Below are 216,145 nucleotides of genomic sequence, written 5' to 3' on the forward strand. Positions count from 1 at the left end.
GGCAAACGGCCGCGCCTTCTACGCACAAGTTTCGGCTTCCGCCGCATCGGGCTACTTTTGTGGGTATGAACCCAGCATCTGAACCCGCGCAACTAAAAGACATCGTGGCCCACGCCAAGGAATACGGCTTCGTATTTCAGTCCTCGGAAATTTATGACGGCCTGGCCGCCGTGTACGACTACGGCCCCAACGGCGTGGAGCTGAAAAACAACCTCAAGCGCCTGTGGTGGGAAGCCATGACCCAGCTGAACGGCAACGTGGTGGGCATCGACGCGGCCATTTTTATGGACCCGCGCACCTGGGAAGCCAGCGGCCACATCGCCGGCTTCAACGACCCGCTGATTGATAACCTCGACAGCAAGAAGCGCTACCGCGCCGACGTGCTGCTCGAAGAAAAAGCCGCCGAGTACGAAAACGCCGGCGACCCGGCCCGTGGGGCCGCCCTCACCGCCGAGATGGGCCGCCTGCTCACGGCCAATGACCTGGCCGGCGTGCGCCAGCTCATCCTCGACGAGAAAATTCTCTGCCCCGTTTCCAAAACCGGCAACTGGACCGAGGTGCGCCAGTTCAACCTGATGTTCTCGACCCAGGGCTCGGCCGTGGACTCGGATGCGCCGCCCGTGTACCTGCGCCCCGAAACGGCTCAGGGCATTTTCGTGAACTTCCTGAACGTGCAGAAATCGGCCCGCATGAAGGTTCCCTTCGGTATTGCTCAAATCGGCAAGGCCTTCCGGAATGAGATTGTGGCCCGGCAGTTCATCTTCCGGATGCGGGAGTTTGAGCAGATGGAGATGCAGTTCTTCGTGCGCCCCGGCACCGAAGGCGAGTGGTACGACACCTGGAAGGCGGCGCGCCGTCGTTTCCACGAGGCGCTGGGCCTGCCCGCCGCCAAGCTGCGCTTCCACGACCACGACAAGCTGGCCCACTACGCCAAGGCGGCCGTCGACATCGAGTACGAATTCCCCTTCGGCTTCAAGGAAATGGAAGGCATCCACTCGCGCGGCGACTTCGACCTGACCCAGCACCAGAACCTGAGCCGCAAAAAACAGCAGTATTTCGACGCCGACATCGACCCCGCCACCGGCAAAGCCTACGGCAACTACGTGCCCTTCGTGGTGGAAACCTCGGTGGGCGCCGACCGCCTGTTCCTGGCCACGATGTGCAATGCCTTTACCGAAGAGACCATCACGGAAGGGGAGGGCGAAACGCTGCAAACGAAGACCCGCACGTTCCTGAAGCTGCCCCCCGCCCTGGCCCCGGTGAAAGCCGCCATTTTTCCGCTCGTGCGCAAAGACGGGATGCCCGAGAAAGCCCAGGAAATTTTCGACGCCCTGAAGTTCGATTTCCGCCTCGTGCTGGAGGAGCGCGACGCCATCGGCAAGCGCTACACCCGCCAGGACCTCATTGGCACGCCTTTCTGCATTGTGGTCGACGGCCAGACCCTGGAAGATGAAACCGTGACCGTGCGCCACCGCGACTCGCGCGAGCAAACCCGCATGCCCATTTCGGAGCTGCGCGCCTACATCGGCGAGGCCGTGAGCTTCCGCCGCATCTTCGAGCAGCTGTAGGACCAGGTATCTGTCATTGCGAGCGGAACGCAGTGGAGCGCGGCAATCCGTCCTCTCAATGCGACCAACCCTGAGATGTGAAAAGCCTCGGTACTGCTCAGTATCGGGGCTTTTTCGTGATGAAAATTCCATCGTTAGACTCCCCTCTCCGCGGGAGAGGGGCCCGCCCCGCAGGGGGCTCGTGAGGTTTCACGGGAAAGGGCTTTATAGCATCTCAGGGCTGGTCGCATCGGGAGGACGGATTGCCGCGCTCCACTGCGTTCCGCTCGCAATGACAAACGCGGCGCGCCCCTTCGCGTAACTTTACCTCTTTACAAGGATTTTATGTGGGAAAAGCTTGCCTTATTCATCATCCGATTTCGCCTGTCGCTGATTGCGGTGCTGGCTGTCATCACCGTCTTCATGGCCTGGAAAGCCAAGGACGTGGAAATGACCTACGACTTTGCCCAGGTGGTAAGCGAAAAGGACCCGGACATGGTGTACTTCAAGCAGTTCAAGCAACGGTTTGGGGAAGATGGTAACGTGCTGGTTATCGGGCTGCAGGACAGCTCGGTGTACAAGCTGGGCAATTTCAACGAATTCCGCTTGCTCACCGATACGTTGGCCAAAATAGAAGGCGTGAACGGCGTGCTCAGCGTGAGCAAGCTGCTCAATATCAGCAAAGACACCGCGAATAACAGCTTCAAAACCGCTCCTATTTTCCGGAATCCGCCGCGCAGCCAGAAGGAACTGGACAGCCTGATGCGCGTCGTGAACAACGTCGAGTTCTACAAAGGCCAGCTCATCAGCCCCACCACCGGGGCCACGCTGCTGGCCCTGACGATGGACCCGAAGTACCTGAACTCCTCGAAGCGCCAGGCGGTGATGAATAACATTCTGGGCTTCGCCGGGCAGTTTGAGAAGAAAACGGGCATCAAGCTGCACTACGCCGGCCTGCCCTACGTGCGCTCCACGATGACGACCAAGGTGGCGGGCGAGATGAAGTTCTTCACCATTCTGGCCATGATTGTGACCGGGATTACGCTGCTGGTATTCTTCCGAACGTGGTCGGCGGTGGTGTTTCCGCTCATCGTGGTGGGCGTCACGGTTATCTGGTGCATCGGCTCGATTGTGCTGCTGGGCTTCAAAATCAACCTGCTCACGGGCCTGATTCCCAGTATTATCATCGTTATCGGCATCCCGAACTGCACCTACCTGCTCTCTCGCTACCACTACGACTACCGCAAATCGGGCAACCAGATGCTGGCCATGACGCGGGTAATCCGCAAAATCGGCCTCGTCACGCTCATGAATAACACGACCACGGCCGTGGGCTTCATCGTGTTTGCCTTCACCGACATTGCCATTCTCTACCAGTTTGGCCTGGTCGCCACGGTCAACATTTTCGCGGCCTTCATCATCAGTTTTATTCTGATTCCGGCCGTGTTTACCTACCTGCCGCCGCCCACGCCCAAGCAGCTGGAGCACCTCGATGCCGCGCCCCTCACCAAGCTGCTGGAGTTTTTCGACCACCTCGTGCTAGACCGCCGGCCCACCGTCTACATCACCGCGCTGGTGCTGGTGGCCGGGGCCGCCATCGGCATCTCGCGCATCGAATCAGTCTCCTACATGGTGGATGACCTGCCCAAGAAAAGCTCCGTGAACTCTGATTTGGCCTTCTTCGAAAGCCACTTCAACGGCGTGATGCCGCTGGAATTCGAAGTCGATACCCACAAAAAGCGCGGCCTGCTGAAGCTCAAGAACCTGGAGAAAATCGACCAGTTTGAGAAGTACCTGCGCACCCAGCCGGAGCTGTCGCCACCCGTGAGCCTGGTCACTTTCCTCAAGGCCAGCACCCAGGCCTTCTACAACGGCGACCCGAAGTTTTTCCGCCTGCCCGATAACTCGGAGAAGAACTTCATCCTCAGTGCGCTGGCTAATTCTAAAGGCAACGCCACCGGTGCCGGCATGAACAGCAAGCTCCTGCGCTCCTTCGCCGACAGCACCGGCCAGAAAGCCCGCATCAGCCTGAAAATCGCCGACATCGGCTCCCAGAACCTGGACACGCTGATGAACACGAAAATCATTCCGGAGATGAATCGCATCTTCAAAGGCACGGGCATGGATATCCGGCCCACGGGCACGACCATCATCTTCACGAAGGGCAACGAATACGTCATTCACACCCTGCGCGACAGCCTGTTTATGGCCTTCGGGCTGGTGGGTTTGGTGGTGCTCATCCTCTTCCGCTCGTTCAAGACGGTGCTGTTTGCCCTCATCCCCAATGCCGTGACGCTGATTCTCACGGCCGGCATCATGGGCTATTTCAACATCGCCCTCAAGCCCAGCACGGCCCTTATTTTCGTGATTGCGCTGGGAATTGATGGGGATAACTCCATCCATTTGCTGGCCAAATTCCGCCAGGAAATGGCTCTGAACGGCGGCCGGGTGCGCGAAGCCGTATCCGTAACGCTGAGCGAGGCCGGCACCAGCATGATATACACGAGCATCGTGTTGTTCGTGGGGTTCAGCATCTTCGCCTTCAGCGAATTCGGCGGCACGAAGGCCCTGGGATTGTTAATGTCGGCGTCGCTGTTGATAACGAACTTCTCGAACCTGATTCTGCTGCCCTCGCTGCTCGTGACGTTTGAGCACGGCAAGGGCGGCGACATGGATACCAACGCCCTCATCCGGCACTACGACGAGTCGTACCACGAAGCGGACGACGATGCCGATTTGAACCTCAAGCAAATGCACAAAGCCGCCGATTACTCGGGTGACTACACGATTTAACCCCACCCCCGGCCCCTCCCCGGTGGGGAGGGGTGCGTTCCACTACTCTTTATCACTCCAACAATTCTGCGTCTGGCACCCCTCCCCACCGGGGAGGGGCTGGGGGTGGGGTTGAATAATAACCAATGAAATACCCCGAATACAAGCAGCCGCTCAACTACGGCCAGCTGGGCGAGGACATCCTCGCCTGGTGGAAAGCGCATGGCATCTTTGAAAAGAGCGTGAGCAGCCGCGAAGGCCAGCCCACATTCGTGTTTTACGAAGGCCCGCCTTCCGCCAACGGCGCGCCCGGCATCCACCACGTGATGGCGCGCACGGTGAAGGACATCTTCTGCCGCTACCAGACGCTGCTGGGCAAGAAGGTGCCCCGCAAAGGCGGCTGGGACACCCACGGCCTGCCCATCGAGCTGCAGGTGGAGAAGGAGCTGGGCATTACGAAGGAGGACATCGGTAAGAAAATCAGCATCGCGGAGTACAACCAGCGCTGCAAGGAAACCGTCATGCGCTTCAAGGCGCAGTGGGACGACCTGACCGAGAAAATGGGCTACTGGGTCGACCTCGACGACCCCTACGTGACCTTCGAGCCCGAGTACATCGAGAGCTGCTGGGCGCTGCTCAAGAAGCTCTACGACAAGGGCCTGCTTTACAAGGGCTACACCATCCAGCCCTACTCGCCGGCCGCCGGTACCGGCCTTTCATCGCACGAGCTGAACCAGCCCGGCACCTACAAGGACGTGAAGGACACGACGGTGGTGGCGCAGTTTAAAGTGAAGCGTAATGAGGTTTCGGAGAAGCTTTTTGCTGCTTCTGGTTCTGATGCCGATGTTTTCATCTTAGCTTGGACGACTACCCCTTGGACCTTGCCTGCCAACACTGGTTTGGCGGTCGGTAAGAATATTCCTTATGTTCTCGTTAGCACAACTAACCAGTACACACATCAGCCAATTAAAGTGGTATTGGCTAAAGCATTGGTTGGGCGTTATTTCCCTGAAAAAAGCGAAGGAGGTAAGATTGTTCAAGCCAAGGATTTAGCTGCATATGAGTCGGGTAAGCTGATTTCGTGGAAGATTGAAGGCGAATTCACCGGTGCCGACCTCATTGACATCAAGTACGAACGCCTGTTCGATTTCACGCCTTTCGAAGGGGAGGAGCGGGCTTTCCGCGTCATCAATGGCGACTTCGTGACCACGGAGGACGGCACCGGCATCGTGCACATCTCGCCCACGTTTGGCGCCGATGACTTCCGTGCCGCGCAGCTGGCGGATATCCCGGCGCTGATGGTGCCGGATGCCGAAGGCACGCTCGGCCCCATCGTGGACCGGACGGGCCGCTACGTGCCCCAAATGGGCGAGTTCGCGGGCCGCTGGGTGAAAAACTACGACGGCCACGACGAGTCGGGGGCCGACTACAAAACGCTGGACGAGAGCATCGTTATCAAGATGAAGGGCGACGGCACGGCCTTCAAAGTGGAGAAGTACGAGCACACCTACCCGCACTGCTGGCGCACCGACAAACCCGTGCTCTACTACCCGCTCGATTCCTGGTTCATCAAGACCACGGCGGTGAAGGACCGGCTCATCGAGCTCAACAAAACCATCAACTGGAAGCCCGAAAGCACCGGCACCGGCCGCTTCGGCAACTGGCTGGAGAACCTGGTAGACTGGAACTTAAGCCGCTCGCGCTACTGGGGCACGCCGCTACCCATCTGGCGCACGCAGGACCGCACCGAGGAAATCTGCATCGGCAGCATCGCTGAGCTGAAAGCGGAGATTGACAAGGCCGTAACGGCCGAAATCATGACCCACAACCCCTACGCCAACGGCGAGAAAATCGACCTGCACCGGCCCTACGTCGATGACATTTTCCTTGTCTCGCCCACCGGCCAAGCCATGTACCGCGAGGCCGATTTGATTGACGTCTGGTTCGATTCCGGGGCCGTGCCCTACGCCCAGTGGCACTATCCGATTGAAAACAGCGAGAAATTCCAGAAGAATTTCCCCGCCGATTTCATCGCCGAAGGCGTGGACCAGACGCGTGGCTGGTTCTTCACGCTGCACGCCCTGGCCGTAATGCTGGAAGATTCCGTGGCCTTCAAAAACGTGATTGCCAACGGCCTCGTGCTGGCCAAAGACGGCCAGAAGATGAGCAAGCGCCTCGGCAACGCCGTCGACCCGTTTGCCACCATCAAGCAGTTCGGCCCCGATGCCACCCGCTGGTACCTCATCGCCAATGCGCCACCGTGGGACAACCTCAAGTTCGACCCGGCCGGCGTGACCGAAGTGCAGCGCCGCTTCTTCGGCACGCTCTTCAATACGTACTCATTCTATGCGCTTTACGCGAATCTGGATGCGTTCGAAATGGACGCCCAAACCCGCGTGCCGCACGCCGACCTAAGCGAGTTGGACCGCTGGATTCTGAGCAAATTGCAGTCGCTGATTACCGAAGTGCGCGGCCACCTCGACAATTACGACCCCACGAAGGCCGCCCGCGCCATCCAGGATTTCGTGACCGACCAGCTTTCGAACTGGTACGTGCGCCTCTCGCGCCGCCGCTTCTGGAAAGGCGAGCTGACCACCGACAAACGCGCCGCCTTCGAGACCCTGAATGAGTGCCTGCAGACCGTGGCGCAGCTCATGTCGCCCATCGCACCCTTCTTCGCCGAGTGGCTGTACCGCAACCTGACCTTCGGGGAGTTAAGAGTTAATAGTGAAGGGTTAAAAGTTGAAAATTCCGCAACTCTTAACTCCCCTGAATCTGTGCATCTAACGCTGCTCGTGGAAGCCGATGCAACCCGCATCGACCCCAGGCTGGAAGAGCGCATGGAGCTGGCCCAGCGCATCAGCTCGCTGGCGCATTCGCTGCGCAAAAAGTCGGTGCTGAAGGTGCGCCAGCCCCTGCAGCGCATTCTGGTGCCGGTGCTGAATGATACGACCAAGGAGCAAGTCGGCCTCGTGGAGGATTTGATTTGCGCCGAAATCAACGTGAAGCACGTCGAATTCCTGGATGATTCTAGCGAAAGCGGCGTGCTGGTAAAGTCGGTGAAGCCCAATTTCAAACGCCTCGGTCAGCAGTACGGCCCGCGCCTGAAGGCCGTGGGTGCCCGCATTCAGGCCATGACGGCGGCCGAAATCTCCACGCTGGAGAAGGAGGGAAGCCTCGCCGTGGAAGTCGATGGCCAGCCCATTACCCTGGCCCCGGACGATGTGGAAATCCGCACCGACGACCTGCCCGGCTGGCTCGTGGCCACCGATGGCCCCCTCACCGTGGCCCTCGACGTGACCCTGACCGACGAGCTGCGCCAGGAAGGTCTCGCCCGCGAGTTGGTGAACCGCCTCCAGAACCTGCGCAAAGACTCGGGCCTGGAAGTGCAGGACAAAATCCGCGTCACGCTGGCCGACCAGCAGCCCGAGCTCACGGCCGCCGTGGCCGCGTTCGGCGACTACATCCGCACCGAAACGCAGGCCCTCGCCCTCACCTTCGCCGCCGATGTGAACGGCGGCTCCGTACTCGAATTTGATGAATACTCCGTGCCTGTGTATTTGGAGGTTGCAACTAGCTGATAATGAATGACTCGCCGAGACCGAAAAACCCCGGCGAGTCTTCAATCGCACAAACACGGAATAAGCTCGTCTTTATTCGTCAAAAACATCAGATAGTCAGTTATAAAAGGTACAAAATCCGATAAAAAGAATGCCTTCTGATTGCACGTCATGCTGAGCGCAGTCGAGGCATCTCTACCGCGCCATTTGAATCGCTCAACGAAGCGGTAGAGATGCTTCGACAAGCTCAGCATGACGTGCATTGGAATCCTAACCGTACCGTTTTCTGACTTCAATTTCCTCGATTTTCGGCTCGCCTGAATGCACCCAACTATCACCAATCGCCAGCAATCTGCGGCCAAATTCTTCCTGCTGGCGCTGTTCATCATCGTCATCGACCAGCTTTCGAAGTGGGCTGTGCACGCTTACATGCAGCCCGGCATGGCGGGAGAAATCCGCCTGATGGGCGACTGGGCTAAACTACACTACACGCTGAACCCCGGAATGGCTTTCGGTGCCGAACTGCCGGCCCCTTATGGGAAGCTGGTGCTCAGCGCTTTCCGCTTGGTGGCGGTGTTCGGCATCAGCTACTACATCATCCGGCTGGTGCGCCAGCGGGCCGCGTCAGGATTCATCGCCTGCATGGCGCTGATTTTGGGTGGCGCTTTGGGCAACCTGATTGACTCGGTTTTCTACGGCATCATCTATGACAACGCGCCGTTTGGCTCGCCCACGCGCTGGTTCTACGGCCAGGTGATTGACATGCTCTACGTGGACATCTACGAAGGTTTCCTGCCCCAAAGCTGGCCGCTGCTAGGAGGGAAGTACGTGTCGCTCTGGCCCATCTTCAACATCGCCGACTCTTCCATCTTCATCGGCGTGGCTGTTATTCTGCTCAATCAGAGCCGTTTTTTCAAGCAGGAAGAGCCGGTGGCCGCCCCCGCTACCCACAGCGAGCCGCTGGTAGCGCCCGACTCGGAGAATCTGGCGTAGCGGGCTGTTGAGTGAATGAAAAGAACGTCATGCTGAGCTTGTCGAAGCATCTCTACCGCTTCGCCTGACGTCAACCTCACGGGACCCCTTTGGGGCATGCCCCCTCTCCAAAAAAGAGGGGGCACCGGTTCGGAGCAGAAGCGTGAAATGAAGGAGCCCGGCGCATTGCGCCGGGCTCTTTTTATGGGCCAGAACTCGTCGGAAGCAAGGCCGGTGCCCTCTCTTTTTTGGAGAGGGGGCATGCCCCAAAGGGGTCCCGTGAGGTTGATGCGGAGGGCGACTCCATCCAAACGCACCGTTCTTTGCACCTCCAACCCGCTCTGCAATGCACCCAACGCTCACCTCCCGCCCGCACTCTGCGGCCAAATTCTTCTTGCTGGCCCTGCTCATCATCGCGCTCGACCAGCTCTCGAAGTGGGCCGTGCATACTTACATGCAGCTCGGCTCGGCCGGTGAAATCCCGATTTTCGGCCAGTGGGCCAAGCTCACCTACACGCTGAACCCCGGCATGGCCTTCGGGGCCGAATTGCCCGCCCCCTACGGCAAGCTGGTGCTTACTGCCTTCCGCACGGTGGCCGTTTCGGGCCTGATTTACTACATTATCCGCCTCTGCCGTCAGCGCGTGGCTACCGGCTACATCGCCTGCATGGCCCTGATTTTGGGCGGCGCGGTAGGCAACCTGATTGACTCGATTTTCTACGGAATACTTTACAATAACGCCCCGCTGGGCTCACCCACGCGCTGGTTCTACGGCCAGGTCATTGACATGATTTTCGTGCCGCTGTACGTGGGGTATTTCCCCAAATCCTGGCCCCTCATCGGCGGCTCGTACAGCCACGGCTTTCCCATCTTCAACATCGCCGATTCGTCCATCTTCATCGGCGTAGCCTTGATTCTGCTCAACCAGAGCCGCTTTTTCAACGAGTCGCAGCCCGTGGCCGCTCCCAATGAGAGCCAGCCGCTAGTCGCTGCTGACGCTGAGAAGCTGGTGTGATAGGGGAGAGGTAGCATGTCATGCTGAGCGCAGTCGAAGCATCATATTGAAGATAAGTGAGCAGTTCTTTTAAATGGCATTTTACATTCTATAAGTCACCGTTCACAAGATGTAAAAAGGCTTATTAGCTTATTTGAACCACCGTTTTCTTGAACGAATCGTTGCGTTGGTCAACTAACCAGAAGGAAGCCTAGGCTACGTTGGCTCAATCGAGAGACGACGCCATGAACCGTTTGTGACGGGTGTACCGTCCAGCAGTGGCTGCTAGCAAGTGCGGGAACATCTTTTCCAAGGGACTTTTGACCAACAATGAGGTCAGGTAATAAGTCTGTCCGTGACACTGTATTTTCAGGTAGTGGTAGGGCTGAAAGGCATAATTCTCCCAATCTATTTGCAGGTACACGCCCCCAGCAGCATGTAACTCGACTGCCTCTATTTCCACGTACGGCAGCACGACTGTTGCTCCCACATGCGTCAGTTCCAGCCGGTCGTCAAAGGCGGCGACGCTCGTGTGGCGATTGCGCAGGTAATACTCCCCATGCACGTAAAGCCCAGGAGCGAAGTACGGAGCCATTGCTAACAAGATAAAGCCCACCGGCAACGCATAAGACCCCGTCACAGCCAAGAGAAATCCCAGCGCCACGAGCGAATAGAACAGGTGCTGCAGGGCGTACAGGTGCGTGAGTGGCGTGATAGTAAAGGGGCGCATCCAGTAGAAGCAGACAGGGAGAAATGTACCGGACAAAGGTGTGCTAAATGCGCCGGCAGGCAAAACCCTCCTTTCGTCAAACGTTTAAAGGTAAGCCTAGTCCCCGCTAAAGTACCATAATCTTAGTATAGGGGTAGTAAGGGCAAAAGCTGCCCTTATTCCAAGACCCCGCTTATAACAAAGATTATGTAAAGGGACTTTTGCCAGAAGCAGATAAAGAGCAAGACACGTTTTAACTGCCTCAAAATTATATTCCATTTGGTTACTTAACACCTCAAATTCTCCGAATATCTAGAACGTCATGCAGAGCGTAGCGAAGCATGACGTTCTTGCACCTCCAAAACTACCTATAAACTCCGCCCATAATCCCCTCCGTGCCCAACCCCCTCCTCACCGTTTCAAACCTCACCATTGACTTCTCCAGCCACCGCGGTGACGTGCGGGCCGTGGATAACGTGTCGTTTGAACTGAACCGGGGCGAAACGCTGGCCATTGTGGGCGAGTCCGGCTCGGGCAAATCCGTGACCTCGCTGGCGCTGCTGGGGCTGATTCCAATGCCGCCTGGCCGCATTGCCAGCGGCCAGGCCATCTTCCAGTCCGAAAAACTGGGCCAGACCGACCTGCTGAAACTCTCCGAAACCGAGCTGCGCCAGGTGCGCGGCAACGACATCGGCATGATTTTCCAGGAGCCGATGACCTCGCTGAACCCCGTGTATACCTGCGGCGGCCAGGTGACGGAAGCCCTGCGCCTCCACACCGACCTTACCGAAGCCGGGGCCAAGGCCCGCACCATCGAGCTATTCACCGAAGCGCAGCTGCCGCGCCCCGAAAGCATTTTCAGCAGCTACCCGCACGAAATCTCGGGCGGCCAGAAGCAGCGCGTGATGATTGCCATGGCCATGGCCTGCCGCCCGGCCCTGCTCATCGCCGACGAGCCCACCACCGCCCTCGACGTGACGGTGCAGGCCCGCATGCTGCGCCTCATCGATGACCTGCGCCGCCAGCACAACACCGCCGTTCTCTTCATCACCCACGACCTCGGCGTGGTAGCCGAAATCGCCGACCGCATTCTGGTGATGTACCGGGGCAAGGTCGTAGAACAGGGCAGAGTGCTGGATATTTTTTCAAATCCGCAACATCCGTACACAAAAGGCCTTTTGGCGTGCCGTCCGCGCCTCTCGGTGGGCAAAAAACGCCTGCCCGTGGTGGCCGATTTTATGGGTGAGGATGCCAGCGGGCAGCTTTTCGCCCAGCCCGCGCCCGTGGTTGCGCTGGAAGATGAGGCGCTTACGGATTCCTCACCCGAAATCGAAGCCCAGCAGTTACGGGATAATTCCGGTACCGCCAAAATGTTCCCCGTGGAACATGGGGTTTTGGGGGATGTTCCACGCCGCACCCCACCCCCTAGCCCCCTCCCCAATGGGGAGGGGGAACTAGCCTCTAGTGTTGGTCTAAATCTAGAAACTAGTCCCCCTTCCCCATCGGGGAAGGGGCTAGGGGATGGAGTACCCCTCCTCGAAGTCCAAAACCTCCAGGTCTACTTCCCCCTCCGCAAAGGCTTCTTCCGCCGCGCCACCGACTACGTTCGCGCCGTGGACGATGTCAGCTTCACGCTTTACCCCGGCGAAACCATCGGCCTCGTGGGCGAATCCGGCTGCGGCAAGACTACGCTCGGCCGGGCCCTGCTCCGCCTCACGGAACCAACGGCCGGCAGCATCCTGTTTGAAGGAGCTGATTTGGCGAAGCTGTCGAGCGGGGAGTTGCGCCGCCGTCGGCGCGATTTGCAGCTGGTGTTTCAGGACCCTTACGCTGCCCTCAACCCGATGCTGACCGTGGGCGAGGCCATCTGGGAGCCGATGCGGGTGCACAATGTGGGCGGCACCCGCCAGCAGCAAAAGGCGAAAGTGCTGGAGCTGCTGCGCACCGTGGGCCTGCGCGAGGAGCATTTCCAGCGCTACCCGCACGAGTTCAGCGGGGGGCAGCGGCAGCGCATCTGCATTGCCCGGGCCCTGGCCTTGCAGCCCAAATTGATTGTCTGCGACGAGTCGGTCTCGGCCCTCGACGTTTCGGTGCAGGCGCAGGTGCTGAACCTGCTCAACGACCTCAAGCGCGAATTCGGTATCACCTATCTGTTCATCACGCACGACCTGTCGGTGGCCCGGTTTATGAGCGACCGGCTGCTGGTCATGCACCAGGGCCGCATTGTGGAGAGCGGCCCGGCGGCGGCCATCTACGCGGCCCCGCAGCACGAATACACCCAGGGCCTGCTGGCTGCTATTCCGAAGGATAGTCTGGCCGACATCGAAGCCGCAGTTGTAGCGCGGACTTTGTAGTCCGCGACTGTGGCTGATATTTGAACGTTATCCAAACGGTGCGGGGACGCGGACTACAAAGTCCGCGCTACTGCCCACCAATCGCGGACTACACAGTCCGCGCTATAACCTACCGGCTCCGGCCGCGTTTTACTTACTGCGCCGCTCACGCGGCTCCATTTTTCCGCTCTCGCCGCCTGCGACCAATCAACTTTTCGGCGGCCACTTTTTTACATGAATACCCCCGAAAACACTGGGGCTCCCCGCGCCAAGCGCGAAAAGCCCGAACCTGCGCCCATCAGCCAAGACCTGGTGCTGCGCGCCTTCACCGACAACCCCACCAAAGTTCTCGCCTACCGCCAGCTCTCGCGCCGTCTTGGTGTCACGACCAAGGGGCAGCGCGAGGAAATCTTCGCTCATCTCAAGGTGCTGCGCAAGAACGGCCTCATTACGCTGCTCCAAAACGACGAATACCGCTTAGCTGACACGGATGCCGTGGCGACGGCGTTGATGCCGTCCAGCGTCCGCAAATCGACTAAAAAAGCCGACTTGCCGGTTGCCCCGCCCCGCAACCGCTCGGTGCAGGCCGAGTTCGGCCAGGACCCCATCGTGCACCGCCGCCGCTCGGCCGGCTTCGACTACGTGGATGGCGACGACCGCCCCGAGCGCGCGCCGTCGAACACCGTCATCGGCACCGTCGATTTGGCCACGCCCAACTTCGCCTTCGTGGTGCCCGAGGGCACGGGCGATTCCGACGACATCCGCGTGTTCACCGACCAGCTCAAGTTTGCCCTGCAGGGCGACGTGGTGCGGGTGCGGATGCGCAGCTCCCGCGATGGCCGCCCGGTGGGCGACGTGGTGGAAGTGCTCAAGCGCGTGCGCCCCGAAATCGTGGGCCGCATCCAGATTCAGGGCACGCTCGGCTTCGTGAAGCCCGACAACCGTAAGGTGTATTTCGATGTGTTCGTGCCACCGCATTTGCTGCACGAGTCGCGCAACGGCGACAAGGTGCTGGTGCGCATCAACGAGTTTCCGGAGGACAGCGGCCGCCAGCCGGTGGGGGAGGTTATCCGCAACTTCGGGGCCGCCGGCGGCAACGAGGCCGAGATAAACGCCATCATGGCCGAGTTCGGTTTGCCGTTTGAATTCCCCGAGGAAGTGGAGACAGAATCGGAAGGCATCAGCGAGGTTATCCAGCCCGATGAAATTGCCCGCCGCCGCGACTTCCGCGCCATCACCACCTTCACTATCGACCCGGCCGACGCCAAGGATTTTGACGATGCCCTGAGCATCCGGAAGCTGGACAATGGGAACTGGGAAATCGGCGTCCACATCGCCGACGTCACCCACTACGTGCGCCCCGGCACCGAGCTGGAGCGTGAGGGCAAGCACCGCGCCACCTCCGTTTACCTGGTCGACCGCGTGATTCCGATGCTGCCCGAACGCCTCAGCAACGGCCTCTGCTCGCTGCGGCCCAACGAGGACAAGCTGACTTTTTCGGCCGTGTTCGAGCTCGATGAAGCCGGCAAGCTGTACGAGTCGTGGTTCGGCAAAACCATCATTCACTCCGACCGCCGCTTCAGCTACGAGGAGGCCCAGGAGCGCATCGAAAGCAAGGAGGGGGAGTACGCCGAAGAGATAAACGTGATGAACGACATGGCGCACAAAATCTGCGCCCAGCGGTTCAAGCAGGGGGCCATCACCTTCGAAACCCAGGAGGTGAAGTTCCGTCTCGATGAAGCCGGCAAGCCGCTCGGCGTGTACGTGAAGGAGCGCAAGGATGCCCACAAGATGATTGAGGAGTTCATGCTGCTGGCCAACCGCAAGGTGGCCGAGTTCGTGTTCAACCTCAAAAAGACCAAGCCGCGCTTCACTATGGTGTACCGCACCCACGACGCGCCCGAGCCCGAACGTCTCCAGACCTTCGCCCTGTTCGCCCAGAAATTCGGCTACAAGCTCAAGCTCGAAAACCCGAAAAAAATCAGCACCGAGCTCAACAACCTCAGCTCCGAGGTGATGGGCAAGCCCGAGCAGAACGTGCTCCAGGGCCTGGCCATTCGCACCATGTCGAAGGCCATTTACACCACCGAGCCGCTCGGCCACTTCGGCCTGGCCTTCGACCACTATTCGCACTTCACCTCGCCCATCCGCCGCTACCCGGATATGATGGCCCATCGTCTGCTGGAGCACTACCTCCTCGGCGGTAAGAATGTGCCCGCCGAGCCCGTCGAAGACGAGTGCAAGCACTCCTCGGCCCGCGAAAAGCTGGCCGCCAACGCCGAGCGCGCCAGCATCAAGTTCAAGCAGGTTGAGTTCATGGCTAATGAAATCGGCAACACCTTCAAGGGCGTGGTGTCGGGCCTCACCGAGCGCGGCATGTACATCGAAATCGAGGAGAACAAGTGCGAGGGCATGGTTCGCATCAGCGACATTCCCGGCGACTTCTACGAGCTCGACAAGGACAACTATCGCATCGTCGGCAAGAATAACAAGCGCATCATCCAGTTCGGCGACGAGATGATGGTGGTCGTAAAATCCGCCAACCTGCTCGACCGCACCATCGATTTCGAGCTGGTAGACGACCGCCCCGACTTCGTGAAAAAGCGCGAAGCCGAGGAGCGTAAGCAGCGCAGCAGCGAGCCCCGCGGCTACCGCGACCACAGCGGCGGGAGCGGTAAGGGGGGAAGTAAAGGCGGCAAAAGCAGCCAGGGCAACCGCCGCCGCTAACCATCTTGCTTCAACAGAAACGCCCCGTCGCCCCTTCCGGCAACGGGGCGTTTCTGTTGAATCGAAAACAATGCTCAGCCATCTTCCTTGTGCCAGCAACCCTCGGTGAAACTCCTTTTCCTCCCCTAACTCCGTGCGAAAGGACGTTCACCAAAAGCCTCCGCTTTTTAGAACGAACTTTGCGAAACCTCTTTTAACCTTGCGAAACCTCGCGCGAAACGCCCCCTTGGATTTCCCCGCTAACATCACCGCCGCCCTCGCGCAGCTCAGCTACGGCGAGCAGCCCGACACCCTCTACGCCCCCATCCGCTACATCATGGGCCTGGGCGGCAAGCGCATCCGCCCGCTGCTCACGCTGCTCGGGGCCCACCTCTTCACCGATGAGCTCAGCGGCATTATCAAGCCCGCCCTGGCCACCGAAGTCTTCCACAACTTCACCCTCCTCCACGATGACCTGATGGACCAGGCTCCCCTGCGCCGGGGCCAGGCCACGGTGCATGAAAAGTGGAATCCCAATGTAGCCATCCTCTCCGGCGACGTGATGCTGGTGCGCGCCTACGAGCTGTTTCTGGAAGTCAACCCCACGCTACTCCCGCGCATCCTCGCCCGCTTCAGCCAGACGGCCGCCGAGGTCTGCGAAGGCCAGCAGTGGGACATGAATTTCGAGACTGAGCCCCAGGTCAGCATCGCCCAATACCTGGACATGATTCGCCTGAAAACGGCCGTCCTCCTCGGCTTCTGCCTGGAGCTGGGGGCCCGGCTCGCCGGCGCTTCCGAAGAAGATGCCGAGCACCTCCGTCAGTTCGGCACCGACATTGGCCTGGCCTTCCAGCTGCGCGACGACCTGCTCGACGTGTACGGCGACGCCGCCACCTTCGGCAAGCGCGTGGGTGGCGACATCATCTCCGATAAAAAGACCTTCCTCCTGCTCTCCGCCCAGGCCCAGGCCAGCGCCGGCCAGCAAGCCATCCTGGCCCAACACATCGGCCAGCCCGTGCGCGATGCCGAGGCCAAGGTACAGGCCGTGCGCGCCATCTACGACGAGCTCGAAATTCGCCCCCAGACGGAAGCGCTAATCAACTCCTACTTCCAGGATGCCCTCCAGCACCTGGAGCGCGTAGCGGCCCCTGCTTCCCGCAAAGAACCCCTCCACCGCCTCGCGCTCCAGCTCATGGACCGCGAAAGCTAGGCGCTTCGTTCTCTTGTAGCACATGCTTCAGCTTGTGCCCGTCCTCACGATGCACAAGCTAAAGCATGTGCTACACTCCCATATCCCGTGTTCAACCCCATTCTGATTCTCGTCGGCCTCACGGTCCTCGTTTCCGCCTACGCCTGGTCCAACCAAGCCCTCATGGAGTCCTGGATACTGCGGCCCTACCGCATGGCCCGCGACAATAGCCAGTGGTACCGCTTCCTCACCTCCGGTTTCCTGCACGCCGACTGGGGCCACCTCCTCTTCAACATGATTGCCTTCTACTCCTTTGGCGGCCTCGTGCTGAGCGTGCTGGCCAACGGCACCGGCGCGCCGGGCCTCGACGGCTTCGGGGCCTTGGGAGGCATCTGGCGCTTCCTGCTGCTCTACCTGGGCGGCATCGTGGTATCCGATATTCCCACCTATTTCCGGCACCGCGACGACCGCGAATATGGCAGCCTGGGGGCCTCTGGCGGCGTGGCCTCGGTGCTGTTTGCCGGGGTTATATTCTCCCCGCTCAATAAGATTTACCTGCTGTTTATCCCGGTCGGGATTCCGGGGTTCATCTTCGGTTTCCTCTACCTGGCCTATTCCTACTACCAGGGCCGCCGCCGGGGCGATAACATCAACCACGATGCCCACTTCTACGGTGCTTTGTATGGCGTAATCCTGGTTCTGGTGCTGATGCCGGCTTCCGGGCTGGAGTTTGTTCGTCAGATACAGTATTTTATGAAATCAATAATTTGATTATCAATAGGTTAAATCAATAAAATTCATCTTTTTATATCTATTTGAACAGCGTTGCGTAAGGGTTTTCAAGTTCATCTTTCATTTTCTTCCCCCTCATGAACACCCTTCGTTACTTTACTTCCCGCCTGCCCCTGACGGCACTCTTGCTCCCCTTAGCGCTGATTTTTTCAGGCTGTAGCGCATACAAAAACAACGGTAGCCTTTCCATCTTCGGCGTCCTGTATGTAATCCTGGCCATTGCGGCTATCATCAGTTTGCTCAAGCAGGACTGGTCCCTCACCAAAAAGCTGATTTGGGGAGTAGTTATTTGGTTCTTCCCCTTTGGCGGCTCCATCATCTACTTCCTTTTCTCTGGTCGGAGATAGTTGTTCGCCTCCTTCTAAAAGCAAAGAGCCCCGGCCATATAGCCGGGGCTCTTTGCTTTTAGAAGGAGGCGAGTCTTCAGTAACTGCGGTAGCCTAATTGAGCAGCCGTTGTTTTTCCAGCCGCGCCACATCGCGCAGCAGGTCGCCGCTGTTCATAATTTGCGTGAGCTGCCAATGGTCGCCCTGTCGGCGCATTTTCACTTCTATCACCATCGTCGTGTCGTACTTGGGCTGCGATACCTCCAGGCCCATGAAGGCATTGTCGCCCTCCTCGCGGGTATACTTCACGCCTTTAAAGGCGCTTTCCGGGCTCATGATTTTGCTGGCCAATCCGGTCAGCGAAATATTCACGAGGCGCTTTGGGGCTGCGGCGGCCGCTGCTTCCAGCGAGCCGGTTTCGACATAGCGCTGCACTTCCTGGTGGGCAGCTTTGGCCAGGGCGGGCTTTATCAGGCGCATGGCTCCGCCCATCATCAGGCTGCCGCCGGGTACCAACGATGTGAGGAGGGCACCCTGCTGCGTCACGTCATCTACCAGGTGCGTAGTCACGCTGTTCACGTCTACGTACTTCTCAAACGTGGCCATGTCGTGCGTTTGCACGGCGGCCGCTGCGGCCATTAGTGCGCCGCCAGGGCTGCGTTTCTGGTTTTGATAGTAGTAGTAGCCACCAGCGCCAACAGCCACCAGGAGTAAGAGGAAGAATAGTTTTTTCATGAAAGCACACGCAAAAATGATGAGCTACAAAAATACCCCTATCCGCGGTATCGGCAGGGTCGGGGGCTCAAGCCCGGTCATTTTAAGTCCGAGTCTTGGCCATAGCCAACGGACCCCAACAATTTCACTAAGCCCATTTAATCTGGCTCAGAATCATGTCTAAAGCCATTTCCCCCGCTTTCCGCCCCGAGGTGCATGGGCACCGTGGCTGCCGCGGTCTACTGCCCGAAAACACGCTGCCAGCCTTCCTGCATGCCCTTGAGCAGGGTGTTGATGTCTTGGAGCTGGACGTTGTCATATCTGCTGACAACCAGGTTGTGGTTTCGCACGAGCCCTGGCTTAATCCCACCATCTGCCTGGGCCCTGCCGGGGAGCGGATTCCTGCTGAAAAGCCGCCCCGTTTCAACTTATACCACATGCCTTACCACTCCATTCGCGAATGCGACTGCGGCGTGCTTCAGCATCCTGATTTCCCGGAACAGGTTTCCCAGCCAGCCTTCAAGCCGCTCCTGAGCGAAGTTCTGGCCACCGTTGAAGCTGCCACGCGGCAGCTGGGCCGCATGCCGGTGAAATACTCAATTGAGATAAAAAGCAGCCCTGCCGACGACGGCCTGTTCCACCCCGTGCCCGCTGAATTTCTCCGTCTGGTTCTGACGGAAATATCGTCTGTCGGCGTGCTGGCCCGTGCCCAGCTCCTGTGTTTTGATGCGCGCATTCTGCGCCTGGCCCACGCGCAAATCCCGGATTTGGCTACTTGTTTTCTGATTGAGGACGAGCTGCCCTGGAGTCAGCATCTCGACCAGCTTGGTTTCGTTCCCACCACGCTCGGCCCCGCCTTTCAAAGTGTAACGCTGGCTGCCGTGCAACAGCTGCGCGCTGCGTATCCCACCCTCAAGCTCGTTCCCTGGACTGTTAACCTTCCGCAGGATATGCGCCGGCTTATCGCGCTCCGTGTCGACGGCATCACAACCGATTATCCTAATCGATTGATAGCTGTCCTGGGTGAATAACGCAGGGGTTTTGTACTTGGGTAGTTTGATATAAGCAGGGGAGGCGGCTAACTACGTGATAATGTGTAACGCGTTCAGTGTTACAATCACTATCTGTAACATGTGTAATTTGTAAAATAGGCAACCAGCGTTACGTTCAGCGGTGTTGCGTTGAGTGTAATTATTGAAAAGGTACAGCTGTATTATTCGTACAAATTTGTTTTGACAGAACGTATGTGACATATTTGCATCAGCGTTACGCAATACACTCTCTATGCCACATCAAGGCGAAATCCTGCAGGAAGCCATCAAACACAGCGGTATTTCCATTACGCGTATCGTGGAGGAAATGGGTATTACACGTCCAACCATTTACCGTAAATTTAAAGAAGAGACAATTGATTACGGTTTTGTAACTCGCGTCGGTGAGATTATAAATCACGACTTTTCAAATGACTTTACAGTTGTCCAACAATCTTCCTTATTATTTGTAACACCCCAGTCAAAAGCAATTGTTACAAACAATGTTACACCCCGCGTTACAGCGGTACAAAACATCGATTCTGACCCAGCTAAGCAGCTTTTGACTCTTCAGGCTAAGTACATTGCCCTGCTTGAGGCCTACAATGAGCTCCTGTTGAAAGTGTATGGTCCCAAGTGACAAAAATGTTCCACGTGAAACATTTTTGTTCGACAAGGCCGATGCAGGTTCAGCACTACGAATGGCGGGAGCTGTATCAATAAGGGCAAACTACTGGCTAGCCGGAATAAACCGGAAGACCGTGCCTTGGTCGAGATAATCCCGCCCACACAGGGCTTCAGTGCTGTGCAGCGTTCGGGTCGGTTTTGCAGTCGATGCTGCGCGTGCCACAGACGATGTTTTGCAACCCAATAACTCTGCTAGCGTGGCTTGCGAAGAGCTGTTCTTCCGTTGGGTGTGCTTACAGTAACTCGAGTCGGAGTGGGGTGGGTGAAGGGCCTTCGCAAGCTCAGGATGACGACCGATTAAAAACCGGGTTGCTGGACAGCACCAGGAAGGCATCACAAAAAAGCCTCTGAAAAAGAGGCTGAGGAAAACCTGCCAGACCACTGATAACAGGGTGAGGTGTTCGGGCTAAAGGAAGATGACTTCCTTTACCACCGTCTCGCCAACCTCGGCATTGATGAGTTCCGCTACCCGGGTTTTAGCCATTAGCAGCTCGTGCTTGAGCGGGGCCGAGCTGAGCCGGACAAAGAGGCGGCCTTTGTTCACATACACCTCCTGGGTTTTCAGGGCTACGGCCTTGCCCATCACCCGCTCCCAGCTCGACACCACCGTCACCTCATTGAGCTTGCCTTGCAACCGGTAAATCCGGACCAATGATTCCAGTCCCTCTTTGAGCGCGATGATTTCGCCGGAGCGGGAGGGAGCAGATGGTTTTTTCACGGCAGCGGGTGCGCCCGGATTGTGGAAAGCCGGGCCTATATCGGGGCTGCAAAGGTAGCGCCCGCAGCACCCTAAACGGCTGCTACTACTCCATTCTGTACCCGGAAACGCAGGATGGGAATGGTGACCCGCGCCAGGGCCTGGTCGGTCCTTTCCAGGTTGGTATCGGTTAGAAAAACCTGGCCGAAGGTTTCATCGGCTACCAGCTCCAACAAGCGGGCAATGCGCTTGTCGTCGAGGCGGTCGAAAATATCATCGAGTAGGAGCAAGGGCTTTTGCTGTTGCCTGGCGGCCAGCATTTCGAACTGGGCCAGCTTAAGCGCAATGGCAAATGACTTCTGCTGCCCTTGGGAAGCGTGGCTTTTCACAGGTATATCCTCCATCAAAAAAACAAAATCATCGCGGTGTGAGCCGGTGGTGCTGCGCTGCAGCGCAAAGTCGCGGCGCTCATTGGCCCGTAATAGCTGGGCAAAATCTGCACCGAGCAGCTCACTCTTATAGGTAAGCGTGACGGCCTCGCGGCCATCGGCAAGCTGCTGGTAGTGCCGCTGGAAGATGGGGACGTATTCGCTAAGAAATGCCTCCCGCAGCACGGTGAGCTGCTGGCCCAGCGGAGCCAGCTGTTCATCAAGCGCCAGCAGGTATTCGCGGTCGAACCCATGACTGGACCGGTCGCCTCCTTGCTTGAGCACGGCGTTGCGCTGGCGCAATAAGGCATTGTAAGAAATAAGCAGCTCCAGAAACTGATGGTCGAGCTGGGCCATCAGGCTGTCAAAATACTTCCGCCGCTCCTCGCTGCCCTGCCGGATGAGGTCGGTGTCGTAAGGCGAAATCAGGACGGCGGGATAGCGGCCAATGTGGTCGGCCATGCGCTCATAAGGTTGCTTATCGTGAGTGAGGGTCTTTTTCTGGCCCTGGCGCAGGCTGACCTGAATAGTTTCGTGCTCAGGTTCTGAATTGGTAGAAAAAACACCCTTAACTACAAAGAAGTCAGCGCCTTGTTTAATCGAAAGACTGTCTGAAGCGCTAATGGCGCTCTTGGTCAGGGATAAGTAGTGAATGGCATCGAGCAGATTGGTTTTGCCGCTGCCATTGTCGCCAATAAAGCAATTGAGGCCGGGCGATAAACGCAGGGCAGCTTCGTCGTAATTCTTAAAAAAAAGAAGCTGAAGAGAGTCAAGGGACATAAGGTTCGGTATTGCCAGCAGTTTTACGTAATTTCGCCCTCCCAACGCGAAATATTCCTTAACGTGCTATGGCGGATACGAAAGTAAAAGCTGCTCCTAAAAAATCGACGGCATCCAATGGTGCAGCCGCCAAAGGCCAAGGCCAAACCGTAACCACGGTTCGCCAGCCCGACCCTCTTATGCCCGGCACCGACGAGCCTACCGCGGCTGCGTCTGGCAAAGCTGCGCCCGAGCCCAAGCGAGCCAAATCAGCCACTCCCGCGTTTCCCAAGGAAACGTACATGCAGTGGTATGAGCAAATGCAGCTCATGCGCAAGTTTGAGGACAAGGCCGGGCAGCTCTACGGGCAGCAAAAAATAAAAGGCTTCTGCCACCTCTACATTGGCCAGGAGGCCTGTGTGGCCGGGGCAGTGTCGGCTCTGGAAATCGGCGATAAGTACATCACCGCTTACCGCGACCACGCCCACCCGCTGGCCCTGGGCACCTCGCCCAACGCCGTGATGGCCGAGCTGTTTGCCAAAGCCACCGGTTGCTCGAAGGGCAAAGGCGGCTCGATGCACATGTTCGATAAGTCGGTCGGGTTTGTGGGCGGCCACGGCATCGTGGGCGGGCAGATACCCATGGGTGCCGGCCTGGCATTCGCCGAGAAATACAACAAGACCGGCAAGCTCTGCATTTGCTACATGGGCGACGGAGCCGTGCGCCAGGGCGCGCTGCACGAAGCCTTCAATATGGCGATGCTCTGGAAGCTGCCCGTCATCTTCGTGATTGAGAACAACGGCTACGCCATGGGCACATCGGTATCCCGCACCTCAAACGTGACCGAGCTCTACAAGCTGGGCCTGAGCTACGACATGCCCTCGGAGCCGGTGAACGGCATGCGGGTAGAGGATGTGCACGAGGCTGTGGCCCGCGCCGCCGAGCGCGCCCGCAAAGGCGACGGCCCCACGCTGCTCGAGTTCAAAACCTACCGCTACAAGGGCCACTCGATGAGCGACCCGGCCAAGTACCGCACCAAAGAGGAGCTGGAAGACTACCGCCACCGCGACGCCATCGAAGGTGTGCGCCACACCATCCTCAGCAATAACATGGCGACGGAGGCCGACCTCGAAGCCATCGACGAAAAAATAAAAGCCCGGGTAGCCGAGTCGGTAGAGTTTGCCGAAAACTCGCCTTACCCCACGCCCGACGAACTGTACAAGGACGTCTACGTGCAGGCCGACTACCCTTACATTCACGACTAATTAACCCGGCCACTGGCCCTGCGGCCCGCTTGCGGGTCCTGTTGTTGAAATAACCTCCGTAATGTCGAAGATTCCCTACTCTGGCAAGAGCCAGCAGGCCCGCCAGGGGCAAGTACCCCAGAACGTGCCCGCCGACCCGTTGGCCCCCGCCGAAAACCTGCCGGCCGAAAATCCGCTGATGGAAGACCCGGACGCTCTGGCCGCTCGCCTGGCCGATTCGGAGGACTTCGTGCGCAACAACCGCAACGTGTTGCTGGGGATTTTGGCGGCAGTCGTTCTGGCCGTGGTGGGCGGCTTCGGCTATTATACCTGGAGCACCCAGCAGAACCAGAAGGCGCAAGCCACCATGTTCCGCGCCGTGAACAACTGGGAAGCCGACTCGCTGAACAAAGCCATTAAGGGCGATGGCAAGGCTCCCGGCCTGACCACCGTTGCCAACGAGTACGGCAGCACCAAGGCCGGCAACCTGGCCAACTTCTACGCCGGCGTAGCTTCGCTGAAACAAGGCAAATACAAAGAGGCTCTCGATTTCCTCGAAGACTTCAGCTCCAACGATTACCTGGTGCAAAGCCGTGCTTATTCGCTGATGGGCGACGCGCAGCTGGAGCTGAACAAGCCCAAGGAAGCCGCCGACCTCTACGCCAAAGCCGCCGACCACAACGCCAACGAGTACTTCTCGCCCGGCTACCTGCTGAAGGAAGCCACCGCCCGCGAGCTGGCCAGCGACAGCGAAGGCGCACTGAAAGCCTACGACCGCATCATTAGTGAGTACCCCACGGCTCAGGAGGTTGGCGAAGCCCGCCAGTACAAAGCCAAGCTGGAGAAATAAATCACTGATTGTCGCGGGTGAACCGTGATTTCGCTGATTCCCATTGCGCTTCTCCAACTTTGGGGAAGCGCAATTTTTTTAGCTTGAAGGGGATTTTTGATAAAAATGGAGGCTCATAAAAATACAGCCAGCCAGGAGCCCTGGCCAATCAAATCTGTGTAATCACGGTTAATCAGCGACAATCAGCGATATATGGCAACTTCCCTCCAAAACCTGAGCGACTACGACGCTTCTACTTTCACCGATATCAGCGAAAAGCGCTTTGGGTTGGTGGTATCCGAGTGGAACCGCGAGATAACCGACATCCTCAGCGCCGGCGCTTTCGACACCTTGGTAAAGCACGGGGCCAAGGCCGAGAACATCTACCGCAACACCGTGCCCGGCAGCTTCGAGCTCACCCTTGGGGCGCAGTTTCTGGCGCAGCACGACGAGATGGACGCCGTGATTTGCCTGGGCGTGGTGATTCAGGGCGAAACCAAGCACGACGACTACATCTGCCACGCCGTGGCGCAGGGCATCACGCAAGTGGGTCTGAAATTCAATAAGCCGGTCATCTTTGGGCTGGTAACCACCAATACCCTGGAGCAGGCCTGGGACCGGGCCGGCGGTAAGCATGGCAATAAGGGGGTGGAAGCCGCTGTGGCTGCTATCCAAATGTTAGGCTTTTAACCGGCCAAGGAAAAGCGCTTTCGAGTCCGTAACTTTGCGTCTGCAAAACCATGCAGGCAACGGCCTTAGCTTTGTGGCGAGGGCAGGCACTTCTACAGGCTGCCAACTTATGTAGTAGCTGGGGCGTTGCTATAATGCAAAGCCTCGCCATTTTCCGCAGTCCTTTTTACTCATTGTAATGAACGAAGAAAACATTCGCTATTCCCGGGAGGACCTGAACGAGTTCGACCAGATTATTCAGGATAAACTAACGGCGGCCCGCAAGGAGTTTTCCTTCATCAAAGAGACCCTGAACCGGAGCAACGACTCGGGCACCGACACCACGGCCTCCTCGGCTAAGGTGCTGGAAGACGGGGCCGAAACGGCGGAGAAGGAAAGCATGAACCAACTGGCCTCGCGCCAGATGAAGTTCATCCAGCAGCTCGAAAACGCCCAGGTTCGCATCAAAAACGGTACTTATGGCGTGTGCATCGGCACCGGCAAGCTCATCCCGAAGGAGCGCCTGCGGGCCGTGCCCCACACCCAGCATTCGATTGAAGCCAAAATGGCGCGGCGCGACTAAGCACGGCGGCTTTTTGGTAATCGGTATTGGGTAGTCGGTAGTCAGAATTTTATTTGGGTTGACGGCGTTCAACCTTTCTGACCACCGACTACCCAATACCGATTCTTTTTTTAACCTGTACCGTAGCGATACGGCACGCAACTTTTCTCCCCATGGGCAAGAAACATTTTTCAGAAGATAAAGCGGACCGTCGCGGCGGCCGCAGTGCCGGCGGCCCCGGCGGCTTTGGCGGCAGTGCTGCCGCTGGCCGTGGCGGCGAGCGCAGCAACGACCGGAACGAGCGCGGCGGCAACGAGCGCGGCGGCAGTGACCGTGGCGGTAACGACCGGGGTGGTTTCGGCAAAAGCCGGCCTGCTACCAATGGCGCATTTGGCCGTCCGGCTACGAATGGGGCATTTGGTCGCCCGGCTACCAACGGCGCGTTTGGCGGCGGCGGCAAGAAGTTTGGCGATGGCGAGAAGCGCCCCTATGGCAGCAGCTACGGTGGCGGCCAGCGCGAAGGCGGCAGCAGCTTTGGCAACAAAAGCTTTGGCGGCGGCAACAAGTTTGGTAACGACCGGCCGTTCGAGCGCCGCGACGACCGGGCTCCCCGCCCGGGCGGTTTTGGCAAAGAGCAGCGCACGGGCACCAGCTATGGCCGCAGCGCAGAGCCCCGCCCCGAGCGCGGCAGCTTTGGTGGCGACCGCGACCGGAGCGACCGGAGCGACCGGGGCGAGCAGCGTGGCCCGGCTACCGAGGCCCGGCCCATCCGTCCGTATCAGCCCAAGGAGAACTGGGGTGGCCAGCCCTACCGCCGCGAAGGCGAAAAGGCTGTGCCCCGGGGCCAGCCCGGCGAGCGCAACCGCAAATTTTTGAAGAGCAACCCCAACGAGGACAGCGACAGCAGCCCGCGCAGTGGCGGCAGCTTCGGCCGCAGCACGCCCCGCGAGCCCGAGAACTTCGAGCGCGGCGAAAGCCGCAGCGAAGAGCGCGGCCCCAACCGGCCCATCCGGTCGGCCCGCCCGTTTGATGCCAACCCGCCGCAGCAGCGCGAGGAGCGTAGCGAGCGCCGTGACTCTAACATTGAGCGCGACAACGCGAACAACGCCGATTTCCGCGCCGACCAGGCCGCGTTTGGCCGCAAGTTCACGCCCGGCGCATTTGGCCGCCGCGGCGATAGTGCCTCGGCCCCCAGCCGCAGCACCGGCGAGCGCCCCGGCAGCTACGAGAAGCCCCGCAGTACCGAGCGCTGGAGCCCCACGCCCGGCAGCTTTGCCGAGCGCCGCGAGGCTCTGAAAGCGCAGGAGCGCAGTGTGCGCCGCTCGGGCACCGGTTACGGCAGCGCCGTAGACAAGCCCCGGCCCGCCCGTCCGGCCGTGCAGGAAAACCGTGCCGATAAGCCCCGCTTCGGCGAGCGCCCCGGTGAGGCTCCCGACTACAAAAACCTCAAGCACTACGAGCAGGACAAAACCCGGGGCAACAAGCGTCGCCGCGAGGAAGAGGACGATTTCGGCACCGACGAGCTGCGCCTGAACCGCTACATCGCCAACGCGGGCATCTGCTCGCGCCGCGAGGCTGATACGCTGATTGCGGCCGGCGAAATCAAGGTGAACGGCGAGGTAGTGACGGAAATGGGCTACAAAGTGCAGCCCGAAGACACCGTGCAGTACGGCAAGACCAACCTGAGCCGGGAGAAGTCGGTGTACGTGCTGCTGAACAAGCCCAAGGACTTCATCACGACGACGGAGGACCCCGAAGGCCGCCGCACGGTGATGGATTTGGTGGCCAGCGCTTCGAAGGAACGGATTTTCCCGGTGGGTCGGCTCGACCGCAACACCACGGGCCTGTTGCTCTTCACCAACGATGGCGAAGTAGCGCAGAAACTCTCGCACCCTTCGCACAAAAACAAGAAAATCTACCAGGTTGAGCTGAGCACGCCGCTGTCCGAGGAAGACCTGCGCAAGATTTCGGATGGCCTGGAGCTGGAAGACGGCAAAGCCACTGTGGACGACGTGGCCGTAGTGGCCGGCAACGCGCACTTCGTGGGCATTGAAATTCACATTGGCCGCAACCGCATCGTGCGCCGCATTTTCGAGCACCTTGGCTATGAGGTAGTAGCTCTGGACCGCGTGCAGTACGCCGGCCTCACCAAGAAAGACCTGCCCCGTGGCAAATGGCGCTTTTTGAGTGAGCAGGAGGTTATTCGGATGAAATACTTCCTGTAAGGATTTCTGGTGACCCCCAACAGAACGTCATGCTGAGCGAAGCCGAAGCATCTCTACCGCAATAGTAACTAATTACTTGCGCGGTAGAGATGCTTCGGCTTCGCTCAGCATGACGTTCTTTTTTATTCAATCGCAACCTACTCAATGCACACCCTGGCCCTCGATATCGGTAACACGGCCGTGAAAGCCGGCTGCTTCGATGGCCCATTGCTGCGCGAGATGTCGGCGGGCCTCACGGCGGCCGAGGTGCGGGAATTGGTGCAGCGCTGGCAGCCGCGCCACGTTATCGTGGCCTCGGTGGCGGAGGCGGCGGTGCTGGCCGTGGAAGATTTGCGGGACCTGGTGCCGGGCGAAATTCTGGCGTTTAGTCCGGGCACGACCCCCGTGCCGCTGCGCAATTCCTACACCACGCTGCACACGCTGGGGGCCGACCGGCTGGCGGCGGCCGTGGGCGCGGCCAAGTTGCGGCCCGGCCGCGACACCCTCATCATCGATGCCGGCACGGCGCTCAAGTCTGACCTCGTGACGGCCGACGAAACCTACCACGGGGGCAGCATTGGGCCGGGGCTGGCCATGCGGCTGCGGGCGCTGCACACGTTTACGGGGCGGCTGCCGCTGCTGGAGCTGCCGCCTGCCGATGCAACGATTCCGCTCGTGGGCGACTCCACTACGGGGAGCCTGCTGAGCGGCGTAGTGAACGGGGCGGTGGCCGAAATTACGGGGCTTATTACTCAGTATCAGCAGGCTTACCCGGGGTTGGGCGTGCTGCTCACCGGGGGCGATGCCGCGTTTCTGGCGGCCCGGCTCCCGGCTCGTATCTTTGTTGTGCCCGAGCTGGTGCTGCTCGGCCTTAATCGGATTTTAGTTTATCATGTTGACAAATAAAGAGATGGAGCGCCTGCGTACGGGTTTGGTGCTGGCGGGCGTGGCCGTGTTGATGGCCGGTGGCGCGCAGGCCCAGGGCCTGGGCAACTCGCCGTACTCCCGCATTGGGCTGGGCGAATACAACGCCAACACCGGCGGCGTGCGCCAGATGGGCATGGGCGGCGTGGGCGTAGCGGCTCCTAATGCTGTCAATGTGAATGAGTTGAATCCGGCGCTGCTCTTCTACACCTCGCGCACCACGTTTGAGGCCGGCTACAATGGCCAGTACAAAACGGTGAAGAATGCCAACGGGGCCAACCGCAGCGGCAGCGGTACGCTGGGCTACTTCGCCTTTTCGGTGCCGCTGAACACGAAGTGGGGCGCGGCCGTGGGCCTGAAGCAGGTGAGTGCCGTGGACTACGAGTCGAATATCATCGACGACGTTGCGGGCGCCCCGGGCCAGGCCCGGTCGCTGAAGCAAAACAAGGGCTCCGGTGGGGTTTCGGAAGCGTATCTGGGGCAAGGGTACCGCATCACCAAAAATTTCACGCTGGGCTTCACGGCTTCCTACGTGTTTGGGGTAATTGATGAGACGACTGGCACAGCCGTGCAGGAGGGCATCAGCACCACCCGCCTGATTAACTCCGTGGACCGGGTGCATACCCGCTACTCGGATTTTGCCTTCCGCACGGGCGCACACTACCGCCAGAAGATAGGCAAAGACCTGAACGTGAACCTGGGCGGCGTCTACGGCTTCGCTCACAACCTCAACGGCCAGCGCGAGCGCACCCAGGAGCAGCAATACGCCGACGACGGCACCCTGGCCAGCGCGGTTTCGACGCTGAGCGACGGCCGGGGCAGCAGCTACGTGCCGGCCCTGGCGCAGGTCGGGGTTAGCTTCGACAATGATAAAAACTGGAGCGCCACCCTGGATGTGGCGCAGCAGCAGTGGTCGAAGTTTCGGGACTTCGGCGAGCAGCGCCTGGCGCTCAGCAATACCATGCGTCTCGGCCTCGGGGGCGAACTGACGCCCGACCCGGGCTCCGTGGAGCACTACTTTCAGCGGGTGAGCTACCGCGCCGGCCTGGCCGTGGCGCAGCTACCCTACCAGCCGGGCGGTAAAACCCTGTACGACCGGTCGGTTAGCTGGGGCTTCGGCTTCCCGCTGCCCACGGCTACGCCGCTCGAAGCCACCACGCTCAGCCTCGGCTTCACGTACGGCGTGCGCGGCAATACCGACATTCTCAATGCCGCTACGAACACCAGCAACGTGCAGGAAACCTACATTCGGGGCCAGCTCGGGGTGACGCTGAACAACCGCTGGTTTATCAAGCGGCGCTTGCAGTAAGCGGGTGCCAAATCCCAATAACGCAGTGAACGGACTCAGGCAGTGGAGCAGGAGCAGGGCATTCCTGATGGGATTGGCCCTGCTGGGCTGCGATAAAAAAGCGGCCACCGGCCCTAAGCTCGTCTACACCGGCCCGCTGATGGAGACGACCAACGTGCGGACGCTGTTCAGCGACTCGGCCAAGCTCAAGCTGCAGCTCACCGCGCCGCTGGAGCAGCAGTTCGAGAACGGCGACGTCATCTACCCCAAGGGCATGGTGGTGACGTTCTACTCGACGGATGGCAAAAAAACGGTCGTCAACACGTTGGAGGCCAAGTACGGGAAGTCGGACAAGGCCAAGAGCCTCTATATCATGCGTGGCGACGTGCGGGTGATGAACGTGCCGCAGCAGCAGCGCATGAACACCGAAGAGCTGTTCTTCGACAAGACCAAGCAGCTGATTTACACCGACTCGGCGATGTTCGTGAAAGTGACCACGCCCACCGAATACCTGACCGGCTACGGCCTGACGGCCAATCAGGACTTCTCGCGCTACCGCATCACCCGGCCCGAGGGCATTTTTGCGGCTCCGCAGGCCGCGCCGGTGCAGTAGGGCTTTTATTTGGCATGACCGTCCTCGGGTCCTCAATTTTATTCCTTATGACTTTCGACAAATCCCTGCTGCGCACCGTGCTATTTGCCGTGGGCGTGGTCGCGCTGGTTATTGGCATTTACCAGACGATTTTTTACAATGACCTGACCCGGAACTACTGGATTTTCATGGTATCGATGGGGTGCTGGATACCGCTGCTCTACTGGCGCCAACAGGAGCGGCTGGAAGCCAAAATAGCCGAGCAAAAGGCCAAGCTGGCTCAGCAGGCCCGCGCCAAAACTCCGGCTAAATCGACCAAGAAGCGCCGTTAGGACGGAATTGCGCCGGTTTTCTGGCGTCGGCGTTGGCGGAATTAATCGTGCCGGGAGCCGCCCGGACCGTGGTCGTGGCGTACCGGTCGGCGAGTTAAAATCCGGTAAAACTTTGATTGCCGGCCAAATTCTGGTTATTTTGCGCCTCTTTTGACCGTGCTCAACGCGTTGTCAGTTGTTCGTGGTTAGTTGTCAGGTCGTTCTGCACTGCTGCCCGGAGACTGACCGCTAACAACTAATAACTGACAACTAAGGAATGGCTTTAATTAACACGATTCGGGAAAAATCTGGCTGGGCGGTAGGTACCGTGGCCATTGGTATGCTGCTCTTTATTGTGGGCGGCGACCTGGTGGGCGGTAAAAGCAAGCTGTTTGGCGGCAACGACCAAACGGTGGGCGAGGTAGCCGGCCAGAAAGTAGAGCTGGCCGACTACAACAACGCCCTGGAGCAAGCCAAGCAGGCCTTTGTGGCCCAGCAGCAGCGCCAGCCCGATGAGCAGGCCCTCGGCTACCTGCGCGACCAGGCCTGGAACCAGACCATCTACCGCATGGCTTTCCAGCCGGAGTGGGAGAAGCTGGGCCTGACCGTATCGGACGATGAATTGGTGGACATGGTGCAGGGCGACAACATCAGCCCCGGCATCAAGCAGGCTTTTACGGACCCAAAAACCGGTCAGTTCGACAAAACCCGTCTGGTAGAGTACCTGAAAAACCTCGACAAGCTGCCTGCCGAAAACCAGGCTGCCTGGCGCAATTTCGAAGCCAACCTGCCCGCCGAGCGCCTCGCCAACAAGTACAACGCCCTGCTGAAAAACTCGGTGTACGTGACCTCGGCCGAAGCCAAGCGCTTCGACTCGTCCCAGAACACCAGGGAGACGGTGAAGTACCTGTTCGTGCCCTACGGCAGCATTTCCGACTCGGCCGTGAAAGTGACCGATGCCCAGCTGCAGGCCTACCTCGACAAAAACAAGGGTAAGTACAAGGTGGAAGACGGCCGCTCGGTGGAGTACATCAGCGTCCCGGTGGTAGCCTCGAAGGAGGACAGCACCGCCGTGAAAACGTCGATGGCGGAGCTAGCTACCCAGTTCGCCTCGGCTCCGGTCGATTCGCTGTTCGTGTCGGCCAACTCGGAGCAGCCCTACAACAAGGCCCTGCGCAGCCCCGCCGACCTGCCCGAGCAGCTCCGCAAGCAGCTGCCCCTGGCCGCTGGCAAAATCTACGGTCCTTACGCCGAGAACGGTACCTATTCGCTGTACAAGGTGACGGGTAGCGGCGTTGGCAAGCAGGCGGCGGCCCGCGCCAGCCACATTCTCATCAAGGCCGAAGGCACTACGCCCGAAGCAAAAGCTGTTGCGAAAGCGAAGGCGCAGGACATCCTGAACAAAATCAAGGCCGGGGCCGATTTCGGCGCGATGGCGCGCCAGTTTGGCACCGACGGCACCAAGGACCAGGGCGGCGACCTCGGCTGGTTTGGCCAGGGCCGCATGGTGCCCGAGTTCGAGAAAGCCATTTTCGGCACTTCGGCCACGGGCTTGCTGCCTAATCTGGTCGAAACCTCGTTCGGCTACCACGTTATCAAGGTAACGGCCGTGCCCACCAAGCAGACCTATCAGGTGGCCGAAGTGAAAAAGACCATTACCCCCAGCGACGCCACCCGCGAAGTGGCCTACGCCAAGGCGCAGGAGCTGAAAGGCGAAGCCACCGACTTGGAAAGCTTCCGCAAGCTGACGACCAAAGACAAAACCCTGGTGAAGCAGGAGGCCAAAAACCTGGACCGCAGCGCCCGCACCGTGAACAATCTGCAGAATGCCCGCGAGCTGGTGCGCTGGGCCTTCGGCTTTAGCCAAACCGGTGCCGATACCAAAGTGGGTGACGTTTCGGAAGTGTACGAAATGGGCGACCAGTACGTGATTGCCGCCCTCACCGACCAGCGCGCCAAAGGCACGGCCACCGTCGAAAACCTCCGCCCCGAGCTGTCGGCGCTGGTGCGCAATGAGGAGAAGGCCAAGCAGATTATGGCCAAGCTGCCCAAAGCCGGCACCTTGGAAGAAATGGCCGTCAAATACGGCCCCACCGCCCAGGTAGCCACCGCCGAAGGCGTGGTCCTCGGCCAGGGCAGCATCCCGAACGTGGGCTTCGAGCCCGTAGCCGTGGGCCGGGCCTTCGCGCTGAAGCCGGGCCAGAAGTCGGCCGCCATCCAGGGCGAGCAGGGCGTGCTGGTAGTGGAGCCCGTGAGCACCACCCCCGCCGCCGCCGCGGCCGACCTGAAGGCCGTGCGCCAGCAGCTGGCGCAGCAGCGCGCCCAGGCTCAGGATGGCAAGATATACGAGGCCATCAAGGCCCACGCCAACGTGAAAGACAACCGCACGAAGTTCTTCTAAGCCGCCCGCCGGCAGTTTGAAAAGGGCCGTACCTTCGGGGGCGGCCCTTTTTCGTTTTTGGGCCCGTTTACCAGGAAGGATGCTATGACCCCGCTTGAAATCATGGAATTACAAGCAAAAGCGGCTTCTAACTCCTTGCAATATGCCGACCACGCCATTACGCGCATGGCGCAACGCGGCATTGCGACGACCGAAGTACGCGAGGTATTGGCAGCCGGCTTGGTACTGGAAGATTACCCCAATGACAGATATGGGCCGAGCTGTCTTATTTTTGGCAACACATTGGGCAATCGGCCGTTGCACATTGTATGCAGCTATCCGCAACGCCCGCTGCTCAAAATCATTACGGTGTACGAGCCTGACCTAACGGAATGGCTTCCTGGTTTTACTCAAAGAAAAAAGCTATGACAGATGCCGCAGATTTCTTCGCGCAAGAGCAGTCTCTCCTGGAACCCGCGCAGGTAACGTACATTGTGCAAGTAGGGGAGCGGGTGGTAGTGGTAGAAAACGTGCCAGCTCAGGTGAACAAGTTGACGGGTGAACAGCTGTTCTCGGCGGAAACGACGGAGCAGTTACTAAAAATCGCGCAAGGCCTGGTAAATAAGCCGGTTCGTTACGCTGAAACGCCCGTTTACTCCTTCGCGGCCTGAGGCGAACGAACAAAGCTGCGTCGTTCCGGCGTTACCGTCATTCAACTTGCCCGCTATTTTATGCGCTATCTCTTATTCAGCGTCGTCCTGCTGCTGGCTACTCCGGCGCTCGCCCAGCAGCCGGGCAAAGGCTGGGCTCCCGCGAACTCGACCACGCTGGCGCAGGACTACGCCCGGCGCGGCGAGCACGAAAAGGCAGTGTTTCTGTTCGAGAAGCTGCCCGCGGCCGAGCAGGCCAGTCTGGCGGTGTTTCCGGTCTACATCTCCTCGCTGCTGGCTTTGAAACGCTACAAGGAGGCCGAGAAAGTAGCCAGGCGCGCCGCCAAGCTGCGCCCGGAGGAAGCCACCATCGGGGTGGCTCTGGGGGGCGTGTACGCGGAATCGGGCGATATGCCCGCCGCTGATAAGCAGTGGCAGAAAGTGCTGGGCCAGCTCACGCCCGCGCAGGTGCTGCCGGTCGCTACCGAATTCAGCCGGCGTGAGCTGCTGCCCTGGGCCGAGCGCACTTACCTGCGCGGTCGGGCCCTGGCCAAAAACGACACCGAATACGCCCCGCAGCTCATTCAGCTCTACACCCAAACCCAGAACCAACCCCAGGTACTGGCCGAAACCCTGCGCCTGGTGGCCCAGGATGAGCAGCAGCTGCCCTACGTGCGCAACATGCTGCAAAATGCGCTGCGTGACGAAAAAGACTTCGATGCGCTGGAAAAGCAGGTGCTCAGCGCCACCCAGCAGCACCCCGAGCAAGCGGCCTTTAGTGAGCTGCTGCTGTGGCTGCAGGTGCAGCGGCGCGATTTTGCCGGGGCGCTGGTGCAGGCCCGGGCGCTGGACCGCCGCAGCCGGGGCGAAGGCCGCCGGGTGATGGAGCTGGCTGCCATCGCGCAGTACAACAAAGACTACGAAAGTGCCATCGATGGCTTTGCCTACGTGGCCCGGGAGTACCGCAACGGCCCTTACGGCAATGCCGCCCGCCAGCGCCTGCTGCAGGCCCGCGAAGCCCAGGTGCGCGAAACCTACCCGGTGGACCTGACCAAAGTGCGCGCCCTGGTGACCGAATACAACCAGCTGCTGGCCGAGCTGGGCCGCACGCCCGATACCGCCCCGGTGCTGCGTAACCTGGCCAATCTGCACGCCTTCCAGCTGAATGACCGCGCCAGGGCCATGACCTTGTTGCAGGAAGTTATCGACATGCCCCGCGTCAACGAAGAAGTGGTGGACGAAGCCAAGGTGACCCTCGGCGACCTGTACCTGCTGAAAGCCGAGCCCTGGGAGGCCACGCTGCTGTACTCGCAGGTGGAAAAATCGCACAAGGATTCGCCCTTAGGTTACGAGGCCAAGCTCCGCAACGCCCGCCTGAGCTACTACGCCGGCGACTTTAAGCTGGCCCAAAGCCACCTCGACATCCTGAAAGAAGCCACCACCCGCGAAATTGCCAACGATGCCATGCAGCTCTCGCTGCTCATTCAGGACAATACGGTGGAGGACACTCTGGGCCTGGGCCTGAAGGCCTACGCCGCCGTGGAACAGCTGGTGTTCCAGAACAAGCTTCAAGAGGCTATCACCGGCTTGGATGGGTTGTTGGAGAAATTCCCCGGCCACCCGCTGGCCGATGATACCTACTACCTCAAGGCGCAGCTGCAGCGCCGCACCGGCAATTTTGCCGGGGCCGCTACCACGCTCGAGCGCATCACCAACGACCCTAAAGTTGATGTATTGAGCGATGATGCCCTGTTTTTGCTGGCCCGCATTCAGGAAGAAAATGTGAAAGACAAGCTGAAAGCGCAGGAGCTCTACAACCAGGTGATAGTGAAATTCCCCGGCAGCATCTATGTGGCCGAGGCCCGCAAGCGCTTCCGCAAGCTGCGCGGCGATGGGGTGCAGTAGGGCTGTTGAACGAAAAAGAACGTCATGCTGAGCGCAGCCGAAGCATCTCTACTGGATAAGTAACATAATTACTGCAGCGGCAGAGATGCTTCGGCTGCGCTCAGCATGACGTTCTTCTGTTCGCGAGGTGAAGGCCCCTCCCACATATCTACCCAAAGAACACGAACATCAGGGCCAGTACCACGATGAATACGCCGTACATGAGTGCGTCAGTGCCAATGTACTGGCGGTATTTGCGGTAAAATTCCTGGAGTTTATTCATGGCGGGGGCGGGCAGGGGAGCTGGCTTCAAAGGTAGGCCGGCCGGTGCGGGGCGGGGTTTGGTCGTACTTTTGAAGTCATTTCTACGACGTATCAGATGCCCATATCCGCTAGTAAGCGCTGGAATTATATCCCCGAACCCGACCCTGCTCAGGTCAGTAATCTGGCCCAGGCCCTCTTCATTGCCCCCGAAATAGCGGCCCTGCTGGTGCAGCGCGGCACTGCCACGCCCGAAGCCGCCGCCGCCTTTTTCCACCCCGACCTGCGCCAGCTGCCCGCCCCGCTGCTCATGCGCGACATGGGCCGCGCCGTGGCCCGCCTCGCCCACGCCCTGGAAGCTGGCGAAAAGGTGATGGTACTGGGCGACTACGACGTGGACGGCATCACGTCGGTAGCCACGGTGATGAGCTACCTGACCCCGCTGTTTGGCGTCGAGCGGCTGCGCGACTACATCCCCGACCGCTACACCGAAGGCTACGGCATCTCGCAGAAAGCCATTGACTTCGCGGCTGATAACAGCTTCGCGCTCATTATCGCGCTCGACTGCGGCATCAAGGCCGTGGAGCAGATAGCCTACGCCAGCAGCCGGGGCGTCGACTTTATTATCTGCGACCACCACCTGCCCGGCGACGAGCTGCCCGCCGCTGTGGCCGTGCTCGACCCCAAGCGGGCCGACTGCGAATACCCCTACAAAGAGCTGTCGGGCTGCGGCGTGGGCTTCAAGCTGATGCAGGCGCTGGGCGAACATCTCGGCCTGGATGCGGCCCCGCTCCACGATTTGCTCGACTTGGTCACCGTCAGCATTGCCGCCGACATCGTGCCCATCACCGGCGAAAACCGGATTCTGGCCTCCTACGGCCTGCGCCGCTTCAATGAAGATGCCGAATTGCTGCGCCCCGGCCTGGCCGCTCTGCGCGAGCTGGCTACGCTGCGCGAAGGCGCGTTGGGCATCAGCAGCCTGATATTTGGCTTCGCGCCGCGCATCAATGCCGCCGGGCGCATGGGCGATGCCCGCCGCGCCGTGGCCATGCTCCTGGCCCCCGACCAGCAGGAAGCGCGCTACACCGCCGAAGTGGTGGACCAGATGAACCAGCAGCGCCGCGGCTCGGACCAGCACACCACCCAGGAGGCGCTGGACATGATTGCCGGCAGCCCCACGCTGCAAAATGCCCGCGCCACCGTGCTCTACAAGGCCGACTGGCACCAGGGCGTGCTCGGTATCGTGGCTTCGCGCTGCCTCGACCAGTATTATCGCCCTACGGTCATTCTCACGCAACGCGATGGCAAGGCCACCGGCTCGGCCCGCTCCGTGGCGGGGTTTGATGTGCACGCGGCCCTGGAATCCTGTTCCGCGCTACTCGACCAGTTTGGGGGCCACCGCGCCGCTGCCGGCCTCACATTGAAAGTCGAAAACGTGCCCGCCTTCCAGCGTCGCTTCGAGGAAGTGGTGGCTGATACGCTGACCACCGAGCACCTGGTGCGGCCCGTGGAAGTAGCCGCCGTGCTGCCGCTTTCGCGCATTAATGAAGACTTTTTTGGTGAGCTGCGCCGCATGGAACCTTTTGGCCCTGGCAATCCCAACCCGGTGTTTGCTTCGCGCCGGCTGGTGGCGGTGCCCCACAGCGCCCGCGTGGTGGGCACGGGCCACCTCAAGCTACGCCTCGCCGCCGCCGATGCCCAGGGCCCGGCCGTGGACGCCATCGGTTTCGGCCTGGCCGACTACCTGCCCGAGATTGAGCAGGGCCAGCCCTTCAGCGCCTGCTACACCGTGGAGCTGAACGAGTACCGGGGCCAGCGTAGCGTGCAGCTTCGCCTGCTGGACGTGCGCTGGGAGTAGCCGCACTTCTCCAATACAAAAAGCAACGCCCGTGACTGATTCAGTTACGGGCGTTGCCTTTTGTATCAACTGTCCGGCGCTATTCCATTGTCGTGGGGCGTGTGCGGAAATAGTAGGCGCTGGTTTTGGCCTTGCCCTCTGGCTTGCGGGTGCGCTGGATGTAGTCGCCGGGCAGCAGCAGCCACGAGCCGCTTTGTCTCATGCCCGAAAGTAAATTTTTGATGGGCGTGTACTCAAACACTTCCAACCGGACCAACTGCCCTTGTATGTAGCGCTCCGACAGCAGCAGCTTGCCGTCTTGGGCCCGATAATCGATTTTTTCGACTTTGGCGCCGGTTGTTTTGTGCTTGATTATGTGCGTTTTCAGTACAGTGCGTCCATTCCTATCAAAAGGGATGGAATTGAAGCTGACGATTTTGCGGCGAAGCCCCCGGATTCCTATGAACGAAGCGCTGAAATCCCGCAGCAGCTTTTCGTTTTCGCTGCGGCAGGCGGCGGCCCTGGCCAGCACCGAATCGTGCGCGGCCGTGTAGCGGGCGGCTTGTGGAGTTGTGGCCGTGGTTTCTTCGGTGGTCGATTGGGCCTGGGCCGATGCACCGGCTCCTAGCGTGAGCAGACCCGCTGCCCCGATGATTAAACGTTGTGAGAACATGAAACAGAATGTGGTAGAAAATATCCGTAAGATATGCGCGATTAGCGCTGCCGCATCACGCGCCACACCCACCACATGAGTGGCAGTTGCAGCGGCAGGCGGCCCCAGGCCGCCCAGCCCGGAATGCCCAACTGCTCGTGAATGAGGGCCATATGCAAGTTGGCTGGAAACACGGCCACCAGCAGCGCCAGCAAGCCCCAGCCGGCCAGCCGCCGGGTGCGAACCGGCAGTAGCCCCAGCCCCCCCAGTATTTCAAAAACACCACTCACGTACACCAGCGCTAATGGCTGCGGCAGCCACGGCGGCATGATAGTCAGGTAGGTAGCCGGATGCACAAAATGCCAGATACCGGCCAGCACAAATAGCAGGGCCAGCGCGTAGCGGCTGAAATGGGTCATATATACGGGGGGAATAAACGGGGTGGGGGAGTGTCGGCCGCAAAGCCGGTGATGCCGCCGGCCTTACGGTGCAGCGCAAAGAAAAGCCCCAGCCAATCCATGGCCGGGGCATTTCATCAGTGGAAAGGGGAGCGCGACTTATTTCAGCACCTTCAGCTGCTGGGTGCCGCTGGCGCCGCGCAGGCGCAGCACGTACACGCCGGCGGGTAGGTTCTCGGTGTCAAACTCGACTTGCTGAGTACTGGCACGTAGCGTGAGAGGCAGCGTGCGTACCTCGCGGCCCAGGGCATCAAGTAGCTGTAAGGTGGCAGCTCCGGCCGGCGCGGCCGCCACGTTCACCCGCAGCTGCCCCGCAAACGGCACCGGGGCCGCCGTGAAGGCATCGACCTGACGGCCATTCGCGGCGGCCGATATCACCCGCTCGGCCACGCCCACGTTGGTCAGGTAGAGGTTGTTGCCGTAGTCGTTCAGATTCACGAAGCGCAGCATGACCGACTGCACCTGGCCCGCAGGTGCGCCCGCCGTGCGGAAGGGGCGCAGGTCCACGGTTTCCTGCCGCCACTGGGTGGCGCTGGTGGGCGCGAAGGCGCTGGTGTTGGGCGTAGCCACCGTGGCCAGGGCAGCCCCGCGCTTCAGGTAGCCGGTGGGCACGAACGTGGTGCCGCAGTCGACGGAAATGTCTACCCGCAGGCCGTCGTTGTTGGCCGCGCCGTAGGGCTGGTAGGCCACGGCGAAAGTCAGCTCGGGGCTGGTGGTGCCGGCCAGGTTCAGGGGCGGGGTGAGGAGGAAATCCTCGGCTCCGCGCAGGCGGTCGTCGTAGTTATTGACCATCGGCAGGCGGCGGTTCGCGTTATCGGGACCCACGGCCGGGGCCGTGCTCAGGGCCCAGGTGTAGTTCGAGCTGGGGTTGATGACGCGCCAGCCGGCCGGCGGAAAGGTCGTTGGCGCGGCCCGGAAGTCTTCGCTAAAGGCCACCGGCAGGCCGTTGGTCACGGTAATGAGGTTGGTGCGGGTAGCCGTTGCGCCGGGGCCATAGCTGTTGGTGGCCGTGAGGGCCACGGTGTAGGTGCCAGCGTTGGCAAACTGCACGCGGGGATTTTGCGACGTGGCCGAGGTGCCATTCACAAACGTTACCCCCGCGCTCGGGCTGATAACCCAGGCCCAGCTGGTGGGGGCCGACTGGCTGCTGTCGCTCAGCAGCACGGTGCTGCTCGGGCACACCAGCGCCGCGCTGGGCTCGAAGGACGTCAGCGGCGGGCCGGGGCAGTCGCGCGGGCCGCTGGGCTGGTAGATGGCGCGGGTGCGGCGCGAAAGCAGGCCGTTGGCCCCGCGGGCCCGCACCGCAAACCAATAATCGGAGCCCGAACCCAGCGGCAGCACCACAAACGGCCTGGTTACCGTCGTGACCGAGTCCATGTACAGGGCGCCCAGCTTGTATACCGTGTAGGCCGTGGCCCCGGTCGAGGCCGTCCAGCTCAGCCGGCTTTCGGTGGTGCAGCGGTATTCCGAGCGCAGGCCGGCGGGCTGGGGGGCAATGGTGAAGAATTCGGGCGACTGGCTCGTAACCGGGCCGCGCGTCACGCGCACTTTCACGCGGCCCGCGGCCAGGCCGGCGGGTACTATCCAGTCGGTGGAGCGCACCGTGCCGGCCAGGTTGGCGGCAATGGGCAGATAAGTCGCGCCGTTGTCGGTCGTGTACTCCACGGTGTAGGGCAGCGAGCTGTCGGCGGCATCCCAGCGCAGTACTTCAGTTTCGCCGGGCACGAAGCCTTCGCCGCCCAGCGGGTAGGTCAGCTCCACGCCCTCGTCGATATAGCTGTATGTGAGCCAGAAGCCCTGGCGGCCCTGGGGCACGGCCTGGCCGGTCACGGTGAAGCTGTAGCCGCCCGTCGCGGAGGGGTTGTCGATGGTGATTTGCTCGGTGTTATTGATGGAGTCGCGTCCGCGCCCGGCGGCCGTGTTGAGCTGGGCCACGGTGGGGCGATGGTCGAGTATCCAGGGCAGCAGCGGGGTAGTAGTACCTACTGCAAGGCCCGTCAGGTCGAGGTTGTTGACCAGGGCGGGGCGGGCGTTGGCCGCACCTTCGTAATCAGTCCAGTGCAGCAGCACGCGCAGCTGTTTTTTGCCTGCGGCGGCCGGCACCGTAAAGGTGCGAACCTGGCCCTGCGTAAGGCTGTCGCGGAAGTACGTGCGGCCCTCCAGCACGCGCACGGCCCGTAGCCCATTGATGCGGCCGTAGCCGAAGCGGAAGTCGGGGCCGGGGTTGCCCAGGTCCTCGGCCGTGTTCATGAGCAGGGCCTTGAGCAGAGCGGCGGGCATTTCGGCCCCGGTGTTGAGGCTGCGGTAAGCCCCCACCAGCTGCGCCGATACGCCCGATACGCCGGGGCAGGCCATGCTGGTGCCCGAAATAGTAGCGTAGATGTTGCCGCCGTAGGTTGAAGTCACGTTGGTGCCCACGGCGCACACCTCGGGCTTGATGCGGCCGTCGTTGGCCGGGCCGCGGCTGCTGCTGCCGGCCAGGGCATCGCGGTAGTCCAGATTGCCCACGGTGAGCACGTTTTTGGCCATTTTCTGGCCGCCGGTGATATTGCCCCAGCCCGCGCCCGCGCCGTAGCCAAAGTCGGAAGTGCCGGAGTTACCCGCCGAAAATACGTGCATCAGGAACGGCAGCTGGCGCATCTGCTGGTCGAGCGAGCGGGCCAGGCTGGTGTAGCCGGCGTTGTTACCGTCGCCGTAGCTCGAGCTGGTGATGCGCACCCGGCGGGTGGCGCTGTTATAGTTGGCCGGGGCCTGGGTGATGTTGTTGGGGTAATTCTGATAAAAGTTGAACGCGCCCACGGCCTGGCCGCGGTGGCGCGGGTCGAGGTTGCCGGCCCCCATAATGGTGCCGGCCACGTGGTCGCCGTGGTCGCCGCCGCTGGGGCCAGCCGTGCTCACGTCCACCCGGCCCTGAAAGTCGATGTGCGGACCAATGGCGCCGTCGTCGCCGTGGCCCACGGTCACGCCGCGGCCGTCGTAGTGGCGGCCCGCGCCGTAGTCGGCGGCCAAGGCATTGGCGCGGTGGTCGGTGCGGCCCCGGAAGTTTTCGGGTACGCCGGGAGCCGGCGCGGCTTCCACGGTGCTCACCCAGGGCAGCTCGGCGAGGCGCACCACGCTGGCCTCGGGCAGCACTACGTTCAGCTGGTGCGCGAAATCATTCTGCCCCACTACCTGAAACTCGGCACTCGGCAGCGCGGCTATGGCCTGGGCGGGTGTCAAAGTGAGGTGATAGGTCAGCACTACCTCCAGCCGACCTCCGGCCCGTTGGGCGTGGCCCGGCACCGTGCCCTGGGCCAAAGCGCCGGCTAGTTTCCAGCGGCCTGGCATGGGGGCGATGCTGCGCAGGCCCAGGCCCGCCAGCTGGCTATGCACCAGGGTGGCGGGCAGGCTGGCCGTGTAGGCGTTCAGCGGCAGGTAGTCGAACAAAACCACCCCCGCGCGGCGCAACGCGGCTTTCTGGGCCTCGGTGGGCAGGTGGCTGAATTGCAGCAGGCGGTAGACGCGGCCTTGCCAGGCGTCGGCGGGCGTGGTGGCGGAGGCGGCCAGCCACGCGGTGGCGTTGGCGGGCGGCACCACGTCGCCCACCGCGAGGCGCAGGGCAAATGCTTCGGTGGCCGGGGCCACGGGCTGGGCCAGCGCCCCTAGCGCGGGCAGGCTCAACGCAACAGCCAGAGCCGTACGGTAGAATTTTTTCATGCAAATTGGGGTAAAAGAATTAGAAATCAGGTCGAAAAGGTACGAACTGAATTGAATATTCCTGCGTTTGCGGGCCGGCGACCTCCAAGGCGCAGCTTGGCCCAATGCCGTTCCGGGCGTACTTTTGTTGTACTGAAAAATAACGCTGCTAAGTCTCACTCCAATCCCACCCCAGTCCATGCAAACCGCCACTTCCACTAATATTTACGACCTCACCGAAGAGCAGCTGGCCGTGCGCGACGCTGCCCGCGATTTTGCCCAGAGCGAGCTGTGGGCCGGGGTAATTGAGCGCGATGAGCACCAGAAATTCCCGACCGAGCAAATCAAGAAGATGGGTGAGCTGGGTTTCATGGGCATGATGGTGAGCCCCGAGTACGGCGGCAGCGGCCTCGACACCGTGAGCTACGTGCTGGCCATGGAGGAAATCAGCAAAGTTGATGCCTCGTGCTCGGTTATCATGAGCGTGAACAACTCGCTGGTATGCTGGGGCCTGGAGCAGTACGGCACCGAAGAGCAGAAGCGGAAGTATCTGCCCCGTCTGTGCTCCGGCGAAATCATTGGCGCCTTCGCCCTGAGCGAGCCCGAAGCCGGCTCCGACGCCACCAGCCAGCGCACCACCGCCGAGGACATGGGCGACCATTACCTGCTGAACGGCACCAAAAACTGGATTACCAACGGCACCACCGCTTCGGTCTACCTCGTCATTGCCCAAACCAACCCCGAGCTGAAGTCGCGCGGCATCAACGTGCTGATTGTGGACAAGGACATGCCCGGCTTCATTCAGGGCCCCAAGGAGAACAAGCTCGGTATCCGCGGCTCCGACACCTGCTCGCTGATGTTCACCGACGTGAAGGTGCCCAAGGAAAACCGCATCGGGGCCGACGGCTTCGGCTTCAAGTTCGCCATGCAGGTGCTGGCCGGCGGCCGCATCGGCATCGCCGCGCAGGCCCTGGGCATTGCCTCGGGCTCACTCGAGCTCAGCCTGAAATACTCGAAAGAGCGCAAGGCCTTCGGCGTGGAAATCGCCAAGCACCAGGCCATCCAGTTCAAGCTGGCCGACATGGCCACCACCGTGGATGCCGCCCGCCTGCTCTGCCTGCAAGCCGCCGCCGACAAGGACAACCACGACGACTACGCAAAGTCGGGGGCCATGGCCAAGCTGTTTGCCTCGAAGGTGGCCATGGATTCGGCCGTAGAGGCCGTGCAGATTCATGGTGGCTACGGCTTTGTGAAAGAATACCACGTCGAGCGCTTCATGCGCGATGCCAAGATTACCCAGATTTACGAAGGCACTTCGGAAATTCAGAAAATTGTGATTTCACGGGAAATCCTCAAGTAGGCCGCGAATTGCCTAAAATTCAGATTCATTGCACAAAACCCAGCCATTTTTTGGCTGGGTTTTTAGTTTTTGTGAATTTCAAGGTGTTATATTGCACTGCGGTAGCCACCCAGTTACCTTACCCGCACCCCTCAACGGCCCTTTAGGCCACCTGAATTATGGAAGATTACAATAAAGTCATCGAGTCGCTCGGTGTGCGCTACATCAAGGCGAAGAACCTGGTGCTGCACCAGCCCTTTACCGTCCGCAATTCCTACGACGTTGGTAATAATCTTATTCTGCTGCACAAGGGCCACCTCACTTTCGGCGAGGAGGAAATGGTGGTGGAAGAAGGCGAAATGCTCTTCATTCCGGGTGGCCGGCCCACCCGCGTCAGCTACGGCCAGGACCAGAAAAACCGGGTTATCACCAACGATGACCTGATTACGAACAAGGACAAGTTCTTTCACTCCAACGACGACCTAGACCTCATCGGCGACGCCGACGAAAGCCACAGTTTCGTGAGCTTCGAAGCCAAGGTATTCGATTCGGTGAACTTCTTCGCCTCGCTCGACGTGCCGGCTTTCCTCATCAGCGGGCAGCCCAAGCTGGCCAATCTGGTGATTAAGGTGGTGGAAGAAAGCATTCAGGACCTGCCGGGTCGGGAGCGCCTCATCAACATCTACACCGAGAACATCGTGGTGGAAGTGGTGCGCTACGTGCTGCGCAACAACATGTTTGTGGAGCAGCTGGCCACCAACAGCACCTACTTCAAAGACCCGCGCCTGATTGACCTGTTCAACTACATCAAGGAGAACCTGGGCGGCGACTTGTCGAACAAAGTCCTCTCAGGCGTAGCCAACGTAAGCGAGGACTACGTGGGCCAGTATTTCAAGATGCTGACCAACATCAACCCGCAGGATTACATCGAATACCAGCGCATGGAGCGCGCCGTGTTCCTGCTGCGCACGACGAAGAAAAGCATCCGCGACATCGGCAAAGAAGTGGGCTACAAAGACACCGCTTATTTCTGCCGCCGCTTCAAAATGATGTTCGGCATTCCGGCCGGCAAGATGCGCCGCCGCGAGTCGGCCATGAACATCTAAGCACCCATGCACAAGTAATCGTATGCCCCGGTCCGACCGCCCTAGGCGGTCTGACCGGTTGCCGTTGGGCCGAAATCGTTGGTGCTTCAACCGGTCAGACCGCCTAGGGCGGTCAGACCGGCAGGCCCGACTCGAATACGGTTGCTTTTGAACGACTACTTGAGCAAGAGCTGATTATCAATTAACTGATACCAGCAAAAAGCCCCCGCCTCAATTTGAAGCGGGGGCTTTTTGCTGGTACTGCGCGGCTACTCTATGCTGCGCAGGTCGTCGTGCCTGGAGGGCTGCTGGCCGTGGTCGGTCTGGGCCGATGCGCCAAAGCCCGAGCCGCTGTCGGGTTTATCGGTGCTGCCGTAACGGCTGCCGCTGCCATAGGGCGAGCCGCTGTCGGAGCTGCGCGTGGTGGCTGAGCGGGTGGTGGAGGCATCAGGGGCTTGGTAGCCGGCGGGGCGGCGGCCGTAGTCGCCATTGTTGCCGCGGGGGTTGCCATAGTTATAAGAGCTGTCGCTGCCCGATGACTTGCCTTTGCGCGTAGCCAGCCAGCCGAGTCCTACGGCCAGCAATGCGCCGCCCACTACTTTCTGGGTGGTGGTGAGGTCGTTGACTTTGGCTACGGCCCGGTTGCCCAGGTCTTTCAGGCCCTGGGGCAGCTGGTTCACGTTGTTGAGCAAGCCGGAATCTTCAATCCATTTCTTGCCGCTTTGCATGGCGGTATCGAGGATGGTGCCTTCCGAGGCGTTGGCTTGCTGGCCTTCGCCCTGGCGCTCAGTGCCGGCGTTGGCCGTGTCGTGGTGTTGCGAAGTGGGGTTGGCCGCAGGCGAAGGAGCCTGAGCGTTGGGCGTTGCCGATTTGCGGGGGTTGCCGGTCGCGCTGGGCGTGGTAGCCGGATTCTGGGTGGGGCGGCCGGGGTTGGTCGAATTAGGAGTTCCGGACTGGTTTTGCTGGTTATCCATAGTAGGTACGACGAAATGAAAGTGAAAGGGAAAAGCGGCACCCGCGCGGCGGGCAGCCTGCGTTTTATTCGTAATTAGCCAACAGGAAGTTGCCAACTGCCAACTTTATTTTCTTCAACGGCCCGTTTAGAACCAACGAGCAGGGCCTGCAGGCTTTGACGGGATAATCTCTCAAGCGCTGGGCGGCTGCGCGTGGCGGGGCAGCGGGCGCAGCACATGGCTGGGGTCGGCGAGGACCACGCGGCGGGCTTCTTCCCGGGCCTCCACCTCATACTTGTTCTGGTAGTAGCCCACGCGGGCTGACTCCACCAGGTATTTCCACAAGAAGGGTAGGAGACCGTGCTCCTTGTACTGGCGCAGGTGCACCAGCTCGTGGGCCACCCACTCGGCATCAGCCAGAAACTGCTCGCGGGTGGCTCCGTTCAGGTGCACGGTTTGGCCCACCACCATGGCTACGCGCTGGCTGCCCAGCACCAGCCGGGCAATGCGGGCCAGGGGAGAACGGGTCCAGGTTCGGGGATTTTGCATAAGGGAAAGATACGACGGTTTTCTAATCGCGCGAATACGAATGAAGTACCAACACGGTTTGGGTTTTTAAGTTGATAATTAGTGCATTAAATTGTCTTATAGCAAGAATATTTGCCTTTTTTTTAGCGAAAGTGCCGGACTTACCAAATGTTTACCCTAGATTTACCCAGCGACCCGTTCTAAAAGCAATAGAATTTACCGGGTACATACTGCTTTTATCACCTCTTCACTCGGCTAAAATTAGCCTTGCCTATCGCCTAAGAAATCTACTGCCCGGCGCTTCCTGCTCACGCTCAGGAATCCGGTTTTTGCCCCAACCCTTACGACGGACAATGAAACATAGTCTCCTGTATTGCCTTGCCGCTGCTTCGCTAGCTCTCTCCTTCTTCTTTGAACGCCCCGCCGATGCTTCGGCTACGGTTCGTGCTGCTGCAGCACCGGCCGTGGCCGAAGCATCGCTGTTTCCGGCGATGACGATGAGCGAGCCCCGCGCTACGCCGCCCACCAAAACCACCACCGGCGAGCCCACCGCCGCTGAGCTCATCGCCTCGCGCGACTCGCTCACCTACCACTACTACGCGCAAACCCTGGGCCTGCACCTGGCTTTTAACGAAAATAAGGACTTGCTGCGTACCGTGACCGACTGGATTGGGGCTCCTTACTCCTACGGCAACAACTCGCGCAAGGGCACCGACTGCTCGGGCTTTGTGACCCGCGTGTTCCGCGAAGTGTACGGCATCACGCTGCAGCGCTCGTCGCGCTCCATGTTCACCACCACCAAGCACATTGCCAAGGCCGAAATGCAAACCGGCGACCTGGTGTTTTTCCGTCGCGGCCGGGGCCCGATTTACCACGTCGGCATTTATCTGAAAGATGGCAAGTTTGCCCACTCGGCCTGCAACGGCGGCGTGATGGTAAGCTCGCTGAACCAGCCGTACTACCACCGCAATTTCTACGCCGCCGGCCGCGTGCGCGCCGCTGCCGCGGCCGACGCCGACGACGAGACCGTAGCCATAGCCGAATAAGCGAACCGGCTACCGGCACAAACCCAAGGCCAAGCGCCCGACCTACCCGGTCGGGCGCTTTCTTTTTACCTGGGCAGCGCCTGCTTTATTAGGTATTCACCGAATAAAAGAGATACTTGCGTTAAACTTGAGGAAGGCCCGGCAGTCTAGGCTAAACAGTTGGCTGCTAGCAAACCAGCCGGGTTGAGTTTTGAGGCGCTTGCCGTCGTTTGGGTCCTGTTTTCGTGCTACTTGTGCTTGCTTATGAACCGTAGACTTTTCCTCCAGCGAAACGCCGCTGTGCTGAGCGGCCCCGCCACCGCCGTGGCCGACCCAGTGGCCGCCACTGCCCAGCAGGACCCGCCCGAAACCGTGAGCCGCTATGCCAACAAGGCGCTGCCCACGGGCCTCTCGCGGGCTACGAGCACCCTCGCGCCCTACACCGGCCCCTGGGGCAATGCCCAGGCGGCCCACCTGCTGCGCCGCTCCCTGTTTGGCCCCACCCGCCCCGAAATTCTGGCAGCGGCTGGTTCCAACCTCACAGCGGTGCTTAATGGGCTGCTGGCGGCTCCGGCCGTGCCCGCGCCCCCCGTGAATGTATCGGCCACCGACACCAGCGTGCCCATTGGGCAGACCTGGGTGGGGCAGGTGTTCGACCAGAACTTCGAGGGCGTGCGCCGCACGTCGCTGCGCAGCTGGTGGCTGGGGCAGCTCCTGGGCCAGGGCACGTCGCTGGCCGAGAAGATGACCCTGTTCTGGCACAACCATTTCGTGGTGGAGCTGGCTGACATCGGCGATGCCCGCATGGGCTACGAGTACTGCCGCCTGCTGCGCCAGCACGCCCTCGGCAACGTGAAGCAGCTGGCCAAGGACGTGACCGTGACGCCCGCCATGCTGCGCTACCTCAACGGCAACCAGAGCACCACCGGCGCACCCAACGAGAACTACGGCCGCGAGCTGCTGGAGCTGTTCACGGTGGGCAAGGGCCCGCTCATCGGCCCGGGCAACTACGCCAACTACACCGAGGCCGACGTGCAGGCCGCCGCCCGCGTGCTCACCGGCTGGCGCGACCTGGGCACGCCGCCGGTGAGCAGCTACTTCACCGCCAGCCGGCACGATAATACGGCCAAGGTGTTTTCCTCGGCCTTCGGCGGTGCCAGTATTGCGGGCAACGGAGCCAGCGAGTACCAGGACCTGGTGAACCTGATTTTTCAGCAGGTGGAGACGGCGCGCTTTCTGGTGCGCAAGCTCTACCGCTGGTTTGTATACTATGTGATTGATGCGCAAGTAGAAACCGACATCATTCGGCCCCTGGCTACCCTGCTGGTGCAGAATGGCTTCGAGGTGGCTCCGGTGCTGCGGGCGCTGCTCAGCTCCGAGCATTTCTTCGATGTGCTGAACATGGGCTGCCTCATCAAAAGCCCGCTCGATTTCACGGTGGGCCTGTGCCGGCAGATGCAGGTGGTGTTTCCGCCGGCCAGCACCGTAACGGTGCAGTATCAGATGTGGGAATACCTAAATAGCCTGGCCTTCGTGCAGCAGCAAACGCTGGGTGACCCGCCTAACGTGGCCGGCTGGGCCGCCTACTACCAGACCCCGCAGTTCCACGAGCTCTGGATAAACGCCGTGACGCTGCCGCGCCGCAACCAGGCTACCGACCTGTTTATCAGCACAGGCTACACGCGGAGCGGGGTGAAAATCGTGATTGACGTGCTGGCCCTGGCGCAGTCGTTGCCGGCCATTACGGCATCAGACTGCAACCTGCTCATTGATGAGTTTGTGCGGCTGATGGTGCCCATTCCCCTCACCACCAATCAGCTGGCATTTCTGAAAACGGCTCTGCTGCCCGGCCTGCCCGATTTTGAATGGACCGTGGAGTGGCAGCAGTACCTGGCCGCGCCCACCAACACCGCCAAAAAAGCGGCCGTGACCACCAAGCTGCAAGCCATGCTGCGCGCCCTGATGGGGCTGGCCGAGTATCATCTTTCTTAAGCTGTTAGCTGGCAGCTATTAGCTGTTAGCTCTCGCAAATATCCATTCGTCAATTGAAGCTGCTAGCTAACGGCTAACGGCTAATAGCTAACGGCTTAATTATGAAACGTCGCGAATTTCTACAAACTACGGCTGCGGCTACGGCTGGCACCGCACTGCTGAGCGGCCTGCCCATTGGGGCCTACGGGTACTCGCCCGCGCTGGCGGCCCTCACCAATGCCACTGTGCAGACGGATAAGGTGCTGGTCATCATTCAGCTGCAGGGCGGTAATGATGGGCTGAACATGATTATCCCGCTGGACCAGTACCCGGCCCTCATGGCGGCGCGGCCCAATTTGGCGCTGGCCCAGAACGCCGTGCTGCCACTCACCACGGCCACGGGCATTCACCCGGCCATGGCCTCGCTGCGCAATATGTATCAGAACGGCAAGCTGGGCGTGGTGCAAAGCGTGGGCTACCCCAGCCCCAACTTCTCGCACTTCCGGGCCACCGATATCTGGACTTCCGGCTCCGAATCGAACGTGACCCTGACCACGGGCTGGGCCGGCCGCTACCTCGACAGCGAGTTTCCGGGCTTCCCCACCGGCTTCCCCAACACCCAGAGTCCCGACCCGCTGGCCATCAGCATCGGTTCGGTGGTGAGCAACTGCGTGCAGGGGCCCAGCGTGAACATGGGCATGGCCATTGCCAGTACGTCGTCGTTCTACCAGCTGCTCAGCGGCGGCGTAGACGCGGCCCCCAACACCCCGGCCGGCCACGAGCTCACGTTTATCCGGCGGGTGGTGAGCCAGACCCAGGTGTACACCACTACCATTCAGGCGGCGGCCCGGCGGGCTCAGAACCTGTCGCCGCTTTACCCCGCCGCCGGCCAGAACTCGCTGGCCGACCAGCTCAAAATAGTAGCCCAGCTGGTGGCCGGCGGCCTGAGCACCCGCATGTACGTGTGTACGCTGGGCGGCTTCGATACCCACACGCTGCAGGTGCCCACCACGGGCAGCACCGCTACCGGCACCCACGCCACGCTGCTCGGCAAGATTGCCGAGGCTGTGAACGCCTTCCAGGACGACTTGCAGCGGCACGCCATCCAGGACCGGGTGGTGGGCATGACGTTCTCGGAGTTTGGGCGGCGCATCAAGGCCAATTCGGGCTTCGGCACCGACCACGGCGCGGCGGCCCCGCTGCTGGTGTTCGGCTCGAAGGTGAACCCCATTGTGCACGGTCCCAACCCCACGTTGCCCGCCAATGCCGGCGTGAACGACAACGTGGCCATGCAGTTCGATTTCCGGAGCGTTTACACCAGCATATTAAAGGACTGGTTCCAGGTGACGCCCGCCACGCTCACGCAGCTCTTCGGGCGCAGCTTTCCCTACGTGCCGGTGCTGCGGCCCGGTGCGTTGCTGGCCGCCGCCAATGCCGCGGAAGTGGCCGATTTTACGGTGTACCCCAACCCGGCCCCGCGCGAAAGCCGCACCACCGTGGCCTACGACTGCGCCGGTGGTCACGTCCAAATCGTGCTGCTCGACACCCTGGGCCGCGAGGTGCGCCGCGCCGTCGACCGCGTGCTGCCCCGGGGCCCCCAGCAGCTGCCCGTGGACCTGAGCGGCTTGGCCGCCGGAGCCTACTACTGCCAAGTGCGGGAAGCCCAACGCAGCGGCTCGCGCATTGTAGTGATTGAATAAACAGATTGAGCATCAATTAATAACCGGTAGGATGCCCTGCTAGCTACGGTTGGGCTAATAGGGTAGCTCACCGGTTATTTTGTTGGAGAAACAGGAAAAAGGCAGCCCGGCAGTAAGCTTTTGCGTACAGGTCTTCCAAGGCCCTGCCTTGTTTTCTTTCACCTTCCCCCTTCAATTTCGCCTTTTTTATGGAAGCGCAACTCGAAAAAATCGAAAAAATCCTTCCCGAAGACCTTGCCCGTACTTTTGAAAGTGCCTACCATGTGTTTCAGGGTAAAACCGAGCACGTGGATGACTTGCTGAAACACGGCAGCGTATTGCTGCGCAAAGCCGCCCAAAAGTTCACGCCCACCCAAATGATTATCGGAATTGCGGCCGTGGCCGCCGTGGCCGTAGTGCTCATCAACCGCGCTACCGACGACAATTAAGCAGTATGCTGAAACCCCTGCGGTACCAGCACCCTCCTTGTTAATTCTGCGATAAAAAGCGCGGCCTTTCGTAAAGAAAGGCCGCACTTTTTTTACTGCTTTAGTCGCCAGCGAAGCGCCCGCAATTTTCAGCGAATAGCCACTACTATCGGCAACTACTAAGTTGTTAGTCATTAGTTGTCAGTTGTTAGTTGTTAGTAGGATGGTAATCGGCTGACTGACAACTAACAGCGAGCAACTAATAACCCGTTTGCTTTTGAACGACTGCTTAAGCGCAAGGCCACCGGCTGGCCGTAGTGGCGGCCCGGCTCGAAGCGTCGGCATTTGTTCCACATAGCTGAATACCTGAGCGGTATCGAGGGCGTATTGGTTGTAGTACTAATGCGTTGGCGGAATAGGCCGTGAGCAGCAGTAGCAACAAGGGCAACAGCCGCTGGCGGTACTGGCAGCGGCGGCTGGGGTGCCGGGGCGGAATGGGGCGGGTGTCTATGCCGCAAATTTATAGCCGGGCGCAAGCGCGCCAAACAGCTGTCTGCCCGGCAGCATCAACCGGCTTGCAGCTCAAGCCAATAATTGGGCTACCTCTTACGGAAAGGGTGGATTGATGGTCCCGCCTTCACGTAATTGTTCGGCGTTCTCTTCGGTTGAAGACTGTTTTCGCACTGCGGGCGCGTTCCTTCTTTGGGGCTCAGCTTGAGCTTCTTCTTCGTCTTCAGGCTCTTCCTGGTCTTCATCGTCGGGGGCGGGCGCTTGCGCGAAAAACCAGCGGCTCGCGTAGCTCCCCGAAATACTGGTTACCCAACCCAGTGCTTCACTTCCATGCATAGCTGTCGTGCTGCCAGCGCCGATGAGCGTCACCCTACCCAAACCGTTTAATCGAGCTGTTATCCATTGGGCCGGATGGTTGCTGGTGCTGCTCGGAAGAAGCCCGCGATAGCCGGGCATCGTTCCATTCCTGGCCAGAATGGCTGCCCTGGCCGCGGTAGCTGAAGTGGCCCTCAGACCAACAGTGAAAAAGGAGTTAGACCGTGGTTCCATAGTTTTCCAATGCTGTAAGTGGTGGATGGGTCCGCTAGAGGTCGCTCAATGGCCAGCCGTTGCCTCGCATTGAGAATCTGCTTCCTTGTAGCGCCAGTAAGGCGTAGATGCCGGCGGTGTATAGGGTGAATATACAAAATTAAATAATATAAATATTATTTAATTACTTTTTTATGGGTGGTAAGCTCAAGTGAAGTAGCTATTTCCCTTGCAGCGTCCAGGCCGTGGCCACCCGCGCATTATTCTCATCAGCCGAGCGCAGGAATACCAGCTCATCGAGCTGGCCCACGCGCCAGGTTTCCAGCAGGTTGTTGTAGTAGGGCGAGCCGGGGTTGCCGCTCTGGCCGCCGGGGTACACGCCGTAGGCCCGCACCCGGGGGCCCAGCGCCACTACCATGCGCCAAGAGGGGCCGTTGCGCTCAGAGGTGGCATTCACGATTCCCGCGCCGCCGCCGCAGTCCACGTCCATCTGGCCGAAGCCGGGCAGCTGGAGCAGGTGCAGAATATCGGTGCTTTTCTGGTTGGCCCAGCGCCACTTGGCCGAGAGCGGGCCAAACTTGCGGGTGAGCGAGTCGGTAGCGAAGCGCAGGCTTTGCAGGGCCAGCTGCGGCAGGGTTTCGGTGGCTGGCGTGCGCCGGTTATCTATCCACGGGGAGGTTGTCTCACTTAGAATCAGGTTGTTGGTGCGGTCGCGGCCGGGGTAGCGCAGGGCCGGGCCTTTCGGGTTGGTCGGGAAGTCGTCGTCCCAGAGACGCTTCACCAGGTCAGCATACCAGAGGTTGAACACACTGGGCCCGATGGCGTCGGCGGTGTATTGGTAGGGCCAGCGGCGCAGCTCGGCCAGCACTTTGCCTTCGGGCGAGGTGGCGGCGGGCGGAGTGGCGCCGGTGGCCGGGTCCGTTACCAGGGCTAGCAGGCGCGGCAGCATCAGCTGGGCGTTGAGGTCGAGCACGTCGTTTTGCAGCTGGCGCAGGCTGTCGGGCGTGGCCTGGCGCATGGCCGCGAGGCGCTGGTTGATGCGGTGGCCGCGCTCGTAGTTGGCGTAGTTCCAGTTCAGGTAATAAGGATAGTCGGGGCCGGTCGAAAACTGGTTGGCTGAGCTCACGAAGCCCCGCGCCGGATTCTTAACGTGGGGGTTCTGGGCGGCCGGAATCCAGCCCTGCCAGTCGTAAGCCGGGTCGGTGCCGTCGAGGATGAACTTGCCCTGGTCGCGCCACTTCAGCGGGAAGCGGCCGTTGGGCCAGATGGCCACGTCCTTTTCATTATCGGCAAAAATAAAGTTCTGCGCCGGCGAGCCGTAGGTGGCCAGCGCGGCCGTGTAGTCAGGGTACGAGCGGGCCCGGTTGAGCTGGTAAAACGTCTGGATTTCGTTCGCGCCGTCGTGGGCCGTCCAGCGCATGGCGTGGGCAATGGGCGTCTGCGGCAGGAAGGGCTTCTCTTTCTTGTCGTACACTACCGGGCCGTGGTGGGAGTAGAGCACGGTGTCGAGCCGGTCAGGGAAGCCCCGCACCTTGATGTGCTCCACCACGCGGCGCACGGGTTTCCAGTGGCCATCGTGCCAGTATTCGCGGCGGGTGTTGTCCTTGAATTTCAGCTGGTAGAAGTCCAGCACGTCGGCCGCCACATTGGTTACGCCCCAGGCCACGTTTTCATTAAAGCCGATGATAACCGTGGGCGCACCCGGAATGGTGACGCCGTACACGTTCACGCCCGGCGCGCTCAGCTGAATCTGGTACCAGATGCTGGGTAGGTTCAGAGCCAGGTGCGGGTCGTTGGCCAGCAGCGGGTAGCCCGAGGCCGATTTCGTCCCGCTCACCGCGAAGTTGTTGGAGCCCAGCTCGGCATCGGGCTCGGTGCGCAGCTGCTGGGTAGCGTAGGCCGCCTCAAACGACTGCGGCGCGGCCGGAATTGCCAGGGGCTTAAAATCCAGCGGCGTGCCCACGGGCACAATGGGGTCTTCGCGCGTGGGGTAGTCGGGAAACAGGTCCTTGGTCACGGCTGCGCCGTACTTGCGCAGGATGTTGCTCATGCGCAGGTCGTCGGTGCGGCCGCTCAGGTCCCAGGCCATGAACTTGAGGAGCAGGGCGCATTTCAGCGGCTGCCAGGGCTCGGGGCGGTAGTCCAGCAGCTTGTATTCAAAGGGCAGTGTGGCGGGCGTGAGCTGGCCAATGTACGCATTCACGCCGGCCGAGTATGACTCCAGCACGGTGCGCGTAATGGGGTTGGCCATCATCACCTTCAGCGAGTTGGCCGCGCCGAACGGCAGGCCCATGCGCCGGAAAAAACGGTCGGTTTCGAGCCGCGCCGGGCCTACTATCTCGGCCAGCCGCCCGGCCGCTACGTGGGTCTGGAACTCCATCTGCCAGAGCCGGTCGCGGGCCGTGAGGTAGCCCTGGGCGAAGTAGAGGTCGTGGTCGTTTTGGGCAAAGACGTGCGGCACGCGGTGGTCGTCGTAGCGCACCGTCACGGGGGCTTGCAGGCCGGCCAGCGCCAGCGTCTGCCGGGCCGGGAAGTCGCCCGGAGTCTCCCCGTTTTGCCAAAAGCCCCGGTACGGGCTCAGCAGCTTGCCAAAGGGCGGCAGGTCGCCGTGCTTGGTGTTCAGCATCCAAACCAAGGTGAAGCAGGCGGCCAGGGCCAATATGGCTTTGAGCATGGGGAATAATCAGTAGAAAGTAGTGGGCAGAAAGTGCCAAAAAGCAGAGAACCCGCTCCGGGAGGCAAATAACGACAATGCCGTCAATTGCTTCCCGGAGCGGGTTCTCTCTTCTGTATTATAAGGAGTAGGCGCTACTCGTTGCTGCGCGATGCTTTATCACCGAAGGGCCACTTCGCGCACCAGGCCACCGATGCCCCAGACCAGCAACTGCTGGCGCACGGCTTCGGCCTCGGGGCGCTCGCCGAAGTTGCCGACCAGCACGCGGCTGCGCTGGCGGCCATCGAGGAGGTCCTGGGTAACCTGCACGTCAACGTCGGGCAGCAGCGACTTGATGCGGGCCTGCACGCTGCGGGCGTTGGCATTGTCCACGAATGAGCCGGCCTGGATGAGGAAGCCGGCAGGGCAGTTGGCCGTTTCGGTGGCCGTCATCACCTGGGTTTTGCTGGTGGGCGACGCAGCTATGAGGGTTGCCTTTTCGGTGGTTGTCTCCGGCGTAGCAGCGGGCTCGATGGCAGCGGGTACTTTATAGGTAGCGAAAGCCGCGTTGGGGTTGGGGTCGGCGGCGAAGAGGGCGGCCAGGTTTTCGGGGGTAGTGGCGGGGCCCAGGGGCGTGGTGGCGGCTACGACTTCGGCTACCACCGTGGCGGCCCCGCATTCGGTGATGCCCAGCGGACGGGCCGCTATTTCGGAGAGGTCGATAATGCGCTCGTGGCGGAACGGGCCACGGTCGGTAATCCGCACCACGACGGACTTGCCGTTCTTCACGTTGGTTACCCGCAGGCGGGTGCCGAAAGGCAGCGTTTTGTGGGCGCAGGTGTAAGCAAAGCGGTTGTAGCGCTCACCGCTGGTGGTGCGTCGGCCTTGGAAGTAACTGCCGTACCAGGAGGCCCGGCCCCGCAACACAGTGGTAGCGGTGCCAGAGGCGGGAGCTGTTTTGGTGGTGCCAGGAGTGGTGGCGTGCGCGGGAGCGCCCAGAAAAGTCAGCAGAAAAAACAAGCAACTGGAGAGGACGGGTACTGTAAGGCGACGAAATAAAATCATGCGATTCGCAGATGGTGAGCGGAACAAACATAGCCCGACCTTTTTGGGTGATGCTAAAAACCAGCGGACCTCTGCTAATTGGATAGGGTCAAAAATTGTCCTTTTTCCTGAAAACTTGCATTTAATTAATCTTTCTGTTCGCCGGAAAAGTAGCCGTGAGACGACGTCAAACTATATTTTGCGGAATATGGCCCGAAGTATTGCGCAGACACAGAAATTAGATTATGCGACGGGTATAAAATTCCGGCATCGGCCCGCCAATCATCTTCGGAACCCGGTTGCAGAAGTCCCGCTTTTTTCGTAAGAGTAGTACCCGGCCGCCGGCCCCAAAGCCTACCTTTGCCCCATGGATTTTGGCCGCCTGCCCGACCTGCGCTACGTTGATTTTGGGCTGCCGCCCGACCACCCCGAAACCGCCCGCGTGCTGGCCCGGGCCCGGCCCACGCAGCCCGCCCCGGCGCGCCTGCACGTGGGCTGCCCCATCTGGACTAATAAGGAGTGGCTGGGTACGTACTTCCCGGCCGGCATCAAGGAGCCTGATTATCTGCACTACTACGCGCAGCAGTTCAACAGCATCGAGCTGAATACCACCCACTACCGCATTCCGGATGCCACCACCGTGCGGCGCTGGCGCGAAGCCGTGGGGCCCGATTCGGGCTTTAAATTCTGCCCCAAGCTGCCGCGCAGCATTAGCCACGAGCGCGAATTATTCCAGGCCGACGACCTGGTGGTGCCCACCGCCCGGGCCTTCGAGGCGCTGGGCAGCAACCTGGGCTGGGCGTTTTTGCAGCTGCCGCCGCACTTCGGCCCCGAGCACCTGCCGCGCCTCGAGCGCTTCCTGCTCGACTTCCCCGAGGCGGTGCCGCTGGCCGTGGAGCTGCGCCACCCGCGCTGGTTCGCTGACCCCGTGCTGGCCGATGCGGTGTACGCCACCTTCGAGGCCCTCAACAAAACGCTGGTGATAACCGACGTGGCCGGCCGGCGCGACGTGCTGCCCATGCGCCTGACCACGCCCGTGGCCTTCATCCGCTTCAACGGACACGGCCTGCACAGTTCCGACTACCAGCGCGCCGATGCCTGGGCCGAGCGCCTGGCCGCCTGGGTGGCCCAGGGCGTGCATGAGGTGTACTTCTTTATTCACCAGAAAGACGTGCGCCACGCCCCGGTGTTCGCGGCGTATTTGCTGGAGAAGGTACGGGCGCTGACGGGGATTTTGGTGGCACCGCCGCGCATTATTCCGCAGCCGGTGCAGGGGAGCCTGTTTGGGTAGAACGTGTACCGCGAAATTTCATTTCGCCCCCGCCCGAAACCCGAACGAAACCCGCACGTCAGGCGAATGGCGCGGGGGCGAAATGAAATTTCGCGGTACACGTTTTAGTGGCGCTATAGCAGCGGCTTTAGCACCTGCCACACGTTCTCGGCCAGGATTTTCTGGCCCGCCGCATTCGGATGCACGCCGTCGGGCAGGTTCAGCTCGCGGCGGCCCATCACTCCTTGTAATAGGAAGGGGATGAAGGGTAGGCTGTTTTTGTCGGCCAGGGTGCGGAAGAGGGCCTTGAACTCGGTGGCGTAGTGGGCCAGCCGGTGGCCGCCCAGCGGGCCGAGGTCGAAGGGAAACTCCAGGCCGGCCAGCACGATTTGCGCTTCGGGGTACTGCCGCCGCACGGCGTCGATGATGAACTGCAGGTTATGGGTGGTTTCGCGGACGGCGATGCCCCGGATGCCGTCGTTGGCCCCGAGGGCCAGCACAAATACCTCGACCGGGTGGCGGGTGAGCACGGTGGGCAGGCGCTGGCGGCCGCCGGCGCTGGTTTCGCCGCTCACGCCGTAGTTGTAGGCTTTGTAATCGAGCTGCTGCTCATCGAGGCGCAGCTGGAGCAGGGCGGGAAAGCTGGCGACAGCGGGCAGGCCGTGGCCCGCTGTGAGGCTGTCACCGAAGAAGATAATATTTTTCATGGAGTGCTGTTTCAACAGCGTAACGGGTGTTTTTGTGCCCGAATATTGTGGGTTGTTGGCTAATCAAAAAAGTCATGCCGAGCGCAGCCGAGGCATCCCGCGTGGGGTAGTAACTCAATCGAATGAATTGCTACCCCACGCGGGATGCCTCGGCTGCGCTCGGCATGACTTTTTTGTCCTGCTGTCTAATCCCGTTTACTCCACCACTTCGAGAATGGTGCGGAAGGACACGTACTTGCCCGCAAAATGGGTTTCCATATCGGCGCGCAGGGCGGGGGCACACAGAGCCTGGTACTCTTCCAGCTGCTCCAGGCTCAGGCAGTAGTACTGGGCGGCGTAGGTGATGCCGTCGTCTTCCTCATTGAGCAGGCGGCAGAGCTGGCTTTTGATGAAGAAACCCGTTTCCATCACCTCGGGGATGTGGGTGGTGCGCATATAATCCAGCCACTCATCGGCGGCGGTGGGCTCAATGCTGGTGGTAACGTTGTAGAGAATCATGGGCAATGGGTGAATGAGCGAATGAATGAATAGGTGAATGAAGCAGCCGAATTAGCAGGGGTCGAAAATCATTCCCCCATTCACTCATTCGCTCAATCACCCATTGGTATCACACACGCATGGAGTCGAACTGAAAGTCAGTGATACGGGCCTGAATGTCTTTGGGTGACAGGTTTTCTCGGGCGGCGGCTTGGGCCAGGGCGGGCAGCTCGGCATCGCCGGCCAGGCGCAGGCTCAGGATTTGGGCCAGGCTGAGCTGCTGTTCGAGCGCGGCGAAGCGCTGGCCGCTCACCTCAAAGTAGCGCTGGCGCACTTCGAGGCGGCAAATACGGTCCTGCAGCTGCAGGGCGTAGTGCTGGCGCAACATTACGAGCACGCCCAGGCCGATGAGGGCCAGGGCCGCCACGCTGAACCAGAGTCGGGCTTCCTGGGTGTCGTCGCCGGATACTTTGATGTAGCGCAGCACGGTGTAGCCGGCCATGAGCAGGGCCAGCGGCAGCAGCACGAAGTGGTGCCAGGGGTAAAGTTGCGTGGTGTTTTTGGTGGGCGTAGCCATGCGATATGGAGATTAGCGAAGCAGAAAGATAGGGCCAGACGAGGCAGATGGGCCACAAAAAAACTCCGGCCGAAGCCGGAGTTTTAACGGGGAAAACGGGCCGGAGGCCTACTTCATTTCCTTGGCGCGCTGCTTTTCAGCTTTGGCCATGGCGCGGGCGGCGCGCTCCTGCTTCTTGGCTTCTTTGGCGGCATTGCGCTGCTCGCGGAGCTGGGCTTTCTGGGCTTTTTCCTGATTGCGCTGCTCACGGAGCTGCTTTTTCAGGTCGCTTTGCTGGTTAGCGGTTTCCTTCAGCTGGGATTTGCTGTTGCGTACGGCCTGGTCGCTGCTGTTGGTTTGCTGCTTCTGGGCTTCGTAGGTGGCTTTGGCATCGTTGGCGCGCTGCTGCTGCTGCTCCGGGGTGAGCATGGTGCCGGCCGGGTCCGTCATGGTCGGGGTAGCCGGGGTAGTGGTCTGGGCGTGGGCCGAGAAAGTTGATACTGCGATAATGGCCAGGAGGCCAAGGAGTTTTTTCATGGGGGAGGGCGATGAAACCCGCTAAGTGCGGTCCGTGTACGCCGCGCCGGGAGCAAGGTTCTTACGCGCCCGCTTTCCGGGGCAGTTCAGGGGCCGGGGTGGTCGTTACTCCTCCACGTAGTTCAGGTCCTTGCCGTAGCTCTCGGGCAGGGTGCGCACGGCCCAGAAAGCCACCACCAGCGTGAGCGCCCCCAGCACCGCCGCGCCCGGGATGATGCCGCCCAGTGCCCCGCTCAGGTACTTGAAGGCCGGCACCAGCCCCACCACCGCGCCCCGCGCAAAGTTCGGAGCCGTGGTAGCCACCGTGGCCCGCAGGTTGGTGCCAAACTGCTCGGCCGCCACCGTCACAAACAGCGCCCAGAAACCCACCGACATGCCCAGCACGAAACACACGCCGTAGAACGTGGCCGGCGAAGCGCCCTGCACCCCAAACAGGTACACGCCCACCAGCACGGCGCAAAATACCAGAAACACTTGCAGCGCCTTGTTGCGCGAGTGCCAGAACTGACTGAGCGCCCCACTGAAAAAATCGCCAAACACCAGCCCGAAGTAGCACCAGAACACCGCCAGCCCGGCCGTGACTTCACCCGTGAGCCCGAGGGCCCGCCCAAACTCCGGGGCCAGCGTGACGAGAATGCCCACCACGAACCACAGCGGCACCCCAATCAGCAGCACGCGCAGGTACTTGCCCAGGCGCACCGGGTTGGTGAACAGGCTGAGAAAATTGCCGCGCACCACCCCGGCCTGGGCCTGCACCTGCTGGAACATGCCCGACTCGAACACGCTCACGCGCAACACCAGCAGCGCCAGCCCCAGCCCGCCGCCCACGAAGTAGGCGTTGCGCCAGCCGAAGCGGTTGCCCACCCAGTAGCCCAGCATGGCCCCGCTCACGCCCACGGTGGCCACTATCATGGTGCCGTAGCCGCGCTTTTCTTTGGGCAGGCTCTCGCTCACGAGCGTGATGCCCGCGCCCAGCTCGCCGGCCAGTCCGATGCCGGCAATGAGCCGCAGCCAGGCGTATTGCTCCACGCTGGTCACGAAACCATTGGCCAGGTTGGCCAGCGAATACAGCAGAATGGAGCCGAATAGCACCGAGAGCCGCCCCTTCTTGTCGCCGAGAATGCCCCACAGTATGCCGCCCACCAGCATGCCGCCCATCTGCATATTAATCAGGAATAAGCCCTGGTTGGTGATTTCAGCCGCCGCCGTCACGCCCAGTTCCTTCAGGCTTTCAACCCGCACGATGCTGAACAGAATCAGGTCATAGATATCGACGAAGTAGCCCAGGGCAGCCACAATGACGGCGGCCGTGAAAACGGTGGATTTGGCGGGTGGGGAAACGGCTTGCACAGGAATGGGGCATGGAGTGAGGCCGAAAGATGGGCACTTCGGCCCGGATTGCCACGGTGGCCGCAGCGCGGCTACTTAAAATCCAGCGGCACCACCAGCCGCACGCTCACGTTCCGGCCCTGGTTGAACACGCCGCGCCGCCCATTCGCAACATTAAAGTCCGCGTATTTCAGGCGACTCAGGTGGCTTTGGTAGCCCACGTCGAACAGGTTATTCGCGGTCAGGAACAGCGAGAACAGGGTTTTGCCCTGGGCGTTGGCTACGTCGGTGCCCAGGCCGGCGTTTATCAGGGTGTAGCCGGGCGTGCCGGTTTCGGTATCGAAGGCCGAGAAGAAGCGGTTTTGGGCGAAGGTGTGCTCCAGCTGCACGCGGGCGTAGGGGTTGGTGATGCGCTTGCCCTGGCGGCGAAAGTTGGCGCGCAGCTCCGATTGCAGCCGGTCGGCGGGGATGAAGGGCAGGTAGCGCTGGGCGCTTTCCACGCTCCGCTGCTGGGCACGCACCATCGAGAAGGAGTTTTCGAAGTGCAGCCAGTCCAGCGGATGGGGGTGGAAATCGAGGCTGACCTCGCCGCCGTAGAGGCGCGCCCGGCCCTGCTCGTAACGAAACACGCCATCGCCTTCCGCGCTCAACGAGTCGGCCCCACTAGGAGTGAGCAGCCGGCGCGTGAAAATGTAGTTATCGATGCTATTGGTGAAGGCATCGACGCTGAAACGCACATGGTCCGACACGTAGCTCACGCCGGCATCGGCTTGCAGGCTGGTTTCGGCCGCCAGGCCCGACTGGCCAATTTCGTAGCGAATCGTGCCTTCGTGAATGCCATTTGAGCCCAGCTCGGCAATGTTGGGGGCCCGGAAGCCGCGCGCGAGGTTGCCCTTCACGGTCAGCTTTTCGTTGAGATTATAGGCCGCGCCCAGGCTGCCGCTGTAGTTGCGAAAGGTGCTGCGAAACCCCGGGAACTTGGTGTCGGCCGTGGGGTCGGTGCTGGGGCGCTCATTGCCGTCGAGCAGCAGCCGGTCGGCCGTAATCCGGCGCACATCATAGCGCAGGCCCCCGCTGATGTCGAGCGCGCCGATGGTCTTTTTGGCCACGCCAAACACGCCGCCCTCGTCCAGCTTATAGGCCGGAATCAGGAATTCGACGCCCAGGTTGCGGTTTTGCTGGTGCAGGCCGCTGGTGCCCAGGGTCAGGTTCCAGCCGTTGCGCTCGGGCAGGAAGTAGCGCAGCGCATAATCGATGGTGCGCAGCTGGAAGTAGAGCGACGTTTCGGCGGGGTCGAGCACGTTGCCGTACTCGCGCCGCAGGTTTTGCTGGTAGCTGGCCTGGAACGTGAGGCGGGCCCCGTTCTCGCCCAGCACGAAGTTGTTGTCGACGCCCAGACGCAGGTGGTTGACTTGCTGCTGGGGCACGGCCAAGCCGTAGCCGCGCAGGTCGGCATCGGCTACGGGCACGCTCCGGGTTAAGTCGCCGCTGGGTACCTCCTTCAAAAAGCGCCCACTGCCCGGGTCGCGGGTGCCCTTCGTCAGCCCCAGGCGCTGGTTGAAGGTGCTGAAGGTGAGGTGCGAATAGCCCCAGCCCTTGTTCACGCCCACGTAGCCGTTGGCGTCCCACTCGTTGAAGCCCGAGTTGTACACCCGGCCGTCGTAGCGGTTCTGGTAGTTGCCGGCCACCTTGCGGGTGCCGCGCGCCAGCCAGTTCACGCCGTTCAGGTTGCCGGCGTTTTGCACCGAGTAGCCCTGCTGGTTATTGTTGGTCTGGTAGCTGGCCGTGCCCAGGCCCGTGATGTGGCCTTCGGCCACCGGGTCGGGAGCCACGAAGTTGATGACGCCCGCCATGGCATCGGAGCCATAGAGCAGCGAGCCCGGTCCTTTGATAATCTCGGCTCGGTCCACGCTGAACTCGTCAATCTCAATGCCGTGCTCGTCGCCCCACTGCTGGCCTTCCTGCCGGGCCCCGTTGTTCAGGGTGATGACGCGGTTGTAGCCCAGCCCGCGCACCACCGGCTTGCTGATGGCCGCGCCGGTCGTAATCTGGCTCACGCCCGGTGTGTGGGCAATGGCATCTATCAGGTTAGAAGCGGAAGTCTGGTTGAGCCGGGTCCGGTCGACCACGGCGGTGGGCACCGGCGAGCGCCGCAGCTGCGTGGCCTGCGATACGCCCGTCACCACCACCTGCCCAATCTCAGTAGCCGCCACGGTCAGCTTGATATCCAGCGGCTGGCCGGTGCCGGTGTCCACGGTCTGCGTCACCGTGTTGTAGCCCAGCGAGCGCACCTGCACCGTGAAGCGCCCCCGCGGCAGGTTGCCGAAGCGGAAGCTGCCATCGGCCCCCGTAGAGGAGCCTTGCTTCAGGTCGTCGAACAGCACCGTGGAGCCCGGTAGGCCCTCGCCGGTGGCGGCATCGGTCACGCGCCCGGTAAGGGGCGGGGCGGCGGCGCGCACCCGCGGCATGGGCGGAGGCTGCTGGGCAAAAGCGCCGGAATAAAATAGCGTTAACCCCGCTGCCAGTGGCAGCCGAAAGAAGGACGTGTACATAAATAAAATACCAAAATGGCCCGGCCCGCCGGCCGGCACAGGGGCACGGCCGCGGGCAAGGCGGGTTATTATCGGGAAAAAAGGAATGCGCCGGAAATCAGGCGCGGCGCGGCGGCCCGCGCAGGGAACGCGCAAAAAGCAGCTCGCCGGCCACCGCCCGCACCGGCGGCAGCGCCAGCGCGGCCCGGTAGCGCGGGGCTATGCGGGGCGCGGGCAATAGTGCCGGCGCAATAGTCTGATATTCTACGTTATAGAAATGCTCTATGTCGCAGTGTTGGTGCCGGGCGCTGATGAGGGCCTTGTCTTTGTGGCGAAATGCCGGGGCTCGGGCTGGCTCCTCCGCGGTGTGCGTGTGGGGGTGCAGGGCCAGTACCCACGCCTCGGGCAGCAGCGTCCGCGTGAGGCAGACCAGCAGCAACAGGGCGAGGTGGGAGCGGAGAGCTTGCACAATGCAAAGATGGCAGTAACCACGCAAAGCTGCGCGAATAATAAAGTTTCAGTTTAGCGTCGGTCGGTAAATCCATACTGTCCGGGTTTCTCGTACCCGGGCAGTATCTTTATAACTCTGCGCCTATTAAGCGCTTTTTTTGTGATTATTTCAAGTATCTCCGACCTTTCCTTACAGTACGACGAACAGTTAAGCTTGTTGCGGGTCGAATGGGCGTCCGGCAATGACACGCGGAACCTGCGCGCCAGCGCCGAGCAGCTGCTGCTGCTGGACCAGCAACTGGGGATGCGGAACCTGCTGCTGAATATGAACACGTTTCCCGACATCTCGGTCTACGACCAGGTGTGGCTGGGCACGAACTGGATGCCCGGCATTACCAGGCTGCCGCTCGAGCGGGTGGTACTGGTAAACCACCGCCGCCGCGTACATAATCAGCTGGCCATTGAATCGCTGCTGGCCATGTTTCGGCCGTTTATCAAGTTCGATATTCAATATTTCTCCCAGCCGGGTCCCGGCCTGGCCTGGCTGACGGACTACGCCGCCCGCCTGCCCGAGTTGCAGGCCGAGTGGGAAGCCGTGCACGGCCCCGACCCGGTGCGGCCGGGAGTGGCCGAGCCCCGGGCCCAGTATCGTCCGCACGACTCGTAGCGCCCCGGGTGCGCCGCCGTTGGCTGCCCAGACGGAGCCTGCGCAGTAGCCCGGCCCCGCGCCCGCCGCTGTCAATCTGACAGCGCCCCGCCCCTTGGAACGTCGTTTGAAAGCCACGCAAACCGTGGCCGGCTCCGCTATGCCCGGCCATTCCGTCTGACTTTCATTTTCCCCGATACCCCATACCATGCAAGAAACCGGCTCCATCTCCATCCACACCGAGAACATCTTCCCGATTATCAAGAAGTTCTTGTATTCCGACCACGAGATTTTCCTGCGGGAACTGGTCAGTAATGCCGTTGATGCCACCCAAAAGCTGAAGAGCCTGGCCCAGCTGGGCGAGTTCAAAGGTGAGCTGGGCGAGCTGAAAGTGCGCGTGACCGTGGACAAAGAAGCCCGCAAAATCACGATTTCGGACCACGGCCTGGGCATGACCGGCGAGGAAATCAAGAAGTACATCAATCAGATTGCCTTCAGCGGTGCCACCGAGTTTGTGGAGCAGTACAAGGAGAAGGACGCCGCCACCAAAGACCAGATTATCGGGCAGTTCGGCCTGGGTTTCTATTCGGCCTTCATGGTGGCTGAGAACGTGGAAATCTTCTCGCAGAGCTACAAAGAGGGCACCGAAGCCGCCCACTGGATTTGCGATGGCAGCACGTCCTTCACCCTCGAAAGCACCGAGAAGGCTGAGCGCGGCACCGACGTGGTGCTGCACGTAGCCGCCGATTCGGACGAGTTTCTGGAGGAAGCCCGGCTGCGCACCATCCTCACCAAGTACTGCAAGTTTCTGCCCATTCCGATTGAGTTCGAGGGCCAGCTCATCAACGACACCAGCCCCATCTGGACCAAGCAGCCCAGCGAGCTGACCGACGAGGACTACAAGAAATTCTACCAGGAGCTGTATCCGATGAGCATGGATGAGCCCCTGTTCTGGATTCACCTGAACGTGGACTATCCGTTCAATCTCACGGGCATTCTGTACTTCCCGAAGGTGAAGGACGAGCTGCAGTTCTCGCGCAACAAGATTCAGCTCTACTCGCGCCAGGTGTTCATCACTGATGAAGTCAAGGACGTGGTGCCCGAGTTCCTGATGCTGCTGCACGGCGTGATTGACTCGCCCGATATTCCGCTCAACGTGAGCCGCAGCTTCCTGCAGGCCGACGCGGCGGTGCGCAAAATCAACACCTACATCACCAAAAAAGTAGCCGATAAGCTCAACGACCTGTTCAAGAAGGACCGGCCCGGCTACGAGGAGAAATGGGGCGATATCGGCATGTTCGTGAAGTACGGCATGCTGAGCGACGAGAAGTTCTACGACAAGGGCAAGGACTTCGTACTGCTAAAGAACGTGGATGGTAAGCTGTTCACCATCACCGAGTACACCGAGCACATTCAAGCCAACCAGCAGGACAAGGACGGCAACACGGTGGTGCTTTACACCAACGATGCCGAGCAGCAGCACGGCTACGTGGCCGCCGCCCAGGAGCGCGGCTACGACGTGCTGAATTTTGACCACATCCTCGACCCGCACTTCGTGGGCCAGCTGGAGCAGAAGCTGGAAAAAACCAGCTTCAAGCGCGTGGACGCCGATACGGTGAGCAAGCTCATCGAAAAAGAAGGCACTACCGAAAGCGTGCTGACCGAGGACGACCAGAAAAAGCTGGAGGAAACCTTTACCACAGCCATTGCCAACCCGGCCATGCACGTGAAGGTGGCGGCCCTCAGCCCGCAGGACGCGCCGGTGGTCATCACCCAAAACGAGTTTATGCGCCGCATGAAAGACATGCAGCGCACCGGCGGTGGCGGCGGCATGCAGATGTTCGGCGCCTTCCCCGAGTCCTACGACGTGACCGTGAACGCCAACCACCCCCTCACCCAAAAGGTGCTGGCCGACGGCGGCGACAAGCTGGCCAAGCAAGCCTTCGACCTGGCCCTGCTGGCCCAGGGCATGCTCAAAGGCGAGGCCCTGACGGCCTTCGTAAAGCGCAGCACCGAGCTGTTGTAAGAACGTGTACCGCGAAATTTCATTTCGCCTCGCGCCTGCTCCAGCCGCGAAAAAAAAATCAATAAAAATGCCTGGAGCCGCCGCGGTTCCAGGCATTTTTATTGAGCTATTATCAGTGGCGAGCCAGGTAACGTGGGCGCGGGGCGAAATGAAATTTCGCGGTACACGTTCTACTTCACGTTCCGCGCCACCACGAACATGCGGTCGCCAAACCGGCCCGTCAGCTTATTCAAATAGTACGTGGGATACTGCCCGGCCAGCTTGCTCACCTTTTCCACCACGCTGCCGCCCAGGCGAATGTTCTTCGGCGGCTTCACCGGGTTCAGCAGCTCCACCACCTCAAAACCCTGCTTGATGAGCATTTTGGTGATGGTGGCCGGGGTGAATTCGAACAGGTGATAGGGCGGAATATCCATCTTGCGCTCTTTGCCCAGCACACTGTAGGCCGCGAAGCCCAGGCGCACCGTGGGCAGGTTCAGCGTGGCCGGCAGGGCCAGCACCAGCAGCCCGCCCGGCTCCAGAATGCGGTGGAACTTGGCCAGCGTGGCGGCGGGCGAGAGCAAATGCTCCAGCACGTCGCCCATGTAGGCGAGGTCGAACTGATTCTCGCGGAAATCCTCGGTGGTTTCGATGTTGCCCGTCACCACGGGCAGGTGCAGCTCGCGGCGGGCAAAGTCGGCGGCGTGCTCGGATATTTCCAGGCCGTGCGCCTGCCAGCCCAGGTTTTCCAGGCTTTTGAGGGTGTAGCCGGGGCCGCAGCCCACGTCGAGGTAGCGGAACTGGCGGCCGGGGTACCTGGCCAGGATGTAGTTGGTGAACTTGTCGGGCCGCACCTGGTTTAAAGCACGCTGCTTCTGGCCTTCTTCGATGAAAACGATGTCCTGCTGGGTGCGGTCGTAGTTGGGCCGCTCGGTGAAATAGTCCTTGCCGTAGAGCCGTTCCAGCTGCGCGGGCGTGGGCTGAGGGTCGAGAAACATCAGGTCGCAGCTGCGGCACTGGGTGCCTTGCAGCCTTTGGCCTTCGAATTCGTAATAAAAGGGCAGCTTTTTGAAGTCAGTGCTGCCGCACAGGTCGCAGGTACGCATGGTGCAAAGGTAGGAAAGCGCCACGGCGCGTTCACTCGTTGCACGGCCGGGGCCGTAAGCAAGTGCCAGCCGCAGTGCTGTTTTTAGCCACGGCTGTTCAATGACGGAACGCCCCGTGGCGCGTTCCTACAGTCAATCAATTACTCTTATGCTCGACGTTCTTATTATCGGAGCCGGCCCCGTGGGCCTGGCCTGCGCCCTCGAAGCCCAGCGCCGGGGCCTCAAAGTAACCATCATCGAAAAGGGCGCGCTGGTCAATTCCCTGGTCGGCTACCCCACCAACATGGAGTTTTTCTCCACGCCCGAGCTGCTCGAAATCGGCGGCTACCCCTTTCCCACCAGCCACTACAAGCCCCTGCGCGAAGATGCCCTGGACTACTACCAGCGCGTGGCCACCTCCGAAAAGCTGGCTATTCGGCTGCACGAGAAAGTGCTGAGCCTGACCGGCGAGCAGGGTGATTTCACCGCCACCACCGACAAAGGCGAAATTCTGACCCGCAACGTCGTCGTGGCCACTGGCTTCTACGACGTGCCCAACCCGCTCAACGTGCCCGGCGAGGATTTGCCCAGTGTCAGCCACTATTACAAGGAGCCTTACCAGCACGCCACGCAAAATATTATCGTCGTGGGGGCCAAAAACTCCTCGGCCAAAGCCGCCCTGCAGCTCACCCGCGCCGGGGCCAAAGTCACGCTCTTGGTGCGCGGCCCCGCCATCAGCGACTCGGTGAAGTATTGGATTCGCCCCGACCTCGTCAACCGCATTGCCGAGGGCCGCATCACGGCGCACTTCAACACCACCATCTCCGCCATCCGGCCCGGCGCAGTCGACGTACTCACGCCCGATGGTCCGCTCACCATCCCCACCGATTTCGTGTACGCCCTCACCGGCTATCACCCCGACGAGGCCCTGCTCGGCCGCCTCGGCGTGGAGCCCGACCCGGCCGACGAAGCCCGCGCCCCGCTCTTCGACCCGGCCACCCACGAAACCACCCGCCCCGGCTTGTTCGTGGCCGGCACCGTGTGCGGCGGCCGCGCCACCAGCCGCTGGTTCATCGAAAACGGCCGGCACCACGCCCAGCTCATTGCCGCGCACATCGCCAGTCAGGTACCGCAGTCGGCCTAGGTGCAGGCTGAAAAAAAACGTACAAAAAATGCCTCTCCCAGTCGGGAGAGGCATTTTTTGTGAAACGACCAAGGCGTGGCGGTCTTTAGTTAGGGAATCGAACGCCGCGGTAAGTGGTGGGGTCTACACCAGGTACCGCCGAGCCGTACTTGGCGTTGATGGCCCGAATCATCTCGTTGGCGATTACGGCGTAGCCGCGCGGCGTAGGATGCACCCCATCGAGCGAGAACAGGTTGCCCGATATGAAAGAGGCCGTGTTGTTCACACCGTTCACCACGAGGCCGTTGCGAGCCACGCCGTTGAAGAACGTGTTGGAGTCGAAAAGTGCCAGGCCTTTGCTGTTGGCCAAGTTGCTGATAATCGTGTTCAGGGCCGTGGTGCGGTTTTGCACCAGGGCCACTTCGGCCACGTCGAGCACCAGGGAGTTAGGCAAGGGGTTAGCCGGAGCAGCCCCGGCCAAGCCAGCAGCCTGGGCTGGTGACAGGCCCGTGATAACGAGGCCAAAGCCACGCGGGAACGGGTTAGCCGGGGTCGAAGGCGTGCCAATCACCGAACTGGCCGGGAGTAGCAGCAGGTCGGTGGCCGTGGCCTCACGCGTTACCACCGTGCCGGTGGCGCTGAGAGCTTGGATAAACAAGCCAAAGCGAATGCTGCTGGCTTGGGCCGGCGTCAGGCTCAAGGCAGCTGTCAGGGCGGCTACGGTGCTGGCCGGCACGGGCGCGGCCGATACCGAGGCAATGGTGCTGGCCGTGGGCACCGTCGTGAAGTACGGCACGTTCACCACGTTGGGAATGGTGGCCAGCAAACCCTTCGCCCCGCCGGCCGTCAGGGCATCGGTGATAGCCGTGTACTTGGTAGTAAATTCCGCATCGCCGGTGAGTGGCGCGGCGGTGCCGCCGGAGGTAGCGTAGCCCAGCACGTCGTTGTTGCCCAGCCAGTTGGTGAAGAACGTGGGCCTGATAGTTGCCACGCGCTCCTGCACGTACTGCTGGTACGTAGCCACCGGGTTGGTGGCACCCAGCAGGCGCTCAAAATACGGGTTGAACCCCAACGGGTTATTGAAGCCGTAGCCGGGGGTTTGCACATCGGCCACCCGGATGCCGGGGATGCCCAGGTTCTGGTTGTCGGTGGCGGTGTACTTCACCAGTAGGGGGGTGCGGCCATCGGCTCCCAGGCCCACCGCAGCGTTGGCGGCCACCGGCGTGAGCACGGGCGAGCCAGCGGCGGTGAAACCGGTGACGCTCAAATAGCCGGTGCCATTGGCGTTGGCTGCCGCAAATAGTGGCTGCACAAAGGCTCCGCCGCCCACTTGCGCGAACTGCTGCCCCATAATGGCCGGGTACGAGGTTTGCTGGCCTTCCAGGTACAGTCCGTTATCGCCAAAGCCGGCCGTGAGCGAGTTGCCCACGGCGATGAAGCGCGAAAAATCGGCTTGCCCGGCATTCGACTTGGGGCTGTCTTCCAGGTCGGGCTTGCAGCTACCCAGGCTCAGGCCCAGCAGGGCGAGGGCGGGCGCGGTGTACTTAAAAAATGGTTTCATGTCGGCGAGAAGCTAAAGTCAGGTGGGAATGAGGCGCTTAGAAGGTGTAGTGCACGCCCACGCCGGGCAGGTGAATGAAGGAGTTGTAGGTGCCGGCCACGCGGTCGGTGGTGCCGTTGTCGAGCAGGTCCTGCTGGGTCTGGGTGCGCTTCAGAATCTGAATGAACTGATACGAGGCGTCAATGCCGAACTTTCCTGTTACTTCGTAGCTCAGGCCGGTCGTGAGAATCACGCGGTCGTTGTCGGGCGTTTCGGGCGTCACGTAGCCGTCGCGCACGGGGCTTTGGTCATACACCGCGCCACCGCGCACGGTCAGCTTGTCGGTCAGCTTGTACTGCGCGCCGAGGCGGAAAGCCAGCACATCCTCGTAGCTGCGCTTCGAGATGGAGACATTATTGCCGCCCACCAGGCCGGGAGTGCCGGTGTTGGCGGGGAAGCTGCCGGGCTGGCCGGGGGTGCCCACGGCGGCGTAGTCGCCGTTGCCGTTGTTGCCGCTGAAGTCGAAGCGCAGCTCCCGGTAGGCGCTCCACTGCGTCCATATCACGTCGAGGCCGATGGTGAGCTTGTCGGTCGGCATGAGGCCGATGCCAATGGCCGCGTGGGCCGGAATGGGCAGCGTGGCCGCGAAGTTGGCGGCCGTGAAACCCGGATTGATGCGGCGCGAGGCCGAATAGCTGGCGCTGCCGGGCGCGGCGTTGGGCAGGCCCTTCACGGTCACGGTGCCTTCTTCCACGGTCGCGTTCACCTTCGAGCGGTAGCTGATGCCCACGCTCAGCTTGTCGCTGGGCTTGAACATGATGCCGGCGTTGATGCCGAACTGGGTCTTGGTTTTGCCGTCCAGCTCGATGGTGGCACCGGCGTAGGGCAGGGCCACGATGTCGCGCTGCAGGTTTACCGAGCCCAGGGCCAGGATGGTGAGGCCCGCGCCCACGCTCAGCTGCGGCGTGATGGCGTAGCTAACCGTAGGCTGGATGAATACTGACTTGAGGTCGATTTGGGTGAGGGCCGCGCGGCCTTCCCAGCCGTCGGCGTACACCAGCTTCGAGCCGGCGGGCGTGTACACGGCCAGGCCGGCCTTGAACTTGCCGTCTTTCGGCCCAAAGGAGGCGTAGAAGTTGAAAGGAGTGGTGACGGTGGACTGCAGGTCGCGCTGGGGCCCGCCGTTATCGGAGCGGAAAGCTACCCGCGCAAACGTGGCGTTGGCCCCGAGCACTACCCCATTGGCCCGCACCATGGCCAGGGCCCCGGGATTAAGGAACATGGCCGACTGGTCGAGCGACAAGCCCACGCCAACGCCGCCCATGCCGTTGCTTTTGTGGCCCGGCAAATACACCTGGAAGCCGCTGGCCGAAGCAGCCGACGCACTGGCAAGCAGCGCGCCCCCCGCAAGGAGTAGTCGTTTTACTGTCATAAAAAATAAGTTTTGGGGGTGGGTTGGATTGTGGAGGCTAAAAGTAGCGGAAAAAATTCAAGTGAATTGTTAGGCAAGCCGAATAATATCAGCAAACTAGTCGTTGATTTCCGCGCTCCGCTCCGTTGCCGTGCGCCCGTACCTTTGCCCGCATGATTCTTCGCGCCGACCACCTCATCAAAAAATACAAAGCCCGCACCGTCGTCAACGACATGAGCGTGACCGTGGAGCAGGGCGAAATCGTGGGCCTGCTCGGGCCCAACGGGGCCGGCAAAACCACCTGCTTCTACATGATGGTGGGCATGGTGAAGCCCAACTCGGGGCGCATCTTTCTCGATACCACCGAGATAACTACCATGCCCATCTACCAGCGGGCGCGGTTGGGCGTGGGCTACCTGGCCCAGGAAGCCAGCGTGTTCCGCGACCTGAGCGTGGAAGAAAACATCATGGCCGTGCTCGAAATGACGAGTATGAAAAAGCAGGCCCGCCACGATAAAGTGGAGGAAATGCTCGAAGAATTCAGCCTGACCCACGTGCGCAAGAACCTGGGCAAGGTGCTGAGCGGCGGCGAGCGCCGCCGCACCGAAATTGCCCGCGCCCTGGCTGTCGACCCCAAATTCGTGCTGCTTGATGAGCCTTTTGCCGGCGTCGACCCCATCGCCACCGAAGAAATTCAGGGCATCGTGTCCAAGCTCAAGCACCGCAACATCGGCGTGCTCATCACCGACCACGACGTGAACTCCACCCTCAGCATCGTCGACCGCGCCTACCTGCTCTTCGAGGGCAAGCTCCTCAAGGCCGGCACCGCCGAAGAGCTGGCCAGCGACGAAACCGTGCGCCGCGTGTACCTGGGCAAGAATTTCGAGCTGAAGCGGAATGTGTGAGGCAGCGAAAGGTAGTAGAACGTCATGCTGAGCGGAGCCGAAGCATCTCTACCGCACTACTAAAATTGATTAGTTGCGCGGTAGAGATGCTTCGGCAAGCTCAGCATGACGTTCTTTTGTTGTTCATTTTGCTCCGTCCAAATCAATAAGTGCTCGACCAGCTACTCGCCCGCGCCGTCCAACTCGGCAGCCTGTCCCGGCTGGCGCGCCTCCGGCAGCAGCCGCACGAAGTGCAGGCCCGGCTGCTGCGCGAGCTGCTGAGCCGGGCCCGGGCCACGGAGTGGGGCCGGCGCTACGGGTTCGGCGAGCGGCCCCCGGCGGCCGACTTCGCCCGACGCGTGCCCGTGAGCACCTACGAGCAGCTGTATCCGGCGCTGGAAAAGGTGCTGCGCGGCCAGCCCGACGTGCTGTGGCCCGGCCGCCCGCGGTGGTTCGCCAAAAGCAGCGGCACCACCAACGCCCGCAGCAAGTTCATTCCCATCACGACTGAGGCGCTGCACGATTGCCACTACCGCGCCGGGCGCGACATGCTGGCCCTGGCTACCCATTTCTATCCGCGGGAGCGGCTGCTGGCCGGCAAAACCCTGTCGCTGGGCGGGGCCCACACCGCCAACCCGTTTCGGCCGCAGGAACCCGCCTCGCGGGTGGGGGATGTGTCGGCCGTTATCATGGCGCAGCTGCCGGGCTGGGCCGAGCAGCTGCGCACCCCGCCGCTCAAGCTAGCCTTGCTGGAGGAGTGGGAGGAAAAAATTGAGCGCATCGCGGCGCATGTGCTGCGGCAGGATGTGCGCACCCTGGCCGGCGTGCCCACCTGGATGGTGGTGCTGCTGCGCCGCGTGGTGGCCCTGGCCGGGGCCGACGATATTACCCAGGTGTGGCCTCATTTGCGGCTGTTTCTGCACGGCGCGGTGGCGTTTGGGCCCTACCGCGAGCTTTTTCGCCAGCTGATTCCTGATGCGCGCATGCGCTACCTCGAAATCTACAACGCCTCGGAAGGCTACTTCGCGCTACAGGACCAGCCCGACAGCAAAGACCTGCTGCTGCTGCTCGACCACGGCATTTACTACGAATTCCTGCCCGCCGACCAGTGGGCCGCCCCCGACCCGCGCCCCGTGCCCCTGGCCGAAGTAGAGCTGCACCGGCCCTATGCGCTGGTTATCAGCACCAATGCCGGGCTGTGGCGCTACCTCGTGGGCGACACCGTGCGCTTTACCTCGCTGCTGCCGTACCGCGTGCGCATCACGGGCCGCACCAAGCATTTTCTCAACGCCTTCGGCGAAGAAGTGGTGATTGAGAACGCCGAGGCTGCCGTGGCCGCCGCCAGCCGGGCCACCGGCGCGGCCGTGCGCGACTTCACGGCCGCGCCCGTCTGGTTTGCCGTGGATAGTGCGGCCTCGCGCGGGGGGCACGAGTGGGCGGTGGAATTTGCCCCCACCGCCGCGCCGCCCGATTTGGCCCGCTTCGGGGCCGTACTCGATGCCACGCTGTGCGAGCTGAATTCCGACTATGCGGCCAAGCGCCACCGGAGCCTGGCCCTGGCTCCGCCCCGCCTGCGGGCCGTGCCGGTGGGTACGTTCGACGCCTGGCTGGCCAGCCAGGGCAAGCTGGGCGGCCAGCACAAAGTGCCGCGCCTGCTCAACTCCCGGGAGGTGCTGGAGGCCGTGCTGGCAACCGCCGCCGTACGCGGCTAACCGCTTTTAGCTGAGGCTTTCACGCGTGGTTAGCCGGTTCAGGAAAGTAATCCGTCGATTATATGCCGCTCTAGGCTAATAGTAGCTGCGCTATTGGTGAATATTGCGTAATATTACCGTAATATTCATCCTTATGTCCAAAACAGCTACTTCTCCCGTGACCCACCGAGCGGCTTATCAACGTCCGTATAAATCGCGCCAGCAACGCCGCGAATCGGACCGCCGGAAAACCGACGAATCCAGCGACTACAAGTTTCTGCTGCGCGTAGGCGCCGGCATTGCTATCGTGCTGGCCATGGTGCTGGGCTTCGTGCTGAAGGGCATGATGGACCGCAACGCTGACCCGGCCGCGTCAGCTACCGAAGCGCTACAGTAGTTAAGCGTTGAGGGTTAATGCTTAAAGGGGCCGTCGAACCCTCAACCCTCAACTATTAACTACTCGCCCAGGATGCCCGCGAGCATGCCGCCGCTTTCCTTTTGCGCGTTGCCGCCGCCCGAGGCCAGGGCCCGGATGAGCTTTTTGACGGGCATCGATTGCAGCCACACGCGGCCGGTGCCGCGCAGGGTGGCCAGCAGCAGCCCTTCGCCCCCGAATATCATCGACTTGAGCCCCCCGGCGCGGGCCACGCTGAAGTCGATGCCGGGCTCGAACGCCACCACGCAGCCGGTGTCAACGCGCAGCAGCTCGTTGTTCAGGCGCTTCTCGATGATGGTGCCGCCGGCGTGCACGAAGGCCTTGCCGTCGCCGGTCAGCTTTTGCAGGATGAAGCCCTCGCCGCCAAACAGGCCGGCCCCGAATTTCTGGTTGAAGTGCAGGCTGATTTTGGTGCCCCGCGCGGCGGCCAGGAAGCCGTCTTTCTGCACGATGAGGCCGGCGGGCATCTCGCCTAGATTGACCGGAATAATGGTACCGGGATAAGGAGCCGAAAAGGCCACTTTGCTTTTGCCGTAGCTGCCCCGGTGCGTGAAGTGCGTGAGAAACAGCGACTCGCCGGTGATGAGCCGGGTGCCGGCCGAGAACAGCTTGCCCATCAGGCCCTGGTCGGGCTCGGAGCCGTCGCCCATCTTGGTTTCGAAGGCAATGGCCTCTTCCATGTACACCATGGCGCCGGCTTCGGCAATCACGGTTTCGTTGGGGTCGAGCTCTACTTCCAGAACCTGGATATCGGAGCCAAGAATGCGGTAATCAACATCGTGCGAGTTCATAGGGCGGGGCGGGGCGTGGTTGGTGCGCCCAAAGATAGCGGCCGCAGGATATGCGCCACCACCCTGCTCATGGCCCGCAATATTTTGGCACCCCGGCGTTCGTTAATCAGTTTGCTCTTAACTTCATAGGCAGACCTAACCGACTCGCGTATGCGCCTTTTTCACCTGCTTCTGATTGCGGGCAGCACGCTGCTGCTTGGTGCCTGCGCCGGCTCGCGGGCTACTACCCGGCGCCAGCCGCGCGGCTTCCGGCCCCCCAACCGCTCCGACCGCCAGGGCCGGGAGCAGGGCCGCTGGCGCACCTACTACGACTCGGCCGATACTGAGCCGTTCACGGCGGGGCGCTACCGGCACGGGCGGCCGGTGCGCACCTTCCGCTACTACGCGCCCACGGGCCAGCTCGACCACTCGGAGCGCTACCGCCGCGAGGGCTTTTGCGAAGTCACGTACTGGCACCCCGGCGGGAAGGTGGCGCGGCGCGGCCCGGCCCAGTGGGTGACCAGCGGCGACAAGCCGGCCCGTTTCTTCTGGTACGGTGAGTGGAAAACCTACGACCCCGACGGCCAGACCACCGGCATCCACACCTACACCGACGGCACCCTGACCCGCACCGCAACCTACGAGCAGAGCCAGCTGACGCAGATAGAAACCTACCAGGGCAACAGCGTTATCCGCACCGAAACCTATTCGGCGGGCCAGCTCATCAGGGTCGAAACCTTCGAGAAAGGCCTGCGCACCAGCACCACTAAATCGTTGTGAAGCAGTCGGCTACTCGTCCAGCGGTAGTTCGCCGCGGGTTTCGGCCGCTTCTTTATCGGGGTCGCCCACGGTTTTTTTGCGCTTGGCCTCGCGGCTGCTGCGCTTGATAAAGTCTTCTTCCGACTCTTCGGGCTCAGCTTCGTGGTGGCCGTCCTCAATGGGGAAAGCCTCTTCCTCGCGCTCGTCGGGCGCGGGCTTTTCGCCAAACTGCCCGGCGCGGTCCACCAGCTTTTTGTCGCGCACGTGGCGGCCCAGAAACTGGTTAATTTGCTCGATGGAGTAGTTGGAGGTGATTTCGCCCAGTGGGTTCACCCCAATCTCAAAGCCTTCCAGCTCCTTGTGGACGCGGGCTTTCTTATCGGGGTCGGAAGCGGTTTTCTTGGGTTTGACGGGTTTCTTGGCCATGATGCGAAAACAAAGGCGGACAGGGTGGAAACAAGCTATACGCAAATTTGCCGTCGGCGATGGCGCTACCCGTCGGCATCGGCCCACAAAAAAGAGGCTGAACTGCTGGCCCGTGACGCGGCTGACAGTTGTTGTTGTTGGTAGGCTCTGCCCCGCATCAGCATTGGCCTACGCGTGGCGGCCGCGGCCCAGCAGCTCGGCCTTGGAGTTGATTTGCAGCTTGTCGTACACCGTGCGGATGTAGGCCCGCACCGTGTTCAGGCTGATGCCCAGGCGGTCGGCCACCAGCTTGTAGCTCAGGCCCTGCTCCAGGGCTTCCACAATTTGCTGCTCGCGCGGGGTGAGGGCGGCCTGCGGGGCGGCGGGCCGGAAGTAGCGCATCACGTGCCGGGCAATGGCCGGCGACATGGGCGCGCCGCCGTCCAGCACATCCAGCAGGGCCTGCTTGATGGCGGGCAGCGGGGTGCTCTTCACCAAGTAGCCCACCGCCCCGGCGCACAGGGCCTTGAAGGTGCGCTCGGCATCCTGATACACGGTGATGAGCACGACTTCGGCCTGGGGGGCCAGCTCCCGAATCAGCCCGATGCCCTCGATGCCCGTGGCGCCGGGCAGGCCAATGTCGGAGAGGACCAGCCGCGGGGTGGGGGCTCCGGCGGCCAGCGCCTCCAGCAGCTCCTCCACGGACCCGGCCACCGCTACGCACTCGAATTCCGGCTGCGCGCACAGGTAGGTGTGCAGTGCCGCGCGAATAGCGGGCTGGTCTTCAACAATGGCCAGGCGGATTTTCATAAAGCAAAGGTCCGGGTTATTCACACGCCGCGGTATCGCATGTTGATGCGATGCCGCCAGCCAGCCGGCTCAAGCGGCCGGACTGCTATTACTGCTATGCCCAAAGGCTTTCCAGGTCGAAGGCAGGGGTACCACCACGCACACCCGGAACCCGGCGGTGCCGCCGCTGATAGCCGCCCCGCCCAGGGCCTGGGCGCGGGCCTGAATGTTGCGCAGGCCGTGGCCCGAGCGGCGCGTGTGGCCGTCGGGGCCACTGGTAGGCCCGGCTCCATCGTCCACAATCTCCAGCACCAGCTGGTCCGGGCTGCCCGTTTCCAGGCGCACGCGCACTGTTACGGTCGTCGCACCGCGGGCGTGCTTGATAATGTTATGCAGGCTTTCCTTGTAAATCAGGTAGAGGTTGCGGCGCAGCAGCACGGGCAGGCGCTGGGCGGGCAGCTCGGTCGGAAACACAAACTCCACGTCCAGGCCGGCGGTGCCCAGCACATCGTAGGCATAGTCGCGCATGCGGTCGAGCAGGTCGGGCAGGTGGTCGTTGTGGGCATCCAGGCTCCACACCACGTCGTTGAGCTGGCGCACGGCCGAGCGGCTGGCCTCCGAAATCTGCCCCAGCTGCTGGCGCTGCCCCGCGCTGTCGGCCAGGCCTTCCTGAAGCAGGCTGCTTTGCAGCGAAATCTGGCTCAGCAGCGTGCCCACATCGTCGTGCAGGTCGGCGGCCAGGCGGTTGCGCAGTGCGGTTTCCTGGCGGCGCTGCCGCTGGCGATAGCGCCACAGCAAGGCCGCCCCGCCCAGCCCGGCCAGCAAGGCCAGCACCAGCAGGCCGGCCGCCAGCCGCTGCCGTCGCAGGCGGTCCAGCTCCAGCCGCTGGGCCAGCAGCTGCAGCTGGGCGCGGTGCTGGTTTACTTCATGGTTGAAGCGCAGGGCGGCGGTGCGGCGGCTCACGTCGGTGCCGGTCAGGCTGTCGTCGTAGGTAGTGAAGCGCAGCTGGGCCTGGTAGGCCGCGGGCCAGTCGCGGCGCTGGGCGTGGGCGCGGGCCAGCACGTCGTAGGCCGCCCGCAGCCCCTCCACCGAATGGGCCTGCTCGCTGGCCTGGAGGGCGCGGGTGGCGTAGCGCAGGGCGCTATCGGGGCGGCCCAGGTGCAGCCAGGTGCGGCCCAGCAGGGCTTCGAGCTGAGGCAGCAGCAGCACGTCGTGGGCCGCGGCGGCATCGCGCAGGGCGGCAGTGGCCTGGGCCAGCGCCTCGGGGCCCTGGCCCAGGCGTTCGGTCACGTCGGCCAGGTGGAAGCGCACGGCGCGCACGGTCGCCTGGTCGGTCACCACAATCTGGTGGCTCACGGCAATGCTCAGGCGGTAGTAGCGGCGCGCCTCGGCCCACTGGCCCTGGCGGCGGGCCAGCTCGCCCAGCTCGCCCATTATCAGATTGATGCGGTCGGGGTACTCGTAGCGGCGGGCCACGGCCAGGGCCTCGCGCAGGTAAGTGCGGGCGGTGGCGTACTCCCCCAGGCGGGTGTAGAGGCCGGCCGCGTGAATCTTGAGGCTGGTATGAAAGCGGCGCTGGTCGCCGGTCGAGCTCATGGCCATGGCCCGCAGGCAGTAGTCGAGGGCCTGGGCCAGATGGCCCTGCTGGTCGGCAATACGGGCGCGGCGGCCCAGGCAGCGCATCTGCCCCCCCAGGTCGTACTGGCTGGTGAAGATGCGCTGGGCATCGCGCAGCAAGAGGCGGGCCGAGTCGTATTGTGCCAGGGCAATGTGGTAGTCGGCCAGGTCCAGCAGGGTTTCGTCCACGAAGTTGGGGTAGCCCACCTGGCGCGCCAGGCCGCAGGCCGCGCGGCGGGCAGGGCCGGCGGCCCGCACGTCGACCACCATGATTTCATTGGCCAGGTCGGTGAGCAGCATCACCCGCAGGGTATCGGGGCGGGGGTGGGCGGCCAGCAGGCCCCGCACGCTGTCGATGCGCTGCGCCTGACTGAGCCGGGATGTACGCACCAGCGGCGAGGCACCCCGGTGCCAGGGCCGGTCACGCTTCACAAGGGAGTCTTCGACCAGCTCCGGCAGTGCCTGGCCCGCTGCCGGGCGGCTCAGCAGCAGCACCGCCGCCAGCGCTGCCCCGGCCACGAGCCAGCCGCGAAATACGTCGAGGGAAAAAAAGTGCCGCGCCAATGCCGTTAACTGAATACAAACCCAGGCAATAAGCCGGGCATTAGCAATAGATAGGAGTAATGAGACTCAGGGGCTCAGTCATCCAGGCCGGTCCAAATGTACAGCCAAACCCGCCATCCGGCGAAGCCGAAGTAAGGCGGCCGGGCTATATAGCTGCTGGCCGTCGCTCGCCCCAATGAGTATGTGCCACGTCGCCTATTTTTCGCGGCATAATGAGCCGGCGCAAAGCGAGCGGGCGCAGCATAACCCGACAACGACCGGGCCCGGACTTCCATCGATTCAATCGGCAGAAATCCGGGCCCGGCTTGGTAAGGTGCTGGTGCCAGCGCTGTGGCCATGCCTTAGGCTGCCGGCAGGGCCGCCACGGCCGCCCGCAGGCGCTGGGCCACTTCGGGCACGCCCAGAATTACGAGGGTCTCGAACAAATCCGGGCCGGCGGCGGCACCGGTTACGGCCACGCGCAGGGCCTGCAGCACCTGGCCGGGCTTGAGGCCCTGGGCCGCCATGGTGTCATTAAATAAGGTCTTCAGCTCTTCGGCTGAGGCCTGGGCGGCACCGGGCAGCGCCTCGGCGTAGGCGGTGAGGGCACCGGCCACGGGCATGTTCCACTTCTTGCTCACCACGGCTTCATCGTACTCCGTCGGGGCCTGGAAGAAGTATTTGGCCTCCTGCCAGAAGTCGTTGGGGAAGCTCACCCGCTCCTTCATCACGCCCACAATCTGCTCGGCTTTCTCCTGGCTGCACACAATACCATGCTCGTGCAGGGCCGTGAGCAGGTAGGGCGCCAGCTCGGCATCGGTTTTGGCGCGCAGGTAGTGCTCGTTGAACCACTTCACCTTGTTCTGGTCGAACTTGGCCGGCGACTTGCTCACGCGCTCAATCGAGAAGGCCTCAACCAACTCTTCCATCGAGAAAATCTCCTGCTGGGTGCCGGGGTTCCAGCCCAGAAAAGCCAGGAAGTTCACCAGCGCCTCTGGCAGGTAGCCCTCTTCGCGGTAGCCCTTGCTGATGGTGGGCTCGCCGGTTTCGGCGTCGGTGCCGTGCCATTCCAGCGGGAAAACGGGGAAGCCGAGGCGGTCGCCGTCGCGCTTGCTCAGCTTGCCGGTGCCGTCGGGTTTCAGCAGCAGCGGCAGGTGGGCAAACTGCGGCATGGTGCTTTCCCAGCCCAGGTAGCGGTACAGCAGTACGTGCAGCGGGGCCGATGGCAGCCACTCCTCACCCCGAATCACGTGCGAGATTTCCATCAGGTGGTCGTCCACGATGTTGGCCAAATGGTAGGTCGGCATGCCGTCCGACTTCATCAGCACCTTGTCGTCCACGGCCGAGGAATGCACCACCACCCAGCCGCGAATCATGTCCTGGAAGCGAATTTCCTCCTTGCGGGGCACTTTCAGGCGAATTACGTACTGCGCGCCGCCGTCGAGCAGGGCCTTCACCTCGTCCTCGGGCAGGGTCAGCGAGTTGCGCATCTGGGCGCGGGTAATGGAGTTGTACTGCGGGTTGGGCACCTTGGCGGCCTGCAGGCGGGCGCGCATGGTATCCAGCTCCTCAAGCGTATCGAAGGCGTAGTAGGCGTGGCCGGCGGCGATGAGCTGGTCGGCGTACTGCTTGTACATGGGCTTGCGCTCGCTCTGCTTGTAGGGGCCGTGGGGGCCACCCACGCCCTGGCCTTCGTCAATCACGATGCCGCACCAGGCCAGCGCCTCCAGAATGTACTGCTCGGCACCCGGCACGAAGCGGTTCTGGTCGGTGTCCTCAATGCGCAGCAGCATCTTGCCGCCCAGCTTGCGGGCCAATAAATAGTTATACAGCGCGGTGCGCACGCCACCAATGTGCAGCGGGCCGGTAGGCGAGGGGGCGAAACGCACCCGAACTTCTCTCTCAGTCATAAGGCAAAAAAGCGCGCCCCGGAGTTCGGAACGCGCCGCAAAGGTCGGGGTCATTTAACAATTATCAATTAACATTTAACAGTCGTTCCACTGCCGCTGTTGGCCGCCAAAACGGCTGTTAAATGTTAATTGATAATTGTTAAATGAAAATCAGTCCCGGTTCTTAAACCCCAGCCAGAGCGCCAACCCCAGCAGCGTGATGCCGCCGCGAATGCCCCAGGCCACGGCCGGCCCCCACTGGTCAATCCAGGTCAGGAAGACGTAGTGGAGGTTGGGATTGATGAGCGGCAGCGCCAGCGAGATGAGCCCAATAATGAGCAGGCCGAGTCCAAGTTCTTTCATGCGAGGGAGTTGCTGAGGGTGGAAATGAGTTTCCGGGCAACGTCCCCACTATCGGAATATTATGCGCCTACGGCGATGCAGGAAATCTCCACTTCCACGTCGCGCGGCAGGCGGCTTACTTCCACCGTTTCGCGGGCCGGGGCCGTGGCATTATCGAAATAGGAACCGTACACTTCGTTGATAACCGAGAAATTGCCGAGGTCTTTCACGAAGATGCTGCACTTCACCACATCGGACATTTTGAAGCCGGCGGCCGCCAGCACGGCCTGCATGTTGCGAAGCACCTGGTGCGTCTGCACAGCCACGCTGCCATTGCCAACGAGCTGACCGGCGGCATCCAGCGGTATCTGGCCCGAAACGTACACGGTGTTGCCGGCCTTCACGGCTTGCGAGTAGGGGCCGATGGGGGCCGGAGCCTGGTCGGTAAGGATAATCTGGTGGGCCATCTGAACGGAAACAGTTAAGGTATCTTTGGCCCCAAAGTAACTACCGAAACCATGCACATTCTGGTTATTGACGGCCACCACGTAGAAGCGGAGTTCCGCGCGAAGTTCGGGCCGGGGCACGAATACCGATTCTTCAGTTCGGATAACAATGGAATAAGAGGATGGGACCGTTTTGCAAATGGCGTTAGCGAAGAAGCATCAGCAACCGACGTAGCATTCTGCTTCGGCAAGGTTTCGCATAGCCCCGATACTTATAACCTATTGGGCTCATTGACTTGTCCTGTATTCTTTGAAGTCCTATGGCAGTCCTTGGTATCTAGTAAGAAAGAATACGAAAACGGTGAGTTCAAAGGTCCTCTCTTTGGCTTCTGTGGCCTGCCCACGCTCCTCAACCGCCCTCTGCTCGAAGTCAGCCTCTACGACGAAGCCGACCGCGAGAAACTAGCCGCCACCTGTGCTGCTCTCGGCACCGACTACCGTGTGGTGGCCGACCGCGTGGGCCTGGTCACGCCCCGCGTCATCTGCCAGATTATCAACGAAGCCTGCTTCACCGTGCAGGAAGGCACCGCCACCATGCAGGACGTAGACCTGGGCATGAAGCTGGGCACCAACTACCCCCACGGCCCCTTCGCATGGGCCAATGCCATCGGCGTCGAGCGCGTGTACGCCGTGCTGGAAGCCATGTGGCACGACACCCACGACGAGCGTTACAAAGTCTGCCCGCTGCTCAAGCGACAGGCGCTGCGCGGTGAGCCATTTAATCACGGATTACGCGGATTTTAGCGGATTTCACGGATTTTGTGGACGATTCAATGAGCCTGATAAGTCAAAAGGCCACCCTGGCAGGTGGCCTTTTGACTTATCAGGCGATTGTCCATCATGCGAGTGCGCCGTCCACAAAATCCGTGAAATCCGCTAAAATCCGCGTAATCCGTGATTTATTCAACCGTCACCGATTTGGCGAGGTTGCGGGGCTGGTCCACGTTGCAGCCGCGCAGCACGGCAATATGGTAGCTCAGCAGCTGCAGCGGCACCACCGATACCAGCGGCATCAGGATTTCGCTGGTGTGAGGTACCTCAATCACGAATTCGGCCATGGGTGGAATCACGGTGTCGCCCTCGCTCACGATGGCGATGATGCGGCCTTTACGGGCCTTCACTTCCTGAATATTGCTCACCACCTTCTCGTACGAGCTGTCGCGGGTGGCAATTACCACCATCGGCATGTTCTCGTCAATCAGGGCGATGGGGCCGTGCTTCATCTCGGCAGCCGGGTAGCCCTCGGCGTGGATGTAGCTGATTTCCTTTAGTTTGAGCGCGCCTTCCAAAGCAACAGGGAAGTTGTAACCCCGGCCCAGATACAGGAAGTTGGTGGCATCCTTGAACTCCTCCGCGATTACCCGGATTTGGTCGTCCAGCAACAGCGCTTTCTCTACCTTAGCCGGAATAGTATCCAGCTCCACCATCAGCTCGCGCAGCTTGGTGTCGGTGATGGTGCCGCGCTTCTGCCCCATAATCATGGCCAGCAGCGTCAGTACCGTTACCTGGGCGGTGAAGGCTTTGGTCGAAGCCACCCCGATTTCGGGTCCGGCGTGGGTATAGGCTCCAGCGTCGGTAGCGCGGGCAATGCTGCTGCCCACCACGTTGCACACCCCGAAGATGGTAGCACCCTTGCTCTTGGCCAGCTCGATGGCGGCCAGCGTATCGGCCGTTTCGCCGCTTTGCGAAATAGCGATTACGATGTCGCGCTCCGTGATAATCGGGTTGCGGTAGCGGAATTCCGAGGCGTATTCCACTTCCACCGGAATGCGGGCCAGGTCCTCAATCAAGTACTCGGCTACCAGGCCGGCATGCCAGGAGGTACCGCAGGCCACAATGATGATGCGCTGGGCATTCACAAACTTCTGCTCGTAGGCCCGGATGCCGCCCATGTTCAGGTGGCCGGCTTCCAGCTCCAAACGGCCGCGCATCGAATCCATGATGGAGCGGGGCTGCTCGAAAATCTCCTTCAGCATGAAGTGCTCGTAGCCACCTTTCTCGATGCTTTCGAGCTCCATTTCCAGCTTCTGGATGTAGGGCGTCTGGCTCACGTCCTCACGGCTGCGAATGTTCAGCTGACCGTCGCGAATAACCACGATTTCGTAGTCGTTCACATACACCACCTCGTTGGTGTACTCGATGATGGGCGTGGCATCCGAGGCAATAAAGAACTCGCCTTCGCCAATGCCAATCACCATCGGCGAGCCTTTGCGGGCGGCGATGAGCTGGTTGGGAGCATCCTTGCTGAGCACCACAATGGCGTAGGCTCCCACTACTTCGTGCAGGGCCAGGCGCACGGCCTCTTCCAGCGAGCAGTCGTTTTGCTTCTTGATTTCCTCAATCAGGTTCACGAAAACTTCCGTGTCCGTGTCGGAATGAAAGACGTGGCCCTGCTGCTGCAGGTGCGTTTTCAGCGCCGCGTAGTTCTCAATGATGCCGTTGTGGATAATGGCAATCCGCTCCGAGGTGGAGAAGTGGGGGTGGGCGTTTTCGTCGTTGGGCTCGCCGTGGGTGGCCCAGCGGGTGTGGCCCATGCCAATGTGAGCATGCGTGTCTTTGGCGGCAATAAAGCCTTCCAGCTCGCTGACCTTGCCCTTCTTTTTATAAACCGTTAGCTCATCGGTGAGCAATGCCACGCCGGCCGAGTCATAGCCACGGTATTCGAGGCGATGCAAACCTTTGATAATGATGGGGCAGGCCTCACGATGGCCGATATAAGCAACTATGCCGCACATGGCAGGAAAGATTAAGTAAGTAAATTGAAATTGTTGGCCAACAGCTCTTTGGCCAGTTTTGGGTCAGCTACGGGTAGCTACTTCTTGGAGTAGTACACGCGCAGGGTGATGTTGTTAGCATCAAGCACGGCGCGGTTCAGCGACAGCGTGTTGGAAGCCTGGATGCTTGGGGTCAGGACCAGCGAAGCGGGGTTGCCCTCCAGCTTGTCTTTCAGGTAAGCGTCGAGGTAATTAGTGATGGGTAAGCTGTAATGAGCTTGGGTGGAAGTGGCATTGTTGAGCGCGCCCGTGGCGGGAAAGCCGCTGCCGAGCTGGTTGGCCCCGTCGGCCTGCACGACCCGGTCGGCGGCGATGAAATTAATCGTGCGCTGCAACGCGACATTATTGGCATCGACTTCTACTGCATATAGCTGAGGAGGGTTGTCAAAGAGGGCATTGCTGAACGGTTTCACCGGCACGCGAATTTCAGCCCGGTTTACGGTCAGGTTCGGGGTTGCCTTCAGGGTTTCCAATCCCTGGAAGGTGACGCGGGTCGCCAGGCCGGTGCCTTCCTGCACGTAGCTCGTGCCGCTGAGGGCACTCGCCGATACCGCCCCGGCCCGGCTGGCCAATACGCTCAGGTTCGCGGGCAGCGTGTTGATAATGCGGGTGTAGTAGCGCGGGTCGCGCACGGGGTTGGCCCCCACGCCGCTAAAGGCCGGCCCAAACAGGACGGAGTACGTCCGGTTGGGTGCGCCCGTGGCGTGGAAATAGAGAATGATGCGCGCATCAAGGATACGGCTGAAGCTCACGATGTTGGTGGTGTGCCCCACGCTGGGCACGATGGCCAGGCCTTTGAGAATGCTATTGAGCTGCGTTTGGCCAAAATTGGTGCTGGTCGACGACAGCCGGGCAAACAGGCTATCGATAAACGGCGACGGCACCGCCGAAATAGCCGGCCGGGTAGGCGTGGCCGGCACCGCCCGGCGGTGCAGCAGCAGGCGCAGGGTCGGGTCGGGCACGGTGGTGGTCACGGCCGGAATAGCTACGGTGGTTGGCGAAGCCGGCACGGCGGCTACCAGCACCTGCAGCCGGGTACGGTCGAGGCGGCTGCTGAGGTTGCGGGCAATCGGGGCCCCGGTGGCAGTAGGGGTTTCCGAGTTATACACCTGGCGCTCATCAAGCGAAGCAGCCAGCCGCAGCACATCGAACCGCACGGGCGTGGTGCTGCTGCCATACACTTTATCAAACCCCGTGATTACCAATGCCGAGTCGAGCACGGGCAGGGGCAGCTTGGAGGGCAGCGAATCGACGCGGCCGGTGGTCACCACGTTGAAATACGCACGGGCCTCGGTAGTACCGGCTACGTTATCGACCAGGCTGCCCACCAGGAAATGGTCGGTTTTGAGGGTTTGTACCGGCGAGAGGCGCACGGTAGCCACCGTGAGCGGGAAATCCTGATATTCGGTGCTGATGGCCGTGGTTTCGGGCAGGTCCACGTTTAGGTCGGTGCCTTTGTCGCAGCTGGCCAGGGCCAGGGCAGACAGGGCCACCAGGGGAGCACAGCGGCTAGTTAGCCAATTCATTGTAGAGCGCTAGGTAGGATGAGTGCAGGTTTTCGTCGGTAGCTACCTGGCTGAGCTTGTTGTGCAGCGCATATTCCTGGAACATGCCGTTCATATTGTCGCTGAAATCCTCGTCGGAGCGAACCACCGTGTCGGCATATTCCATGCCCATTTTGATGAAGCCGCTGAAGTCAGCCGTCCTGAGCGAAGCCATCATCTCGTCGTCGATGTCGAGCATTTTGGCTTTCTCGAGGATGTTGCCCTCGAACTTGTCTTCAAACTCGTTGCTGTAAATCGAGAACACCGATTTGGCATCCTTGAACACCGGGTCTTTCTTGTAGGTCGTCTTCAGGTAGAGCGGAATCAGGCCGGTCATCCAGTCGGAGCAATGCACGATGTTGGGCGACCAGCCCAGTTTCTTTACCGTTTCGAGCACACCTTTGCAGAAGAAAATGGCGCGTTCGTCATTGTCGGCGTAAAACTTGTCGTTTTTGTCGACCAGGGCCGACTTCCGATGGAAATAATCTTCGTTATCGATAAAGTAAACCTGGAGCTTGGCGGTCGGAATAGATGCTACCTTGATAACCAAGGGCTTTTCGTCATCGCCCACGGCGATGTTGATGCCCGAGAGGCGCACTACTTCGTGCAACCGGTTCTTGCGCTCGTTGATAATGCCAAAACGCGGCACGAAAATGCGAATTTCGCAGCCCATCTCCTGCATGCTGGCGGGGAGCCGACGCAGCATTTCAGCCACCTTGGTGGTCTGCAGAAACGGGTCAATTTCGGTGGCCGCGTAGAGGATTCGTAGCTTCGACATAAAGGGATTATTGAAGAGAATGGAACAAGGCCATACTATGGGTGCACAAAATTAAACAATTTTGAGCGGAAATTCAATAAAAGCTACTTTGGGGGCAGTTCCAATTGCCTTCCTCTCCTATGCAGATACTTACTACCGCCGCCGGGTTGCAAGCCTACACCGAGCAGGCGCGCCAGGCCGGCCACCGCGTGGGCCTGGTGCCCACCATGGGGGCGCTGCACGCCGGCCACCTGCAGCTGGTGCAAGCCGCCCGCGCCGACTGCAACGAAGTCATTGCCAGTATTTTCGTTAACCCCACGCAGTTCAACAACGCGGAGGATTTTCGGCTCTATCCGCGGGTGCCGGAGGCCGACGCGGCCCTGCTGGCCCCGGCCGGCTGCACGGCGCTGTTCGCGCCTTCGGTGGCCGAAATGTACCCGCAGCCCACGGTGCTGCACTTCGATTTTGGGGCGCTGGAGCGCGTGATGGAGGGGGCGCACCGGCCCGGGCATTTCAATGGCGTGGCCACGGTGGTGAGCAAGCTTTTTCACATGGCCCGCCCGCACCGGGCGTATTTCGGGCAAAAAGACTGGCAGCAGGTGGCCGTTGTGAAGCAGCTGGTGGCCGATTTGTCCTTCGACCTGGAAATTGTGGCCTGCCCCACCATCCGGGAGGCCGACGGGCTGGCCATGTCGTCGCGCAACCGGCGGCTCGATGCCCCGGCCCGCGCCGCCGCCCCGCTGCTCTACCAGGTATTGCAGGCCGCTGCCGCTCAGGTGCGGCAGGGCGTGCCGCCCGCCCAGGTGCAGGCCACGGCCGAAGCCACGCTGACCCGCGAACCGCTGTTCACCTCGGAATACATGGCCGTGGCCGATGCCCAAACCCTGCAGCCGCTGACCAATTACGCGCCCGGCCGGGCCGTGGTGCTGTGCCTGGCGGCCCACCTGGGCGGCGTGCGCCTGATTGACAATATGGTGGTAGCAGGGTAGGGCGGCCGCTGGCGGGGCAGGGCTTTATCTTTGCCGGCTCAACTAACCCCTTATTTCGAGCGATGCATATTGAGGTGATGAAATCGAAAATCCACCGCGTGACGGTCACGCAGGCCGAACTGCACTATGTGGGCAGCGTGACAATCGATGAGGATTTGCTGGACGCGGCCAACTTTGTGGAGAACGAGAAAGTGACCGTGGTGAATATTAACAACGGCGAGCGGTTCGAAACCTACACCATCCGGGGCGAGCGGGGCACGGGTATTATCTGCCTGAACGGCCCGGCGGCCCGCAAGGTGTGCGTGGGCGATGTGGTCATCATCTTCTCCTACGCGCTGATTGATTTTGCCGAAGCCCGGCAGCACAAGCCCACCGTTATTTTTCCCGACGAGCAAAACCGCCTGGGCAATGTGGCAATGAGTGAATGAGTGAATGAGGGGTAAGCCCATGGACACTTCTCTCCCGGCTTTACCGGGCTCTTCACAATTCACCCATTCACCCATTTACCCATTCGCCCATTCACTCATTCACGCATTGAAATCTCTCCTCACGATTCTTAAATACGCGCTGCTGCTGGCCCTGTCGGGCGCGCTGATGGTGTATGCGGTGCGCGGGCAAGACCTGTCGCGTATCGGCCACTACATTGCCACGGCCAACTACTGGTGGCTGAGCCTGACCCTGACACTGTCGGTACTGGGCTACTTCAGCCGGGCCTACCGTTGGCAGATGCAGCTGGTTGCCTCGAAGCATGCGGTGCGCTACTGGCCGGTATATCATGCCATGATGGTGGGCTACCTGGCCAACATCGTGCTGCCGCGCATGGGCGAGGTTATCCGCTGTTCGGTGCTGCGGCGCACGAGCGGCGTGCCGGTGCAGGTGGCCCTGGGCACGGTCGTGACCGAGCGGGTGATTGACGTGCTGGTGCTGCTGGGCCTGCTGGGGGCCGTGCTGCTTGTCGACTTCAATACCTTCTGGAGCTTCGTGACGGTACAGGTGCTGGGCGGGCGCTACGAGGCGCTGGCCCGCAACCGGACGCCGCTGCTCATTGCCGCCGTTATTGGCGTGGTGCTGCTGCTCACGGTGGCGTACGCCCTGTTTCGCAACCTGGAGCGGCTGCGGCAAAACGCATTTTTCAACAAGGCCATCCTGTTTGTGAAAGGTCTGCTGGCCGGCGTTTTCAGCGTGCTGAAGATGGAGAAGAAGGGCGTGTTCCTGCTGCACACGCTCTTTACCTGGACGGTCTATTACTTAATGGATTACCTGGCGTTCTTCTGCTTTCCCGAAACCTATAACCTCGATATGCGCGCCGGCCTGGCGGTGCTCACCTTTGGCGCATTTGGCATGGCCGCGCCGGTGGCCGGCGGCATCGGGCCGTTTCATGTGATGGTGCAAGGAATTCTGTTGGTGTATGGGGTGAGCAAGGAGGCCGGCATTGCCTACGCGCTGGTGGTGCACGGCGCCCAAACGCTGCTGGTGGTGGTGATGGGCGGCATTAGCTTCATCGCCGTGGCCGCCGCCGACAAGGGCAGCGTATTCACCGAAGCCGAAGCCCTGGCCGGGGAGCCGCTCACTACTGAGTGAATGAGTGAATGAGTGAATGAGTGAATGACTCATGAGCAATTTCCCGCCATCTCGCTTACGCATTCACCCATTCACTCATTCACTCATTCACCCATTGAGTTATGTGGACCAAGGATAAAATCATGACGCGCGAGCAGCTGGCGGCCACGGTGGCGGGCTGGCGGGCGCAGGGCCGCAAAGTGGTGTTCACAAACGGCTGCTTCGACTTGCTGCACCTCGGCCACGTCGACTACCTGGAGCAGGCCCGGCACTTGGGCGATGCCCTGGTGGTGGGCCTCAATACCGATGCCTCGGTGGGCGCGCTCAAGCCCGGCCGGCCCATTCAGGACGAGATGGCGCGGGCCCGCATCCTGGCCTCGCTGGCCTTTGTGGATGCCGTGGTGCTCTTTGGCGAGCCCACGCCGCTGGCGCTTATCGAGCTGGTGCAGCCCGACGTGCTGGTGAAGGGTGACGATTACGCGGTGAGCGGAATTGTGGGCCACGAATTGGTGTTGAATCGGGGTGGGCAGGTGCTCACGGTGCCGCTGGTGCCGGGCTACAGCACCTCGCGCATCATTACCCGAATTATGAGTTGTGAAGGTTGAGGGCGGAGTGATGGAACGCCGAAGTTCCTACCTCACGGCGCTGATACTTTAACTCAACTCATAACTCTCAACTCGTAACTCTCTTCCCATGTACCTCATTCTCATTGCCCTGATGCTGGTTAGCTGGGGCATTCAGTGGCGGCTCCGCAGCAAGTTCAAGCAATACGCCCAGGTGGGCCTGCAAGCCAACCTTACCGGCGCGCAGATTGCCGAACACATGCTGGCCGACCACGGCATCACCGACGTGCGCATCATCAGCACCGAGGGCAGCCTCACCGACCATTACAACCCCACCGACAAAACGGTGAACCTGAGCGAAAGCGTGTATGCCGAGCGCAGTGCCGCGGCGGCCGCCATCGCGGCCCACGAGTGCGGCCACGCCGTGCAGCACGCCACGGCCTATTCCATGCTGCGGTTTCGCTCGGCGCTGGTGCCGGGCCTCAGCGCCGTCTCCAAGTGGATGCCCTGGATTCTGCTGGCCGGCGTGTTCATGATTAGCCGCAGCCTGATTCCCCTGGGCGTGGGCATTGCCCTGTTCTCGCTCACCACGCTCTTCTCGTTCATCACGCTGCCCGTCGAGTTCGATGCCTCGCGCCGGGCCCTGGCCTGGATGGATAAGCGCGGCGTGGTAACCACGCAGGAGCACGCCATGGCCAAAGATGCCCTCTGGTGGGCGGCCATGACCTACGTGGTGGCGGCCATCAGCTCGCTGGCCACGCTACTCTACTACGTGAGCATCTTCCTGAGCGGCAGCCGGCGCAACTAAGCGCCGACCTGCTGATAAGCTGAAGCCGCCGTCCTGTTTGCAGGGCGGCGGCTTTTTTATGGTCTGCCAAGTCATTCAGGATTAATGGGCTGCAATGCGGCCTGTGGTTGCCATTACTACCTGCTGTTACGCGCCAGCCCCGGGCCTGTGGTTACCATTAATAAAAATATGTATTCATATAAATTATTGTAAATCCGGGTTTAAATACTACTTTGCCAGCCCTTTCCGCTCGTTGGCTACGGTGGCTTTCCCTTTCCGAAAGTCTGCCGGGCCAGCAGGTTCACCGTGTCATTTTTCTGCCAATGTCATGATACCTTCTACCCCCACGGCCCTGATAGCGGCCGCGCCCACGCTGCTTCGGCAAGGTTTGGTAGCCATCCTGCGCGAGCAGTGGCCCCAGCTCCAGCTCATCCTCACTGCCGATGCCACGCAGGTGGCCGAGCTGGTGCAGCATTCGGCCTTCGGGCTGCTGTTGCTCGAGGAAGATTTGGTGGGGCGGGGATTGTCCGCGTTGCTCGCGCAGCTGCACCGCGCCCGGCCCGCCCAGCGGCTGGCGGTGCTCACGAACCAGCCCCCGCCCGCCCCGCCACTGGCCTGGCCCGGCACGCCACTGCAATTGTCGCGGCATGTGCTGCCCCACGCTTTGGTAGCCGCCCTGGCCCATTGGCTGGATGCTCCGGATGTAGCCCCGCTTCCGGCACGGCCCCGCGAGGCTTATGCCGTGCCCGACCCCTTCAGCCCCCGCGAGCTGGAGGTGCTGCGCCTGGTGGTGGCCGACCACTGCAACGAGGAAATCGCCGACCGGCTGTTTCTGAGCGTGCGCACCGTGGAAAGCCATCGCCGCAACCTGATTCAGAAAGCCGGCACCCGCACCCTGGTGGGCCTGGCGGTGCGGGCCGTGCGCGAGGGCTGGGTGGCGTGAGGGGGGAATGGTAAGGGGTATCGGGGAGGGCATCGTGCTTCGCCTGCGTTTCGCATGACGCCCTCCCCAATACCCCTTTGAATTCTCCATTGCTCTCGGTTTCAGTGCTGGCACTGACGCGGCTGTCCCGCTAAACGTCTTGTTTTACGGACACGTTGACTCCCTCCGCCCCTGGCGCGGCCACTCTCTTTTTCTGCGAAATGAGTACCTGGAAAGGCATTATCGGGGTCGGCTGCACGCCGGTCGCTTTCGACCAGTACGCCCGCCTGCCGCACGACACGGACGGGCCCACCCTGGTCGACCAACTTCGGGGCTTCCCCGGAGCGCCCATCGCGGGCCGGGAGCGGTATTGCCGCGACGAGCAGGGCCGGCTGGGTGTACAGTCTCAGCGGGTTTTCATAGCTCAATACTCAAAATCCCGCGCCTCCCCGGCCAGCTCGCGGCCGCGCAGGATGCCTTTTTCGAGATAGGGCATGATGGCACATTCCTCGGCGGGGTTTTCTTCGGGCTTGCCGTCGTGGGCATCGTGGTAGGCGCGGTACTGGTCGGGGGAGGCGGGCTGCAGGCCGGTCTGGATGCGGAATTCGTAGTCGTCGAACACTGCCGGCAGGGCGGCCAGCAGCAGCTCGCTGTGCAGGTGGGCGGCGGCGGCAAAAATGCCCTGCTGCCAGTCGGCGTGGGCGGGTACGGGCCAGGGGCCCCGGGCATCTTCGAGCAGCTCCAGGTTCTGGTTGGTCAGGTTGAGCACCTGGTTGTAGTTGCTGTTGAACACGCGGAGCATGGCCCGGCGGTAGGCCAGCAGGGTTTCGGGGTCGGCATCGAAGCGACGGGTGAATTCAGCAAAGTGCCATTCATCTTCGGTGAGGTAGCGGTCGGGGGCATCTTCGAAGGCATCCGGGACCGAGTGGTACTCCATCAGGCGGGGGCGCGGGTCGGGCACGTGGGGCGGCCGGGGCGGCTGGGCGGCGTGCTTCTCAACCCTGGCTAGCTCCATGTAGTGGTCCTGAAGCGCGCCCCGGCGGTTGAGGTGGGAGCGGAAAGGGTAGCCGGCGGGGGCTCCACAGTGGGCATCGTAGTAGGTAAACCAGGCGGGGTAATCCTGGTATTCCTGCCACGGGTCGGCTTCGGGGGTGGGGGCATCGGGCTGCTGCCGGGCCCACCCAGCGCGCATGTTGTTGTAGTGCTGCCATTGGTTTTCGTCGCGGTAGTTACCCTGCGAATTGCCAAACTCCTGGCAGGCATCGCTGGCGAGCCAGGCGCGGTACAGCTCGTACTCGGCCCGCGTGATGGGCGGCAGAAACGGGCAGCGGTGGATAAAGGCATCGCGCTGCCATTCGGCAAACTGCTGGTAGGTCTGGATGCCGGGCAGGGTGATTTCGCCGGCCCGCCAGCGCACCTGCAAGTCAAACAGCTTCTTGCGCTGCACGTCGAACAGCCGGTCGTAGGCATCCTCCTGGTACTCGATAACCTGGTGCAGCCGAAACTTCACCATGTCGGGGCCACGGTCCAGGCACCGCACTTTGTGGCGGGCGTAGTGCTGAATGAAGCTTTCCACGCTGGCCGGCGTGTAGCCGGCAAAAAAGGGCTGGTAGCGCGGGTCGGTGCGCAGGGCGTCCTCGGTGGCGAGGCGCACGGCATCCAACTCGGCTTCGCGGGCCAGGGCCTGGCGGTCGTAATCGGGGGAGGACATGACGAAAGGAAAACAGGCGGAGAGCTAGAAGTTGAAATCCAGGGGTTCGCCGGCCAGGCCCCGGCCTTTGAGGATGTACTCGCGGAACAGCTTACGGTTTTTGCCCAGCAGCTTGCGCATTTTCGGGTCGTGCTGGTAGGGCGAAGGGTGCGGACTGCCGGCCTGTTCGCGGGCAGCGTAGGCGGCGTACGCCTCGCGCAGAGCCGCGGCCAGGCGCTGCTTGCGCCAGCCCAGCCAAGTGTGGTGCAGCGCCACGCGCCAGTCGGGGTGGGCCGCGATGGGCAGGCGTTCCGGAATTTCGCACAGCACGCGGCCGGCCTCGCGGCCCTGCTCGTCCAGCTGCTTTTGGATGTTTTCTTCGTCCTCCTCGCCTTCCTCCTCCTCAAAGCCGGGTGGGCGTACGGGGTCGATGGCCGGCTCGTGCATCACCGCTTCGTGGAAGCGCAGCAGCTCAGCGGACTCAAACTGCCGCATCAGGGTATCGGTGAGGGCCTCGAACTGCTGGTAATCGAGTGCGCGCGGGGGCGGCGCGGCTCCTTCGGCAGCGGCGGGAGGCGCCGGGGGGAGGCCGGCGGCTGGCTCGTCGTCGTCGTCGTTTTCCTCCTCGGCGTAGGGGTCGGGCAGTTTGCCCGTTTGGCCAAGGTAGATGTAGTACGCCTCTTTGCTGCCCCGGTGGTCGGGCAGGTACAGCACCAGGTTGGGCGGGCCGGCCAGGGCATCACAGTGGGCATACCAGCTGGGGTAGTTGAGGAAAAAGTCGTCGAGCATGGCGGCGAGGCCGCCCAGCCCCTGGGGCTTTTGGTGCACGGCATCGCGGCTCACCTGGGCGGGGTCCTGGCCTTCGGCTTGCAGCAGCAGGTAGCGGCGGTAGCGCTCATAGTCCTGCCAGTCGCGGGGGCGGTCGAAGTCGCTTTCAGCATCGGTGCAGGCCTCGCTGAGCAGGTAGGCGAGGTAGCCCTCCACCTCGGCCGCCGTGATGGGCGGCACCAGCGGGCACTTTTCGATGCGGGCACCCCAGGCCTCGAAGTCCCCGCTCAGCTCCACCTGGTCGGCGGGCAGGGTCACTTCTTCGGCCCGCCAGCGGCAGTGCAGCTCAAACAGCTTGCGCTGCTGAATTTCCCACAGCCGCTCGGTGGCTTCCTCCACCAGGTTGGCTTCTTCTCTCTGGTTCAGGTGCCAGAAGGTGTTGCCATCGACCAGGGCGCTGGCCCGCTCGTCGGCGTAGCGGTTGAGAAAGAGCGGCCCATCATCGCCCTGAAACTGGCTGAGCCACTCGGCCACGGCGGAGTTATCCTGGTAAAGGGCCAGGGTTTCTTCGTGGTAGCGAATCAGGTCGAGGTGGCGCTGGGCGCTGCGGGATACGGGAGCCAGGTCACTCATGGCGAAAGCAAGGAAAATGGTTGCCCAAGCTACGCCTTCCCCGCGGCTTGTCGCGGTGATTGGTGTCGTTGCGAAGACCTTCTGCCTGAAAGCCGCAGCCGGCCCATACGTTAATGGGCCGCCGGAAGTACTTCCGACGGCCCATTTCAGGCACTGAAAATCGCTAATTACCCCAGCTTCTTATACCGCACCCGCTTCGGCTCCACGTCGCCCAGGCGCTTGCGCTTGGCTTCCTCGTAGTCCGTGAAATTCCCCTCGAACCACACCACTTCCGAGTCGCCCTCGAAGGCCAGGATGTGGGTGGCCAGCCGGTCCAGGAACCACCGGTCGTGGCTGATAATGACGGCGCAGCCGGCGAAGTTTTCCAGCGCATCTTCCAGCGCCCGGATGGCATTCACGTCCAGGTCGTTGGTCGGCTCATCGAGCAGCAATAAGTTTGCTCCCTGCTTGAGGGTCATGGCCAGGTGCACGCGGTTTTTCTCGCCGCCCGAGAGCGTGCCCACTTTCTTCTCCTGGTCGCCGCCGCCGAAGTTGAACTTGCTCACGTAGGCGCGGGAGTTCACGGGCCGGCCGGCCAGCAGCATGGTTTCGGTGCCGCCGGTGATGGTGTCGAACACCGACTTGCTGCCGTCGAGCGTGTCGTGCTGCTGGTCGATGTAGGCCGTGAGTACCGTGGGGCCGACTTCAAACGTGCCCGCGTCGGGCTGCAGCTGGTCCGTAATCATTCGGAACAAGGTGGTCTTGCCCGCCCCGTTCGGCCCGATGATGCCCACGATGCCGCCCTGGGGCAGCGAGAAGCTCAGGTTCTGAAACAGCAGCTTGTCGCCGAACGACTTGGTGATGCCCTCAGCCTCAATCACCTGCGCGCCCAGGCGTGGGCCGTCCGGAATGAACAGCTCCAGCTTTTGCTCCTTGTCTTTGGCTTCCTCACTGGCCAGCTTGTCATAGTTGGCCAGGCGGGCCTTGCCTTTGCTTTGCCGCGCTTTGGGCGACATCCGGACCCAGTCCAGCTCGCGCTGGAGGGTTTTCATGCGCTTGCTTTCGGTATTTTCCTCCTTGGCCATGCGGTCGGTTTTCTGCTCCAGCCAGCTGCTGTAGTTGCCCTTCCAGGGAATACCCGAGCCGCGGTCGAGTTCCAGAATCCAGCCGGCCACGTTGTCGAGGAAGTACCGGTCGTGAGTCACGGCTATCACCGTACCCTTGTACTGTTGCAGGTGCTGCTCCAGCCACAGCACGCTCTCGGCGTCGAGGTGGTTGGTGGGTTCGTCCAGCAGCAGCACGTCGGGCTCCTGCAACAGCAGGCGGCACAGCGCCACCCGGCGCTTCTCGCCCCCGCTCAGGTTGCCGATGATGGCCTCCGGCGCGGGCGTGCGCAACGCGTCCATGGCGCGCTCCAGCTTGGTGTCGAGGTTCCAGGCGTCGAGTTGGTCGAGGCGTTCCTGCACCTTGCCCTGGCGGTCGAGTAGTTTGTCGAAATCGGCGTCTTCGGCTCCGAAGGCCTCGTTTATTTCGTCATATTCTTTCAGCAGCGCCACGGTTTCGGCCGCGCCTTCTTCCACCACCTCACGCACGGTTTTGGTGGGGTCGAGCTGGGGCTCCTGCTCCAGGTAGCCCACCGAGTAGCCGGGCGAAAACACCACTTCCCCCTGAAACTGCTTATCGACCCCCGCAATAATTTTCAGCAGGCTCGACTTGCCCGAGCCGTTAAGGCCGAGCACCCCGATTTTGGCCCCGTAAAAAAATGAGAGGTAGATATTCTTAAGAACTTGCTTCTGGGGCGGGTAAATCTTACTCACGCCGGCCATGCTGAAGATGATGGTCTGGTCGCTCATGGACGAAGGGAAACGGGGATGAAAAAAATGAATGGCTACGGCCCGCGCGGCCGGGCCGCCGCGGGCAGCCGGTCGCAAAGAACGGCAAACCCGCCGCACAATCCAGCGCCCGCCACGTAGCCCTTTAATGCAAGGATTTGCCTATCTGCATCAAAGCACGTCCCTTCATCGTCTTTTTGCCGTAAACTTGTAGTTCCTTCCTGCTTCCACAGTTTCGCCACAGCCCGTTCTTCTTTCTTCCTCACCTCCACCCGCCTACCCACGAGCTTATTATCTGTATGGAATCAACCGACCACTTGCTGGCCGAGGCCCAGCGCTTCGGCTATGTGGAAGCTGGCGGCGTGTGGCTGCGCCCCGTGCTGGCCCAGCCGGCCCGCCAGATTGGCCTGGTCAAAGAATCGGACGAAGCGTCGTTGCGCTATTTCGCGCAGCGCTTTGCCCTGCTCCAAACCAAGGTCGACGCCTTGCTGGCCAAAATGGACGCCAGCGAAAACAAAGGCTCTTTTCTGATGAAGGCCCTGCACCTGAGGGAGCAGCTGCTGACCTACGACGGCCTCGGCGACCTTCTGAGCCTGCACCGCCGCCTCACCGAGGCCGAAGCCGCCATTGCCGTGACCGTGGCCCACAACCGCGAAAAAAACCTGGCCACCAAGCTCGGCTTCATTCAGGAAGCCAAAACGCTGAGCGAAAGCGTGGAGTGGATATCGGCCGGCGAAAAGGTGAAGGACCTGCGCCAGGGCTGGCTCAAAACCGGCCCCGTCGACAAGGACCAGGCCGATGAGTTGGAGACGCGCTTTCAGGATGCCATTCAGGTGTTTTTCGACCGGCGCAAAGCGTTTCAGTCCGATAAGAAAGCCATGTCGTCGCGGGTACAAACCCGCTACCGCGACCTGATTCAGCAGGCCGAAAATCTGAAGAACTCCGACCAGTTCGAAACCACTTCCCGCCAGCTCAAGCTCCTGCAGCAGGCCTGGCGCGAAGTAAACGGCACCTTGCCCAAAAAGCTGGCTTCTGAGCTGTGGACCCGCTTTCGGGCGGCCAACAACCACTTTTTCGAGCGCCTCAAGGTGCATATTGCCACGCAGCAGGTGGCCGGCAGCCCCGGTGCCCCGGCCTCGGCCGAAGAATTGCTGGCCCGCAAGCGGGCCCTGGCCGAGCGCGCCGAAGCCCTCATGAACGTGCCGCCGCAGGAGGCCATTCACCAGGCCAAGGCCCTGCAGGCCGAGTGGAAGCAGGTGGGCACCGTGCGCGGCGAAGAGTCGGACCGCATCTGGCAGCGCTTTATGGTGGCCTGCGACAAGATTTTTGAGCTTAGTGCCCTGGAGTATCACCTGCGCAAGCGGGTGGGGGGCGAGCCGCCGGCTTCCGCACCCGGCGAGCGGGCCCGCTTCCGGGCCACCACGCTACGCGAGCTGCTGAAAGACGACCACCAGGAGCTCGAAACCCTGCGCGACAACCTCGATAAGCTCAGCCCCAGCGCCGCCAACGACGCTTTTCGCGAAATGCTGCAAACAAAAATTCGCTCCTTTGAACGGAAAATTCGCACCAAAAACGACCTGATTGTCTTATTCAGCCAGCAGGCCCAGGCCGCCGGCTAACCTTGGCCGGCGTTTTGTGTTGTCGGTTCCGACGCATTTCCCGGCTTGTATTTTGAAGGGAAACGCTTACCTTCGCCAACCTTTTTTTTATCCGCCTCACTATGTATTGGACACTCGAACTGGCTTCCTACCTGGAAGATGCTCCCTGGCCCGCCACCAAAGACGAACTGATTGACTTTTCTATCCGCTCGGGTGCGCCCATGGAAGTGGTTGAGAACTTGCAGGCATTGGAAGACGATGGCCAGCCCTACGAAAACATCGAAGAAGTGTGGCCCGACTACCCGACTAAGGAGGACTTCATGTTCAACGAAGACGAGTATTAATGGTGCTTAGTGCTTGGGTGTTGGTGCCTGGCTGTTTCTATTGGTAATGAACCAGGCACCAGGCACCAGGCACCAGGCACTAAACATAGAAAATCTGGTTGCGGGCTACCCCGGTAGGGTATTGGTCCGCAACCTTTTTTTGTGCGTGCCGGTGCCGGCGTTTGTGGCCGTGGTAGGCCACAACGGCAGCGGCAAAACCACCTTGTTTCGGGTGCTCACCGGGCAGCTGCCCTACCAGGGCAGCGTGCAGCTGCACGGGCAGGAAGTGCGCGACCTGCGCCGCGCCGCCAGCGCCGGCCTGCTGGGCTACCTGCCGCAGCGCGGCAGCATCGACTTCGCCATTGCCGTGCGCGAGCTGGTGGTGATGGGCCGCTACCGCCACCACGGCCTGCTGAGCGCCTACGCGCCCGCCGACTATGCCTTGGCCGATGCGGCGCTGGCGCGGGTGGGCGTGGCGCACCTGGCCGCCCGCGACTTCACCCAATTGTCCGGGGGTGAGCAGCAGCTGGTGTGGCTGGCGCAGCTCAGCCTGCAGGATGCCCAGGTGTATCTGCTCGATGAGCCCACCCAGCAGCTCGATGTGTACTACCGCCGTCGGGTGTTCACACTGGTCCACGACTGGGCCACCCGGCACGGCAAAACCGTGCTTTGCAGCACCCACGACCTGGATAATTTGCCGGAGCTGTCCGGCTACCTCCTCAATCTATCGGAGCCCCAGCCTCAGCTGCGAGTCATCTCGGCCGACTCGGTGCGCGAGGCCAGGGCGTGGCTGGAGCAGGCACCATTGGGAGTTAAGAGTTAGGAGTTAAGAGTTGATGTTAAGAATGTTAACTCCTAACTCTTAACTCAATTTCCGCCGCCCGGGCCTGCCGCGTAGCACTTGCCCAATGGAGCGCATAAAGGGCCATGGCGTGACTGAATTCATGATTTTCAGATTTTCAGCCCAACTCGTTTCTTCGTCCAGAAACCGAAAAATGCGCTGCACCGGGTTGCGTTCGAAAAGTTGGTGAAAAATGTCACGCACCAGTTCGCCCCGGCGTTGCATGATGTCAAGTAGCAGGGTATCGAAAAGGCCGAACTGCCAACGGTCGCCGGTGGCATCGGCGGGCGGGTGGCCGGTGGCGGCCAGCGCGGCCACCAGTCGCGCCGTGTGCCGTTGCACGCGGGCAAACGTGTAGCCGGTACTGGGTTTCGAGCGCCCGGCGCGAGTGCCCAGGTGCAGGATGTGGGCACTCAGGCGGGCGGGCAGCGGGTGGTCGGTCATGGGGATGGAGCCGCCCTCCTCGGCCACCACGCGGTAGGGCCGCCCGCCCAGGTGCCCGGCCAGATAGGTCCGCAATTCGGCCTCATACGCTGCTTTTGGCAGCACTTGCTCTGAAAAAACGGTGAACTCCACCAGTGCCCGGCGCGGGGTGAAAGGCAGGGAGTACACGAAGCGCGTTTGTTCGTGCTGGGGCACCCGAAAGTCCATGAACTGCACCGTTTCAGGGTCAAACACGTCGTCGTCGGTTTCGATTTCCCAGCCCAAAAAGTGCTGTTCGAGGTAGCGGTAACGGGTCGGGTCGCGGGCCAGCTTGGGCAGGCGGCTATCGAAAATGTAGCGGGCCGCTACTTGCTGGCCATCGGCCAGCGTAGCCACGGCTCCGCGGCCATCGGGGGCTTCGGCCACGGCTGTTACGTGGCCTGCCAGCCGTGCAAACTGCTGGGGAAGAGCCGCTAGCGCCGCATTCACGAAGGCGTAGAATTCGCCCGCCCGCACCATCCGGTAGCGGTAGGGGGCCAGCCGCAACATCTTTTCGAAGCCGGGGGCGCGTATCACGAGCTGCTCCCAGCGGTGCGCCTCCACGGCGGCAAACGGCGTTTCGCCGGCCGCCCAGTAGCGCCAGGTACGGTCGTCGGCCTTGGCCGCGTCGGGCTCCACGAGCAGCACCCGCTGCCCGGCCAGGCGTGGCTCCTTCGCGATGTGGTAAGCCAGACTCAGCCCAGAGGCCCCGCCGCCCACGATGAGGTAGTCGTATTCTAAAACAGGAGCAACGGTAGTTGGTAGCATAAAAACCTAACAAAGCGCGGAGTACGACGACAAAATTACCTACAAAAAAAGCCGCTCCCGAAGAAGCGGCTTTCCCAAGCAATGGTTTTGACGGCCGAATGCGGCGTCCACAAAATCCGTGAAATCCGCTACAATCCGAAAAATCCGTGGTCTAGAAGTTTGGCGACAGCAGGTACTTGTGGTAGAAGTCGTCGATAATTTTTACGGCTTCGCTGGCATCGTCCACGATGTGCACCAGGTTCAGGTCTTCGGCCGAGATGTTGTGCTCTTCGTGCAGCATCACGTCCGTAATCCACTGGAACAGGCCGTTCCAGTAGGCCGTGCCCACCAACACGATGGGAAAGCGGCTGATTTTCTTGGTCTGAATCAGGGTCATGGCCTCAAACAGCTCGTCGAGCGTGCCGAAGCCGCCGGGCATGCCCACAAACGCCTGGGCGTATTTTACAAACATCACCTTCCGCACGAAAAAGTAATCGAAGTCGATGCACTTATCCTGGTCGATGTAGATGTTGTGGGTTTGCTCGAAGGGCAGCTCAATGTTGAGGCCCACCGACTTGCCGCCCTCGGCGCGGGCGCCCTTGTTGCCGGCTTCCATGATGCCGGGGCCGCCGCCCGTGATAACGCCGTAGCCGTGGCGCACCAGCTTGGCCGCGATTTCTTCGGCCATCTGGTAGTACGGGTTATCGGGCTTGGTGCGGGCCGAGCCGAAGATGCTGACGCAAGGTCCGATTTTGGACATCTTCTCGAAGCCTTCCACGAACTCGGCCATCACCTTGAAAATCTGCCAGGAGTCGGCGATTTTGATTTCGTTCCAGTCCTTGTCGACGAAGGCTTTGCGCAGGCGCTGCTCGTCCTCGATGGCCAGGGCCGTCTGGCCGTTGGTTTGCTGCCGCATCTCGGTGATGGTCGTGAGCTTGTCGTCGTTCACGTTCGGCTGCTTGATGGTTTTGCCGCTGCCAGCATTCAGCAAGTCATCAGAGAGCTTGGTTTTGCTGGTCTTTGCTTTTTTAAGAGTGGACATATGGTTCGGGGGAATTCTTTCTAAAAACAAAATCGCCCCGGATATGGGGCGACCAAAAGTAGGGCGTCAAAGTTATCGAATTGTTACCAAATAAAAATCGATGTGCAAATATGGAAGATGTGGAGGTGTGCTGGTGTGGGCGATGTGCCAGTTCCGAAACGGACTCAACTAATTCTCACATCGCCCACATCAGCACATTTCTACATCAACCCTTACACCAGCTGCCGCAGTGCCATCTCAAATGAGCGCTGCGCGATGCCGGTGGGCTGGGCATTCTCGGCGTGGGTGCGCTCCAGAGCAGCCCCGATAATGCGGGACGTATCGGCGAAAATGGCCTGGTCGGTGATTTCCGCACCGGTCTCCATGAGGTAGGCAAACACGCGGGCCATGCCGCAATTGGCAATAAAATCGGGTACGACGGCCGTGTGCTGGTCGGCAAACTCGCCGGTAGGGCCGAAGAAGATTTCCGGGTCGGCGAAGGGCACGTTGGCCCCGCAGCTTATCACTTTTAAGCCGCCGGCCAACAATTGCTCGACCTGCCCACGGGCTACCAGCCGCGACGAAGCGGCCGGCACAAAGATGTCGGCCCCCACGGACCAGATTTTCGCGTTGATTTCTTCAAACGGCAGCAGGTTGTCGGCCGTCAGGGCATTGCCCTGGCGCGCCAGCAGCAGGCTACGGATTTCTTCCAGCCCAAAGCCTTCGCTGCTGAGTAGCCCGCCGGCCCGGTCGATGATGCCCACGATGCGCACGCCCTGGCCCGCCAGGTAGTAGGCCGCCGCCGCGCCCACGTTGCCCCAGCCCTGAATGATGGCGCGCTGGCCGCGCACATCGGTGCCGGGCCACAAGCGGTAGTAGTGCCGCACGGCTTCGGCCACGCCGTAGCCCGTAATAAGGTCCGCCACAGTGTACTTACGGGCAAGGTTGGGGGAGAAGGTCGCGTCCTCAATCACCTTCACCACGCCTTGGCGGAGCTGTCCCAGTTTCTGGATTTTTTCGGGTTCGGTGGCGCGGTAGTGCCCGTTCACTACCCCTTCCTGCGGGTGCCACAGGCCATATTCTTCAGTAATAGGGATAACCTCATGTATCTCGTCTACGTTAAGGTCCCCACCGGTGCCATAGTAGTTTTTCAATAAAGGAAATACGGCCCGGTACCACCGCTCCAGCACACCGCGCTTGCGCGGGTCCTGCGGGTCGAAGTTGATGCCCGACTTGGCCCCGCCGATGGCCGGGCCCGAAACCGTGAATTTAACCTCCATGGTTTTGGCCAGGCTTTCTACTTCGCGCTTGTCCAGGCCCTTACGCATGCGTGTGCCGCCACCCGCGGCACCGCCGCGTAACGAGTTGATTACCACCCATCCTTCTGCTTCAGTCTCAGAGTCCTTCCATTCAAATACAATTTCAGGACGTTTATTTTCAAATTTGGTGAGCAGGTCGAGCATCGAAGAATAAGGAAAAGAATGGCTGCCAATAAAAGCAGGTTCGCAAAGGTAAGGGGGCGAACTGAGGCGGCCGAACTACCGAATTGTATTTCAGTGAGAAGCAAAATGAACAAATACTTAAGTATCTAAGAAATAAACGAAGTATTTGACCCTATTTTGCACCCTGCTTAGGAACTACCACCGCAACACCAATGTATTGCACTTATTCTACTCTTCCTTCTCCCATTTACTTTTTATTTAATTCATGAAACCATTGCATTCGCGTGTAGAAGCGCATCAGTTGGACCGCGCTGCGGCTATGCTGAAGGTTCTCTCCCATCCCAAGCGCCTGGCCATTGTTGACTTGCTCGGCAAAACCAAGGGCAAGGACAGCCAGATGTCAGTAACCGATATCTACCAGGCCCTCGATTTGCCGCAGGCGATTGCCTCGCAGCACCTCATTACCCTCAAGGACCGGGGCGTGCTGAAATCGAGCAAGGTTGGCACCAAGATTTACTACTCGCTGGCCGTGCCGCAGCTGCTAAAAGTAATTGACACGCTGGAGGACTACTCGGGTCGGATATAGATTTACCCAGGTTACTCCAATTGAAGAGGCTGTTTCGGAAGAAGCGGCCTTTTTTATGCCCCTTGCAGTCCGCTGAAGGTCGTATGCAGGGCCAGCACCTGGGGCAGTAGCGGCTGTACGTCGTCGTTGATGAGGACGTAGTCGGCCCGCTGCATTTTCTCCTCTTCGCTGAGCTGCTTGCCCATAATGGCCAGAATATCAGCGGCCGAGCGGTGCGGGTCGCGCCGTTGCACGCGGGCCTGCCGCACCTCCAGCGGCGCAAATACGGTGATAACGCGGTCGAGCTGCTTGTAGGAGCCGGCCTCGAATAGCAGCGCGGCCTCCTTCAGCACGTAGGTGTAGCCGGCGCGCTGCCGCGTGGTGGCCCACTGCTCAAAGTCGGTGCCTACGTGCGGGTGCACCAGGGCATTGAGACGGGCGAGTAGAGCGGGGTCGCGGAATACGGTGCCCGCCAGCATGGGCCGGTTCAGCCGGCCGGCAGCATCATAGGTATCGGGGCCGAAAGCGGCGGTGAGCTGCTGGCGCAAGTCGGCATCATTCTCCATGAGCCACCGGGCCCGGGAGTCGGCGTCATAAATCGGCACGCCCAGCGCGTGAAATAGCCGGCTGGCAATGCTCTTGCCCGACCCAATGCCGCCTGTGATACCGATACGCAACATGCAAAGCGAAAAAAGAAGGATAACTAGCGAGTACGACTGCGGCGCTTCGAGGCCCCAACGCGCTCAATGGCGCTGAAGGTGAGCCGTACGGTAGCAACCGAAGGCCGCACCCGCGCCGGGGCCTTCACGGGTACTTCGACTTCTTCCGAACTGCCGCGGGCCAGAGTAGGCGGCAGCCCAATGGGGTAGGGGCTGGGCAGCGCGTTTATCAGGCTGGCCGGGCCCCGAAACGAGATTGCGGCGGGGTTGAAAGACGCTTTGTAGTGACGCACCGAATCGGCGGGTAGCCCCAGCTCGATGCGGCGGCTGGCGTAGCGGTCGAAGGTCAGGCGCAGGGTGTCGCCGGCCCATTCATTCACCTGCACGCCTTCCAGAGCGTTTTGCAGGCCGCGCCGCCACGCACCGGCGGGCAGATAGCGGGTGCCGGGCAGCGGCACGGGCCGCAAATCAGCGGGGCGGGTGCCCCAGCCCATATTGGCCCGCAACAAGCGCCAGCCCTGCCCCGTGACCGAGACGGGTAGCCTGGCCGGGAGCGTGCGCAGGGGCACGTAATGCACCGAGTCGTAGTGCCAGGCCAGCGGGTAGTTGAGCCGGGTAGTGTAGGTCTTGTTCAGGGCATTCATCTGCCAGAACAGGCTGGCCGCGAGCAGGCAGGCCGTAATGGCGCGATAAAAGCTGGGTTCCTGGCCCGCGAAGGGGCGCACAAACCAGCGCAGGAGCCCGCCCGCCCGGGTCAGCGGCCCGTTCATGACTTAGGCGGCCGTGGGGGCTTCGATGGCCGTGCCCGTAGCCTTGCTGCCCACTTCGCGGGCAATGGCCGAGCGGTCGAAGCGCAGCTTGGTGCCGCGGTCTACTTCCACCACCACGGTGTCATCGGTGAGGTCGACCACGAGGCCGTGCAGGCCGCCGATGGTGACGATGCGCGAGCCCTTGGCCAGCGACTGGCGGAAGGCTTTGGCATCAGAAGAGCGTTTTTGCTGGGGGCGAATCATGAAGAAATACACCACCAGGCCAATGGCCGCCGGGAATATGAGCTGCATGAAATCCATGCCGCCGGAAGCCTGCAATAGTAAGGTCAGAAACATGGCGTTGGATTAAAAGAATTAGAGGGGATTGGCGGTTTTGGCGGCGGCGTCGAGCACGTTGCCTTTGATAAGAATGGTGGTGATGCTGGGCTGGGTATTGGCCCGCACCGCCACCTGTTTGCTGATGATGCCCTGCTTGCCACGGCTATCGAACTGCACTTCCATTTTGCCCTGGGCTCCGGGGGCCACCGGCTCCTTGGTCCAGCTGGGGGTGGTGCAGCCGCAGGAAGCGGTGGCATCCTCAATCAGTAGCGGCGATTTGCCCGCGTTCACGAACGTGAACGTGTGGCGCACCTTGGAATTGGGCTGAATGTCGCCGAAGTCAAACTCCGCCTCCGTGAATTTCATCACCGGGGCGTTGGGGTTGGGCGTTTCATTTTCGCTCACCACGTTGGGGTTGTCCACTACGGGGCTGGCAGTGGCGTCGGCATCGGCCGAAGCGGCGGCATTCAGGCCTTCGGTGCCCGCTTCGGTGGTTTTGTCGCGGTTGCAGGCGCTGAGCAGCAGGGCCGCAGCCAGGAGAATCTGGTATTTCATGAAAATTCTGGGAGCGCACCTTGGTACGCTCTGTCATTGAACAAAGTAAGAAACAAGTAGCCTGGCAAACAGCCGCCGCCCGCACAACGTGCCCGGCCGCTGTTTGCCAAAGCGTATTCTTACAGCTTGTTGATGATGTTCTGGGTAAACTGGCTGGTGCTGGCTTTGCCGCCGAGGTCGCCGGTGCACTCTTCCTGATGGAGCAGGGTAGCTTCGAGGGCCTTCTCAATCTGGTCGGCCTTGGCGTGCTCGCCGAGGTAGTGCAGCATCATCAGGGCCGAGCGGAGCAGGGCGGTGGGGTTGGCTTTGCCCTGGCCGGCGATGTCGGGAGCCGAGCCGTGCACGGCTTCAAACACGGCCATGTCGTCGCCGATGTTGGCGCCGGCCACCACGCCCAGGCCGCCCACGAGGCCGGCGCACAGGTCGGAGAGGATGTCGCCAAATAAGTTGGTGGTCACCACCACGTCGAACTGCTCGGGCTTGTTCACGAGCTGCATGCACATGTTGTCGATGATTTTATCCTCGAACACAATCTGCGGAAACTCGTTGCTGGCTTCCTTGCAGGCGTTGAGCATCAGGGTGCCTGCCATTTTCAGGATGTTGGCTTTGTGGGCCAGGGTCACCTTTTTGCGGCCATGCTTGGCGGCGTAGGTGAAGGCGGCGCGGCAGATTTTGCGCGAGCCCTCCACCGTGATGCGGTTGAAGGAGTCGGCGATGCCGAGGCGCTCGTCGAATACTTCGAGGCCCGAGTACAGGCCCTCGGTGTTCTCGCGAAACAGCACCAGGTCGATGCCTTCGTAACGAGTGTGAATGCCGGCCGTGGTTTTGCTGGGGCGCACGTTCTGGTAGAGGTCGTACTTCTGGCGCAGCGTCACGTTGATGCTGCGGAAGCCTTTGCCCACCGGCGTGGTAATCGGGCCTTTGAGGGCCACCTTATTCTTTTCCAGCGACTTGAGCAGCGAGGTCGGAATCAACTCGCCCGACTGGTCAAAGGTAGTCTGACCGGCGTTCTGCTCTTCCCACTGCACGGGTACTTGGGCGGCGGTGAAAATATCAGTTACGGCTTTGGTGATTTCGGGGCCAATGCCGTCGCCGGGAATAAGGGTTACTAAGTGCATCTTGTTGATAATGAGTGAATGGGTGAATGAGCGAATGGGTGAATGGGGGTTGGCTGACTCAGATTGAATCATTCACCCATTCACCTACTCACTCATTCACCCATTGAATTAATGCCCCTTGCGGGAGTTGATTTGATTAATAAGCTGGTCGACATCGCCCAGCAGCTGCTCGGCTTTGGATTTGGCGTCGGAAATCACGCGCTGGCCTTCGCTTTTGGCGGAGGAGGGGCCGGCGGCTGCCTCACGGCTGGTCACGAGGCTATCGGTGAGGTCGGCTAGCACCGAGCGATACTTTTCGAGCTGGTAGCTGAGCCAGGAGCGGGTTTCGGTGCCGGTTTCGGGGGCATAGAGCAAGCCAAGGGCTGCGCCCGTGAGGGCGCCGCCCGCGAAGCATAGGATGCCGGTGGTGGTTTTGCTGGCCATGGTCGTCGGGATGAAAAAGGAGAAAGGTGAGAACAGGTTCTGGCGTGAATACGAAGAAACCAGCCAACGGGTACAAAGGTGGGCAAGCCGGTCCAATGTACCCGCACGAGTCGGCGGCTACTGGTTGTCGAGCAAGCCGCGACCCGATTTACGAATGTCGCCGCTGGCTGCCAAATCCGTGGCCAACTTGTCCAGAATACCGTTTACAAACTGCTTGCTCTTGGGCGTGCTGTAGAGCTTGCTGATTTCAATGTACTCGTTGATAGTGACTTTCACCGGGATGCCGCGGAAAAGCTGCATTTCGGTAAGGGCCATTTTCAGGATAATTTTATCGAGCAGGGCCACGCGGTCCACGTCCCAGTTCTGCACCGAGCCGGCGATGAGCTTCTCCATCTTGTCGTCCTCGATGAGCGTCTGCTTGTAGAGGGTTTCGGCAAACTCACGGTCGTCGGCCCAGTTGGCGCTCAGGTTCATCAGCTCCTGCGTTTCGGTGGCGGCGAAGGGCAGCATTTTCAGCGTCTTCAGCACCAGGTTGCGTACGATGGGCCGGTTTTCCTCCCAGTTCAAATCATCGGACTCCAGCTGGCGCGGCAAAGCTTCGCCCTTGAAAACGTAGTCTTTGTAGATGAGGCGCAGAATTTCCAGGTCGGCGTCGTAATCCATCGCCGGTTCGTCGGTGAGCTGAGCGGCCAGGTACTCGCGCAACGGCCCATCGGCTTTCATCTCCTGCCAGGCCGCGCGCAGCGCCTCCAGCTCCTCGGTGCCTTCCCAGGCCAGCTTGCGCCGGATGGTCGTGCTTTGGAGCTGCTCGTTGGCCATTAGCTTGGCAATGGCTTTACTCTGGTGCAGGCGGGTGGCATCCAGCGCATTTTCGCTGGGCCCGAGGCGGCGGCGCTCTTCGCGGCTCTGCTCTTCCTCAATCACGCCGAGCAGGGCGGCGGGCAGGTTCAGCAGGTGCAGATACTGGTCGTGAATGCTTTCGGCCCCCACCAGCAGCTGCCCGCCATAAAAGTTGCCGTCCTTTTTCACCTGGGCCTCAAAATAGCCGATGGCATCGGTCACGGCATTGTCCACCGCTTTATCGTCGGTTTTTTCGGGCGTGGTGCCGGTTTTGTACCAGTCGCGCAGCTGGGCTTCGCCCATCTTGCGCTGGCCTTCCAGCTGGCGGCGGTCGGGAGCCTCTTTGGCCGCGAGGTCGGGCTCGAAAGCAGCCGCGATGCGGTCCTGCGCCAGCAGCAAATCAGCCCCCACCGCCTGGTGGTAGGAGTAGAGCGACTGCATGACTTTGATACGGAGGAGGCGGCGATTGAGCATATTTATCTGGTAATCAGTATTGGGTATTCAGTAGTCGGAAAAAGAACGTCATGCTGAGCTTGCCGAAGCATCTCTACCGCACAACTAATCAGTTGCTAAGTAGGTCGTGGGGATTAGTTTGACTTATTAGCACGTCATGCTGAGCCTGTCGAAGCATCTTTACTGCTTCGCTGAACGGCCCTGATGAAGCGGTAGAGATGCTTCGACTACGCTCAGCATGACGTTCTTTTTTAGTGCAAAGTAATTTGCCCGACGTACTTAGCACAACGAAGCGGTAGAGATGCTTCGGCAAGCTCAGCATGACGTTCCTTTTAAAAGGTTGACTTCACCCGGCCCACGCTGGCGATGCGCTCCTTGGCCTGCTTGATGGCGGCGGCCTGGGGGTGCGTGCCTTCTTCTTCGGCCTTGGCCAAAACCTGGAGGGTGAAATCGTAGATTTTTTCGGTTTGGGTGAGCGCGCCCTGGCGGCTGCCGCCCGTTACTTCGGAGTACACGTTGATGAGGCCGCCGGCGTTGATGAGGAAGTCGGGGGCGTACACGATGCCGCGGCGCACCAGCTCGGGGCCGTGCTGATTTTCGACTTTCAGCTGGTTGTTGGCGCAGCCGGCCACCACGCGGGCCTTCAGGCGCGGAATGGTGTCGTCGTTCAGCGTGGCACCCAGCGCGCAGGGCGAGTAAATGTCCATGTCCTGGTCGTAAATCTCATCCAGGCCCACGGCGGTGGCGCCGAAGCGGGCGGCGGCTTCCAAGGCGCGGTCCTCGTAATAATCGGTCACGATGAGCTTGGCTCCCTCTTTCTGGAGGTGCTCCAGCAGATAGGTACCCACGTGGCCCACACCCTGCACGCCAATGCGCTTGCCGGCCAGACTCTCCGAGCCATATGCCTTTTTAGCGGCGGCTTTCATGCCCATGTAGGTGCCATAGGCCGTCACGGGCGAAGGGTCGCCCGAGCCGCCCATGCTCTCGGGCAGGCCGGCTACGTGGGTGGTTTCCATGCGGATATACTCCATGTCCTTGGTGGTCATGTTCACATCCTCGGCCGTGATGTACTTGCCGTTCAGGTTCTTCACGAAGCGGCCGAACTTGCGCAGCAGGGCTTCGGTCTTCAGCGTTTTGGCATCACCAATGATGACGGCCTTGCCACCGCCCAGGTTCAGGCCCGAGATGGCGGCCTTGTAGGTCATGCCGCGCGAGAGGCGCAGCACATCGTTCAGCGCTTCCATGTCCGAAGCGTAGTGCCACATGCGGGTGCCGCCTAGCGCCGGGCCAAGTACCGTATTGTGGATGCCGATAATGGCTCTGAGGCCCGTCTCGTGGTCATGGCAAAACACGACTTGCTCGTGCTGGTGCTCGGCAATCTGGCCGAAAATGGCTTCGGGAGCCATGATTTGGGTTTCAATCATTGGGAGGGGATTGAGCGTGGTGGGAATTTGGGAATGGTTGGGAAGAGTGCGGCGTAACTTTGTTGGGTCGTATACGGAAACACCAGAACGTCATGCTGAGCTTGTCGAAGCATCTCTACCGCAGTAGTAAATCAATTACTTGCGCGGTAGAGATGCTTCGACAAGCTCAGCATGACGTTCTGGTGGACCATTGACTAAACCTTTCAGGCCGCAAAAGTACCGCTATTTTCCCAAACCGGCCTCTTTCAATCCTTGCCCGTGCGCGCTCTCAACGCCGTTAACCCCTTCATTTTCCGCTATAAGTGGCATTTCCTCGCCGGGGTGCTGTTTGTGGCGCTGAGCACGTTGCTGGCTATTTTTCCGGCCCAGCTGGTGCGCTACGCCTTCGATTTGGTGAATGAGGGCATCGACCTCTACCACCTCTACGCCGGTACCCAGGCCCAGAGCGGCGTGTACCAATTATTCGGGCGCAACGTGCTGTTCTACGGCCTGCTCATCATTGGGCTGGCCTTGCTGCGGGGCATCTTCCTGTTCTTCATGCGCCAGACGCTCATCGTGATGTCGCGCCACATCGAGAACGACCAGAAGAACCAGATTTACCAGCACTACCAGTCACTACCGCTCAGCTTCTACCGCCGCCACAGCACCGGCGACCTCATGTCGCGCATCAGCGAGGACGTGAGCCGGGTGCGGATGTACCTCGGGCCGGCCATCATGTATTTCCTGCAGCTCGTGCTGCTGTTCCTGCTCATCGTGCCGCTCATGCTCATGGTGAACGTGAAGCTGACGCTCTACACGCTGCTGCCGCTGCCGGTGCTGTCGGTCAGCATCTTCTATGTCAACAACTTGATTGAGCGGAAGTCCGACGAAATCCAACGGGCGCTGTCGGGCATGACGACCTTTGTGCAGGAAGCTTTTTCCGGAATTCGGGTATTGAAATCCTTCGTGCGCGAGGCTGATTCCCACGCGCAGTTCGCGGCGGCCAGCAACGAGTACAAGGACAAGTCGCTGAGCCTGAACTTTGTGAATTCGCTGTTCTTTCCCCTGATTCTGTTCCTGGTGGGGCTCAGCTCGCTCATCACCGTGTGGGTGGGCGGGCAGGAGGTTATCCGGGGCACCATCACCACGGGCACCATTGCCGAATTCCTGATTTACGTGAACCTGCTCACCTGGCCGGTCACGGCCCTGGGCTGGACGTCCTCGCTGGTGCAGCGAGCGGAAGCTTCGCAGGCCCGCATCAACGAATTTCTGGACCAAAAAACCGACATCGTTTCGCGCCAGCACGTGCAGCGCGAGCTGGTGGGCGACATCGTGTTCGATAACGTGTCCTTCACCTATCCCGATACCGGGATTCAGGCCCTGAAAAACGTGAGCTTCCGCGTGCGCCACGGCCAGACGCTGGCCGTTATCGGCAACACGGGCTCGGGCAAAAGCACCGTGGCGGCCCTGCTTTGCCGCCTGTACGACGTGACGGCCGGCGCTATCAAGGTTGACGAAACTGATGTGCGCGATTACTCCCTGCGGGCCCTGCGCGGGCAGATTGGCTACGTGCCGCAGGATGTGTTCCTGTTCTCCGACACCATCCGCAACAATATCAACTTCGGCCTCGACGAGCCCGATGAGGCCCGGATGCTGCAAGCCGCCAAGGATGCCGACGTGTACGAGAACATCCTCGCCTTCCCCGAGGGCTTCGATACGAAAGTGGGCGAGCGCGGCATCACGCTCTCGGGCGGCCAGAAGCAGCGCGTGAGCATGGCCCGCGCCCTGGTGAAGGAGCCCAAAATCCTGATTCTGGACGACTCGCTTTCGGCCGTGGATACCAAAACGGAGAATGCCATTCTCGGCAGCCTGCAGCGCATCATGGCCCAGCGCACCAGCCTTATTATCTCGCACCGGGTGAGCTCGGTGAAGCTGGCCGATGAAATCCTGGTGCTTGAAGATGGCGAAATCGTGCAGCATGGCACCCACGAGGCCCTGATGGCCGACACCGACGGCCTCTACCGCGCCCTTTACGACCGGCAGCTGCAAACCGAAGAAGCGTAGATGTAGCGCGGACTTTGAGAGTCCGCGAGTAGAACGACCCTTGCCCATTCATGCCTAGACGCGCAGAGTCCAAACTACTTGCTCATGAACCAACGCCTGGCCCACGTCACCCTGCTCGTTCGCGACTACGACGAAGCCATTGCCTTCTACATCAAGGTGCTAGGCTTCAGCCTGGCCTCCGACCTGGACTTGGGCGAGGGCAAGCGCTGGGTGGTGGTAGCGCCGCCCGGCCCCGCCGGCTGCGGCCTGCTGCTGGCCGAAGCCCAAACCGACGAGGAAAAGCACGGCGTGGGCCAGCAGGGGGCCGGCCGCGTCTGGCTGTTCCTGCACACCGACGACTTCTGGCGCGACTACCCCGTGCTGCGAGCCCGCGGCCTGCGCTTTCTCGAAACGCCCCGCAGGGAAGTCTACGGCCACGTTGCGGTATTCGAAGACCTGTACGGCAACAAGTGGGACCTGCTGGAGCCGCTGGGGTAGTGCGCGGCGCGGGGCCGTGGCCATTCTCCGTTGCCGGTCACAACCCAAAGCGCCCCGGCAGATACTGCCGGGGCGCTTTGGGTTGCGTTGAGCGGGTTGGGCTAGTCGAAAATGTAGCGCACGCCCACCTGGACCCGCCAGCGGCTGTTCAGGCTGGTGTCGGTGAAGAACGTCTGGTTGCCGCCCCGGAAGGTGTAGGCGGGCGTGCTGGACGTGGCGCTGGAGTAGCCGGCCTCGATGAGGCGGTTGTTGCCCACCAGCTGGCGGTTGCCCCAGCTGGCGTTCAGCAGGTTGCCCAGGTTGAGGATGTCGAGGCTCAGCTGCAGGGTATTTTTCTTGCCGCTGTTGGTGGTCAGCGTGAAATCCTGCAGGATTTTCGCGTCGAGCTGGGTGTACCAGGGACTGAGCGAGCCGTTGCGCTCGGCGTAGTCGCCGCGGCGGTCGTTCAGGTACTTATCCTGGCTGATGTAGGAATCAAGCTGGCGGTACTGCTCGTCAGCCGATACGGTCTGGCCGGCGGCGTTGGTGTAGGGCACCAGGTTAATCTGGCTGCGGTTGGCGGGCACAAAAATCAGGTCGTTGCCGCTGATGTTGTCGCGGTTCAGGTCGCCGGCGTAGGTGTAGCTGAAGCGGTTGCCTTGGGCGGCCTCAAAGAAGAAGCTCACCGTGGTGGCCAGCTTCTGGTCGGCGTAGGCGAAGCGGCGACCGGCGGCGGCAATGATGCGGTGCTGCAGGCCGAAGTCGCTGAAGGCGAGCTGCGGCTGGTTCGAGGTCACGATGGGCAGGCGCTGGAAGGCATCGGCGGCGATTTCGCCGGGGTTGGAGGTGATGTCCTTGGCCTGGGCGAAGGTGTAGGCCGCGGTGGCATAGAAGCCGTTGGCAAATTCCTTGCGTAACTGCCCTGTGAGCGAGTATTGGTAGCCCTGCTTGGTATTTTCGAGCACGATAACGCCGGCGTTCAGGTTGGCGGGCGCGGTGCCGTTGGGGCCAACAAAGGTGGTATTCAGTTGCGGGTTGCCGGTATCGAAGGGCGAATTCGGACCTGGGAAGATAAGCCGGCTATCAGCTCCCGTCAGCCGCTGGGTGGGGGTGATAAAGTTGTAGTTGCGGTGAATGGCCGCGTTGATGTCCTTTGAGTAGATGGCCTCCACCGTGGCCACGATGCCGCCGGGTAGTTCGCGGTCCACGGCCAGATTGGTGCGCCACACCTGCGGAAACGTAAAGTCGCGGGCCGTGCCGTTGATTTGGAACGTGAAAAAGTTATCGAATTGCGCGTTGGAGGCCTGGTTGCCAATCCACACCAGCGGAATGCGTCCGGTGAAGATGCCGCTACCGCCGCGCACCTGGGTTTTGGGTCCGTCACCTTGCGAGGTGTAGTTGAAGCCCACGCGGGGCGAAAACAGGGGCGTGGCTTTGGGCAGCTGCGACACGTCGACTTTCACGGCTTTGCCGTCGCCATCCTGAAAAGTAGCAGCTGCCAGCTGGGCGTTGGGCGCAATGTCGGTGCCGTAGATGGGCATGTCGGCCCGCAGGCCTACCGTTAGTTTAACGGCCGGGTTGAGTTGGTACTCATCCTGCACGTACAGGCCCAGCTGCGACACGGTCACCTCCACCTGCTTGATGGGGGATGCGGCCCCGCTGGCGACCCGGGCGTTCGATGGCATTGGCGTTAGGCCCCAGCTCGCGGAAGCTTTTGAGGTAGCTGTAGCGGATGGAGAAGGTGTTCTGCGGATTGATGTTCCAGTCGAGCTTCGCCAGAAACTTATCCGAGTACGTGCGGTAGTTGAAGCCCTGGTACGCGCCGGGGTCGTAGCCGTACACCGACTTCAAGCGGCTGCTAATCAGGTCCAGGTCCGACTGCAGCACCCGGCTCACCCCGTTGAGCTGGCCGTTCACGGCCGCCGTGGCCTCGGCAGCGCTGGTAGCGGGCCGGAAGGTCTGGCCGGGGTCGGTCTGGCGCGTCAACTCGGCATTGGTGAAGAAGAACAGCTTGTTTTTCACCAGCGGCCCGCCCAGGGCAAAACCCGTCTGGTTGAACTGCAGGCTGGGGTTCTCAATGGTCGCGCCCTCCACCTTCTTGCCAATCAGGTTCTCGTTGCGGAAGTACGTGTAGGCCGTGCCCTTGATTTCGTTGGTGCCGCTCTTGGTCACGGCATTGATGCCGGCCCCCGTGAAACCGCCCTGGCGCACATCGTAAGGCGCCAGGCTCACCTGAATCTGCTCGATGGCATCGGGCGACACCGGCTGCGAGTTTGTCTGGCCGCCGGGCGTGGGCGAGTCCAGGCCAAACGAGTTGTTGAAGATGGAGCCGTCGAGCGAGAAGTTGTTATACAGCGTGTTGCGGCCGCCAAAGCTCAGCCCGCTGCTCTGGGGCGTGAGGCGCGTGAAGTCCTTCTGCGAGCGACTCACCGTGGGCAGCGTCCGAATCGCCGTCGAGCTGATGTTGGTGGCGGCCCCCGTGCGGTCCTTGTTAATCTGGCCGTCGCGGTTGCCCCGCACCACCACTTCGTCCAGCGCCTGCGCGTTGTCGGTGAGCGTCACGCGGCTCTCGTAGGTTTTGCCCAGCACCAGCTGAATGCCCGTGGCCGTGTAGGTCTGCGCGCCCACAAAAGAAACCTTTACTTCGTAAGGCCCCCGATGCGCATGTTCAGCAGGTCGTATTGTCCGTTCTCACGGGTTGCCGCGCCGTATTGCGTGCCCGAAGGCAGGGGTGCGTCGCAATCACCGATGCCCCCGGTAGTGGTTCGCCTTTGGCTTCCAGCACGAGGCCTTTCATGGCGGAGGTAGTTACTCCCTGAGCCCGCAAACTGTTCCTACTCGTGAAAAGCACAAAGCCGAGCAGTATTAACAGTAAAATTCTGTTTTTCACAATCCAGCTTTTTTGTTTATCCGAAGCATTTCCCCGAAATTCCACTGCAAAGCCAGATTAGCTAATTATTAAGCGCGGCTTGCATAGTAATTTGGTAATCTTATGGAAACATACGAAATGGCACTTATCAGGTAGCGAACGTGCGCAAAGCAGTGATTTTGGATGTAATATATAATGAATAAAATAAATATATACTATTAGTCATAACCAGTTGCGAGCTACGCGTTTGTATCGCGCTGTCAGCAACAGATTATCCCCATCAATAGCAGTCGGAATTTATTGTCCTATCATCACCCGGCGCATGCCGGTTTTCTCATAGGCCGTGCAGCGCACGATGTAGGCCCCGGCGGGTAGTCGGCTCACGTTGAGCACGGCGGGCGTCTGGCCGTTCATCATGGTGTAGGTGAGCACGGGGCGGCCGCCCACGTCGGTGAGCTCTACGCGGGTGGGGCCGGGGTTGTCGGTTTTCACGGTGAGGCGGCCGGTGGCGTTGTTCGACTCGGCCCGCACCTTAATGGCATTGGGGTTGGCCGCCGGGGTTTCGGGGGCCGGAGCAATAAGAACGGTAGTTGCCGTTGCGGGAGCTGCTACGACCACGGGGGCCGCACCAGCCACCACCCCATTGGGCAAAATGGCTTCTTCTTTGGCCGGAGCCGCCACGGGCGCAACGGGTGTGGCAGCAGCAGGAGTCTGGGCGTGAGCGGGTGCCGATAATAAGCCGCCGGCCAGGGCAAGTAGTAATAGCTTTTTCATAACGGTAATACGAACGGGATGGAGGTAAAATTGCTAGCGTAAAGCTAAGCAAATCTGGGGCCGGTTGTTGCGGCGGCCGGCGGCGCTGGCTCCTCCCAACGCATTGGAAAAGCCAGCGCGCAAAACTTTATTTGCCCCTGGCTTGCACCAAAGCCAGAAATTGGCTTACCTTTGTCGCTCCAATACCAACGGGGTGTAGCGTAGCCTGGTATCGCGCCAGCATGGGGTGCTGGAGGTCGTAGGTTCGAATCCTGCCACTCCGACGGAAGAGCAGCCGCTCTTTATAAAGCCTTCGAACTTTCGGGTTCGGAGGCTTTTTTCGGCCGCAACTATTGGAAAATGAAAACAGGCCGCCCCATCGGCTTGCTTTCGGGGTGTAGCGCAGCCCGGTAGCGCGCGTCGTTCGGGACGACGAGGCCGTAGGTTCGAATCCTGCCACCCCGACTTTCAGAATCCAAAAAAGTCCTTTCCAGCAGTGGGAAGGACTTTTTTTGTGCCTTGCAGCCTATACGCTGGGCGATGCCGCCGCGTTAGGGGGGCTACCTTTGGCACTCACCTTTTTCATTTTCCTTCCAACCTTTATCAGATGAAGAAACTCATTCTACTGGCTTTAGTGGTAGCAAGTACCCAATCAATACAGGCTCAGAGCATTGCGGCGGGCACTATTTCGCTGGGCGGCGGCATTGGCTACAGCCGGAGCAGTAACAAGGTCAGTGGCACCTCAAACAATACTGCGTATTCAAATGAAGGCATCACCAGCCAGTTCTCCTTCACGCCAACGGTAGGCTATTTCGTGGCCGACAATTTGGAGGTGGGGCTGAACCTGGGCTATACGTCTTACCACCAGTTTTATACGACCACTAAGTCATCCCCCGTAGTAGTCGTCGCCGAGCTTGACCCCACAACCACCCTGCGGGTGGGCCCCTTTGTGCGCTACTACAAAATGCTGACCGAGCAGTTTGGTCTCATCGGCACGCTGGGGCTGGGCTACCAGAATCAGCGGTCCCAGAATTACAATAATAACAACGGCCCCAACTCGGGTATCTACGATACAAAGGCCTCGGGCTTTTATGCCGGCCTGACGCCGGGCATCGTATTCTTTCCCATTCCCAAGCTGGGGCTGAGCGCTTCGATGGGCTCGCTGGGCTACGGCCGCCTCAAATACGAACATCCCTCGGGAGGCAATACTCAGCTTTTTAAGGATTACGAAAGCAATATTAGCGACTTCGGGGCCAATTTTGGGCTCAACCAGCTGGTGTTTGGCGGCACCTACTACTTCGGGCGCTAGTTTTAATTCAGTGGCAAAACAACGCCCCCGGCCAGCTGGTCGGGGGCGTTGTTGATTTATGATTGGTCGGGTTTTTTAAGTAGTCGTTCATCCGTAAGCGGATGCTCCGGTCCGACCGCTCTAGGCGGTCCGGCCGGTCGTCGGGAGCACGTTCCGGTACGTTCTGCTTAACAACGACAACCGGTCGGACCGCCTGGAGCGGTCGGACCGGGGCTTGCGCCAACCGCACGCTTACTTCCGCATCACTATTCATTTCACGCCCACCCACACCTCCGAGGCTTCATCGGCCCCGAAGCGCTCCAGGTAGAAATCGCCGCGCTGGGTGAGTTTGCGGGCTTTCACGGCTTCCAGGGCGGCGGGGTAGAGCTTGTTGGGGGATAGTAGGTAGCTCACGCCGGTGAGGCGGGCAGCGATGACGCGCTGCCCGGCCGGCACCACGCGGTAGCGGAAGCCAGCGGGCAGGGGCTGCGTGGTGTCGGCTAGGGCCAGGCCGATGAAGGCGCGGATGGTGTCGTGGGCCGTTTCGGGGTCGTTGAGGTAGAGGTTGGCCAGGTCGCCGCGCAGACGGGCCTGGGCCTCCTTGGCCTGCCGAAATAAGTTGCCGAACCCCTCGTCGCGCACGGCCCCGTGGAAAGGCTGCCCGGCCAGGTACAGCGGCGCAGCCGTGGTTTCGAGGGTGACGATAGGCTCGCGGTTGCCGCCCAGATACACGTAGGTGCCGGCGGCGATGAGGGTGAGCAGAATGATGGCGAGGAAGAGGTAACGCATTTTGTCAATGAGTGAATGGGTGAATGAGCGAATGAGTGAATGAAATGGATGAAATGGGGAAATAAGACCTACCCATTCACTCATTCACCCATTCGCTCATTCACTACTGACCACGTACTGCATGCGGTAGAGCTGGGCGTAGTAGCCGCCCTCGATGCGCAGGAGTTCTTCGTGGGTGCCGGTTTCCTTGATTTCGCCTTTGTCGAGGACAATGATTTTATCGGCTTTCTGGATGGTGCTCAGGCGGTGGGCGATGACGAGCGAGGTGCGGCCCTGCATCAGCTTTTCGATGGCGGCCTGGATGAGCTCCTCGGTTTCGGAATCGACCGACGACGTGGCTTCGTCGAGCACGATGATGTGGGGCTGGTACACCATGGCCCGCACGAAGCTGATGAGCTGGCGCTGGCCCACCGAGAGCGTGGCCCCGCGCTCCATCACCGGGTAGGCGAGGGAGCCGGGCAGACGCTCGATGAAGCGGCGCGCCCCCACGAGGTCGGCGGCTTCCCAGATTTGGGCGTCGGTGATGGTTTTGTTGCCCAGCGTGATGTTGTCGCGAATGCTGCCGGCGAACAGGAATACGTCCTGGAGCACCACGCCGATTTGCCGGCGCAGCAGGCTCAGGTCGTACTCGCGCAGGTCGCGGCCATCGATGCAGATGCTGCCTTCCTGAATGTCGTAGAAACGGCTCAGCAGGTTGATGATGCTGGTTTTGCCCGCCCCGGTAGCGCCCACGAAGGCAATGGTCTGGCCGGGCTTCACATGAAAGCTGATGTCCTTGAGCACCCAGTCGGGCTCGTTGTAGGCGAACCTGACGTGCTTGAATTCCACGTCGCCCTTAAGCTCGGCCGGGGCAAAGGTGCCGGTGGTGGCCACTAAGTCCTGGTTGTCGAGAAGCTTGAGCAGGCGCTCGGTGCTCACCAGGCCCAATTGCAGGGTGTTGAACCGGTCGGCAATCTGGCGGATGGGCCGAAAGAACAGGGCGTTGTACATGATGAAGGCGATGAGCGCGCCCTTCGAAATCGAGCCCTCAATCTGGCCCTGGGCGGCGTACCAGACCAGCAGGCCCACGCCGACAGCGCCCAGCACCTCGGCCACCGGGAAGTAGATGCTGTAGTAGAGCACCGAGCGGATGTTGGCCTCGGTGTGCTCCTTGTTGATGGCCGCGAACTTGCGGTACTCCCGCTCTTCGTTGTTGAAAATCTGGACTACGTTCATGCCCGTGAGGTGCTCCTGCACGAAGGAGTTGAGCCGGGCCACGGCGTTGCGCACATCCTGAAACGAGGACTTGATTTTCTCCTTGAACACATAAGTCGAAAACAGCAGCGGCGGAATCACCGACAGGCTAATCAGGGTCAGCCGCCAGTCGATATAAAACATGAAGCCCATGATGAAGAGCAGCTGCAAAATATCGCCCACCATGGCCGCCAAGCCCTCGCTGAACACGTCGGACAGCGTTTCCACGTCCGAGATATTGCGCGTGACGAGCACGCCGATGGGCGTGCGGTCGAAGAAGCTGAGCTTGAGGTTGAGCAGGTGCTGGTAGAGGTCGGTGCGGATATCGCGCACGATGTACTGGCCCAGCCAGCCGCCGTAATAGGTCTGCAGGTAGCTCACGCCGGCGTGGCCCACCAGCAGCACCAGCAGCAGCAGAAACATGGTGTTCAGGCTCGTCATGTCGCCCTGCTCGATGCTGACATCGACCATGCGCTGAATGAGAAACGGCCGCAGCGTGCCCAGCACGGCGGTGGCCACGGTGAGCACAATCAGGCCGATGAACACGCGCCGGTAGGGGCGCACGTAGCCGAGCAGGCGGCGCAGCACGGCCCAGTCGAAGACCTGGCCGGTTTTGGTGGCGGAAGTGGTGGGGTCCATAAGTAGGGCAAAGGTCGGGAGTAAACCGCGCCGGCGCTAAAAAGTATGGGCGGCGATGATAGTCCGTTTCATTGACCGTCGTGCCGGGTGCAGCCGTAGCAGTTCGTTCTTTTTGTCAAAATCCGCTATTCCTGCCCCTCCGGCACCACGCCGTCCGCGTATTCTACCCGGCTGAGAAACAGGCCCTGCGCCGGGGCCGCGCTGCCCGCGTCCACGCGCCGCTGGGCCCAGAGCAGCTGCTGAAACTGGCGCGGCGTCATCTTGCCCCGGCCCACGTCGAGCAGGGTGCCCACCACCAGCCGCACCATGCCCCGCACGAAGCGGTTGGCCCGGATGCGGAACACCCAGCCGCCCGGCGCGGCGTGCCAGCCGGCGGCGGTGCAGTAGCACACGTAGTGGTTCTCGTTGCCCTTTATCTTCGAAAACGAGGTGAAGTCGAACTGGCCCACCATATAGCCGGCCGCCTCGTTCATGGCCGCCACATCGAGCGGGCGGTCGATGTACAGGGCGTGGTCGCGGCGAAAGGGGTCGGGCCGCGTCACCACGAAGTACTCGTAGTTGCGCTCCTCGGCCGAGAACCGGGCGTGGGCATTGGCAGCCACGGGGTGCAGGCGCAGGGCGGCGATGTCGGTAGGCAGGGCGCGGCGCAGGCGGTAGAGCAGCACCTCCAGGGTGAGGCCTTCGGGCAGCTCGGCCTCGAAATGGGCTACCTGATGGCTGGCGTGCACGCCGGTGTCAGTACGGCCGCTGCCCAGGCAGTGAATGGGCTGGCGCAGCACCTGGCTCAGGCAGCGGTCCACTTCGGCCTGCACGGTGAGGGTGTTGGGCTGCACCTGCCAGCCATGGTATTGGGTGCCGTCGTAGGCGAGGTGAAGAAAATAACGCATGAGGCACAAAAGTACGGCCGCCGCTTGTCGGAAGCGGAACCCCGGGCCAGCCAGCACGCAAAACGCCCCCGTAGCCAAGTGCTACGGGGGCGTTTTCAGCAAAGCAACCAGCTGGATTACCGGATTATTGCTGGCGGCGCTGGCGCAGTCGGCGCAGGGCGTAGCCGACGCCGCCGGCCAGCAGCAGCGAGACACCGCCGTCGATGGGCACGTCGGTGGGGCCGGCCGGGGTGCCCGGGCCGGGGCCGCCCGAGCCCGGCTGGGCCGTGGCCGATAGTCCGGCAAACGCCCACACAGTCGTCAAGAGCAGTACGGATTTAAGAATCTTTTTCATGGATTGCGGAATAAGCATAACGGCCGGCTCCGGCTTGAAACCGGCCGTTGCAATTAGTTATTGAACAATGACGCGCTTGGCCAGGGTGGCACCGCCGGCGTGCAGGCGCAGGGTGTATACGCCCGCGGCCAGGCCGGCCGTTTGCACGGCAAAGCGGGCACCGGTGGCAGCCAGCGGGGCCGACTGCCGGCGCACCACTTGCCCGAGAGCGTTCAGCAATTCGGCCTGTACGGCGGTGGCCCCGGCCACGGCCGGCACCAGCACCGTAAACTGCTCGTGGGCCGGGTTGGGATACAGCGTCACGTTGGCTGCCGTCAGGGCCTGGGCGGTGGCCAGTACCGAGCGGGCGGCGAAGGCCAGGGTGAAGCGGCTGGTCAGCAGGGCGGCCTGGGTCGGGCTCACGCTGAAGGCGTAGGTAGGCTGCTGGCTCAGGTTGATGGTCTGGCCGGTAGCGGCATCCGTGAGGAAGGCGTCGAGGCCGGCGGGCAGGTTGGTCAGCGCGGCGGCCGTAAGGGTGTAGGTGCCGGCGGCGGGCACGCCCACCGTCAGGGGCAGCACGGTGGCGGCGGTAAAGGCCGGGCGGCCGTCAATTGAGAGCGCCTCGCCGGTGCTGGCCAAGCTGGCCAGATTCAGGCCGGTAGTGTTAGGCAGCTTGCGGGCGTCGAAGGCGGCGTCGAAGGCGGGGGTGGCCCCGGTTTCGGCGTAGGCGTAGAACGCATCGGCCGCGCCGGTGGCGCCGCGCAGGTCGAGCTGCACCAGGGGGCGGGCGTCCGCGGCGTCGCGGCGGAAGGGCACCTGGAGGGTGGCGTCGGTCACGCGCTGGCCGTTGCGGAAAGTAAGCGTGCCGGCGTTCTGGCCGCTGCTCACCCGCACGAAGAAGCCCTGAGCGGTGCCCACGAAGCGGTTGGCGGCGGGCAGGCCGTTGACGTAGCTGCGGTAGGTGCCGTTGAACTGGCTGGCGCTTTCGAACACGTACATGGCCCCGTCGAGGCCCGCGCGGTCGGCGGGGGCCACCAGGGAGTAGTCTAACGGGGCGGGGTAGGGGTTGCCTACCAGCTGCCAGCCGGCTTCTGATTCGTTGACGCTGCCGGCCGCGTTGCGGGCCAGTGTGCGCGTAACGGGGCCGGTGTTGAGCGTGCCCACAAAGTCCACGAGCCGGGTGCCGGCGATATTCACGGCATAGCCGCGGCCCACGGTCAGGGTCAGGTCAATCTGGGGGTTGCTGGCGCTAGGCACCACGAAGCCGCGGTCAAACGGGGTGTAGGTGTTGGCCAGTGTCACGCGGCTCTGGTCGTAAGCAAACACGGTGGGGAAGGGCGAGACGGTGCCCGGCGTGGCCGAGGCGTTGTAGGCATCACCCTGGCTGATTTCGGGCGTGAAGCCGGCCGTGGTCAGGTCACTCACTGTCGAGCCGCTCACCGGGGCGCTGTAGTGGCGGTAGCCCAGGCCGGTGTTGGCCGAGCTGATGAAGCGCTGCACCGTGGCGGTGCCCACCACGACGCCCGTGCTGCTGTTGCGGGCCAGGGCCGTGCCGGCCGCCGAGGAGAGCAGCGTCAGGCCGTTGCCGTTGAGCAGCAGGTTGCCGGCGCCGCCCACGCCCACGGCGGCCGTCACGGCCACCGGGTTGGAGAGCGTCACGTTGCCGGCCGTGTTGATGGCCAAGCTGGATACGGTGGCGGGCAAGCCGTTGCCGGTTACCAGCGCCGCCGTGTTGTAGCCGTAATTGGCGGCAGTCGAGAACGAGCGGGTGCCCGTTACCTGCACCGAGCCCGTGGCCCCGCTGCTGGTAATGCCCGCCGCGTTGCAGATGCCCAGGATGCTGCCCGCGCCCAGCGTGAAGCTGCCCGCGCCACTGATAATGCTGCAGCCGTCGCTGAGCCCGCCGCCGGGCTGCACCGTGAACGAAGAAGTGACGCTCACGTTGCCGGCCAGCACGGCATTACCGGTGCCCGTCACGGTGATGGAAAAGTAGGTGCCGGCCGGAATTGGTGTCGGGCTGAGCTGCGTGCCGGTGCTCACCACCAGGTCGGTGACGACGGCGAAGGCGGGGCCGGTGAAGGTGGTGAGCGTGGCCGAAGCCGTGCTCACCGGGCCGGTGGTGGCGGTGGCGGGCACCGTCACCGTGGCCGCAAAGTCGTCGGTGGGCGCGGTGAAGGGCGCCACGGCCGTGCCGTTGAATTTAAACTCGGTGGCATCCATCAGGTTGGTGCCGGCAATGAGCACGCTGCTGCCGCGCGGGCCGCTGGTGGGCGTGAGGCTGGTGATGGTGGGGAAGCTGCGCACGAAGTTGCTCGTGGTGCCGGTGCGGGCAAAGTTGGTCAGTGTACCAATGCCATTGAGTGTGGTGATGCTCGTGTTGTTGCCACCGGCTATGCCTTGGTCACAGTTGGCGGCCGTTATCAGGCCTGCCCCGGTAGGCGTGCTGCTGAACATGTCGGCTTGCACCTGGGCCTGCGTGAGGGCGGTGGAGTACATGCGCACGTCGTCGTACCGGCCATTAAAAAAGCGCTGGCTGCCGGCTCCATCAAACCAGCCGCCCAGGCTGTATGGCAGGGCAGCGATTGGAATAGCCGTGGTGTAACTCGCCGATGTGTTTAACACCCCGTTCACATAAATTCTAAGGGTTTTGGCCGTGGCCGAGTAGACGACGGCTACGTGTGACCACCGTCCAGTAGGCAACGCCGATGCGGAGATGACATCCGTTGGATTGTTGCCGGCGATGGAAAAACCCAGGTTGTTGCCATAGAACTGACAGTGCATCGCTCCGGTGGGGAAACCATCCGTGAGCACAAACCCGTCCAAACTGCCGCTGAACGCCGCCGGATTTACCCAGCCTTCCAGCGTAAACTCGCTCGTGGCCGGCAGGTTGCTGGTGCTGCGCACGATGTCGTTTACCCCATCAAAGGCCAGCGCGTTGTTGGGCGAGCCCACCACAAAGGTGTTGGAGGTGAAGGTGACAAAGGAGGTGGCAGACGGGGGCTGCACCATTCCCACCGACGTCCCGTTTATCAGCACGCTTAGGCGCTGGTCATAGGTGCCGCCGCAGCAATTGGTGCGCTGCGCTGTCAGGAACCGTACCTGGTACACGCCGTCGGCCAGGGTCAGGATTTGTTCTGCCAGGCCGTCGATGCCCGACCCGCTTTGCAGGAAGGCCACGGCATCGCCCTGAGGCGCGGTGGGACCGAAGCCGCCGCCCGACCGGGAAATGCCCGACCGGTTATTGAACGTCCAGGCCGCCCCCCCGGTGGTGTAGGAGAACTGGCCCGCGGCCAGGCCGTTGGTTTCAAAGCCGGGGTTGGCTACGGCACCGGCCATCACCATGCCATCGGACACCCGCACGATTTCGACCTGGTCGACGAAGGCCGTAACGTCCGGGTTGCCGCTGAGGCTGCCCAGGGCCTGAATGCGCAGCGTGGGGTTGGCGGCCAAGGTGGCCAGCGGCGCGGCCAGCAGCAGGGCGGCCCAGCGGCAGCCGCGCCCTAGCGCCGTTTGCCAGGAATTAAAAAAGGAAAAGTGTTTCATAAACAATAAGTAAAGTGAAATTCAAACAAAAGAACAAATGCCCCAAAATCTGCAAAAGACTGCTGCCCGCGCAGTGCTACAAAGTAAGGATAGCAGAGTCATGTATTTTTATAATGGTATAATATATATTTCTACCCACAACATCCGTCCTAAAAGAACTACTATTTCGCCGTAAAAAACCCTTTCCGGCCCCCTGGCGGCTTCCCTGATGCGGTCGGGCCCTGGCCCCGAAACAACGCAAACCGGCCCAACATCGTCAGGTAGCCCCGCCAGAGCGGCGCAAGCCTGCCCAACTGCGTCAGGCACCTATCCCAAACCGGCGAAGCGTACCCTGACAACGTCAGGCACGGCTACCACAGACCCGAAAGGCCCCCTGACGGCCTCAGGCACCTACTCCAAACCGGCGAAGGGTACCCTGACGCCGTCGGGCACTGATACCAAAGAGACGAAGGGTGCCCTGACGGCGTCAGGCACCGACACCGCAGCGGCGAAAGGCCGGCTGACGGCGGCGAGGGGCAGGGCGCGGGAAATGTCGCGGAATACTGGTATTCTTGTCCATCGTCAGCCCCCACTACCCTCACCAATCCTCCTTTTCGCTGGCGTGCCCCGTTTATGTTGAACCCTACCCCTTTCTTCGCCCCCGACTTTTTTGCTACGAAGGACGTGACCCTGCCGCGCCTGCAAAAATTCGCCCTCGCCGCCATCCAGCGCCTCACCCTCGACAACCCCGGGGGCGTGTTCACGGCCCTCACCGCCGACCTCACCACCTACTACCAGGCCCTGTTTGGCGACATTACGGCCACCGATGCCGGCATCAGCCAGCGGCGCGGCAGCGCCCAGCTCATGTGGGGGGGCCTGGCCGACTTGCAGCACCAGCTCGAAGCCGACGAGGACCTCATCAAATACAAAAGCAAGAAGACGCCCGCCATTCGCCCGGCCTTCTTCCCCAACGGCCGCAAGGAGTACACCAACGCCACCCTGCTCACCGCCGACAAGCTGCTTGACCGCGCCAGCACCGCCGCCACTACCTACGCCAAAACCCTGGGCACCGACTTCGACGCGACCCGCTACGCGGGCTTTTACGCCGCCTTCAAAGCCGCCCGCACCGACACCGGGGCCGGCGACGAGCAGAGTGCCAAAGCCCGCGCCGCCGCCGAAACCCACCGCTCCGACCTCACCGCCCGTCTCACCGATGCCACCAAGCTGGTGGCCGCCCAGTTTCTGCGCGACGAACCCCGCGTCGCTGCTTACTTCCCTGTCGGCCTGCTGCAAGCGCCGGCGGCGGCCGCTAAGGCCAGTGCGAAAGGGTAGCCGAACGACAACTCCCCTCCTTTTTTAAGGAGGGGAGTTGTCGTTCTTACAGCTTCTCGTAAATCACGGCTGCGCCCTGGCCCACGCCCACGCACATCGTCACCAGGCCGTAGCGCATGCCCTCGCCGCGGCGGTGCATCTCGTGCAGCAGCGTGGCCGTGATGCGCGCGCCCGAGCTGCCCAGCGGGTGGCCCATGGCAATGGCCCCGCCATTCACGTTCACCTTGGCCGGGTCCAGGCCCAGCTCGCGGATGCAGGCGATGCTCTGAGCCGCGAAGGCTTCGTTGAGCTCAATCAGGTCGATATCGGCCAGGGTGAGGCCGGCGCGCTCCAGCACTTTCCTGGTGGCCGGAATCGGGCCCAGGCCCATCACCGACGGGTCGACGCCCGCCACGGCCGAGGCCACCACCCGGCCCAGGGGCTTGAGGTGGTAGCGGGCCAGGGCCTCCTCGTTCACCAGCAGCACGGCCGAGGCCCCGTCGTTGATGCCCGCCGAGTTGCCGGCCGTCACGGTGCCGCCCTCGGGCTGGAAGGCGGGCTTGAGGGTGGCCAGCTTTTCGAGCGACGAGAAGCGGGGCTGCTCATCGGCATCGAACAGGGCCGTGTCGCCCTTGGGGCTCGGGATGAACACCGGCACGATTTCCTTGCGGAAACGGCCTTTCTCCAGCGCCCGGGCATATTTGCGCTGGCTTTCGAAGGCGAAGAAGTCCTGCTCCTCGCGGGTGATGCCGTACTGCCGGGCCACATTCTCGGCGGTCTGGCCCATCGAGAAGGGGTGGTGCAGCTTGCTCAGGCGGGGGTTCACGAAGCGCCAGCCCAGGGTGGTGTCGTGGGCCGTGAGCTCGCGCCCGAAGGCCGACTCCGACTTGGCCATCACGAAGGGGGCGCGGGTCATGCTCTCGGCCCCGCCGGCCAGGTACACGTCGCCCTCGCCGGCCTTGATGGCGCGGGCCGCATCCATGATGCTTTGCAGGCCCGAGGCGCAGAGGCGGTTCACGGTATTGCCGGGCACGGTGGTGGGCAGGCCGGCCAGCAGCGCGGCCATGCGGGCCACGTTGCGGTTGTCTTCGCCGGCCTGGTTGGCGGCCCCCATAATCACGTCCTCAATGGCACTTTTATCAACGGAAGGATTGCGGCGCATGAGCTCACGGAGGACGTGAGCGGCCAAATCATCGGGGCGGACGCTGCTGAGCGCGCCGCCAAATTTTCCAATCGGGGTACGCACCGCGTCCACGATATAAGCAATTGGCATTCGGAGTAACAATAGCGGCGCAAGCGCCGGATGGGACTAAATTTGTGGCCCCGGCACAAGCCCGGGCCTATTTTAATAATACCACAAAGATGATACAAAGAATCCAAAGCGTGTTTTTGCTGTTGCTGGCCTTGGCCATGCTGAGCCTGCTGGCCCTGCCGCTGTGGCACAAAGTCGACGGCCTCACCAGCCAGGAGCTTACCCTCACCGCCTTCGGTTTCGATGCCAAAGGCCTGACGGTACCCGCCCCGGGCCCGGTCTGGATTATTGGTTTGCTGGCCGCCGCCTCGGCCGCCGTGGCGGTGTTCGAGATTTTCCAGTTCCGCAACCGCACCCAGCAGCTGCTGCTGGGCTCCATCAACCTGCTGCTCATCACGGCTACGCTCGGGGCCGCGTTTTACTTCTCCAACAAGGGCGAGCAGCTGCTCAACCTCAAGCTGGAAGGCCAGTTCCTCACGGCGTTCTACCTGCCCACGCTGGCCCTGCTGCTCAACCTGCTGGCCAACCGCTTCATCCGCCGCGACGAGCAGCTGGTGCGCAGCGCCGACCGCCTGCGCTAAGCATCAGGTTCGTGCCAAAGCCAGAAAGGCCGCTGTCGTCACGACAGCGGCCTTTCTGTTGTCAATTTTCAATCAGTCAACTAGCGTTGCTTCCGGTCCATGGCATCTACTGCCTGCTCAACATCACGCTTGCTGGATTCGAAGTTGAGCGTCTGGAACACGCGGTTGAAGTTCTGCGGGTCGGTTACGTGCAGGTAGGCAAATTTGGCCAGCTCCACCCGCGAGGCTTCGAAGTCGAGGCTCAGCAGCAGGCGTTTCAGGTCGTCGGTTGGCAGGGCGGCTTGGTTGAGCGCGGCTTTGGCGGTGCTCAGCTTGCCGGACTCGAAGCGCTGCTGCTGGATGGCCTGCACCAGGCTATTCACTTCCGGCGCCGGAATGGTGCGGTAGCTGCTCGTGGAGGAGCCGGGGTAGTAGCCCGCGCCGCCGGGGGCGTTGCCGTTGCCGCCGTTGGTGCCGTAGCCGCCGTTGCCATAGCCGTTGTTTCCATCGTCATCGCCATCATCGTCATTATCATAGCCACCGCCGTTTTGTGGGTAGTCTGGGCCGGGTCCACTGGGCGAATAATTGCCCTGGCCATACCCACCCTGGCCGTAGGGAGCCGGACTGTTGTAGCGGGGGCCACCGCCGTTGCCGTAGCCCCGGCCCGGCCCGTAGAGGGCCACCGCGTTTACTTGCCGTAGGCTAAGGGGCCGGCCGGGGCGGGCAATGAGCACGAAAGTGGTTTCGAGGCCGGGCTCCAGCCACACGCGGCTGCGGAAGCGCACGCTGCCGCCGTAAGCCGTGGGCACGCTAAAATCGGCCCAGTGCGCGCCGGGCACCAGCTGGTCCACATGCACCTGCCGGGCCACGCCCCGGGTGAGCAAACGCCCGTCGAGCACGAGGCCGAACGGCACGCCCCGCTCCGATGCAAAGTTGACATTAGCCGGCGCGGGCCCATGAGCCAGCGCGGGAGCCGCTGCCGAGAACAAACCGGCCAGGGCGAAGAGTAAGGCCTTTTTCATGACGAAAAGGAAGAAGTAGTCAACCCGGGAATCGGGTCGGTAATCCGGCATTTTCAAAAGGTATGCCACGTTTGGAACCAACGCGCCAAAAGCCCTGTTCGCGCCCGTTCCGCAAAACTGATAAACACGAAAAAGCCCTCGCAACCGAAGTTGCGGGGGCTTTTTGCTGGAACAGCGAAGGCCGTTTACTTCGCTACTCGCGTCACCTTAAACTCGGTGCGGCGGTTCTGCTGGTATTCTTCTTCCGTGGTTGGCTTTAGCACGATGGGGCGGGTTTCGCCGTAGCCTTTGGCCGTGATGCGGGCCTTATCCACGCCTTTGCTCACAATGTAGTCGACGGCGGCCTGGGCGCGCTGCTGCGAAAGATTGAGGTTGTAGGCGTCCTTGCCGCGCTGGTCGGTGTGCGAGCTCAGCTCGATGGAGATTTTGGGGTTGTCCGTCAGCGTCTGCACCAACGTATCGAGGTGAATAGCGGCATCCGGGCGGATGTCGTACTTGTTGTAGTCGTAGAGAATGTCTTTGACTTCGATGGCCTTGGCGAGGATGATTTTATTGAGCGTCAGGGTTACGGGCACCCGAATATCGTTGGTCAGGTTGGGGAGCTGGTCCTGGCTGGGCTTGCGGCCCACGGTGCTCACGTTACCACGGGCGGCGAAGTCGCCGGCGCGGTCAGCCACCAGGTTATAGTTCGTCACCGAGTCCAGCTTCACGCTGAATTTGCCGTCCGGGCCGCTGGTCGCGGTCTGGCGTTGGCCATTAGCACTGGTGATGGTGACCAGGGCCCCGGCTACGGGCAGGGTGGTTTTGGCTTTGTCGTCGCGCTCCAGCACGGTGCCGTCGGCGTAGAAGGTGACCAGCTTGAGGGCCTTCTTTTTGAACATGTACTCGTCGTCGGAGCCTTTGCCGCCGGCCCGGTTCGAGCTGAACAGGCCCATGTCGTTGGCCATTGGCACGGGCGCAAAGTCGTCGGCCGTGCTGTTCACATCGGCCCCCAGGTTCATCGGCTTGCCGCTTTTCACCATGAAGATGTCGAGCTTGCCCACGCCGGGCCGTCCGTCCGACGCGAAGTAGAGCGTGCCATCGGGAGCCACGCCGGGGAAGTTGTCGTTACCGGCCGAGTTGATGCCCTCGCCCAGGTTTTCGGCGGGCGAGAAGCGGCCGTTCGGCCCCAGCATTGCCTTATATAGGTCGTTGCCGCCCTGCCCGCCCTTGCGGCTCGAAGCGAAGTACAGCGTGGTGCCATCGGGCCCGAAAGCCGGCGCGAAGTCGTCGGCCGAGCGGTCGTTGATATTGGCCAGCACGGGCTCGCTCCAGGCCCCGGCTTTGTTGTAGGAAATCCAGAGGTCGACACTCAGGTAGCCTTTCTTGCTGCCGTCGTTCGAGCGGGCAAATACCACCGTCTTGCCGTCGGGCGTGTAGGTGGCGCTGGCTTCGTGCTTGGTTTCGGAGTTAAACGGGCCTTCCAGCTTGCGGGCAGTGCCGCCGGTCATGGTGGCCGCGTTGTCAAACTTAATGGCGTAGAGGTCGTTGAAATTCTCGCCGTTGCCGAGGAATTTCTTGCCGTCGCGGCCCGAGGCAAACACCAGCTCGCCGGTGCCGGCCATCATCGTGCCGCCAAAGTCCGAAGCCGCCGAGTTCAGGACGTCCACCGGCATCACTTCGTACTTATTCTTGGTAGCCGCTATTTCCTTGCTGGCGGCGGCGTTCTTGCTTTCCACTTCGGCGCGGGCCGCCAAGTTGCGGTTGCCGCCGCCGCTGGCGTAGGTGGCAAACTGGGCCGCCGCTTCGTCGTATTTACCGTTGGCCTTCAGGGCCTCCGCGTAGCGGAAGCCGGCATCGGCATTCTTCACCCCACCATCCAGGGCGGCTTTGTAGAAAGGCTCCGCCATTTCCACCCGGTTCGAGAGGCGATAAGCTTCGCCCAGCCGAAAGTTGGAGATGGCGGCGTTTTTCCCCTTGGCAATGTCCGCCTGGTACAAAGGAATTGCCAATTCGTACTGTCCGCGGGCGAATTGCTTATCGCCTTTACTAAGGCTGCCCGTAGTAGCGCAGCCGTTCAGCAGCGCGGCGGAGCCGGCCGCGGCGCAGATGAATAATAGTTTCCTCATAGGTGGAATGGTGGTGGGGGTGGGGAGGGAAAGGGAACGAGGCACCGGAAAATATTCCCGATTTGGCATTTTTGGGTTAGCAATAATACTACGTTTGAGTAGCATTCACGCCGGCTGTTGGTTTTTTTCTTGCTGTCCGAAGTAGCGGGCCAGCCAGGTTTGGCCGGCGGGTCGGGGCCAAGTGGTATCCAATTCACCCTTAGTCGCTATTGTATTGTCGAAATACGATGTATCCGGCGTGAGCGTAGCGGCGGCAATGGCCATCTTCAATTCCGGCCGCGTCAAAACCTGAACCGTGCCCGCCTGCAAAAATGCCAGGCGCGATTTCTCCAGCAAATCCACGCCCAGCTGCTGCTCCAGCTGCGCCACAAAGCGGACCGACGCATCAATAGAGCAGCCACTCGCGCCGGCCACGCCTTCATCCAACCCCACCACTAAAAATTGCTGGTGCCGGAACTCGGCCGAGGCCAGCAGGCTGCGGCCGTGGCTGGTCCATTCCTCGGCGAAGCGGGCCAGGGTGGGCAAGGTCGCCTTTATTTCGGCCTCCGTGAGCGGGCGGCTGGCCTGGTAAATCCACACGCGGGCATGGGTTGGGAGCTGGTCAAAAGCAACATTCATAAATCACGGATTTAGCAGATTTAAACGGATTTCACGGATTTTGTAGTCGATTCAAGCCGGCCTGAATTGCCGCGTTTCGCCTACAACGTGCTGGTGGTGAAAACAGTATTCCCCATCGCAAATCACGATGGGGAATACAAAAATCGTCTACAAAATCCGCGTAATCCGCTAAAATCCGCGTAATCCGTGATTATTGGGCGTTGATGCCTTCGGCGCTGGCTATTAGCTCGGCCAGGTCGAAGACCTGCACCTTGCCTTCCTGCTCCTTGTTTTTCACGCCGTCGCTCATCATCGTCATGCAGAAGGGGCACGATACGGCGATGATGCTGCCCTGCAAGTCGTGCGGGCCGGGGGTGCCGGTTTCGGTTTCGACGCCGCCCAGGTTGGCCAGCGCTTCGGCCTTGCCGCTGAGAGTAGCCAGGGCTTCCTCGGTGCGCTCAATGTTGATTTCCTTCTTGCCGGGCTCGGCGTCTTTCCACATCTGGGCCCCGCCCGCACCGCAGCAGAGGCCGTTAGCGCGGCTGCGCTTCATCTCCACCAGGTCGGCGTCGAGGGCGGCCAGCACGTCGCGCGGGGCTTCGTAAATGTTGTTGGCCCGGCCCAGGTAGCACGAATCGTGGAAGGTGATGCGGCGGCCTTTGAAGCTTTCGCCGCCGGTCACGCCCACCTTCCCCTCGTTGATGAGCTGCTGGAGGTAGGTGCTGTGGTGAATTACCTCGTAGTCGCCGCCCAGCGCGGGGTATTCGTTCTTAATCGTGTTGAAGCAGTGCGGGCAGGCTGTCACGATTTTCTTGATGCCGTAGCCGTTCATCGTTGTGATGTTCTGCATGGCCTGCATCTGAAACAGAAACTCATTGCCGGCGCGCTTGGCGGGGTCCCCGGTACAGCTTTCCTCCAAGCCCAGCACGGCGTAGTTGGTGCCCACGTGGTCGAGGATGCGCACGAAGGCACGGGTCACGCGCTTGTATCGTTCATCGAAAGCGCCGGCGCAGCCCACCCAGAACAGGATTTCGGGCGACTCGTTGCGGGCCGCCAAATCGGCCATGACGGGAACAGTAATTTGCTTTTTGGTGGCTTCGGGAGTAGTTGGGGACATAGGAGGAATGGACAACGCGACTGTCATCCTGAGCGCAGCGAAGGACCTTATCACGTCCGAGCCACATTAATTAGTAAATCTGACGAAAGCAGCGGTGATAAGATGCTTCCTTCGTCAGCATGACACACGACTTAGGCTACTACCGCCACCGCCGATTTCTCCACCGCAAACAAGTCATCGGCCCAGTTGAACCGGTCCGACGGCGAAAAGGCCCACGGCGCGCCGTTGTTCTCAATGTTGGAGAACATCACGTTCAGTGAGTTGGGCGCGGCCGACTCTTCCAGCACCAAAAAGCGGCGCATCTCAATGATGGTTTCGAGCGGGTTGATGTTCACGGGGCAGCTTTCCACGCAGGCGTTGCAGGTGGTGCAGGCCCAGAGCTCCTCGGGCGTCACTTTACCGCGCAGCAGCGTAGCGTTGGCTAGGTCCGTGATGGGTTCGTGTTTGGCTTCCTCGCCGTACACGTTGGGACGGAAAATGAGGGGCGAGTTATACTTCTCTTCCACCCGGTCGCGGGTGTCCATGATGATTTTGCGCGGCGAGAGCAGCTTGCCCGTGAGGTTGGCGGGGCACACCGACGTGCAGCGGCCGCACTCGGTGCAGGAGTAGGCGGCGAGCAGGTTGGTCCAGGGCAAGTCGTCCACGTCCTTCGCGCCGAAGGGCGTGGGGGCCAGGGCCGAGCCATCGGGTGCGGTGGGCGCGGGCGGCACCACGAAGCTGGGGTCCATCATGGCCTTCACCTCGTTGGTGATGCTTTCCACGTTCGAAAACTGCCCCTGCGGCGCCAGGCGTGAGTACCACACGCCCGGAAATGCCATAATAATGTGGAAGTGCTTCGAGCTGGGCAGGTAGTTGAGGAACAGGAAGATGCCGATGATGTGAATCCACCAGCCCAGGCGTTCCAATACTTCCAGCGTGGCTACGTTCGTGGGCAGCAGGCCCACCAGCAGGTTGCTGATAGGGAAAGTGCCCGGCAGGTCCTGGCCTTCCATCTGGTGCAGCTTGAGGTCGGCGGTATTCATGAAGAACAGGGCCGCCATCAGGACTACTTCGACGTAGAGAATGATGTTGGCATCCATTTTCGGCCACAGCCGCAGCTCGGGGCCGGTGAAGCGCTTGAGCGGCGGGTTGCTATTGCGGCGCCACCAGAAGGCCGCCACGGCCACAAGTACCAGCGCCGCCAGTATTTCGTTGGTCGCCATCAGCACGTCATACACCGGCCCGAGGAACTTGAGGAAGCGGTGGGTGCCAAAAAGGCCATCGACCACGATTTCCAGAACCTCGATGTTGATGACCAGGAAGCCCACGTACACCACCAGGTGCAACAGAGCGGGCGTCATGCGCTTGAACATTTTCTGCTGCCCGAAGGCCACGAGCAGGGTTTTCTGGAACCGCGCGGCGGCGTGGCCGCTCATGTCGCGCTCGCGCCCGACGAGGATGTTGGCCCGGATTTTACGGACCTGCCACGCGAAAAAGCCAAAAGCCGCTACCAGCAGCAGTAGAAAGAGGATGGATTGCAACATGGCGTAAAGATAAGGAGGCGGGAACGTTTGGGGGTGCAATATACTCGGCATGCCGAACACTTTTTAAAAAATCCTCGTCAGTTTAACACTTTTTTTTGCCCAGTTGTTGCACTATTGCGTTGGATTCGTACCTTTGCGGTCCCCTAAGCGCCCTAAAGCACGGTGGGGAAACGGCAACATAGCTCAGTTGGTAGAGCACAGCACTGAAAATGCTGGTGTCGTTGGTTCGATTCCAACTGTTGCCACGAAAAACCCCATTTCTATAACGGAAATGGGGTTTTTGCTTTTGGGTCGGACAGGATATCGGACAGTTGGGGTCGATTGAATCCTTAAAGGCGGTCCCTGCAACGCATTTTTGCTGTGTTGACTTTACTTTCGTGATGTCGGAGGGAATTAGTTGCCAAACGCCTCTTTTCGGCATCTAGGGTCGTTCTCGTTTCGAGGGCGGCCCTTCTTTGTAGCTGTTGAGGACTGTCAATTGAGAGGCAGGGTGGGGCGAGGGTGGCTCCAGCTATACTCGAGCTACGCTTCGGGGCCGCCTAGCTGCGCTGGTTTCCGTTGAGGGCGCGGGAAACTTCTTCCTCGGGGAGGTGAGTGTAGTGGCAGAACTCGGCGACCGAGACATAGGCCCGGGCGGGCTTGTTGAGCTCGGCGCGGATGCGCTGCAGCAGGACCTTAGCCGTGCCGTATTTGGTGCCGGTGAGCTGGGCCACTTCCTTGGGGTGGATGCAAACCTGGGGCATAGTGGGGTACAATGGGGTAAAAGTGGTAAGCGAAGATACAACGGCTAAAACCGGGCCGTAGGTTCGGTCTATGGCTTCTCCGCTGGCTTTTCGTTGGGTACTTGCTGCCGCTGGTTTGGCGCTGCTGGCGGGCTGCGTTGGGCTGCGGGGAGATGAGCTGCCGGCTGCCTCGTTTACCGCCCGCGCCGCTGCTGCCGCTGAGGCGGCCCGGGTGGTGCGCGTTATCGACGCCGATACCTACATCATGCTGTCAGGCTCCACGACTTACCGGCTGCGGCTGCTGGGCGTGGACGCGCCGGAGCAGGACCAGGCGTTTGGGCCGCAGGCTACGGACTCGGTGGCGCGGCTACTCACGCCGGGGCGGGTGGTGCTGGTGGCGCGGGCCGGGCTTGACCTGTACGGCCGGACGTTGGGCGCGGTGCTACTGCCGACGGCTACGGTGGCCGCGGCGGGCCGCTCTGTGCCGCTGGATTCGCTGCTGGTGGTGCGCGGGTGGGCCTGGGCCTTTGACCCCAACCGGATGGTGGCGGAGCGGGCCGCACAGCAAATAGTGGCACAGCGGGCCGGGCGCGGGCTCTGGAAATGCGGCGTGAGCCAAGCCGTGCCGCCGAAGCTGTGGCGGTCCTTTAATTCTGAAATCAAGCGGCGCTACCGGGTTGGCTGCACCTGGTAACAAAGCCGCGCAAGTGAAAGCAGCCGGGTTTTTTATCTCACTTTTTACCCCCTTTTCTCATGGCCTCTCAAACTGGCATTCTGGGACTGCAAGGCACCGTGGGCGGCCTTGTGTTCGCTAAAGACGGCTCGGTCCGTCAAAAACCCGCCTCCAATAAAGCGGCCTTCGCTAACTCGGCGAGCCTGGCCCGTACCCGTGAAAACGCAGCTGAATTCGGCTTGTCGGCCAAATACAGCAAGCTGCTCCGCGACTCGCTGCGCGTAGCCATTGCCTCGGCCAGCGACAGCCGGCTGGCTTCACGCCTAACCAAGGCGATGCGCGCCATCATCGGGCTCGACGACACGAATGACCGCGGCCAGCGGGTGTTCGATTCTTCGAACTCGGCCCCGCTGCTCGGCTTTAACTTCAACATCGGGGCCGGCATCGGGCAGACGATGTACTTCCCGTATGAGGTGACGGGCGCCGGCGCGGACGTGACGATGAGCATTCCGGCCCTGAACCCGGCCAGCGACATCGCCGCCCCGCAGGGTGCTACGCACTTCGAAGTGGTGTTTGCGGCTTCGGACCTGGACATGGAGATGCTGACCTACACCAACGGCGTGGTGGCAGCTCCGCTGGGCATCCTGCCACTGAGCGGTGCGCCGCTGGTGAACCAGTCGGTGGTGGCCACCTTCCCCGCGGCTCCGGCCGATGCCAACCTGGTGGTGGGCGTGGTGGGTATCAACTTCTACCAGCAGATTAATGGCAAGTTCTACCCGCTGAACAACAACAGCACGAACCCGCTGGCCATTGAGTACGTGGCCTAGGCCGCGGTAACGAAGTACGAAGCGGCCGGCCACGAACGGCTGGCCGTTTCTTTTTTCTCTTCAACTTCTAATCCTACTCATTATGCCACTTACGGCCTATCAAACCCAATTCAAGCGGCGCATGAAGCGCGCTATTAAGCTGCGTGCCAAGGCTGACCAGAAGGCGCGGCGCTACACCCAACTGCTGGCCGATGCCATTGGCGCAGCGGAAGACGCGGCTATGCAGATGAACGAGCTGAACCAGCTCTACAACGTGGACGTGAGCACCTACACCCTGCTCACGCAGGCGCTGCACGCCAACAGCGGGCAGGAAGTGCTAGTGGACCATCTGGCACAAAGCACGCCCGGTGAGGAGGTGGTACTCTTTAACCAAGTGCCGGATGGCAACGGCGGGCAGGAGCTGCCGGCCAATCCGCTATTTGGGGAGCTGGTGGCGGGGACGCCGAGTATTCCGCCTGTGCCGGATGCTTTGGCTCTTGTTCCCCTGGCAGCACCGCTACCGGACGTGGTGCCGGAGCCGTTCAAAACGGCGGCAGAATAGCGGCCAGTATGCTAGTCATAAATGAAAAGGCCGACCTCCTTCCTGTGGGGGCCGGCCTTTTTGCGTGGTGTCTGCGTTTAATGCTTCATGCCGCCCATACGGGGGGCTTTGCCCTTGCCTAGTTGGTCGAGGGCCGCACGGAAGCCCGTGGCGAGTTGCGCGGCCGGGCCCCGGCCGTAGTAGTGCAGAAACATCATCCGGGGCTCGTCGAACAGCATGTGGTTGTGCACGGCCACCACTTCCAGGTTGTGCGCCCGCAACGCCTTAATAACCGGGGTTACTTCGCTTTCCAACATGGCAATGTCGCCGGCAATGTGGCTGTCGGTTTGTTTGCCGGCAAACGCGGCCCATGAGTTGAGGCCGATAGCGGCCGTCATCTCCGTGCCCATCATGAGGGATTGCACATCGGCCCGGCCCACGGTGTACTTGTAGGTTGAGCCGTTGACGACGCCCTGGTAGCCCACCACTTTATCCAGCGCCGGAACATCGAACAGCTCTTTGCCGGTGGGCGGGCCGGCGGCGGGCGTGGCGTTGTTGCCCGCCGCAGCCGCGGGCGCACCGGCCGGCTTGGACTGGTTGGCGGGCAGCAGCTTCGAGTCTTTGAGGGCGGCGGCAAACTTACGGGACAGCTCGGCGGGGGTGCCCATGCCGTGGATGTGCATGTAGAAGATGCGCGGCTCTTCGTAGAAGAAGTGGTTGTGCACGGCCCCGATTTCGAGCCCCTGCGCTAGCGCGGCCGACACGAGCGGGTTGACTTCTTCCTGTAGCAGCACGGTATCGCTCATGAGCATGGCTGATTTGCCGTCCAGCGTGTGCTTAATGGCCACCCACCCGCCGAAGCCGAAGGCAATGGGCACCGGCTCGCCTTTGATGCTCACTTTTAAATCGTTGCGCGGCAAAGGCGTGGTGTGCGTGGCCTGTGCTTCCACGTAGGTGCCCTTTTTTCCCATCGCACCTTCAATGGCGGCGATTTCTGCCGCCGTCAGCGCCGGGGTTTTGCCGGTAGGAGGAGGGAGGGGAACCGGCATCGCCAGGGCATCGGGGCCGCTGAGCAGCGCGGTGGTGCCGAAGACGGCGGCCGCGCGCAGGGCGTCGCGGCGGGTAACGTTAGGAGGAGTCATGGGGCCGATAGCGAAAGTGAAAAATGAATTAGCCGCAGCCGCAGCCGCCCTTGCCTTGCTCTTGGATGGGCGGACACGGTACCGAGCCGTAGGAACAGTATACGCAGCAGTCGCCGGCCAGGGGCTTCAGGATGGTGTGGCAGCTAATGCATTCGTAGAACCACTGGCAGGCGTCGGTGGGCATCTGCTCGGCCTGCGCGTGCTGGCACACGGGGCACGTGAGCAAGGAGGTGAGGGTGACGGGTTGGGTCGGGGTCATGGTCGTTGGTTAGCGGGTGGGGCTCAGAACGTGGTAACCGGTGCTGTTGATGGCGCTTTCCACCTGGGCAGGCTGCGCCTGGACGGCATCGAAGCGTACTTGGGCGGTGGCTTGGTTGTAGGAAACGGCCACGGTTTGGACGCCGGGTACTTGCTGCACGGCCTGCTCGACGTGGTGAGCGCAGGCTTCGCAGGTCATGCCGCCGATGCGGTAGGTGCGGGTTTGCCACATCGGGGCAGTTCCGGTGGCGGCAACGGCCGAGGCACTGGACTTGGCCGTGGGATAGAGCGCGGCCCCGTAGTAGGGAAAGGCCAGCAGCAGCGCGGCGAGTACAGTGACGGCACCGAGAAAAGCAGTGGTTTGCATCAGGGGCTTCTTTTCGGGCACGGCGCAGCAGTCGGCAGCTGCGGCAGTGGGGCGCAGCTGGCGGTACCAGGCGAAGCCGAGCACGGCCACGGTCAGAGCTACTAAATAGAGGCGGTAGGGTTCGAGCCAGGCGAAGGCGCTGGCGGCCCCGCCGAGGCCGCCGACCACGGCCAGCAGCGGCGTGATGCAGCAGAGCGAAGCGGCCAGCGCGGCCAGCAGGCCGGCACCGAACAAGGACTTGGAAGGCTGGGCGGGGGCGTTGCTCATTGAGCCGGTTCGGGTTGGGTGGTGAGGTGGGCCAGCAAGGGCTGGAGCACCGGCAGATGCTCGGCGTTGAGGGTGTAAAACACGGTTTGGCCCGCTTTGCGGCCCGTCACTACGCCGCCGTTTTTGAGCTTGCGCAGGTGCTGCGACACGGCCGAAATAGTCATTTTTAGCACATCGGCCAAGTCGCAGACGCAGAGCTGCTCGTCGGCGAGCAGGAAGAGCATCTGCAGACGCACTTCATTACCGGTCAGGGCCAGGACACTGGCCAGCGAGCTAAGCGCGGGGGCCGCTTGGGCCAGGCGCTCCTGGCACTGTTGGATGTGGTCGGTGTCGGCAGAGACCCGGACGCAGGAGGTTAGATTCATTAAGAAAAGGAGCAAATGAACTACTATCGTATTTAAGCTAATGCTAAAATACGGTGGAAAGTTTCATCTTTTCCCTAATGCCTGAACAAGTATGGTCTACTCGTCAGGCGGCCTGCAGTTCTTCTTGGCGGTAGCAGCCCAATAGCCGTTGTCGAGATAGTGGACATTTATACCACCCGAACAAGCTAAAGACTAAAGCGAATAGTAGCCACTGGGACAACTGCAGCGGCTGAAACCTTGCCGACTGGCCGGTTTCCTTCATTGGGGGCCGGCCTTTTGCGTTTGTTGGGGCAGGTTCGTTGGGCCACTTTATTTGACGGCCGGAGCTGTGGGGCAACGGCGACAGCCCTCCAGAGGGCGCTTTCGGGGCACATGACCAGGCGTTGCCCACCCAAAGCAAATACGCACCAGTACTTGCTAGTCCCTAACCCGAGATTTTGCGCATCAACATTTCCAATGGCCCATTTTTAAATCTTCTGCGCCATAAGTCGCTGAAAATTATGCTAATGATATAAAAGGCGACAGAGTAAGCTAATATGTAAGCGGGTGGGGTCGGTTTTTCATCTTCGAGCAACCCGGTATAATGCTTACCCGTCAACTTGGCCAGTAATAGCACGCCTAATGTGAGGTGAATCACATAATTAGACAAGGTTAATTGTCCGGTTCTCTGTAGGGCTAAAACTAGCCGATTGGTCGGGTACCTCTCCCCGATATACAGGCAAACGGGAATCACGAGCAAGGCAAAGGCCATCGTCACGAGCACGAAGGGCAGATACGGTGGAAAATATTCGGCCATGATGTAGTTGCTCCAAAACGGCGTGAATACATGCTGCCGCACCAACAGCCGCAAACCCTGAATTAGGATAAATACCAGGAGCCCGACCAGAAACACTTTTTGTTTGGCGAATTTTTGCTGCCAATCCAGCCGCCCTAGCCACATCCCCACCAAAAAGTAAGAAAGCCAGGGAAATAGCGAGTTCCACCCGTTATAAAGAGTATTGCGCAAAAAGCCTAGCGGAGTCCAGAAGTCCAGATACTTAAAAGTTATAAAGTCCCAACTCGTGTTGATGGGGATGAGCAGCAGCAGGAGGTGGAAAACGGCAATAGCCACTAAGCCCCCCCATAAGTAAAAGCGCTTGGGCACAAATAAGAGAAATGCGGCCACATGCAGGTAGCCGCCATAAAAGTGCAGGATATCGCCGGACCACCAGTTATAGAGCAGTAACCCGAGGGCGAAGAGAAACCAGGAACGTCGTAGAATCTTCGCTTTCAACGCGGCCTGCTCTTCGCGGCTGTAGCTAGCGCGATTCGTCATCAACGATACGCCCATGCCGGCGCAGATGATGAAAATAGCGGTCGAGTTGCCCGTGAAGATGTTCAGAAAATGCCCCACTGAATCCGTAGGAGCCATCAGGGAGCCAAAGCTAAAATTGAAGTTCACAATGAACATTCCAAAAATGGCATAAGCCCTAGCCAGGTCGAACCCGATAATTCGTTTTTCCATTTATTTGATAGTGAGCAGAGTACTAGGCAGGGGCAATGGTTTCCTGGCCATAGCTAGCTAAAAAGGTCGAGCTGACCCTTTTTATCGCATCCCCACAACTAATCATTACAGGAAAAAGACTACGGCCAGAACCTGCTGCAAAGTAGCGCTTATTGCCAGTGGCTTGACACTATGCCTTATCCCGCAATAATGCCAAGCAGGCCATAATGCCTGCGCAAACCAGAACCCCCCTTATTCCGAGAACTTCGTTTGGGTTAAGGGAAGAAAGCCAGTTCTTGGGAGTGGGAAATGGGGTAGCTGCCGTGCGCAGTCGGCATCAGGGGCGAGCCTGCTGTTGGACATGAGCCCTTAGCAGGCGCTCGTACTTCTTGCGGCCCTGCTCGAAGAGGCCGGGAATATCGAACAGCTCGACCTGCCAGACAGCGAAGGGGGTTTTTTTCTGGATGCCGATGATGGTGAAGCGCGTGGCCCCGAGGACGTCGGCGTAGAAGGCGGCCTGGCGGTCGTAGTCGTACTGCTCGATGGTAGCGCAGAAGCCGGCGTAGTCGCGGGCGCTGGTGGTTTTGAAGTCGACCAGGCCCACCTTGCCGATGCGGGGGCTGACGTGGAGCAGGTCGGGGCGGATTTTGACGGGTATGCCGGTGGCCGCGTGGGTGGCGGTGTGCGTGAGCTCGGGCCGGCCCCGAAAAAGCAAGTCGCGGCAGTAGCGCTGGCGGCGCACGGCGGCGGCCAGGGTTTCGACCAGGGGCCAGTCGCAGCGCTCGGCGGTGCGGGCGTAGTGCTGGGGCTCGAGGGTGGCGGTGTGGAAGTGGCTGCCGAAGGTGAGGGCCACGGGGTTGGGCGTGTTGGGCTTGCCCAATAACTTGGCTTTGAGGTTGGACAGGTCGGTGTTGGAAGCGTGAGGCAGGGCGCGGTGTTGGGCCTGGGTCAGCTCGGGGAATTGCTGGACGTTGGTAAACATGGGGCTGCGGTGTTGAAAGGCGGTTGAATGATTTACTGGTGGCGGTCGATGATGCAGGCCAGGCGGCCGGCTTCGTCGGCGCGGTGCAGCCAGATATGGGAGCCGCCGCAGCCGACTTCGTAGGCCGGCTCGGGGAAGAGCTGGCGCACGGCGGGCGCGAGGTCGCGCACGTCGGGCAGCGGAGCAGTGGTGGCGAGGAGCTGGGCCAGCTCAGTCAGGCGGGCGGCTTCTTCGGGCGTGCTGGCGGGCAGTTCCTGGCGGAGTTCGGGGAGTTGGAGCATGAGTAGGGAATTTTTGGCTGGCCCGCCCACCGCAAAGCGCGGCGGGCGGGCTGCCGGTGGATGATTAAGCGGCTTGGCTTACGCCTTCCTTGGGTTCGGGCTCCTGGCTCAAGCGGGGCAGCTGCTCGTCGGCCTGGGGCACGGTGTAGCCGTGCTGCTGGCGGATGTCGGCGAGGCCGGTGAAGGTTTCGGCACGCCAGATGGGGAAGTCGCGGGCGAAGTCGCGGCGGGCAGCTACTTCGGCGGGGTCGGCGGCTTCGTAGCTGAACTGGGCGATGTAGTAGGTGGCCTTCTTGCCGTCTTTGGTCGTCTCCTTCTTCTCGGCCTGCACCTTCACCACCACGTCGGCCAGGGTGAGGTCGTCGTAGAAAAGCGGCTCAATGAGGCGGTAGAGGTTTTCGACGCTGTAGCCATGGAAGAGCACGGCGCAGATGGCGCCCTTTTCGTCGGTGAAATAGAGCTCGGCCCACGTCTTGCGGCCCATGTTCAGGATGTCGTCGCTGAAAATGCGCCAGGCCAGCGGGATGAAGCGCAGCGACTGGCCGAGGGGCGTGGTGCCGTTGCTATTGAACTGGCCGGCCTTGGCGTCGAAGCGGATTTGGCGCGGGTGACCGGGCAGGTAGCGGAACGGGTTGCTCCAGGTTTCTTCGCCGGTGCTTTCGTCGACGCCGGCGACGAGGTATGCCGGGCGCGTGCTAGGAATGATGGCCAGGTCAGAAACCTGAGCGGCGGGTGCGGCCTTCGCGGCGGCGGTTTTGGGAGTGGTGGTGGCGGTTGCCATAATTGGGAAGGGGTTGGGAAGTAAAAAAGCGGGGCCAGTTGGCGGCCGGCCCCTGCGCCGTTTTGGGGTTGTTGCTAGCGGAATTGCTTGTCGTGGCAGACGATGGCGCGGCCCACGATGGAGTCCTGGCCCCGCGCTTCGGGTTGGTGCTGGTACCAGAGGTAGGTGGCCAGCAGATTGAGGTAGGCGGGGTGGCGGAACTTGCCCTCGTCGTCGATTATCAGAATCAGCTCGGGGCTGAGGCGCACCACGTCGACGGTCTGGCAATCGAGCAGCTGGTACAATTCGGCCAGCTTGAAATTGCGGCCGTTGGCCGGGCTGACGGGTTGGGGGGTGGCGCTGTGCGGGTCGAGCAAGTGCGGCTGGTAAGTAGTAGCGGTTTGAGGCATGGTGGGGCTGGTTTGGTGGGGCCGCCCGGCTTGGCCGGCCCCTGGTGGGTTAGAAGATTGGGAAGGCGTGGGCGCTGGCGTGGAAGAGTTGAATGGCGGCGGCTATGGCATCGAAGGGCGTGGCGCCGGTGCCGCGGAAGTGGGCCACCACGGCCCCGGTATGTGGGCTGGGCACGTCGTACTGGCAGTTGTAGCGGCGGCCCTGAGCGAAGGCGTAGCCGGTGAAGTGGGCACCGGGCACGGGAAAGCAGGCGGCGGCAACCTGGGCGAGGCTGGGGGCGATGGTGGCGGGCATGGCGGGGCCGGTGGTTACTGAATGGGGGTGCCGTATTTGGCAGCGTAGGCGGCGCGGACGGCCCTTTCGGCGGCGGCCCTGGGGGTGGCGTGGTAGGCAGCAGCGGCGGCGGCATAAGCGGCGCGGGCGGCCTGACGGTGGCGGGCAGCGGCTAAGAGCTTGCGGAAGCGGCCGGGGCCAAAGTCATTATCCCGCACCTCCCACAAAGCCCGGTCGGCGTAGTATTTGACCGACTGCGCACGGGCCAGCACCTCGTAAGGCGTGAGCGGGGCCGGGGCCGGCATGGTGGCCGCCCCCACTGCGGGAGCGGCCAGGGCGCACGGGCTAAGCTGCATGAGCGACCAGCTGAGGAGCCGAAACGTAGCAGCACCCGCACTGGCCTAGCGCGTCGCGCCCCTCCTGGCACACCACGCACACGATTTCGGCGGCCTGCTCCTGCGCCCCGCTGAATGCCTGCTCGGCGGACGACAGCACGCGGGCGGCGTGACCCTCGGCAGCCTCGGCCAGCATGACCACCCCGGCGGCCTGCTCTTTGGCGGCCTGCGCGTAGTGGGCCACGGCGGCGGTGATGGCAGCAAACGGGCACGCAAGGCCGCACGCGAAATAGGAAGCCCACCCGTACTCCGTGCCGGCCTGCGCGACGAAATAGTGAACCCCGTACTGGGTGTGGGTGACGCTGCCGGTGATGCTGACGTGGACGCCGGCGGAATGGAGGGCGGGGCCGCACCAGGCGGTAGTGGCTAACTCTGTGAACTGAAAGTGGGTGAACATGGCCTGTAGGTGTGAGGCGTGAGACAGCAGGCAGGGCCTTTCCCTTGTGCTTGTACAAATATACGCAATAATGAGTAAAAAAAGACACAAATTAGAAAGAAAAACACGATAAAATGTAGAAAAATACACGGCCATTGAGTATCTTTACAACATGGAAAAAGACAAAAAAACAGTGGCGGTGGTGGGTAGCCGGGGCGTGGCCAGCTGTCCCGCGCTACTGGCCCGACTGGCGGAACTGGCCCCGGCGGAACTGGTGAGCGGCGGGGCTACCGGCGTAGATAGCCTGGCGGCCAAGTGGGCACGGACCAATGGCGTGCCGGTACGCGAGCTGCGGCCCGACTATGCCGCCCACGGGGCCACGGCCGCCACCCACGTGCGCAACGCCGAGATAGTGCGCCTGGCCGACCTGGTGCTGGTGGTGTGGGACGGCCAGAGCAAGGGCACGCTGAGCGCGGCGCGGGCGGCGGCCCGGCTGGGGCGGCCCTGCGAGTGGCTGCTGGCCCCGGCACCCGGCGCGGGGCCAGTGGCCGGCGGCCTGGGAATGTAGCCCGCCCGGCGGCGCCCTGCCGGCCCCGACCCTACCGAACAGTTAGATGCTTTTCTCGGCGGCGCGGAGCCCGCCATGGGGCGCGTAGCGGGCCTTATGAGGGTGGAGCCCGAGGCCATGCAGAGCGAAGCGGAGCATATCGCAGGGGTTTGGGGGCCGCCCCAATAAAACGCGCCCGGAGGGCACCGCATTGAGGCAGCAACTGCTAATGCTCCTGTGGCCGCTGGTGCCGCTTTTAGCCGCGGGCTGCCGTTTTTGAGCGGGTGGGGAGAGGCTGGCTGACTTTTGGAAGCGGGCCGGGGTGTTGGGTTGCGGTAGCGGCAGCTGGCTGACTGCAGGGAAGCTGGGCGGCGCGTGGGGCGGTAGTTACGGGGTTGTCCTGAGTTGCTGCGGGAGGTGGGGAGGAAGAGGCTGGCACGGCGTGGCGACGACGGGAAGCCGGCGAAATGGAGCGCAGGCGCAACAACGTGGAGCCGGAGCGTAATGCAGCTGGTCTGGAAGGAGGAGTGACGACGGGCGGGCCGGGCGGTGGGGTTGCGGTAGCGGTGGCTGGCCGACGGAAGTGAGTGGAGCCCTGCGAAGCATAGTGAGCGAGGAGCGCAGGTACGGAGCGACGAGGGAACGGTGCGCAGCGTGGGCGGAAGGAATGGAGGGCGGCGAGGCGGCGCGTGGGGCGGTGTTTCGGGAGGCTCGGGAAGTCGCGGGAGGGTTGCGTGAGGGATGGTAGCCAAGCGAGCGAAGGGAGCTGACCGCAGGGCCGCAGCGCAGCGGAGTGGCGCACAGCCCGACCCCGGAACGACCAGCGGGAGTGCAGGGGGCACGCCCTGAATAGTGCAATATAATAGGTGGCTCTGGTGCTATATCGAAAGGTGTTGCGTGTACGTATATTTGTACAAACAACATTTGCATTCTACAAAGCCCCCTGCCCTATGTTATTCAGCAGCTCAAAACTTGGTCATATTGGCCAAATCCTCAGTACCGGCGCGGTCTGGGAGATTGGAACGTCGGCTTTTACGCCACCCACGGCGAATGAGATTGAGACGTTCGTGCACGTCGTTATTCAGGTGGTGGTGGGTATTGTGACGGTGGTGGCTACGGTGCGCAAGATGTTCCAGAAGCCGGAAACGGTGGTGAAGCTGCCGGCGATGGGTGCCGTGGTTGCCCCTGCTCCTGCTGCTCCTACCGAAACTGGTGCTGCCGAATCTGCTCATGACTCCGAGTAAGCCTGCTGCCGCTGGGGTCGTGACCAAGGAGGTGCGGGTTGTGCCGGTACTGATGGCTGCGGGGCTGAAGGTGCAGGCGGCTCGGCTGGCTCAGGCGGTGCCGGCTCTGCGGGCGGCTTACAGCCAGGCGCTGGCCCGCTGGGTCGGGGACCCGGGGTTGCGGCTGCTGGCGCTGCCCATTATAACGGAATGCTACCGGTCGCCCGAGCGTCAGGATGAGCTTTATAAGCAAGGGCGAAGCAAGCCGGGGCCTATCGTGACATACAAGCGGGGCGGAGAGTCGAACCATAACAGGCTGCCGGCGCCGGCGCTGGACGTGGCCTTTCTGCTGCCGGATGGGGAGGTGTCGTGGTCGGGGTTGCTGCTGAGCAGGTTTGCGCGGCTGATGAAGGCGGCCGATGCGCGGGTGCACTGGGGAGGGGACTGGCCGGGGTTTAAGGACCGGCCGCATTTTGAGGTAGTTTGAGGTATCGGGAGCGGCAGGGCCTGTAATGCGTTGGCGGCGGCGGCGATAGAAAGGTATCGGTCCTCGTCGTTGAGGGAAGCCGCGTGGGTGGCGCCTGAGCAGCGTGCGGGAATGGTCATTGTTGAGCCAGCGCCGTAAGCATACGAAGGGGCTGGATAGCGGTGCGGGCAATTGCCTGGCAGCTCCATCCCCCCTATTTGGCTACTTTTAGCGCGACTTACCTGAATTATCGTTACCCCCTGTCCTTCTCATGATAGCAGAAAAGCACCCTGCTGCGACCGCAGAAAAACACCCGCACACCGCCATTTCTGCCGGCGGGCTGCTCATTGCCTTGGGCATTATTTACGGGGACATCGGCACCTCGCCGCTGTACGTGATGACGGCCATCCTGAAAAGCGCCCGGGTGCCGGGCCTGATTGAGCCGAGCCTGATTCTAGGGGCCATTTCGTGCGTGGTGTGGACGCTGACGCTGCAAACCACCGTTAAATACGTCATCATCACCCTGAACGCGGACAACAACGGGGAGGGCGGCATCTTTTCCCTGTACTCGCTGGTGCGGCGCCGGGGCGCGTGGCTGGCGGCCGTGGCCATTGTGGGCGGGGCGGCGCTGCTGGCCGACGGCGTGATTACGCCGCCGATTTCGGTGTCGTCGGCGGTGGAGGGGCTGCGGGCGGTGTACCCGGACATTCCCACGGTGCCGATTGTGATTGGCATCATCGCGGGCTTGTTTCTGCTGCAAAGCTTTGGCACTCAGATTGTGGGCAAGGCCTTCGGACCGATTATGCTGTTGTGGTTTGGGATGCTGGCGGTGCTGGGGGGCAGCTGGGTGGTGCAGAACCCGGTGATTCTGAAGGCGCTGAACCCGGTGTACGCCTACGACCTGCTGGTGAAGTACCCGGGCGGGTTCTGGCTGCTGGGCTCGGTGTTTCTATGCACCACCGGGGCCGAGGCCTTGTATTCGGACCTGGGCCACTGCGGCAAGGGCAACATCCGCATCAGCTGGGTATTTGTGAAAAGCGCGCTGCTGCTGAACTACTTCGGGCAGGGGGCGTGGCTGCTGGCGCACCAGGGCCAGCAGTTGGGCACCCGCAACCCGTTTTATGAGCTCATGCCGCCGTGGTTTCTGCTCATTGGTATCGGCGTGGCCACCGTGGCGGCCATCATTGCCTCGCAGGCCCTCATCACGGGCTCGTTTACGCTGGTGGCCGAGGCCATTCGCCTGAACATGTGGCCCAAGGTGAAGCTCAACTACCCCACCGACGTGAAGGGGCAGCTCTACGTGCCGAGCATGAACCGGCTGCTGCTGCTGGGCTGCATCGGGGTGGTGCTGTACTTCCGCGAATCGGCCAATATGGAAGCGGCGTATGGCCTGGCCATTACGCTGACCATGCTCATGACGACGGTGCTGCTGACCATGTGGCTGCGGGTGAAGCGGGTGAACCCGGTGTTGATTGGGCTGTTTGTGCTGGTGTACGGGGCCATCGAGGGCTCGTTTCTAGTGGCCAACCTCATCAAGTTTCCGCATGGGGGATGGGTGTCGCTGGCCATTGGCGGGGTGCTGATGGGCGTGATGTACGTGTGGCTGCGGGCGCACTTCATCAAGCGCCGGCTCACGGATTTCGTCAAAATTGCCCCCTACGTCGACAAACTGCAGGAGCTCAGCGACGACGAGACGGTGCCCAAGTACGCCACGCACCTGGTGTTCATGTCGTCGGCCGAGCGCAACTCCGAGATTGAGCAGAAAATCATGTATTCCATCTTCCAGAAGCGGCCAAAGCGGGCCGACATCTACTGGTTTGTGCACGTGGAGAACACCGACCAGCCCTACACCATGGAGTATAAGGTGACGGAGCAGGCCGCCAACGACGTCCTGCGCATCACCTTCCGCCTGGGCTTCCGGGTGCCGCAGCGCATCAACCTGTACTTCCGCAAGGTAATTGAGGACCTGGTGCGCAACAAGGAAGTGGACATCACCTCGCGCTACGAGTCGCTGAATAAGCAGCAAGTGACGGGCGACTTCCGCTTTGTGGTGCTGGAGAAGTACCTGAGCGTGGAAAACGACCTGCCGACGATGGAAAAGATGGTGATGCAGGCCTACTTCTACATCCGCCAGTTCATTCCGTCCGAGGACCAGTACTTCGGCCTGGACACGTCGTCGGTGAAAGTAGAGAAGGTGCCGCTCATCATCGCGCCGGCGCAAAACGTCACGCTGACGCGCATTACGTAACCCGCTCGTAGCTGTTTTCTGTTATGAAAAGTAGGTTTCCCTCGCTGTTCCGCTTTATCTGGGTAATGGGGCCGCTGTGCTTTGGGGCCGTACTCGTCCTGGCCTGGGACGTGGCGGAAGCGACGGCGCCAGCAGCCCGAGTGACCCGGGAGCGGGCGCTGGCGCAGGCCCGCGACGGCTACTTCCACGCCCCGGGGGCGGCCGATGCCTACGTCGTGCAACCGGCAGTGCCGGGGGCGGTGGGGGCAGGCCTGACCGGGGCCGTGCTGGCCGGGGCGCCGTACCTGACGCCCGCCGACGCCGAGGCCGAGGCGGCCGTGGTGGCGCGGCGGCGGGGGCTGCCGGCCGGGCAGGTGCGGGCGTTGGTAGCGGCGCACCGCGCCCCCCTGTGGTGGGGCCTGCTGGGACCGGACCGGGTGGACGTGGCCGCGCTGAATGCCGCGCTGGCAGTCCTGCCACCGGCCCCTGGCATATCACGCTGAGGCTTATGCGACGAAGCGGGTGGGCCAGCTGGGCACCTGCACGCTACCACTTTGGTAAAAACGGTTTGTCAAAATGATAGAGAAGGGTTGTGCCTGGGCCACCCGCTGGTTGGATTGGCAAAAATTCATTAGTGCCTTTCAACTACTTACGCGACAGCTGACGTGGTGAGGTGATGTGGACAGGAATTGGCTAGCGCGACAGCTGACGTGGTGAGGTGATGTGGACAGGAATTGGCTAGCGCAAGTGAAGCCGTTACCTGGCGGTTTCCTCCTTCGCGCCCTGCGCCTACACCAAGAACCCAACCACGCTACACATGCACTCTTTTTTTCGCCTGGCCCTGGCCAGCAGCTTTGTTCTACCCACGTTGGCCCTGGGCCAGACCGCTCCGGCCGATACCGTGACGGCGGCCCCGGCTGCCAGTCCTTGGACGTTTTACGGGTACGTGGACGCCTACTACGGCTACGACTTCAACCGCGCCAACTCGCCGCAGCGGCCGGCCTTTCTGTATTCCCACAACCGCCAAAACGAGTTTACCGTGAACCACGGCCTGGTGGGGGCGCGCTACCAGGACGAGCGGGTGCGGGCGTCGCTGGCGCTGCAAGCGGGCACCTACGTGGAGGCCAACTATGCGGCCGAAACGCCGGTGATGCGGCCCGTGTACGAGGCCTACGCGGGCTTTCGGCCCACCCGGCGCAGCTGGCTGGACCTGGGTATTTTCACCTCGCACCTGGGGTTTGAGTCGGCTATCAGCAAAGACAACTGGACGCTGACCCGCTCGCTGATGGCCGAGAACTCGCCCTACTTCGAGTCGGGGGCCCGCTTCACCTACGAGGCCTCGCCCAAGCTGACGCTGACCGGGCTGGTGCTCAACGGCTGGCAGAACATCCGGGAGAACAACCGGGGCAAGGCCGTGGGCACGCAGGTGCAGTGGAAGCCTGCGGCGAAGTGGGTGCTGAATTCGAGCACCTTCGTCGGCAACGAGCAGCCGCAGGACTCGGCGCGTCGGCGGCGCTACTTCCACGACTTTTACGCCAGCTACGCTGCCACTTCCCGCCTGAGCCTGGCGGTGGTGTTCGACATCGGCCAGCAGCAGGCGCCCGGCCGGGCGGCCGACACCTGGCATACGGGCGCGGCCTTTGTGCGCTACGCCTTTGCCGAGCGCTGGACGGCCGCGGCCCGCGCCGAATACTACTCGGCCGACCACGGGGTCATCATCGCCGCGCTGGCCCCGGCGGCGGCCACTCCCAACGTACTGGTGCGCGGGGCCTCGCTGAACCTGGACTACGCCCCGGCGCGGCAGGTACTGGTGCGGCTGGAAGGCCGGGTGCTGCGGGCCGGGCAGCCGCTGTTCGCGGATGCGGCGGCGCTGCCCACGCGCACCTACGGCAACGGCACGGCGTCGGTGAGCTTTGGGTTTTGAGGGGGGTAGCGAAATTTGGGCGATGCAGCGGATGAATGCAGCCGATGCGCCGGGGCATCGAAGCGCGGGGACTGGCCGCACTTTAAGGTGCGCGGGTGAAACAGAACGAGCGGACCTGGTGGCCCGCTCGTTCTGTTTTGGAGGGAAATGCGGCGGTTGAATCCGGCGCAGACAGGGAAGCACCGGATTTAGTTATTGCGGTCGGTGTCGGTGACGGTGATGACGTTGTTGCGGTCGATGGCAATGGTGTATTCGTGGCACTTGCTCACGTCGGTGGTTTTAACGTAGTCGATGTTGTTGACCTTGAGCGTGAACGTGGTGGAGCCGGCCGCGTAGTTGGCGTAGTCGGACGAGGCACCGGCGGCCACGTTGTTGATGTTGACGGTGCTGCCGCCGGAAGTCTTTATCTGCACGCTGGCGTTTTGGGTGCCGTTGTTGGTGATGCGGGCGCGGGGGTCTTCGTTGCTGCACTTCTTGCCGCAGCCGCTGGCCGCGAAGGTGAGCACGCCGGCGAAGAGCAGGGGCGCGAAGGAGGTAAGGACTTTCATGGGGTTGGGGAATGGGGTACGGGTGCCCCCGGCGGGGTGCGGGAGGCGATGCAAATTGCCCAAGGCGAAGATGGTGCCACGGTTCCCGCCAGGTTTCGAGCTTTTGCGGTCCATCAGGAAGAGAAAGGTCTTTTCTGCTTGGCTGACAGCAAGCAAAGCTAGTGAAGGAGGACAGATTTTTGGCAAATCAGGCCAACTGTTTCCCAACCGCTGATAACTAAAGCTACCTTCGTCCTTCTACCAACCCGCTGGCTTTTTTCGGGAAGCCGGACCACTCCGCAAGGACTACTTCCACTACGTGCTGTACACCGACTTTGAAACCCGCTGGCTGAAATCAGGGGGCGCGGAACGGGCCAACTACGGCCTGTTTCTGACCGACCTCTGCGACCTGCTGGGCGTGGCCCGGCCCGATGCCACTTCCGACGACCCCGCGCAGGATGCCTACGTGCTGGAGCGGGCCGTGACGTTCAGCAACGGCGGCCCCGGCGGCAAGGCCAGCACCGGGCGCATCGACCTCTACAAGCGCGGGTGCTTCGTGCTGGAAACCAAGCAGGGCACCGACACGCCCGACCAGCAGGCCCGGGCCGCCAAAGCCGAGCTGGGACTGCCCGCCGACAAGCGCCGCAAGGGCCACGCCGTGCGCGGCACCGCCAAGTGGGGCCAGATGATGGAAGCCGCCCGCCAGCAGGCGCTGGGCTACGTGCGGGCGCTGCCCGGCTCGGAACCACGGCCGCCGTTTGTGGTGGTGGTCGACGTGGGCTTCTGCATCGACCTGTACAGCAACTTCGCCGGCGTGGGCGACAACTACGTGCCCTTTCCCGACTCGCAGACCTACCGGCTGCGGCTGGCCGACCTGAACGACGAGGCGGTGCGGGCCCGGCTGACGCAGCTCTTCACCGACCCGCAGCAGCTGGACCCGAGCCGGCGGGCGGCGCAGGTGACGCGGCAGCTGGCCGGGCAGCTGGCGGCCCTCTCGGCGCAGCTGGAGCGGGCGGGGCACGCCTCCGACGTGGTGGCGCAGTTTCTGATGCGCTGCCTGTTCACGATGTTTGCCGAGGACGTGGCGCTGATTCCGAAAGACTCGTTTTCGGGGCTGCTGGCGGCGTACGCGGCCACGGCGGAGCTGCGGGGCCTGCTGCCCGATGCCCTGCAAAGCCTGTGGCACACCATGGACAAAGGCGGCTTTGCGCCCGACCTGCGGGCCAGGCTGCGGCGTTTCAATGGGCAGCTGTTTCATGATGCCTCGGCGCTGCCGCTGAATGCCGACCAGCTGACGCTGCTGCGCGAGGCGGCGAAGGCCGACTGGGCAGAAGTGGAGCCGGCCATTTTCGGCACGCTGCTGGAACGGGCGCTGGACCCCAAAGAGCGGCACAGCCTGGGGGCGCACTACACCCCGCGCCGCTACGTGGAGCGCCTGGTGGTGCCGGCTGTGGTGGCCCCGCTGCGCCGGGAGTGGGCGGCGGCGCAGGCGGCCAGCGCCCGCCGCCTGGAGGAGAACAAGCCCAAGGAAGCGCGCGCCGAGCTGGTGACGTTTCTGCGGCGGCTGACGTCGGTGCGGGTGCTGGACCCGGCCTGTGGCTCGGGCAATTTCCTGTACGTGACGCTGGAGCACCTCAAGCGGCTGGAAGGCGAAGTGCTGACTGCTATCAACAGCTACGGCCAAACGGGCCTGCTGGACCTGGCCGGGGGCACGACGGTGAGCCCGCGCCAGCTGCTGGGCCTGGAGTTGAACCCGCGGGCGGCGGCCATTGCCGACGTGGTGCTGAAAATCGGCTACCTGCAATGGCACCTGCGCACCAACGGCATCACGCAGCTGGCCGAGCCGCTGCTGGACGAGTACCGCAACATTCGCCAGCAGGACGCCGCCCTGCGCCACGACGCGCCCACGCCCCGCCTCGATGCCCACGGCCAGCCCGTAACCCGCTGGGACGGCACCACCCGCCCGCACCCGACGACCGGCCAGCCCGTGCCCGACGAAACCGCCCGCACGCCCGTGCTCGACTACCCCAACCCCCGCCCCGCCGAGTGGCCCGAAGCCGATTTCATCGTGGGCAACCCGCCGTTTGTGGGGCCCGCCCGCATGCGCGACGCCCTCGGCGACGGCTACACCGAAGCCCTGCGCCGCGCCTACAAAGGCAAAGTGCCCGACTCGGCCGACCTCGTGATGTACTGGTGGTACAATGCCGCCGCCGCCGTGCAGCGCGGCCCCGCCGAGCGGTTCGGCTTCATCACCACCAACAGCCTCAAGCAAACCTTCAACCGCCGCGTGATGCAGCCCTTCCTGGAAGGCGACTCGGCCCCGCTCACCCTCACCTTCGCCATTCCCGACCACCCCTGGGTAGATGCCGCCCAAGGCGCCGCCGTGCGCATCGCCATGACGGTGGCCGAACGCACCGCCGCCAGTTCCGCCGGCCAGCTGCTGGTGCTGAAAACGGAAGCCGTGGCCGAAGGAGAAGAAGCGGCTGAAGTGACGTTTGAGGAACAGCAGGGCCAGATTCTTTCTGATTTATCAGTAGGTGCTGCGTTGGATAGCGCCCTTGCGCTCACAGCTAATGATGGACTGGCAAACCGAGGCATGCAACTCTACGGTGCTGGTTTTCTTTTGAGCGAAGACGAGGCGAACAGAATTATCAAATCTGAACCCCTCAGCTCTGCAATTATCAAGAAGTACCTTAATGGCAAAGACTTCGCAGGCAACAGCCGAGGCGTAAAAGTCATTGACTTTTTTGGACAAGCCGACAGCGAAGCACTAACCAATCATCCTATTGCTTACCAGCATATCCTAGAGCGGGTAAAGCCGGAAAGAGACCAAAGCAAGGAACCTAGAGTAAAAGCTAAATGGTGGCTTCATGGTCGCACTCGCGACGACTTGCGTGCTGCTATTAAGCCACTCCAACGGTACATAGCGACTGTTGAAACGGCAAAGCATAGGGTGTTTCAGTTTCTAGATGCGGATATTATTCCAGATAATATGCTGGTGGCTGTTGCTCTAGACGATGCGTATTTTCTTGGGGTTTTATCTAGCGGAATACATCAAACTTGGGCATTAGCAACAGGAGCAATTCTTGGTGTAGGCGGAACACCGCGCTACAATAAATCCCGCTGTTTTGACCCCTTCCCCTTCCCTGCCGCCACCGAAGCTCAACAGGCGGAAATCCGCAAGCTGGCCGAACAGCTCGACGGCCACCGTAAGCGTCAGCAGGCGCAACACCCCACGCTCACCCTCACCGACCTTTACAACGTGGTGGAGAAGCTGCGGGCCGGGCTGCCCCTGACGGCCAAGGAGCAAGTGACCCACGAAAACGGGCTGGCCGCCGTGGTGCTGGAGCTGCACAAGCAGCTCGATGCGGCCGTGGCGGCGGCCTACGGCTGGCCCCCCGCCCTGCCCGATGCCGAGCTGCTCACGCGGCTGGTGCAGCTAAACCAGCAGCGCGCCGCCGAAGAAGCCGCCGGCACGGTGCGCTACCTGCGGCCGGCCTACCAGGCCCCGGCAGGTTCGGGCAGCGAGCAGCTGTCGATGAGCCAGGGCCTGACCACGGAATCGGCGGGCAGTGAGGTACTGGTAGTGCGGCGCGAGTGGCCGGCGGGACTGGCACAGCAGATGCGGGCCGTGCGCGAGGTGGTGGAAGGCGGCTCGGGCGGGGCGCTGACGGCCGCGGGCGTGGCGGGCTGCTTTGCGGGCAAGGTGCGGGCCGGGCAGGTGCAGCCGCTGCTGGAGTCGCTGGCGGAGCTGGCGCTGGTGCGCCACGTGCCGGAAATGGATGCGTATGCGATGTAGCGCGAAGACGCTACCCGACCTGCCCGAGCCAAGCCGTCGCTTCGGCTTCGGTTTCGAAGCGGCGGAAATGCATGGAAGCGGTGTTGGCCTGCTGCACAATCTGGCCCATGGCGAGGCGGGTGAAAACATCCTGGGCCATGACGACGGCACCGTATAGCCCGGCCGGGTGCTGGGCGGCGGTGTCGTGCCAATGGTCCACTATCCAGGCTACTTCCTCAGGCGTCAAGGGAGCCAGCAGGCGTTGGTCGGTCAGGAAGCGGTGCCAGCGGTTGAATTCTAACAAACTGCGCATATTACTGAGCAGGCCCTGCAACTCGGACAATTTGCGCTTGCCAGGGCTGAACCGCAAAAGGGCGTAGCCGTCGGGGTGCGCGTAGAGGCGGCCAACGGCGTTTTCGAAGTACAGCCTGGGAGAAGCAGGGGTCATTAACGAGGGGAAGGGAACGGGGGGCTGCGCCGGGGGGGGCGTGGTGGGTTGCCAAATGTATGGCCGTTTTACGCTTTCGCGGCTTTGCCGGGGCCATGGGTAACAGAAAGCCCTTTCGGTAAGGAAAGGGCTTTCTTCGAGGTGTAGACAGGAAGATGCTGGGTTGACGGCAAGCTAAGCGGCACGGTTGCGTAGCTCCCGGTCCACGGCATCGGCCAGGACGCCGGCTTTGGCGACGGCGGCGCGGAGCAGCTCGGCGGAGCAGTTGAACTTCTGGGTCCAGTAGCGGACTTCGTGGGCTTCGTGGACGTTGACGCGGGCACGGTCGGCGGGGCCGCGGTCTTGGAGGTTGTCGGACATGGAAAAGGAGGATTGGTGGAAGGACAGGAACGGAGAAAAGCGGCTGGGGTTCAGAGGCTGATTTTCAGGGCGAAGTTGCCCACAAAGCCATCGAGGGGGGCGTAGAGCGGGCGAAAGGTGGGCTGGGTGATGGGGCCCGACACTACTTGCTCAAAGCGGGTCTGGCGCACGTCAAACAGGTTCTCCACGTTGAGCACCACGGAAAAGTGGGGGGCAAATATCTTTTCGGCCAGGGCTCCGCATATCCAGAAGCCGCGGCCCTGGCGGGTGCCTTCGCCGAGGTACTGCGGGCCATTGTAGAAGGCTTCGAGGGCCACGCGGAAGTTTTGCTCTTCTTCGAAGGTGGTGGTGAGCACCAGGCGGTGGCGCGACACAAAGGGCAGCTCGGCGGGCTGGGTGGGGTCGTAGGTCTGGCGGGTGTCGGTGAGGGTGTAGGCGGCCAGGAATTGGAACTCGTCGACGCTCAGCCGCAGGTTGGTTTCGAGGCCGCGGGCCCGGACGGGGGTGGGCGCGTTGACGAAAGCGGTGATGCCTTGGGCGAATTGCGCCGGGTCGGCGATGAGGGGGTGGGACAGCTCGGTGAGGAACACCGCTTGGTTGAAGGAGACGTTGAGCTCGTCGAAGCGGCCGCGCAGGGTGAAGTCGGCGTTGAGGCCGCGGGAGGTTTCGGCCTGCAGCCGGGCCGGGTCGAGGGGGCGCACGTTGACGTAGGCGCGCTGTTCGGTGGTGCTGCTGAACACCGTGGGGGGCTTGTAGCCGAAGCCGCCGCCGGCGCGCACGCTCAGCCAGGGCGCGGGCTTGTAGAGAGCGGAAACGCGGGGCAACACAAACAGGCCGTAGGGGCGCTGGTAGTCGGTGCGCAGCCCGGCCTGCAGGGTGAGGTCGTTGCGCAGCTTCCAGTCGTCCTGCAGGAACAGGCCCACGGTCTGGTACTGGTAGTCGCGGGCCCCGAGGGCCGGGGCGCTGGTTTCGCGGAAGTCGTCGGTGAGCAGGTTGGCGCCGGCCACGGTCCGGTGGCGGCCGGCGGGCACGAGAAAGGAAGCCTCAGAATAGGTAGACAGCTGGCGGCCGGCGAAGTAGGTGTCGCCGGCCTGCAGGCGGCGGGCAAAGGAGCTAACGCTGTTTTTGAGGGTGAGCAGGCGGCTGCGGCCCACGTGGGAGTCGAGGCGCAGCTGGGTGTTGTAGCGCTCGGAGCGGTTGCGCTCGGTGTAGCCTGCCGTGGCGGGGTTGTCGAGGGCGGGCAGGTAACCGCCGGCGCGGGTTTCGACGGTGGCCGTGAGGCCGGCCGATAGCGTGGTGGAGTCGGTGGCGTAATAGTAGAGGCGCGGGGTGACGGTGGTGGCCTGCACCTGGGGCAGGTCGGAAAACTGGTCGCCGCTCACGTCGCGGGCGTCCTGGGTGTTTTGGGTGGCCAGCAGCGTGAGGCCGAGCTTGGCCGAGCGACCGGTGTAGAAGCCGGTGAGGTCGCGCCCGCCCTTGTTGGTTTGGTTGAGTAGCACGTTGAGCTCCGGCTTTTCGGTAGGCGTTTTGCTGACGAGGTTGACGAGGCCGGCGATGGCGTCGCCGCCGTAGAGGGCCGACGAGGCCCCCTTGATGATTTCGACCTGGCGCAAATCCAGGGGCGGAATCTGGACCAGGCTCAATCCTTGGGAGAAACCGCCGAAGAGCGGGAAGCCGTCCTTGAGAATCTGGGTGTAGCGGCCGTCCAGGCCCTGGATGCGGAAGGCCATGCTGCCGGCGTTGGCGGAGGTAAACTGGGGCTGAACGCCGCTGGCCTCGACCAGGAGCATGGCCACGTTGGCGGGGCGCATGCTGGCTTCTTCGTGCACTTCTTCCTCGTCGATGACGTCGATGCGCACGGGCACGTCCTCGATGCGGGAGTTGGTGCGGGTGGCCTCGACCACCACGCCCTGCAGTTCGAGGCTGTTGGGTTCGAGTTCGATGAGGGCGGGGGCTTCGCCGGTTTGGGGCAGGGTGAAGGTGCGGCTGGCTGAATCGTAGCCGAGGCTGGAAAACTGCACGGTGACCACGCCAGCGGGCAAGTTGGGCAGGGTGACCTGGCCGGTGGCGTCGGTGGCCGCGCCGGTATTGAGGGCCGGAACGGCAACGGTGACGCCGGGCAGGGGCTGGTGGGTGCGCTCGTCGCGCACGAGCACGCGCAGCGGGCTTTGGGCCACGGCGGCGAAGGCGCTGCTTGACAGCAGCGCCAGGGAAAACAGAAATTTCATAACAGGAAGGGACGGCCAGCGTCCGGAAAACGAACAACCATTGCGGGGCCGGCTACGGGGGCAACCCGTGGCCGGTGCGGAAGCAAAAAGTTGTTGTCAGACCTGCAGCACCGAGCACCACAGCCAGCGTTTGGCGCGGGGAGGGATTGGGGACGGGCCGGGCCAAGGTTGGGCCGCTAGTCGCTGCTGGGCGGGAGTGCCGCGGCGAACGGCTGCCGGCCGGAAGCGGGGAGCCTTGGGCCGGGCCACCGGGGCCGTTACCGTTATTTCGGTGGGGGCGGCAACGTACTCGGCAATTCCGCGGGCGTGGTAGGCGCGGGCATCTTCGGCATCGGTCTGGCAAACCGTGTTGAGGTAGAAGCTACCAAGCAACAGAAGAAGCAGACGAAGCAGGCGATGGGCGGACATGGGCAACGGAACGGCAGCCCAAAAGTACGCAATGGGCCTGCCTGGCACGTCAATTCTGAGAATGATGCAGGCCGCGGCTTTCGAAGGACTGCTGGAACTGGGCAAAGTCGTGGGCGACGAAGGCCAGGCCGTAGGCGGCTTTGAGCTCGGTGAGGAAGGTGCGCTGGTCGTCGCGGAGCTGGTCGCGGCCGGCTTTGACTTCGACGCCGATGAAGACGCCGTCGCGGTTGCGAAAGCCGATGATGTCGGGGACGCCGCGGCGGGATTGGGGGTTGACGCGCCAGCGGGCTTTGGCGGCGTCGTAGAGGCCGGTGGTGTTCTGGCGCCAGACGGTGTAGCCGTGGTGGGTGAGGAAGGCCAGGATGGCGCCGGTGATGTCGGCGGCGTAGAGCTGGCCGAGGTCGAGGGGCAGCTGGTCGTGCTTGCGGGCGAGGGCCATGGCGGGGCTAGGGGTTGGGAGTGCGGTAGCGTTCGAGCAGGGCTTTTTCTTCGCGGCGGTGGCGCTGGGTCATGTGCTCCTGGGCTTCGGGGGTGGGCTGCCAGTCGGGGCGGGGGTTGCGCTGGATGGCCTGGCGGGCTTCGGCGCGCTGCTGGGCGGCCTGCTCGGGGGTGATGAGGCCACGGGCCTCGCGGCCCTTGGTGATGGTGAGCTTGTGGCGGAGGGCGGCGGCGTTGGGGTGGTCGGCGGGAATCTGCTGGGCCACGTGCTCGAGCATGCGGGGGGCGGCCTGACCGAGCAGCTGCACCGTGGTGGCTTCGGTGCCGGCACCGGTGGCCTTCTGGTCGAGGTGGCGGTGTTCGAGGTACTGGGCTTTGCGGTCGAAGTACTCGGAGATGAGGCGGTAGAGGGTGCTCACGTCGAGGGCCTGGAAGAAGTTGTGGCCGCTGGTGCGGGCTTCTTTCAGGGCCAGGATGATGTCTTTGAGGCTGTCGTGGGTGTAGGTGGTGGCCAGGGTGCTGGCCAGCTCGATGAGGTCGGCGGCATCGGGCTTTTCCTTCACGCGGAGCGAGTCGACGAAGGCGCGCAGGACGACCACCAGCAGCTTGACCACTTCGCGCTCGCCGAGGCGGTGGGTGAGCTGGAAGATTTTGGGGGCGCTGAAGGCCTGGGCTTTGGTGAGGCCGATGCTGATGTCGGCCAGCATCTCGCGCAGCTCGGGGGTGCTGCTGCGGGCCAGGGCGCTAATCCCAACGACTTGAACGGTAGCCAGTAGTTGGGATTCCGGTGTCGGCGTAGGTAGCGCCAGGCTGGTAGGACTGGACGCCGGGGGCGAGCTTAAGGCGATTTTCGGCGACATCGTTGAGGAAGAATTGCTTGGAGGTGGCGAGCCAATCGCGCCGGCGGGGCACTTCGCCCTTTTGCCGCCAGTTCAGGATTTTCTCGTGGTAGAAGCGCAGGTCGGCCAGCGCGTAGTCGGTGCCGTCGAAGGCGGCCATGAAAGCCGGGAGGTCGGCGAGGTCGGATTCGGTGAAAGGGATTTCGGGGCGCTGGGGGCGGGCGGGGGCCTTTCCTTTTCGCGCAACTCGGCCCGCTTGATGCGCGGCGGCATTAGGGGGTGGCTCCTGGGCGGTCAGCTCGGAATCGTCGGGCTCTGAAAGCTGACTCGTTGGGGAGAAAGCAAAGCCTTCTTTTTTTTCAGCTGCCGCCTCATCCAGTTTGATTGATAGAACGGGTTTGTTTTTGTTTCCTGTAGTTTCTACCTGTTTATCAAAAGAGACTACGGCTTTACCACGGCTTGCTACACTGCTTGCCCCACTTTTGGGGTTAGTGCTTGCGACACTTTTGGGGCTAGCTGCGGGCTGGGTTGAGTTCGGAGCTTGGGCCATTTCTGGTGCAGGCTGGGCGGGTTGCAACTCGTGCATGAGGCACCGGCTGGGGCGGTGCTCGGACTTGGACGGCAGGTAGGTGATGAGGCCGTAGGCAGACAGTTCGCGCAGACACTTGAGGTAGGTGCTGGGGCTGCCGATGTGGGCGGCCTGCATGACTTCGGCCCGCACCAGCATGACGGACTCGGGAAACCGCTCCTCGTTCCATTGGGTGAACAGGGCCACGTACAGGCTGACGTGGTGCGGGGTGGCATCGGTGCGGGTCGCCAGCAGCTCGAAGGCCGTGCGGATGTGGCGGATGAAGTTCATGGCGGGGGTGGAGAGGCCAGAACTATCATTCGGCCGACGCCAGGGCGGCGGTGCGGGCCTGCAGGTCCTTGGTGTGGGCGAGCATCTCGGTGGCCACGTTGAGGAACTGTTCGGTGATGTCGGCCCGGCTGGAGCGGCCGTAGATGACGTTGTAGACTGTGCTGATGGCTACTACGGTGCCTGTTGAGGCCAGGCGCTCGACTACTTTCTTGGCGGCGCGGTTGCGTTCGCCGAGCTTTTTGTAGACCTGAAACAGGGTCGGTGTTTGCTCGTTATTATCTTTTGTTTGCCGGTTATTGGTAATCTGTTCCATTTTGTTTGTAATTTAGTACATTTGTCTGGTAAAAGGCAGCGAAGTGTGTACAAACATACGCGAATGGCCGCGCATCTGGTGTATTAAATGACTAAGACTATGGAACCCACGGCCCACGTAAGCCAGCGTTTGCAACAAGTGTTGGAGCATTATCAGTTGACTGCCAGGCAGGCAGCGGTGAAAATGGGAGATGAGAAAAGTGGAAAAATATACAAGCTGCTGAGCGGCGACGCCAAGCCGGGTTTCGACACGCTGACGCAGATGCTGGAGGTATGGCCGGAACTGTCGGCGGACTGGCTGGTAATGGGCCGGGGGCCGATGGTGCACGGTGTCGCGGTGCCGCCGGTGGCTGGGGCAAAAGCGGCAGAAAGCAAGCCGAGCTCAGACGCCTGGAAGAACCTGGGCAACTTCAAGGTGCTGACCGTGACGGTGGACCGGGTAGGCAAGGAAAACACGCTGCTGGTGCCGCTGACGGCGCAGGCCGGGTACCCGTCGCTGTGCAACGAGGCGGTGTATCTGCAGGACATGCACCCCTACCACCTGCCGGGGTTTGAGTGGGGCACGTACCGGGCCTTTGAGGTGTCGGGTACCAGCATGAGCCCGACGTTTGGGCACAAGGACATTGTGGTGTGCAGCGTAGTGGACCGCAAGGACTTGCTGAAGCCGTGGGAGTGCTACGTGATTGTGACGTCGGAAAACCTGCTGCTCAAGCGCATCAGCACGATTATTACGGATGCTGACGAGTCGTTTGAGCTGCACTCCGACAACCCGGGCTACGAGCCTTACCGGCTGCCGGTGGCTGATATTCAGCAGCTGTGGATGGTGCGGGGCTACCTCTCGACCAGCATCCCGGCCCGGCCGCTGGACAAGACGGTGCAAACCATGGAGCGGCTCCAGGAAGTGATTGAGCTGCTGGGCCACGACTACCACGAGGTGAGGCGCTTTCTGGAGGAAAGCACGCACAACGCGGCGCAGCTGCGCGGGCAGTAATGGGGCGAATGGGGCGCATGGCTACCGGCTTTTAGCGCCGGGCTTGACCGTGCGCTTTTCGCTTTGCAGGGCAGCCAGTACTTCGGCCTGCTTGAGGTAGGTGCGGCGGCCCATCTTGTGGTAGGTGAGCAGGCCACGGCGCTTCCACTCGTGGATGGTTTGGGGGCAGACGTCGAGCAGCTCGGCGGCTTCCTGGACGGTGAGCAAGTCGGAAGTGCTGGCTTCGGTCGGAGCTGGGGTAGCGGGACGCTGGGCGGTTTCGTGCCGGATGATGGCGCGCATGTCCTCCAGCAGCTGGGCGTAGGGGACGGGGCTAAGGATGAAAGGCTCCATTTTAGGCGTTGCTGGGGTTGTTAGCCAGCGACGACACAAAGGGAGTTCAGCTTTCATGCGGGTTCAATCGTCGGCATGAAACGCGCACGAAGTCCGCATGAAAGGGTGGGTGGCCCGCATGAAAAGCTAGTGGTTGGCTTTCCAGATGGTAATCCAGCGGCGGGCTTCGACCAGGTAGTCCTGAAAGCGGGCGCTACCGCTGCCGTCTTTAAAGGTGGCCAGGCGGTCACTGAATCTGACGCGGAATTCTTCCTCGAAGGCCTTTCGGTAGACGGGGGCGTCGGCGAAGAGCATGAGCTTGGCTTCGAACAGGGCCCGGTAGGCGGCGGGGAAGGCACTGAGGGGCGCGGCGGCTTTGCCTTTGAGCTCACCGAGGTGCCAGTGGCCGGTATCAGCGTCGAGTACGCCCAAGGAGGTGAGCAAGTCGCGGAGGTCGGCGGGCTTGAAGCTGCCGGAGCACAGCGTGGCCACGTTGGAGGAAAGGGGCACGGGGGCCGCGCCTGGGGGCTTGGCGGCAGCCAGGCGCTGGGCGTTTTGCATCACTTCTTCGGCCACGCTCCGGACGCTGCGGATGCGGCTGTTTTGAGCAAAGGGCACCAGCACGGCAAATAGAAAGCGCAGCAGCTGCAAGGTATTGGGGTCGTGGGGGCGGTAGTGTTGGCGGTGGAGGTTCAGGGATTCCCACTCGGCCCGGAGGCTGGCGCGCGCGCCACGCAGGCGGGCGCGGCCGGTGTATTCGCACAGGGCTTCGGTGAGCCGAACGACCAGCCAGGTGAAGTAGTACTCGTCGAAAAACAGGTCCAGGTCGGTATCGGTGTAGTCCGGAAAAGCGCGGAATTCGGACTGCAGCGCGACCAGCTCAATGGCGGCTTCGGGGTAGGGCTCGCCGTTGATGCCACCCTGCAGGGTGAGCCGGCACAGGTAGCGGATGCGGCCTTCGGGCGTATCGAAGCTGGCCAAGTGTTCTTCGAAGTAGTCGGCCAGGTTGGTGGAGGCGAACGGGCCGGGCGCGCTGAGCCAGTCGCTCAGCGCGTGTAGGAGGCTTTCATAGGCATCGCCGACTTCGGCGGGCAGCGCATCGGAAGGGAGGGAATATTGGCGCATGGCTGCCACGGGGGCCGGCTCAGGATGGTAGAAAGGAGGTAGAAGCGCTAAGCGAAGGCGCGGGAAAACTCATCGAGCATGGTGTCCTCGGTGATGTTGACGTAGCGCCGGAACGCCGACAGGCTTTTGTGGCCGGTGATGCGCATGACCACCTCGGGGCGCACTCCTGCTTCAAGGGCCAGGGTGACGAAGGTGCGGCGGGCGGTGTGCGTGGTGACAAACTCGTACTTGGGCGCCGTGGTGGCGCGGCGCTGGCCGCCGGCGTAGCGCACCCGCTCGGTGGGCGCGTTAATTTCAGCGAGGCGGGCTAGCTCCTTGAGGTGGCCGTTTAGCTTCTGGTTGGCCAGCGGGCGCAGGGTGCCTTCGGTGACGCGGGCCAGCAGCGGGCGCGCCTCGGGGCGCACGGGTATTGTGACCGTGAGGCGGGTTTTCTGGGTAGTCACGCGGAGGCGGTCGGCCTGGATGTGCTCGGGGCGTAAGGCGGCGACATCGGAGAAGCGCAGACCGGTGTAGACGCCGAGCATGAAAAGCGCGCGGGCGTTATCCAGTGCTGGGCGGGCGCTCAGGTCGAGGTCGGCGAGGCGCTGCACTTCCTGGCGGGTGAGGGTGAGAATGTCGGGCTCACGGTGCTGCCAGCTGAATTTCTTGGGGTCGGCAATGACGGGGTAGCCATTGTCGAGGGCCCAATTGAGGAAGTGCTTGAGCCGAAACAGGTTCTTGTGCACGGCGCTGTCGACCAGGTTGCGCTTGGTGAGCAGGTAGCGGGCGAAGCGTTCGGCGAAGCCGTTGCCCACGGTGGCGAAGTCGACGGCGTAGCCTTCGAGCTGCTGTAGGTCGCGCAGGTGACGCAGCGAGGTGCGGTAGGTGCGGAGGGTGTTTGGGCTTTGCGTAAGGCTGCGGCTTTCTATCCACTGGGAGAAGGTGGTGAAGAAGTCGGGGCCGGCGGGGGTGGTAGGTTCGGAAGTGGCGGCTTCGGATTCAGTTACCGGTGCGGTTTCTACTGGCTCGGCGACTTTTTTCAGGGTAGCCAGCGAGGGCAGCGTACCTACAGCGCGGTGGTCATCGTAGCACTTCGTCAGCCGCTTGCGGGTATTCTCCAGCGTGTCGTTTATCTTGCCGTTGTTGGTGTGGGCGTAGCCGCGGGTCAGGGCCTTTTGGTCACTCTTATCCCATTGTTTGGGCAGGAGAGAGATGCCGACGTAAACCTTATGGCGCTGGCCATCAAAAGTGATGGAGGCGATGATTGGAGTGGGTTTATCAGCGGCTGGGTTGTAGAGTAAAAACGTTACTTTAGCCATGTTTTAGAGTGAATTAGTTGCCACTCTAAAGATACTCACTGGTGTCCGACATCGGACAGGAAATCGGACAGTCCGGCCTTTATTAACGGATTTAGTCTGTCGTTAACGGATGAAGGGATTTTGAGAAGTTTGTTTATGGCTTGTTTGGAGGGATTTGGTGTCGGGGTGGGTCAGTTTAGATAGTGCCAATTTAGTACAACTGTTGCCACGAAAAACCCCATTTCTATAACGGAAATGGGGTTTTTGCTTTTTCAGGTTATCACCAAAACCGGTAGTTGGCAGATGGCCTTGGCTTCGGGCTGCCGGCCGGCCAGCAGCAGAATCCGGCCTGGACCCGACGACCGCGGGCAGTAGCACCTTCAGAAACAAGATTAAAACTCCACGATAAACCCAATGGTGGGCACCACCAGCGCGTCGCTATCCGGTAATAAAACCGGCACGGCGTTGCTGCCATCGGGGCGCAGGGGCTGGCCGTCGGTGGTGGTGTAGCCGGAGTTGTCGGCCAGGCGCTCGAAGGTGTAGGTGGGCACCGACACGGGCTTGGTGAGCAGCGCGTTCTGCACGTCGATGTAAAAATCGAAGCTGAGTCGGCGCAGGCTGATTTTCTTGTCGAGGCGCAGGTCGAGCTGCTGGAAAGAGCCCAGGCGCTGGGTGTTGAGGCGGCTGAAATCGAGGATGCCCTGGCCCACGGCCTGGTAGCTGGCGCGGCTGGCGGCTTCGTCGTAGGGCGTGTAGGGGCCGCCGCCGCCCACGCGGTACTTGGCGCCCAGCTCCCAGCCCCGGCCCAGCTTGTAGCCCAGCAGCGCCGAGCCCAAGAAGCGGGTATCCCAGGCCGTGGGCTTGTACACGCCGTCGCGGCCCGTGAACTCAGACCGGAATGCCGTGAGCGACACAATGGCGAAGAGCTTGCCGCTGAGCTTCTGCTGGAAAAAAGCCTCGGCCCCATAGGCGCGGCCCTTGCCGGTGCTGGTCACGGCCTCGTTGCCGATGGCGTTGAAATCGCCCCCCAGGTTGGCCAGGCTGATGCCGTCGCGCACGCTCACCGGGTAGTTGGCGTACTTCTTATAAAAGCCCTCCAGCGTGAAGCGGGTGGCCGCGCCGGGCAGCCACTCCAGCCCCGCCACGTAATGGTCGGCGCGGATGTAGCGGTTGCCTTCGTTCAGGCGGATGCCGGCCGGGTCGCGGTAGCCCAGCAGCGTGCTGGGCGGGATTTTGTAGTAGCGCCCAATGCTGGCGTTCAGGTTCAGGGTGGGCAGCAGGGCGTAGCTCAGCGAGGCCCGGGGCGAGAGCGTCCGGTCGAGGCGGTAGCCCTGGAGCAGGGCGCTGGTGCCATCGGCCCGCAGGCCCGCCGAGACGCTGAGGCGGTTATCGGCCCCGTAGGTGCGGGTGGCCTGGGCAAACGCGCCGTAGCGCACAAAGTCCAAATCGGTGACGAAACGCACCGTTACGGCCGGGCTCACGAGCGCGCCGCTGGCATCGCGCACCTCGGACCGAATGCGGTTTATCAGGTTGTTATCGTAGTGCACCAGCTGGCCCACCACGCCGTAGCTGTACTGCCAGCGGCCCACGCGCTTGTTCACGTCGGCGCGCAGCTTGTTTTCGGTTTCGGTGGTGCGGGCGCGCAGCTTGCGGAAGGCTTCCTGGCCCACGTAGCCGAACTGGAACTGGTCGGCGGCGGCGTACTGCTGGGTGCGGCTCAGGGCCAGATTCAGGTAGCCGTTGTCTACGAGGTGGCGCAGGTTCAGGCCCACCGTGTAGTTCCACTGGTCGATGGTCGGGTTGTTGCGCAGGATGAATTCCTTGCTCGGCGAGCTGTTCTTCGGGGCTACGACTTCGAAGTGGTCGATGGCGCCCAGGCCCAGCGTGGTGAGCGTGGTTTTGGACGAAATCTTCGTCGTCGTCTTAAACTGAAAGTCGTAGAAATCGGGCCGGATAGGCAAGTCAATCAGCTTAAACAGCACCTGCAAATACGAGCGCCGGGCCGAGGCCAGAAACGTGGTATTCTTCGTCAGCGGCCCTTCCAGCGTGGCCGCCACCTCGGTGCCCGAGGTGCGCAGGTTGCCCTGAATGCGCTCGGCATTGCCATCGCGCTGCCGGAACTGCAGCACCGAGCTCAGCGCATTGTCGTACCGCGCCTGAAAGGCCGAGCTGCTCAGCGTCACGTCCTCAATAAAGCTGACATTGAGGATGCCGGCCGGGCCGCCCGCGCTGCCCTGCGTGGCGAAGTGGTTGATGACGGGCACCTCAATGCCGTCGAGGTAATACACGTTTTCGTTCGGCGCGCCGCCCCGGATAATGATGTCGTTGCGGAAGCCGGCCGTGCCGCCGCTGCCCCCGCCGCCCACGCCGGGCAGGCTCTGCACCACCCGCGAAATGTCGAAGTTGCCGCCCGGGTTGCTCTTTATTTCCTCGGTGGTGAGGCGCTGCACGCTCAGCGGGGTTTCGGCCGTGGCCACCCGAATGGCGCGGCTGGCCGTCACGGTTACTTCGCCCAGCGCCTGGGCTCCCCTGTTGATTTCCAGGTTGAGGGTGTTCACGTTGCCGCTGCTCACGGCAATGTCGGCGCGCAGCAGCGGGTCGTAGCCCACGAAGGCGACGCGCAGGTTATAGGCCCCGGCTGGCACGCCGGTGAGGCGGTAGCGCCCCTCGGCGTCGGTAGCGGTGCCGAAACTGGTGCCATCCAGCGTGACGCTCACGCCGGGCAGGGCCTCCTGGGTGGCGCGGTCGCGCACGGTGCCGGCCACCGTGCCGGGGTTTTGGGCGCGGGCCGATACGGTGAGAAGCAGAAAAAGGAGCAGGGTAAAGATGCGCATGAAGCAGCAAGTGTCTGAAAAGAAAAATGTTTTGCCCCGGTCTGTCAGCATGCGCGGAATGCGCGGGATGGCAAGGCGACTACCCTGACTTTTACTATCGAGGAATTTTACTACCGAGGCAATCCACTCACACAAGTAGGGGCGTAGGTGGACCATCAATCAAAACAAACCTGCCAATAAAGTTGTCAGGAAATAAACAACCACTTAATTATCCCGATGAAAAAGACTTTGTTTTCCCTCGCCCTCGTTGCCATGTTCAGCGCTGCTAACCTCACCACGGTTTCGGCCCAGAAGGTTAAAACGGTGATGGTGGGCGGTGCCGCCATGTACCCCACGAAAAACATCGTGGAAAACGCCGTTAACTCGAAAGACCACACCACGCTGGTGGCCGCCGTGAAAGCCGCGGGCCTGGTAGAAACGCTGAGCAGCGCCGGTCCTTTCACCGTATTCGCGCCTACCAACGCTGCCTTCGATAAGCTGCCCGCCGGCACGGTAGAAACCCTGGTGAAGCCCGAGAACAAGGCGACCCTCACCAAAATTCTGACCTATCACGTAGTGGCTGGCCGCATGACTGCCGCTGACCTGATGAAAGCCATCAAAGCCGGCAAAGGCAAGGCTACCCTCAAAACCGTAAGCGGCGGCACCCTCACGGCCATGGCCAAAGGCAAAACCATCGAGCTGAAAGACGAGAAAGGCGGCGTTTCGACCGTAACTATCGCCAACGTAATGCAGAGCAACGGCGTTATTCACGTTGTCAACACGGTGCTGATGCCCCAGTAGAGCTTTCTGAGCTACTGAATTCAACAACGGCAACCGCCGCCGGCCTCGTGCCAGCGGCGGTTGTTTGCGTTCGGGCCAGTCCTATTGGCAGCCTTCCTGCGCCGGGCGGGCATACTCGTAGCCCAGCGCCACGGCCCGGCGGTAAAACTCACAGGCCGCTGCCGAGTCGCGGGTCTGGGCCGCCAGCCGGCCGAGCAGGAAGTGCGTGCGGCCATCGCGCGGGTTGGCCTGCAACACCTGAAAATACATGGCCCGGGCGGCCGCATAGTCTCCCAGCGAGGTGAGGGCCACGCCCCGCACCTGCAGGTAGTGCCAGGGCGTAGGGGTTTGGGAGCGCCGGCGCTGCGCAATTCCCTGGTCCAGGTCGGCCAGGGCCAGGGCGGGCTGGCGCAGGTCGAGCAGGCGGGCTTTGCCACGGGCCAGGTAGGCGGCGCTGAGGGTAGTGTCCAGCTGCAGGGCGTTGGTGTAGCGCAGCTCGGCGGCGGCGGGGCGGCCCAGGGCCGTTTCGCAGCGGCCGAGGCGGTAGAGAATAGTGGCGGCCACGCGCCGGGGAAGGGGCTGCCGCAGGGCCGCCTGGAAATCGGCGCGGGCCGCCCGGCTGTCGTGCCGCACAAGCAGCTCCAGCTCGCCGCGGCGTTGCAGGGCGAACGCGTAGTCGGGCCGGAAGTGCAGCGTTTCGTCCATAAAAGTATAGGCCGCCGAGAAGTCACCCCGGGCGTAGGCGCGCAGGCCCTCTTCGTAGTTGCTGCTGGCCGATACCCGGTCCATGGTCACTTTCACGGCCAGCGCGGCCAGCACAATGCCCGCGATGAAGAGTAGCGTGAGCAGCCAGTCGCGGGCGTTGAAGCGGACCCGCTGCTGCGGAATGCGCTGGTAGTGGCGCTCGTGGGCCCCGGCGGGCGGGCGGGTGCGCAGGGGCGTGGGCGGCGGCATGGGCACGCCGTACACGTGCTGCGAGGCGGGGCGGTACTGCTGCTGGCGCTGGGTGTCCTGAGCGCGGCGGGTGGCCTGGGCCAGCTGGTGGTCATACGTAGCGCGCTTGCCGGCGTCGCCCAGCACGCCGTAGGCCACGGCCACGGCTTTGAACTGGTCCTCGTAGCGCACGTCGCCGCCGTGCTTGTCGGGGTGGAAGCGCACCACCAGCTGCCGGTAGGCCCGCTTGATGTCGGCGGCCGCGGCAGTGGGGGCTACGCCAAGGACTTGGTAATGATTTTGACTCACGCTGGGCAGCAAACACGAAGGACCCCACAAAAGTCAGCCACGCGCCGGAATTTTCCGTAGAACCGGCTCAGTCCGCTACTGCCAATGGTGGCATTCGGACCGACCAATAATCCGCTTTTTTACTTTTCGCCACTCCTTTCTCGCGCCGTATGTTCTCCGACGACGACTCTTCTAAAACACCCCGCAACGACAGCCTGATTGGCAACCTGACCGGCTACCTCGACACCCGCATCGACCTGGTGCGCCTGGAGCTGCAGCAAAAAGTGTCTTCCGCGTTTGTCGGCACTATTCACGGGGTCACGCTGGCCATGCTTGGGTTGCTATTTGTCATTTTTGTCAGCATCTTCGCCGGCCTGGCCCTCAATTCTGCCCTCGATAGTGACTACTGGGGCTTCGGCATCGTGGCCGGTTTCTACCTGCTGCTGCTGATTCTGGTGCTGGTGGGGGTCGACAAAGCCACCTTTCAGGGCGTGGCTAACAAAGTTCTCAAGGACACCATCTATAAATCTGACAAACGCCAAGCCTAATCTGCTATGAGTGAGTTGCAAAATCCGTTGTTTGACGACGAAAAAGAATTTCTCGAACGCAAAAAACTCGAATACGAGCGGGCCCTGCGCGGCGACGTCGACCACATCAAGGAGCAGTCCGTGGTGGTGGGCAAGGTGGCGTTGGTGGGTGTCGGCATAGCCGGCGGCATCTGGCTTATCACCAAAGCATTCGGTAGCAAAAAGCGCAAGAAAAAGCGCGCCCAGCAGGCTGGTAATGACCACGACGACCACGAAGGCGAGTACTACACGGCTGCCAACGGCAAGCGCTACAACAGCGCGGAGCCCCACAAGTCGGCCGCTGCCTCAGCGCAGATATTTGAAGACCACCACGAGAATCAGCACGAGTCTGACGACCTGGGTTTCGGTTCGATGGCCTATAAAAATGCACACGCGGAGCCGGCTGAGCACTCGGCAACCTCCAAAGCCCGTGCCTTCGCCGACCCTGATTTTGAGGCCGACCCTTTCGAGGACCTGCCCTACGACGACAGCCGTCGGCTGCCGACCTCGCACGCTTTCGATGACGACCAGGAAGCCCGCGACAAAGTGCAGGCAACAGCGGCGCGCAACTCCCGCACGCGCATGATTGGCTCGGTGCTGCAGTCCTTTCTGCAGTCCGACACCGGCAAAGTGTTGGTGGCACAGGCGGGGGCCGTAGCCTTGGCCATCGTGACAAAAAAGGTGGGCGAGTTTTTCCCGGCGACCAAAAATTCCGACCTTGCGGCTTCCCCCGGTAGCGCCGCTGCCGCCAATGGGACTTCTCCCGTCGCCTCGCCTGCTCCTTCTGTCTCCTCGGATGCGTCCAATCCCCCCCAGTCTATATGACGCGTTGCATGCCCGGCAACAGCACGGCCGCAAGGCGCTGGCCGTATTGCTCGACCCGGATAACTTAGATGAAACCAGCCTGTTGCATCTGCTCGCCCTGAGCCAGGCGCATCCGGTAGACTACTTTTTCGTGGGGGGCAGCCTGGTGCTTAGTTCGCACCAGGCTGCCCTCATCACGTTAATAAAAGCGCATTCTGAGGTGCCGGTGCTGCTGTTCCCCAGCCACAGCATGCACCTCGACGGCCCGGCCGACGGCTTGCTGCTGCTCTCGCTCATCTCGGGCCGCAACCCCGATTTTTTGATTGGTCAGCACGTAGTGGCCGCGCCGCGCCTCAAGGCCAGTGGCCTGCAGCTGTTGCCCACCGGCTACATGCTCGTCGATTCGGGCCGGCCCACCACGGCTTCTTACATGAGCGGCACCACGCCCATGCCGCACAACAAGCCCGGCATTGCGGCCTGCACCGCCCTGGCCGGCGAGCAGCTGGGCCTGAAGCTGATGTACCTCGATGGCGGCAGCGGGGCCCAGAATCCCGTATCGGCGGCCATGATTGCGGCCGTGCGCGAAGCCGTGAGCGCGCCCATCATCGTGGGTGGCGGCCTGAATACGGGCGAGAAAGTATACGCCGCCCTGGCCGCCGGGGCCGACGTGGTGGTGGTTGGCAACCACATCGAAGCCGAGCCGGAATTTCTGGCCGAAGTAGCCGGCGTGGTGGCTTCGTTCAATCAGCGGGTACTCGCGCGCGAAGCGGTGCAGTAGTTACTGGCTTCCTGAAAGCCAGTGGAGTTAGCGAGTGCGCCGCAGCCGCCGCAACGCGGCCACCTTTTGGTCCCACACCCGGTTTAGCCTTAGCAGGAGCCAGCCGGTGCCCGAGGCCGCCAGTAGTTCGCCCAGTAGGCGTAGGGTGAGGCTTGCGGTCCAGGACAAAGGCTGGGCAAGCGTTTCGACAGTTAGCAGGGCGAGGCCCAGGCCAAACAAGGCCAGTGGGGCCAGCACGGGCAGATTCAGGCGGCGCACCAGCTGCTGTAGGGCCAGGGCGCAGAACGCCACTACCAAGCCGGTGCCGAGGACGATGCAACTATCGGCCCCGGCCAGCCCGGCCAGCTTCAGGTACCAGCCCAAGGTGGCCACAAGCAAGCTGAGCAAGATAAAAAGCCAGGATAAACGCGCCAGTTGTTTCATGAGCAAGGATGAAAATCAGCGGCCGGTTTCACCAGATAGCTGTCCGTTGAACCGAGGCCAGCATCGGAAAAGCAGGGCCGTAGTGAGGCAGGCGTAGTCCAGGTAGGAGACCGAACGAATTGAAACAGAAAGGCAAGGAGCAAATCTTGTCACTTTAATCGAGCGGCGCAATACCTGCTTTCGGGTATTTTGCTATGTATTTTTTCAGACCTGAGTAACTGGGAGCCTGCCAGCCCGAGCTAACGGGCGCGGGAATGGAAACGCAAAAAGCCCGAAAAACAACTTCTGCTAAGCGCAGAGAAGTTTTTCGGGCTTTTTTGTACTACTGAGCCTCTTATTGGACTCGAACCAACGACCTGCTCATTACGAATGAGCTGCTCTACCAGCTGAGCTAAAGAGGCTTATTGCCCGCCAACGGTTTTGGAAGGGACTGCAAAGATAAGCACCGCGCCGGAAGCCGCGCAACTCATCGGCCAGAAAAAGTCTGCGCTATTATATCGCGACGGTAACGGAAGCGAAGGTGCCGGCCGTAGAAATACTCCTTCAAGGATTGACCTGGCCAAAGTGGAAAGTGGCGTTGATAGCCGAAACAGGTTTCAAACCATAGCTAAAACCATTTTCCGTGTAGCTGCGACTGAAATAACCGTAGACTGGTCCAGAAAACTTGGCCGTGCTTCTAAAATACGAAAAGGAGTAAGCAGATTCAAGCGAGAGTGAAAATCTGGGATGGATAAAGAATTTTACTCCTGCAACGGGCGATACGCCCGCCCGGAGGGAGTGATAGTCGTAGCTGGTTGCCTCTCGCCGGCCAGTGGCATTGCGCAAGGTGCCTTCTTCGGTGGTAGCTAGATATCCCAGAAAAACATCATAGCCGTAGAAAAACTGGAATTTGCCGACTTGGTGCTGCCACTCATATCCCAAGGAGGTCGACAGGGAAATAGCGTTGTTTCGATTCAGGAAGTAGTAGTCACCAGAGGCCACGTTAAAGACAAGGGAGTCACCGGAAACCGACTGCTGGTTGCCACTTAAGTATAGCGTGGCTCGATAAGCGCCCTTCCGAAGGGGAATATTCGTCGCATTGGTCACTGTTTCATTTTTGCGTAGCATCAGGCGGGTCGAGCGGCTGTTGGTAAACACACCACTGTTACCATACCCATACCCGTAATAGCCATTGCCGCCTGCATATAATGAGTTGCCGTAGTATCCATTGGCATATACTTGATAAAAAGAGGGTAAAACGAAAGAAGCGTCAACACTGACATCCCATTCATAGCGCTGAAAGGAGTTCGGGTTTGACGCTCTGACCGGAGCGGACACCGGCACCGGAGAACTGATGATTGGAAGCGGTTTGTCGTTTTGTGCCTGTACGACTAAGGTTTTGAAAAATAGTAGGGCCAGAAAGGAAAAGTGCTTCACGAAAGGAAATAGAAGATGAGAATGAAAGGGTAGCGGTCAAAAGTAGGCAACAGCCCACCACTAGCGCAGGGAACCACTTTCCGGTCCTTCTTATTGTGTTAGTCAGGCCATATTCACTACGTTTCTTCCTGCTTCATCAAACGGGTTCGGCTTTTGTTGAGCACAGACGGGTTTGGGTAATGCCCGATGCATTTATGGCTTGAAGAAATGGCTGGTCAAACCAACGTACTGCCAAGCCGTCAGCCGGCACGGGCCGTACCTTGCGGTCATTATTTACGTTTGAAGCTTTATGCGTTTCTGGCTCATTCTGATTCTGGTTTTTTTCGCGGTTCGCTACCTGGCACCCATTGTATTGCGGTTGGTACTGGCCGGCTTCGTGCGCAAGCAGATGCGCAACGGCGGCTTTGTAGTGCCGCCCCAGGCCCGGCCCGACGGCGGCCGCCCGGCCACGCAGCCCGGGGAAGTACACATCGACTACGTGCCGCCCACGGCGCCGGAGCGCGACAAGCCGGCCGGGTTCAAAGGCGGGGAATACGTTGATTTTGAGGAGGTAAAATAATCGCGCGAGGTTTCGCGAGGGCAAAAGAGGTTTCGCAAGGGTTGATTGAGCGTCAACTTTGCGACACCTCTTTTCACCTCTTTTCACCTCGCGAAACCTCGCGCGAGCTGGTTCTACTGTACCTTCGGGCACGTTTTCATTTTCCCCAAAATTGCCCTGATGGCTGCTGTTGCTTCTGTTGCCCCTGTTTCATCCGCGCCGTGGTGGCAGCGGGCTTTGCCACACGTGCTGGCGGTGCTGTTCTTCGTGGTGCTGGCCTGCGTATACTTTTCGCCCATCATGTTCGAGGGCAAAACGCTGGCGCAGCACGACATCACCCAGTTTCAGGGCGGCGCGCACGAGGCGCAGGAATACGCCAAGGTGATGGGCAAGGAGGCCTTGTGGACGAACTCCATGTTCTCGGGCATGCCTACCTACCTCATCAGCCTGCACTTTCCGGGCGACTGGTCGACCTACCTGCAGAAGGCCATGACGCTGGGCCTGCCCGCCGTGGTGGCCAACCTGTTTCTGGCGCTGCTCTGCGGCTACATTTTGCTGGTGGCGCTGGGCGTGCGGCCGCTGGTGGCCGTGGCCGGGGCCGTGGCCCTGGGCTTTTCGAGCTACAACATTGCCATTCTGGCCGCTGGCCACAACACCAAGAGCCTGGCCCTGGCCTACGCTCCCCTGGTATTGGGTGGTTTGCTGGTCACGTATCGCCGCGATAAGTGGCTGGGCGCGGCCCTGTTTGCCGTGGGCCTTACGCTGAATATCCACGTCAACCACCTTCAGATTACGTACTACCTGCTGCTGCTGGTGGCCATTTTTGGCGTTATCGAGCTGGTTTCGGCTGCCCGCGCTGGCCGGCTGCCGGAGTTTGGCAAGCGCACGGCCCTGCTGGGCCTGGGTGCGGCGCTGGCGGTGGGCGTGAGCTTCGGCCGCCTTTACACCACCGCCGAATACAGCAAATACAGCAACCGGGGACCCAGCGAGCTAAAGACGGCCGCGCCAACCGCGCCCGGCCAGGCCCCGGCCGCCAACCCCGAAGATGCCGGCTCGGGCGTCGACCGCGACTACGCCTTTCAGTATAGCTACGGCGTGGGCGAAACCATTACTCTGCTGATTCCCAACTTCTACGGCGGGGCTAGCCAGATGCCGCTCAGCACCGATTCTAACCTGGCCAAAGCCGGTTTGCCCGCTGAATATCTGGCGGCTATGCCCACCTACTGGGGTCAGCAGAGCTTCACGGCCGGCCCGGTATACATGGGTGCGGTGGTGTGTTTTCTGTTTATTCTAGGGCTGTTCGTGGTGGATAAGCGCACGCGCTACTGGCTGCTGGCGGGCACCATTCTCTCCATTCTGCTGGCCTGGGGCAAGAATTTTGAAACCTTCAACTACTTGGTTTTCGACCTGCTGCCGGGCTACAACAAGTTCCGGGCGGTGAGCATGGCGCTGGTTATCGCGCAGCTGGCCATGCCTATCCTGGGCGCGCTGGCGCTCAGCCGCGTGCTGGGCCGAAGGGAGTTAAGAGTGAAGAGTGAAGAGTTAGGAGTTGCTAGTTCGGAGAAACTCTTAACTCTTAACTCTCAACTCTTAACTAAGCAGGTATTGTACGCCGGCGCAATTGCGGCGGGGCTGTGTGTGCTGGCGTACCTGGCCAGCTTCAGCTTCGATTTCTCGGCTCCGATTGATGGGGAATTGACCAAGCAGGGCTTCACCCCGGAACTGCTGGGGGCCTTGCGCGCCGACCGCGCCGACCTGCTCCGCAACGACGTGTGGCGCGGGCTGCTCTTCATTGGGGCGGCGCTGGGCGTGCTGTATTTCCACCTGCGGGGCAAATTGGCGGTGCTGCCGGCGGCGGCCATTATGGTGGCGCTGGTGCTGGTAGACCTGTGGGGCGTGGACAAGCGCTACCTCGGCGAGAATAAATTCCAGCGCGAAACCATTGCCGAGGAATTCCAGCCCAGCCCGGCCGACCAGCTGATTTTGCAGGATAAGGACCTGAGCTACCGCGTGCTCAACCTGCAAAACCCCTTCAACGAAGCCCAGACTTCCTACTTCCACAATAGCATCGGGGGCTACCACGGGGCCAAGCTGCGCCGCTACCAGGACCTCATCGAGCGCCAGATTTCGACCAACAACCAGCAGGTGCTCAACATGCTGAACATGCGCTACCTCATCACCGGCGACGCCAAGCAGCCGGTGCAGCGCAACCCCGGTGCGCTGGGCAATGCCTGGTTTGTGAGCGAAGTACAGCCCGTGGCCAGCCCCGATGCCGAGATGGCTGCCCTCAACACCATTAGCCCGGCCACCGTGGCCGTGGTAGATGCCAGCAAGTTTCCGCAGCAAAAGGCCGCTACCTACAACATCGCCGGCTCTAGCATCGCCCTCACCGGCTACAGCCCCGACGAGCTGAAGTACCGCTACAACGCTACCCAGGCCGGCCTGGTGGTCTTTTCCGAAATCTACTACGCCGATGGCTGGCAGGCCTTTATCGATGGCAAGCCGGTGCCCCACATCCGGGCCAACTACGTGCTGCGGGCCCTGCAAGTACCGGCCGGCGCGCACACCATCGACTTCAAATTCGAGCCCAAATCCTACGCCGTGGGCAACGGGGTGTCGCTGGCGGCCAGCATCGCGCTGCTGCTGGCGCTGCTGGGCGTGGCCGGGTACGTGGCCCGCCGCCGGGAGCGCAGCGAGGAAGAGCTGGCAGTAGCGGTCTAGCCGGCGCTACTGCTACCGCTACCGTTGGGACATTGAATTTTTAATTCAAAATTAAAAGTGAAAAATTAAAAATGACCGAGCCTGCATTTTTAATTTTTCAGTTTTAATTCAAAATTCAATGTCCCAGCATTCCCTCATCCAGGAACTGCGCGAACCCGTGGCGGCGGCCCACGGCGTGCGGCTCTTGCTGTGGCGCGACGACCTGGCCAACCCCGACCTGCCCGGGAATAAGGCCCGGAAGCTGAAGTACAACTTGGTGGCCGCCCGGCAGCAGGGCCACCATACGCTGCTCACGTTTGGCGGGGCTTACTCCAACCACATTGCGGCCGTGGCCACGGCGGGCCGGCTGTTCGGCCTGAAAACCATCGGCCTGATTCGGGGCGATGTGCCGACAGTCGGAACCCCGCTCAACCCCACGCTAGCCCAGGCCGTGGCAGATGGCATGGCGCTGCACTACCTCGACCGGACGGCCTACCGCCGCCGGGCCGAGCCGGGATTCCTGGCTGCGCAACTAGCGCAGTTCGGCCCGGCCTACGTGCTGCCCGAGGGTGGCACCAATGCGCTGGCCCTGCCCGGCTGCGCCGAGCTGGTGGCCGAAGTCCGGCAGCACGTTGAATTTGATGTGCTGGCTGTGGCCGTAGGCAGCGGCGGCACGCTGGCGGGCCTACTCACTGGCCTGGCCGGGCGGCAGCATGCGGTAGGCGTGGCCGCGCTAAAAAACGGTGGTTTCCTGCGAGCTGAGGTGGATGCGCTGACGCGGCAGGCCACGGGTGAAATATTCAGCAACTACTCGCTGCAAACCGGCTACCACGGCGGCGGCTACGCGAAATACTCGGTAGAGCTGCTGGCGTTTATCGAGCAGTTCCGGACGCGGCACGGGGTGTTGCTCGACCCCATTTATACTGGCAAGCTGCTCCTTGGTGTGCTGGATATGATTGAGAACGGCTACTTCCAGCGCGGCAGCACGGTGGTAGCCATTCACACCGGCGGGCTACAAGCGTGGGCCGGCTGGGAGGCAAGGTTTGGGCACCGAATGTAGAGCCGCGGACTGAGGCGTTTCTGCCTCAATGGAAGCCTTCCAAAGTCGTTGCAGCTCCAGCGCTGCCAGCACGAATACCACCGGCAGCACCGGGGCCAGAAACCGCACGTCCCAGTCATCAACCGTGAGCATGACAATAGCGGTTTGGAGCAGAAACACGGCCGCCAGAAATACCCGCGCCGGCTGCCAGATGCTGGCCCGCCGCGCCCCGCGCCCCGCCAGCCAATAGGCCGGCCACAGCACCAGTACCCCCACGGCCCGGTGCGCCAGCGAGTAGTGCGGCTTGAGGTAGCTGACGAACACGAACAGCTTACCCAGCATCAGCCGGCCCAAATAAATGGGATTGTGCGCGGCGAAATAGAGCACCCGCGCCACCGGCCCGGTGCCGTTGGGCGGCATCTGCAAGGGCGCGGCCTGATGCACGGCCCAGAGCTGGTAGCGGAAAATCAGCTCGCCGCGTTGGTAGGTGTCCATCAGGTAGTAGGTGGCGAGCTGGTGATTGAGCGCAAGCCACAGCAGCGGCGAAAGCAGCACCAGGGCCAGCAGCGCCGCCCGCCACGGCCGGCGGTCGGGGGCCCGGCGCAGGGCATCGAGGCCGGCCAGAGCGGCGGCCAGCGCTACCATAAACCCGTTGGGGCGGGCCAGTACGGTAAGCACCAGAATGACTATGAGCAGCGCCCAATCGCGGGGTCGGCCGCGTTGCAGGCGGGTGAAAGCCCCAAACGAGAGCGCCAACAGGCTGATAAACAACGACTCGGTGAGCAGGAAAACGTTGAACTGCTGAATATCGGGCCAGGCAATGAAGAGCAGCGTGGCCAGCGCGGCCGCGCCACTTTGCCCGGCGGCCAGGCGGCGCGTGCCCCGGTAAATGGCCCGCGTGGCCAGCGCCGAAACAGCCATCTGGCCCGCCACGATGCCCCACCAGCCCAGCCCCAGCCAGAGCCATAGGCTTTGGAACAGCGGGTAGAGCACGTAGCGCAGGTTGTGGCCGGGCTCGAAGTAGCCGCACTCGGCAATGTTGGCCGCGTAGGCCAGGTAGCGGGAGCTGTCGTTGGCGGAGTGCGGCCCGTGGAACTTGCCCAGAAACAGCAGCTGCACCAGCACCCACAGCCCCGCCAGCAGCGCCCGGTGGTAGGGCCACAGGCGTCGGGCCAGCAATCGAACGAAGTCAGGTACGCGCATCAAGCCACAAAGCTAGCCCGCCCCAACGCCACGCCCCAACCTGCGTACTTTATACCCTATGAATCTCATTCGCCTCGTTCGTCGCCTGTTGCCGTTGTTGTTTTTAGTGGGCCTGGGCTGGTTTCTGTGGCAGAAAATCGGCCCCACCCTCGATGGCCTCAACTCGTTGAATGCCGAGCCCAAAGTCACCGTCACCCACAATACCGTGCTCACCCAGGTAGAAGCCCTGGGCAAGCTGGAGCTGGTGCGCTACAAGTTCAAAGACATTGTGGAGTACCGCAAGGCCAGCCGCTACCCACTGCTACCCGATGCCAAAGTAGCCCTCGTGGTGGGCGGCGAAGCCGTGGGCTGCCTCGACCTGCGCAAAATCCGCCCGCAGGATGTGGTGTTTGAGGGTGATACCGTGGTACGCGTGTACTTGCCCGCGCCCGAGCTGTGCTCCTTCCAGGTGCGGCACGACCAAAGCCGCGTATTCAGCACCGAAAACGGCTTTTTTCAGGATGCCGACCTCGTCGACCAGGGCTACAAATACGCCGAAGTGCAGGTGCGCAACGCCGCGCTGCAAGCCGGTATTCTGGCCCAAACCCAGCGCAACGCCCAACAGATTCTCGTGCCCATGCTGCGCACCCTCACCGGCCGCCGCGTAGTGCTGGGCCAGCAACTGGTGATGCCGAAAGTGGGGCCGAAGCAGTAATGCAGAACGTCATGCCGAGCGCAGCCGAGGCATCTCTACCGCGTAAGTAATTAAATTAGTATTGAGGTAGAGATGCTTCGGCAAGCTCAGCATGACGTTCATTATGGCAACACAGGGTTACTCCTCATCCTCCGGCACTTTTCCCAAGTCGTCCAGCGCCATTTTTATCAAGTCCTGCTCGTACCCTTTCCCCGTCAGATACTGCGAGATTTTCATGCGGCGCACTCTGGGGTTTTTCTCCTTTTCCTGGCGGTCCTTCTTCTCCATTAAACTAACCAGGTTCTGGTAATATTCCTCGCCGTCAATCTCCTTCATGCCCGATTTGATGCAGTATTCGCTGAGGCCTTTTTGCTTGAGGTCCTGCACGATGCGGCGGCGGCCCCATTTCTTGTGGCGGTAGTGTCCGCGCACGAAAGACTGGGCAAACCGCTCTTCATCCAAGAGCTTCTCGCGGCTCAGGCGGATGATGATTTCGCCGGCCTCGTCCTCGTCCAGGCCGTAGGATTTCAGCTTCAGCGCTACCTCCTTCTGGTTGCGCTCCTGGTAGGCGCAGAAGGCGGCGATTTTTTGCAGGGCCTCGCCGGGCGTGTACTGCTTGGGGGCTTTGTCGGGAGATTTGAACATGTAACAAGTATCAATTAACAGGTAACAATTGGTTGGTACCACGCGGTGCGCGATGGATGTCCGAAGCGGCGCATTTCTAACAATGCCGGCTGAAGTTCGTTACCCGTGCCTAGTTGCCAGACGGAAATACCCAAACGATAGATGAGGGTTGTCGGATGTTAATCGGTAAATGCTAAATAACCTCACGCCCGGCGTTCGGCAAATGCTGCTCAGTACCCTGCTCTTCGCGGGCATGAATGCCTGCGTGAAGCAGCTGCACCACCTGCCGGCGCTGGAAATTATTTTCTTTCGCTCCATCTTTTCCATCGTGGTCAGCTACGTGGCTCTGCGGCGGCTGGGCGTGGCCCCGTTCGGCAATAATCACCGCCTGCTCATCAGCCGGGGCAGCACCGGGGCCCTGGCGCTGATTTGCTACTTTCTGGCCTTGCAGAATCTGCCGCTCGCCACGGCTGTCACGATTCAATACCTGGCCCCCATTTTCACCACGGTGCTGGGCATCTGGCTGGTGCGCGAGCCGGTGCGGGGCTGGCAGTGGGTGTTTTTCGGGCTGAGCTTTGGCGGGGTGCTGCTGGTGCAGCAGGGCGGGCCCGCCGTGGCGCACGTAGCGCAAGCGGCCCCGGGCGCGGGCCTGCTCTACCTGGGTATTGGGGTGGTGGGGGCACTGGTTTCGGGGCTGAGCTACAACGCCATCCGCAAGCTGCGCGGGCGCGAGCACCCGCTGGTCATCGTGTTTTATTTCCCGCTGATTTCATTGCCCATCGCCGCCGTAGCCTGCCTCTTCAACTGGCAAACCCCGCACGGCACCGACTGGCTCTGGCTGCTGGCCTGCGGGGCGTTCACGCAGGGCGCGCAGCTCACCATGACGCGGGCTTACCAGCTGGAGCGCCTCAGCCGGGTGGCCCCGCTCAACTACCTGGGTATGTTCTACGCGCTGGGCCTGGGCTACCTGTTTTTTGCCGAAACCTTTGGGCCGCTGGCCTACGCCGGCATGGCCCTGGTGCTGCTGGGCGTGGGCCTCAACGCCTGGTATGCCGCCCGGGCCGATGCCCGCGCCGCTGCCCTGCCGCCCCTGGCCGAGGAAGTAGTGGCCTGAAAACCGGACAGCGGCTCGCGCCAGCGAGAAGCGGTGGGAACGTGTGCCCCGAATTTCCAATTCGGCCCGTGCGCGCCAGCAGGATTGGTCGTGCCAACAACCTGCACGGGCCGAATTGGAAATTCGGGGTACACGTCCCCGCCAATACCAACCGCTTCTCAGGCAACCGTTGGCGCGGCAGCAGCATCAGTAGTAAGCCGGCCGTACCTTGGCTGCACCTTTTCTGCCAATTATTACTGGTTATGCTGTTCAATACGCTACGTTTTATTGCCCTGGTATTGGTGCTGACCAGCGCCCCGTTGCTCAGCCGTGCCGGCGTTATCAAGGGCACGGTGCGCGGGGCCAATAAGGAAGGGCTGGCCTTCGCCAACGTGGCCGTGCGCGGCGCGGCCACCAGCACGGGGGCCAACGAGCAGGGCCAGTTTCAGCTGCGGCTGCCGGCCGGGCAGTACGAGCTGGTGTTTCAGTACGTGGGCTACCGGCCGCACATTGAGCCGGTGCGCGTGCCGGGCGGCGACTCCACGCTGACCGTCAACATCACGCTCCAGCCCGAGGCCTACAACCTGGGCGAGGTGCTGGTGAAATCCTCGGACCGCGACCCGGCCTACGCCATCATTCAGCAGGCGCAGCAGTGGCGGGCCTACCACAAGCGCGAGGTGGCCGCCTATCGGGCCCGCATCTACATCAAAAGCCTGGGCCGCATCAACGACACGCCGGCCAAAATCATGGGCCTGTTCAAGCTGGGCCCCGACATCAAAAAGGGCATTTTCTACCTCTCCGAAAGCCTGTCCGATTTCAGCTTCACGCAGCCCAACATCGTGAAGGAGCGCATGATATCGAGCCGGGTGAGCGGCGACTCGCGCGGCCTGAGCTTCAACCGGGCCAGCGCCGGGCGCAACCTGGGCTTCTACGAGAACCTGATAAAGCCGGCTTTTTCGGAGCGCGGGTTCGTGTCGCCCATCGCGGCCAACGCCATGCTCTTCTACAAGTATGAGCTGGTGGGCAGCACCCCGCAGGGCGGCGTCACGGTGCACAAAATCCGGGTGCTGCCGCGCCGCCGCACCGACCCGGTTTTCGCCGGCTTCATCTACATCGTCGACGACTCGTGGCGCATTCACTCCGTTGATTTGAACCTGGACCAGGATGCCCAGATTGACTACGTTGATAACCTGCACATTGCCCAGCAGTACGCCCCCGCGCCCGGCAACTCCAACGTCTGGCTCATCCAGTCGCAGCAGGTCACGGCCAACCTGTCGGGCCTGGGCTTCAAGGGCTCGGGCTACATCAACGCCGTGCTGTCCAACTACTCGAACGTGGTACCCACCTACCCCACGCCGCCCGTGGCCAAGGCCGCCCCGCCGGTAGTGGCCGAGGGCAAGGACGCGGCCCCCATCGGCCAGGAAACCGCCGCCCAAATCCGGAAGCGCAAGCCCGACCTGCGCGGCCTCAACGGCCAGGTGCGCCAGAAAGTGAAGCAGGCCCGGCGCGACTCGCTTCGCAACGACCCCTTCGCCCGGATGGGCCGCAACGAAGTGCAGCTGGTGGAAAAAGGCGTGAACGAGCGCGACTCGGCCTACTGGGACCAGGTGCGCCCCGTGCCGCTCACCGACGAGGAAACGAAGGACTACCGCACCAAGGACAGCACCGAAGTCCTCCGCCGCTCGCGCCCCTACCAGGACTCGATGGACCGCAAGCGCAACAAGTTCGAGCCCATCAACCTGGTGCTGGGCGGCTACACCCACCAGAACACCTTCCGCAAACGCTCGGTGTCCGTGCTCCCCCTGCCCCAGATTTTTCAGTACAATACCGTGGAAGGGGCCGTGCTCAATGCCCAGGCCACCTTCAGCCAGCGCACCGACGACCGGCGGTTTTTTAGCCTCACGCCCGTGCTGCGCTACGGTTTCAGCAGCGAGCAGCTCAGCCCCAGCCTGAACCTGGCCTGGCAGCTGCACCCCGCCAAGCGCCAGCAAGTGGGCCTGTTGGCCGGCCGCACCATCGAGAACTTCGATAAGAACTCGCAGCTCACGCCGCTCATCAACACGGTCTACACGCTGCTTAATAACCGCAACTACGCCAAGCTCTATCGCCGCGACGGGGCCGAGCTGAGCTACCTCTCCGAGCCCGTGAACGGCCTGAACCTGCGCGCCACCGCCGCCTATTTCGACCGCCGCCAGCTCGACAACACCACCAACCGCCTGCTGCGCGACGTGCCCGGCCGCGCCTTCACCCCGAACCGGCCCCTGAGCGACGAGCTGGCCGATACCGGCTTCGGCCGCAGCCAGCTGCTCACCGTGGGCCTCTCGGCTGACTACCGGCCCGGCCAGCGCTACATCAACCGGCCCGATGGCAAGTTCAACCTCGGCTCGAAGTGGCCCACCTTCAACGTGCAGGGCCGCCTGGCCATTCCGCGCGTGCTGGGGGCCGATGTGCGCTACCTACTGCTGCAAGCCGGCGTGCGCGATAATGTGCCGCTGGGCCTGCTGGGTACCAGCAACTTCCAGGTGAGCGCGGGCGGCTTCGTGGGCCGGCAGGAAGGCATGACCTTCATCGACTACCGCCACTTTTCCGGCAATCAAACCATCCTGGCCGGCAACTTCAGCAACTTCCAGCTGCTCGACTACTACCGCTTCAGCACCAACAACACCTACATCGAAGCCCATTACGACCACCATTTCAACGGCTTCTTTTTCAACAAAGTCCCGCTCTTCCGCAAGCTGAAGTGGCAGGAAGTGGCCTCGCTCAACTACCTCACCACCGCCCGGGCCGGCCACTACGTGGAGCTGGGTGCCGGCGTCGAGCACATCCTGAAAGTGCTGCGCGTCGATTTCTACTCGGCCCTGCAGAGCGGGCAGCGGTTGGGCACTGGCTTCCGAATTGGATTCGGTTTCTAGCCAGAGGCGTTGCGAAGGCACCGCAAAGGAGTTTAGGTAACTCGTCTCCAGGTGGCGTTTCGTAAACTTTGAATGGTAAACCAGTTTCCTGAACTTTAACCAAGCCACGGGCGCAACCCTCAGCTTGCGCAGAGGCAAAAAGCTAACTGTTCAGGGAAAGGAGGGTTTATTTTGGCTGGCTCGTGTGGAAAAGGAGGTGCTTTGTACTCTATACAAAAAAGCCGGTCGTTCCATCCTCCCGAAGGAGCCGATGCCCCCGTTCCCACCTGGCTCTTCACAGCGTACTCTCTTCCTATGAACCGGACTTGTTTCGCTTTCCTGCTCTTGACATCCCTGCTTCAGGCGCGGGTCGTCGTTGCGCAACGGCCTGCCTGCGGGGCACAGGGCTACAACCAAGAGCGGGCCGCCCGAAACGTTTACAGTTACCTGGTCAAAGGGAACCATTTCACGTATTTTACGGCTGGCCCCTACCACCAAGCGGTGTTTCCCACGAAAGTGGCGCTTCGGAAAACGAGCCAACTGAAAATCATTCCCGTGTTGGCGGTCACGCACCTGGAACGCCTCGTGGACACGGCATCCGCCGCCGGGTTGGAGACGCTCTTTCCCCCCAGTTACTGCCACTTTGCGGCGCTCCTGCTGCGCGACCGGGTGCCGGTGGCCCTGATAGTTTCTTTCCCGCAGCAGCAACAAAAGCACGCGCGGTTGTCCCGTTTTGGCGTGCACCGCACCGTGGCCTTAAACCACGTGGCCGACACGTTTTATGCCCCGGGCGTCTGTCTGTTTTACGACGTGACGTTGCGAACCTATGCCTATGTGAACAAGGGTGCTTACGTGTTTTGGAATGAGGAACTGAAACAATTTTCCGAGGTACAGGGCGTGGCGGGGTATCGGCAGTTGTACCGCCGTGGCGTCCCTCGTTGACCAAAGGGCAGCGAAACCAGCCGTGCGGGTCACCTCTCGTGCAGGCATGACCTCTAGTTTCCGTTTACCAAAACGGTGGAATAGCTAAACCGTTTCCGCTTACCGATTCCGGATACTTCGCATCAGGCTGGTCAGCGTCGCGGCCGGGTAGGCCTTGCCCCGCGAAATCACCGCATCAATGTTTTTGATATTGGCGATGTTTTCCAACGGGTTGCCGGTCAGCAGCACCAGGTCGGCATCCCGGCCCGGGGCGATGGCCACCGTGCGCTCGGCCACGCCCATGAAGCGGGCCCCGTTGATAGTGGCTGCCTGCAGGGCCTGCAGCGGCGTGAGGCCGGCCTGCACCAGTAGCAGCAGCTCCTCCTGCAACGACGCGCCGGGGTAGATGAACGAGTTGAACGGCCCGCTGTCGGAGCCGGCCAGGATGGGAACGCCGGCGGCCTGCATCTGCGGTATCAGGCTCAGGAATTTGGCTTCCAGCTTCTGGTTGAAGTTGCGGGTTGCCAGCGACTGCTGGCGGGCACTGGCTAGCCGGCGCTGGTAAGTGGCCTGGATTTTTGGGTCGATGTAGGCCAGCAGGCTGTCCTGGGCGTGGTCGTTTTCGGGCAGCTCCGTCAGCGTTTTGCCGATGTGGAGCGTGGGCACCACGGCCGTGCGGTGCCGGGCCATGAGCGCGAACGTGCGGGCGGCGGCGGCGGGGCTGTACGTGTCATACACGGCGGGCAGTACCGCGAACAGGCCCAGCGGTTTGGGCGTTTTCAGGCTGTTGCGCACCAGCGCCGTGAGGCTGTCCTCCTTGCCGGAGCAGGCTTTGAAGACGTAGTACAGGTGCTCGGTGGCGTCGAGGCCGCGCTTCACGGCCTCGCCCAGGGTCACGGAGTAGGGCATATGGCCGGTGGTTTTCAGGCCGCGCCGCTGGGCCAGCCGGATGGTTTCGAGGTAGGCCGCGCCCGAGATTTTGCTGTCGTAAATCTTCACGTAGTCCACCTTCAGCCGTTGCAGCGAGTCGAGCGCCCGGCGAATCTGGGCCGGGGTTTCCACTTCCAGCGAGCCGGGCCAGTAGGCCTTGGGGCCGTCAATCTTGGGGCCGGAGGTAAAGATGCGCGGCCCGGCCAGCTGGCCGGCATCCATGGCCTGCCGCCACTGGAAAATGCTGGGGGTAAGGTCGCCGCCCGCGTCGCGCACCGTGGTCACGCCGTGGGCCAGAAACAGCGCCAGGCTTTTTTTATTGGCCGCCGCCAGGCTGTCGCCGCCCCGGAAGTGTACGTGCATGTCCCACAGGCCTGGGATGAGGTAGCGGCCGTTGCCGTTCACGTACTGCCGGGCGGCGTAGCTGTCCTTATCAGCCGGCTGCACTTCCACGATTTTACCCCGCGAAATAGCCACTACCTGGTTGGGCGTGAGCTGCCCCGTAAGCACATCGACCAGCGTTACGTGGTTGATTACCACATCATAAATCGGTAGCTTGGTGGGGCGTCGGGCGCAGGTGGTCAGCAGCAGGGCCAGGCTCAGGCCGAAAAAAACGCGGGGAAATTTCATGCAGAAATAAGGGGGCAAACGACGGGTACAATCATCAGGCCGGCACGCGCACCGTGAATTCGGTGAACGCGCCCTCCCGCGATTCCACGCTCAAGGTACCACGGTGGCCCTTCACCACGATGTCGTGCGAGAGGGAGAGGCCCAGGCCGGTGCCATCGCCCATCGGCTTGGTGGTGAAAAATGGCTGAAAAGCCTGCGCTGCTGTTGCCTCCGACATGCCAACGCCGTTGTCGTGCACCCGGATTTCTACTTCTTCTCCCACGCGCCGGGTGCTCACGCTCACCAGCGGCCGGTAGCCGGTTTCGCCCTGCTGCTGGCGGTGGCGCACCGCATACAGCGCGTTGGCAAACAGGTTGAGCAGGGCCCGGCCCAACTCGCTGGGCACTACCGATATCTGCGCCAGATTGGCCCCAAAGCTGGTGTGCAGCTCAACGGCCGTGGTGCCGTCCGGCACGGGCGAGCCGTAGTAGGCCAGGCGCAGGTTTTCTTCCACCAGGGCGTTGAGGTCGACCAGCTCCTGCTGGCTGGTGCCGGTGCGGGCGTGGGCCAGCATGTCGGCAATGATGGCCGAGGCCCGCTGCCCGTGCTGGCTGATTTCGCGCAGGTTTTGCCGCAGGCCCGCCAGTATTTCCTGCTCCAGGCCCGGGGTGCGGTCCCGGGCCGTTGGCCTGGCATCAGGGTCGAGCAGGGCTACGCTCACGTTGGCAAAGTTCTGCATGAAGGCCAGTGGGTTTTGCAGCTCGTGGGCGATGCCGGCCGATAACTCGCCCACAAACGCCCACTTCTCGGCGGCTACCAGCTGGGTTTGGGCGGCGCGTAGCTCCTCCAGAGCCTTGCTCAGGTCGTTGCGCTGGGCTTTTATCTGGCTGTTGCGTTCGCTGAGCTGGGCATTGACCCGGCGCTGCTGCTGGCTGGAGCGCCAGAACAGCAGCGCCATCAGCAACAAAAAAACCAGACCGGCCAGTAGTCCAGAGCGCTGGTAGCGCACGGTTTGCCTTTCACCGGCCTCGCGCTGCCGCACCTGCCGCTGCTGCTCATTGAAGGACAATAGCTGCAGCTGCTGAAACTTCTCGGGCCCAAATAGCTGGTCGTGCGCCGTGATGTATAAGCCCTGGTAGTGAAAAGCACTATCCACGTTGTGGCGCGCCTGGTAGAGGCGGGTCAGCAGGCTGCTGGCCTCCATTATCGTGAGGCGGAACGATACTTTTTGGGCGGCCTGCACGGCCAGTCGCGCGTGTACCAGGCTGGAATCGGGCTGGTGCAGGCGCTGGTACAGCATGGCCATGTGGTAGTGCGTCATGGCCCGGTTGCGCAGGTCGTTGTTGGCATAGGTCTCGCGCTGGGCGCGGCGGTAGTAGCGCATGGCCTCGGCGGGGTGGCCCAGGCGGGCTTGCACTACGCCCATGTTGCGCAGGGCCAGCGCCGCCGCCAGGCGCGGGCGCGGGTGCCGGGCAATGAGCTTTTCGGCTTCCTGCTGCCGCAGCAGGGCCGAGTCGAGCACGCCCAGCTTTTCGTAGCAGCTGCCGATGTTGGTGACTGAGCCGGCCAGCCAGTGGGGCAGGTTGAGGCGGGCATAAAGTGCCCGGGCCCGCGAGTAGTAGTAGATGGCCTGGCGGTACTGCCGCAGGTCGAAGCTGATGTTGCCCAGGGCGTTCTGGCTGCTGGCCTCGCCTTCCAGGTCATTAGTCTTCTGGCTGATTTCCAAGGCAATCAACTGGTTGGCAAAGGCTTTGGGCAGCTCGCCCCGCTCCCGCAAAGCGGCTCCTATCATGCCCTGGGCCCGGCCCCGGCCCTTAGCAAATCCCACCTGCCGGGCCAGCTGCCAGGCCTGCTGGGCCAGGTGCAGGGTCGAGTCGGGCCGGGAGGCCCGGTAGGTATGGGCCAGCTTCAGCAGCAGCAGCACCCGGCTGGAGTCGGCCGGGGTATGGGCCAGTATCCCGCGCAGGCTATCGGTGCCGGCCGTTTGGGCCTGGGCCGGGTACGCCAGGCCGGCCAAAAGCAGCCACAGGGACAGCAGTCGCACGGCGATGAGTGGCATAAGCAATACTGGAAAGAAAGGAAGGAAGAGGTACGCCTTGCCATTGCGGCAAGCGCACATTGAGCGCGGTAGCAGACGTGGTAGCAGGTGAAAAAGCCAATGCGCAGCGTTGCTAATGCAGCAGGGCAGCCGATTGTTTCCGGCCTTAGCAGACTGTCGCTGCGCGCAAGAATTTACGAATACGCAGGAATCAAAAATTCGGATTTATTGCCTTCGTATTCAAGAAGATTACAGCGGGTGTGCCCCGCGCAGGCCCAGGCTGGAAATTGATAACTACTGTTACGCAGCAGTATGTAGCGCGGACTTTGTAGTCCGCGAGTCAGCGCCGTGTAGTGGTTGTAGCGGCGCAGACTCGCGGACTACAAAGTCCGCGCTACATGCCCCGAGGCGCTGTAACAATGAGCGTGCGTAACAGCAGTTGATAACTCTCACCCCGCCAGCTGGCTAACGATAGTAGCCGGGTTTTAGCGCCACCGTACTTTGTCTCCGGCTTTGCCCGCGTGCAGCCGCGCCGGTACACTGGCCAGAATCAAGTCGCGCAAAGCTGTCAGCAGGGTGGTTCGCACAAAGCCGTGGTGCACCACCAGGCTCACCTCGCGCACCGGGGCCGGCGCCTCAAAGCGCTTGAGCAGCGGGTTGGTATCCACTTCGTCGAGCACGGCCAGCTCGGGCACCAGCGTGTAGCCGCTCTGGCGGCGCACCAGCTCCTTCAGCGTTTCAATCGAGCCACTCTCGTACGTGATGGACCCGCTGGGCGAGGCCGGCCCGCACAGGTTAAGCACTTGGTTGCGAAAGCAATGGCCCTGCTGCATCAGCCACAGGCCGGGCGCTTTCAGGTCGGCGGGCTGCACGGTGGCCTGCGCCGCCAGCGGGTGGCCTGCCGAGGCCAGCACCAGAAAAGGCTCATCCAGCAGGGGCAATTCGCGCAGCTGCCGGTCGTCGAGGGGCGTCACCAGCAGGCCCACATCGAGGCGGTGGTCTTTGAGCTGCTGCATGATTTCTTCCGAGCGCAGCTCCTCAATGCGTACCCGCAGGCTGGGGTAGGCCGTGGTGAGGCTCACCAGGAAGCGCGGCACCAGGTAGGGGGCCAGCGTGGGAATTACGCCCAGCCGCAGCTCGCCCACTACTTCGCCCTTTTCGGCCTGCACCACCTCGCGCAGCTGTTGGGCCTCGCGCAGCACCAGGCGGGCCTGGGCAATGACTTTGGTGCCAATTGCCGTGGGTTCGGCTCCGCGCTGGGTGCGGTCGAAAAGCAGGACGCCCAGCTCTTCTTCCAGCTTTTGCACCTGCACACTGAGGGCGGGCTGGCTCACATGGCATTTGTCGGCGGCCAGGCCAAACTGGCGGTGCGTGTCCAGAGCCACGAGGTAGGTAAGCTGTTGCAGGTTCATGTATCAAATATAATCACGGGTTATAACATCGGGAACGTAATCAATTTTGATTATGAACAGGAGAGGCATATATCCGTTTTATTCCCGATATCCGCCTGGGCATGACCTCGGCCAAAGACTTGAGTGTGGGGGTCGAAATGTTCACCCAACATGTGCCCCAGCCGTCGCTGGCGGTGTAACCTTTCCCCCGGCCCCTCTCCAAAAAAGACGGGTGCCTAACGATTCTCAGACAGGCTCTTCTCTTTTCTGAAGAAGGGGCCGGAGGCAGGTTACAGCGGCTTCTTGCGCTCCGCCTGAAACTTCTTCAGCTGCGGGTCAATCTGCTTTTTGTCACCCACTACCACAATGGTCATGGCTTCGGGGCGCACGTACTTGCGGGCAATTTCGCTCACCTGCTGAGGCGTGACGGCGTTGATGTTCTTGACCTGCTCCGTCAGGTAGGTTTCGGGCAGGCCGTGCAGGTCGAGGGTGTTGAGCTGGCCGATAATGCCGCTGGGCGTGGAGTTGCGGAGCACAAACATGCCGCTCTCGAAATTCTGAATACCCTTCAATTCATCGGCCGGGGGCGGGGTCTTTTGCAGCCGCTCGACTTCGTACATGATTTCGCGCAGCGAGTTGTAGGTGTCGGCGGTGGTCACGTCGGCGTTCTGGCTCCAGTTGCCGGCGCGGTAGTGGGTTTCGGTGTAGCTGTAGGGCGAGTAGGTGTAGCCCTTGTCCTCCCGGATGTTGCGGGTGATGCGCGAGCCAAACGAGCCGCCGAGCAGCGAGTTCATCACCCGCAGCCGGATAAAATCGGGGTGGCTGGGGTCCACCACCGGCAGGCCCACCACGATGGTGGACTGCGGCGCGTTGGGCCGGTCCTGGGTCAGCAGGTTGCCCCGGGTAATGGGCCTGGCCACCTCAATGAGCGGGGCCGGACCCTTGGTAAAATCCTTCCAGGCGCTGGTGATGGCCCGGCGCAGCGCCGGCGCATCAAACAGGCCCGCCGCGTACACGCTGATGCGCTGGGCCCCGTACTGGTTCTGGTAGAAGCTCTGCGCCATTTCCGGGGTCAGGGCATCAATCTGGGCATCAGTGGGCAGCGGCCGGCCGTAGGGGTGGCTGCCGTAGAGCGCCCCGGTAAACTGCTGGCGGGCCTGTACGCCGGGTTGGGCCAGCGCCAGTTTCATCTGCCGTTTCAGGTCGGCTTTGAGGCGCGGAACTTCGGACGCGGGCAGGGCCGGGTTCATCACCACCTCGGCCAGCAGCGTGGCCAGCTCCGGGGCATACTCGCTCAGGCAGGAGGCGCGGAGTGTGGTTTGGTCGGCCCCGGCCGAGATGCTGAGCGAGCCGCCCATGCGGGCCACTTTATCGGCCAGCTGGGTGGCGCTCATCGTGGCGGTGCCTTCCTGCAGCAGGCGGGCCAGCAGGTCGGCCAGGGCCACTTCATTGGCGGCCTCGTGCACGTTGCCGGCCTGAATGGCCACCATCATCGTCACCTTGGGCACCTGGCCGTAGGGCACCAGCCGGGCCCGCAGGCCATTTTCGAGGGTGAATTCTTCCTTGGCGGGCAGCGTGAAGTCGCGTGGGGTGCCGCCTTCGGGCGCGGCCACCTTGGCAGCGGCCGGGGCCTTGGCAACTCCAGCGGCGCGGGTAGTAGGTTTCTGAGCGGGTTTTGCGGGGGCTTTTTGCGCTGCCGCTCCCGGCGCGGCCGTGGCAACCAGGGCGGCGCTGAGCAGCCCGATAAGTAGCTTGTTCATGGCGAAAACAGGAGGGAAGGACTAGCCTTTGGCCAGCGGGTTGACGGTGATAATGGTGCGGTTGCCGGGCCGCAGGTATTCCTTAATAGTACGCTGCATCAGCTCCGGCGTCACCTTGCGAAACTCGCTTTCGAGGCGGTTGATGCGGGTCGGGTCGTTATCGAACAGGGCAAACGCGGCCAGCAAATCGGCCCGCCCGAAATTGTCGGACCCGCTCACCTGGTCGTAGAACGCGGAGCGGATTTTCACCATCGCCAAATCCAGCGTGGCCTGGTCGATACCGTTCTGGGCCAGCCGGTTAATCTCCCGGTCCAGCACGCGCACCACCGAATCGGCCTGCACGCTGGGGTCGTAAATCAGGCTGCCCATCCACAGCATCGGGCCGTTGTAGTTGAACTGGTTGCCCAGGTCCGCGTTGATGCCGCCGCTCACGCCATCGGAGTAGCCGCGCTGCTGCACCAGGGCTTGGTAGAGGCGGCTGTCGTTGCCTTGCAGCAGAATCTGGTCGAGCAGGATGAGGGCATAATACTCCGGCGTGTTGCGGTCGGGCATGTGGTAGGCGAAGGCCAGCGCCGGCTTGGTGGCCAGCTTATCGTCCTGGCTGAAACGCTGCTCCTGCTCCTGGCGGGGCTCCGTGAGGTCGGGCTTAGGCGGCTGCGGGGCGCTGGGAATGGTGCCGTAGTATTTCAGCACCCAGGCCCTGGCCTCGGCGGGCTCGAAGTCGCCCACCACGGCCAGCACGGCATTATTGGGCGCGTAGTAGGTTTTGAAAAACGACCTGGCATCGGTCAGGTTGGCCGCGTCGAGGTCCTTCAGGTCGCCGTAGAAATTGTGGGCGTTGTTCCAGTTTTTGTTGGCCTTCATGGGCATGTCAATCCACGGAAAGCTGCCGTAGGGCTGATTGAGCACATTCACGCGCACCTCGCTTTTCACCACGCCCTGCTGGTTGGTCAGGTTGCTTTGGTTGATGGCCAGCCCGCGCATCCGGTCGGCTTCGGCCCACAGAATGGTTTCGAGCTTGTGGGCCGGCACCACCTCGTAGTAGTTCGTGAAATCAAACCGCGTCGAGCCGTTCAGCGCCCCGCCGTTCTTCTGAATCAGCCCGATAAACTCGTTCTTGCCCAGGTTCTGCGAACCCTGAAACATCAGGTGCTCAAACAAATGCGCGAATCCCGTGCGGTTGCGTGGCTCCGTCCGGAAGCCCACCGCGTAGTACGCCGCCACCGTGGCCGTGGGCGTGGTGTGGTCGGGCGAGAGCACCACCCGCAGCCCGTTGGGCAGGGTGTAGTATTCCACCGGAATCTGAAAAGCCGGCCCGGCCGGGGCCGCCGAGGGCGCCGCCGTGGCCACCGGCGCGGCTGGCGCGGTCATCACCGCCGTGGTTTTGGGGCTGCACGCGCTCAGGGCCAGCGCCACGGCCGGTACCCACGGCAGCGCGCCGTGCCGAAATGTTGATAGTCTCATAGGTCAAGAAGAGTGAGGTGAGAGATAGTGCGTTCGATTTACGAATAAATAGCCAAAACACAGGTAGTGACGAGGTTTGATTTGAAAACGGGCTCCTGAGCGCTTCAGGTGCCGCCGTTTTTCCGGCGGTGGCCGGGCCCCCGTCGGCCCCGTTTTTTGCCGGACCTTTGCGCCATCATGCCGCTCCCCCAGTTCCTGACGCTCCCGGCCCTGTTGGCCGGCCACCTGCTGCAAGCCCCCGCCGAGGCCACGGCCGAAGTCCGCCACCTGCTGCTCGACAGCCGCCGGGTGGGCCTGCCCACCGGGGCCGTATTCTTCGCCCTGCGCGGCCCCAGCCACGACGGCCACCGCTACCTGCCCGACCTCTACGCCCAGGGCGTGCGGCTGTTTGTTATCGAAGAAGGAGCGGCCCTGCCCGGCGGCCTGGCCGCTTACCCCGAAGCGGGCCTGCTGGTGGTAGCCCGCCCGCTGGCGGCGCTGCAAACCCTGGCGGCGGCCCACCGCGCCGGGTTCGCGGGGCCAGTGCTGGCCATCACCGGTTCCAACGGCAAAACCATCGTGAAAGAGTGGCTGGCCCAGCTGCTCAGCCCCGACGAGGATATCTGCCGCTCGCCGCGCTCCTACAACTCGCAGGTGGGCGTGCCGCTCAGCGTGTGGGAGTTAAATCCCGAGCGCCATACCCTGGGTATTTTCGAGGCCGGCATTTCGGAAGTAGGGGAGATGGCCCGCCTGGCAGCGGTTATCCGGCCCACGGAGGGGATTTTCACTATGCTGGGCACCGCACACGATGCCGGCTTTGCGTCGGCCGAAGAAAAGCTGCTGGAGAAGCTTCGGCTATTCGCGGGGCCGCAGTTTCAGCGCCTGTTCTATTGCGTCGACCAGCCGCTGGTGCGCGCCGTCGTAGCCACCCGGCAGCTGCCCGCCTTTGCCTGGACGCGCCAACCCGAGCAGCCCGCCGATATCCTTTTTACCACCGAATCAGCTCCCACCAACTACACCCGCCTGCGTGCCGACTACGCCGCCACGGGCCTCACCGCTGATTTCACTCTGCCCTTTGCCGATGAGCCGTCGGTTGAAAACGCCCTGCATTGCCTCGCCGTGCTGCTGCACCGGCAGGTGGAGCCCGCCGAGATTCAGCGCCGGCTGGCCCGCCTGCACCCGGTGGCCATGCGCCTCGAAATGAAGCTCGGCCGCCACGGTTCCTACCTCCTCGACGACACCTATAACAACGACCTCGCCGGCCTGGCCCTGGCCCTCAACGCCCTGGCCCGCCAGAGCCGCCCCGGCCGCCGCACCCTCATTCTGAGCGACGTGCTGGAATCGGGCCTGAGCGGAGCCGACCTCTATGCCCGCGTAGCCGCCCTGCTGCCCGCCGCCGGGGTGAGCCGCGTAGTGGGCATCGGGGAGGAGATTTCCAGGGAATTAAAAATTAAAAATTATGAATTAAAAATTGAGACGGAAGAGACTCCAGGAACCCCCGGCACTCCCACTGACCCGGACTCATTTTTAACTTTCAATTCTCGATTTTTAATTCAAACCTTCCCCACTACCGAGGCCTTTCTCGCCCAGCTCAGCCCCGCCGATTTCGCCCACGAAACCATCCTTATCAAAGGAGCACGCCGCTTCGGGTTCGAGCGCATCGTGGCCGCGCTCCAGGCCCAGCAGCACGGCACCGTGCTCGAAGTCAACCTCGACGCCCTCAGCCACAACCTGCAGCACTACCGCCGCCAGCTGCGCCCCGGCACTCGGCTCATGGTGATGGTGAAGGCCTTCGCCTACGGCGCGGGCTCCTACGAAGTAGCCAGCCTGCTCGAATTTCAGCGCGCCGACTACCTCGCCGTGGCCTACGCCGACGAAGGCGTGGCCCTGCGCGAAGCCGGCATCAGCCTGCCCATTATGGTGATGAACGCGGCCCCGGATTCGTTCGACACCCTGCGGCGCTACCGGCTGGAACCCGAAATCTATTCCTTCGAAATGCTGCACGAGTACCTGGCGACGTTTGATTCGCCCGAGGCTGCTCCACTTCTTCAGCAGCCCCTTCCCGCGCCCAAAATCCACCTCAAGCTCGATACCGGCATGCGCCGCCTCGGCTTCGACGAAGCCGACTTACCCGCCTTGGTCAAGCTGCTCCGTGAGCACGCCGCCCACTTGTCCGTAGCCAGTATTATGACGCACCTGGCCGCCGCCGACGACTCTGCCCACGACGATTTCACCCAGGAGCAGCTGGCAGCCTTCCGCCGCATGGCCGCCACGTTGGAAGAGGCATTAGGGCACTCCGTGCTCAAGCACGCTCTCAATTCGGCGGGCATCCTGCGCTTCCCGGACGCGCAGTTCGACATGGTGCGCCTCGGCATCGGCCTCTACGGCGTCGATGCCAGCAACACCGCCGAGCCCGCCGCCCTGCGGCCGGTGAGCCAGCTGCGCACCACCATCTCCCAGATAAAAACCCTGCCCGCCGGCCACACCGTGGGCTACGGCCGCCGCGGCACCGCCACCACCGGCGAGCGCCGCATTGCCACCCTGGCCATTGGCTACGCCGACGGCTACGACCGGCGCTTCGGCAACGGCGCGGGCACCGTACTCATTCACGGGCAGGCGGCTCCGCTGGTGGGCTCGGTGTGCATGGATATGTGCATGGCCGATGTTACCAACATTCCCCAGGCCCGGGCGGGCGACGTGGCCTTGGTGTTCGGCGAGGGCCTGCCGCTGCCGGAACTAGCTAGCCGCATTGGTACCATTGCCTACGAGCTGCTCACCAACGTGAGCGAGCGGGTGAAGCGCGTATTTGTGAGTGAATAAGTATGCCTGGGACGCTGCATCTCAGCACCCGCTACTGCCGATGGGTTGCAGCGTAACCTCAACCTCAATTAGCAAGACCTGCTGATAAGCTGAACGGCGAAGTTTCGTTTGCGTCTGTAATTTGATTGAATGAGGCTGGGGTTTGATTGTTGCGGAAGGTGTTTTTTTATTTAATTGTCGGCACGCCTAATGTTGGCAAGGTATTTATTTTGCTACTTTACAGTTGGCCCACTATCTCCCGAATAACTTTGGGGCAAATTGGTGCCGCATGAATCCTTTATTCTGTATAAAAATCAACATGTTTCGTTCTTTTATTCTGCTTAGTGGAATGGTCGCTTGCCTCACGCTGCCCGGTGCCGCGTGGGCCAGTTTGCAGCAGCAGCCCGTCGTTTCGGCCGCCGCCGATACGCCCGCGCCGACCCTCGATGGCCTTTGGAAAGGCCAGTTGAAAGTGCCCGGGGGCCAGCTCGAAGTTATTTTCCGGCTGCAAAAACTGGCCGGTGGCGAGTATTTCAGCTCCCTCGATGTGCCGCTGCAAAAGGTGAGCCGCATGAACGTGAAAGCCGAAGTGAAGGGCGACACCGTGCGCCTGTTTGCCGAGGAAGCGGCCACCCGCTTCGTGGGCCGCGTATCGGCCGATGCCAAGCAGATAAGCGGCATCTGGCAAGCGCAGGGCTTCAAAGCGCCCCTGGTGCTCAACTTCAGCCCCGTGCAGGCCATGACGGCCAAGAACGTGCGCCTCACGCCTCCATACCGCGAGGAAGAAGCCACCTTCAGCAACCTCACCGTGAATGCCCGCCTCAGCGGTACGCTCACGGTGCCTGCCGGTGCGGGGCCCTTCCCGGCCGTGGTGCTCATCAGCGACAGCGGCCCGCAGGACCGTGACGGCACCGTGGGCGACTTTGCTACACTGGGCCTGCTGGCCGATTACCTCACCCGCCGCGGAGTGGCCGTGCTGCGCTTCGACGACCGCGGCGTGGGCAAGTCGGGCGGTACGCCCGCCCTCACCACCGTCGACCTGGTGAGTGATGCCCAGGCCGGCCTGAACTACCTGCGCACCCGTCCCGAAATCGACCTCTCGCACCTGGGCCTTATCGGGCATGGCGAGGGCGGCAACGTGGCCCTGCTGGCCGCCGCGCAGCCGCTGCCCCCGGCTTTCGTGGTAACTCTGGCTGCCTACGGCCTGCCGGGGCGCGACATCGTGGTGCAGCAGCAAGCCACCACGCTCCGCACGCTGGGCACCGAAACGGCGCAGATTGAAGCCGCCACCAAGCGCCAGCTGGCCATGCTCGAAATCATTCGGCAGACGACCGACAACGCGCAGGCCCAGGCCATTGTGGCCAACATGCTGAAGCAGAACAACGCCGCCATCGACAACGTCACCGCCCAGTCGAGTGCCGCCGAAATGACCTCGCCTCACTACCGGTACTTCCTGGCGTTCAATCCCATCGAAAAGCTCACGGGGGTTAATTGCCCGGTACTGCTGCTCAACGGTACCTCCGACCTCACCATCAACGCCGACGCCAACCTCAACACGCTGGCCAAGGGCCTGAAACTGAACAAGAACGTGACGGTGAAAAAGATTGCCGGCGCGAATCACCTCTTTCAGCCCGACCCCACCAAGTGGCCCATCGTGAACGGCCAGCAGCAGCCCAACTTCTCGCCCGAGGCCCAGGATATTATTCGGGAATGGATTGTGGCCCAGACCAAAAAATAGGACCACAGATTACGCGGATTTACAGATTGAGTAAGATGCAAACGGTGCAGGTAACGCCCCTGTCCGTGGACCAGTATTCAATAGCATAGCCAATAAAAAAGGGTCCAGCTTAACGGCTGGACCCTTTTTTTATAACCGGCTTTGCGCCGCCCGCATCTTACTCAATCCATAAATCCGCGTAATCTGCGGTCCTATTTTATCATATCTACCTCGGCCTTAATCATGGCGTTGTAGCGACGGCCCTGGCTGTTGGCCAGCGTGAGCAGGTTCCAGCCCTTGCCGATGGTGTAGCTCCAGGTGCGGCTTTCCTTAAACTCGAAGGTGGGACGCATAATCTGGCCGTAGGGCGTGTAGTTGTCCATGAAGTTGGTGGTGTAGAACTTGTCGCCCCCCACAATCCACTCCATGGCCACGAAGAAGCCTTCCTCCGGGGCAGCAATGTTGTAGGTGCTCAGGTCGATGGTGTACCAGTCGCCGCCGCGGGCGGCCGATACCACCACGTTTTCGGTGAGCAGGTCGGTGTTGGGGGCGTTGTAGTTGCCATCGGCTTTGTAAATCCGCACGCGGAAAGGCTCGCGGGGGAAGCCGTTCTCGCCGATGTAGAAGGACACCGTGCGCACGTTGCCGAGCTTTTTCTGCTTCTCGTTCTTCACGAAGAAGGCGTACTGGCTGCCGGGCAGGCCCTGAATCATGCCTTCGCCGGGGCTGTTGGAGTTTGAGCCCAGCTCGAGGTTCTTCACCTTGCCACCTTTCACCACGAAGCCGCCCAGCTCAATCACGCGCTTCTTCAGCTCCACGATGAGGTCTTCGGTACTGCCGCGCTTGATGAAAATAGCGCTGCGCTCGTAGCCCAGCGTCATCACGATAAGAGAATCCTGGCTGGTTTTTTCCAGGCCGGCCAACTGGAAATAACCGTATTCGTTGGTGAGGGCCCCCGTGCCTTCTTCGCGCAAGGCAATAGAAGCAAACGGTACGGGGTCCTTGGTCTTAGCGTCTACTATACGGCCCGTAATGCGGTTTTCCTGCGCCTGGATGAGTGCCGGGAACAGCAACAGAATAGCCAGCGCGAGAAAAGGTATGCGTTTTATCATCGCCAAAATAATTATAAATGGATGGTAGACTGGCAAATTTACAAATTCTGATTCACTCGCATAGCATTATCGGGTAAGGATGACCTGCTATATGTGGTTTAATTGTTTCTTTTTGCCCGCCACGCAACGGGCGTGAGTCAAATATATTGCCAGCACAACCAATTTCAACCTATGTAGCGGTCTAATTGCTGGCTGAGTCCGAAAAAATAATAAGGCAAAAAAATTAACATAGCTCGAACAAATCCGTAACGGAGGTGCGCCATCACCTTTCAACTGGCCTTTCTTACTCCTCTTAACTATGAAAAACTCCATTCTTTCCGCTTTTGCAGCAGTAGCCTTACTGGCAAGCTGCGAAACCAAGCGCTCTGAAACCAAAGACCAGCTTGCCGAAGCCGGCCAGGATACGGCCGTGATGGCCCGCGATAGCCGCTCGGCGGCGGCTATGGCTGCCGGTGACAGCTGGGACATGACCAAAGCCAAGCTAAGCGACGTTAAATTTAAAGAAATCACGTCGTCCGGTATCACCGTGCGCGGCGACAGCGCCTATAACGTGTACAGCATTGAAGAGAAAGTGCTGTTCGATACCGACAAAGCCGAAGTTAAGCCCGGTGCCGCGGAGGCGCTACAGCAAATCACGGGCTCTATTGGGCAGCGCTACGCCACCAGCCAAGTGCGGGTGATGGGCTTTGCTGATTCGCGCGGTGACAAAAGCTACAACCGCGAGCTGAGTGAAAAACGGGCCGAGGCCGTGAAAAGCTACTTAGTGAGCACGGGCAAAATCGAGGCGGCCCGCGTGAGCGTGGAGCCCATGGGCGAAGCCATGCCCGTGGCTACGAATGCTACCGTTGCCGGCCGGCAGGAAAACCGCCGCGTAGAAATCGCGGTTCGTACCAGGTAATAAGCTGACTATTGAGGAGAATCTCTGATTTCCGGCAAAAACCCCGCGCAACTAGATGTGTGGGGTTTTTTGTTGGAAATCTCGTAAAGTTCTTAAGCGGCAGGTCGTGTTTTTATAGCCAAGTATATTGTTTAACTGAAAATAAATAAAATAATCATCATATATTTGACATGCCTTCTGCCTGGCCTCGACAGTTGAACCTGAAGGGGTAGCTCTATCAGTCTACTATATACGATTTGCTACCGTTACCTTTCGGGTTCCGTAGATGGATTTCAGCTATTACACAATGAAAAGGCATTTGATTTGGGCTGCTATGTGGCTGTGCGTGCCGGGGGCTCAAACTGCTCGGGCCACAACTTGCACATCGGCCGCGGAAACCCTGCCATTGGGCGGATTGTGGAAGGGGAAATTACCCGTCTTGGGTGGGCAATTGGATGTAACGATTAGCATGGTGGCCCTTTCGGGGGGCGGCTATTTTGCGGCCCTCGACGTACCAGCGCAGAAAGTGAGCCGCATGATGACGGAAGTGACCGTGCGCGGCGACTCGGTACTGCTGTGGATGCCGGCCGCCGGAAGCCGCTACGCGGCCCACTTCGATGCTGCCAAGCGCGAAATGACGGGCACCTGGACGCAGGCCGGCGTGCGCTCGGCCTTGCGCCTGCAGCACTCGCCTATGCCCACCACCGGTAGTGCCGGCACGCGCCTGGCTCCGCCTTATCGGGAAGAGGATGTGGTGTTTAGTAATCCGGTTTCGCGGTTCAGCCTGGGCGGTACCCTGACTGTGCCCCCCGGCAAAGGGCCGTTTCCGGCAGTGCTGATGGTGAGCGACCTTGGCGCGCAGGACCGCGACGGGACGGTGGACGGCGGCTACCATTTGCTGGGCGCACTGGCCGACTACCTCACCCGGCGGGGTGTGGCCGTGCTGCGCTACGATGACCGGGGCGTGGGCCAGTCGGGAGGCAGTACCACTACCGCCACCACCGAAATGCTGGTGACGGACGTGCAGGCCGGGCTGAATTTTCTGCGCTCCCGGCTGGAAATTAACATTGGGCGGATTGGCGTGGTGGGGCACGGAGAGGGGGCCAACGTGGCCCTGCTGACCGCGGGCCAGCCCCTGCCGCCGGCTTTTGTAGTCTCGCTGGCTGGCTACGGCCTCACGGGAGCCCAAACGCTGCTGCAGCAGCAGGTAGCGCAGCAGCGCGCCAGGAAAGTGGACCCCGTGACCGTGCAGGCCGCTTACGAACGGCAGCGCACGATGTACGACATCATTCGGCTGACCAATCCGTCGCAGGCGAAAGCCATTGTGAGCAACATGCTGCGCCAGGACCAGCCCGACCTTACCCCGGAGCAGGCCCAGGCCGCCGCCGCTACGCTCCTCACACCCTCGCGCCGCTATTTCCTGGCCTTCGACCCGGTGGCTGACCTCGACCAGGTGCGCTGCCCGGTGCTGTTGCTCAATGGTACCGACGATGTGGAGGCCCCCGCCGACCTGCACCTCACCGCCCTGGAGAAGGAACTGAAAAGCGCTAATCACAATACCACGGCCAAGCGCCTGCCCGGCGTCAACCACTTGTTTCAACCCGTCAAAACCGAGTGGGTACTGATGAATGGCGAAATGAAGCCCGTGTTTTCGCCGGTCGCGCAGGAGGTTATTCGGGAGTGGATTGCCAGTCTGGACGTTAAGAAGCCCGACTCTAAAAAGTAAGCGCCCGCGGGCCGTTTAGCAATATTTGCCGGGCGAATCAGCGACACAGAAAAGGCCCTGACTTTGAAGAGACTTGTCCTTACCCAAATCTGGGGTCGTTGCTCCGGTCTGACCGCCCCAGGCGGTCAGACCGGTTATCGAGTGGCCGAAATTGGTGGTTCTTCAACCGGTCAGACCGCCTAGGGCGGTCAGACCGGACCGTTCAACCTGCGCCAGGCGGTAGCCGGATAAATTTGAGCAGAAAAGGCCCTGACTTTTCAATGTCAGGGCCTTTTCTGCTCAGCGAAACCACGGTTAGTCCGCGGCAATCCGTGATTTATTTAATCATATCCACTTCGGCCTTAATCATGGCGTTGTAGCGCAGGCCCTGGCTGTTGGCAGCGGTAATAAGGCTCCAGCCCTTGCCGATGGAGTAGTTCCAGGTGCGGCTTTCCTTGAACTCGAAGGTGGGGCGCATAATCTGGCCGTAGGGCGTGTAGTCGTCCATGAAGTTGGTGGCGAAGAATTTATCACCACTCACGACCCATTCCATGGCCACGAAGAAGCCTTCTTCCGGGGCCACGATGTTGTAGGGCGTGAGGTCGACGGTGTACCACTGGCCGCCCTGCGGGGCCGATACGACCACGTTTTCGGTGAGCAGGTCGGTATTCGGGGCATTGTAGTTGCCATCGGCTTTATAGAGCCGCACGCGGAAGGGCTCGCGCGGGAAGCCGTTTTCGCCGATGTAGAAAGACACCGTGCGCACACTGCCGAGGCGCTTATTCTTGTCGTTCTTCACGAAGAAGGCGTACTGGCTGCCGGGCAGGCCCTGAATCATGCCTTCGCCGGGGTTGTCGGTGCGGGAGCCCAGGCCCAGGTTTTTTACCTTGCCGGCCTTCACCACCACGTTGCCGAGCTCGACGGCCCGTTTGGGCACTTCGATGATGAGGTTGGTCACGTTTATGCCGCGTTTCACCAGCACTGCCCGGCGAGCGTAGCCCAGCGCCACCACGATGAGCGAGTCGGCGGTGTTCTGCGAGGGAGCCGGCACGCTAAATACACCGTGCTCATTACTGAGGGCTCCTATCTGCTCGTTTTTCAGGCCGATGGAGGTGAAGGGTAGGGGTTCTTTCGTGTCTTTATCCACAATAACCCCTTTCACCTGAAACTGCTGGGCCCAGCTACAGGTTGCAGTGACGAATAAGAATAGTGCAATAAAAAGTAGGCGTGTATACATAGCGAGTCAGGTAGAGCGAACAAAATTACAAATGAGGCGCTGAAAGTTATTGGAAAAATTTAGGAGATGCAATCTTGATAAAAAACAATACCGATGGATTAGGGGGCTCGTCTTTGGCAGAATGTGCGCAGTGGGGGTTTAATGAGGAAGCGCGCCGTAAAAAGATTTCAACGATGTACCTTTGTTTATATTCTTTCTAAATAAGCACATCCCCTTCGCCGTGGCTTTTTTCCGCCGTTCCTCGCAAGTTACTGTTGTTGGTGCTACCGTCCGGCGCACCGCCAAAGACCTGCGCCTGGGCGAAACGGGCACCATCTGTTGTCTGGAAGACCCGGAGATGGCGCTTAAGCTGCTGGAAATGGGCTGTGTGCCGGGCGTGCAGGTGCGCCTGAGCGGCCGCGCCCCCCTCGGCGACCCGCTGATGCTGGTGCTGGGCGACCAGGAATACACGCTGTCGGTGCGGGCCAGTGAGGCGGCCACTATTTTGCTAAAAGAATAGACGACAAGGCATGGCGGATACAGCAAGCAATGCAGTGAGTGCGGCGGCAATGGCCCCGCAGGCCGGTTCTCCGGCCGAGTCCCGGCCCTTGCGCATTGCCCTGATTGGTAACCCTAACAGCGGCAAAACCTCCTTATTTAATCAACTTACCGGCCTCAACCAGAAGGTGGGCAACTTCCCGGGCGTGACCGTGGACCGCAAGTCGGGCTTCGCGCAGCTAACGGCTACCCAACGGGCCGAAATAGTGGACCTGCCGGGTACCTACTCACTCTATCCTAAAAGCCTGGACGAGAAGGTGATAACCGACCTGCTCTACGACCGGGCCGCCGCCAGCTACCCCGATTTCGTGGTGGTGACGGTGGATGCTAACAACCTGCGCCGCAGCCTGCTGCTGTTTACGCAGCTCGGCGACCTGGGCCTGCCGGCCGTGCTGGCCCTCAACATGATGGACGTGGCCGAGCGCCACGGGGTGAAAATCGATTTGCCGGCGCTGGAGCGGGAGCTGGGCGTGCCCATTATCCCGATGAATGCCCGCAACGGCAGTGGGGTGGCGGCCCTGAAAATCGTGATGGCGAAACGGCTCGCCGCGCCGCCCGTGCGCTTCTGGGCTCCCGATGAGCAGGTGCTGCCGCTGGTACGAAAAATCGGCGACCAGTTCGACTTGCACAACGACTACCTGGCGCTGCACTACGCCCAGCAGTACCGTCAAATCAGCTTTCTGAGCGCGGACGATAAAACGCACATTCAGGAGCTGGCGCAGCAGGCGGGCTTTGATGCCACGGCGGCGCAGGCGGCCGAAACCATTGGCCGCTACGCCCGCATCAACGAAATTCTGCTGGAGACCGTGACGGTGACGCGCACGGAGAAGCGCGAGCCCATCAGCAACCGGATTGACAAGGTGCTGACCCACCGCGTGGGCGGCTACCTGATTTTTCTGGGAATTCTGTTCACGCTTTTCCAGGCCGTTTTTGCCTGGGCCCAGTATCCCATGGACTGGATTGACCAGGGGATTTCGGCGCTGAGCGCAGCCATTCAGGCCAACTTTTCGGGGCCGCTGGTGCGGCTGCTCACCGAGGGCGTGCTGGCCGGACTGGGCGGCGTGCTCATATTCATTCCGCAGATTGCCTTGCTGTTTGGCTTCCTGGCCATCCTAGAGGAAACCGGCTACATGGCCCGCGTCACCTTCCTGATGGACAAGCTGATGCGGCCATTCGGGCTGAGCGGCAAGAGCGTGGTGCCGATGATTTCGGGCCTGGCCTGCGCGGTGCCGGCCATCATGGGCGCGCGCACGATTGAGAGCTGGAAAGACCGGATGATTACGATTTTCGTGACCCCGCTCATGTCCTGCTCGGCGCGCATTCCGGTGTACACGGTGCTGGTGGCGCTGGTGGTGCCCGACCGCGCCGCCTGGGGTATTTTCAACCTGCGCGGCGTGGCGCTGATGGGCTTGTATCTGCTGGGGCTGTTCTCGGCCCTGGGCTCGGCCTGGGTGCTGAAAAAAGTGCTGAAGGCCCGCGAGCGGAGCTACTTCATCATGGAATTTCCGGTGTACCAGTGGCCGCGCTGGAAAAACGTGGGCCTGACGATTTATCAGAAAGTGCGGGCCTTTGTGTTGCAGGCCGGTAAGGTGATTATCGCCATTTCGGTGCTGCTGTGGGTGCTGGCCAGCTACGGGCCGGGCCAAAAGCAGGAAACGGCGGAAGCGCAGGTTCGGCAGCAAGCCGCCGCGCGGGGCTGGGACGCACCGGAGCTCAGCCGCCAGGTGGCTTCGGCCCGGCTCGAAAGCTCCTATGCCGGCACCTTCGGCCACCTCATCGAGCCGGCCATCCGGCCGCTGGGCTACGACTGGAAAATCGGCATCGCGCTGCTCACCTCGTTTGCGGCGCGGGAGGTGTTCGTGGGCACCATTTCCACCATCTATAGCGTGGGGCAGGATGCCGACATGGGCACGCTGCAACAAAAGCTGCGGGCCGAAAAAGACGAGAACGGGCAGCCGTTCTTCACGCCGGCGCGGGCGTTTTCGCTGCTGGTGTTCTACGTATTTGCCATGCAGTGCATGAGCACGCTGGCCGTGACCTACCGCGAAACCAAGAGCTGGAAGTGGCCGCTGGGCCAGCTGTTTTACATGACGGGCCTGGCGTATGTGGCGGCGTTTGTAGTGTATCAGGTGTTGGCGTAAGCTGTCGGTGTCGGGCGGGGCGGGGCTCCCATCGGCTGGGTTAAGGCGGTTTCCAAGTCCATGTACAGAGTTAAAAGTTGAGAGTTAAAAGTTAAAAATCAGACGTATTGGGTTTTAACTTTTAACTCTCAACTTTTAACTGTTTTCAAAAATGCACACTGACTCTGAAACTGCTATAAGGCGCAGCCTTGGCCAACTTTTACCACGTAACTGAGTTCGGCTATAAATAGCCATGGCCAAGCGCAACTCCCCCAACGATGTCAAGGAAATCGACGACCTCAACCGGCTCGGCGAAATTGTGGTGGACAAGCGTAACAGCAAGCGGGCTGATGCGAAGAAAAGCCGGCGCAACCGCCACTACGACAAGCAGTTTATCAAGGCGGCGCTGAAGGATAATCTGTACGGCGATAGTGAGGTGTAGGGCGTTTTTGGGGTTGGTTTGGGTTTTTTCGATGGAAGATGGGGCAGTAACTGTCCGGTTAAGAAGCGGGTGTTCGGAAGTGGACATATTTTAGGAGGCTTAGTGCGGAATTATTTTGCAATAATTGCTGAAAATCAATTGGTTGTGTAAATGGCACGGGCCTTGGCAATAGGTGTAGGAACCTCCCTTCTTTCTGCACAAAAATGGACAGAGCCATTGCCACTTCCACGCAAAACCAACGACGGCGCCGTCGCTGGCTCCTGACGGCCGCCGCCGTGGTGCTGGCCCTGGGAGCCGTGCTGGCCTTCCGCACGGTGCTAAAGCCCAGCCTGCGCCGCGCCGACATCCTGACCGCCACCGTGGAAACCGGCGATGTGGAAGCGTCGCTAACGGCCGCCGGTACCATTATTCCGGGTCGGGAGGCGGTGATTACCAGTCCCATTCAAAGCACCATCAGCCGGGTGGCGGTGGCGGTGGGGGCGCGGGTTAAGCCGGGCGAAACCATTCTGGAGTTGGACAAGGAGCTGGCAAATTCGACGCTGGCCAAGCTCGACGACGAGCAGCTGCGCAACCAGAACAAGAACTCGCAGCTGCAAGTGAACCTGGAGCGCAGCCTGACCGATTTGCGGGCCCAGGCCCAGGTGCAGGCCGTGAAAGTGCGCAGTCTGCAATCGGCACTGCGCGACGAGCAGCAGCTGCTGACAATTGGTGGCGGCACCGCCGAGAACGTTCGGCAGGCAGAGCTGAACCTGACCGTGGCGCGGCTGGAAACGGCACGGCTCACGCGCCAGATTCAGACCCAGCAGCGCTCCAACGCGGCCGATGTGCGGGAGCTGGGCTACACGGTTTCGATGCAGCAGCGCAGCATTTCGGAGCTGGCCAGCAAGCTGCGGCAGGCTAATATCAGCAGCCAGCAGCCCGGCGTGCTGACGTGGGTGAACGAGAACATCGGCACCACGGTGCAGGCCGGCGACGCCCTGGCGCGAGTGGCCGACCTGAGCAGCTTTCGGGTGCGGGCCACGATTTCGGACAGCTACGCCGATGCCCTGCACCAGGGCGACCCGGTGAACGTGCGCATCAACGGCACCGACCTGCGCGGGACGGTGGCCAGCATCAGCCCGGCCGTGGACAAGGGAGTGGTCACGTTCTACGCCCAGCTCGACAACCCCCACCACCCGGCCCTGCGGGCCAACCTGCGGGCCGACGTATTTGTGATAACCCGCGCCCACCGCGGCGTGCTACGCGTGAAAAATGGCCCGTTTTACCAGGGCGGCAAGGAGCAGCCGGTGTTTGTGCTGACGGAGGGGCGGGCCGTGCGCCGCATGGTGCGCTTCGGCGACAGCAACTTCGATTTCGTGCAAATCACCGGTGGGCTGCGGGCGGGGGAGTCGATTATCGTGTCGGATATGAAGGCGCACCTGGACACGCCGGAGCTGACCATCAACAACTAAGCGAAACGGACCATGAAACTTCGCTTCTTTCTGCTTCTTTCGCTGCTGGGGTCGCTGCGGCAGCCGGTGGCCGCTCAAGCGCCCGCTCTCACGCTGGCTGAGGTTATCACCCAGACGCTCAATCACTCGGCCGCCGGGCAGCAGGCCGTTACCAACCGTGAAACCGGCTATTGGGCCTGGCGCGGCTACCAGGCCAACTACCGGCCGCAGCTGGGCCTGCAAGGGACGCTGCCCAACTTCAGCCGCGTGATTACGCCCGTGGTGCAGCCCGACGGCACCACCGATTTCCGGGCCGTGCGCATCAACAATTCCAACGCGGCCCTGACCCTGAGCCAGAACATCGGGTGGAGCGGGGCGCAGGTGTTTGTGGGGGCCGAAGTGCAGCGGTTCGATGATTTCAACGGCAACCTCAAACGGTATAATAACCAGCCCTTAACATTGGGAATTACCCAGCCCCTGGGCCAGTTCAACGGCCTGAGATGGGCCCGGGCCATTGAGCCGCTGCGCTATCAGGAAAGCAGCCGCACCTACGTGGAAGAGCGCGAAACCCTGGCCCAGCGCGTCACGGAGCTGTATTTTGATGTATTGCTGCAACAGGTGAACGCCGCCGTGGCCGGCCAGAATGCTCAGGCCACTGCCGAATTGCTGCGCATTGGCCGCGAGCGGTTTGCCCTCGGGCGGCTCTCGCAAAGCGACTTATTGCAACTGGAGTTGAACCTGCTCGATGCCCGCCAGGCCCAGAACCAGGCCCGGCTCGACGCTGAAAGCGCCGGCCTGACCCTGCAAGCCTACACCGGCCAGCCCGTCACCGAGGGGGCTGCGGCGCTGGCCGTGCCCGCGCCCGCGCCGCAGCCGCCCGTGGCCCCGGCCCAGGCGTTGGCCGAGGCCCGCCAGCACCGCAGTACCACCTTGGCTTTTCGCCGCCGACTGCTGCTGGCCGAGCGCGACGTGGCCCAGGCGCGGGGCACCACCGGGTTTCAGGCCACGCTCACGGCCAATCTGGGCTACGTGAATCAGGCCCCCAACCTCGTCGATACGTATGCTAATCTGCAAAACCAGCAGCAGGTGCGCCTGGCCTTCGGGCTGCCGCTCGTGGACTGGGGCCGCCGCCAGGCCATCGTGAAAACCGCCGAGCTCGCCCGCGACCAAACCCGCCACGACGTAGCCCAGGAAACCCGCGGCTTCGAGCAACAGGTACTGACCCAAGCCGCCCAGCAACCCGCCCTGGCCGAGCAGATTCAGCTGGCCAGCCGGGTCGACTCGCTGGCCCAGCGCCGCTACGACATTGCCCGCGCCACCTACCTGCTGGGCCGCATCAGCCTCACCGATTTGAGCCTCGCCTCCATGGCCAAGGACGGGGCGCGGCGCGGCTACATCTTCGCCCTGCGCGCCGGCTGGGTGGCCTACTACCGCCTCCGGGCGCTGACTTTGTACGACTTTGAACGACAAACTCCCCTCCTCAGATGAGGAGGGGATGTTCGAGCCGCAGGCTCGGACGGGGGTGGTTGAACTCGTTGAACGACACCCGCACGATATTTCCAGACGCTTCGCCAACCAACCGTTCAACGCCCACAACCACCCCCGTTCGCGCTGAAGCGCGAACATCGCCTCCTTGGTAAGGAGGGGAGTTTTAACCGTCGATTTCTCACCTTTCTGCTCATGGAAAATATGCTTGCCAACTCTCCTGAAACCCGTATGCAGCCGGCCGCGCCGCTGAACGGGCACGCCACTGCCACGCCGGTGCTGCGTCTCACCGACATCGAGAAAATATACCAGACCAAAACCATCGAAACCGTGGCCCTGAACCGCGTGAACATGACCATCAACCGGGGCGAGTTTGTGTCCATCATGGGCCCGAGTGGCTGCGGCAAATCGACGCTGCTGAGCCTGATGGGTTTGCTCGATGAGCCCACTAGCGGCACGATTGAGGTGGATGGCCGGCCCGTAACATCCTACTCCGACCGGGAGCTGGCCGGACTGCGCAACCTCAAAATCGGCTTCGTTTTCCAGAGCTACCACCTGATAAACGACCTCGCCGTACTCGACAACGTGGAGCTGCCGTTGCTCTACCGGCCCGGCCTGAGCGGCAAGGAGCGCCGCCAGCGCGCCCTCAATGCCCTGGACAAAGTGGGATTGAGCGCCCGCACCACGCACTTCCCCAGCCAGCTTTCGGGCGGGCAGCGGCAGCGGGTGGCCATCGCGCGGGCCCTGGTGGGCAGCCCGGAAATTATTCTGGCCGATGAGCCGACCGGCAACCTCGATTCGGTGATGGGGGAGGAGATAATGGAGCTGCTGCTGGGCCTGAACCGGGAGGAGGGCGTGACCATCGTGATGGTGACTCACGACGAGCACCAGGCGCTGAAAACCCAGCGCGTGGTTCGCTTCTTCGACGGCAGCCAGGTCGGGTAAATCAATTAAAAATTAAAAATGAAGAATTAAAAATAAGCCTGGCGGACGATTCCGAACACGCTTATAGTGACCTCATTTTTAATTCATAATTTTTAATTCAAAACCATGCTTCTTTCTTACCTGAAAATTGCCTGGAAGGTACTCTTGCGGCGCAAGTTCTTTACCTTCATTTCCTTGTTCGGCATCAGCTTCACGCTGATGATTATGCTGGTCGTGATGGCCTTCGTGAACCACGTGAGTGGCGGGCACGCCCCAGAAAAGCGCATCGACCAGATGCTGTTTGTGAATTTGCTGCACCAGCAACACCGCGACGGCGGGAACATGAATGCGCCCATGAGTGCCGACTTCATCGACCGCTATGTGCGCACCATGAAGACGCCGGCCATGGTGGGCCTCACGTCGATGACTTCCTCGGCCACTTCCTTTGCCAACAACGAGAGCCTGACCCTGGACGTGCGCTATACCGACGGCAATTACTGGAAAGTCACGGACTTCAATTTCCTCGACGGACGCGCTTTTACGGCCCAGGAAGTGGGCCAGGCCGACCGGGTGTGCGTTATCAACGAGCACACGGCGCGGGCTTTTTTCGGTACTACGCAGGGCGTGAGTGGGCGCGACATCGAAATTGGGGTGCACCGCTACCGGATTACGGGCGTGGTACCCGACGTGCCGGTTATTCGCATCTACAGCAGCGCCGATGTGTGGGTGCCCTACACCCTGAGTACCAGCTATTCAAAGGCCGCCAAGCTGGATGGTGAATTCATGGCCATCCTGCTGGCTGCCGACAGCAAGCAGGTGCCAGCCATGCGGGCCGAATTTGCCCAGGTGATGCGCCGCGTGGAGATACCCGACCCCAAGCTGGTCAAGACGCTGCATTGCCACGCCGACCCGGCCCTGGCCAGCATTACGCGCCAAATTACCGGCCACACGGACACCGAGGACGACGGCATGGGCATCTTCCTGCTCGGCTGCTCGGTGCTGGGCCTGCTCTTCATGCTGCTGCCCGCCCTGAACCTGGTGAACCTGAACGTGACCCGCATCATGGAACGAGCCAGTGAAATTGGGGTGCGCAAGGCCTTCGGCGCTTCGGGCGGCACGCTGGTGGCGCAGTTTCTGGTCGAAAACGTGGTGCTGGCGGTGCTGGGCGGCCTGCTAGGCCTGGGGCTGGCCGCGGGCGCACTGCAGCTGCTCAACGACAGCCACTTCATCGCCTACTCGCAGTTCAGCCTCAGCTGGTGGGCCTTTGGCTGGGGCATGGTGCTGGCCCTGGTGTTTGGGCTGATGAGCGGCGTGTACCCGGCCTGGAAGATGTCGCGCCTCAACCCCGTGGATGCCCTGCGCGGCAGCGGCGGCGGGCCGCAGTAGGGGCCTAGGTTTCTGCTTTGCTACCTGCGCACGCTCTTTATTCCTTCCTCACTATATATCACCGCACCCATGCTACGCCACTTCTTTCGCTTAATCTGGAACCGCAAGCGTTCCAGCATGCTGCTGCTTTCCGAAATCTTCTTCTCGTTTGTAGTCCTCTTCGGGGTGGCCACTTTGCTCTTCAACTTCGGCCGCAACTACGTGGCGCCGTTTGGCTTCAACCACGACAACGTCTGGCGGCTCAGCCTCGCGGCCGGGCAGGGCGACAAGATGCCGCGCGCGCAGCTCGACGACGTGTTGCGGCAGGTACGGGCCCTGCCGGGCGTGCAGGACGTGTCGCTCACCAGCTTCAACACGCCTTTTCGCTTTGTCACAATGAATGACGATTTTGCCCGTGGCGACAAGAAGCTGGGCCAGGTAGACCGCTACGATGCCGACGACCACTACGGCCCGTTGTATGGCCTGAAGCTGCGGGAAGGCCGGTGGTTTAACGCCAGCGACGATGCTGCCACGCGTCCGCTGGCGGTAATCAGCCAGGACACCCGCGAAGCGCTGTTTGGTCCCGACGAGCCCGCGGTCGGCAAAATTTTCCGGGCCGACCACCGGTCTGGTAGCGACGAGCCCAAAGAATACCAGGTGGTGGGCGTGGTAGACAAGGTGCGCATGAGCGGCGACTTTGCGGCCGCTACGCCGTCGGTGTGGGAGCGTTTTGCACCGCACGATACCACCAGCCGGGAAAGTGCCACCATGCTGGTGCGCGTGGCGCCGGGGCAGGGTGCCCCCTTGCAGCAGCGCATGGTGCGCACCATCGCCAGCCTCACCCGCCAGTCGAGCACGCAGGTGTATGCGCTGGAACAAGACCGGCTTGACAAGCTGAAGCCCACGCTGGCCCCGCTGGCGGCCCTGGGCCTGATTGCCGTTTTTCTGGTAGTAAACGTGGCGCTGGGCCTGTTTGGCGTGCTCTGGTACAACATCAGCCAGCGCCGCACGGAAATCGGGCTGCGCCGGGCCCTGGGCGCTACGGGCCCGGCCATCAGCTGGCAGTTTCTGGCCGAAATGCTCATCCTCACCACGCTGGGCGTGCTGGCCGGGGCGCTGGTGGCTGCCCAGTTTCCGCTGCTCAGTGCCTTCGATGTGGCCCCAGAAGTGTATGTGATGGCGATGTTACTGGCTACAGCGGTAATTTTCGTGCTCACGGCAGTGTGCGCCTGGCAGCCGAGCCGGCTGGCGGCGGGCATTCATCCGGCCGTGGCGCTGCGTGAGGAATAGCGCCCCTGGTCGCCAACTATTTTTTCGCCGCGCGGTAACGAATAGCTGCCTCGTCTGGTAACCCGGGCAACCCACTGCCGCGGAAGTGCATCAGGCACTTCAGATACCTTTTTTTCTTCTCACCTTTTTTGCAACCGTTATGAAAAACCTCACTGCTCTCGCCCTCCTTTGGCTCCTGGCCCTGGTACCCGCCCTGGCCCAAACCGCCCCTCAACTCCGCGCCGTGGCCAGCTTTAATGCCGTGGAAGTCGGCAATGGCATTGAGCTGCGCCTAACATCCGGCCAGACCCAGCGCGTGGAAGCCAGCGCCGATACCCCCGAACTGCTGGCCCGCATCAAAACCGAAGTGCGCGACGGCGTCCTGAAAATAACCTTCGACCGCGAAATGGGGGATTTCTGGAGCAAGAAAGTGAGCACCCGCAACCTGCGCGTGAACGTGACGGCGGCCGGGCTCACGGGCCTGCAAGCCAACAGCGGTGCCAGCGTAGAAGTAGTCGGCACCTACGCCACCGACAACCTGACGCTGGGCGTATCGTCGGGGGCCACGCTCCGGGCCGAGTTCATGGCCAACATCCTGCAAGCCAGCGTGAGCAGCGGCGGGGTAGCCACGGTGACCGGCAAAATCCAGCGCCTCGACGTGCAGGCTTCCAGCGGCGGCGTGTTCAAGGGCGGCGACCTGCAAGCCAAAGCCTGCGACGCCTCGGCCTCCAGCGGCGGCACCGTGGCCGTGGCGGTGCAGGAGTCGCTCACCGCCAATGCTTCCAGCGGCGGCGATGTACGCTACAGCGGCTCGCCGCAGGTAACCAAGCGCACCAGCAGCGGCGGCAGCGTGAAGAGCCGCTAGTCGGCTTGCTGGTGGTAAAAACCACCATACAGAACAGTCATGCCGAGCTTGCCGAAGCATCTCTACCGCGTAAGTAACTTGATTACAGATGTTACGCGCCACCTTGATTGCTTGCTTGGAAAAGGTCTTTGCTGAAGCAGCTAAAGTCTCTTTCTGAAGCATAGGCCCAATCAGTGCGTAACATCAGTTGATTACTATTGCGGTAGAGATGCTTCGGCAAGCTCAGCATGGCGTGCTGTAATTTTCAAGCACCAAGCACCAAGCACCAAGCACCACGCACCAAAAATCAGCATGTTTCTTATCGTTGATGACGACCTCGCCATCCGCACCTCGCTTCAGCTGCTGCTGAAGCAGGCCGGCTACCCCGCGCAGGCCGTGGCCACCCCCGCCGAAGCGCTGGCCGCCGTGCGCGAAGCCACCCCGCGCCTCGTGCTGCTGGACATGAACTACTCCCTGGCCACCTGCGGGGCCGACGGCCTGGCCCTGCTGGCGCAAGTGCGGGCCCTGGCCCCGCAGGTGCCCGTTATTCTCATCACCGGTTGGGGCTCCATCGAGTTGGCCGTGGCCGGCATGAAAGCCGGGGCCGCCGAGTTCGTGACCAAGCCCTGGCACAACGACCACCTGCTCCAGACCATCGAAACAGTGCTGGCCCTGCACGAAACCGCCACGCCCGAGCTCCAGGAAACCCCAGCCGCCAGCCGCCGCCAACTCGACCAGCAGTTCCAGCTAGCCGACATCATCGGCCAGGATGCGCAGCTGCTGCACGTATTGCGCCAGGTAGGCCAAGTGGCCGCCACCGATGCCGCCGTGCTCATCGAGGGTGAAAGCGGCACCGGCAAGGAACTCATTGCCGAGGCCATTCACCGCAACAGCCGCCGGGCCCGCCAGCCTTTTGTGAAGGTGAACCTGGGCGGCATATCCAGCAGCTTGTTTGAAAGCGAGATGTTTGGGCACCGCCGCGGCGCGTTCACCGATGCCAAAACCGACCGCGTGGGTCGCTTCGAGCTGGCCAACGGCGGCACCATTTTCCTCGACGAAATCGGGGAGCTGGAGCTGGCCAGCCAGGTGAAGCTGCTGCGCGTGCTGCAGGACCGCACCTACGAAGTGCTGGGCGATTCGAAGCCCCGCCGACTCGACATTCGCGTCATCGCCGCCACCAACCGCAACCTAGCCGAGATGGTGGCCCAGGGCCGTTTCCGCGAAGACTTGTTCTACCGCATCAACCTGATTTCGGTGCGCCTGCCCGCCCTGCGCGAGCGCCCCGCCGATATTCCGCTGCTCACCCAGCACTTTATCGCGCAGCTGCGCGCCACCTACCAGCGCCCCGCCCTCAAAGTGGGCACCCGTGCCCTGCACTGGCTACGCGAACAGCCCTTGCCCGGCAACATCCGCGAGCTGAAAAACCTGGTGGAGCGCGCCGTGCTCGTCAGCGGCCAGGAGGAGCTGGGCCCCGAGGATTTCCAGGCCAACGCGGTTCACTCACCCACTCCCACATTCGCTCATTCACCATTGCCATCCCCCGGCACCATGACCCTCGAAGAGCTGGAAGCCCAGATGATTCGGCAAAGCCTGACGCACTACGACGGCAACATCAGCCGCGTAGCCAAGTCGTTGGGACTGAGCCGGGGCGCATTATACAGAAGGCTGGAAAAGCACGGGATTCCCTTTGATGCGTAGTCGCCCTGTCTGACCGCCCTGGGCGGTCCGACCGGTTGAAGCAAGAACAACACGCGGCTGATGTCGCTCCCACGACAACCGGTCAGACCGCCTAGATGTATAGTCCCGGAGGATAGTGGGGTACCTTTACCGCCTGCTTACCGAACGAATTTATGGGAAAATTACCACACGGGTGCGCCCGCACAACGCCGGCAACTCGGCGCCTTATCCAGCAAAGTACAGA

190 protein-coding genes and 4 tRNA genes are annotated in these 216,145 nt (G+C 61.7%); 95 read left to right on the top strand and 99 right to left on the bottom strand.

Going from position 1 to position 216,145, the window contains the following annotated elements; genetic code table 11:
- Positions 1-65 precede the first annotated feature (65 nt).
- From ABD819_RS00895 to ABD819_RS00915, 5 genes are all read left to right on the top strand, one after another.
- Positions 66-1,568, top strand: a complete 1,503-nt coding sequence (locus ABD819_RS00895) for a glycine--tRNA ligase (protein ID WP_345119962.1) — start codon at positions 66-68, stop codon at positions 1,566-1,568.
- 324 nt (positions 1,569-1,892) lie between these two features.
- Positions 1,893-4,340: an efflux RND transporter permease subunit gene (locus ABD819_RS00900; RefSeq protein WP_345119964.1), complete on the top strand. Its 2,448-nt coding sequence runs from the start codon at positions 1,893-1,895 to the stop codon at positions 4,338-4,340.
- A 125-nt stretch (positions 4,341-4,465) separates the two neighbouring features.
- Complete coding sequence (gene ileS, locus ABD819_RS00905) at positions 4,466-7,900, top strand: isoleucine--tRNA ligase (RefSeq protein ID WP_345119967.1); 3,435 nt, start codon at positions 4,466-4,468, stop codon at positions 7,898-7,900.
- Between the two features lie 300 nt (positions 7,901-8,200).
- Entirely contained in the window at positions 8,201-8,872 is a 672-nt protein-coding gene (locus ABD819_RS00910; protein ID WP_345119969.1) for a lipoprotein signal peptidase, read from the top strand.
- 325 nt (positions 8,873-9,197) lie between these two features.
- Positions 9,198-9,866 (top strand): lipoprotein signal peptidase, encoded by a 669-nt coding sequence (locus ABD819_RS00915; protein WP_345119971.1) that lies wholly within the window; start codon positions 9,198-9,200, stop codon positions 9,864-9,866.
- A 205-nt stretch (positions 9,867-10,071) separates the two neighbouring features.
- On the opposite strand, the gene ABD819_RS00920 is transcribed toward ABD819_RS00915, so the two are convergent.
- On the bottom strand, positions 10,072-10,575 hold the full coding sequence (locus ABD819_RS00920) for a hypothetical protein (protein WP_345119973.1): 504 nt from the start codon (positions 10,573-10,575) through the stop codon (positions 10,072-10,074).
- 374 nt (positions 10,576-10,949) lie between these two features.
- Between ABD819_RS00920 and ABD819_RS00925 the strand changes: the two genes are divergently transcribed.
- From ABD819_RS00925 to ABD819_RS00945, 5 genes are all read left to right on the top strand, one after another.
- Positions 10,950-12,908: an ABC transporter ATP-binding protein gene (locus ABD819_RS00925; protein WP_345119975.1), complete on the top strand. Its 1,959-nt coding sequence runs from the start codon at positions 10,950-10,952 to the stop codon at positions 12,906-12,908.
- Positions 12,909-13,121: 213 nt separating this feature from the next.
- On the top strand, positions 13,122-15,614 hold the full coding sequence (gene rnr, locus ABD819_RS00930; protein WP_345119977.1) for a ribonuclease R: 2,493 nt from the start codon (positions 13,122-13,124) through the stop codon (positions 15,612-15,614).
- Positions 15,615-15,840: 226 nt separating this feature from the next.
- A complete protein-coding gene (locus tag ABD819_RS00935) occupies positions 15,841-16,803 on the top strand; it encodes a polyprenyl synthetase family protein (RefSeq protein WP_345119978.1) in 963 nt (320 codons plus the stop codon).
- 87 nt (positions 16,804-16,890) lie between these two features.
- On the top strand, positions 16,891-17,553 hold the full coding sequence (locus ABD819_RS00940; RefSeq protein ID WP_345119980.1) for a rhomboid family intramembrane serine protease: 663 nt from the start codon (positions 16,891-16,893) through the stop codon (positions 17,551-17,553).
- A 98-nt stretch (positions 17,554-17,651) separates the two neighbouring features.
- Positions 17,652-17,921: a PLD nuclease N-terminal domain-containing protein gene (locus ABD819_RS00945; protein ID WP_345119982.1), complete on the top strand. Its 270-nt coding sequence runs from the start codon at positions 17,652-17,654 to the stop codon at positions 17,919-17,921.
- Positions 17,922-18,014: 93 nt separating this feature from the next.
- Here the strand turns inward: ABD819_RS00945 and ABD819_RS00950 are convergent, their stop codons facing one another.
- Positions 18,015-18,635, bottom strand: coding sequence for a hypothetical protein (locus tag ABD819_RS00950; protein WP_345119984.1), 621 nt, complete (start codon positions 18,633-18,635; stop codon positions 18,015-18,017).
- Between the two features lie 155 nt (positions 18,636-18,790).
- Here ABD819_RS00950 and ABD819_RS00955 point away from each other — a divergent pair, with 155 nt between their 5' ends.
- Together ABD819_RS00955 and ABD819_RS00960 are read left to right on the top strand one after the other, a co-directional pair.
- Complete coding sequence (locus tag ABD819_RS00955; RefSeq protein WP_345119986.1) at positions 18,791-19,645, top strand: glycerophosphodiester phosphodiesterase family protein; 855 nt, start codon at positions 18,791-18,793, stop codon at positions 19,643-19,645.
- 253 nt (positions 19,646-19,898) lie between these two features.
- Positions 19,899-20,285 (top strand): helix-turn-helix domain-containing protein, encoded by a 387-nt coding sequence (locus tag ABD819_RS00960; protein ID WP_345119988.1) that lies wholly within the window; start codon positions 19,899-19,901, stop codon positions 20,283-20,285.
- A gap of 453 nt (positions 20,286-20,738) precedes the next feature.
- Here the strand turns inward: ABD819_RS00960 and ABD819_RS00965 are convergent, their stop codons facing one another.
- Both ABD819_RS00965 and recF read right to left on the bottom strand, forming a co-directional pair.
- The gene (locus ABD819_RS00965; protein WP_345119990.1) at positions 20,739-21,050 is read right to left on the bottom strand and encodes a DciA family protein; all 312 of its coding nucleotides are present in this window, start codon (positions 21,048-21,050) and stop codon (positions 20,739-20,741) included.
- Between the two features lie 71 nt (positions 21,051-21,121).
- On the bottom strand, positions 21,122-22,237 hold the full coding sequence (gene recF / locus ABD819_RS00970; protein WP_345119992.1) for a DNA replication/repair protein RecF: 1,116 nt from the start codon (positions 22,235-22,237) through the stop codon (positions 21,122-21,124).
- 281 nt (positions 22,238-22,518) lie between these two features.
- On the opposite strand from recF, the gene pdhA reads away from it, so the two are divergent.
- From pdhA to recJ, 14 genes are all read left to right on the top strand, one after another.
- A complete protein-coding gene (gene pdhA, locus ABD819_RS00975; RefSeq protein WP_345120348.1) occupies positions 22,519-23,481 on the top strand; it encodes a pyruvate dehydrogenase (acetyl-transferring) E1 component subunit alpha in 963 nt (320 codons plus the stop codon).
- A gap of 61 nt (positions 23,482-23,542) precedes the next feature.
- On the top strand, positions 23,543-24,310 hold the full coding sequence (locus tag ABD819_RS00980; protein WP_345119994.1) for a tetratricopeptide repeat protein: 768 nt from the start codon (positions 23,543-23,545) through the stop codon (positions 24,308-24,310).
- 192 nt (positions 24,311-24,502) lie between these two features.
- Positions 24,503-24,979 carry a 6,7-dimethyl-8-ribityllumazine synthase gene (ribH, locus tag ABD819_RS00985; protein WP_345119996.1) on the top strand — a complete coding sequence of 159 codons (477 nt, stop codon included), beginning with the start codon at positions 24,503-24,505 and terminating at the stop codon, positions 24,977-24,979.
- Between the two features lie 178 nt (positions 24,980-25,157).
- The gene (locus ABD819_RS00990; protein WP_345119999.1) at positions 25,158-25,541 is read left to right on the top strand and encodes a TraR/DksA family transcriptional regulator; all 384 of its coding nucleotides are present in this window, start codon (positions 25,158-25,160) and stop codon (positions 25,539-25,541) included.
- A 152-nt stretch (positions 25,542-25,693) separates the two neighbouring features.
- On the top strand, positions 25,694-27,745 hold the full coding sequence (locus ABD819_RS00995; protein ID WP_345120002.1) for a pseudouridine synthase: 2,052 nt from the start codon (positions 25,694-25,696) through the stop codon (positions 27,743-27,745).
- 144 nt (positions 27,746-27,889) lie between these two features.
- Positions 27,890-28,630, top strand: coding sequence for a type III pantothenate kinase (locus tag ABD819_RS01000; RefSeq protein WP_345120004.1), 741 nt, complete (start codon positions 27,890-27,892; stop codon positions 28,628-28,630).
- The gene (bamG, locus tag ABD819_RS01005; RefSeq protein ID WP_345120006.1) at positions 28,617-29,957 is read left to right on the top strand and encodes a BamG family beta-barrel-assembly machinery protein; all 1,341 of its coding nucleotides are present in this window, start codon (positions 28,617-28,619) and stop codon (positions 29,955-29,957) included. The genes ABD819_RS01000 and bamG overlap by 14 nt, the downstream gene beginning before the upstream one ends.
- Positions 29,958-30,024: 67 nt before the next feature.
- A complete protein-coding gene (gene lptC / locus ABD819_RS01010; protein ID WP_345120008.1) occupies positions 30,025-30,549 on the top strand; it encodes an LPS export ABC transporter periplasmic protein LptC in 525 nt (174 codons plus the stop codon).
- Positions 30,550-30,596: 47 nt separating this feature from the next.
- The gene (locus ABD819_RS01015; RefSeq protein ID WP_345120010.1) at positions 30,597-30,860 is read left to right on the top strand and encodes a hypothetical protein; all 264 of its coding nucleotides are present in this window, start codon (positions 30,597-30,599) and stop codon (positions 30,858-30,860) included.
- A gap of 256 nt (positions 30,861-31,116) precedes the next feature.
- Positions 31,117-33,240, top strand: coding sequence for a peptidylprolyl isomerase (locus ABD819_RS01020; protein WP_345120012.1), 2,124 nt, complete (start codon positions 31,117-31,119; stop codon positions 33,238-33,240).
- Positions 33,241-33,324: 84 nt separating this feature from the next.
- Positions 33,325-33,648 (top strand): DUF4258 domain-containing protein, encoded by a 324-nt coding sequence (locus ABD819_RS01025; RefSeq protein ID WP_345120014.1) that lies wholly within the window; start codon positions 33,325-33,327, stop codon positions 33,646-33,648.
- Entirely contained in the window at positions 33,645-33,890 is a 246-nt protein-coding gene (locus ABD819_RS01030; protein WP_345120016.1) for a hypothetical protein, read from the top strand. The genes ABD819_RS01025 and ABD819_RS01030 overlap by 4 nt, the downstream gene beginning before the upstream one ends.
- Positions 33,891-33,950: 60 nt before the next feature.
- Complete coding sequence (locus ABD819_RS01035) at positions 33,951-35,774, top strand: tetratricopeptide repeat protein (RefSeq protein ID WP_345120018.1); 1,824 nt, start codon at positions 33,951-33,953, stop codon at positions 35,772-35,774.
- A 358-nt stretch (positions 35,775-36,132) separates the two neighbouring features.
- Positions 36,133-37,872: a single-stranded-DNA-specific exonuclease RecJ gene (gene recJ, locus ABD819_RS01040; RefSeq protein WP_345120020.1), complete on the top strand. Its 1,740-nt coding sequence runs from the start codon at positions 36,133-36,135 to the stop codon at positions 37,870-37,872.
- Between the two features lie 79 nt (positions 37,873-37,951).
- Here the strand turns inward: recJ and ABD819_RS01045 are convergent, their stop codons facing one another.
- From ABD819_RS01045 to ABD819_RS01055, 3 genes are all read right to left on the bottom strand, one after another.
- Positions 37,952-38,524 (bottom strand): hypothetical protein, encoded by a 573-nt coding sequence (locus tag ABD819_RS01045; protein WP_345120022.1) that lies wholly within the window; start codon positions 38,522-38,524, stop codon positions 37,952-37,954.
- Between the two features lie 41 nt (positions 38,525-38,565).
- Positions 38,566-38,922 carry a DoxX family protein gene (locus tag ABD819_RS01050; protein ID WP_345120024.1) on the bottom strand — a complete coding sequence of 119 codons (357 nt, stop codon included), beginning with the start codon at positions 38,920-38,922 and terminating at the stop codon, positions 38,566-38,568.
- A 138-nt stretch (positions 38,923-39,060) separates the two neighbouring features.
- Positions 39,061-42,657 (bottom strand): S8 family serine peptidase, encoded by a 3,597-nt coding sequence (locus ABD819_RS01055; protein WP_345120026.1) that lies wholly within the window; start codon positions 42,655-42,657, stop codon positions 39,061-39,063.
- Positions 42,658-42,835: 178 nt separating this feature from the next.
- Here ABD819_RS01055 and ABD819_RS01060 point away from each other — a divergent pair, with 178 nt between their 5' ends.
- Together ABD819_RS01060 and ABD819_RS01065 are read left to right on the top strand one after the other, a co-directional pair.
- Positions 42,836-43,996 (top strand): acyl-CoA dehydrogenase, encoded by a 1,161-nt coding sequence (locus tag ABD819_RS01060; RefSeq protein ID WP_345120028.1) that lies wholly within the window; start codon positions 42,836-42,838, stop codon positions 43,994-43,996.
- Between the two features lie 158 nt (positions 43,997-44,154).
- Positions 44,155-45,081, top strand: a complete 927-nt coding sequence (locus ABD819_RS01065; RefSeq protein ID WP_345120030.1) for a helix-turn-helix domain-containing protein — start codon at positions 44,155-44,157, stop codon at positions 45,079-45,081.
- A 248-nt stretch (positions 45,082-45,329) separates the two neighbouring features.
- On the opposite strand, the gene ABD819_RS01070 is transcribed toward ABD819_RS01065, so the two are convergent.
- Both ABD819_RS01070 and ABD819_RS01075 read right to left on the bottom strand, forming a co-directional pair.
- Positions 45,330-46,034: a hypothetical protein gene (locus ABD819_RS01070; RefSeq protein ID WP_345120032.1), complete on the bottom strand. Its 705-nt coding sequence runs from the start codon at positions 46,032-46,034 to the stop codon at positions 45,330-45,332.
- Positions 46,035-46,205: 171 nt separating this feature from the next.
- A complete protein-coding gene (locus ABD819_RS01075; protein WP_345120034.1) occupies positions 46,206-46,562 on the bottom strand; it encodes an eCIS core domain-containing protein in 357 nt (118 codons plus the stop codon).
- Positions 46,563-46,894: 332 nt separating this feature from the next.
- Between ABD819_RS01075 and ABD819_RS01080 the strand changes: the two genes are divergently transcribed.
- The 4 genes from ABD819_RS01080 (at position 46,895) to ABD819_RS01095 (ending at position 51,665) form a co-directional block, all read left to right on the top strand.
- Positions 46,895-47,587: a C40 family peptidase gene (locus ABD819_RS01080; protein ID WP_345120036.1), complete on the top strand. Its 693-nt coding sequence runs from the start codon at positions 46,895-46,897 to the stop codon at positions 47,585-47,587.
- A 243-nt stretch (positions 47,588-47,830) separates the two neighbouring features.
- On the top strand, positions 47,831-49,558 hold the full coding sequence (locus ABD819_RS01085; protein ID WP_345120038.1) for a DUF1800 domain-containing protein: 1,728 nt from the start codon (positions 47,831-47,833) through the stop codon (positions 49,556-49,558).
- A 101-nt stretch (positions 49,559-49,659) separates the two neighbouring features.
- Complete coding sequence (locus ABD819_RS01090; RefSeq protein ID WP_345120040.1) at positions 49,660-51,237, top strand: DUF1501 domain-containing protein; 1,578 nt, start codon at positions 49,660-49,662, stop codon at positions 51,235-51,237.
- Between the two features lie 188 nt (positions 51,238-51,425).
- Complete coding sequence (locus ABD819_RS01095; RefSeq protein ID WP_345120042.1) at positions 51,426-51,665, top strand: hypothetical protein; 240 nt, start codon at positions 51,426-51,428, stop codon at positions 51,663-51,665.
- 585 nt (positions 51,666-52,250) lie between these two features.
- Here ABD819_RS01095 and ABD819_RS01100 read toward each other — a convergent pair.
- The 3 genes from ABD819_RS01100 to ABD819_RS01110 form a co-directional block, all read right to left on the bottom strand.
- The gene (locus ABD819_RS01100) at positions 52,251-52,610 is read right to left on the bottom strand and encodes a hypothetical protein (protein WP_345120044.1); all 360 of its coding nucleotides are present in this window, start codon (positions 52,608-52,610) and stop codon (positions 52,251-52,253) included.
- A gap of 292 nt (positions 52,611-52,902) precedes the next feature.
- Entirely contained in the window at positions 52,903-55,356 is a 2,454-nt protein-coding gene (locus ABD819_RS01105; RefSeq protein ID WP_345120046.1) for a penicillin acylase family protein, read from the bottom strand.
- Between the two features lie 159 nt (positions 55,357-55,515).
- Positions 55,516-56,355, bottom strand: coding sequence for a septal ring lytic transglycosylase RlpA family protein (locus ABD819_RS01110; RefSeq protein WP_345120049.1), 840 nt, complete (start codon positions 56,353-56,355; stop codon positions 55,516-55,518).
- A 391-nt stretch (positions 56,356-56,746) separates the two neighbouring features.
- On the opposite strand from ABD819_RS01110, the gene ABD819_RS01115 reads away from it, so the two are divergent.
- On the top strand, positions 56,747-57,670 hold the full coding sequence (locus tag ABD819_RS01115; RefSeq protein WP_345120051.1) for a DUF72 domain-containing protein: 924 nt from the start codon (positions 56,747-56,749) through the stop codon (positions 57,668-57,670).
- A gap of 113 nt (positions 57,671-57,783) precedes the next feature.
- Here ABD819_RS01115 and ABD819_RS01120 read toward each other — a convergent pair whose 3' ends face one another.
- The 7 genes from ABD819_RS01120 to ABD819_RS01150 form a co-directional block, all read right to left on the bottom strand.
- On the bottom strand, positions 57,784-58,356 hold the full coding sequence (locus tag ABD819_RS01120) for an arylesterase (protein WP_345120053.1): 573 nt from the start codon (positions 58,354-58,356) through the stop codon (positions 57,784-57,786).
- 195 nt (positions 58,357-58,551) lie between these two features.
- Complete coding sequence (locus ABD819_RS01125) at positions 58,552-58,854, bottom strand: DUF4286 family protein (RefSeq protein ID WP_345120055.1); 303 nt, start codon at positions 58,852-58,854, stop codon at positions 58,552-58,554.
- Between the two features lie 109 nt (positions 58,855-58,963).
- Positions 58,964-59,410 carry a DUF6526 family protein gene (locus ABD819_RS01130; protein ID WP_345120057.1) on the bottom strand — a complete coding sequence of 149 codons (447 nt, stop codon included), beginning with the start codon at positions 59,408-59,410 and terminating at the stop codon, positions 58,964-58,966.
- A 108-nt stretch (positions 59,411-59,518) separates the two neighbouring features.
- Positions 59,519-59,926: a hypothetical protein gene (locus ABD819_RS01135; RefSeq protein ID WP_345120059.1), complete on the bottom strand. Its 408-nt coding sequence runs from the start codon at positions 59,924-59,926 to the stop codon at positions 59,519-59,521.
- 105 nt (positions 59,927-60,031) lie between these two features.
- The gene (locus tag ABD819_RS01140; protein ID WP_425553897.1) at positions 60,032-61,282 is read right to left on the bottom strand and encodes an MFS transporter; all 1,251 of its coding nucleotides are present in this window, start codon (positions 61,280-61,282) and stop codon (positions 60,032-60,034) included.
- Positions 61,283-61,347: 65 nt separating this feature from the next.
- Positions 61,348-63,807, bottom strand: coding sequence for a TonB-dependent receptor (locus ABD819_RS01145; RefSeq protein WP_345120063.1), 2,460 nt, complete (start codon positions 63,805-63,807; stop codon positions 61,348-61,350).
- Between the two features lie 97 nt (positions 63,808-63,904).
- Positions 63,905-64,255, bottom strand: coding sequence for a hypothetical protein (locus ABD819_RS01150; RefSeq protein WP_345120065.1), 351 nt, complete (start codon positions 64,253-64,255; stop codon positions 63,905-63,907).
- A 141-nt stretch (positions 64,256-64,396) separates the two neighbouring features.
- On the opposite strand from ABD819_RS01150, the gene ABD819_RS01155 reads away from it, so the two are divergent.
- Both ABD819_RS01155 and htpG read left to right on the top strand, forming a co-directional pair.
- Complete coding sequence (locus tag ABD819_RS01155; protein WP_345120067.1) at positions 64,397-64,903, top strand: hypothetical protein; 507 nt, start codon at positions 64,397-64,399, stop codon at positions 64,901-64,903.
- A gap of 187 nt (positions 64,904-65,090) precedes the next feature.
- Positions 65,091-66,908: a molecular chaperone HtpG gene (gene htpG, locus ABD819_RS01160; RefSeq protein ID WP_345120069.1), complete on the top strand. Its 1,818-nt coding sequence runs from the start codon at positions 65,091-65,093 to the stop codon at positions 66,906-66,908.
- A 170-nt stretch (positions 66,909-67,078) separates the two neighbouring features.
- On the opposite strand, the gene ABD819_RS01165 is transcribed toward htpG, so the two are convergent.
- A complete protein-coding gene (locus ABD819_RS01165) occupies positions 67,079-67,993 on the bottom strand; it encodes a class I SAM-dependent methyltransferase (RefSeq protein ID WP_345120071.1) in 915 nt (304 codons plus the stop codon).
- Between the two features lie 148 nt (positions 67,994-68,141).
- On the opposite strand from ABD819_RS01165, the gene ABD819_RS01170 reads away from it, so the two are divergent.
- Entirely contained in the window at positions 68,142-69,116 is a 975-nt protein-coding gene (locus tag ABD819_RS01170) for a YpdA family putative bacillithiol disulfide reductase (RefSeq protein ID WP_345120073.1), read from the top strand.
- Positions 69,117-69,201: 85 nt separating this feature from the next.
- Here ABD819_RS01170 and ABD819_RS01175 read toward each other — a convergent pair whose 3' ends face one another.
- A complete protein-coding gene (locus tag ABD819_RS01175) occupies positions 69,202-70,656 on the bottom strand; it encodes an SGNH/GDSL hydrolase family protein (protein ID WP_345120075.1) in 1,455 nt (484 codons plus the stop codon).
- A 37-nt stretch (positions 70,657-70,693) separates the two neighbouring features.
- Positions 70,694-72,067 carry an OmpP1/FadL family transporter gene (locus ABD819_RS01180; RefSeq protein WP_345120078.1) on the bottom strand — a complete coding sequence of 458 codons (1,374 nt, stop codon included), beginning with the start codon at positions 72,065-72,067 and terminating at the stop codon, positions 70,694-70,696.
- A 152-nt stretch (positions 72,068-72,219) separates the two neighbouring features.
- On the opposite strand from ABD819_RS01180, the gene lptB reads away from it, so the two are divergent.
- The 3 genes from lptB (at position 72,220) to ABD819_RS01195 (ending at position 75,018) form a co-directional block, all read left to right on the top strand.
- Positions 72,220-72,951 (top strand): LPS export ABC transporter ATP-binding protein, encoded by a 732-nt coding sequence (gene lptB, locus ABD819_RS01185; RefSeq protein WP_345120080.1) that lies wholly within the window; start codon positions 72,220-72,222, stop codon positions 72,949-72,951.
- 149 nt (positions 72,952-73,100) lie between these two features.
- A complete protein-coding gene (locus tag ABD819_RS01190; RefSeq protein WP_345120082.1) occupies positions 73,101-74,642 on the top strand; it encodes a GH3 auxin-responsive promoter family protein in 1,542 nt (513 codons plus the stop codon).
- A 133-nt stretch (positions 74,643-74,775) separates the two neighbouring features.
- Positions 74,776-75,018: a hypothetical protein gene (locus tag ABD819_RS01195; RefSeq protein WP_345120084.1), complete on the top strand. Its 243-nt coding sequence runs from the start codon at positions 74,776-74,778 to the stop codon at positions 75,016-75,018.
- 59 nt (positions 75,019-75,077) lie between these two features.
- On the opposite strand, the gene ABD819_RS01200 is transcribed toward ABD819_RS01195, so the two are convergent.
- Positions 75,078-75,848, bottom strand: a complete 771-nt coding sequence (locus tag ABD819_RS01200) for a TIGR00266 family protein (RefSeq protein ID WP_345120086.1) — start codon at positions 75,846-75,848, stop codon at positions 75,078-75,080.
- A 150-nt stretch (positions 75,849-75,998) separates the two neighbouring features.
- Here ABD819_RS01200 and ABD819_RS01205 point away from each other — a divergent pair, with 150 nt between their 5' ends.
- Positions 75,999-76,607 carry a toxin-antitoxin system YwqK family antitoxin gene (locus ABD819_RS01205; protein WP_345120088.1) on the top strand — a complete coding sequence of 203 codons (609 nt, stop codon included), beginning with the start codon at positions 75,999-76,001 and terminating at the stop codon, positions 76,605-76,607.
- Between the two features lie 9 nt (positions 76,608-76,616).
- On the opposite strand, the gene ABD819_RS01210 is transcribed toward ABD819_RS01205, so the two are convergent.
- The 6 genes from ABD819_RS01210 to ABD819_RS01235 form a co-directional block, all read right to left on the bottom strand.
- Positions 76,617-77,012 carry a hypothetical protein gene (locus tag ABD819_RS01210; protein ID WP_345120090.1) on the bottom strand — a complete coding sequence of 132 codons (396 nt, stop codon included), beginning with the start codon at positions 77,010-77,012 and terminating at the stop codon, positions 76,617-76,619.
- A gap of 168 nt (positions 77,013-77,180) precedes the next feature.
- Positions 77,181-77,801, bottom strand: a complete 621-nt coding sequence (locus tag ABD819_RS01215; protein WP_345120092.1) for a response regulator — start codon at positions 77,799-77,801, stop codon at positions 77,181-77,183.
- 69 nt (positions 77,802-77,870) lie between these two features.
- A complete protein-coding gene (locus ABD819_RS01220) occupies positions 77,871-79,961 on the bottom strand; it encodes a tetratricopeptide repeat-containing sensor histidine kinase (RefSeq protein ID WP_345120094.1) in 2,091 nt (696 codons plus the stop codon).
- Positions 79,962-80,302: 341 nt separating this feature from the next.
- Positions 80,303-81,850 carry a glutamate--tRNA ligase gene (gltX, locus tag ABD819_RS01225; protein ID WP_345120096.1) on the bottom strand — a complete coding sequence of 516 codons (1,548 nt, stop codon included), beginning with the start codon at positions 81,848-81,850 and terminating at the stop codon, positions 80,303-80,305.
- 150 nt (positions 81,851-82,000) lie between these two features.
- Positions 82,001-82,192, bottom strand: a complete 192-nt coding sequence (locus ABD819_RS01230) for a hypothetical protein (RefSeq protein WP_345120098.1) — start codon at positions 82,190-82,192, stop codon at positions 82,001-82,003.
- 59 nt (positions 82,193-82,251) lie between these two features.
- Positions 82,252-82,638: a RidA family protein gene (locus ABD819_RS01235; RefSeq protein ID WP_345120100.1), complete on the bottom strand. Its 387-nt coding sequence runs from the start codon at positions 82,636-82,638 to the stop codon at positions 82,252-82,254.
- A gap of 270 nt (positions 82,639-82,908) precedes the next feature.
- On the opposite strand from ABD819_RS01235, the gene ABD819_RS01240 reads away from it, so the two are divergent.
- Positions 82,909-83,421, top strand: coding sequence for a 3-hydroxyacyl-CoA dehydrogenase family protein (locus ABD819_RS01240; protein WP_345120102.1), 513 nt, complete (start codon positions 82,909-82,911; stop codon positions 83,419-83,421).
- A gap of 155 nt (positions 83,422-83,576) precedes the next feature.
- Here ABD819_RS01240 and glmS read toward each other — a convergent pair whose 3' ends face one another.
- The 3 genes from glmS to ABD819_RS01255 all read right to left on the bottom strand — a co-directional run bounded on the left by glmS (position 83,577) and on the right by ABD819_RS01255 (position 87,773).
- Entirely contained in the window at positions 83,577-85,412 is a 1,836-nt protein-coding gene (gene glmS / locus ABD819_RS01245; RefSeq protein WP_345120104.1) for a glutamine--fructose-6-phosphate transaminase (isomerizing), read from the bottom strand.
- A gap of 77 nt (positions 85,413-85,489) precedes the next feature.
- Positions 85,490-86,977 carry a DUF4270 family protein gene (locus ABD819_RS01250; RefSeq protein ID WP_345120106.1) on the bottom strand — a complete coding sequence of 496 codons (1,488 nt, stop codon included), beginning with the start codon at positions 86,975-86,977 and terminating at the stop codon, positions 85,490-85,492.
- Positions 86,961-87,773 carry a glycogen/starch synthase gene (locus ABD819_RS01255; RefSeq protein ID WP_345120108.1) on the bottom strand — a complete coding sequence of 271 codons (813 nt, stop codon included), beginning with the start codon at positions 87,771-87,773 and terminating at the stop codon, positions 86,961-86,963. Before ABD819_RS01255 ends, ABD819_RS01250 begins: the two co-directional genes overlap by 17 nt.
- A gap of 119 nt (positions 87,774-87,892) precedes the next feature.
- Between ABD819_RS01255 and panC the strand changes: the two genes are divergently transcribed.
- The 6 genes from panC to ABD819_RS01285 all read left to right on the top strand — a co-directional run bounded on the left by panC (position 87,893) and on the right by ABD819_RS01285 (position 92,594).
- Positions 87,893-88,741, top strand: coding sequence for a pantoate--beta-alanine ligase (gene panC, locus ABD819_RS01260; protein ID WP_345120111.1), 849 nt, complete (start codon positions 87,893-87,895; stop codon positions 88,739-88,741).
- A gap of 62 nt (positions 88,742-88,803) precedes the next feature.
- Positions 88,804-89,169 carry an aspartate 1-decarboxylase gene (gene panD / locus ABD819_RS01265; RefSeq protein ID WP_345120113.1) on the top strand — a complete coding sequence of 122 codons (366 nt, stop codon included), beginning with the start codon at positions 88,804-88,806 and terminating at the stop codon, positions 89,167-89,169.
- A 106-nt stretch (positions 89,170-89,275) separates the two neighbouring features.
- Complete coding sequence (locus tag ABD819_RS01270) at positions 89,276-90,322, top strand: lysylphosphatidylglycerol synthase transmembrane domain-containing protein (RefSeq protein WP_345120115.1); 1,047 nt, start codon at positions 89,276-89,278, stop codon at positions 90,320-90,322.
- Between the two features lie 101 nt (positions 90,323-90,423).
- Positions 90,424-90,906, top strand: coding sequence for a D-glycero-beta-D-manno-heptose 1-phosphate adenylyltransferase (rfaE2, locus tag ABD819_RS01275; RefSeq protein ID WP_345120117.1), 483 nt, complete (start codon positions 90,424-90,426; stop codon positions 90,904-90,906).
- An 88-nt stretch (positions 90,907-90,994) separates the two neighbouring features.
- Entirely contained in the window at positions 90,995-91,672 is a 678-nt protein-coding gene (locus tag ABD819_RS01280) for a zinc metallopeptidase (protein WP_345120119.1), read from the top strand.
- 307 nt (positions 91,673-91,979) lie between these two features.
- Positions 91,980-92,594, top strand: coding sequence for a helix-turn-helix transcriptional regulator (locus ABD819_RS01285; protein WP_345120122.1), 615 nt, complete (start codon positions 91,980-91,982; stop codon positions 92,592-92,594).
- A 403-nt stretch (positions 92,595-92,997) separates the two neighbouring features.
- Here the strand turns inward: ABD819_RS01285 and ABD819_RS01290 are convergent, their stop codons facing one another.
- The 3 genes from ABD819_RS01290 to ettA form a co-directional block, all read right to left on the bottom strand.
- Entirely contained in the window at positions 92,998-94,284 is a 1,287-nt protein-coding gene (locus ABD819_RS01290; RefSeq protein ID WP_345120125.1) for a hypothetical protein, read from the bottom strand.
- A 24-nt stretch (positions 94,285-94,308) separates the two neighbouring features.
- Complete coding sequence (locus ABD819_RS01295) at positions 94,309-95,664, bottom strand: hypothetical protein (RefSeq protein WP_345120127.1); 1,356 nt, start codon at positions 95,662-95,664, stop codon at positions 94,309-94,311.
- Between the two features lie 167 nt (positions 95,665-95,831).
- Entirely contained in the window at positions 95,832-97,496 is a 1,665-nt protein-coding gene (ettA, locus tag ABD819_RS01300) for an energy-dependent translational throttle protein EttA (RefSeq protein WP_345120129.1), read from the bottom strand.
- A gap of 278 nt (positions 97,497-97,774) precedes the next feature.
- Between ettA and ABD819_RS01305 the strand changes: the two genes are divergently transcribed.
- From ABD819_RS01305 to ABD819_RS01315, 3 genes are all read left to right on the top strand, one after another.
- Positions 97,775-99,094 carry a DUF349 domain-containing protein gene (locus tag ABD819_RS01305; protein WP_345120131.1) on the top strand — a complete coding sequence of 440 codons (1,320 nt, stop codon included), beginning with the start codon at positions 97,775-97,777 and terminating at the stop codon, positions 99,092-99,094.
- Between the two features lie 101 nt (positions 99,095-99,195).
- Positions 99,196-99,417, top strand: coding sequence for a DUF2795 domain-containing protein (locus ABD819_RS01310; protein ID WP_035561220.1), 222 nt, complete (start codon positions 99,196-99,198; stop codon positions 99,415-99,417).
- A gap of 121 nt (positions 99,418-99,538) precedes the next feature.
- The gene (locus ABD819_RS01315; protein WP_345120133.1) at positions 99,539-100,219 is read left to right on the top strand and encodes an ABC transporter ATP-binding protein; all 681 of its coding nucleotides are present in this window, start codon (positions 99,539-99,541) and stop codon (positions 100,217-100,219) included.
- Between the two features lie 39 nt (positions 100,220-100,258).
- Here the strand turns inward: ABD819_RS01315 and ABD819_RS01320 are convergent, their stop codons facing one another.
- From ABD819_RS01320 to ABD819_RS01330, 3 genes are all read right to left on the bottom strand, one after another.
- Positions 100,259-101,467: an FAD-dependent oxidoreductase gene (locus ABD819_RS01320; RefSeq protein ID WP_345120134.1), complete on the bottom strand. Its 1,209-nt coding sequence runs from the start codon at positions 101,465-101,467 to the stop codon at positions 100,259-100,261.
- Positions 101,468-101,618: 151 nt separating this feature from the next.
- Positions 101,619-102,362: an LOG family protein gene (locus ABD819_RS01325; RefSeq protein ID WP_345120350.1), complete on the bottom strand. Its 744-nt coding sequence runs from the start codon at positions 102,360-102,362 to the stop codon at positions 101,619-101,621.
- A gap of 338 nt (positions 102,363-102,700) precedes the next feature.
- Positions 102,701-103,930: a Glu/Leu/Phe/Val dehydrogenase dimerization domain-containing protein gene (locus ABD819_RS01330; protein ID WP_345120135.1), complete on the bottom strand. Its 1,230-nt coding sequence runs from the start codon at positions 103,928-103,930 to the stop codon at positions 102,701-102,703.
- A gap of 244 nt (positions 103,931-104,174) precedes the next feature.
- Here ABD819_RS01330 and ABD819_RS01335 point away from each other — a divergent pair, with 244 nt between their 5' ends.
- Positions 104,175-104,495 (top strand): ArsR/SmtB family transcription factor, encoded by a 321-nt coding sequence (locus tag ABD819_RS01335; protein ID WP_345120137.1) that lies wholly within the window; start codon positions 104,175-104,177, stop codon positions 104,493-104,495.
- Positions 104,496-104,548: 53 nt separating this feature from the next.
- On the opposite strand, the gene coaE is transcribed toward ABD819_RS01335, so the two are convergent.
- The 8 genes from coaE to ABD819_RS01375 form a co-directional block, all read right to left on the bottom strand.
- Positions 104,549-105,154 carry a dephospho-CoA kinase gene (gene coaE, locus ABD819_RS01340; RefSeq protein WP_345120139.1) on the bottom strand — a complete coding sequence of 202 codons (606 nt, stop codon included), beginning with the start codon at positions 105,152-105,154 and terminating at the stop codon, positions 104,549-104,551.
- A gap of 23 nt (positions 105,155-105,177) precedes the next feature.
- Positions 105,178-105,903: a YbbR-like domain-containing protein gene (locus tag ABD819_RS01345; protein WP_345120142.1), complete on the bottom strand. Its 726-nt coding sequence runs from the start codon at positions 105,901-105,903 to the stop codon at positions 105,178-105,180.
- Positions 105,904-105,906: 3 nt separating this feature from the next.
- Positions 105,907-106,239: a preprotein translocase subunit YajC gene (gene yajC / locus ABD819_RS01350; protein ID WP_345120144.1), complete on the bottom strand. Its 333-nt coding sequence runs from the start codon at positions 106,237-106,239 to the stop codon at positions 105,907-105,909.
- Between the two features lie 18 nt (positions 106,240-106,257).
- Positions 106,258-106,776 (bottom strand): DUF1573 domain-containing protein, encoded by a 519-nt coding sequence (locus ABD819_RS01355; RefSeq protein ID WP_345120146.1) that lies wholly within the window; start codon positions 106,774-106,776, stop codon positions 106,258-106,260.
- A gap of 119 nt (positions 106,777-106,895) precedes the next feature.
- Positions 106,896-107,894 carry an isocitrate/isopropylmalate dehydrogenase family protein gene (locus tag ABD819_RS01360; RefSeq protein ID WP_345120148.1) on the bottom strand — a complete coding sequence of 333 codons (999 nt, stop codon included), beginning with the start codon at positions 107,892-107,894 and terminating at the stop codon, positions 106,896-106,898.
- A gap of 108 nt (positions 107,895-108,002) precedes the next feature.
- Positions 108,003-108,317: a YtxH domain-containing protein gene (locus ABD819_RS01365; protein WP_345120150.1), complete on the bottom strand. Its 315-nt coding sequence runs from the start codon at positions 108,315-108,317 to the stop codon at positions 108,003-108,005.
- 117 nt (positions 108,318-108,434) lie between these two features.
- Positions 108,435-109,631 (bottom strand): transcription antitermination factor NusB, encoded by a 1,197-nt coding sequence (nusB, locus tag ABD819_RS01370; RefSeq protein WP_345120152.1) that lies wholly within the window; start codon positions 109,629-109,631, stop codon positions 108,435-108,437.
- Between the two features lie 311 nt (positions 109,632-109,942).
- The gene (locus ABD819_RS01375) at positions 109,943-111,034 is read right to left on the bottom strand and encodes a Glu/Leu/Phe/Val dehydrogenase dimerization domain-containing protein (protein ID WP_345120154.1); all 1,092 of its coding nucleotides are present in this window, start codon (positions 111,032-111,034) and stop codon (positions 109,943-109,945) included.
- A 258-nt stretch (positions 111,035-111,292) separates the two neighbouring features.
- Here ABD819_RS01375 and ABD819_RS01380 point away from each other — a divergent pair, with 258 nt between their 5' ends.
- Positions 111,293-113,077, top strand: coding sequence for an ABC transporter ATP-binding protein (locus tag ABD819_RS01380; protein WP_345120156.1), 1,785 nt, complete (start codon positions 111,293-111,295; stop codon positions 113,075-113,077).
- Between the two features lie 84 nt (positions 113,078-113,161).
- Complete coding sequence (locus tag ABD819_RS01385) at positions 113,162-113,554, top strand: VOC family protein (RefSeq protein WP_345120158.1); 393 nt, start codon at positions 113,162-113,164, stop codon at positions 113,552-113,554.
- Between the two features lie 101 nt (positions 113,555-113,655).
- Here ABD819_RS01385 and ABD819_RS01390 read toward each other — a convergent pair whose 3' ends face one another.
- The 3 genes from ABD819_RS01390 to ABD819_RS01400 form a co-directional block, all read right to left on the bottom strand.
- Positions 113,656-115,218: an outer membrane beta-barrel protein gene (locus ABD819_RS01390; protein WP_345120160.1), complete on the bottom strand. Its 1,563-nt coding sequence runs from the start codon at positions 115,216-115,218 to the stop codon at positions 113,656-113,658.
- On the bottom strand, positions 115,124-116,161 hold the full coding sequence (locus tag ABD819_RS01395) for an outer membrane beta-barrel protein (RefSeq protein ID WP_345120162.1): 1,038 nt from the start codon (positions 116,159-116,161) through the stop codon (positions 115,124-115,126). Before ABD819_RS01395 ends, ABD819_RS01390 begins: the two co-directional genes overlap by 95 nt.
- A 538-nt stretch (positions 116,162-116,699) precedes the next feature.
- Complete coding sequence (locus ABD819_RS01400; protein ID WP_345120164.1) at positions 116,700-117,176, bottom strand: T9SS type A sorting domain-containing protein; 477 nt, start codon at positions 117,174-117,176, stop codon at positions 116,700-116,702.
- A gap of 189 nt (positions 117,177-117,365) precedes the next feature.
- On the opposite strand from ABD819_RS01400, the gene ABD819_RS01405 reads away from it, so the two are divergent.
- The 3 genes from ABD819_RS01405 to ABD819_RS01415 all read left to right on the top strand — a co-directional run bounded on the left by ABD819_RS01405 (position 117,366) and on the right by ABD819_RS01415 (position 118,464).
- Positions 117,366-117,439 (top strand) — tRNA-Pro (locus ABD819_RS01405).
- A gap of 107 nt (positions 117,440-117,546) precedes the next feature.
- Positions 117,547-117,620, top strand: a tRNA-Pro gene (locus ABD819_RS01410).
- Between the two features lie 142 nt (positions 117,621-117,762).
- The gene (locus ABD819_RS01415) at positions 117,763-118,464 is read left to right on the top strand and encodes a hypothetical protein (protein ID WP_345120166.1); all 702 of its coding nucleotides are present in this window, start codon (positions 117,763-117,765) and stop codon (positions 118,462-118,464) included.
- A 249-nt stretch (positions 118,465-118,713) separates the two neighbouring features.
- Here ABD819_RS01415 and ABD819_RS01420 read toward each other — a convergent pair whose 3' ends face one another.
- The 5 genes from ABD819_RS01420 to ABD819_RS01440 form a co-directional block, all read right to left on the bottom strand.
- Positions 118,714-119,232 carry a hypothetical protein gene (locus tag ABD819_RS01420; protein WP_345120168.1) on the bottom strand — a complete coding sequence of 173 codons (519 nt, stop codon included), beginning with the start codon at positions 119,230-119,232 and terminating at the stop codon, positions 118,714-118,716.
- A 96-nt stretch (positions 119,233-119,328) separates the two neighbouring features.
- Positions 119,329-121,104, bottom strand: coding sequence for an ABC transporter ATP-binding protein (locus ABD819_RS01425; RefSeq protein WP_345120170.1), 1,776 nt, complete (start codon positions 121,102-121,104; stop codon positions 119,329-119,331).
- A gap of 125 nt (positions 121,105-121,229) precedes the next feature.
- Complete coding sequence (gene truA, locus ABD819_RS01430; RefSeq protein WP_345120172.1) at positions 121,230-121,991, bottom strand: tRNA pseudouridine(38-40) synthase TruA; 762 nt, start codon at positions 121,989-121,991, stop codon at positions 121,230-121,232.
- 124 nt (positions 121,992-122,115) lie between these two features.
- Positions 122,116-122,325, bottom strand: coding sequence for a PID-CTERM protein-sorting domain-containing protein (locus tag ABD819_RS01435; RefSeq protein ID WP_345120174.1), 210 nt, complete (start codon positions 122,323-122,325; stop codon positions 122,116-122,118).
- A gap of 57 nt (positions 122,326-122,382) precedes the next feature.
- Positions 122,383-125,847, bottom strand: a complete 3,465-nt coding sequence (locus ABD819_RS01440; RefSeq protein ID WP_345120176.1) for a LamG-like jellyroll fold domain-containing protein — start codon at positions 125,845-125,847, stop codon at positions 122,383-122,385.
- Positions 125,848-126,459: 612 nt separating this feature from the next.
- Here ABD819_RS01440 and ABD819_RS01445 point away from each other — a divergent pair.
- Complete coding sequence (locus ABD819_RS01445; RefSeq protein ID WP_345120178.1) at positions 126,460-127,158, top strand: hypothetical protein; 699 nt, start codon at positions 126,460-126,462, stop codon at positions 127,156-127,158.
- A 46-nt stretch (positions 127,159-127,204) separates the two neighbouring features.
- Here the strand turns inward: ABD819_RS01445 and ABD819_RS01450 are convergent, their stop codons facing one another.
- A complete protein-coding gene (locus ABD819_RS01450; RefSeq protein ID WP_345120180.1) occupies positions 127,205-128,410 on the bottom strand; it encodes a thiolase family protein in 1,206 nt (401 codons plus the stop codon).
- Positions 128,411-128,499: 89 nt separating this feature from the next.
- Here ABD819_RS01450 and ABD819_RS01455 point away from each other — a divergent pair, with 89 nt between their 5' ends.
- The gene (locus ABD819_RS01455; RefSeq protein WP_345120182.1) at positions 128,500-128,970 is read left to right on the top strand and encodes a DUF4293 family protein; all 471 of its coding nucleotides are present in this window, start codon (positions 128,500-128,502) and stop codon (positions 128,968-128,970) included.
- 80 nt (positions 128,971-129,050) lie between these two features.
- Here ABD819_RS01455 and ABD819_RS01460 read toward each other — a convergent pair whose 3' ends face one another.
- The 5 genes from ABD819_RS01460 to ABD819_RS01480 form a co-directional block, all read right to left on the bottom strand.
- Positions 129,051-129,971, bottom strand: coding sequence for a proline and serine-rich protein 1 family protein (locus tag ABD819_RS01460; protein ID WP_345120184.1), 921 nt, complete (start codon positions 129,969-129,971; stop codon positions 129,051-129,053).
- Between the two features lie 185 nt (positions 129,972-130,156).
- Entirely contained in the window at positions 130,157-132,079 is a 1,923-nt protein-coding gene (locus ABD819_RS01465) for a CHU_0125 family OmpA-like outer membrane integrity protein (RefSeq protein WP_345120186.1), read from the bottom strand.
- A gap of 105 nt (positions 132,080-132,184) precedes the next feature.
- The gene (locus ABD819_RS01470) at positions 132,185-132,697 is read right to left on the bottom strand and encodes a hypothetical protein (RefSeq protein WP_345120188.1); all 513 of its coding nucleotides are present in this window, start codon (positions 132,695-132,697) and stop codon (positions 132,185-132,187) included.
- Between the two features lie 190 nt (positions 132,698-132,887).
- Positions 132,888-133,742, bottom strand: a complete 855-nt coding sequence (locus ABD819_RS01475; RefSeq protein ID WP_345120352.1) for a (Fe-S)-binding protein — start codon at positions 133,740-133,742, stop codon at positions 132,888-132,890.
- Positions 133,743-133,924: 182 nt separating this feature from the next.
- The gene (locus tag ABD819_RS01480) at positions 133,925-135,316 is read right to left on the bottom strand and encodes a 4Fe-4S dicluster domain-containing protein (protein ID WP_345120190.1); all 1,392 of its coding nucleotides are present in this window, start codon (positions 135,314-135,316) and stop codon (positions 133,925-133,927) included.
- A gap of 172 nt (positions 135,317-135,488) precedes the next feature.
- On the opposite strand from ABD819_RS01480, the gene ABD819_RS01485 reads away from it, so the two are divergent.
- Positions 135,489-135,561: transfer RNA gene (locus ABD819_RS01485), tRNA-Phe, on the top strand.
- 294 nt (positions 135,562-135,855) lie between these two features.
- On the opposite strand, the gene ABD819_RS01490 is transcribed toward ABD819_RS01485, so the two are convergent.
- The gene (locus ABD819_RS01490) at positions 135,856-136,059 is read right to left on the bottom strand and encodes a hypothetical protein (protein ID WP_345120192.1); all 204 of its coding nucleotides are present in this window, start codon (positions 136,057-136,059) and stop codon (positions 135,856-135,858) included.
- A 70-nt stretch (positions 136,060-136,129) separates the two neighbouring features.
- On the opposite strand from ABD819_RS01490, the gene ABD819_RS01495 reads away from it, so the two are divergent.
- From ABD819_RS01495 to ABD819_RS01505, 3 genes are all read left to right on the top strand, one after another.
- A complete protein-coding gene (locus ABD819_RS01495; protein ID WP_345120194.1) occupies positions 136,130-136,732 on the top strand; it encodes a thermonuclease family protein in 603 nt (200 codons plus the stop codon).
- A gap of 59 nt (positions 136,733-136,791) precedes the next feature.
- The gene (locus ABD819_RS01500) at positions 136,792-137,538 is read left to right on the top strand and encodes a hypothetical protein (protein ID WP_345120196.1); all 747 of its coding nucleotides are present in this window, start codon (positions 136,792-136,794) and stop codon (positions 137,536-137,538) included.
- Between the two features lie 82 nt (positions 137,539-137,620).
- A complete protein-coding gene (locus ABD819_RS01505; RefSeq protein ID WP_345120198.1) occupies positions 137,621-138,079 on the top strand; it encodes a hypothetical protein in 459 nt (152 codons plus the stop codon).
- A 77-nt stretch (positions 138,080-138,156) separates the two neighbouring features.
- On the opposite strand, the gene ABD819_RS01510 is transcribed toward ABD819_RS01505, so the two are convergent.
- The 12 genes from ABD819_RS01510 to ABD819_RS01565 all read right to left on the bottom strand — a co-directional run bounded on the left by ABD819_RS01510 (position 138,157) and on the right by ABD819_RS01565 (position 145,226).
- Positions 138,157-139,200: a DUF1259 domain-containing protein gene (locus ABD819_RS01510; protein WP_345120200.1), complete on the bottom strand. Its 1,044-nt coding sequence runs from the start codon at positions 139,198-139,200 to the stop codon at positions 138,157-138,159.
- 28 nt (positions 139,201-139,228) lie between these two features.
- Positions 139,229-139,459 (bottom strand): GDCCVxC domain-containing (seleno)protein, encoded by a 231-nt coding sequence (locus tag ABD819_RS01515; RefSeq protein ID WP_345120202.1) that lies wholly within the window; start codon positions 139,457-139,459, stop codon positions 139,229-139,231.
- A gap of 9 nt (positions 139,460-139,468) precedes the next feature.
- Positions 139,469-140,092: a mercuric transport protein MerTP gene (merTP, locus tag ABD819_RS01520; RefSeq protein ID WP_345120204.1), complete on the bottom strand. Its 624-nt coding sequence runs from the start codon at positions 140,090-140,092 to the stop codon at positions 139,469-139,471.
- Positions 140,089-140,457, bottom strand: a complete 369-nt coding sequence (locus tag ABD819_RS01525; protein WP_345120206.1) for an ArsR/SmtB family transcription factor — start codon at positions 140,455-140,457, stop codon at positions 140,089-140,091. Before ABD819_RS01525 ends, merTP begins: the two co-directional genes overlap by 4 nt.
- 424 nt (positions 140,458-140,881) lie before the next feature.
- Positions 140,882-141,961 carry a DUF418 domain-containing protein gene (locus ABD819_RS01530; protein WP_345120208.1) on the bottom strand — a complete coding sequence of 360 codons (1,080 nt, stop codon included), beginning with the start codon at positions 141,959-141,961 and terminating at the stop codon, positions 140,882-140,884.
- A gap of 316 nt (positions 141,962-142,277) precedes the next feature.
- Positions 142,278-142,922 carry a PD-(D/E)XK nuclease-like domain-containing protein gene (locus ABD819_RS01535; RefSeq protein WP_345120210.1) on the bottom strand — a complete coding sequence of 215 codons (645 nt, stop codon included), beginning with the start codon at positions 142,920-142,922 and terminating at the stop codon, positions 142,278-142,280.
- A 32-nt stretch (positions 142,923-142,954) separates the two neighbouring features.
- Positions 142,955-143,203 (bottom strand): hypothetical protein, encoded by a 249-nt coding sequence (locus ABD819_RS01540; protein WP_345120212.1) that lies wholly within the window; start codon positions 143,201-143,203, stop codon positions 142,955-142,957.
- A gap of 64 nt (positions 143,204-143,267) precedes the next feature.
- A complete protein-coding gene (locus ABD819_RS01545; protein ID WP_345120214.1) occupies positions 143,268-143,984 on the bottom strand; it encodes a hypothetical protein in 717 nt (238 codons plus the stop codon).
- Positions 143,985-144,058: 74 nt separating this feature from the next.
- Entirely contained in the window at positions 144,059-144,373 is a 315-nt protein-coding gene (locus tag ABD819_RS01550; RefSeq protein WP_345120216.1) for a DUF3846 domain-containing protein, read from the bottom strand.
- 49 nt (positions 144,374-144,422) lie between these two features.
- The gene (locus ABD819_RS01555) at positions 144,423-144,668 is read right to left on the bottom strand and encodes a hypothetical protein (RefSeq protein WP_345120218.1); all 246 of its coding nucleotides are present in this window, start codon (positions 144,666-144,668) and stop codon (positions 144,423-144,425) included.
- Positions 144,669-144,682: 14 nt separating this feature from the next.
- Positions 144,683-145,003, bottom strand: coding sequence for a hypothetical protein (locus ABD819_RS01560; RefSeq protein WP_345120220.1), 321 nt, complete (start codon positions 145,001-145,003; stop codon positions 144,683-144,685).
- On the bottom strand, positions 144,993-145,226 hold the full coding sequence (locus ABD819_RS01565; RefSeq protein WP_345120222.1) for a hypothetical protein: 234 nt from the start codon (positions 145,224-145,226) through the stop codon (positions 144,993-144,995). Before ABD819_RS01565 ends, ABD819_RS01560 begins: the two co-directional genes overlap by 11 nt.
- Positions 145,227-145,590: 364 nt before the next feature.
- Here ABD819_RS01565 and ABD819_RS01570 point away from each other — a divergent pair, with 364 nt between their 5' ends.
- The 6 genes from ABD819_RS01570 (at position 145,591) to ABD819_RS01595 (ending at position 151,805) form a co-directional block, all read left to right on the top strand.
- Positions 145,591-145,986 (top strand): SLOG family protein, encoded by a 396-nt coding sequence (locus ABD819_RS01570; RefSeq protein ID WP_345120226.1) that lies wholly within the window; start codon positions 145,591-145,593, stop codon positions 145,984-145,986.
- Between the two features lie 929 nt (positions 145,987-146,915).
- Entirely contained in the window at positions 146,916-147,209 is a 294-nt protein-coding gene (locus ABD819_RS01575) for a hypothetical protein (RefSeq protein ID WP_345120228.1), read from the top strand.
- The gene (locus ABD819_RS01580; RefSeq protein WP_345120230.1) at positions 147,196-147,675 is read left to right on the top strand and encodes a M15 family metallopeptidase; all 480 of its coding nucleotides are present in this window, start codon (positions 147,196-147,198) and stop codon (positions 147,673-147,675) included. Before ABD819_RS01575 ends, ABD819_RS01580 begins: the two co-directional genes overlap by 14 nt.
- Positions 147,676-147,925: 250 nt before the next feature.
- Positions 147,926-149,902: a KUP/HAK/KT family potassium transporter gene (locus ABD819_RS01585; RefSeq protein ID WP_345120232.1), complete on the top strand. Its 1,977-nt coding sequence runs from the start codon at positions 147,926-147,928 to the stop codon at positions 149,900-149,902.
- Positions 149,903-149,925: 23 nt separating this feature from the next.
- A complete protein-coding gene (locus ABD819_RS01590; RefSeq protein ID WP_345120233.1) occupies positions 149,926-150,384 on the top strand; it encodes a potassium-transporting ATPase subunit C in 459 nt (152 codons plus the stop codon).
- Between the two features lie 314 nt (positions 150,385-150,698).
- Positions 150,699-151,805, top strand: a complete 1,107-nt coding sequence (locus ABD819_RS01595; RefSeq protein WP_345120235.1) for a porin — start codon at positions 150,699-150,701, stop codon at positions 151,803-151,805.
- Between the two features lie 188 nt (positions 151,806-151,993).
- Here ABD819_RS01595 and ABD819_RS01600 read toward each other — a convergent pair whose 3' ends face one another.
- Positions 151,994-152,353, bottom strand: a complete 360-nt coding sequence (locus ABD819_RS01600; RefSeq protein ID WP_345120237.1) for a hypothetical protein — start codon at positions 152,351-152,353, stop codon at positions 151,994-151,996.
- Positions 152,354-152,651: 298 nt separating this feature from the next.
- On the opposite strand from ABD819_RS01600, the gene ABD819_RS01605 reads away from it, so the two are divergent.
- Positions 152,652-156,131, top strand: coding sequence for a class I SAM-dependent DNA methyltransferase (locus tag ABD819_RS01605; protein ID WP_345120239.1), 3,480 nt, complete (start codon positions 152,652-152,654; stop codon positions 156,129-156,131).
- Between the two features lie 10 nt (positions 156,132-156,141).
- Here ABD819_RS01605 and ABD819_RS01610 read toward each other — a convergent pair whose 3' ends face one another.
- The 8 genes from ABD819_RS01610 to ABD819_RS01645 form a co-directional block, all read right to left on the bottom strand.
- Complete coding sequence (locus ABD819_RS01610; protein WP_345120242.1) at positions 156,142-156,558, bottom strand: hypothetical protein; 417 nt, start codon at positions 156,556-156,558, stop codon at positions 156,142-156,144.
- 174 nt (positions 156,559-156,732) lie between these two features.
- Positions 156,733-156,918 (bottom strand): DUF3606 domain-containing protein, encoded by a 186-nt coding sequence (locus ABD819_RS01615; protein ID WP_345120244.1) that lies wholly within the window; start codon positions 156,916-156,918, stop codon positions 156,733-156,735.
- Positions 156,919-156,968: 50 nt separating this feature from the next.
- The gene (locus ABD819_RS01620) at positions 156,969-159,146 is read right to left on the bottom strand and encodes a TonB-dependent receptor (protein ID WP_345120246.1); all 2,178 of its coding nucleotides are present in this window, start codon (positions 159,144-159,146) and stop codon (positions 156,969-156,971) included.
- Positions 159,147-159,242: 96 nt separating this feature from the next.
- Positions 159,243-159,554: a hypothetical protein gene (locus tag ABD819_RS01625; RefSeq protein WP_345120248.1), complete on the bottom strand. Its 312-nt coding sequence runs from the start codon at positions 159,552-159,554 to the stop codon at positions 159,243-159,245.
- 49 nt (positions 159,555-159,603) lie between these two features.
- Complete coding sequence (locus ABD819_RS01630) at positions 159,604-159,993, bottom strand: VRR-NUC domain-containing protein (protein WP_345120250.1); 390 nt, start codon at positions 159,991-159,993, stop codon at positions 159,604-159,606.
- A 7-nt stretch (positions 159,994-160,000) separates the two neighbouring features.
- On the bottom strand, positions 160,001-160,852 hold the full coding sequence (locus ABD819_RS01635; RefSeq protein ID WP_345120252.1) for a hypothetical protein: 852 nt from the start codon (positions 160,850-160,852) through the stop codon (positions 160,001-160,003).
- Entirely contained in the window at positions 160,737-161,690 is a 954-nt protein-coding gene (locus ABD819_RS01640; RefSeq protein WP_345120254.1) for a hypothetical protein, read from the bottom strand. Before ABD819_RS01640 ends, ABD819_RS01635 begins: the two co-directional genes overlap by 116 nt.
- Positions 161,691-161,715: 25 nt before the next feature.
- Positions 161,716-162,003, bottom strand: coding sequence for a hypothetical protein (locus ABD819_RS01645; protein WP_345120256.1), 288 nt, complete (start codon positions 162,001-162,003; stop codon positions 161,716-161,718).
- A gap of 87 nt (positions 162,004-162,090) precedes the next feature.
- Between ABD819_RS01645 and ABD819_RS01650 the strand changes: the two genes are divergently transcribed.
- The gene (locus ABD819_RS01650; RefSeq protein ID WP_345120258.1) at positions 162,091-162,993 is read left to right on the top strand and encodes a S24 family peptidase; all 903 of its coding nucleotides are present in this window, start codon (positions 162,091-162,093) and stop codon (positions 162,991-162,993) included.
- Between the two features lie 21 nt (positions 162,994-163,014).
- Here the strand turns inward: ABD819_RS01650 and ABD819_RS01655 are convergent, their stop codons facing one another.
- The 4 genes from ABD819_RS01655 to ABD819_RS01670 form a co-directional block, all read right to left on the bottom strand.
- On the bottom strand, positions 163,015-163,326 hold the full coding sequence (locus tag ABD819_RS01655; RefSeq protein ID WP_345120260.1) for a helix-turn-helix domain-containing protein: 312 nt from the start codon (positions 163,324-163,326) through the stop codon (positions 163,015-163,017).
- Between the two features lie 126 nt (positions 163,327-163,452).
- Positions 163,453-164,430, bottom strand: coding sequence for a hypothetical protein (locus ABD819_RS01660; RefSeq protein WP_345120262.1), 978 nt, complete (start codon positions 164,428-164,430; stop codon positions 163,453-163,455).
- 47 nt (positions 164,431-164,477) lie between these two features.
- Positions 164,478-165,728 (bottom strand): site-specific integrase, encoded by a 1,251-nt coding sequence (locus ABD819_RS01665; protein ID WP_345120265.1) that lies wholly within the window; start codon positions 165,726-165,728, stop codon positions 164,478-164,480.
- A gap of 371 nt (positions 165,729-166,099) precedes the next feature.
- A complete protein-coding gene (locus ABD819_RS01670) occupies positions 166,100-168,541 on the bottom strand; it encodes a TonB-dependent receptor (RefSeq protein ID WP_345120267.1) in 2,442 nt (813 codons plus the stop codon).
- A gap of 216 nt (positions 168,542-168,757) precedes the next feature.
- Between ABD819_RS01670 and ABD819_RS01675 the strand changes: the two genes are divergently transcribed.
- Positions 168,758-169,321: a fasciclin domain-containing protein gene (locus ABD819_RS01675; RefSeq protein ID WP_345120269.1), complete on the top strand. Its 564-nt coding sequence runs from the start codon at positions 168,758-168,760 to the stop codon at positions 169,319-169,321.
- 81 nt (positions 169,322-169,402) lie between these two features.
- Here the strand turns inward: ABD819_RS01675 and ABD819_RS01680 are convergent, their stop codons facing one another.
- Positions 169,403-170,542 (bottom strand): J domain-containing protein, encoded by a 1,140-nt coding sequence (locus tag ABD819_RS01680; protein ID WP_345120271.1) that lies wholly within the window; start codon positions 170,540-170,542, stop codon positions 169,403-169,405.
- A 149-nt stretch (positions 170,543-170,691) separates the two neighbouring features.
- On the opposite strand from ABD819_RS01680, the gene ABD819_RS01685 reads away from it, so the two are divergent.
- The 3 genes from ABD819_RS01685 to ABD819_RS01695 are packed head-to-tail and all read left to right on the top strand — an operon-like array spanning position 170,692 to position 172,669.
- Positions 170,692-171,069: a phage holin family protein gene (locus tag ABD819_RS01685; RefSeq protein WP_345120273.1), complete on the top strand. Its 378-nt coding sequence runs from the start codon at positions 170,692-170,694 to the stop codon at positions 171,067-171,069.
- 6 nt (positions 171,070-171,075) lie between these two features.
- Positions 171,076-171,912, top strand: a complete 837-nt coding sequence (locus tag ABD819_RS01690; protein ID WP_345120275.1) for a hypothetical protein — start codon at positions 171,076-171,078, stop codon at positions 171,910-171,912.
- Positions 171,884-172,669 carry a geranylgeranylglyceryl/heptaprenylglyceryl phosphate synthase gene (locus ABD819_RS01695; RefSeq protein ID WP_345120277.1) on the top strand — a complete coding sequence of 262 codons (786 nt, stop codon included), beginning with the start codon at positions 171,884-171,886 and terminating at the stop codon, positions 172,667-172,669. Before ABD819_RS01690 ends, ABD819_RS01695 begins: the two co-directional genes overlap by 29 nt.
- A 27-nt stretch (positions 172,670-172,696) precedes the next feature.
- Here the strand turns inward: ABD819_RS01695 and ABD819_RS01700 are convergent, their stop codons facing one another.
- The 3 genes from ABD819_RS01700 to ABD819_RS01710 form a co-directional block, all read right to left on the bottom strand.
- Positions 172,697-173,056 (bottom strand): hypothetical protein, encoded by a 360-nt coding sequence (locus ABD819_RS01700; RefSeq protein WP_345120280.1) that lies wholly within the window; start codon positions 173,054-173,056, stop codon positions 172,697-172,699.
- Between the two features lie 364 nt (positions 173,057-173,420).
- Positions 173,421-173,493 (bottom strand) — tRNA-Thr (locus ABD819_RS01705).
- A gap of 142 nt (positions 173,494-173,635) precedes the next feature.
- The gene (locus tag ABD819_RS01710) at positions 173,636-174,508 is read right to left on the bottom strand and encodes a hypothetical protein (protein WP_345120283.1); all 873 of its coding nucleotides are present in this window, start codon (positions 174,506-174,508) and stop codon (positions 173,636-173,638) included.
- 289 nt (positions 174,509-174,797) lie between these two features.
- On the opposite strand from ABD819_RS01710, the gene ABD819_RS01715 reads away from it, so the two are divergent.
- From ABD819_RS01715 to ABD819_RS01725, 3 genes are all read left to right on the top strand, one after another.
- Complete coding sequence (locus ABD819_RS01715) at positions 174,798-175,067, top strand: DUF4834 family protein (RefSeq protein WP_345120285.1); 270 nt, start codon at positions 174,798-174,800, stop codon at positions 175,065-175,067.
- 159 nt (positions 175,068-175,226) lie between these two features.
- Positions 175,227-177,767 (top strand): YfhO family protein, encoded by a 2,541-nt coding sequence (locus ABD819_RS01720; protein WP_345120286.1) that lies wholly within the window; start codon positions 175,227-175,229, stop codon positions 177,765-177,767.
- Positions 177,768-177,885: 118 nt separating this feature from the next.
- Entirely contained in the window at positions 177,886-178,806 is a 921-nt protein-coding gene (locus ABD819_RS01725; protein ID WP_345120288.1) for a 1-aminocyclopropane-1-carboxylate deaminase/D-cysteine desulfhydrase, read from the top strand.
- Here the strand turns inward: ABD819_RS01725 and ABD819_RS01730 are convergent.
- Positions 178,759-179,988, bottom strand: coding sequence for a glycosyltransferase family 39 protein (locus ABD819_RS01730; RefSeq protein WP_345120290.1), 1,230 nt, complete (start codon positions 179,986-179,988; stop codon positions 178,759-178,761). The genes ABD819_RS01725 and ABD819_RS01730 overlap by 48 nt on opposite strands.
- Before the next feature lie 58 nt (positions 179,989-180,046).
- Here ABD819_RS01730 and ABD819_RS01735 point away from each other — a divergent pair, with 58 nt between their 5' ends.
- On the top strand, positions 180,047-180,682 hold the full coding sequence (locus ABD819_RS01735) for a DUF4230 domain-containing protein (RefSeq protein WP_345120292.1): 636 nt from the start codon (positions 180,047-180,049) through the stop codon (positions 180,680-180,682).
- Between the two features lie 117 nt (positions 180,683-180,799).
- Here the strand turns inward: ABD819_RS01735 and ABD819_RS01740 are convergent, their stop codons facing one another.
- A complete protein-coding gene (locus tag ABD819_RS01740; RefSeq protein WP_345120293.1) occupies positions 180,800-181,306 on the bottom strand; it encodes a regulatory protein RecX in 507 nt (168 codons plus the stop codon).
- 169 nt (positions 181,307-181,475) lie between these two features.
- On the opposite strand from ABD819_RS01740, the gene ABD819_RS01745 reads away from it, so the two are divergent.
- The 3 genes from ABD819_RS01745 to ABD819_RS01755 all read left to right on the top strand — a co-directional run bounded on the left by ABD819_RS01745 (position 181,476) and on the right by ABD819_RS01755 (position 186,211).
- Complete coding sequence (locus tag ABD819_RS01745) at positions 181,476-182,399, top strand: DMT family transporter (protein WP_345120295.1); 924 nt, start codon at positions 181,476-181,478, stop codon at positions 182,397-182,399.
- 242 nt (positions 182,400-182,641) lie between these two features.
- On the top strand, positions 182,642-185,290 hold the full coding sequence (locus ABD819_RS01750; protein ID WP_345120297.1) for a DUF5686 and carboxypeptidase regulatory-like domain-containing protein: 2,649 nt from the start codon (positions 182,642-182,644) through the stop codon (positions 185,288-185,290).
- 324 nt (positions 185,291-185,614) lie between these two features.
- Entirely contained in the window at positions 185,615-186,211 is a 597-nt protein-coding gene (locus tag ABD819_RS01755; protein WP_345120299.1) for a hypothetical protein, read from the top strand.
- A 99-nt stretch (positions 186,212-186,310) separates the two neighbouring features.
- On the opposite strand, the gene ABD819_RS01760 is transcribed toward ABD819_RS01755, so the two are convergent.
- From ABD819_RS01760 to ABD819_RS01780, 5 genes are all read right to left on the bottom strand, one after another.
- On the bottom strand, positions 186,311-187,750 hold the full coding sequence (locus ABD819_RS01760) for an amidohydrolase family protein (protein WP_345120301.1): 1,440 nt from the start codon (positions 187,748-187,750) through the stop codon (positions 186,311-186,313).
- Positions 187,751-187,784: 34 nt separating this feature from the next.
- Positions 187,785-189,788 (bottom strand): ATP-binding protein, encoded by a 2,004-nt coding sequence (locus ABD819_RS01765; protein WP_345120303.1) that lies wholly within the window; start codon positions 189,786-189,788, stop codon positions 187,785-187,787.
- Positions 189,789-190,252: 464 nt separating this feature from the next.
- On the bottom strand, positions 190,253-191,179 hold the full coding sequence (locus ABD819_RS01770; RefSeq protein WP_345120305.1) for a hydrogen peroxide-inducible genes activator: 927 nt from the start codon (positions 191,177-191,179) through the stop codon (positions 190,253-190,255).
- Between the two features lie 269 nt (positions 191,180-191,448).
- The gene (locus tag ABD819_RS01775; RefSeq protein ID WP_345120307.1) at positions 191,449-192,918 is read right to left on the bottom strand and encodes a M16 family metallopeptidase; all 1,470 of its coding nucleotides are present in this window, start codon (positions 192,916-192,918) and stop codon (positions 191,449-191,451) included.
- A 21-nt stretch (positions 192,919-192,939) separates the two neighbouring features.
- Positions 192,940-194,382 carry a M16 family metallopeptidase gene (locus ABD819_RS01780; RefSeq protein WP_345120309.1) on the bottom strand — a complete coding sequence of 481 codons (1,443 nt, stop codon included), beginning with the start codon at positions 194,380-194,382 and terminating at the stop codon, positions 192,940-192,942.
- A 177-nt stretch (positions 194,383-194,559) separates the two neighbouring features.
- On the opposite strand from ABD819_RS01780, the gene alr reads away from it, so the two are divergent.
- Both alr and ABD819_RS01790 read left to right on the top strand, forming a co-directional pair.
- Entirely contained in the window at positions 194,560-197,181 is a 2,622-nt protein-coding gene (gene alr, locus ABD819_RS01785) for an alanine racemase (RefSeq protein WP_345120311.1), read from the top strand.
- Between the two features lie 298 nt (positions 197,182-197,479).
- A complete protein-coding gene (locus tag ABD819_RS01790) occupies positions 197,480-198,898 on the top strand; it encodes an alpha/beta hydrolase family protein (protein ID WP_345120314.1) in 1,419 nt (472 codons plus the stop codon).
- 191 nt (positions 198,899-199,089) lie between these two features.
- Here ABD819_RS01790 and ABD819_RS01795 read toward each other — a convergent pair whose 3' ends face one another.
- Positions 199,090-199,989 (bottom strand): carboxypeptidase-like regulatory domain-containing protein, encoded by a 900-nt coding sequence (locus ABD819_RS01795; protein WP_345120317.1) that lies wholly within the window; start codon positions 199,987-199,989, stop codon positions 199,090-199,092.
- Positions 199,990-200,287: 298 nt separating this feature from the next.
- On the opposite strand from ABD819_RS01795, the gene ABD819_RS01800 reads away from it, so the two are divergent.
- Positions 200,288-200,887 carry an OmpA family protein gene (locus tag ABD819_RS01800; RefSeq protein WP_345120318.1) on the top strand — a complete coding sequence of 200 codons (600 nt, stop codon included), beginning with the start codon at positions 200,288-200,290 and terminating at the stop codon, positions 200,885-200,887.
- Positions 200,888-201,335: 448 nt separating this feature from the next.
- A complete protein-coding gene (locus ABD819_RS01805; RefSeq protein ID WP_345120320.1) occupies positions 201,336-202,592 on the top strand; it encodes an alpha/beta hydrolase family protein in 1,257 nt (418 codons plus the stop codon).
- 316 nt (positions 202,593-202,908) lie between these two features.
- On the opposite strand, the gene ABD819_RS01810 is transcribed toward ABD819_RS01805, so the two are convergent.
- Positions 202,909-203,808 (bottom strand): carboxypeptidase-like regulatory domain-containing protein, encoded by a 900-nt coding sequence (locus ABD819_RS01810; RefSeq protein ID WP_345120322.1) that lies wholly within the window; start codon positions 203,806-203,808, stop codon positions 202,909-202,911.
- Positions 203,809-204,028: 220 nt separating this feature from the next.
- On the opposite strand from ABD819_RS01810, the gene ABD819_RS01815 reads away from it, so the two are divergent.
- From ABD819_RS01815 to ABD819_RS01860, 10 genes are all read left to right on the top strand, one after another.
- Entirely contained in the window at positions 204,029-204,307 is a 279-nt protein-coding gene (locus tag ABD819_RS01815) for a FeoA family protein (protein WP_345120324.1), read from the top strand.
- Positions 204,308-204,317: 10 nt separating this feature from the next.
- Entirely contained in the window at positions 204,318-206,486 is a 2,169-nt protein-coding gene (gene feoB / locus ABD819_RS01820; protein WP_345120326.1) for a ferrous iron transport protein B, read from the top strand.
- Between the two features lie 232 nt (positions 206,487-206,718).
- Positions 206,719-206,907 (top strand): hypothetical protein, encoded by a 189-nt coding sequence (locus tag ABD819_RS01825; protein ID WP_345120328.1) that lies wholly within the window; start codon positions 206,719-206,721, stop codon positions 206,905-206,907.
- Between the two features lie 203 nt (positions 206,908-207,110).
- On the top strand, positions 207,111-208,358 hold the full coding sequence (locus ABD819_RS01830) for an efflux RND transporter periplasmic adaptor subunit (RefSeq protein ID WP_345120330.1): 1,248 nt from the start codon (positions 207,111-207,113) through the stop codon (positions 208,356-208,358).
- 12 nt (positions 208,359-208,370) lie between these two features.
- Positions 208,371-209,825, top strand: coding sequence for a TolC family protein (locus tag ABD819_RS01835; RefSeq protein ID WP_345120332.1), 1,455 nt, complete (start codon positions 208,371-208,373; stop codon positions 209,823-209,825).
- A gap of 273 nt (positions 209,826-210,098) precedes the next feature.
- The gene (locus tag ABD819_RS01840; protein WP_345120354.1) at positions 210,099-210,767 is read left to right on the top strand and encodes an ABC transporter ATP-binding protein; all 669 of its coding nucleotides are present in this window, start codon (positions 210,099-210,101) and stop codon (positions 210,765-210,767) included.
- Between the two features lie 105 nt (positions 210,768-210,872).
- Entirely contained in the window at positions 210,873-212,132 is a 1,260-nt protein-coding gene (locus ABD819_RS01845) for an ABC transporter permease (RefSeq protein WP_345120334.1), read from the top strand.
- Positions 212,133-212,201: 69 nt separating this feature from the next.
- Positions 212,202-213,401, top strand: coding sequence for an ABC transporter permease (locus ABD819_RS01850; protein WP_345120336.1), 1,200 nt, complete (start codon positions 212,202-212,204; stop codon positions 213,399-213,401).
- Between the two features lie 139 nt (positions 213,402-213,540).
- Positions 213,541-214,245, top strand: a complete 705-nt coding sequence (locus tag ABD819_RS01855) for a head GIN domain-containing protein (RefSeq protein WP_345120338.1) — start codon at positions 213,541-213,543, stop codon at positions 214,243-214,245.
- 291 nt (positions 214,246-214,536) lie between these two features.
- Positions 214,537-215,922: a sigma-54-dependent transcriptional regulator gene (locus ABD819_RS01860; RefSeq protein WP_345120340.1), complete on the top strand. Its 1,386-nt coding sequence runs from the start codon at positions 214,537-214,539 to the stop codon at positions 215,920-215,922.
- Positions 215,923-216,145 lie beyond the last annotated feature (223 nt).

The organism is Hymenobacter antarcticus (assembly GCF_039539545.1).
GTDB lineage: Bacteria > Bacteroidota > Bacteroidia > Cytophagales > Hymenobacteraceae > Hymenobacter > Hymenobacter antarcticus.

Bases quoted from the DNA above. Each gene is read 5' to 3' on its own strand.
- ABD819_RS00895 (WP_345119962.1), top strand. From the start codon at position 66: ATGAACCCAGCATCTGAACCCGCGCAACTAAAAGACATCGTGGCCCAC.
- ABD819_RS00900 (WP_345119964.1), top strand. From the start codon at position 1,893: ATGTGGGAAAAGCTTGCCTTATTCATCATCCGATTTCGCCTGTCGCTG.
- ileS (WP_345119967.1), top strand. From the start codon at position 4,466: ATGAAATACCCCGAATACAAGCAGCCGCTCAACTACGGCCAGCTGGGC.
- ABD819_RS00910 (WP_345119969.1), top strand. From the start codon at position 8,201: ATGCACCCAACTATCACCAATCGCCAGCAATCTGCGGCCAAATTCTTC.
- ABD819_RS00915 (WP_345119971.1), top strand. From the start codon at position 9,198: ATGCACCCAACGCTCACCTCCCGCCCGCACTCTGCGGCCAAATTCTTC.
- ABD819_RS00920 (WP_345119973.1), bottom strand. From the start codon at position 10,575: ATGCGCCCCTTTACTATCACGCCACTCACGCACCTGTACGCCCTGCAG.
- rnr (WP_345119977.1), top strand. From the start codon at position 13,122: ATGAATACCCCCGAAAACACTGGGGCTCCCCGCGCCAAGCGCGAAAAG.
- ABD819_RS00945 (WP_345119982.1), top strand. From the start codon at position 17,652: ATGAACACCCTTCGTTACTTTACTTCCCGCCTGCCCCTGACGGCACTC.
- ABD819_RS00950 (WP_345119984.1), bottom strand. From the start codon at position 18,635: ATGAAAAAACTATTCTTCCTCTTACTCCTGGTGGCTGTTGGCGCTGGT.
- ABD819_RS00955 (WP_345119986.1), top strand. From the start codon at position 18,791: ATGTCTAAAGCCATTTCCCCCGCTTTCCGCCCCGAGGTGCATGGGCAC.
- ABD819_RS00960 (WP_345119988.1), top strand. From the start codon at position 19,899: ATGCCACATCAAGGCGAAATCCTGCAGGAAGCCATCAAACACAGCGGT.
- recF (WP_345119992.1), bottom strand. From the start codon at position 22,237: ATGTCCCTTGACTCTCTTCAGCTTCTTTTTTTTAAGAATTACGACGAA.
- pdhA (WP_345120348.1), top strand. From the start codon at position 22,519: ATGCAGTGGTATGAGCAAATGCAGCTCATGCGCAAGTTTGAGGACAAG.
- ABD819_RS00980 (WP_345119994.1), top strand. From the start codon at position 23,543: ATGTCGAAGATTCCCTACTCTGGCAAGAGCCAGCAGGCCCGCCAGGGG.
- ribH (WP_345119996.1), top strand. From the start codon at position 24,503: ATGGCAACTTCCCTCCAAAACCTGAGCGACTACGACGCTTCTACTTTC.
- ABD819_RS00990 (WP_345119999.1), top strand. From the start codon at position 25,158: ATGAACGAAGAAAACATTCGCTATTCCCGGGAGGACCTGAACGAGTTC.
- ABD819_RS00995 (WP_345120002.1), top strand. From the start codon at position 25,694: ATGGGCAAGAAACATTTTTCAGAAGATAAAGCGGACCGTCGCGGCGGC.
- ABD819_RS01000 (WP_345120004.1), top strand. From the start codon at position 27,890: ATGCACACCCTGGCCCTCGATATCGGTAACACGGCCGTGAAAGCCGGC.
- bamG (WP_345120006.1), top strand. From the start codon at position 28,617: ATGTTGACAAATAAAGAGATGGAGCGCCTGCGTACGGGTTTGGTGCTG.
- lptC (WP_345120008.1), top strand. From the start codon at position 30,025: ATGGGATTGGCCCTGCTGGGCTGCGATAAAAAAGCGGCCACCGGCCCT.
- ABD819_RS01015 (WP_345120010.1), top strand. From the start codon at position 30,597: ATGACTTTCGACAAATCCCTGCTGCGCACCGTGCTATTTGCCGTGGGC.
- ABD819_RS01020 (WP_345120012.1), top strand. From the start codon at position 31,117: ATGGCTTTAATTAACACGATTCGGGAAAAATCTGGCTGGGCGGTAGGT.
- ABD819_RS01025 (WP_345120014.1), top strand. From the start codon at position 33,325: ATGACCCCGCTTGAAATCATGGAATTACAAGCAAAAGCGGCTTCTAAC.
- ABD819_RS01030 (WP_345120016.1), top strand. From the start codon at position 33,645: ATGACAGATGCCGCAGATTTCTTCGCGCAAGAGCAGTCTCTCCTGGAA.
- ABD819_RS01035 (WP_345120018.1), top strand. From the start codon at position 33,951: ATGCGCTATCTCTTATTCAGCGTCGTCCTGCTGCTGGCTACTCCGGCG.
- recJ (WP_345120020.1), top strand. From the start codon at position 36,133: ATGCCCATATCCGCTAGTAAGCGCTGGAATTATATCCCCGAACCCGAC.
- ABD819_RS01045 (WP_345120022.1), bottom strand. From the start codon at position 38,524: ATGTTCTCACAACGTTTAATCATCGGGGCAGCGGGTCTGCTCACGCTA.
- ABD819_RS01050 (WP_345120024.1), bottom strand. From the start codon at position 38,922: ATGACCCATTTCAGCCGCTACGCGCTGGCCCTGCTATTTGTGCTGGCC.
- ABD819_RS01055 (WP_345120026.1), bottom strand. From the start codon at position 42,657: ATGAAAAAATTCTACCGTACGGCTCTGGCTGTTGCGTTGAGCCTGCCC.
- ABD819_RS01060 (WP_345120028.1), top strand. From the start codon at position 42,836: ATGCAAACCGCCACTTCCACTAATATTTACGACCTCACCGAAGAGCAG.
- ABD819_RS01065 (WP_345120030.1), top strand. From the start codon at position 44,155: ATGGAAGATTACAATAAAGTCATCGAGTCGCTCGGTGTGCGCTACATC.
- ABD819_RS01070 (WP_345120032.1), bottom strand. From the start codon at position 46,034: ATGGATAACCAGCAAAACCAGTCCGGAACTCCTAATTCGACCAACCCC.
- ABD819_RS01075 (WP_345120034.1), bottom strand. From the start codon at position 46,562: ATGCAAAATCCCCGAACCTGGACCCGTTCTCCCCTGGCCCGCATTGCC.
- ABD819_RS01080 (WP_345120036.1), top strand. From the start codon at position 46,895: ATGAAACATAGTCTCCTGTATTGCCTTGCCGCTGCTTCGCTAGCTCTC.
- ABD819_RS01085 (WP_345120038.1), top strand. From the start codon at position 47,831: ATGAACCGTAGACTTTTCCTCCAGCGAAACGCCGCTGTGCTGAGCGGC.
- ABD819_RS01090 (WP_345120040.1), top strand. From the start codon at position 49,660: ATGAAACGTCGCGAATTTCTACAAACTACGGCTGCGGCTACGGCTGGC.
- ABD819_RS01095 (WP_345120042.1), top strand. From the start codon at position 51,426: ATGGAAGCGCAACTCGAAAAAATCGAAAAAATCCTTCCCGAAGACCTT.
- ABD819_RS01100 (WP_345120044.1), bottom strand. From the start codon at position 52,610: ATGCCCGGCTATCGCGGGCTTCTTCCGAGCAGCACCAGCAACCATCCG.
- ABD819_RS01105 (WP_345120046.1), bottom strand. From the start codon at position 55,356: ATGCTCAAAGCCATATTGGCCCTGGCCGCCTGCTTCACCTTGGTTTGG.
- ABD819_RS01115 (WP_345120051.1), top strand. From the start codon at position 56,747: ATGGATTTTGGCCGCCTGCCCGACCTGCGCTACGTTGATTTTGGGCTG.
- ABD819_RS01120 (WP_345120053.1), bottom strand. From the start codon at position 58,356: ATGAAAAATATTATCTTCTTCGGTGACAGCCTCACAGCGGGCCACGGC.
- ABD819_RS01125 (WP_345120055.1), bottom strand. From the start codon at position 58,854: ATGATTCTCTACAACGTTACCACCAGCATTGAGCCCACCGCCGCCGAT.
- ABD819_RS01130 (WP_345120057.1), bottom strand. From the start codon at position 59,410: ATGGCTACGCCCACCAAAAACACCACGCAACTTTACCCCTGGCACCAC.
- ABD819_RS01135 (WP_345120059.1), bottom strand. From the start codon at position 59,926: ATGAAAAAACTCCTTGGCCTCCTGGCCATTATCGCAGTATCAACTTTC.
- ABD819_RS01145 (WP_345120063.1), bottom strand. From the start codon at position 63,807: ATGTACACGTCCTTCTTTCGGCTGCCACTGGCAGCGGGGTTAACGCTA.
- htpG (WP_345120069.1), top strand. From the start codon at position 65,091: ATGCAAGAAACCGGCTCCATCTCCATCCACACCGAGAACATCTTCCCG.
- ABD819_RS01165 (WP_345120071.1), bottom strand. From the start codon at position 67,993: ATGCGTACCTGCGACCTGTGCGGCAGCACTGACTTCAAAAAGCTGCCC.
- ABD819_RS01170 (WP_345120073.1), top strand. From the start codon at position 68,142: ATGCTCGACGTTCTTATTATCGGAGCCGGCCCCGTGGGCCTGGCCTGC.
- ABD819_RS01175 (WP_345120075.1), bottom strand. From the start codon at position 70,656: ATGAAACCATTTTTTAAGTACACCGCGCCCGCCCTCGCCCTGCTGGGC.
- ABD819_RS01180 (WP_345120078.1), bottom strand. From the start codon at position 72,067: ATGACAGTAAAACGACTACTCCTTGCGGGGGGCGCGCTGCTTGCCAGT.
- lptB (WP_345120080.1), top strand. From the start codon at position 72,220: ATGATTCTTCGCGCCGACCACCTCATCAAAAAATACAAAGCCCGCACC.
- ABD819_RS01195 (WP_345120084.1), top strand. From the start codon at position 74,776: ATGTCCAAAACAGCTACTTCTCCCGTGACCCACCGAGCGGCTTATCAA.
- ABD819_RS01200 (WP_345120086.1), bottom strand. From the start codon at position 75,848: ATGAACTCGCACGATGTTGATTACCGCATTCTTGGCTCCGATATCCAG.
- ABD819_RS01205 (WP_345120088.1), top strand. From the start codon at position 75,999: ATGCGCCTTTTTCACCTGCTTCTGATTGCGGGCAGCACGCTGCTGCTT.
- ABD819_RS01210 (WP_345120090.1), bottom strand. From the start codon at position 77,012: ATGGCCAAGAAACCCGTCAAACCCAAGAAAACCGCTTCCGACCCCGAT.
- ABD819_RS01215 (WP_345120092.1), bottom strand. From the start codon at position 77,801: ATGAAAATCCGCCTGGCCATTGTTGAAGACCAGCCCGCTATTCGCGCG.
- gltX (WP_345120096.1), bottom strand. From the start codon at position 81,850: ATGACTGAGAGAGAAGTTCGGGTGCGTTTCGCCCCCTCGCCTACCGGC.
- ABD819_RS01230 (WP_345120098.1), bottom strand. From the start codon at position 82,192: ATGAAAGAACTTGGACTCGGCCTGCTCATTATTGGGCTCATCTCGCTG.
- ABD819_RS01235 (WP_345120100.1), bottom strand. From the start codon at position 82,638: ATGGCCCACCAGATTATCCTTACCGACCAGGCTCCGGCCCCCATCGGC.
- glmS (WP_345120104.1), bottom strand. From the start codon at position 85,412: ATGTGCGGCATAGTTGCTTATATCGGCCATCGTGAGGCCTGCCCCATC.
- ABD819_RS01250 (WP_345120106.1), bottom strand. From the start codon at position 86,977: ATGAATTGGCTAACTAGCCGCTGTGCTCCCCTGGTGGCCCTGTCTGCC.
- ABD819_RS01255 (WP_345120108.1), bottom strand. From the start codon at position 87,773: ATGTCGAAGCTACGAATCCTCTACGCGGCCACCGAAATTGACCCGTTT.
- panC (WP_345120111.1), top strand. From the start codon at position 87,893: ATGCAGATACTTACTACCGCCGCCGGGTTGCAAGCCTACACCGAGCAG.
- panD (WP_345120113.1), top strand. From the start codon at position 88,804: ATGCATATTGAGGTGATGAAATCGAAAATCCACCGCGTGACGGTCACG.
- rfaE2 (WP_345120117.1), top strand. From the start codon at position 90,424: ATGTGGACCAAGGATAAAATCATGACGCGCGAGCAGCTGGCGGCCACG.
- ABD819_RS01280 (WP_345120119.1), top strand. From the start codon at position 90,995: ATGTACCTCATTCTCATTGCCCTGATGCTGGTTAGCTGGGGCATTCAG.
- ABD819_RS01285 (WP_345120122.1), top strand. From the start codon at position 91,980: ATGATACCTTCTACCCCCACGGCCCTGATAGCGGCCGCGCCCACGCTG.
- ABD819_RS01290 (WP_345120125.1), bottom strand. From the start codon at position 94,284: ATGTCCTCCCCCGATTACGACCGCCAGGCCCTGGCCCGCGAAGCCGAG.
- ABD819_RS01295 (WP_345120127.1), bottom strand. From the start codon at position 95,664: ATGAGTGACCTGGCTCCCGTATCCCGCAGCGCCCAGCGCCACCTCGAC.
- ettA (WP_345120129.1), bottom strand. From the start codon at position 97,496: ATGAGCGACCAGACCATCATCTTCAGCATGGCCGGCGTGAGTAAGATT.
- ABD819_RS01305 (WP_345120131.1), top strand. From the start codon at position 97,775: ATGGAATCAACCGACCACTTGCTGGCCGAGGCCCAGCGCTTCGGCTAT.
- ABD819_RS01310 (WP_035561220.1), top strand. From the start codon at position 99,196: ATGTATTGGACACTCGAACTGGCTTCCTACCTGGAAGATGCTCCCTGG.
- ABD819_RS01320 (WP_345120134.1), bottom strand. From the start codon at position 101,467: ATGCTACCAACTACCGTTGCTCCTGTTTTAGAATACGACTACCTCATC.
- ABD819_RS01325 (WP_345120350.1), bottom strand. From the start codon at position 102,362: ATGCGGCAGCAAACCAACGGCCAGACGGCCCTGGCCATCGAGGACGAG.
- ABD819_RS01330 (WP_345120135.1), bottom strand. From the start codon at position 103,930: ATGCTCGACCTGCTCACCAAATTTGAAAATAAACGTCCTGAAATTGTA.
- ABD819_RS01335 (WP_345120137.1), top strand. From the start codon at position 104,175: ATGAAACCATTGCATTCGCGTGTAGAAGCGCATCAGTTGGACCGCGCT.
- coaE (WP_345120139.1), bottom strand. From the start codon at position 105,154: ATGTTGCGTATCGGTATCACAGGCGGCATTGGGTCGGGCAAGAGCATT.
- ABD819_RS01345 (WP_345120142.1), bottom strand. From the start codon at position 105,903: ATGAACGGGCCGCTGACCCGGGCGGGCGGGCTCCTGCGCTGGTTTGTG.
- yajC (WP_345120144.1), bottom strand. From the start codon at position 106,239: ATGTTTCTGACCTTACTATTGCAGGCTTCCGGCGGCATGGATTTCATG.
- ABD819_RS01355 (WP_345120146.1), bottom strand. From the start codon at position 106,776: ATGAAATACCAGATTCTCCTGGCTGCGGCCCTGCTGCTCAGCGCCTGC.
- ABD819_RS01360 (WP_345120148.1), bottom strand. From the start codon at position 107,894: ATGCACTTAGTAACCCTTATTCCCGGCGACGGCATTGGCCCCGAAATC.
- ABD819_RS01365 (WP_345120150.1), bottom strand. From the start codon at position 108,317: ATGGCCAGCAAAACCACCACCGGCATCCTATGCTTCGCGGGCGGCGCC.
- nusB (WP_345120152.1), bottom strand. From the start codon at position 109,631: ATGCTCAATCGCCGCCTCCTCCGTATCAAAGTCATGCAGTCGCTCTAC.
- ABD819_RS01375 (WP_345120154.1), bottom strand. From the start codon at position 111,034: ATGATTGAAACCCAAATCATGGCTCCCGAAGCCATTTTCGGCCAGATT.
- ABD819_RS01385 (WP_345120158.1), top strand. From the start codon at position 113,162: ATGAACCAACGCCTGGCCCACGTCACCCTGCTCGTTCGCGACTACGAC.
- ABD819_RS01390 (WP_345120160.1), bottom strand. From the start codon at position 115,218: ATGCCATCGAACGCCCGGGTCGCCAGCGGGGCCGCATCCCCCATCAAG.
- ABD819_RS01400 (WP_345120164.1), bottom strand. From the start codon at position 117,176: ATGAAAAAGCTATTACTACTTGCCCTGGCCGGCGGCTTATTATCGGCA.
- ABD819_RS01415 (WP_345120166.1), top strand. From the start codon at position 117,763: ATGAAGAAACTCATTCTACTGGCTTTAGTGGTAGCAAGTACCCAATCA.
- ABD819_RS01420 (WP_345120168.1), bottom strand. From the start codon at position 119,232: ATGCGTTACCTCTTCCTCGCCATCATTCTGCTCACCCTCATCGCCGCC.
- ABD819_RS01425 (WP_345120170.1), bottom strand. From the start codon at position 121,104: ATGGACCCCACCACTTCCGCCACCAAAACCGGCCAGGTCTTCGACTGG.
- truA (WP_345120172.1), bottom strand. From the start codon at position 121,991: ATGCGTTATTTTCTTCACCTCGCCTACGACGGCACCCAATACCATGGC.
- ABD819_RS01435 (WP_345120174.1), bottom strand. From the start codon at position 122,325: ATGAAAAAGATTCTTAAATCCGTACTGCTCTTGACGACTGTGTGGGCG.
- ABD819_RS01440 (WP_345120176.1), bottom strand. From the start codon at position 125,847: ATGAAACACTTTTCCTTTTTTAATTCCTGGCAAACGGCGCTAGGGCGC.
- ABD819_RS01445 (WP_345120178.1), top strand. From the start codon at position 126,460: ATGTTGAACCCTACCCCTTTCTTCGCCCCCGACTTTTTTGCTACGAAG.
- ABD819_RS01450 (WP_345120180.1), bottom strand. From the start codon at position 128,410: ATGCCAATTGCTTATATCGTGGACGCGGTGCGTACCCCGATTGGAAAA.
- ABD819_RS01455 (WP_345120182.1), top strand. From the start codon at position 128,500: ATGATACAAAGAATCCAAAGCGTGTTTTTGCTGTTGCTGGCCTTGGCC.
- ABD819_RS01460 (WP_345120184.1), bottom strand. From the start codon at position 129,971: ATGAAAAAGGCCTTACTCTTCGCCCTGGCCGGTTTGTTCTCGGCAGCG.
- ABD819_RS01465 (WP_345120186.1), bottom strand. From the start codon at position 132,079: ATGAGGAAACTATTATTCATCTGCGCCGCGGCCGGCTCCGCCGCGCTG.
- ABD819_RS01470 (WP_345120188.1), bottom strand. From the start codon at position 132,697: ATGAATGTTGCTTTTGACCAGCTCCCAACCCATGCCCGCGTGTGGATT.
- ABD819_RS01475 (WP_345120352.1), bottom strand. From the start codon at position 133,742: ATGGCCGATTTGGCGGCCCGCAACGAGTCGCCCGAAATCCTGTTCTGG.
- ABD819_RS01480 (WP_345120190.1), bottom strand. From the start codon at position 135,316: ATGTTGCAATCCATCCTCTTTCTACTGCTGCTGGTAGCGGCTTTTGGC.
- ABD819_RS01490 (WP_345120192.1), bottom strand. From the start codon at position 136,059: ATGCCCCAGGTTTGCATCCACCCCAAGGAAGTGGCCCAGCTCACCGGC.
- ABD819_RS01495 (WP_345120194.1), top strand. From the start codon at position 136,130: ATGGCTTCTCCGCTGGCTTTTCGTTGGGTACTTGCTGCCGCTGGTTTG.
- ABD819_RS01500 (WP_345120196.1), top strand. From the start codon at position 136,792: ATGGCCTCTCAAACTGGCATTCTGGGACTGCAAGGCACCGTGGGCGGC.
- ABD819_RS01505 (WP_345120198.1), top strand. From the start codon at position 137,621: ATGCCACTTACGGCCTATCAAACCCAATTCAAGCGGCGCATGAAGCGC.
- ABD819_RS01510 (WP_345120200.1), bottom strand. From the start codon at position 139,200: ATGACTCCTCCTAACGTTACCCGCCGCGACGCCCTGCGCGCGGCCGCC.
- ABD819_RS01515 (WP_345120202.1), bottom strand. From the start codon at position 139,459: ATGACCCCGACCCAACCCGTCACCCTCACCTCCTTGCTCACGTGCCCC.
- merTP (WP_345120204.1), bottom strand. From the start codon at position 140,092: ATGAGCAACGCCCCCGCCCAGCCTTCCAAGTCCTTGTTCGGTGCCGGC.
- ABD819_RS01525 (WP_345120206.1), bottom strand. From the start codon at position 140,457: ATGAATCTAACCTCCTGCGTCCGGGTCTCTGCCGACACCGACCACATC.
- ABD819_RS01530 (WP_345120208.1), bottom strand. From the start codon at position 141,961: ATGGAAAAACGAATTATCGGGTTCGACCTGGCTAGGGCTTATGCCATT.
- ABD819_RS01535 (WP_345120210.1), bottom strand. From the start codon at position 142,922: ATGTTTACCAACGTCCAGCAATTCCCCGAGCTGACCCAGGCCCAACAC.
- ABD819_RS01540 (WP_345120212.1), bottom strand. From the start codon at position 143,203: ATGCTCCAACTCCCCGAACTCCGCCAGGAACTGCCCGCCAGCACGCCC.
- ABD819_RS01545 (WP_345120214.1), bottom strand. From the start codon at position 143,984: ATGGCAACCGCCACCACCACTCCCAAAACCGCCGCCGCGAAGGCCGCA.
- ABD819_RS01550 (WP_345120216.1), bottom strand. From the start codon at position 144,373: ATGCCTCAAACCGCTACTACTTACCAGCCGCACTTGCTCGACCCGCAC.
- ABD819_RS01555 (WP_345120218.1), bottom strand. From the start codon at position 144,668: ATGCCCGCCACCATCGCCCCCAGCCTCGCCCAGGTTGCCGCCGCCTGC.
- ABD819_RS01560 (WP_345120220.1), bottom strand. From the start codon at position 145,003: ATGCAGCTTAGCCCGTGCGCCCTGGCCGCTCCCGCAGTGGGGGCGGCC.
- ABD819_RS01570 (WP_345120226.1), top strand. From the start codon at position 145,591: ATGGAAAAAGACAAAAAAACAGTGGCGGTGGTGGGTAGCCGGGGCGTG.
- ABD819_RS01575 (WP_345120228.1), top strand. From the start codon at position 146,916: ATGTTATTCAGCAGCTCAAAACTTGGTCATATTGGCCAAATCCTCAGT.
- ABD819_RS01580 (WP_345120230.1), top strand. From the start codon at position 147,196: ATGACTCCGAGTAAGCCTGCTGCCGCTGGGGTCGTGACCAAGGAGGTG.
- ABD819_RS01585 (WP_345120232.1), top strand. From the start codon at position 147,926: ATGATAGCAGAAAAGCACCCTGCTGCGACCGCAGAAAAACACCCGCAC.
- ABD819_RS01590 (WP_345120233.1), top strand. From the start codon at position 149,926: ATGAAAAGTAGGTTTCCCTCGCTGTTCCGCTTTATCTGGGTAATGGGG.
- ABD819_RS01595 (WP_345120235.1), top strand. From the start codon at position 150,699: ATGCACTCTTTTTTTCGCCTGGCCCTGGCCAGCAGCTTTGTTCTACCC.
- ABD819_RS01600 (WP_345120237.1), bottom strand. From the start codon at position 152,353: ATGAAAGTCCTTACCTCCTTCGCGCCCCTGCTCTTCGCCGGCGTGCTC.
- ABD819_RS01610 (WP_345120242.1), bottom strand. From the start codon at position 156,558: ATGACCCCTGCTTCTCCCAGGCTGTACTTCGAAAACGCCGTTGGCCGC.
- ABD819_RS01615 (WP_345120244.1), bottom strand. From the start codon at position 156,918: ATGTCCGACAACCTCCAAGACCGCGGCCCCGCCGACCGTGCCCGCGTC.
- ABD819_RS01620 (WP_345120246.1), bottom strand. From the start codon at position 159,146: ATGAAATTTCTGTTTTCCCTGGCGCTGCTGTCAAGCAGCGCCTTCGCC.
- ABD819_RS01625 (WP_345120248.1), bottom strand. From the start codon at position 159,554: ATGTCCGCCCATCGCCTGCTTCGTCTGCTTCTTCTGTTGCTTGGTAGC.
- ABD819_RS01630 (WP_345120250.1), bottom strand. From the start codon at position 159,993: ATGGCCCTCGCCCGCAAGCACGACCAGCTGCCCCTCGACCTCGGCCAG.
- ABD819_RS01635 (WP_345120252.1), bottom strand. From the start codon at position 160,852: ATGTCGCCGAAAATCGCCTTAAGCTCGCCCCCGGCGTCCAGTCCTACC.
- ABD819_RS01640 (WP_345120254.1), bottom strand. From the start codon at position 161,690: ATGAACTTCATCCGCCACATCCGCACGGCCTTCGAGCTGCTGGCGACC.
- ABD819_RS01645 (WP_345120256.1), bottom strand. From the start codon at position 162,003: ATGGAACAGATTACCAATAACCGGCAAACAAAAGATAATAACGAGCAA.
- ABD819_RS01650 (WP_345120258.1), top strand. From the start codon at position 162,091: ATGACTAAGACTATGGAACCCACGGCCCACGTAAGCCAGCGTTTGCAA.
- ABD819_RS01655 (WP_345120260.1), bottom strand. From the start codon at position 163,326: ATGGAGCCTTTCATCCTTAGCCCCGTCCCCTACGCCCAGCTGCTGGAG.
- ABD819_RS01660 (WP_345120262.1), bottom strand. From the start codon at position 164,430: ATGCGCCAATATTCCCTCCCTTCCGATGCGCTGCCCGCCGAAGTCGGC.
- ABD819_RS01665 (WP_345120265.1), bottom strand. From the start codon at position 165,728: ATGGCTAAAGTAACGTTTTTACTCTACAACCCAGCCGCTGATAAACCC.
- ABD819_RS01670 (WP_345120267.1), bottom strand. From the start codon at position 168,541: ATGCGCATCTTTACCCTGCTCCTTTTTCTGCTTCTCACCGTATCGGCC.
- ABD819_RS01675 (WP_345120269.1), top strand. From the start codon at position 168,758: ATGAAAAAGACTTTGTTTTCCCTCGCCCTCGTTGCCATGTTCAGCGCT.
- ABD819_RS01685 (WP_345120273.1), top strand. From the start codon at position 170,692: ATGTTCTCCGACGACGACTCTTCTAAAACACCCCGCAACGACAGCCTG.
- ABD819_RS01690 (WP_345120275.1), top strand. From the start codon at position 171,076: ATGAGTGAGTTGCAAAATCCGTTGTTTGACGACGAAAAAGAATTTCTC.
- ABD819_RS01695 (WP_345120277.1), top strand. From the start codon at position 171,884: ATGCGTCCAATCCCCCCCAGTCTATATGACGCGTTGCATGCCCGGCAA.
- ABD819_RS01715 (WP_345120285.1), top strand. From the start codon at position 174,798: ATGCGTTTCTGGCTCATTCTGATTCTGGTTTTTTTCGCGGTTCGCTAC.
- ABD819_RS01720 (WP_345120286.1), top strand. From the start codon at position 175,227: ATGGCTGCTGTTGCTTCTGTTGCCCCTGTTTCATCCGCGCCGTGGTGG.
- ABD819_RS01725 (WP_345120288.1), top strand. From the start codon at position 177,886: ATGTCCCAGCATTCCCTCATCCAGGAACTGCGCGAACCCGTGGCGGCG.
- ABD819_RS01730 (WP_345120290.1), bottom strand. From the start codon at position 179,988: ATGCGCGTACCTGACTTCGTTCGATTGCTGGCCCGACGCCTGTGGCCC.
- ABD819_RS01735 (WP_345120292.1), top strand. From the start codon at position 180,047: ATGAATCTCATTCGCCTCGTTCGTCGCCTGTTGCCGTTGTTGTTTTTA.
- ABD819_RS01740 (WP_345120293.1), bottom strand. From the start codon at position 181,306: ATGTTCAAATCTCCCGACAAAGCCCCCAAGCAGTACACGCCCGGCGAG.
- ABD819_RS01745 (WP_345120295.1), top strand. From the start codon at position 181,476: ATGCTAAATAACCTCACGCCCGGCGTTCGGCAAATGCTGCTCAGTACC.
- ABD819_RS01750 (WP_345120297.1), top strand. From the start codon at position 182,642: ATGCTGTTCAATACGCTACGTTTTATTGCCCTGGTATTGGTGCTGACC.
- ABD819_RS01760 (WP_345120301.1), bottom strand. From the start codon at position 187,750: ATGAAATTTCCCCGCGTTTTTTTCGGCCTGAGCCTGGCCCTGCTGCTG.
- ABD819_RS01765 (WP_345120303.1), bottom strand. From the start codon at position 189,788: ATGCCACTCATCGCCGTGCGACTGCTGTCCCTGTGGCTGCTTTTGGCC.
- ABD819_RS01770 (WP_345120305.1), bottom strand. From the start codon at position 191,179: ATGAACCTGCAACAGCTTACCTACCTCGTGGCTCTGGACACGCACCGC.
- ABD819_RS01775 (WP_345120307.1), bottom strand. From the start codon at position 192,918: ATGAACAAGCTACTTATCGGGCTGCTCAGCGCCGCCCTGGTTGCCACG.
- ABD819_RS01780 (WP_345120309.1), bottom strand. From the start codon at position 194,382: ATGAGACTATCAACATTTCGGCACGGCGCGCTGCCGTGGGTACCGGCC.
- alr (WP_345120311.1), top strand. From the start codon at position 194,560: ATGCCGCTCCCCCAGTTCCTGACGCTCCCGGCCCTGTTGGCCGGCCAC.
- ABD819_RS01790 (WP_345120314.1), top strand. From the start codon at position 197,480: ATGTTTCGTTCTTTTATTCTGCTTAGTGGAATGGTCGCTTGCCTCACG.
- ABD819_RS01795 (WP_345120317.1), bottom strand. From the start codon at position 199,989: ATGATAAAACGCATACCTTTTCTCGCGCTGGCTATTCTGTTGCTGTTC.
- ABD819_RS01800 (WP_345120318.1), top strand. From the start codon at position 200,288: ATGAAAAACTCCATTCTTTCCGCTTTTGCAGCAGTAGCCTTACTGGCA.
- ABD819_RS01805 (WP_345120320.1), top strand. From the start codon at position 201,336: ATGGTGGCCCTTTCGGGGGGCGGCTATTTTGCGGCCCTCGACGTACCA.
- ABD819_RS01810 (WP_345120322.1), bottom strand. From the start codon at position 203,808: ATGTATACACGCCTACTTTTTATTGCACTATTCTTATTCGTCACTGCA.
- feoB (WP_345120326.1), top strand. From the start codon at position 204,318: ATGGCGGATACAGCAAGCAATGCAGTGAGTGCGGCGGCAATGGCCCCG.
- ABD819_RS01825 (WP_345120328.1), top strand. From the start codon at position 206,719: ATGGCCAAGCGCAACTCCCCCAACGATGTCAAGGAAATCGACGACCTC.
- ABD819_RS01830 (WP_345120330.1), top strand. From the start codon at position 207,111: ATGGACAGAGCCATTGCCACTTCCACGCAAAACCAACGACGGCGCCGT.
- ABD819_RS01835 (WP_345120332.1), top strand. From the start codon at position 208,371: ATGAAACTTCGCTTCTTTCTGCTTCTTTCGCTGCTGGGGTCGCTGCGG.
- ABD819_RS01845 (WP_345120334.1), top strand. From the start codon at position 210,873: ATGCTTCTTTCTTACCTGAAAATTGCCTGGAAGGTACTCTTGCGGCGC.
- ABD819_RS01850 (WP_345120336.1), top strand. From the start codon at position 212,202: ATGCTACGCCACTTCTTTCGCTTAATCTGGAACCGCAAGCGTTCCAGC.
- ABD819_RS01855 (WP_345120338.1), top strand. From the start codon at position 213,541: ATGAAAAACCTCACTGCTCTCGCCCTCCTTTGGCTCCTGGCCCTGGTA.
- ABD819_RS01860 (WP_345120340.1), top strand. From the start codon at position 214,537: ATGTTTCTTATCGTTGATGACGACCTCGCCATCCGCACCTCGCTTCAG.